This window comes from Streptomyces sp. DT2A-34 (genome assembly GCF_030499515.1).
GTDB lineage: Bacteria > Actinomycetota > Actinomycetes > Streptomycetales > Streptomycetaceae > Streptomyces.
The window spans coordinates 5,327,585-5,552,260 of the sequence record NZ_JASTWJ010000001.1 but is presented as its reverse complement, the minus strand read 5'-3'; the positions used below and the strand labels follow the sequence as shown (position 1 = coordinate 5,552,260).

Below are 224,676 nucleotides of genomic sequence, written 5' to 3'. Positions count from 1 at the left end.
GCCCTGCTCGCCGACGCCCCGGAGGAGTCCCGGGAGGTCCTCACGCGCCTGGTCTGGGGGCCGCCGTACGGCCAGGTCACCGCCGACCCCGCGTCCCACCTGCGCTGGCTGCTGGACCGCGGCCTGCTCCTCCCGACGGCGCCCGGCACGGTCGTACTCCCCCGCGAGGTGGCCCTGCATCTGCGCGCCGGCCGCGCGCACCGCACCACCGAGCCGCTCCCGCCGCCCGTCGAGGCGAGCGCGACGCACCGTCCACAGATGGTGGACTCGACCGCGGCCGGGCAGGCGTACACGGCCCTGGCGACCGCAGAGGAGCTGCTGAAGGACTGGGACGAGGGCGGGCCGACCGTCCTGCGGGCGGGCGGCCTGAGCGTGCGCGATCTCAAGCGGACCGCGGTCGCGCTCGACGTCTCCGAGCCCATGGCCGCGTTCTGGGTCGAGCTCGCCTACGCCGCTGGGCTGCTGGCCGCCGACGGCGAGGCCGACGAGCGGTACGCGGCGACGCCCGCCTACGACGAGTGGCTGGAGCAGCCCCCCGCGCAGCGCTGGGTGCGGCTGGCGGAGGCGTGGCTGACGGCGACGCGTACGGCGGGCGTGGTCGGGGGGCGGGACGCGAAGGACCGTACGTTGTCGGCGCTGGGCCCGGGCCTGGACCGCTCCGCCGCGCCGGAGGTACGGCACCGGGTGCTGGCCCTGCTCGCCGGGCTCCCGGAGGGGGCGTCGCCGTCCGCCGAGTCGGTGCTGGCGCGGCTGCGCTGGGAGCGGCCGTTGCGGGGGCCGCAGCAGGACGACGACCTGCGCGGCCGCCTCGCCCGGTGGACGCTGAACGAGGCGGAGCTGCTGGGGGTGACGGGGCGGGGGGCGCTGTCGTCCCAGGGGCGGGCGTTGCTGGGCGCGCGGCTGCCGGAGCCGGCCGCCGGGGAGCCGGTCGGCCCCGGCGACAAACTCCCCGTGCACCACCACCGTCCGACCGCACCCCACGAGCCCCTCTCCCCCACCGAGCAGGCCGTCGCCTCCGCGGCCGCCGCCCGCCTGCTCACCCCCCTCCTTCCCGAGCCGCTCGACCACGTCCTCCTCCAGGCCGACCTCACGGCCGTGGCACCCGGCCCGCTGCGGCGCCCCCTGGCCGAGATGCTGGGCGTGCTCGCGGACGTGGAGTCCAAGGGCGGCGCGACGGTCTACCGCTTCACGCCCGGCTCGGTACGCCGCGCCCTCGACGCCGGCCGCAGCGCCTCCGACCTGCACGCCTTCCTCGCCGAGCACTCCCGTACGCCGGTGCCGCAGCCGCTGGCGTACCTGATCGACGACGTGGCCCGTAAGCACGGCCATCTGCGGGTGGGCGCCGCCTCGGCGTACGTCCGCTGCGACGACGACGCGCTGCTGAACGAGATCCTCGCCGACAAGCGGGCCGCTGCCCTGCACCTGCGCCGCCTGGCCCCGACAGTCCTGGCCACCCGTGCGGACCCGGCGGCGCTGCTCGACGGCCTGCGCGCGATGGGCTTCGCCCCGGCCGCCGAGTCGGCGGAGGGCGACGTCCTGATCACCCGCGCCGACGCCCACCGCACCCCACCGCGCACGGCCCCCGAGCCGGTCCCCGACGGCCCGCCGACACCGGACGCCACCCTGCTCGCGGCCGCGATCCGCGCCATCCGCGCGGGCGACCTGGCCTCCACGACACCGCGCAGGCCGAGCGGGGCCGCGGCTGCGGTGACCGGCGGCGACCTCCCCCGCACGACCTCCGCCGAGACCCTCGCCACCATGCAGGCCGCCGTCCTGACCGGCGACTCCCTGTGGATCGGCTACGTCAACGCCGAGGGCACCGCGAGCCAACGGGTCATCGCCCCGGTACGGGTCGAGGGCGGCTTCGTGACGGCGTACGACCACACCGCGGACGAGGTACGGACGTATCCGCTGCACCGGATCACGGGGGTCGCGGAGCTGGCGGACGACCAGATCTGACGGCCCACTCGTTCGGGTGTACGCGGCATTTCATGCACGCCACGCCGGGTGTTCCCCACTCATGAGGGAGCTTCAGGGCCTTTCCGCATCGCGCCGCGCGGCGCAGGGCAGCCACCCGTTGTCCTGATCACGCTCAAGTGAGCGCAAAAGAGAGGTACTTGTCCCATGCGTACTGCTCGTCGCATCGCCACCGTGCTGACCGCCACCGCCGCCATGGTCGGCGCCTTCGCCGCCCAGGCCGCGGCGATCGGCATCGATCTCGGCGGGGGCCTGACGCTCTGACGTCTCCCGTGCCCTCCCGGGCCGGTGCCGGCTCTGCCGGTCCGGCCCGGTCGTCAAGTCCCAGCCAGCGCCAGCTTGTGAAAGGCCGTCATACCCATGCGCACCACACGTGCCTGCCTCACCGTCGCCGCCGCCGTCCTCGTAGGCGTGCTCGCCGCCGGGGCCGCTCCGGCCTCCGCCCTGCCGCTGCCCGTCCCGGCGGCCGCCCCGGAGTCCCTGGTCACCGAGGGCGTCACCATCGAGGGACCGTTGATCAACAACTTCGGTCTGCCCATCCTGAAGTAGCCCGGCGCATCCGGTAGCTGTCGCCGTCGATCCGTACGAGTTCGGCGTGGTGGGCCAGCCGGTCCACCATCGCCGGCGCGGAGGGGCCGCCGAAGATCTCGTCCCAGCGGCCGAGCGGACGGTCGCTGGTCACGATCAGCGAGGCCCGTTCGTAGCGGTGCGCGACCAGTCGGAAGAAGAGGGCGGCGGTCTCCGCGTCGAAGGGGGTGTAGCCGACCTCGTCGACGATCAGCAGGGCGTGGTCGTCGAGCGCGGTGAGCTCCTCGGCGAGCCGGCCGGCGTCCTGGGCGTCGGCCAGCCGGGCGGCCCACTGCGCGGCCGTCGCGAACCGCACCGAGTGGCCGGCCTGACAGGCGCGCACGCCGAGGCCGACGGCCAGATGCGTCTTGCCGATGCCGGGCGGGCCGACGAAGACCACGTTCCGGCGGGCGGCGACGAAGTCGAGCTTGCCGAGCCGGGCCACGGCCTCCCGGTCGAAGGTGCGCGGGTGCGCCTCGTCGAAGTCCTCCAGGAGTTTGCGGGCGGGGAAACCGGCGGCGCGCACCCGCTCCTCGGCGCTCAGCTCGTCCTCGCGCGACACGGCCTGGGCCGGGACGAAGACCTTCTCGGCGGGCTCCTCGGGAGCGTGCTCCGTGCGGTGCGCCTGCTGGGCACCCCGCTCGCCGTGCACGGCCATCGGCCCGGACATGTACGCCAGGATCGCCGCCGAGAAGATGAACGCCATGTGGATCACCGTGCCCCACAGCAGTGCGTGGCGCGAGGTGTGGTGGACGTCCACGAACATCTGGAGCAGATGGACGGACGAGATGCCCACGATGGCGGTGGCGAGCTTGACCTTCAGCACGTTGGAGTTCACGTGCGAGAGCCATTCCGGCTGGTCGCGGTGGCCCTGCAGACCGATGCGCGAGACGAACGTCTCATAGCCGCCGACGATCACCATGATCAGCAGGTTGGCGATCATCACGACGTCGACCAGCTTGAGCACGGCGAGCATGACGTAGGTCTCGGTCGCCTGCCCGGTCACGCAGCGGAGCACTAACGTCCACAGCTCGTTGAAAAACTTGTAGACGTACACCCCCTGGGCGGCCACGAGACCGAAGTAGAGCGGGGCCTGCAGCCAGCGGGTGGCGAACAGGGCGTACCCAAGGGTGGTGGTCGTCGGGGAGGGGTCACGGCTGGTTGGCTGCACAGTCGGCAATTCTTCGCGGCCGTTGCCGTCCAGGTGAAAACCATGTCACTCACAAGAATGAAAAGACATCCTGTAGGACTCCGGCACGGCCCTACCTTGACCGAACCCGGGCGGCTCAGCCGTTGAGCCTGCCACCCTTGACGGCGGCGACGAACGAAGCCCAGCCGCCGGCCGGGAAGACGAGGGCCGGGCCGTGGGGCGTCTTGCTGTCACGGACGGGGATGACGGTGGGGAAGTTGTGGGCTACCTCGATGCAGTTGCCCGCACCCCCGTCGCTGTAGCTGGACTTGCGCCAGCAAGCAACTGTCAGGTCGATGCCGGGGGATCGCATGGGGCACTGTCCTCCATCACCTGCTCAATGAACGCCACGGAGTCCTGCGGCGAAAGGGCCACGTCTCGAAGTGCATCGTAGGACAACCGGAGTTGTTCGACTTCCCTGGCGTCTTCGAATAGCTCACCGCTCTTGCTGCTCTCCACCCAGACCGCGGTGCTTCCGTCGGGGCACCGAAGAAGAGTGACCAGTCCGCCCAGGAGATCATGCAACCCCACCGAGTACGGCAGAACCTGGACGGTCACATGCGGCTGGGATGCCATTTCGGCGATGTGGGCGAGTTGGCCGCGCCATTCCCCGGCGTCCAGGAGTGGCCGCCTCAGGACTGCCTCGTCGATGATCGCCCGCAGATGTGGCGGCGTCTCACTCAGCAGTAGCTCGTGCCTGCTCATACGACTCGCAAGCTGTTCCTCCAACTCCAATATTTGACTGGGAAGATGCGGCGTCGACCAGAGCAACTCCCGCGCGTACGCCTCGGTCTGAAACATGCCGTGCAGGAAGCTCCCCGCATAGTGCTCAATGACCGAGGCTTCCGCCTCCAGCTCCATGTACCGCACGTACTTGTCGCGGAACACGACCTGCTGCTTGGCGATCTCCCACAACCGCATCAGCAGCGGCTTCGTCCCGTAGACCGTGTCCAGCGCCTCGATGACCTCGGGGCCGCCGAGAGTCCTGCCGCGCTCCAGGCCGTGCAGCTGCGAGTGATCCCACCCGACCTTGTCGGCCAACTCCCGCAGGGACCAGCCTGATTCGGCCCGCAGCCGGGCCAACTCGGTGGCCAGCACCACGCGGGGTGACTGCCGCCCGGCCCCTGTGATCGGCTTCCGCGCCGGCATCGTGCGCCTCTCCGTCGATCGGCAATCCGACAGTGACTAGCTGTTCACGATAAGTGAAGAAGCAAAAGACTGAAGGCAGTTCGCCACCGGCCGGCCGTCACCTAACGTTGAGGCTCTGGCATCGGGCGAAGGCGAGGACCATGTGACCAGTCGGGAGGACAGCCACGGCGTCCGCAACCAGATCAGCGGTGGGCTGTACTTCAACGCCGTGATCCAGGGCGCCCATGTGACACTCCAGCTTCCCGCCACTGTCCCGCCCGCACTCACCGGCATGCCCACGCCATCCCCAGCGTTCACGGGCCGAATATCCGAACGGGACACTCTGCTCGCGGCGCTCCGGCCGGGCCGGGAGGGAAAAGGCACAAGCCACGTGATCGCCGGGCTGCCCGGGGTGGGGAAGACCGAACTCGCCCTTCAGGTTGCCCATCACGCGCTGAACAGCGCGAACTGTCTCCCAGGCGGAGTTCTCTTCATCGACCTCTTCGGCTACGACGACCGACGACGCGTCGGCCCGCACCGCGCCCTCGGCTCGCTGCTCCGCTCCCTGGCCGTGCCGGACGAGTACGTCCCGGACGACGTCGAGGACCGGGCGCGGCTGTACCGCTCGGTCCTTGCCGCCTACGCGGCGGAACAGCGGCGGATCCTGCTGATCCTCGACAATGCGATGAACAGCGCCCAGGTCCGTCCGCTGCTTCCCGGCGATCCGCGCATCCCTGTACTGATCACCTCCCGACACTCCCTGAGCGACCTCGGGGTCCGCCTGCTCGACCTGTCCGTCCTGGATCAACGGACTTCGGTGGAATTCATCGAACGGAGCCTCCGCGAGGTCGTCGGCCCTACGGACACCCGCGTGGCGGACGAGCCGGAAGCGGCCGGCGAGGTGGCGTCACTGTGCGGTCGGCTGCCCCTCGCGCTCTCGGTCGTCGCCGCCCTGCTCGCCGACATCCCTGCCCGGCCGCTGCACTCCATGGCGACGGCCCTGAGCAACGCGCGCCACCGACTGGAGCGGCTCAGCCGGGAGGACCTCGCCGTCCGCGCCGCCTTCGATCTCTCGTACCAGCACCTACGGCCGGACCAGGCCAGGCTCTTCCGGCTGTTGCCGCTCAATCCGGGGCCCGATCTCTCCACGGAGGCACTGTCCCGGATGGCCGGTCTGGCAGTCGATGACGCAGAACAGTTGCTGCTGTCTCTCGCCCGTGGCCACTTCATCGAGCCAGGATCGTCATACGGGCGCTGGCGCATGCATGACCTCATACGTCTGTTCGCGGACGATCTGGGCCGCGCTCAGGACGGACCGCGCGCACGGGAAGAGGCCGTGAACTGGTTGTTGCAGCACTACGTCACCACCACACACGCCGCCGACACCCACATCGACGTGGGAGTCCAGCCCGATCCCCACTTCCCTGACCTGGACGCCGCCCTCACCTGGCTGGACGCCGAGCGGCACAACCTGCTCGCCGCCGCCCTCGCCGCACCGGAGCTGGGACAGCCGGAGGCGCTGCTCCAACTGCACTTCTCACTGATCGACTACCAGTCCCTGCGTCGGCACTTCGACGAGCACGCCGAACTGGCCCTCGCGGCGCTTGCGGCAATCCGGTCACCGGCTCATCCGACGCTGCGGGTTTTCGAGGCGAGTGTCCTGAACAACCTGGCCACGGCCCAGCGCGAGCTGCGTCGATTCCAGGAAGCGGTGGCCTCGTACCAAGAAGCGCAGAGCCTGCACGCACTCAGGGGGGACACCCTCCACGTAGCCGCCACTCTCAACAATCTCGGCCTGACCTACCAGCAGATGAACCGGCCGGAGGAGGCTGTGGACGTCCTACGGCAGGCCCTGGCTCTGTATCCGCCGGAGACGGACCCTCGCGTCCGGGGCATGGCCTACACCAACCTCGGCAAGGCCTTGCACAGCCTGCGCAGACTCCAGGAGGCCGCCGAGGCCCTCACCGAGGACATCACCATCTGCCAGGAGATCGGTGACCGCGCAGGTGAGGGCGTGGCGCTCAACAACCTGGGGATGGTGTTGCGGGACATGGGGCAGCTCCCGGCTGCCGCCGATGCCCACAGACGCGCCCTCGCAGCCGCCAAGGAGGCCAAAGACCTGTACAGCGAGGGCCTGGCCCAGGCGAACCTCGGGCTGGTCCTCGCCCTGGGCCGCGAGGGTCCTGGACCGGGCGAGGCGATCAACCGGATCACGGCGGCCGTGGACATCCTGGACTCTCTGGGCGAGGAACACATGGCGGCTCTGGCGCGGAACCACCTTGGCATGGTCTTCCTGCAGACCAGCAGCCCGGAGGAAGCCATCGCGCCTCTGTCGTCAGTACTCGATGTGAGCCGCCGGGCCGGGGATCCGTACACCGAGGCGACGGCATTGACTAACCTGGGCACGGCACTGGAGCTGTCGGGCAGGTACAGCGAGGCCGTACAAGCACAGAGAGAGGCCGTCGCCCTCTGCAGGCACCTGGGTGAACGACACCGCGAAGCCCAGGCACTGTTCAACCTCGGCCTCGCCCTCCGGCGCACAGGCGACCTGCGAGCGGCGGACGACGCGTTCGGCGAGTCCGCCACCGCCTTCCAGGAGACCGGCGACGAGGCGCAACTCACCAAGGTCACACAGGTCCGAAACGAGACCGGGAAGTAGACTTTCTTATTTCGCGCGACAGGCCCAGGTAGATGCGGCGCGCCCGAGGGCGCACCGGCCGACACGCCTTTCGGGCGCCGGGTACGGGGCATAGCCCGGACCGTGGCAGGTGTGGTGCCTGCCACACTGCCGATCCAATCCGCGGAGGTACGTGTGTCCTGCCTAATCGTCCAGTCCGACAAGACCCTGCTCCTGGAGGTCGACCACGAGCAGGCCGGCGACTGCCGTCGGGCCATCGCGCCGTTCGCGGAGCTGGAGCGGGCGCCGGAGCACATCCACACGTACCGGGTGACGCCGCTGGGGCTGTGGAACGCGCGGGCGGCGGGGCACGACGCCGAGCAGGTCGTGGACGCGCTGGTGCAGTACAGCCGGTATCCGGTGCCGCACGCGCTGCTGGTCGACATCGCCGAGACGATGGACCGGTACGGCCGCCTGACCCTGAGCAAGCACCCGGCCCACGGGCTGGTCCTGACGAGCACCGACCGTCCGGTCCTGGAGGAGGTACTGCGCTCCAAGCGGATCGCGCCCCTCGTCGGCGCCCGTATCGACCCGGACACCGTCGTCGTCCATCCCTCCGAGCGGGGGCAGATCAAGCAGACCCTGCTGAAGCTGGGCTGGCCCGCCGAGGACCTCGCGGGGTACGTCGACGGCGAGGCGCATCCGATCGAGCTGGCCGAGGACGGGTGGGCGCTGCGGCCGTACCAGAAGCAGGCCGTGGAGAACTTCTGGCACGGCGGCAGTGGGGTCGTGGTCCTGCCCTGTGGTGCCGGAAAGACGCTGGTCGGCGCCGGGTCCATGGCTCAGGCCAAGTCGACGACGCTCATCCTCGTCACCAACACCGTCTCCGCCCGGCAGTGGAAGCACGAGCTGGTGAAGCGGACGTCACTGACCGAGGACGAGATCGGTGAGTACAGCGGGACGCGCAAGGAGATCCGGCCCGTCACCATCGCCACGTATCAGGTGCTCACCACCAGGCGGAAGGGTGTCTATCCGCACCTGGAGCTGTTCGACTCCCGGGACTGGGGTCTGATCGTCTACGACGAGGTGCATCTGCTGCCGGCGCCCGTCTTCAAGTTCACCGCCGATCTCCAGGCCCGGCGGCGGCTCGGGCTCACCGCGACCCTCGTGCGGGAGGACGGGCGGGAGTCCGACGTCTTCTCGCTCATCGGTCCCAAGCGGTTCGACGCGCCCTGGAAGGAGATCGAGGCGCAGGGCTACATCGCGCCCGCGGACTGCGTGGAGGTGCGGGTCAATCTGACGGACGCCGAGCGGCTCGCGTACGCCACCGCCGAGACCGAGGAGAAGTACCGCTACTGCGCGACGACCGACACCAAGCGGAAGGTCACGGAGGCCATCGTCCGGCGTTTCGCCGGGCAGCAGATCCTGGTCATCGGCCAGTACATCGACCAGCTCGACGAACTGGGCGAGCACCTCAACGCCCCGGTCATCAAGGGCGAGACCTCCAACGCCCAGCGCGAGAAGCTCTTCGACGCCTTCCGGCAGGGCGAGATCAGCGTCCTCGTCGTGTCCAAGGTCGCCAACTTCTCCATCGACCTGCCGGAGGCGACCGTCGCCATCCAGGTCTCCGGCACCTTCGGCTCCCGCCAGGAGGAGGCCCAGCGCCTCGGCCGGGTCCTGCGACCCAAGGCCGACGGGCACCAGGCCCACTTCTACTCGGTCGTCGCCCGCGACACGATCGACCAGGACTTCGCCGCCCACCGCCAGCGGTTCCTGGCGGAGCAGGGGTATGCGTACCGGATCATGGACGCGGACGACATCCTGGCCGAGAGCTGACCGGCCCCCTCCACGCGGCCCGGCTCAGGGCACGGGCAGCGTGAACACCAGCAGCAGCACGAAGAGCGACGGCAGCAGTGCGGCGACCGCGGCGCCGGCGCGCCAGGCCGACCAGCGGCGGTGCCAGGGGAGCACCCATGCGGTGACCCAGGCCGCGAGTGTGGGAAGGCTGCCGAAGGCGAGCGTTCCGTAGATCACGGACAGCTGCGTGTCGAGCGCGGACGGGCAGTTGTCAGGACCGCAACTGTCCGTCGCCATGACGGAGAGCCCGCCGAGCAGCAGCGCGGCGGGGCCCAGGAACGCCAGGAGGATCGTCGCGACGAGCGGCGCGATCCAGGCCCTGGGGTCCCGCTCAGCCATGTTCGGCGGGCTCGGGGGCTGTGCCGCGATGTGCTGTGTCGTCATGCGAGCAGTGAACCGGTCCGGCCGGTGCCAGGGCACCGGTTCGCGTACTCATCCGGCGGGCGATCACGTACTCAGCCGTCGGCAGCAGCAGCAACGGGTACGGTGACGCCAACGGCTGCTGCCACCAAGGCAGTTGAAGGTCCAGGTCCCCCTCGTGCGGCAGCAGCCACATCGTGCGGGCGGTGAAGACGAGGGCCACGAGCGCGGCCGTACGCGTACGGCCCTCTGCCAGCAGTACGGCGATCAGCGGGACGCACCACACCCAGTGGTGGGACCAGCTGATCGGTGAGACCAGCAGCGCCGTGAACGCCGTCAGCAGGATCGCGTGGCGGTCCTCGACGGCACGCGCGGCCAGCCACAGGCCCGTGAGCGCGACCGCCGCGCACGGCAGCGCCCAGACCGCCGGGCCCGGTGCCGGGTCGCCGAGGGCGCGCGCGATCACCCCCTGCAACGACTGGTTGTCGACGATCCAGGCCTTGCCCACGCGGTCCGTCTCATAGAGGCGGCGGGTCCAGAAGTCGAGGCTCGCGGAGGGGAGGGCGAGAGCGCCGAGCACGACCGTCCCGGCGCAGGCCGCCGTCGCCGTCCCCGCCTCCCGGCGTCGCCCGCGCACCAGCAGGTACGCGATGAAGATCGCCGGCGTCAGCTTGATGCCGGCCGCGATGCCCACGGCGGCGCCCTTGCAGCGGGCCCCCGACGGCCGGGTGAGGTCCCACAGGATCAGGCAGGCCAGGGCCAGGTTGATCTGGCCGAAGAGGACGGTCTGGAACACCGGCTCCAGCCAGAGGGCCGCGGCCGTGGCGGCGCAGAGGGCTGTTCGGCGCGGGAGGCGGATCGTCGCCAGGCCCGACAGCCGGGCGGAGAGATGGACGAGTACGGCGAGCAGGAGCGCGTTGCCCGCCAGGAAGGTCGCCTTGAGGGCCGTCACGGGGAGCAGCGCCGCCGGGACGAAGAGGAGGGCCGCGAAGGGCGGGTAGGTGGCGGGGAGCTGCCACTCGGTGACGGTGAAGCCGTAGAGGTCGTCGCCGCCGCGCAGGACCGCCTGCCCTTCCGCCCGGTAGACCAGCGCGTCGGCCATCGGGAGGCGCTGGTGGAGGCAGAGGGCGGTGAAGGCCGTCAGGGAGAGGCCGGAAACGATCAGCAGGAGACAGGGAGGAGTTGCGGAGCGTGATCGACGGGTCACGCGGTGACCCTAAGAGCTGTTCCGTAGGTACGCATAGTCGATCTTGAGGTTGTGGAGCACCCGCGACGGTGCGGGTGGTGTCGTTGATCGTCTCGTCACGTCGGCAGTGTCGGCGAAGGACTTCGAAGTCCTTGAGGCGGGCGATGCCGTGTTCGGCCCGCGCCCGGCGCTTGGCCAACGGCTTGCTCTTTGTCTTGCTGGTGATGACGGCGGGGTGGCTGCGGCACGCGCCGTCCCCGATGGCCAGCCGGTGTCCGGCGAGCTGGTCGGCCATGGTTTCGCGGAAGACGACGATGTCGTTGCGGTTTACGGTCCACGCGTCGCCGCCCGCGACCACGTGCCGGTCACGGGCGCGGAAGGTGAACTGCACGTTCACCGAACGCTGGTAGTTCTTGGAGCACTTGGTCTGCTTCTGGTCCTCGACGGGGATGAGTCTGCCGTCACGACCCACAGGTCCGAGCGGGAGCCGCCGGGCGGTTCGAGGAGTGCGGCAACCAGGGGCGTGAGCCGTTCGAGGATGCGGTGCACGGTCGCGACGCCGACGCCGAAGAGGTCGGCGAGTTGGCGGTGGGTGAGGTTGGTGCGCCATGCGATGGCGGCCAGGAGGACGCGGTTGTCCAGCAGGAGCATCCACGGCCGCCCGCGCCGGATCTCACTGGGTAGGAGCGCTGCGACGCGGGCGACCAAGGCGAGGAACGCCTTGACGGGAAGTCCGGTCCAGTGCAGCAGTCAGCGGGGCCGCAGGCCGGTGATGTTGATCTTCGACACGAACGGACACAACAACCCATTAGGTCACTTACTTCATGTTCGGGAAAAGGTCAGTTAATCCCCCCGCTTCGGGTGTGCCACCCGCCACGCGTCCAGCCGGTCAACCGGCCACAGCGGGGTGCGGCCGACGTATACGGCCTTGGGGAAGTCGTCGCGGCTGGAGTTGAGGTTGTAGATGTGCTGGACGGTCACCTTGAGTCGGGCCGCCGCCTGACGGGCATCTTCGAAACCAGGAATCTTAATCGCCATGGATCCCATTCTACCTCGGTTGTCATAGCTGAACTACTCACGTAGCATGTCGTAGGTCAGCTAATTTTATGATGGGAGGTGACGAGCGATACAGGCTGCCCAGACGCGGACGTTCCGGGGCAAGAACAAGGCCCCCAAGTGGAAGAAGCCCAACGACGGGCAGGTGTCCGTGATCGTGCTGCCGCTCGCCGTCACCGACCCCGGCGACCTCCGCCGCCTCGACGGCCTGTACGGGGCGATGTGGTCACTCAAGCGCGCCATCCAGCGCGACGCCCGCGCCAAGGTCGACACGTACTGGTCCGCTTTCCACGAGCGCAACGAGCACGGGGCGAAGGCTGTACGGCAGCGCCTCGGCCTCTCCCGTGAGGCCCTGGAACGCAGCGCCTACAAGCACCTCGAAGACTCCGGGCACTTGAAGCACCACGCCTCCAAGGCCCTGGCCATGCACATCGCCGACGAGGTGTGGAACGGCGTCTCCCGGCATCTGTTCCCCGACGCCACCGGCCACCGCTTCGGCCGCCCCAAGACCGGCCGGTACCACGACTTCACCCGCATCCCGGGCCGCGCCCGCTCCCACACCACCGAGAACAAGTGGGAGACCTTCCGCCTCGTCGGCACCCTCCACGGCCACGTCATGGCGTACACCGACGGCGGCCAGCACACGCTGATGCAGCCCCGAACGATGCCGAAGCCGACCCTGCCGGACGGCAAGGTCCCCACCGGCAAACTCACGGCCGCTGGGAAGCCGGGGATGCGCCGGGCGAACTGGTGGGACCACACCGGGCCGCTCGCCGTAGTGTTCGCGGGCGGCCCGCAGGGCAAGCGCGGTGATCTCGTTCTCCCGGTCCGCATCCCCCAGGGCGACGGGCAGTGGGAGCGCGTACAGCACTTCCTCTCGAACCCACTGGCCTGGCACAAGGTCGACCTCGTACGGCGTCGGAAGGCGTCGGCGCCGGGCGGCTGGGTGTACGAGGCGCACCTGATGGTGATCGGCCCCGGATACTCCTCCCCGGCCGTGCGGGAGATGCGCGACCAGGCCACCCGCCTCGACCGGGTCGGCGGGGTGGACGGCAACGTCTCCAACCTGTCGATCGTCTCCTTCCCTGCCCAGCTCGACGGCGGCAAGCCCGAGTCCACCGAGATCACGCTCTGCGAGGACGAGAAGCGGCTGATCGAGAAGCAGGCGAAGAAGCGGCGCGGTCGTGCGCGGGCGCTGGAGCGCTCCCGGCGGGCGACGAACGCCGGACAGTACGGGCTGTCGAAAAAGCAGGCCAAGCGCGCCGCCCGGCGGGAAGCCCAGGGCCTCAAGCCCAAGACGGTGACTGTGCCCGGCGGCGCCCGTGACGCACGGTCCGATGGCGTTCCGAAGCAGGCATTCCGCCGTGACCGGCTGTCCGTCAACTACCTCACCCAGCGCGCCCGCCAGGCCGAACACGCCGCCAGCATCGCCGAGCATCGCCGCCACCGCGCCCGGCTGGTGGCGCGGGAGATCATCACCACACACGGCCCCGTGCTCGTGGTCGAGGACTGCGACATCCGCACCTGGTACCGGCTGTGGGGCAAACGCCTCTCACAGACCACCCCCGGCATGCTCATCTCCGCTCTCAAGGTCGAGTGCGAAGCGGCGGGCGGGCGGCTGGTTCGGGCCTCCACCTGGTCAACGGCCCTGTCACAACACTGCCTGTGCGGCGAGCGCGTGAAGAAGACCCTCCGCGATCGTGAGCACAAATGCATCGCCTGCGGCCTCGTCGGCAAGCGCGACCTCGTGTCCGCCTCCCTGGCCGCCTTCGTCCGCTTCGAAGACGTGGACGACCCTAAGACCGCGTACCTGGACACCATGCTGTCCCGGCACGCCCAGATCTTTTATGCAGAAGCGCTGGAAGAAGCGCTGCGGGAGTCAACCAAACCGAGCCCGAAACCGCCCCGGCGGTCGGGACGCGTGGCAGTCCCACGGCAACGCCGTGAGACCTCTGCTCCCCGAACCGCCGGACAACGGAACCGAGCAACCCCGGATGAGTCACGACCCCGTGGCCACGCCGGAAAGCCCGGTCCCCGCACCGCGTGCAGTCCCCAGCTCACCCTCTGGTGAATTGCGGATCAAGTCTTAGACGGTCACTTGCGGCGGACGCCGCCGGACGCCCGCCTCCTCGCCGTACTCGCCGAGGATGATCACGTCGAAGGCCGCGCCCGCGAACACCTTGACGACACGCAGGGCTTCGCCGATGCGATGACGGTGGTGACTCCCCTGGAGCGCTGTCGCTCCGTGGGGGCCCACGGGGGCTGGGTTGATGGTTGCTGCGCTCATGTCTCCATGATGGATTCGCAGCCATGAAAAAGGCATCGGCCTGCGGACCGAAGCCGGCTACTACCCGCGTACGCCTCCGGACGGACCGCTTCCCCCAGGGAGGAGGGCCACATCCCCTAGGGGACGGAATCCGGGGCGAACAGGGGGCGAAATATTCGGTGGCGTTCGCCTTCCCCGCTCACCTAAAATCTCCGCTCTTGCCCGCCTCCCCCGCGGAGTGCCGCCGACCGGACGGAAACCGGTCGGCTCTCTCGATCACCTACCTGCGATCACCCACCCGTAGGTCCCCCCGGAGGCACCCCCTTGGCCACGCCCGCCGACGCCCCCCTCGATCCGGTCGATCCGGTCGATCCGCTCGACACCCTCGACCCGCTCTTCCGAGAGCGCTCCCACCTCGCCTCCTCCCGCGCCGCCCTCCGTGCCATGCGGGAGGACGTCGAGTCCCTCGACATCAGCGACGTGACCGCCAACTGGGTCAATGCCGAAGTCCTCGCCCGCCAGATCGACTTGCGCATCAAGGCCCTGGCCGACCTCAGCGACACCCCGCTGTTCTTCGGCCGGCTCGACTATCTGCACGCACCGGGCGCCGAGGAGGCGGAAGGCGCGGAAGGGGAACGCTTCTATATCGGGCGCCGGCATGTGCACGATGCCGACGGCGACCCGATGGTCATCGACTGGCGGGCTCCGGTGTCCCAGCCCTTCTACCGGGCGTCCAAGAAGGACCCGATGGACATCGGGCTGCGCCGCCGCTTCGGTTACACGGGCGGCGACCTCACGGCGTACGAGGACGAGCACCTCTCCGACCCGGCGGAGGGGGCGAGGACCAGCAAGCTGCTCCAGCAGGAGATCGAGCGCCCGCGTGTCGGCCCGATGCGCGACATCGTGGCGACGATCCAGCCGGAGCAGGACGAGATCGTACGGTCCGGGCTCGGCGGAACCGTGTGTGTGCAGGGCGGCCCGGGAACGGGGAAGACGGCGGTGGGCCTGCACCGGGTGGCGTATCTGCTGTACGCCCACCGCGAGCGGCTCGCCCGCACCGGCACCCTCGTCATCGGGCCGAACAAGTCCTTCCTGCACTACATCGAGCAAGTGCTCCCGGCACTGGGCGAGTTGGCTGTCCGTCAGGCGACGGTCGACGACCTCGTCGCCCACGTCGAGGTGCGCGGCACCGACGACGCGGCGGCCGCGGTCGTCAAGGGCGACGCGAGGATGGCGGAGGTGCTGCGGCGCGCCGTCTACTCGCATGTGACCATGCCGACGGAGGCGGTGGTCGTGGTACGCGGGTCGCGTAGGTGGCGCGTCCCGGCGTACGAAGTCGAGGAGATCGTCGGTGAGCTGCTCGCCCGCGACATCCGCTACGGCGCCGCCCGCGAGGCCCTTCCGCAGCGCATCGCGCACGCCGTGCTCGTCCAGATGGAGCGGTCGGGCGAGGCGCCGGACGACCGGGTGCAGGACGCGGTGGCCCGCAACAGCGCGGTGAAGGCGGCCGTCAAGGCGATCTGGCCGCCGGTCGACCCGGCGAAACTCGTCCTGCGCCTGCTCTCGGACGCGGACTTCCTCGCCGTACACGCTCAGGGGCTGCTGAGCGAGGACGAGCAGAAGACGATCCTGTGGGCGAAGCCGGCGCGGAGCGTCAAGGCCGCCAAGTGGTCCCCCGCCGACGCCGTGCTGATCGACGAGACGCACGACATCGTCGCGCGCACGCCCTCCCTCGGCCATGTCGTCCTCGACGAGGCGCAGGACCTGTCCCCCATGCAGTACCGGGCGGTGGGCCGCCGCTGTACGACCGGTTCGGCGACGGTCCTCGGTGACCTGGCGCAGGGCACGACTCCGTGGGCGACGCGGAGTTGGGACGAGGCGCTGGCGCACCTCGGCAAGTCGGAGGGGGTGATCGAGGAGCTGACGGCCGGCTTCCGCGTCCCGACGGACGTCATCACGTACGCCTCCCGTCTCCTCCCTTCCATCGCGCCGGGCCTGACGCCGGTGGCGTCGATCCGTGAGAACCCGGGGTTCTTCGAGGTCCGCGGAGTGTCGGAGACGGCCGAAGTCGTCGCCGCGTGCGAGGAGTTGCTGCGCCACGAGGGCTCGATCGGCCTGATCGCCGCGGACGCCCGGATCCCGGCCCTGTCGGAGGCGCTGGCGGGGGCGGGGATCACGTACCTGGCCCCGGGCGAGGAGACGACCCGGCAGACCCGCCTGACGCTGGTCCCGGCGTCGCTCGCGAAGGGCCTGGAGTACGACTACGTCGTCCTGGACGAGCCGCAGGCGGTGGTGAACGGGGAGCCGGACGAGCGGACGGGGTTGCGGCGTCTGTACGTGGCCCTGACCCGAGCGGTCTCGGGGCTGATCGTGACACACGCGGCGCCGCTGCCACCGCAGTTGGCCGAGTAAGGTGCTGTGCCGTTCTGGCATGTCCCCTCAGAAAGGCCCCCGTTGAGCACTCCGCCGCCCTCGCACTCCGCGTATCAGCCGGCACCGGGGCCGTACCAGCCCGCCCCCGCCTGGCCGCAGCAGTACGGCGGTGGCGGCCCCGTGCCGGTGGCGGCCTGCCAGGTGTGCGGGGCGGCCCCCGCCGCGCCGGTGACGGTCCGCGGCCACCAGGGCATGCTCGTGATCATGCGGTTCCTGAAGCGGGAGGGACTGTTCTGCCGCACCTGCGCGCTGGCGAGCTTCCGGGACATGCAGGCGGACACGATGGTGCTCGGCTGGTGGGGCCCGCTGTCGCTGCTCATCACGCCCGTCACCCTGCTGGCCAACCTCAGCGCCCTGTCCGGCATCCGCCGCATCCCCGAACCGGCCACCACCGGTTTCCGGCCACCGCTGGACCCGGGCAAGCCGGTGTTCCAGCGGCCGGCGGGGGTGTTGGCCCTGATCCCGCTGTGTCTGGTCGGCTTGGTGATGGTGGCATTTCCGGTGCTCGTGCTCACCGGCTGGCTGGTCGGGTCGGGCGACGGCGGTGACGCCCGCCCGACCCTCACGGTGGGCTCGTGCGCCCGCAACGACGCCACGTGGCCGGAGCAGGATCTCCGGCCCGTGGACTGCGGTTCCTCGGAGGCGGAGCTCAAGGTCGAGAAGCCCACGAACGGCTCGTGCCCGGAGGCGGGGGACTACGTGGCCTACGTGGCCTACCCGGAGTACAGCGAGGACGGCACCACGTCCCTGTGTCTGCTCCCCACCCCCTGAGGCAACCCCTCGCGGCACTCACCTGGCCGCGTCGACCACGGCCCGCCACGAAGCGACCGCCTCGGCCGAAACCGGCCTCCCCCACCCATCGGGACGAGCCGCCCCACCGATGTGGAACGCGTCGATGCCCGCGGCCCTCAGCTGCGGTACATGGTCCAAGCGCAGACCACCCCCCACCAGCAGCTGTTGCTCGTACCCGGCCTCCCCGCTCCTCGCCGCCTCGGCGACCAGTGTGGGAAGCCCGGCGTCCACCCCGCCCGCCGACCCGGCCGTGAGATACGTGTCCAGCCCCGGCATCCCGTCCAGCTGCTTGCGCAGGGCGTCCCGGTCGGCAGCCCGGTCGATGGCCCGATGGAAGGTCCACCGGCACCCGTCCAGCTCGCCCACGACCCGCTCGACGGCCGGGAGGTCCACCCCACCGTCGGCATCGAGGAACCCGAGCACGAACGCGTCGGCCCCGGCATCCCGCATCTCCCGGGCCGTCCGCACGAGCCGTTCGAGGTGGTCCCCCACCGCGAACCCGCCGGCCGGCCTGAGCATCACGCGCAGATCGATGTCGACGGCGGCACGGATCCCGGCGAAGGTCTCGACCGGCGGGGTGAGCCCGTCGGCCGCCATGTCGGTGACCAGTTCGAGCCGATCCGCACCCCCGGCCTGGGCGGCGACCGCGTCCTCGACCCCGAGGGCGATCACCTCCAGGACTGCACGCTTGCTCATGGGACCCCATTCCTCGGCATTCGACGGCGACTACAGGCCTTACAGGTCTAGTCCAATGCCAGCCTACGCCTGCCCGTCACGCGAAGATGCTCAGCTCCCCGGCCTCCACCCCCGCCAGCTCGTACGCCGCCCCCTCCACCGGCCGCCCCGCATACAGCCGTACGAGCACCTCCCGTACGTCCCCGGCGCGCACCCTCCCCCACTGCCTTGAAGGCGTGGGGGACCCCCGCCACCAGCGCGACGCCGTCCAGGGCCCCGCCGGCCTTGGCGATCACCGGCCCCGCCTCGGTCATCCCGCGCTCCAGCTCGTCGACGACCTGCGCGTCGGTCCAGTCGGCCCGCTCGGCGATGTCCCGCTCGTTGGACTCGGGCGAGAAGACGCCCTCCTCGAACCGGTTCTCCACCACCCGCATCAACGCGGCCGAACAGTGCGCCGGCACATCCCGCACCGACCACCCCGGACAGGCGACGGTCGGCAGCGCGGAGTCCGCCTCCGGCCTCCGCCGCAACAGCGGAACCGGCGCATCCCGCTCGACGACCAGCAACCGCCCCGGCAGCTCGGGATCCCGTACGTCGTGCACGTCAGCAGAAGTCATGTCCTCCACGCCAGGCGGCCGGGCACGCGCCCGGGAGATCGCCGACACACCCGCCACAATGACGCCATGGCCGATCTCGACACCCTCCGCGCCCGCTTCGCCCGAGCCCTCGACGCAACCCGCGCCCCCGCCACCACCCCCGACCCGACCCCGTACGCCGACAACCTCCTCACCCGCTGGCAGGAACCGCAGCGCCACTACCACACGCTCACCCACCTCACCGCGGTCCTCGACCACATCGACGAGCTGGCCGACCACGCCGACGACCCGGACGTCGTGCGCCTCGCCGCCTGGTTCCACGACGCCGTGTACCTCCCCGACCGCTCGGAGAACGAGGAGCGCTCCGCCCGCCTCGCCGAACGCGCCCTCCCGGAAGCCGGCGTCCCCGCGGAGCGGACCGCCGAGGTGGCCCGCCTGGTCCGCCTCACCACCACCCACGCCCCGGCACCGGACGACCGCGACGGCCAGGTCCTCTGCGACGCGGACCTCGCGATCCTCGCCGCCCCGCCCTCCGGGTACGCCGCCTACACGGCCGCCGTCCGCGAGGAGTACCACTTCGTCCCGAACGACGCCTTCCGCGAGGGCCGCGCCGCGATCCTGCGCCAACTCCTCGCTCTGCCAGACCTGTTCAGCACGCCGTACGGCAAGGAGAAGTGGGAGGCCACCGCCCGCTACAACCTCTCCTCCGAGCTGGAAATGCTGTCGCTCTGACCAACCCGCCGCCGTAGCCTGCACGGCATGCGAGACATCAGCGGGGAACGCGTACGACAGGCCGTGGCGAGCTGCGGGGCACTGCTGCGAACGGCGGCGGACCGGGACTGGACGGCCGTCGGTGCCGGACGGCTGGAGTGGGACTGCCACAAGACGGCGTTCCACATCGCCGAGGATCTCATCGCGTACGCGGGCCAGTTGGCGGGCCGCGCCCAGGACGACTACATCCCCTTCGAGATCACCCTCGACGACGGCACCGACAACCACGGCCTGGTCCAGGTCATCGAGACGACCGGCGCCCTCTTCGCCGCCACCATCCGCACCACACCCCCCGAGGTCCGCGCCTTCCACCCGTACCCCTTCCGCAGCGCGAACCGCGAGGGCTTCGCCGCGATGGGCATCGCGGAGGTCCTCCTCCACACGCACGACATCGCCGAGGGCCTGGGCCTGCCGTACGAACCGCCCGCCGAACTACCCGAGTTCGTCCTCACCCGGATCTTCCCGCACGTCCAGCCCGGCTCCGACCACTGGCGCACCCTGCTGTGGGCCACCGGCCGCGGCGACCTGCCCGGCCGCGCCCCGGTCACCGAGTGGCGCTGGCACAACAACCTCGTCCTCCCCACCGACCGCCTCACCCTGCAAGGCGTCACCCCCGCGGCCGCCGCCGACCTGAGCGCGGGCGGCGACGGCGGGTTCACCTGGGTCGTGGGCGGCCCCTTCGAGGGGACGAGGGAGGCGGCCGGGGTGACGCTGAAGGCCTACGAGGCGGGCGTGCACCGTCCCGAGTTCGGCCTGTTCGTCCTCGTCCGCAAGGAGGACGACCTCGCGGTCGGCGGCATGGGCTTCCACGGCGCCCCCGACGAGGAGGGCCGGGCGGAGGTCGGCTACGACCTCGTGGAGGGCGCCCGCGGCCGCGGCTACGCGAGCGAAGCCCTGGACGCCCTGTCCGAGTGGGCCCTGGCCAGGGACGACGTACGACTCCTCCGCGCCACCGTCGAAGCCGACAACCTCCCGTCGCAGGGCGTGGCCACCCGTGCCGGGTATGTACGGGCGACGGCCGAGGAGGAGCGGGCGGCACGGGAGGGGCAGGAGGGCCACGACATGGACGGGACGCTCCAGCTCTACGTCCGCAGGGGACGGCGGCAGGCGGCCTAGCCTGGGGGGAGTGAGGGGCGAGCCGACCCTCACCGCCGTAGGGAACGCCGTAGGGAGCCGCCATGTCGTTCACCGACGAGGAGATCGCCTACCTCACCACGAACCCGCTCGCCCGCCTCGCCAGCCTCTGCGCGGACGAGCAGCCCGACGTGGTCCCGGTGGCCCTGGAGTTCGACGGGAACCACTTCTGGGTCGGCGGCCCCGGCGCGGAGGTGCTCGGCACCCGTAAGTTCCGCAATGTCGCGCACGGCCGCGACAAGGTGGCCTTCGTCGTGGACGACCTGCTCTCCATCGAGCCCTTCGTCGCCCGTGGCGTCCGGGTGTACGGCGTCGCGGACGGCCCCGTGGAGCGGGTCGGCATGGTGGGTCCCGGTCACTATCTGCGCATCACGCCGACGCTCTCGTGGAGCTGGAACCTGTCCGACCCACCTCAGCCGACCGGAGACATCTGGTACCCCATGCGACGAGCCGAGCACGGTGAGCACAGCAAGGGGTGACCCACGCCACATTCGCTCACGTCACATCGCGCCTCGCCGTTCCGTCATGGCTGTGTAACCACCGAAACGGCAGAGGAGTTGGCTATGAGCGCCCGTCTGAACGCCTTCGAGATTCCGACCATGGGCAAGTTCGTGAAGCACATCGTCTCGGCGGGGAAGGTGGTGCAGGACTCGCCGCTTCCCCTCGCGACCCAGCACCTGGTGACGCTCCGCGCCAGCCAGATCAACGGCTGCGGCTTCTGCACCGACATGCACAGCAAGGACGCCGTCGCCGCCGGTGAGGACTGGCTGCGCCTCAACCTGGTCGCCGCGTGGCGGGAGGCCACCGTCTTCACCGAGGCCGAGCGCGCCGCCCTGGAGCTGACGGAGCAGGGCACCCGCATCGCGGACGCGGCCGGCGGGGTCTCGGACGAGGCCTGGGAGAACGCCGCCAAGCACTACGACGAGGAGCAGCTCGCCGCCCTCGTGGCCCTGATCGCCCTCATCAACGCCTTCAACCGGATGAACGTCCTCATCCAGCAGCCCGCGGGCAGCTACCAGCCCGGCCAGTTCGCCTAGCCGGGAGCGCCGCAGCCGAGGCCGAGGGGGCGCTAGCCGATCGCCCGCCCCTTCGGCCTCCGCAACCCCGCCGCCGTCAGCAACCGCACCACCTCACGACTGCTGACCTCCACGGCACCCGCGCGCACCACATCGGCGTACCGATGCGAGGGGATGTCGTAGTGATCCCGCTCGAAGGCGCGCCGCGGCACGCCCAACTCCTCGGCGAAGGCGTGCAGTTCGTCGTACGACACGTCGCTCACGAGGTGCGACCACATCCGCCCGTGCCCCGGCCAGGTCGGCGGGTCTATATAGATCGTCACGGCGTCACGCGCCTCACGAGGACGGCACCCCGCCGGGGCCGGCCAACCCCAGCGCTCCGACCGCCGCGACCTTCACCCCCGCCTGGTGGCACACCCAGTGCGGATCGGGCCCCAACTCCGGCTCGACGTCCAGCGCATGCGGGTCACCGGTGCCGCACACCGGGCACAGCGGCCAGCGCCCGTGCCGCTCCAGCAGCGCGTCCTGTACGTCCTGGGCGACCAGCCCCGCCACATACGCCGCGCCCTCCGGCCACTGCTCCACCCACCAGCGCCGCTGTACGACCGACTCCTCGACCAACGACACGACGTCCGCCTCGGCGACCCTGCCCGCGACCAGGTCGGCGAGCACGAGGGCGCGGGCGGCGTGCAGCGCCTGCTCCAGCGGACTGATGGGTTCCATGGACCTATTGTGCGCACTCTTGACCGAGACGCCGAGCCGAAAATATCTTTCACACGTGACCCAGAAAGTGAAGGAAAGTTTCGACGGCGGCCGCAGTGGCAGAGGAGGCGCCGGGTCGGGAGGAACCGGATCGGGCCCCGGAGGCCCCCCGCCCGCCCCCGCCGCCCTCGCCGCCAAGGTGCGCACACTCGCCCCGTCGATGACCCGCTCCATGCAGCGCGTCGCCGAAGCGGTCGCGGGCGACCCGGCGGGCTGCGCGGCCCTCACGGTCACCGGCCTCGCCGAACTCACCGGCACCAGCGAGGCCACGGTCGTACGCACCGCCCGCCTCCTCGGCTACCCCGGCTACCGCGACCTGCGCCTCGCCCTCGCCGGCCTCGCCGCCCAGCAGCAGTCGGGCCGCGCCCCCGCCATAACGACCGACATCGCGGTGGACGACCCCATCGCCGACGTGGTGGCGAAACTCGCCCACGACGAGCAGCAGACCCTCGCCGACACGGCCGCCGGCCTCGACACGGCCCAGCTGGGAGCGGCGGTGTCGGCCGCCGCCACGGCCCGCCGTATCGACGTGTACGGCGTCGGGGCGTCCGGGCTGGTCGCGCAGGACCTCACGCAGAAGCTCCTGCGCATAGGGCTGATAGCCCACGCGCACAGCGATCCGCACCTCGCCGTGACGAACGCCGTGCAGCTCCGTGCGGGTGACGTGGCGATCGCCATTACGCATTCCGGGTCGACGGGCGATGTCATCGAGCCGCTGCGGGTGGCTTTCGAGCACGGGGCGACTACCGTCGCGATCACGGGGCGCCCGGACGGGCCCGTCACCCAGTACGCCGATCACATCCTTACGACGTCCACGGCGCGGGAGAGCGAGCTGCGACCGGCGGCGATGTCGTCCCGGACCAGTCAGCTGCTGGTGGTGGACTGCCTGTTCGTGGGGGTCGCTCAGCGGACGTACGAGACGGCGGCACCGGCGTTGGCTGCCTCTTACGAGGCACTGGCGCATCGGCATCGTCGATAGACACACCGGAAACCGGAAAGAGCCGCTCCCCTCATGACCTCTGCATCCAACGCCCGTGATCTCCGCGCCGAGTTGGACTCCCTGACCACCGAGGCCTTCCGCCCCGAGCTCGCCGAGATCGATCAGCTCCCCACCCTCGACATCGCCCGCCTCATGAACGGCGAAGACACTTCCGTACCCGCCGCCGTCGCGTCGCGCCTCCCGCAGATCGCCGCCGCCATCGATGCCATCGCCGACCGGATGGCCCTCGGCGGCCGTCTCGTCTACGCCGGCGCGGGCACGGCCGGCCGCCTCGGCGTGCTCGACGCCTCCGAATGCCCGCCCACCTTCAACACCGACCCCACCCAGGTCGTCGGGCTCATCGCGGGCGGCCCGGCAGCGATGGTCACCTCGGTCGAGGGCGCCGAGGACTCCAAGGAGCTGGCCCGCGCCGACCTCGACGCCCTCGCGCTCACGGCCACCGACACGGTGGTCGGCATCTCGGCCTCCGGGCGCACCCCGTACGCGATCGGCGCGGTCGAACACGCCCGTGCCCGGGGCGCGTTGACGATCGGCCTGTCCTGCAACCCGGACAGCGCGCTGGCGGCGGCCGCCGAGCACGGCGTCGAGATCGTCGTGGGCCCGGAGCTGCTGACCGGCTCGACGCGCCTGAAGGCGGGAACGGCCCAGAAGCTGGTCCTCAACATGCTGTCGACGATCACGATGATCCGCCTGGGCAAGACGTACGGGAACCTGATGGTCGACGTCCGCGCCTCCAACGACAAGCTGAGGGCCCGCTCCCGCCGTATCGTCGCGCTGGCCACGGGCGCTGACGACGCCGACATCGAGCGGGCCCTGACCGAGGCGGGCGGCGAGGTGAAGACGGCGATCCTGATCCTGCTGGGCGATGTGGACGGGCCCACGGCCGCCCGCCTCCTGGAGGAGACCGGCGGCCACCTGCGCACCGCCCTCGCGGCGGCTACCTGACCTTTTCGCCGATGGGGCGGGCCTCCTCAGCCACTTCTCAGGCACAGCCATGCCGCCAACTCCCCTGTTAACGTGGCCACATGACGGCTCCGACGACATTCCGCATCGGCGGCGACCTGCAAGTACGGCGACTCGGATTCGGCGCGATGCACCTACGGCCGGACACCGCCGAGGCCCGCGCCGCCTGCCTCGCGGTCGCCCGGCGCGCCGTCGAACTGGGCGTCACACTGATCGACACGGCGCACATGTACGGCTGGGGAGCGAACGAGGATCTGCTGGCCGAGGCGCTGCACCCGTACCCCGCCGACGTCCTGATCGCCACGAAGGTCGGTATCCGCCGGACCACGTCCGGCGAGGGCTGGCGGCACGCGGGCGAACCCGCCGACCTCCGCGCCCAGGTCGACGAGGCCCTGCGCCGCCTCCGCCTCGACCGCATCGAACTGCTCCAACTCCACCGCCTCGACCCGGCCGTACCCCTCCCCGACCAGCTCGGCGCCCTCCGCGACCTGCGCGACGAGGGCAAGGTGGGCCATATCGGCCTGTCCGAGGTCACGGCCGCCGAGCTCGCCGAGGCCCGGACCGTCGTCGACATCGCGAGCGTCCAGAACCGCTACAACCTCCTCGACCGCGAGCACGAACCCGTACTGAAGGCCTGCGAGGCGGCGGGCGTCGCGTTCCTGCCGTGGCGGCCGGTGGCGGCGGGGACCTCGGGGGCCAGGTCGGAGATCGCCGCGGTGGCGAAGGAACTCGACGCGACTCCGACGCAGACCGTGCTGGCCTGGCTCCTCGCCCACTCCCCGGTGATCCTCCCGATCCCGGGGACGACGAGCGTCACACACCTGGAGGAGAACCTCGGGGCGGACGACGTGCGCCTCAGCCGGGACCAGTACGACCGCCTGACGGCCCTGTCGAAGACCTCCTGAACCTCCCTCACCTGCCGAACCTGCTGATCACAGAAACCCCGTACGTCGTGCACAACCCTCCCCCGGTCACGCTGGTCTTGCCTCCGTGAATCCTGCGCCGCAACCGGGCGCAGGGCGTTGAGCACAGGAGAAGCACCATGTCGGCCACTGCCATTCGTCGTACCGTCCTGACCGCCTCCGCGGTCTCCCTCGCGCTGCTGGTCACCGCCTGCGGTGGCGGTGAGGAGGGCGAGGCGAAGGGCGGCACCAAGTCCGAGCGGCCGGTGGCGAAGGCGCTCACCGCCGCCGAGCTGGAGAAGCTCGTGGTCGCCAAGGGCGATGTGAAGGGCCACGAGATCACGGTGCCGGGGAAGGAGGACGTCTTCGAGCCCGGTGCCGTCTCCGTCGACAAGGCCGAGTGCGAGGCCGTCGGCCAGGTGCTGTCGGCCCTGCCCGCGGGCAAGCCGGCGGCGAGCGTACAGCGGCTCGTGGTCCAGGAGCCCGACGCTGCCGAGCAGGAGATGCCGTCGGTGGAGGAACTCGCGAAGATGACGGAGGAGGAGGCCGAGGCCGCGACCCTCGCCACGCTCGACATCACCAAGACGATGACGTCCCTCTGGTCCTACGAGGCCGACGGCGCCGAGCAGGCCCTCGCCGCGCTGCGGGAGGCCGGCAAGAAGTGCGCCGGGGGCTTCTCCATGACGATCGACGGGGAGAAGCAGCAGGTCACCAAGGTCAGCGAGGAGAAGCTCTCGGCCGGCGAGGACGCCGTCGCCTGGACGGTGGCGACGAAGCAGGACGGCACCCCCGCCGAGACCAAGGTCGTCGTCTTCAAGCAGGGCACCACGCTCGCGGGCTTCTCGTCCTTCAACATCGCGGCGGTCACCCGGGGCGACACGTTCGAGCAGCCCACCGCCGTGATCGAGGCCCAGGCGGCCAAGCTCGGCTGAACCGCAGGCGGCACCCACCTCTCGAGGAACGGGTGGAGGGTGTCGGCCGGCCCTCCACCCGAGAGCGCCCTCAACAGGGCAACCGCCCCTCCTGATTGACGCACCTCACCTGCTCCCGCAGGACCTCCCCCCGCGGCGCGGGCCCCACCGCATCCGGCGGACAGTCCCACTCCCGCCCACCCCCGACGGGCCGCAACTGCACCTTGCCGCCCACGTGTCCCCTGACCTCGCCGATACGCCCGTCCCGCACATCCACGGCATGACTGCCGACGGCGGGCCGCTCCCCGCGCACCACGGAGGCCAGCTTCTCTGCGACACGGACATTGCAGCGCCCGAGGTCGACGAGCGGGAACGGCTCGTCACTGGCGCCGGTCACCGGATCCACGCACAGGGACGGCAGGACGACACCGGCGCCCACGAGGGCCTCCCGCAGAGACGCCACGACTTCTTCGGTCGACCGCACACTTGCCTCCATGTCCACGCTGAGTTTGCGATTCACAACACAGCGTGGCGACTGTGTGCCTAATCTGGCCATACGTGGCACGCCAACAACGTCGCCTGGTGGACCGGGAGTTGCACATGCCAGGACCGAAGGACCTCGACCCGTCGTCATCGCCGCGCGCACTACTGGGCGCCGAGTTGCGGCACGCGCGTGAGAAGGCCGGGCTCAGTCAGGAGAAGCTGGGACTGCTGCTGTTCGCCAGCGGCTCGTTCGTCGGGCAGCTGGAGGCGGGTACGCGGCGGATACAGCCGGAACACGCCAAGGTGTTGGACGAGGAGCTGGGGACGGGGGATTTCTTCCAGCGGAACTGCAAGGCGTCGGCCAAGTCCCGCTATCACGAGCAGTTCGCCGAGGCGGCGGAGGCGGAGGCACTGGCCACGGCGATCCGCCACTACGCGCCGCTGCTGATCCCTGGGCTGCTCCAGACGCCCGCATACGCACGGGCTGTGAACCGCGCGTACGACCCGACCGCACCAGAGGAGACCATCGACGAGTGGGTGGCGGGCCGGATGGAGCGGACCCGCCTGCTCGACCATCCAACAAAGCCGTTGTTGTGGACGGTGCTTGACGAAGCGGCGTTGCGCCGGCAGACCGGCGGCCGGGCGGTCATGGCGGAGGCGCTGCGCCACATCGCGGGCCTGATCCGCCGGAACCGGGTCATCGTGCAGGTGCTGCCCTTCAGCGCGGGAGCGCACAAGGCAATGGACGGCTCGCTGAAGCTGATGGACTTCGAGGACGCCCCTCCACTGGTCTACTTCGAAGGACCCAACACCGGACGGCTGGAGGACGACCCGGCCACCGTCGCCCGCCTGAGGCTTACCTTCGAGTTCCTCACAGCCTCCGCGCTCTCGCCGGAGAAGTCCCTAGCCTTGATCGAGGCGTTGGCGCAGGATTACACCCATGAGGAACATCCCTGACTACGACCTGAGCACGGCCACCTGGTACAAGTCGAGCTACAGCGGTGGCGGCGGCGACAACTGCCTGGAAGTCGCCCGCTGGCGCAAGTCGACGTACAGCGGCGGTGGCGGCAACGACTGCCTCGAAGTAGCCGACGGCCACCCCGCCCTCGTCCCCGTCCGCGACTCCAAGAACCCCCACGGCCCGAAGCTCGTGTTCCAAGCCCCGGCGTGGTCGGCCTTCGTCGAAGACCTCAAGCGGGGCCGGTGAAGTACAGCTCTTCCATCCTGGACGTGGCGAACTCGCTGTGCCGCGCGCGGAAGGCCGTGGTCTGAATCCGCCCCCACCCCCATGGGTCGGCCTCGCCCAGGGCCAGCGCGGCGAAGTCGGCCCATGCGACATCGGCCGGGTCCTCCTCGTGCACGCCGAGCTCTTCCAACGCCTCGGCGCTGACACCGAGGGCGGCGGCGATGGCGCCCGGGTCGCCGGTCACCTCGAAGGGCTCGTCCCCGCACCAGCCGGTGGCGTGGAACAGGGCGCCGTCGGGCAGCCAGACGAGGTCCTCGGTGTGGGTCATCCCGGTGGAGAAGTCGACGCGGCCGACGATGCGGGCGTCCGGGTAGCGCTCGCGCAGCGTACGGGCCTCCGTGAGGAGAGGCGTGTCGTTGCCGTCGTCGGCCAACGCCGGGTCGCTGAAGCCGAGGACATGCCCCCATGCCGCGGCCTGGACGACGTCCAGGCCGGCCCGCGTGTCCGGGTAGGGCACTTCGAGGACGGACCTGGGCCCGATCTCCTCCAGGACCTCGTCGACGGTTCCGAACGACGCGGCGAACTCCGCGGCCCGGGAAGGGTCGTTGGCGGGAAGTGCGCGGGCGTCCACGTCGAACGGCGGGAGGAGGACGGTGATGTTGCAGTGGCCCATGGAGCCGCGCACCATGCGGTCGGGTGGGAGCGTCCAGTAGCTGAGGTCGGTCACACGGGCCACCGTAGTCACACCTTCCCGCCGAAGAAGACCTTGCACGTGTCAATGAGGACAGGATCTGACCTCATTGGCTCCTAGCGTGACCCTCATGACTGAGACCAAGCACAACACCGTCACCGACACCGTCACCGACGAGCGCGCCGACCTCCTCGAAGCACTGGCCAAGCACCGCCACTTCCTCCGCTTTACCACCCGCGACCTCACCGACGAGCAGGCCGGTCAGCGCACGACCGTCAGCGAACTGTGTCTGGGCGGCCTGATCAAACACGTCACCTCGGTGGAGCGGCACTGGGCGGACTTCATCCTGGACGGCCCGTCGGCGATGCCCGACTTCACCGCCATGACCGAGGCCGACTTCGCGAAGCGCGCCGACGAGTTCCGGATGCTGCCCGGCGAGACACTGGCCGGCGTGCTGGCCGAGTACGAGGAAGTGGCCCGCCGGACGGACGAGTTGGTCGCGTCCCTCCCCGACCTGAACGCCGCACACCCGCTGCCCAAGGCCCCGTGGTTCGAGCCCGAGGCTCGATGGTCGGCCCGCAGGGTGCTGCTGCACATCGCCACCGAGACCGCCCAGCACGCGGGCCACGCCGACATCATCCGCGAGTCCCTGGACGGCGCGAAGAGCATGGGCTGACGCACCGATTCGACGGCCCCGAAGCTCAAGCGTCCAGCCCCGAGCCCTCTTTGCAAGGAATGACTGGAGGGCCCCAACCCGCCCTCCCACCCCGCGAGTTGACTTGGAGCGTTCGGCTTGCCACGCACAGTGATGGTCGTCTAGCGTGCCCGAATATACGAGGTCCGCGCCTACGACAAGGCGGGCAACGAGTCCGCGGGTACGGCGGACAAGGCCGTCACCACCGTCGACAAGAGCGCTCCCGCGGCGCCGACGGGGCTCGACGGCGCCTGGAAGCCCGACTACTCCGAGAAGGTCGGCCTCTCCTGGTACGCGAACACCGAGGCGGACCTCGCAGGGTACAACGTGTACCGCTCCACCGCCGGCAGGCCGGTCGCGCTCACCGCGGTGAACCGGCAGAACGGCGACACGCCGCTCAGCGGCACCTGGTTCGAGCAGCCGCTGCCGCAGACCGGGGACACGTACTACTACGTCGTCACGGCGGTCGACACGCACGGCAACGAGTCGGCTGCCTCCGGCACGGCGGAGTTCTACACGCGCGACAAGACGGGCCCCGTGGACACCGCGCACAACGCGACGGCGGTCGAGGACGAGCGCGGGGTCACGCTGACCTGGGGCAAGTCGGAGGCCACCAGCGAGGACTTCGTCGGGTACACGGTCCTGCGCTGCAACAAGCCGCGCACGGAGAGCGGACGCACGGTCGTGGAGGTCGCCAAGGGCATCCAGGGCACGTCCTTCACGGAGGCGGCCCCGCCGCCGGGCGCCACGTACTACTACACGGTCATAGCTGTGGACGACGCGGGCAACGGGGGCACCCCCTCTGTCGAGATGCCGGTCGCCGTCGCGGGGAACAGCACCCCGCCGCCCCCGGTGACGGGCCTGACCGCCACCGCCCGGGAGAACGGCGTCTCGCTGAGCTGGGACGCCAGTGACGACCCCGGTCTCGACCACTACCGCATCATCCGGGGCACCCTCGTCGACGGCGAGTGGGTCTACAAGCCGATCATCGACGGCTGGACCCTCGGGCCCCGGGAGTTGGCGGAGACCCACTACCTCGACCTTGCGGTCGCCGATGGCGAGCAGGTCCGCTACAGCGTCGTCGCCGTCGACCAGTACGGCAACCAGCTCACCCCCGAGACCGGCGCCTCCCTCCAGGACGTCACCGAGCTCGACCTGCGCCCCGCCGTCGACGCCGACCCGGCCGTGGGCGACAACCCGCTCGGCCACCTCAACGGCGACGGGTACGGCTCGGTCCGCTGGTGGCTGGGCAGCGATACGGGCGCCAACGGCAGCAAGGTGACCGGCTTCACCGTCTACCGCTGGAACCGGTCGACCCACGTCTTCGACAAAGTTGACGTCCAGACGCGCGGTGACAGCACCGGTTGGTCGTACGTGGACACCACCGTGCCCAAGGGCACGACCACGTACTACCGCGTGACCGCCACACTCGCCGACGGCACGGAGACGGCCGCCCGCGAGACGGCGATCGCCTCGGTGGACCAGCTCCCGCCAGGGGAAGCAGTGGAGGCGCCCGGCCGGAGTTCCCAGCCGGGCGCCTCGCTGTTTTGTGCCGCTGTATGCGTCAGAGCGAGCCGCGGGCCGCTGCCTCGACGAAGTCCGAGAACGCCTGCGGCACACCTTGAAGGCGGCCGCGCCACCACCCGCAGGCTGAAGTAACGCCTACTGCCGAACGAAGAATTACCGTGCCCTCAGGCTGCGCTTTCGGGCACGGCCGGTCCCTGCTCAGGCGGCCCTGGTCAGATCGCCAGGTAGAGCAGGTATGCGTACTTCCCGCCGGCCCCGGCGTTGAGGTCCTTGTCGAACCGGTGCCACGGCTTGGGCGGCTCGTCACTCGGGTCCGTGGTCAGGAGCACGTCGAGCGCGTGGATCGGCGCCCCTTCCTCGGGGTCGTACGTGTAGGCCGCGTAGATGTACTCGCCGCCGGCCCCCTTGTTGAGGTCCACGGGAATCGCGTCGTAGTTTCCGGGAACGTCAGAGAGGTTACTGACGAACATGACGTTCGTGATGGGCGAGTGGACGGTGTCGGTCTCGTAGGCGAAGTACAGGAAGTCGCCTCCGGCGCCGGCGTTCAAGTCCTTGTTGATCTTGGTCCAGCCGCGTGGGGCGAAGGCGTCCCTGCCGTCGAGGACCATGAGCCCAGTGATGGCCATGAAGACCACAACCCTTCCGGTTGGTCGAGTAATGGAAGCGCCCTGACGCTAGATCTGCGGCATCCCGGGGGTACACCCCACCATCCGGCCAGCGGAAGGCAATGCGTCATCCTGAAAATGCCGCTGGTGACCTGCGCTTTCCTGTCCAGGCGACAGACGGTGAGCGAATGGCAGTGCAAGCGCTTGCCGTGGATCTCGGCCGGATGACCACCACCTGCAATCGCGTGGGACGTGAGAGGTCACCGAATGGCCTGAACATCCCTAATAACCAGCTCTGAAAAGTTTCGACCGAATTCTGTGCTGGCGTAGAGCCTTTGCGGGTGAGTAGTTGGATGGATCCGGTCATGGTTGAGGGGGCGACCTCGTCGACTACCGCTTGGCCGTCAACATCGCGAGGTTCGCTTTAGTGCTGCCTTCCTGTCCGCGCACGCGTCCCCGCACCCGATGGCCGATCCGGGTTACGGGAAACGGTCGGCACCCGACCAACACCCCCGCACAAACCACGACTTCGCCGCCCTCCCACCCCGCGAAGCCGCCATCGCCGCCTACATCGACCGCCTCCCCGACGGCGCCGACATCTCCGTAAAAACGCTGGCCAAGCAGCTCCCGTACGGACAGTGCGCCCGATTGTCTCCCACCCCTGGGGAACCCCGGTGAAACTCCCCGAGCCTCTCGGCTTCACCTTGGATACCGAGGAACTCAAGGACTACGCAGACTGACACCCACCCGGACCGGGGCGAGCAGCCACATGGCCCAGTTGGAGGCAGCCAACCCTCCATGTGCATGCTGAAGGTCTACCGCACCACCTGACCAGGCCCCCGAAAATCCCCGGAGCCAACCCATGAACCACGCCCAGCTGACCGCCCTCGGCCGAGCCCTCCGCCTCCTCGGCGAACACGGCGAGTCCCTCACCGCCACCACCCCGGACGGCAAACTCCACGAGGTCAAGGCCGACCTCCGCCGCGCCCTCGACCTCCTCGACGAGAGCGTCACCGGCGCCGCCCCCACCACCCGCTGCCCGGAGCACCCCAACGGCCCGGTCGACACCGCCGCCCCCGACCTCTGCCTGCTCTGCGAGACCCGCCGCCGAGCAGCCCGCCGCTCCGAGTTCAACGGCCCGGCCCCCGACGTCCCCCGCGCCCCCGAGCACACCGCTCCCTCCCGCTACGGCGTCCGCGGCGACCGCCCCCAGCCCCAGCAGCGCTGGCTGCCGGAGCTGTGGAACGGCCAGGAGTGGCAGCTGTGCGGCACCCCGCGCCGCGACCGCCGCGAGGCCGAGCTGTATCTCGCCGCCCAGCGCCGCGGCCCACGCCCCGCCATGGCCTACCGCCTCGTGCACGAGTTCACCGACTACGAGGTCCTGCGCGTGTGGGGCACACCGGTGAAGGTCGACATCGAGCCGCTGGGCAACCTGTAGGAGCCAGTCCGCCCTTACGACTTCGCCGTCGCCCCCACCTGTTCCACCGCCCCCTCCGTCACCGGCTCCCCAGCGGCGGCAGCCCCCTGCTGCCTCGGGATGAACGACGCCACCACGAACGCCAGCAGCGCCGCCCCGGCGCCCACGGCCAGAACCACCCTGAAGGCGTTCTCGGACGGGAGGGCGTAACCACCGAGGTTCGTCGTCATCTGGGCAAGGATCACGCCCGCGACGGCACTCGCGGTGGACGTGCCGAGCGAGCGCATCAGCGTGTTGAGGCTGTTCGCCGCGGCCGTCTCCGAAGCAGGCACGGCGCTCATGATCAGCGCGGGCATCGAGCCGTAGCCGAAGCCGACACCGGCGCCGATGACGCAGGCCACGAGGATGAAGTGCCAGACCTCGGACATCAGGACGATGTTGAGGCCGTATCCGGCAGCGACGATCAGCACACCCACCATCAACGTGACCTTGGGCCCCTTGGCCCGCGAGACGGCGGCCGACACCGGCGCCGTAGCCATCATCACCAGGCCGGACGGCGCCATGCACAGGCCCGCGACCAGCATCGACTTGCCGAGGCCGTAGCCCGTCTGCGCGGGGAGCTGGAGGATCTGCGGGATGACCAGGCTCATCGCGAACATGGCGAAGCCGACCGCGATCGAGGCCAGGTTGGTGACCAGCACCTGACGGCGGGCCGTGGTCCGCAGGTCGACCAGCGGCTGCTCCACCCGCAGCTCCCACCAGCCCCACGCCGACAGGATGACTGCGGCCGCGGCGAACAGCCCCAGCGTCGTACCACTGCCCCAGCCCCAGTCGGCACCCTTGGAGACGGCCAGGAGCAGGCAGACCAGGCCGGCCGCCATGCCTGTGCCGCCGACCAGGTCGAACCGTCCGCCCGTGCGCACCTTCGACTCGGGCACGACCAGCAGCACGCACACCAGCGCCACGACACCCATACCGGCCGACGTCCAGAACAGGACGTGCCAGTCGAAGTTGTCCGCGATGAGCGCGGCGGCGGGCAGGCCGAGCGCGCCGCCGATGCCGAGGGAGGCGCTCATCAGGGCGGTGGCGGAGCCGAGGCGCTCGGCGGGGAGCTCGTCCCGCATGATGCTGATGCCGAGAGGGATCACGCCGGAGGCCAGCCCCTGGAGCACCCGCCCGGCGATCATCAGGACCAGCGACTCGCTCAGGGCACAGACCACGGAGCCGCTGACCAGCAGCACGACGCTGACCAGCAGCATCCGCCGCTTGCCGTACATGTCCCCGAGCCGCCCCATCACCGGCGTGGCCACGGCGGCGGCGAGCAGGGTCGCCGTGACGGCCCAGGCGGTGTCCGACGCCGGGGCGTCGAGCAGCCGGGGCAGCTCCGGGACGATCGGGATGACCAGGGTCTGCATCAGCGAGACGACGATCCCGGCGAAGGCCAGCACCGCCACCACCGCGTTCGACCTCGGCGGGGCGCCGCCCCCGGCCTCGGCGGGAGGGGCAGGGGTGTGGGGCATGGCAGGGCCTCCGTCGGCGGACGAGCACACAGGGATATGTAATTGACCAAGGCAACCTTAAGTCAGTTGATTGACTTACTCAAGCGACCCTGGTCACGCGCCGCCGCCCCGGAAGGCGCCTACGAAGGGCTCGTCACGCCTCCCGCTCCACGAACGCCCGCACCTGCTCCTCGTCCATCTCGTGCACCGTCTCGTGCGCCCGGGGGTCCCGCGCATGGAAGGTGTGGAACATCGGCCCCGTCGCCCCGCCCAGCTCCACGAGCGACGCCGAGGCGCCGCGCACCGCGCGCTCCGTCCCGGGTGCGGCCGTGAGGTCGACGCGGCTGACCACACCCGGCGTGACCCACACCGGCACCGACTCCAGCAGCCCGAAGAGCTGGAGGTGGTAGTGGCCGGTCAGCACGACCCGTACGTCACTCCCCCGGATCGCCTCCGCCAGCTCCTCCGGGTTCCGCAGCCCGAAGTGCGGCTGGGTCGCCGAGACGGCGAGGCTGATCGGCGGGTGGTGGAAGGCGAGGACGGTCCCCCGCTCGGACGACTGGCTCTGACCCAGCACCCCGCGCAGCCAGTCCAGTTGACGCCTGCTCAGCTCGCCGTAGACCTTCCCCGGCACCAGCGAGTCCAGCGTCACGAGGCGCCATCCGCCGACCGTGCTCACCGCGGCCCGCTCCGACGCCTCGGAGTCCAGGACCAGCTCCGGTTCCGGGTGCCCGCTCCCCAGCACCTTCCCGAAGGCGTCCCGCTCGTCGTGGTTGCCGGTCGTGTAGAACACCGGCGCCCCCAGCCGCCGCGCGAAGTCGCCCACCAGCTCGCGTACGGCCGTATACGCCTCCACGGCCCCGTCGTCGGCGATGTCGCCGGTGACGACCACCGCGTCGACATCCCGTTGATGCCGCAGCTCGGTGAGCATCAGGCGCAGGGAATCGGTGGCGTTGACGCCGTTCTTGTCGGGTGCGTCGGTGCGCTCGATGTGCGTGTCCGAGAGATGAAGAATCCTCATCTCTCGGACACTAGCCCGGAGTTGCCGCTCAGCTCAGGGTCTTCAGCGACTCCGCGTCGTACGCCGCCAGCTCCCCGAACCGTCCGTCCAGCACCTTCGCCGCCCACTCCGGGTCCTGAAGCAGGGCGCGACCGACGGCCACCATGTCGAACTCGTCGCGCTCCAGGCGGTCCAGGAGGTCGTCGATGCCCTTGACCGTGGAACCCTCCCCCGTGAAGGCGCCGATGAAGTCGCCGTCGAGGCCGACCGAGCCGACGGTGATGGCCGGCTTGCCGGTGAGCTTCTTGGTCCAGCCGGCCAGGTTGAGGTCGGAGCCGTCGAACTCCGGGATCCAGTAGCGGCGGGTGGAGGCGTGGAAGGCGTCGACGCCGGCCGCGGCGAGCGGGGCGAGGATGGCCTCCAGCTCCTCCGGGGTCTCGGCCAGCCGGGCGTCGTAGGCCTCCTGCTTCCACTGGGAGTAGCGGAAGATGACGGGGAAGGTCGCGGAGACCTTCTCACGTACGGCGGCGACGATCTCCGCGGCGAACTTCGTACGGGCCACCGGGTCACCGCCGTACGCGTCCGTGCGGCGGTTGGTGCCCGCCCAGAGGAACTGGTCGACGAGGTAGCCGTGGGCGCCGTGGATCTCCACGCCGTCGAATCCGATGCGCTCGGCGTCCGCGGCGGCCTGGGCGAACGCGCCGATGACGTCGTCCAGGTCGCTCTGGGTCATCGCCTTGCCGGTGACCTCGGTGTCGCCGATGCGGAGGCCGGAGGGGCCGACGGCGGGGGCGTCCGCGTAGGGCGGCTGGCCCTGCTTGCGGACCATGCCGATGTGCCACAGCTGCGGCACGATCGTGCCGCCCGCCGCGTGCACGGCCTCGGCGGCCTTCGCCCAGCCCGCGAGCTGCTCCTCGCCGTGGAACCGCGGGATCCGGCTGCTCTGCCCCGCGGACTCGTGGCCGACGTACGTACCCTCGGTGACGATCAGCCCGACACCGGCGGCGGCGCGGCGGGCGTAGTACGACACGACATCTTCACCGGGGACGCCGCCCGGCGAGAACATGCGCGTCATCGGTGCCATCGCGATGCGGTTGGGGACGGTCAGGCCGTTGATCGCGGTCGGCCGGGACAGGATCTGGGCCGCACGGGAGGCGGAGGTCGTGGTGACGGTCACGCGGGGGCTCCTGGGGTGAGGTTCGGTTGACCGGGTGGTATGTGCGTGTGCATTGTTGCACCCACTTAAGCAACCGATTATGCGGGCCCGCGCATTCCGTGGCTGCCGGATCCGTCCGTGATCCTGGCCACCCACCCCGCCCCGCGCCCCCCGACGGATAGTGAAAACGCCCGAGGGCGGCACCCCCTGTCGGAACAGGGAGTGCCGCCCTCGGTACTGACGGACCGGGTCCGAGCCTTCCTACGAGGAGGCTCAGAAGTCCATGTCACCGCCCGGCATGCCGCCGCCGGCGGGCGCGGCGGACTTCTCCGGCTTGTCGGCGATGACGGCCTCGGTGGTGAGGAACAGCGCGGCGATCGACGCGGCGTTCTGCAGCGCGGAACGCGTCACCTTCGCCGGGTCGATGATGCCCTCGGCGACCAGGTCGACGTACTCGCCGGTCGCGGCGTTCAGGCCGTGACCCGGGGTGAGGTTGCGGACCTTCTCCACCACGACGCCACCCTCGAGGCCGGCGTTGACGGCGATCTGCTTCAGCGGGGCCTCGAGCGCGAGCTTCACGGCGTTGGCGCCGGTCGCCTCGTCACCCTCGAGCTCCAGCTTCTCGAAGACGGCGGTGGCCTGGATGAGGGCCACGCCACCACCGGCGACGATGCCCTCCTCGACGGCCGCCTTGGCGTTGCGCACGGCGTCCTCGATGCGGTGCTTGCGCTCCTTGAGCTCCACCTCGGTGGCGGCACCGGCCTTGATCACGGCCACGCCACCCGCGAGCTTCGCCAGGCGCTCCTGGAGCTTCTCGCGGTCGTAGTCCGAGTCGCTGTTCTCGATCTCGGCGCGGATCTGGTTCACGCGGCCCGCGACCTGCTCCGAGGAGCCGGCACCGTCGACGATGGTGGTCTCGTCCTTGGTGATGACGACCTTGCGGGCCTTGCCCAGGAGGTCGAGGCTCGTGTTCTCGAGCTTGAGGCCGACCTCCTCGGAGATGACCTCGCCGCCCGTGAGGATGGCGATGTCGTTCAGCATCGCCTTGCGGCGGTCACCGAAGCCCGGGGCCTTGACCGCGACGGACTTGAAGGTGCCGCGGATCTTGTTGACGACCAGGGTCGACAGGGCCTCGCCCTCGACGTCCTCGGCGATGATCAGCAGCGGCTTGCCCGACTGCATGACCTTCTCCAGGAGCGGGAGCAGGTCCTTGACCGAGGAGATCTTGGAGTTGGCGATCAGGATGTACGGGTCGTCGAGGACGGCCTCCATACGCTCCATGTCGGTGGCGAAGTACGCCGAGATGTAGCCCTTGTCGAAGCGCATACCCTCGGTGAGCTCCAGCTCCAGACCGAAGGTCTGGGACTCCTCGACGGTGATGACGCCTTCCTTGCCGACCTTGTCCATCGCCTCGGCGATGAGCTCGCCGATCTGGGTGTCGGCGGCGGAGATGGAGGCCGTGGAGGCGATCTGCTCCTTGGTCTCGACATCCTTGGCCTGCTCAAGGAGAGCGGCGGAGACGGCCTCGACGGCCTTCTCGATACCGCGCTTGAGGGCCATCGGGTTGGCGCCGGCGGCTACGTTGCGCAGGCCCTCCTTGACCAGGGCCTGGGCGAGAACGGTCGCGGTGGTCGTACCGTCACCGGCGACGTCGTCCGTCTTCTTGGCGACTTCCTTGACCAGCTCGGCGCCGATCTTCTCGTACGGGTCCTCGAGCTCGATCTCCTTGGCGATGGAGACACCATCGTTGGTGATCGTGGGGGCGCCCCACTTCTTCTCGAGGACGACGTTGCGGCCCTTGGGGCCGAGCGTCACCTTCACGGCGTCCGCGAGCTGGTTCATGCCGCGCTCGAGGCCGCGCCGCGCCTCCTCGTCGAACGCGATGATCTTGGCCATGTGAAGTGGTCCCTCCAGGACTGGGGGTGATTCCTTCGGACCGCGCCCGCGCCCGCGACGGACGGCTCGCCTGCCTCGTGGTTCCTTGCCCCACCTGGCCTGCGGGCCTCACCGACCCGGTCCTTCGTTGTCACTCTCACCTTCAGAGTGCTAACGCCAATGATTAGCACTCGACCCATGCGAGTGCAAGCGGCTCTCGGGGATCGGGCGGGGCGCTCAGCCGGGCGCGAACAGGGCCCTGGCAGGGTCCGGGCAGGGTCCGGGCAGGTCCACGCAGGACGGAGGGCACACCCGACGGCACGGCGAAGGGCCCGCACCCCGGGAGGTGCGGGCCCTTCGAAGAAGAACGTCGCTGCTTTAAGTCGACGCGTGCTTCAGCTGGCCGCCAGCCGGACCATGTCCGCCTGCGGCCCCTTCTGACCCTGCGAGATCTCGAAATCGACTCGCTGGCCCTCTTCCAGGGTGCGGTACCCGTCCATCTGGATCGCGCTGTAGTGGACGAAAACATCCGCACCACCGTCGACCGCGATGAAGCCGTACCCCTTCTCCGCGTTGAACCACTTGACGGTGCCCTGAGCCATGCCTAACTCCCCTATTACTGGCCCTTGCACAGATCCACACTTCGCGGATCCGGGTCAGACCTCACCCCCCATTGGTCGGGGGCGTGCGCCGGAACGCGTCGACCGCGGCTGAATGTATCTGCCCAACTGCCGTCTGCAACAGGTCAATCGGACGAGAAATCCGGGCACGACCGGTCGGGAATGTGGGGACAATTCCGCTGACTTCAGGTCAAGTCGGACCCGGCAAAGGGAACAAAAGCCGCAAAAAACCCGCACACTTTGGCTACTTCTTGTCGGGGGTGCGGCAGAAATCAAGGGCCACCGACCCGTGAATCGGCGGCGCTTTCCCCAACTGTACCTCGCTCAACCACACAGAATTGCCCCCTCCGCTTCTCTCACGGAGGGGGCAATCCGATGAACTCTCGGTAATTGGCATTACCGAGGGTAATGATCGGTCATTCGGTCAGCCGCCGGCGACAGCCGGGATGATGGAAACGCCCGCACCGTCCGGCGTCGCCGTCTCCAGCCCCTGCTCGAAACGGACGTCGTCGTCATTGACGTACACATTGACGAACCGACGCAGCTTGCCCTGGTCGTCGAGCACCCGGGCGGCGATCCCGGTGTGGTTCTTCTCCAGGTCGGCGATGACCTCGCCGAGGGTGCCGCCTTCAGCGGCGACCTCAGCCTGCCCGCCGGTGTAGGTGCGCAGGATGGTCGGGATGCGGACGGTGACGCTCATACGGTGTGACCTCCGGTCGGGTATGCAGGTTCGGTGGGGCAGCGTCCCTAGGGGCGCGGGGAACTGCGCGACCAGCCCCCACCGGCCCGCAGCGAACAACGGTCTTAGACGAGCCCAGCCTCACGGAACGAGTCGAGGTTGGGACGAATGGTCGCAGTAAGCCCCGTACCGGCCACCGCATCCAGCGTCTTCAGACCATCACCGGTGTTCAGGACAACCGTCGTCTTCGTCGGGTCGAGGACACCGTTCTCGATCAGCTTGCGCGTCACACCCACGGTCACCCCACCGGCGGTCTCCGCGAAGATGCCCTCGGTCCGAGCGAGCACCTTGATCGCGTCCACGACCTGCTCGTCCGTCACGTCCTCCACCGCACCGCCGGTACGGCGAGCGATGTCCAGGACATACGGCCCGTCCGCCGGGTTGCCGATCGCCAGCGACTTGGCGATGGTGTTCGGCTTCTGCGGGCGGACGACATCGTGGCCGGCCTTGAAGGCGACGGACACCGGCGAGCAGCCCTCGGCCTGCGCTCCGAAGATCTTGTACGGCTTGTCCTCGACGAGGCCGAGCTTGATCAGCTCCTGCAGCCCCTTGTCGATCTTCGTGAGCTGCGAGCCGGAGGCGATCGGCACGACCAGCTGGTCCGGGATCTGCCAGCCGAGCTGCTCGCAGATCTCGTACGCCAGGGTCTTGGAGCCCTCCGCGTAGTACGGCCGCAGGTTGACGTTGACGAAGCCCCAGCCCTCGCCGGCCGGGTCGCCGATCAGCTCGGAGCAGAAACGGTTCACGTCGTCGTAGTTGCCCTCGATGCCGACGAGCTCACCGCCGTAGACCGCGGCCATGACGACCTTGCCCTGCTCCAGGTCGTGCGGGATGAACACGCAGGACCGGAAGCCGGCGCGGGCGGCGGCGGCGCCCACCGCACCGGCGAGGTTGCCGGTGGACGAGCAGGAGAGGGTCGTGAAGCCGAAGGCCCGCGCGGCCTCCAGGGCCTGGGCGACGACGCGGTCCTTGAAGGAGTGCGTCGGGTTGCCGGAGTCGTCCTTGATGAACAGCTTGCCGGCGTCGACCCCCAGCTCGCGCGCGAGGTTGTCGGCCTTGACGAGCTGGGTCCAGCCGGGGTTGATGTTCGGCTTGGTGGCCACGTCGGCGGGGACGGGCAGGAGGGGCGCGTAACGCCAGATGTTCGCGGGTCCCGCCTCGATCCGCTTGCGGAGCTCCTCGGCGTCGTAGGCCGAGAAGTCGTAGGCGATCTCCAGCGGGCCGAAACACTCCTCGCACGCGAAGACCGGTCCGAGGGGTACCCGGTGGCCACACTCGCGGCAGGACAGCGCCGCGGCGGGACCGAGGTCTACGGTGGATTCGGTGGTGCTTGCAACAGTCTGCGCAGCCATGTGAGGCGAGGCCCTTTCTCCTCATCTTCCTCACGACGCATCTCGCCGTGAGACGGATTTGGCACCTTCCCTAGCCGGGAGCCTCGCGGAGACGATCAGCGGTGATACGGCAGTGATCGCTACGAGAACCGACTGGAGGGTTGCCGGGGCTTCATCGGGCCGTTTCCCTCTGCCCCTCTGGATGAGCTGTATTCGGTTGTTAACGGCGGTTGACCCCGGACATGCGATGGTCATCCGCGTTGTTCAAGACTGTAACCGACGGCCAGGACAGTTGAGAGAGTCCGTCCGAACCGCGAGACAAACCGTGAGGAGCCGCCAACCGTGCTGGAAGAAGTCGAGCGCTGGCTGAGCACCCGCTCCTGGTCCGTGACCGATCGCCCGCTCCACCGGATCCTGGCCGCCAAGCAGCGTACGGGCCAGTCGGTCTCCGTCGTGCTGCCTGCGCTCAACGAGGAGGAGACGGTCGGCGACATCGTCGCGATCATCCGTCACGACCTCATGCAGCAGGTTCCGCTGGTCGACGAGATCGTCGTCGTCGACTCGGGATCCACCGACCGTACCTCCGAGGTGGCCGCCGCCGCGGGCGCCCGGGTCGTCCACCGCGACGACATCCTGCCCCGCATCCCGACCGTGCCCGGCAAGGGCGAGGTGCTGTGGCGCTCGCTGCTCGTCACGAGCGGCGACATCGTCTGCTTCATCGACGCGGACCTGAAGGAGTTCTCCTCCGACTTCGTCTCCGGCATCGTGGGCCCGCTGCTCACCGATCCCGAGGTCGACCTCGTCAAGGCCATGTACGACCGCCCCCTCGGCACTGAGTTGAATTCGCTCGCCTCCGGCAAGACGGCCGGGCAGGGCGGCCGGGTGACCGAGCTGATGGCGCGCCCGCTGCTGAACATGCACTGGCCGCAGCTGGCCGGTTTCGTGCAGCCGCTCGGCGGCGAGTACGCGGCCCGCCGCTCGCTGCTGGAACAGCTCCCCTTCCCCGTGGGCTACGGCGTCGAGCTCGGCATGCTGGTCGACGCCCTGCACCTGGTGGGCCTCGACGCCCTGGCCCAGGTGGACGTGGGCGTCCGCAAACACCGCCACCAGGACGGGCAGGCCCTCGGCCGGATGTCCGCCGCGATCTACCGCACGGCCCAGCTGCGGCTGGCCCGCGGCCATCTCATCCGCCCCGCCCTCACCCAGTTCGAGCGGGGCGAGGACGGTTTCGAGCCACGCACGTTCTCCGTGGACACGGAGGAGCGGCCGCCGATGGCGGAGATCGCGGAGTACGCCTCCCGCAAGGTGGCTTGAACGTCGTATACGGCCCCTGCCAGTGAGGTGAACCGCACGTTTGAGCGGTTCCGGGCCGGGCTAGGTTGAGGCGTATGGCTGCTACGTACGGTGCTGCGCGGGTGCTGGTCGCCTCCAACCGGGGCCCTGTCTCCTACACGGTGCGCGAGGACGGTTCACTGCACGCCAAACGCGGCGGCGGCGGGCTGGTCTCCGGCCTGTCGGCGATCGGCTCGCAGGCGGGCGCGCTGTGGGTGTGCTCGGCGTTGTCCGACGGCGACCGGGAGGCCGTACGGCGCGGGGTCGGCGAGGACGGCGTGCGGATGCTGGACATCCCGGCCGACGTGCATGCCGACGCGTACAACGGCATCGCCAACTCGGTGCTGTGGTTCGTGCACCACATGCTGTACCAGACGCCGCTTGAGCCGGTGTTCGATGCGGAGTTCCGGCGGCAGTGGGCGTCGTACGAGGCGTACAACCGGGCCTTCGCCGAGGCGCTGGCCGCGGAGGCGGCGCGGGGTGCTTCGGTGGTCGTGCAGGACTACCACCTGACCCTCGTTCCCGGGATGCTGCGCGAGCTGCGCCCGGACCTGCGGATCGGGCACTTTTCGCACACCCCGTGGGCGCCGCCGGAGTACTTCCGGATGCTGCCGGACGACATCGCCGGGCAGGTGCTGCGCGGGATGCTGGGTGCCGACCGGCTCGGTTTCCTCACCCGCCGCTGGGCGGACGCGTTCACCGCGTGCTGTGAGCAGTTCACGGGCGGGCTCGGGTCCACGCGGATCGGCGTGCACGGGCTGGGGGCGGACGCGGACTTCCTGCGGCGGCGGGCCCACGAGGCGGACGTCGAGGAGCGGATCCTGGCGCTGCGGGACGAGATCGGCGAGGGCCGCAAGACGATCGTGCGGGTCGACCGGACCGAGCTGTCCAAGAACATCGTGCGCGGCCTGCTGGCCTATCGGCAGCTGCTCGACGACCACCCCGAGTGGCGGGAGCGGGTGGTGCACGTGGCGTTCGCGTACCCCTCGCGCCAGGACCTCGCGGTGTACCGCGACTACACGGCCGAGGTCCAGAGAGTGGCGGATGAGATCAACTCCCGGTACGGGACGCCGGGTTGGACGCCGGTCGTGCTCCACGTCAAGGACGACTTCGCGCGGTCGCTGGCCGCGTACCGGCTGGCCGACGTGGCCCTCGTGAACCCCATCCGGGACGGCATGAACCTCGTCGCGAAGGAGGTGCCGGTCCTCTCCGACGAGGGATGCGTGCTGGTGCTGTCGCGGGAGGCCGGGGCGTTCGAGGAGCTGGGCGAGGACGCGATCGCCGTGAACCCGTACGACGTGATCGGCACGGCGCGGGCGCTGCACGAGGCGTTGTCCGTGGGGCCGGAGGAGCGGGCGGAACGGTCGAAGCGGCTGGCTGCGGCCGCGACCGCGCTCCCGCCGGCCCAGTGGTTCCTGGACCAGCTGCACGCGCTGGAGGAGGGGGCCGGCCGGCCCGCTTGAGCGCGGCCGGCTCGCCCGGTCGGACCGCCCGGTAGGCGCGCGCCTGGGCGGCGATCGCCGGATCAGTCTGCTCGACCAGCGATCGCCCGCAACAGTCGTACGACCCCCTGCGGACCGTCGACCACGAGGTCCGCCTTCTCCGACAGCTCGGTGACCTCCTCGCTGCCGCTGCACACCAGGAGGCCGGGGGTGCCGTCGGAGCGGAGTTCGCCGACGGCGGCGTACGCGGGGAGGTCGCCCAGGTCGTCGCCGGCGTAGAGGACGGACTCGGCGCCGAGTTCGCGGACGTACTCGCTCAGCGCCACGCCCTTGTCCATGCCGGGTGGGCGGAGTTCGAGGACCATGCGGCCCGGTTCGACGATGAGGCCGTTGCGGGTGGCGAGGTCGGTGAGGGGCTCGCGGAGGGCGTCGAAGGTGCCCTGGGGGTCGGCCGCGCGGCGCGTGTGCACGGCGATGGCATGGCCCTTGTCCTCGACCCAGGTGCCCTGTGTGCTGTCGAGGAGGTCCGGCAGTTCGACGCGTACGGCTGCGATGCCGGGGTGGGGGTCGGGGGCGGTGACCTCACCGCTGACGGCGTCCCAGCGCTCGGCGCCGTAGTGGCCGAGCACGACGAGGTGCTCCAGGCCTGGGGCTCCGGTGAAACCGCCGTACCGTACGGCGACGTCGGCCGGGCGGCCGGTGATCACCGCCACGGCGGCGACCTTCGGGGCGAGCGCGGTGAGGGCCGGCAGGGCGTCGGGGTGGGGGCGGGCCTGCTCGGGGTCCGGGACGATCGGTGCGAGTGTTCCGTCGAAGTCGAGGGCGATCAGTGCGCGTTCCGGGCGGGCGAGGATGGCGGCGAGGCCGGCGCGGCCGGGTTGGGTGGTGGGGGTCGGCAGGGGGTCCGTGGAGTTGGTCGAGTGACTGCCCATGGGGCGACCCTACCCAGCAGGGGTGCACGCCGGGGTGGCTGACGTACTCAGCCCGTCCGGCGTTTGAGGACGAGGCCCGTTCAGGGCCGAAGCGGGGGTCTGGGGGCGGCAGCCCCCAGGGATGGGACGGGTAGGGGCGGCGGGGGCGAAAACCTCCCGGCGCGCACCCGTCACCGTTCCGCCCGCCGCCCCTCCCGCACCCGCCGCAACCGGTTCACCGTCACCGGATCGTGCGCCAAGGCCCGGGCGTCATCCAGCAGGGCGTTCAACAGCTGGTAGTAGCGCACGGGCGCCAGGCCAAGCTCCTCGCGTATCGCCCGTTCCTTCGCACCGGGCCCCGGAAAACCCCGGCGTTCCAGGGCGAGGATGGCCTGCTCACGCTCCGCGAGGGCGGCGGGCTCGGACTGTTCCTGGCTCATGTCCCGCACACTAGCCCCCGCCACCGACACCACCGTTGCCCTGCCACCGCCATCACTCTCGCCCCGCCACCGACCAACCACCGGCGGAGCTACTCGGCACTCTCCGCCCGCGCAGCCGTCGACTGCAGCTGCCCCAGAATCGCCGAAGGGCTCCCCCCGGCCGAGACCGTCTTGCCGATCCGCTTCTTGATGTCCGCGCTGACCGCGGCCCACGAGGTCCGCCCCACCGGGTACAGCTCGGAGAGCGAGAGCTGCTCCAGGAAGGGCTGGAGGTCGGCGTCCTGCGGGGCCGCCGTCATCACGGTGGACGCGGAGTTCGTGACGGGCAGCAGGTCGTACTCACGGGAGAAGTCCAGGACGTTCTGCTGGTCGTAGACGAAGTCGAGGAACTCGCCCACCTGCTCGGCATGGCCGTTCTGCTTGAAGGCCATCATCCAGTCGGCCACGCCCATGGACATCTCGGTGGGACCGTCCAGCCCGGGCATGGGCACCATGCCGAACTTCACGCCCTTCTTCGCGGCCATCTGCATCAGCGAGGGGTGGCCGTTGAGCATGCCGACGTCCCCGGCCGCGAAGGCCGAGAACGCGTCGGCCCGGTTGAGCTCGCCGGGCTCGACCGGCCCCGTGAGCCCCTTGCCGACCAGGTTGTTCTTGAGCCAGTCGAAGGTGGCGACGTTCTCCGCGGAGTCGATGCTGTACGTGCCGTAGTCGGCGTCGGTGTAACCGCCCCCGCCACTGAGCAGCCACTGCATCGTCTCGGCCTGCGCCTCCTCGGGCCCGAGCGGCAGCGCGTACGGGTACTTCACGCCGTCCGCCTTGAGCACCGCGGCGTCGGCGGCCAGCTCCTTCCAGGTCGTCGGCGCGGTGAGGCCGGCCTTCTGGAAGAGGGTCTTGTTGTAGAAGAGCAGGCGCGTGGAGGAGGCGAACGGTATGCCGTACTGCACCCCGTCGACCTGCCCGGCGTCCGCGAGCTGCGCGACGAGGTCGGCCTGGACGGAGATGGAGAGCAGGTCGTCGGCCGAGTAGAGGAGGTCCTTCGCGGCGTAGTCCGCGTACGCGCCGATCTGCGCCATGTCCGGCGCCTTGCCGGCGTCGACCATCTGCTTGACCTTGGCGTCGACGTCGTTCCAGGAGTACACGCTGACATCGATCCGTACGCCGGGGTGCTCGGCCTCGTACGCCTTCACGAGCTTGTCCCAGTACTTCTCGGAGCTGTTCGCGGCGCTGTCCCCGTAGTCCGCGGCGACCAGCTTCAGCGTCACCTCGTCCGAACCACCGGTCAGCCCACAGCCGCCCAGAACCGCCGTCAGGCCCAGCGCGGACACCGCCGCGATCGTCCCCGTACGCCAGGTACGCCTCGTACGCCTACGCCGCTGCACGCAAAACCGCCCCACACCCATGTTCGAAACTTTCGAAACGTCATACATATTACCCCCATAAGGTCTACACCACGTAAGTGGACTAGACCTCTCGCGGGTGCGCAAGACACACTGTCCCCGTGAGACATGTCATCGCCCTCGATGTGGGCGGCACCGGGATGAAGGCCGCTCTGGCAGGGGCGAGCAGTGTGCCTTCCCGGGGGGCGCCCCCCAGAACCCCCGTGCTCCTCCATCAGGCCCGCCGCCCGACCGGGCGCGAGCGCGGGCCGGACGCGGTCGTCGAGGGCATCCTCGACTTCGCCGCCGAGCTGCGCGCGTACGGCGAACAGCACTTCGGCGAGCCCGCGGCCGCCGTCGGCGTCGCCGTCCCCGGGATCGTCGACGAGGAACGGGGCATCGCCACCTACGCGGCCAACCTGGCCTGGCGGGACGTACCCCTGCGGCAGCTGCTCACCGAACGGCTCGGCGGCATCCCCGTCGCCCTCGGCCACGACGTGCGCACCGGCGGTCTCGCGGAGGGCCGGATCGGCGCGGGCAGGGGCACCGACCGTTTCCTCTTCGTGCCGCTCGGCACCGGGATCGCCGGCGCCATCGGCATCGACGGCCGGGTGGAGGCGGGTGCGCACGGCTTCGCGGGCGAGATCGGCCACATCGTCGTACGGCCCGGCGGGCCCGCCTGTCCGTGCGGGCAGCACGGCTGTCTGGAGCGGTTCGCCTCCGCGGCGGCGGTGAGCAAGGCATGGGCCGCTGCCTGCGGGGACCCGGAGGCGGACGCGGCGGACTGCGCGAAGGCCGTCGCGTCCGGTGACCCGAACGCCGTACGGGTGTGGCAGGAGGCCGTGGACGCACTCGCCGACGGTCTGGTCACCGCCCTCACCCTGCTGGACCCCCGGATGTTGATCATCGGCGGCGGCCTCGCTGAGGCGGGGGAAACGTTGTTCACACCACTGCGGGACGCCGTCCGGCGGCGGGTGACTTTCCAGAAGCTGCCGGAGATCGTCCCCGCGGCCCTGGGCGATACGGCGGGATGCCTGGGCGCCGGGCTCCTGGCCTGGGATCTCCTCGACAAAACCGACCGTACGGAGGTATCTCCCTGATGGCAGCCCACCCAGGGGCGCGGGGAACTGCGCGACCAGCCACAGCGAACCCGCAGCCCGCAACAGGCAAAGTGCCCCTGATCCTCTCCGGCGCCAACGTGGTCATGCCCACGGGAACCCTCAAAGACGCCCAAGTGATCGTCGACGGCCCCCGCATCGCCGGCACAGCCCCAGAGAACGCCCACCTGATCGACGTATCCGGCCACTGGCTCCTGCCAGGCTTCGTAGACATCCACAACCACGGCGGCGGCGGAGCCTCGTTCACGTCAGGCACGGCGGACGACGTAGTCACCGGCATCCACACCCACCGCCTCCACGGCACCACCACCCTCGTCGCCTCCACGGTGACCGGCGACATGGACTTCCTGGCCCAGCGAGCCGGGCTCCTCTCCGAACTGGCCGAGCAGGGCGACATCGCCGGCATCCACTTCGAGGGCCCGTTCATCTCCCCGTGCCGCAAGGGCGCGCACTCCGAGGAGCTGCTGCGCGACCCGGACCCGGCGGAGGTCCGCAAGCTGATCGACGCGGCGCGCGGGCACGCCACGATGGTCACCCTCGCCACCGAGCTGCCGGGCGGCCTCGACTCCGTACGCCTCCTCGCCGAACACGGCGTCATCGCGGCGATCGGGCACACGGACGCGACGTACGAGCAGACGGTGGAGGCGATCGAGGCGGGCGCGACGGTCGCCACGCACCTGTTCAACGCGATGCCGCCGCTCGGCCACCGGGAGCCGGGCCCGATCGCGGCCCTGCTGGAGGACGAGCGGGTGACCGTCGAGCTGATCAACGACGGTACGCACCTGCACCCGGCGGCCCTGCAGCTGGCGTTCCGTCACGCGGGCGCGGACCGGGTCGCGTTCATCACGGACGCGATGGACGCGGCGGGCTTCGGCGACGGCCGCTACATGCTCGGCCCGCTGGAGGTGGAGGTGGCCGACGGGGTGGCACGCCTCGTCGAAGGCGGCTCGATCGCGGGGTCCACCCTGACCCTCGACCGCGCCTTCAAGCGGGCGGTGACCATCGACCGGCTGCCCGTCGAGGACGCGGTGGCGGCCCTGTCCGCCAACCCCGCCAAGCTGCTCGGCCGCTACGACCGCATCGGCTCCCTGGAGCCCGGCAAGGACGCCGACCTGGTGCTGCTGGACGCCGGCTTCGACCTCAAGGGCGTGATGCGCCGGGGCGAATGGGTGGTTGAACCCCAACTGGGTTGATGTGTCCTGCTGTTGAGGGCGGCGGTTGTCCTGGGAGACTGGGACGGCCGCCGCCCGTTTGGCATGATCGGGCTTCTTCGCATTTCTGAACTTCTTCGGGGGAGGTCGGCCCAGGTGATCCTCACGGTCACGCTGAACACCGCTCTCGACATCACCTATCGCGTACGGGCGCTGCGGCCCCACGCGTCCCACCGGGTCTCCGAGGTGACCGAGCGCCCCGGCGGGAAGGGCCTGAACGTGGCCCGCGTCCTCGCGGCCCTGGGCCATGAGGTGACGGTCACCGGCTTCGCGGGCGGCGCGACGGGCCGCGTCGTACAGGAGCGGCTCACGGCCACGCCGGGCGTGGTGGACGCCCTGGTCCCGGTGACCGGCGCGACCCGGCGCACGATCGCCGTGGTCGACGAGCGGACCGGCGACACCACCCAGCTCAACGAACCCGGCCCGACGATCTCCCCCGCCGAGTGGTCCGCCTTCCAGGAGGCGTACGAGGATCTCGTCCCGTCGGCCTCGGCGGTGGCCCTGTGCGGCAGCCTGCCGCCGGGCGTGCCGGTGGGGGCGTACGCCGGTCTGGTACGGGCCGCACGCGCGGCGGAGGTTCCGGTGCTGCTGGACACCAGCGGCGAGGCACTGCGCCGGGGCGTCGCCGCCCGCCCGGACATCATCAAGCCCAACGCCGACGAGCTGGCCGAACTCACCGGCTCCCACGAGCCGTTGCGCGCCACACAGGACGCCCGCAGGCGCGGCGCCCGAGCGGTGGTGGCCTCCCTCGGCGGGGCGGGCCTCCTGGCCCTGACCCCCGAGGGCCGCTGGCGAGCCACCCCGCCGGCCCGCCTCCGCGGCAACCCGACGGGCGCGGGCGACGCGACGGTCGCGGGCCTGTTGTCGGGGCTGGTGGAGCGGCTGCCGTGGCCGGACCGCCTGGCCCGCGCGTCGGCACTCAGCGCGGCGAGCGTGCTGGCGCCGGTGGCGGGGGAGTTCGAGCGGGGGGCGTACGAGGAGTTGCTGGGACGGGTGGCGGTGACCGGGGAGGTCACCGCCGCGTGATCAGGAGCTGGACTTGACCCAGCCCTTCACCAGCCACATCTGGTCGAGCAGGGCGTCGCACTGGTTGCCCTGCTCACAGGAGACCTTGATCGTGTTCGTGCCCTCGTTGAGCTGGACGTAGTTGTAGGTCTGCGTCCAGCCCTTCTCGTAGTCGCCCTCGCCGGCGTTCGCCCAGTTCTTCAGGTCGACCGGCGTGTTGGAGGCCGTACCGTTGACCGTGAGCGTGGCGTTCTGGTCCTTGCCCGGGACGCTGTAGCCGACGTACACGGTGTACTTCCCCTTCTTGGGGATGCCGTTGACCGTCCAGGTGACCGAGGAGCCGACCTGGTTGAAGCCGGTCACGTAGACACCGCCGTCCGCCTTGGCGCCCTTGACGTCGGACGCGGTGGCAACAGTGCCGCCGAGGGCCAGGGCCTTGGCGTCGATGGTCGGCAGGTCCTCTTCGGCCGCCTGGCTGTTGCTGTTCGACGGGCTCGGTGCGGTGCTCTGCTGGGACTGCGTCGGCGTCGAGCCGGCCTCGTTGCCCTTGTCGTCCTGGTCGCCGTCGCCGCCCAGCATCGCCACGCCGATGCCGATGACGACCGCCGCGACCACCGCGATCGCGCCGATCAGCAGGCCCTTGGTGTTGGGGCCCCCGCCGCGACCGGAGCCGCTGCCGCCGCTGTACGCAGGCTGCTGCTGGGCCGTCGGCGCCCCGCCGGGGTGCGTCTCCGGCGCCGCGTAGTGCGCGTTCGGCTGGCCGTACGCGCCCTGCTGTTGCGGTATCTGGCCGTAGGGCGCCGTCGGCTGCTGCTGGCCGTACTGGCGCTGGCCGACCGCTCGCACCCGGTTGACCGAGCCCGGGTAGCCGTAGCCCCCGCCACCGGAGGGCGGCTGGGCGCCGTTGGCCTGCCCGTCGGCGTAGAGGTAGCCGAACGGGTCGTCGTCCTCGGGCGTAGTGGCGCCGTTGTTGCCGGACGTCATCCCTTGGTACTCCTCACCAGGTGCGGGCGGATGCGATGCGTGGGGTCAGAATGGCGAGCCTACCCGCTCCTGCTGACCCAAACGGGTGACTCGGATCGCATCAGCTCGCTGACCTGGGAGTTACCCAGCGCGTCTGTGCTGTTTGGGACGAGATCGTTTCTCTACGTACATCCGCTCGTCAGCGGACTTCAACACTTCGTCCGCAGTCATCCCGCAGTGTGCCCACCCGATGCCGAAGCTGGCACCGACGCGGACCGCACGCCCCTCCGCCCGGATGGGCTGGATGATCTCGTTGCGCAGGCGTACGGCGAGGTCCTGGGCGTCGGCCCGGCCGAGGCCGTCGGCGAGGATCACGAACTCGTCACCGCCGAGCCGGGCGACGGTGTCGCCGTCGCGGACCCCGCGCGTCAGCCGCCGGGCCACCTCGATGAGAACCGCGTCACCCGCGTTGTGCCCGAACCGGTCGTTGATCGACTTGAAGCCGTCGAGGTCGCAGAAGAGGACCGCGAGCCCCTTGGCACCGTCGTCACGCCCGCCCTCGGCCGGGGCGACGGTGTGCTCGTGATGGTCGTAGGCGTCGTACACCGCCGCGCCGGGGAAGTCGAAGCCGTGGCCGTTGGCGTCGTAGACGGCGGGGTGGCCGTAGGCCGCGTCCGTGGACTGCAGGGCACCCGCGTGGGTGGGGCGCTCGCACAGGCGCGCGGAGAGGCGGGAGCGCAGCTCGGCGGAGTTCGGCAGGCCGGTGAGGGAGTCGTGGGAGGCGCGGTGGGCGAGCTGGAGCTCGCGGCGCTTGCGCTCCTCGATGTCCTCGACGTGGGTGAGCAGGAAGCGGGGGCCGTCGGCGGCGTCGGCGACGACGGAGTTGCGCAGCGAGACCCAGACGTAGGTGCCGTCGCGGCGGCCGAGGCGCAGCTCCGCGCGGCCGCCCTCCGCCGACGTACGCAGCAGGGTGCCGATGTCCTCGGGGTGGACGAGGTCGGAGAAGGAGTAGCGGCGCATCGCGGAGGCGGGGCGGCCGAGGAGGCGGCAGAGCGCGTCGTTGGTCCGGAGGATCCGCCCGTGCTGGTCGCCGCCCATCTCGGCGATGGCCATGCCGGAGGGGGCGTACTCGAAGGCCTGGCGGAAGCTTTCCTCGCTCGCCCGAAGGGCCTGCTGCTCGCGCTCCAGCCGGACCAGTGCCCGCTGCATATTCGCGCGTAGACGTGCGTTGCTGATGGCGATGGCGGCCTGGAACGCGTACATCTGGAGCGCCTCGCGCCCCCATGCGCCCGGCAGCCGGCCGTTGCGCGGCCGGTCCACGGACAGGACCCCGATCAGCTCACCGCACCCGGCGCCCTGCGCGCCCAGCGTGTACATCGGCGCGAAGAGCCGGTCCGAGGGGTGCCACTCGTCCTCGAAGCGGGGTGCGGGGCCGTCAGTGTACCACTGCGGTACGTCGTCGTCGTCGAGTATCCAGCCCTCGGTGTGCGGGATGAAGACCAGGTCGCCCCACCGCTCGCCCATGGCCAGCCGGCGGTCCCAGGACTCGCGGGAGCCGACGCGGCCGGTGATGAGGGCCTCGGCGGCGGGGTTGCCGGAGAACGCGGCGACGACGAGATCGCCGTCGGGACGCACGAGGTTGACGCACGCCAGCTCGTAGCCGAGGCCGACGACGACGCCGTCGGCAACGGTCTGCAGCGTGTCCGCCAGGCTGCGGGCGGTGTTCATGTCCGCCATGACCTGGTGCACTTGGCGCAAGGTCGCAAGACGGACGTACGGCTCCGACTCGGTCTCCATGCTCGCCCTCCCCCCGAGACCTCGCAGCGAATCAAGGGTGCTCTTCGGCGCTTCTCAGTCGATGCTTCTCAATCGATCGTGCCCTTGCAGCTTCCCCGCCACTGAATCACAGCGCGCTCCCCACTCGGTACACAGGGTCAACAATTAATGCCCCTTGTGACTCAAGTCACAGGGAAACGTGAACAATTGAGCGGCGTTTCTGCGTTTTTCCTGTGTGTTTACTGAACGCGAACTCTGTATGCCTGTGAGATGTCGCCAAACGGTTCTGAACAGGCGCGTCGGCCTCCGCCCGTAGTCCTAGGTCCGTTCTCGGGCGCAGGGCCGATGTGGCGTGTGCGGGGCCGACATTAGCGTTTTCGGCGTGCCGAACACTTCTCCCCCGCGCCGCCCGTGACCGCCGTCCTCCCCGCCGCCCGGAGCGCTTGCGGGCATGCTGAGGGAGTGAGCAACGACGAGTTCCGTGCCGCCATGGCGCGGCTGGCCGCGGGTGTGGTCCTGGTGACCGCGCTGGAGCCGCCGCTGGACCCGGACGACCCGCACGCGCCGGTCGGCGAGGACGTCGGCATGACGGCGACGGCTTTCATGTCGGTCTCCCTGGACCCGCCGTTGGTGCTGGTCAGCCTGCGTGAGGGCTCCCGTATGGACGACCTGCTCGCCGAGCAGCCCCTGTGGGCGGTCTCGGTCCTCGCCGAGAGCCAGCGCCACATCGCCGGCCGCTTCGCCATGAAGGGCCGCGTCAGCGACCGGCTGCTGTTCGCCGACATTCCGTACATCCGCGGCACGGAGACCGGCGCCCCCTTGGTGGGCGGCGCCCTGGCCACCCTGGAGTGCCGCACCGAGCAACGGGTGACGGCCGGCGACCACACTCTGGTGATCGGCCGCGTCCTGTCGGCCTCGCTGCCGAGTTCGGACGGAGGGCCGCTGACGTATTTCCGGGGCCGCTACCGGCAGTTGGGGTGAACTCCGCGGCCGGGGGCGGGAACAATTCCATGGCCGCCGACCGATCACCCGCCATAGCGTGCCGGGATGACATCGCCCACTTCAGCGCCCCGGCTCGAAAAGATCACACCCGGAAACTTCGAGGCCGCCACCGGCATAAGCGTCCGCCCCGACCAGGAACACGCGGTCTCCCCCGTCATGCAGTCCCTCGCCGAGGCATACGTCCACCCCGTCGGCGTCGCCTGGCCACGCCTGATCGTCGACGGCGACCGTCCCGTCGGGTTCCTGATGGCGTTCCTCGACATCGACTGGCGCGGCGACGGCACCGTCTTCCGTTCCGGACTGTGGCGGCTGAACATCGCCGCGCGGGAACAGGGCCGGGGATACGGACGGTTCGCGGTCGAGTCCGTGGCCGCGGAGATCCGCCGCAGGGGCGGCAAGCACCTCTACGTCACCTGGCACCCCGGCCCCGACGGTCCGGAGGGCTTCTACCTCGGGCTGGGCTTCCGCACCACCGGGGAGACGTCCGGGGGCCAGACGGTGGGCGTGCTGGAGCTGGACCAGATCCTCGACCAGGGCCTCGACTAGATCAGCGCCACTGGATCAGCGCCACGTCGAGCCGGGACACCCGCTCGGCGTCCGTCACGATGTCGATCGCGGCGATCCGATCCCGTACGAACGCAAACTTGAAGGCCCGTTCCACCCGCCCCTCGGCAAGCACCACGAACCCCAGCACGCCGTCGACCAGCGCGGGCCGCCCGACACCGGCGAGGGGCCCGAACGTCGCCGCGCCCCGCGCCACCGCCGCCGCGCCCGTGGCCACCCCGACCTCGGTGCGGGCGACGACGTCCGGGTCCAGGATGTCGAGCAGCCCCTCGAAGTCACCGTCCCGCGCGGCGGCGAGGAAGGCGTCCACGACCTGCCGCTGCCTGGCGCGGTCGCTCTCGGGCACCTGCGCCCCCCGCACCCGGCGCCGAGCGCGGCTGGCGAGCTGCCGGGCGGCGGCCGGCGTACGGTCCACGACGGCCGCGACCTCCTCGTACGACACCCCGAACAGGTCGTGCAGCACGAACGCCAGCCGCTCGGCAGGTGTCAGGGCGTCCAGTACGACGAGCAGGGCCACGCCCACCGAGTCGGCGAGGAGCGCGTCCTGCTCGGGGTCGGTCGCGGAGGCGGGTGTGAAGGCGGACGCGAAGGCGGCGGGTGTGACCGGATCGGCGGAGGCGGCGGAAGCGGGTGCCGTGGTGTCCAGGGGCTGCTCCGCGCGGGACTTGCGGGAGCGCAGCATGTCCAGGCAGACCCGGCCGACGACGGTCGTGAGCCAGCCGCCGAGGTTGTCGACACGGGTGGTGTCGGAGCGGCTCACCCGGAACCACGCCTCCTGCACCGCGTCCTCGGCCTCGGCGGCCGAGCCGAGCATGCGGTGGGCCACGGCGCGCAGGCGGGCGCGGTGCGCCTCGAAGCGCTGGGCAAGGAAGTCGGTGTCGTCGGTGTCACCGGCACCGGCACTCATCTGTCGCAGCCTCTCGTCGCGGTCCGTCCTCACTGGCATGACGGATCGCGCGCCGGGGATGTGACAGACGCGGTACGGGTGTGCGACGGGGCCGTGTGTGGCTCTACGCGGATGTGCGGGCGGGACGCGGAGATGTCGGCCGGGGAGATGTCGGCCAGGGGGAGCGGGAGCCCTTACCCCCAGTCCCGCCCGGACCGTCCCCGCTTGGTGTCCGAGCGCTGCTTCTTCTGCCTCAGCCGCCGCTCGTTGATCCCTCGGGGAATCCGGGTCGGCTTGCGCGGCTTCGGCGGCGGGGCCGTCGCCTCGGCGAGGAGGGCGGCGAGGCGTACGGCGGCGGTCTCGCGGTTGCGCCACTGGGAGCGGTGCTCGGAGGCGCGGACGGTGACGACGCCGTCGACGAGGCGGGACGCCAGCCGCTGCAGTGCCCGCTCCTTCCACACCTCGGGCAGCGCCTCGGTCCTCGCCAGGTCGAACCGCAGCTCGACCTGCGAGTCACTGGTGTTGACGTGCTGGCCGCCCGGGCCGCTCGACCGCGAGAAACGCCACATGAGCTCGGCCTCGGGAAGCGAGACGGAGCCGCGGACGACGTAGGGACCAGACATGCCGTCCATGTTCCCTGTCCTGTCCGGTCCACGTCACGCGAATATCGCCGCGTGCGGCCTACGAGTGCTCTTTGGCAAAGAAAGTAAAGACACCTGGAACTTGAGGTACCCCTCTCCGCGTTCATAGGGGTAGCTGTAGCTTCTAGCCGTACCGCAACGAGGGAAGGGACTCCCAAACAATGGCTGTAAGCCTGTCCAAGGGTGGCAACGTCTCGCTCACCAAGGAGGCTCCGGGCCTGACCGCCGTCACCGTGGGCCTCGGCTGGGACGTCCGCACCACCACCGGCACGGACTTCGACCTCGACGCCTCCGCGATCGCGGTCAACCCCACGGGCAAGGTCTACTCGGACGCCCACTTCGTCTTCTTCAACAACAAGCAGACCCCGGACAGCACCATCGTCCACACCGGTGACAACCGCACGGGTGAGGGCGCGGGCGACGACGAGGCGATCAACGTCAACCTGGCCGGTCTCCCGGCCGACGTCGACAAGATCGTCTTCCCGGTCTCGATCTACGACGCGGAGAACCGCTCGCAGAACTTCGGCCAGGTCCGCAACGCCTACATCCGCATCGTCAACCAGGCCGGCGGCGCCGAGATCGCCCGCTACGACCTCTCCGAGGACGCGGCCACCGAGACCGCCATGGTCTTCGGCGAGCTCTACCGCAACGGCGCCGAGTGGAAGTTCCGCGCGGTCGGCCAGGGCTACGCCTCTGGCCTGGTGGGCATCGCGCAGGACTTCGGCGTGAACGTCTGACGGACGCCGCGCTGAGCCGGAGCCCCTTGCCGCGGTACGCCGTGGCCGGGGGCTCCCCGCATCGGGGGGCTTGGTGCTCGGGCCGTTGGATAGGTTGCCCGAATGATCCTCGACCCCCTCCCCCTCACCCCCGGCCACGACATACCGGGCCCGCTCCTCACCGAACTCACCGCGCTCTACGCCTCCAACCGCGACTTCCACGCGCTCAGCGGTGACTTCCCGGACCCGGACGACATCCGCCCGGAGCAGGTGGCGGCCGCGCTGGCCGAGGAGGTGCGGGTCCCCGGGGCAGAGGTGCTGCTCGCGCGACGGGGGTCCCCCCGCCCGGGGGAAGCCGAGAGTGGGGGAGCCGGACAACTGGCCGGGATCGTGATCACGCTGGCCCGCCACCCGGACCCGTCCGACCCGGACCCCTGGATCGGACTCCTGATGGTGGACGCGGGCGCGCGACGCCAGGGGTACGGACGCCGGTTGGCCTCCCTCGTCGAGGACCGCTTCCGCGCGGCGGACCGCACCGCCGTACGCCTGGCCGTCCTCGACAACACCCCCGACGCCCTCGCCTTCTGGACGGCCCTCGGCTACGAGACCATCGCCTACGGGAGAGACCGCCAACTCGACCGGCCCTGCACGGTTCTGCGCAAACCGCTGCCCAGTCCCCCACGCACCCCACGCCGAGCCGCCCGCGTAGCCGTACTCGACCCGGAGGGCTCGGTCCTCCTCTTCCGGTACGACAACGTCGAGGTCGGCGTGCACTGGGCCCTGCCCGGCGGCGGCCTGGAGGCGGACGAGACACCCCGCGAGGGCGCCCTGCGCGAACTGCGCGAGGAGACCGGCTGGACGGACCTGGAACCGGGCCCCCTGCTGTGCACCTGGGAGCACGACTTCACGCACGCGTCCGTCCCCGTCCGCCAACACGAGCACATCTACGTCACCCAGGGCCCCCACCGCGACCCGACCGGCCCCCAACTCCCCGCAGCCCACGCAGCCGACGGCATCCTCAGCTGGCGCTGGTGGACCCGGGAGGAACTGGCGGCCGCACCGGAGCCGGTGTGGCCACCGGATCTGGCACGGCTGCTGGACGAGTGGGACGCGGGCAAGGAGGCCTGAACCGGCATGGACTGGACGACCCTGGCCGGCACCGCCCTGGGCGCCCTCGTCGGCGTCGGCTCGACGCTGCTCGCGGACCGGGCGCGCTGGCGCCGCGATCTGTCCGACCGGACCCGGCAGGAACGCGAACAGATCCATGTGACCGTCCTGACGAAGTACCAGCTGGCCTATGAGGGCATGCACGCGGCGGCCGTCACCGGTCGCGACCGGGCGGAGGGGGCCCGAGAGACGGCCGCGGCGGTACGGGAGGCGTTCCGGGCGTCGGGCTGCGACGAGGCCCGTGAGACCGCCCTGATCTGCGCCCCGCAGGAGATGTCGGACGTACTCGAGAAGGTCTACGCGACCCTGTGGGATCTCCAGGACGCGTTCGCCGCCGGTGATCCGCCGCTCGACTCCCCGGAGTCGCAGGAACGACGGCGCCGGCACGCCGAGGCGATATGGGCGGCGCGTGCGGCGATGCGACGGGATCTGGCGCGGGCGGCCTGACGGGCTGGCTGGGTGGCGGGACGGTCGGCATGACCGGGTGGCGGGACGGTCGGCATGACCGGGTGGCGGGACGGTCGGCATGACCGGGTGGCGGGACGGTCGGCATGACCGGGTGGCGGGACGGTCGGCATGACCGGGTGGCGGGGTGGCCGCCGGCCTGAAGGATTGAGGGGCAGCCGGCCCGACCGGGCGGCGGGACAGCCGGCCCGACCGGGCGGCGGGGCAGCCGGCCTGACCGGGCGGCGGGCGGTCGGCCTGAAGGCTTGCGGGGCGGGCGCCGTCAGGGCTGGTCGGGTTTTCCGTCGCCGTACAGCCAGTCCTCCCAGATGGGGGCGAAGTCCTCGTCCGGTGCCTTCTCCTCCACGTACGCCGTGAAGTCGTCGGTGTCCGCGTTGCCGTGCCGGTGGTCGGCCGCCCAGCCCTGGACGATGTCGTAGAAGGTGTCGTCGCCGACGGTCTGGCGGATCTTGTGCAGGACCATCGCGCCGCGCTCGTAGACGGGGTCGCCGGAGATGTGCGCGGCGCTCGTGGGCTTGGCGGGCGGGAAGTCCCAGAGGTCCTCGAAGTCGTCCTCGCCGTGGTCGTACCGGGCGTCGAAGATGTCCTGCGCGCTGTCGCCGCCGTCGTCCTCCTGCCACAGCCACTCCGCGTACGTCGCGAAGCTCTCGTTGAGCCACATGTCCCGCCAGCTCTTCGGTGTCACGGAGTTGCCGAACCACTGGTGGGCGAGTTCGTGGACGACCAGTTCGATGCCGGGGGCGCCGGGGAAGAGGGGCCGGTTCTGGGTCTCCAGGGCGTAGTCGGCGGCGTCCGCGTCGGCGACGATCGCGCCGGTGGAGGAGAAGGGGTACGGGCCGAAGTTCTCCTCCGCCCAGTCCATGATCTCGGGGAGCCGGGCGAGCACCTCGCGGCTGCCGTCGGCCTGCCCCGGCTCCACGGCGACGTACACGGGCAGGCCGCTGTCGGTGGTGGAGCGGCTGATCTTGTAGTCGCCGATGGCGAGCGTGGTGACGTAGCTCGCCATGGGTTCGGAGGCGTGCCAACGGAACGTCGTTCGACCGCCGCTGGTCGTCCGTTTCACCAACTCCCCGTTGGAGACGGCCTCCAGGCCCTCCGGCACGGTCACGTCGATGTCGTACGACGCCTTGTCGGACGGGTGGTGATTGCCGGGGAACCACGCCATGGAGCCCGTCGGCTCCCCGAGGGCGAGCGCGCCGTCGGCGGTGGGGAGCCAGCCCTCCTCGGAGCCGTCGGGGTCGGTGACGGTCTCGGGGGTGCCGGAGTAGCGGACGGTGAGCTGGAAGGTCTCGCCCTTGTCGAGCTCGTCGTGCGGACGGACGACGAGTTCCTGGCCGTTTCGGCTCCAGCGAGCGCGTTCGCCCTCCACGCCGACCCGCTCGACGTCCAGGCCCTTCAGATCGAGGTCGAAGGCGGAGAGGTCCTGGGTGGCCCGTGCGGTGATCTCCGCCGTGCCGGTGAGGTGGCGGTCGTCGGGGTCGTAGGCGAGGTCGAGGGCGTAGTGGGTGACGTCGTAGCCGCCGTTGCCGGCCTTGGGGAAGTACGGGTCGCGCACGCCGGAACCGCCGGGGGTGCCCTGGACGCCGCACGCGGTGAGGACGAGCAGGGCGGAGGTGACGGTCAGGGCAAGGGGCGCGAAACGGGACACGCCAGTGATCCTATGAGTTCGGCGTGACACCATCCCCTACGTGCTCGACATCGGCTACGCCCTCTCCAACCGTTTCCCGGATCCCCCGCAGACGGACTACCGCCGCGCGGACGTCCGCGCCCTGCGTCACGACCTGTTCTGCGGCGACGTCTACCTCGCCGACACCAAGGCGGACCGGGAGTTGTCCACAGCCTGGGGATGGGTGCCGGTGCTCGACTTCGCCTGGGCCCTGTGCGACATCGTCGAGCAGCTGGACCAGGACCCGGCCGGCTCCCGCGCCTCCCGTCCGCAACACGCGGAACTGGACTTCACCGAGTCCACGGACCGCATGCTCTTCGAGCGCCGCTTCGGCTGGGTGGACATCGAGTCGGACTGGATGCCGGCGGAGGAGCCCCCGCTCACCTTCTCGCACACCGAGCTGCGCCGCGAGGCCCGCGACTTCCTGCACGACCTGATCGCCGACCTCATCGACCTGCACGACGACCTGGCCGAGAACCCGGCCATCTGGACACTCCAGGCGCGGTTTCCGCGGGTGGGGTGAGCCGGGTGGGGTGAGCCGGGTGGGGTGACCCGGGTGGGGTGACCCGGGTGGGGTGACCCGGGTGGGGTGACCCGGGTGGGGTGACCCGGGTGGGGTGACCCGGGTGGGGTGACCCGGGTGGGGTGAGCCGGGTGGGGTGAGGGGGCCGGGCCGGTGTCGGCACCGGGCGGTTCCGCAGCGGCTGAGCCGGCCGGTGGTGCGCGAGGCGATACGCGACAACGCCGGCCTTCCAGTCCGCGATCAGGTCGTGAAGGCCGACGTCTTACGGGCTGTCCACAGCATTGGCCAACGCCGCCCCTCAGCCCCACCGACCTTCCGCAGACCCACCTCTAACCCTCCACCCGGATCCCCAACTGCGCCGCCAACACAGGTGCCAGATCCAGGAGTTGGCCCGGACTGATCACCGCCCCGGCCAGCCGGTCCACCCCCCGCGCGATGTCCAGCTCCGCCGTCCTGCGCAGATCCACCTCCGCCAGCGTCACCCCGGTGAGGTCCGCCCCCTTCACCGCGCAGTCCACGAACTCCACCCGCTCGAGGCGGGCGCCCCCGAAGTCCGGCTCGACCAGGACGCAGCCCTCGAAGACGACGTCCTTGAGCTTGGCCTTGCGCATGTTCAGGTAGTCGATCTTGCCGCCCCTGATCAGCACCCGCTCCAGCACGGCGCCGTGCAGCTGCACCCCGCCCAGGCGGGCGTCCACCAGCTCCACATCACGCAGGGTCGACTCGGCGAGATCGGTACCGACGCCCCGCGGTGCCGTGAGCACCGAGTCGAGGATCCGGGCGTGGTGCAGTCTCGTCTCGTCCAGGGCGCAGCCCCGCAGCGCGCAGTCCAGGAAGCGGGCGCCGCCGCCGTCCTGTCCGCCGAGGTCCTCCTCCCGGAACTCCAGGCCGTCGTAGTCCCCGTCCGGCTCCAACGCCCCGTCCCGGTACGGCTCCAGCGGCGGCAACCGCACCTCGGGCCGCCGCGCACCCTTCACGCCACCGCCACCGCCACCGCCACCGCCACCGCCACCGCTACCGGCACCCCTGCCCGCACCACCGCCCCTCCCCCGGCTGCCTCCCCTGCCCGCGCTGCCGCCCCTACCGGCACCGCCACCCTCACCCATCGCTCTCCTCGCCATGCCCCCATGCTGCACCCCACCACTGACAATCCCCCTGACCTGCGCCGACACCCCGCCACCCCCGCGCCGGCACAGCACCACCCCCGCCCCGCCGCCCCGCCAACACCCCCGCCAGCACCCCCACCGCCACCCCGATGTCACATTCCGAGTCCCCCGGACCGTCCTACTCACAGAGAAGGGACGAAAGGCGACCCCGACCACAAGGGAGACCCCAGCCATGCACCGCATCACCGTCATCGGCGGCGGCTTCGCCGGACTCACCGCGGCCATCACCGCCGCCGAGGCGGGCGCCAAGGTCACCGTGTACGAGGCCCACCACACCCTCGGCGGGCGGGCACGGACCGCCGAGGGGCCGTACCGGACGAACGAAGGCCCGCACGCCCTGTACAACGGCGGCCCGCACTGGGCCTGGCTCAAGCAGCGCGACCTGATCGGGCCGCTCGCGCCGCTCCCGCCCCTGGAGGCCGCCCGGCTGCGGCTGCGGCACCGCGGTGTCCTGCGCCGCACCCCGCCCTTCGCCATGCTCAAGCTGCTGCGGCGCGGCCTGCCGCAGGCGCCCGTCGACGTCGACTTCATGACCTGGGCCACGGACATCGCCGGCGAGGAGGGCGCCCGTGCCGCCGCCCACTACTCCGCCGTCGCCCTGTTCCACCACGACCCCGGCGCCCTGTCCGCCGCGTTCGTGCAGGAGCGGCTGCGCCGGGCCACCAAGCTGCCGCCGGAGGCGCACTATCCGCGGGGCGGATGGGCGACCATGATCGACCGGATGGCGGCCCGGGCCTGGAATCTCGGGGTGCGGATGGAGACCCTCTCCCGAATCGACAGCCTCGACGACCTCGATGACCGCGATGACCGCGATGACCGCGATGACCGCGATGACCGCGATGACCGCGACAGTCTGACGACCGGCACGCCCGTCATCGTCGCCACCTCCCTCGACGCCGCCCGCCGCCTCCTCAAGGACGACTCCCTGACGTGGACCAGCGGCCGTACGGCACTCATCGACCTCGCCGTGCGGACCCGGCGCGGGGACGCCTTCGCCGTCTCCGACCTCGACGAGACCGGTTGGCTGGAGCGGTTCACCGCGCAGGACCGGTCCCTGGCGCCGGCCGGTGAACAGCTGATCCAGGGCCAGATCCCCCTCGCCCCGCACGAGTCCAGGGCCGCCGGCATCGCCCGTGCCGAGCAGCTTCTCGACCTCGGCTTCCCCGGCTGGCGCGAACGCGTCACCTGGCGCCGGGAGTCCGTGGCGAACGGCCGTACCGGCGCCGTCGACCTGCCCGGCACCAGCTGGCGCGACCGCCCGGCCGTCGATCGCGGCAACGGGGTCTATCTGGCGGGCGATCAGGTCGCCGCCCCCGGCGTGCTGTCCGAGGTGTCCTTCAACAGCGCGCTCACGGCCGTGTCCCTGGCCCTCGGCCGGCACGCCCTTGACCTCAAGCAGGCTTGAGGTCGGAGCATCGATCACGGCATCCATCAGCCGCCCCCCGGCGACGGGGTGGATGCCTGACCACTTCCCAGCACATGGCCCAGCTCACCAGCACAGGGCCCAACCCATGGGGGGACCCGATGCACGCCATCCGCCTGCACGCCTTCGGCCCGGCCGAGAACCTCACCTACGAGCAGGTCGACGCCCCCGCCCCGGGCCCCGGCCAGGTCCGGATCGCCGTGGAAGCAGCCGGTGTCCACCTCCTCGACACGGCCCTGCGCCAGGGCATCCAGGGCCCGGCACCGCAGCCGCCCACGCTGCCCACGATTCCCGGCCGCGAGGTCGCCGGCGTCGTCGAGGCCCTCGGCGAGGGCGTCGCGGGGCTCTGGCTCGGCAAGCGCGTCGTCGCCCACCTGGGCTTCGCACCAGGCGGCTACGCCGAGCTGGCCGTCGCCGACGTGGACCGCGTCCACGAGGTCCCGGCGAACCTCGACTTCGCCGAGGCCGTCGCCATGATCGGCACGGGCCGTACGACGATGGGGGTCCTGCAGTTCGCCGAGCTCGGCCCGGACGCGGTCGCCGTGATCCCGGCGGCCGCCGGCGGCATCGGCACCCTGCTCGTGCAGTACGCCAGGAACGCCGGCTCCGTCGTCATCGGCCTCGCGGGAGGCCCCGAGAAGGTCGCCCGCGTGCGGGAGAACGGCGCCGACCTCGCCGTCGACTACACGGACCCGGCATGGCCCGAGAAGGTCCGTGCCTTCCTGGGCGGGCGACCGGCCACCGTCGTCTTCGACGGCGTCGGAGGCGACGTCGCCCGCGAGTGCGTCGCCCTGCTCGGGCCGGGCGGCCGGCACCTCGTCTTCGGCTGGGCCGGTGCAGGGCAGCACGACGGCAGGCCTTACTTCGTCGACGGCGTGTCCGAGCAGGTCCTCGGCCCCGTGATGATGCGGAAGACCGGAGGCCCCAACCCCGTACGCACCCTCGAACTGCGCGCCCTCACCGAAGCCGCCACGGGCCGCCTCATCCCGGCCGTCCAGCGCTTCCCGCTCGCCGAGGCGGCGGCCGCCCATCGCGCCCTCGAAACCCGCGGAACCACCGGAAAGGTGGTGCTGGAACCGTCGCCTCGTGAGATGGCGTGACTTTCACGCCACGGCCTCCACCAACGGGGGAAGGGGCCCCGCCGAACCGCGGAGCCCCTCCCCCACCCCTGCGCGAGGGCCGGCCGGCCCTCGCGGCGACGATCAGCCGGCGACCGCCTTCGTCGCCTTGCTCAGCGCCGACCCGTCCTTGTGACCCGTACGGTGCGCGATCACCTTCACGGTGATCTTCTTGCCCTTCTGCGCCGACTTCAGCACCAGCGACGACTTGGTCGCCCCGCTGATCGCCCTGCCGTTCGCGTACCACTGGTACGCGAACGACGTCGCCGCCGGAGACCAGGTCCCCTTGGACGTCTTCAGCGTCCTGCCGACCTTCACCGTCCCGCTGATCACCGGCAGCTTGGTCGCCTTGGGCGCGTCCCCCTTGGCCACGGTCACCGCCGCCGAGGTCGCCGACCCGCTCACCCAGCCCGACTTGACCGCGGTCACGGTCACGGTGAGCTTCTTGCCGACCATCGCGGCGGGGACGCTGTACGTCGACGCCGTCGCCCCGCTGATCGCCGTCCCGTTCGCCTTCCACTGGTACGTGTACGACGACGGGGTCGCCGACCAGCTCCCGGTCGTGGCCGTGACCTTGGCACCCGTCTTGGCGGTGCCGGTCACCTTGGGGGCCACCGTGTTCTCCAGCTCGGGCTGGGGGGTCACGGTGAAGGTGCCGCGCGGGAACTCCCAGCCGCGCGTGAGCACGCTGATGTTCCAGGTGCCGATGGCCGCGCCGGTCAGATCGAGGGTCGCGGTCACCGTCCGGTTGTCCGCGGAGACCGAGTCGGCCGCCGCCGTGATCGTCTTCCCGGCCTGGCTGATCCGGACGGTGACGTCCGGGCCGAGCGCGGTCCCGGTGACCGTGAGCCTCACCTTGCCGCCTGCGGCCCCGGTGTCGGGGCTGACCGCGGTGACGGCCGTCTCCTCGGTGCCGCACGGCGCGGACGTGCAGGTCAGCTTGGCGCTGTAGGCCGTCGTGGACGCCTTCTCGGGCAGGCCCAGCAGGAACAGCGTCGGCGTGCTCTGCTGGGACGAGCCGAGCGCGTCGCAGTCGTAGCCCTCCGGGATGTAGTGCGTGCAGCCGTTGGCCCAGGTCGACGTGTTGTACAGCACCGGCACCGCCGTGCTGGTGGCGCCGGCCGTGTCCTTGATGTCGGTCTCGAAGCGGTCGAACCCGGCGGTCGGCAGCGCCGCGCACACCGCGGTGTGCGACTCGTCCAGCGTGCCGGTGATCGGCCCGTACCCGTACGCCACCGACGGCACCTTGACGCACTCCGGCGCGGGCCCGTCGGCGGTCGCGACGCGCAGGGCGTCCAGGCGGTACTCGGGCGCGGCCTTGAGGTTGGCCGGGGTCTGCACGAGGACCTGGTGGGTGGTGGACCCGGTGACCGCGCAAGAGGTGTTGCGGAAGGAGCACTCCACGCGGCCGTCCCCGGCGACGACCGCGGAGTTGGCGGTGCCGAGGGCGTCCCGCACGTTGACGTGCACGATGTCGGTGTCCGCGGCGGTGGTCACCTGCCGGCAGTCGAGGGTGCCGGGGTCGCCGTACGCGCTCTTCACGGAGGGTCCGCCGACCTTGGCGGCCGCGGTCTTCACGCAGCCCGCCGAGGAGGCGCTCGCGGTGACGTCCCGCCGGGTCAGGGTGTAGGTGGCGGCCTCGTCGCGGCCGGTCACCAGCACGGTATGGGCCTTGCCCGGGGTCAGGGAGCAGATCGTCCAGCCGTTGGTGGTGGCGTAGCGCTCGCAGACCCGCTTGCCGTCGGAGTCCAGCACCGAGAACTCCGCGGAGGCGGTCCCGGCGGTGGCGATCAGCTGGAAGATCTCGGCGTCCGTGTGCGCGTCCGCCGGGATGCCCAGGCAGTGCGAGAAGACGCCGTCGCCGGTGGTCAGCGTGGCCTTCTTGCCGTCCGCTGCGAAACTTCCGGCGGGCAGGACGGGGCAGCCCTGCGCGACGTCGGTGCGGTGGAAGGCCACCGCGTAGGCGCCGGTCGCCGTGTCCCCGTCGTCGTCGGTGTGCACCAGCGCCCGGTAGGGGGCCTCGCCGGTGAGCGCGCAGTCGCCGCCCTTCAGCTTGTCCTCGTCGCACTGCGGGGTGCCGGCCCGGTCCAGGACCTCCACCTCGGGGGTGAGCCCGGCCGAGGAGAGCGAGGTGAGCGCGGCGATCCGGGCGCCTTGCGGGGCGTCCAGCGCCAGGCAGTCGTACTGACCGACCGCGCTCAGCTCGCCCTTGTGCAGGCCCGTCCCGGCCGCCACGCATCCGGCGTCGGAGGCACGGTCGAGGACGACCAGCCCGGCGCGCGTGTCACGGAAGGGATACGTGCCGTCGTCGAGCACAGCGGTGTAGGTGCCCGGCGTCTTGATCCGGCACGGGTCGGCCCCGTACCGGCACACGCTCAGCCCGGCCGCGTCGTACACCCGGGCCACCCCGACCTGCCGGTCCTCGCTCACGGAGTGCACGGTGTACGGGCCCGCCGCACCGGCGGTGAAGGTGAAGCACGGGTTGGTGGTGAGGTCCTGCCGCTCCAGCGGGCCGTACGCGCGGACCGGGGCGGTGGTGCAGCCCTGCGGGTCGCTGAGCCGGCGCGCCTTCACCGCGTACTCGGCGGGGAAGCCGTTCTCCGCGCGCGAGACCGTGGAGATCACCCGGTAGGGGCCGTCGCCGGGCAGCACACAGCTGTCCTCGTCGTTCGCCGGGAACTGCTCGCAGATCCGCTTGCCGGTCGCGTCGGTGATCCAGGCGAGGGAGTCGCCGTACGCCTTCGTGCCGTAGGTCAGCCGGACCCGGTCGCCGCGCGCGCCCTCGAAGGGCTGGCAGTCGACCTCCACTCGGCTCACGGTCGTCCGGGTGACGTCCGGCTGGTCCCAGTCGGTGCCGACGGGGTCCGCGCAGCCCTGGGTCGAGCCGAGCGGCACGAAGGTGACGGAGCCGGCCTTGTCCTGCCAGTCGTTGTTGAGCACCTTCAGCGTGTAGGTGCCGGCCGCGGGCACCGCGCACATGCCGTGCGTGGCGTACCCGTCGCCGTAGCAGTCCACCTCGCTGCCGTCGGCGGCGAGCAGCTGCCTGGTCATGGTGTTGCTGCTGTCGTCCAGCGCCGGTGCCAGATACAGGCCCGGCGTCTCGACGGTGACGGTGTAGCAGACGCTCGAGTCGGGTGCGACGGTCGCCTTGCCGACGGCGTCCCCCGGATCACCGAAGGACGCGAGCGCGAGCGGCGCGCACTCCTCGTCCGCGGCGACGGCGGGGCTCGCCCCGGTCAGGGCCAGAGTCGAGGCGAACAGCGAGACGACGGCGGCGAACACGGCCGGAATCACGGCCCGCCGCCTGCGTCTCGCACGCGGACAGAAGTCGTCGTCGGACATGGAATCCCCCCTGGATCACTGGTCGTCGAGGCGATAGTCGCACAGGGGTCCGACAACGCCCTCATGAGATTCCAGGGACGAAAGTTTCAGTGCCGCCCGGCCACCCGGTCGGCGATCCGCGCCAGCCGCGCCGACTCGGCGCTGTGGGTGAGGTGCTCCCGCCGGTCCGCGGCCCGGTACGTGGCGTACAGCCCGTGCACCCCGAGCCACCGCAGCGGCTCCGGCTCCCACTTGCGCACCTTGTGGCCGACCCACGGCAGCTCGGTCAGCTCGGTGCGCCCGCCCTGGCCCGAGTCCTGCTGCACCAGGTCCCGCAGCGTCCGGGCCGCCAGGTTGGCGGTGGCGACGCCGGAACCGACGTAACCACCCGCCCAGCCGAGCCCCGTCGACCGGTCCAGGGTGACCGTCGCGCACCAGTCGCGCGGCACGCCCAGCACCCCCGACCAGGCGTGCCCGATCCGGACCGGGGCCAGCTGTGGGAAGAACCGCACGAGGATCTCCCGCAGCGCCTCGACCGTCGCCTCCTGCGTGCGCCCGTCGTTGTCGGTCCGCGACCCGAAGCGGTACGGCACCCCGCGCCCGCCCAGCGCGATCCGCCCATCGGCGGTGCGCTGCGCGTACATGTAGGCGTGCGCCATGTCGCCCAGCGTCTCGCGCCCGCCCCAGCCCACCGACTCCCACTGCTCCTCGGTCAGCGGCTCGGTGGCGATCATCGAGGAGTTCATGGGCAGCCAGGTCCGCTGCTGCCCCTTCAGGGCGGCGGTGAACCCCTCGGTGCAGCGCAGGACATAGGGCGCGCGGACGGTGCCGTAAGGCGTGACGGCGTGCTTGGGCCGGATCTCCGTCACCGGCGTCAGCTCGTGGATCGTGACCCCGAGCGCCGCCACGGCCGCCGCGAGGCCCTTCACCAGCTTCACCGGGTGCACCCGCGCCCCGTGCGGCGTCCAGCTCGAACCGACCGCGTCCGCGACCTTGACGCGCTCGGCGGTCTCGCGGGCGCCGAACAGCTCGCGGTCCTTCTCGCCGTACGACAGCTCGTGCTCGTGGAAGGCCTTCAGCCGAGCCAACTGGGCGGGAGTGCGGGCTACTTCGAGGACACCGCCCTTGTGGACATCGGCGTCGATGCCCTCTTCCCCGGCGGCCCGTACGACCTCGTCGACGGTGTCGTTCATGGCCCGCTGCAGCCGTACGGCGGCCTCGTGGCCGTGCAGTTTCGCGTACCGGTCGCGCCCCGCGATGCCGTTGTACAGCCAGCCGCCGTTGCGCCCCGAGGCTCCGTACCCGCAGAACTTCTGCTCCAGGACGGTGATACGGAGGAAGGGGACCGCCTTCTTCAGGTAGTACGCGGTCCACAGTCCCGTGTACCCACCGCCCACGATCACCACGTCCGCGGAGGCGTCCCCCGCGAGCGGCTCACGCACCTCAGGGAGGCCGTCGTCCGCGTACCAGAAGGAGATGCCGCCGTTCACGGCACCACTCACCGAGCTGCTCATGCGAGGACGTTAATTCGAGTGAGCCGATTCCCCCACCCCGGTACGGTCACAAGGTGATCGACATTCCGCAGGAGCTCGCCGCATCACAGCAGGAGTACAACGGGGAGGCGGGCCGCGCCTTCATCGCCGGACTCCCGGACCTGACGGCCGACTTCCTCGACCACTGGGAGCTGACGCTCGACGGACGGCCGATGCACGGAGTCGCCGCCCTGGTCCTGCCCGTCCTCCGGCGCGACGGCACCCCGGCCGTCCTGAAGCTGCAACTCCTCGACGAGGAGAGCGAGGGCGAGCCGGTCGCCCTGCGCGTGTGGGACGGCGACGGGGCGGTGCGACTCCTCGACCACGACGAGCCCACCGGCACCATGCTCCTCGAACGCCTCGACTCGTCCCGCATGCTCGCGCACCACCCCGACCCGCACGAGTCCGTCCTGGTCATCGCCGGCCTGCTGGCCCACCTCACGTCCTTCCCCGCCCCCACCGGCCTGCGCCGCCTCGGCGACATCGCGCAGGACATGCTGGAGCAGGCGCCGTGGGCCCTGGAGCACATCCCGGACCCGCAGGCCCGCCGTATCGTCGCCGACTGCGCCGCCGCCGTACGGGAAGTCGTCGACGAGCCCGGCGACCGCCTCCTGCACTGGGACCTGCACGACGAGAACGTCCTCGCCTGCGTGCGCGCCCCCTGGCTCGCCATCGACCCCAAGCCCCTCGCCGGTGACCCCGGCTTCGAGCTGTGGCCCGCCCTCGACAACCGCTTCGACGCCGACGACGTCCGCTGGCGCTTCGACGCCATGACCGACGTACTCGGCCTGGGCCGGGCACGCGCGCGTGCATGGACGTACGGCCGACTCCTGCAGAACTGCCTCTGGGACATCGAGGACGGCCGCCCGCTTCAGGAGCGCCAACTGGAAATCGCCAGGCGCCTGAGGAACCACCCCGGCTAGCCTCACCCCATGATTCGCCCCGCCACCCCCGCCGACATCCCCGCCCTGCACACCCTGATCCGCGAACTCGCCGAGTACGAAAAGGCCCCGCACGAGGCGAAGGCCACCCCCGAACAGCTCCACGACGCCCTCTTCGGCGACCGCCCGGCCGCCTACGCGCACATCGCGGCCGACGACACGACCGGCGAGACCGTCGGCTGCGCGATCTGGTTCCTCAACTTCTCCACCTGGCGCGGCGTCCACGGCATCTACCTGGAGGACCTCTACGTCCGCCCCACCGCCCGCGGCGCCGGCCACGGCAAGGCCCTGCTCGCCGAACTGGCCCGGCTGTGCGTGGAGCGCGGCTACCAGCGCCTGGAGTGGTCCGTACTGAACTGGAACACCCCGTCCATCGCCTTCTACGAGGCCCTCGGCGCCCGCCCCCAGGACGAGTGGACGGTCTACCGCCTGACGGACGAGGCGCTCGCCGAACTGGGCACCGCACCGGAGCGCGGGACGGTGTGAACGTCCTGCGCATGACACACCACCGAATGGGCACGGCACCCTGGCATGAGCCCCACGCATATGCACCGCACGAACACCCCCGGCCCTGAGCCCGACTTCATCCCCGGCCTCGAACTCGCCCGCCGCTTCTACACCGACGCCGTACGCCCGTTGCTGGAGGAGGCCGCCCCCAAAATCCCCCACTCCGCCGCCCGCATGGGCAGCGGCTCCGAGGTCCTCGGCTACGACACCCCGCGCTCCGCCGACCATGAATGGGGCCCGCGCCTACAGGTCTTCCTCCGCCGCCACGACGTGTCCCGCCACGCCGCCCGCATCAGACACGTACTCGCCGAACGCCTCCCGAAGACGTTCCTCGGCCACCCGACGAACTTCGCCCCGACCGGCGAGAGTCGCGACATCCGCGTCATGCGGCTCACCGACGGCCCCGTCCACCACCGCGTCGAAGTCACCGGCACCTCCACCTGGTTCACCGACACCCTCGGCTTCGACCCGGCGCAGGGCATCACCCCGGCCGACTGGCTGGCCACCCCCACCCAGCTCCTCGCCGAGGTCACCGCGGGCGCCGTCTTCCACGACGGCCTGCACACCCTCACCCCCTTACGCCGCGCGCTGCGCTGGTATCCGCACGACGTCTGGCTGTACGTCCTGGCCTGCCAGTGGCAGCGCATCGCGCAGGAGGAGGCCTTCGTGGGCCGCTCGGGCGAGGTCGGCGACGAACTGGGCTCCGCCGTCACCGCCGCCCGCCTGGTCCGCGACCTGATGCGGCTCTGCCTCCTGATGGACCGCCGTTACCCGCCGTACGGCAAGTGGCTGGGCTGGGGGTGCCCCCACGCCCTTAAGGCAGTGGGGGAGCCTTCGCCCGCACCCGCGTCGGCCCCCGCCTGACCCCCGACCTCACGGCCGCGCTCGCCGCCACCGACTGGCACACCCGCGAACAGCACCTCGCCCACGCGTACGACATCGTCGCGCACCTGCACAACGAGCTCGCCCTGACCGACCGCGTCGACCCCACCACGCGCCCGTACCACTCCCGCCCCTTCCAGGTCCTGCGCGCCGACCGCTTCACCGAGGCCCTCACCGCCCGCATCACCGACCCGGTACTGCGCGATCTGCCGCTCGTCGGCGCGGTGGACCAGTTCCTCGACAGCACCGACGTCCTGTCCCGCCCCGAACTGACCAGGACCGCGAGCCAGGACATGCGAAAGCCCGGGTCAGAACGGATCTGACGCCGCGACCGCCTTCAGTTCCCGCTCCACGGCCTCCCCGATCGTCCCGGCGTCACCCCCACGCAGATGGCTGACGACGGTGAGGGTGTAGGCGTCGGCGGTGTGGACGAGGCAGAGGTTCGCCGTGCCCGGCGGGGAGAGCTGCGGCAGGGGGACGATGCGCGCCAGCGGACGACCGTGCAAGTGGCTGGGGTTGTCCCGCCACTTGAAAGCGGTGCACAGACTCGTGGTCAGCTCGGGACGCGCCAGGCGCTTGGCCATCACCCCGGCCAGCCACGGCACGGTACGGGCGATGGCCACCAACGGGGGAAGGATCGCGCGGTGGGCGTCACAGCGTCCGTCGAACGCCACGACCTCGTCCTGGCACGCCCGCAGACGCGCCACCGGGGATTCGAGGTCGACGGGCAGCGCCATGCGCAGCGCGGTGACGCCGTTGCCGAGGTGATGGGCGTTGTCGCGGGTCCGCAGGTCGACCGGCACCGTGGCGTAGAACGGCGTCGGTCCCTTCGGCCAGGACCGCAGGGGCCCGTGACAGGCGCGCAGGGCACCGGCGTACGTGCTCAGCAGCAGCTCGTTGAGTGTCGATCCGCGCCCGTCGACCGGCTGCCGGCGGGCCGTGCGCATGACCTGCGGGTCGAGCTCGACCACGGCCACCGACGGCCGCGGTTCGCCAAGGGGAGCCGGCGGAAGGGGCTGGCCCAGGACCGCGATGCGGCGCAACTCCCCGCACACGGCGGCGGGACCGACGGCAGGGCGCTGCCGCCCCCTGGCCAGCGGGTGTGCCGCGCCCTGTCCGAGTGGCCCCGGCGGTACGGCGTCGTCCATCAGCAGCCGGAAGAGGGTCTCCAGGGACCTGCCGTCCAGCAACGCGTGATGGGCGAGCAGCACGATGGCCTGCCGCGTGACCAGCAGCCGCCACAGGGGCCGTTCGGCCGGCAGCCGGTGACTGACACCGTCGGTGAGCAGGGACTCCAGGTCCTGGTCCGTGGCGGTGATGTGCGCGGCGGGATCGAACGGCCGGGCGGCCGACCACCGGTGGCCCGACAGCGCCGCCGGCCCGGAGGGGGGCTGGAGGACCAGGCTCATCCGGTCCAGTCCGCCCCACCGGTCACGTACCCGGGACCGTACCTGTGCCAGGTCGAACGGCCCTCCGGGAAACACCGCCGCGATGCCGATCGTCCCCGGCATTCCGTTGCGGAGGTGCCCTTCCTCGATGGCCGTCAGCCTCATGTCCCAGCCTCTCGTTCCCAAGCCCCCTGCGTACCCGCCTCCCGTGATCAGGCGTGGGGTGAATCGAACACGACACAGGCGTTGTGGCCGCCGAAGGCGAAGCTGTTGCTGATCACCGGCCCGTCCGGGATCTTGCGCGGCTCGGCGGTGACCACATCGAGTTCGCATCGTGGGTCCAGCCGCGTGAGATGAGCCGTCGGAGGCGCGAGTCCCTCATGCACGGACCACGCCGTGATCACGGCTTCCAGCGCCCCCGCCAGCCCCAACCCGTGCCCGGTCACGGCCTTGGGGGCGGTGACCGGCACCGCACGGGGCCCGAACACGGCGGTGATCGCCTGCGCTTCCGCGAGGTCGTTCAGCTCGGTGCCGGTGCCGTGCGCGTTGACATGGGTGACGGCCTCGGCGGTCGTGCCGGCGTCGGCGAGCGCCTGCTCCATGCACGCCCGGGCACCGAGACCGTCGGGATGCGGTGCCGTGAGGTGGTGGGCGTCGGAGGTACGGCCGTATCCGGTCAGGGTGGCGTAGATCCGGGCGCCCCGCGCGCGGGCGAGGTCCAGCCGTTCCAGCACCAGGAACGCCGCCCCTTCGGCGAGGACGAACCCCCGCCGCCCGGCGTCGAACGGCCGTGACGCGGCAGCGGGGTCCTCGCACTCGGTGACCATCGCACCGGCCCGCCCGAAGGCCAGCGCGGTCGTGGGCGTCAGGGGACTGTCATGGCCTCCCGCCACCACCACGTCCGCACACCCCGCCCGGATCATCTGCATCGCCTCACCCACCGCATGCGTCCCGGAGGCACACGCGGTGGACACCGTCAGACTCGGACCGGTGATCCCGAGCCGGGCACTGATCCAGTACGCCCCCGCGTTGTGCATCAGCCGAGGCGCGTACAGCACATCGGGATGCCCGATGCCGTTCTCCTGACTGATCACACCGCCGTAGCCGGTGCCGGTGACCACCGCCCGCCGGCCGGGACCGACGTGCAGTCCTCCGGCGTCCTCCACGGCGTCCGCGGCCGCGCACACGGCCAGCTGCACCGAACGGTCCGCCCGCCGCACCTCCTTGGGCGACAGATAGCCGCTCGGGTCGAAGTCGGGCATCGCACACGCCGGGTACACGACGGCGCCCTCGTCGTCGAACACATGCAGCGACGTCGCCGAACGGCACTCCGCCAGGCTCTCCCACAGCGCTGCCGGACTCGCACCGGCGGCGCACCGCACTCCCAGGCCGGTGACGGCGACAGCGGGTCGGCCGGTCATCGGGCGAGGGGGCTGCGGGCGGCATGGGTGCGCAGCCTCACGATGAGGTCGGCCACATCACCCACGGTGGACACTCCGGCCTTGTCGGTCCCTTTCAGGGACACGCCGAACAACTCCTCCGACGCCACTTCCAGTTCGGTGATGTCCAGGCTGTCGGCTCCCAGATCGGCCACCAGCCGGGCCTGCGGCACGACCGCCTCCGGTGGCACCGACATCACCCGCGCGCACAGCGGGCGCAGCGCTTCCCATACGTCGCCGTGTTCCACATCCATGCAACTGCCTCCATCTCCTGGTGCCGTCAGGGCCGACTCACACCGACGGCGTCGCCGTGCGGGCCCATGTCTCGAACTCCGTGACGACCGCGTCGGCGAGCCGTCCCGCGTCGTTCGGGCGCAGGTTGCACACCGCGGTGAGCGTGAACGCCTCCCCCGCCTGCGCCAGGGCGAAGCTGACCGTGCCCGGGTGCTGCAGGGGCGGCAGCCCGACCGTGCGCACCAGCTGCCGGCCCTGGAAGGTGCTCGATCCGCCGGGCCACTTCATGGCCGTGGTCGCGGTCGCCGCGAAGCAGGAGTGGCGGCCGCGGTCGGTCAGCAGCCTGGTCACCCAGGGGCCCGTCCGGCGTACCGCTTCCGCCGCGGGGAACAGCACGGTGGCGTGCGCCGCGGCCCGCTCCGGGACGGTGGCCATCGCGGCCTGACACGCCCGCAGCCGCGCCACGGCACCGTCCACGTCGACGGGCAACGGAACCCGAACGACCGTGAGCGTGTTCCCGAGTTCCCTCGGATTCGCCCGGGTGCGCAGGTCACACGGTACGGCCGTGTACACGGGCTCGTCCCGCTGCCGCCACCGCCGCACCGACCCGTACTGGGCCCGCAGCGCCCCGGCCACCGCGCCCACGAGCAGCTCGTTCAACGTCGCGCCCCGGCCGTCGGCCGGCTGCCGGCGCGCGGATCGGACCGTGTGCGCGGGCAGTTCGCTCACCGCGACCGAGGGATACGTCCGCTCGGACGGCCGCATCGGAAGGGCCTGTCCGGCGGCCGCCATCGCCCTGAGCTCCCTGCCCGCCGCCCGCGGCCCGGTACGCGACAGCGGCGCCGACCGGCCCGACTCCCTCGCTTCCACGGGGCTGTCCGTCAACAAGCGCATCAGCGTCGCCAGGGAGCGCCCGTCCAGCAGCACATGCTGGGCCACGAGCGCCAGCGCGAAGTCACCGCCGTGCGCCGCGTCCGGGACCACGAAGAGCCGCCACGGCGGCACACCGCCGACGAGCGGCCGGTCCACGCTCTGCGCCCACAGGTCGTCCAACTTGTGACGGGCCACGGTGACATGCACGGCCGGATCGAACGGCCCCGGCACGACCCACCGCACACGCCCCGGCCGTGCCGTCCCGCCCATGCCCGGTGAAGGGTCGAGCACGCGGTTCATCCGCTCCAGGCCCGTCCACCGCTCGACGACGCGCGCCCGCACCCGGTCCACATCGGGCTGCTCACCGGAGAAGACCGCCGCCAGTCCGATGACTCCCGGACACCCGTTGAGCAGCAGCATCTCCTCGGCACAGGACAGTCTCATGCCATACGTCGCCATCCTCTTCCTTTGCTGTCCGCCGCCGACGAGCTCCGACCCGACAGTCCGACGCCCGCCCCGTGGTGGAGCGGGCGTCGGACCTAACGCTTCACACGGACTACTTGACCGCGCTGTTGCAGCCCATGTCCGAACCGAGGTGGCTGGGCTGCGCACCCGGCGAGCCTTCGCCGTTGAGCGCGTTGGCCACCGCGCCGTTGAGGACGCCGAGGCTGCCGAGGACGTCGATGTTCATGTCGTGCGAGCGGCACTCGATGCCCTGCGTGATGTCGAGGTCGTGGGCGCCCGCCTCACCGTGGGCGAAGGCGGTGCCCACGCCGAGGGAACCGACACTGCCGAGGACGGCGCCCAGGAAGGCGACCTTCTGAAGCTTGTGCATTTCTTCTCCGTTGGTCGAGCAGATGTGCTGTGCAGCAGATCAAGTTGGGAGGATGGACACTTGCGGAAGAGCCCTCAGCCGAGGCGGGGCAGCCCCAACTGGCCCACGGGAGGCGCCGCGACCTGTCCGAGGCCGAGCCCGGGAACCTGCGGCGCGCTCGCCGGCGAGAGCAGCGGGTTGATGAGCGGGTTCACCTGGGGGTTGACCTGCGGGTTCACCTGCGGCGCGACACGCGGCGGGGGCTCCGGGTTGAAGACCTGAGGCGCGTTGACCTGCGGAGCGACCTGCGGCATGACCTGGGGCGCCGTCTGCGGGGTGACCTGCGGTACGACCTGCGACACCGGCGACTGCTGCGGGGCGGCCTGGGCGCGCGGCTGGCTGGAGGCTTCCGCGGCGCCACCCGAAGCGGCCGAGGCGGAGGCGTAGCCGGCCTGGTGCTGCGGGGCGGGCGCCGGAGCGGGCGCCGGGGCCGGAGCGGGGGCAGGGGCGGGGGCGGGGGCGGGGGCGGGGGCGGGGGCAGGCGCCGGGGGCTGGTAGTGAGGCGCGGGCTGCGAGTGGTGCTGCGGCCCCGTGGCCTGGGCGGTGCCGGTTGAACGGGCCTCGGCGACGGCCTGCTGAGGCGGCTGGTACTGAGGGGCGGGGGCCGCGTACTGGGGCGGCGCGTACTGGGGAGCGGGCGCCGGGGCGTACTGGGGCGGCGCGTACTGCGGAGCGGGCGCCGGGGCCGCGTACTGGGGCGGCGCGTAATAGGGGGCGGGCGCTGGGGCGTACTGAGGCGGGTACCCGGGAGCGGGCGCCGGGGCACCGTTGTACCCGGCGGGATAGTAGTCGGCGGCCTCGCTGACGCCGGCGCCGATGGCGGTCAGACCGCCGGCCGCCGCTACAACGAGCGCGGCCTTGTGAAGCTTGCGCATGGAACCCTCGGCCCTTCATTACCTGTGCAGGGAAATCCGTTGTATTTCAGTGCAATCTTGCGTGCGCTCAGTCTGATATTCGTACTGCGCCCTTACAGGGGTAATGCCTGAGCTGTCATGTGGACTTCACGCCGGAGCCGGCAGCAGATCCCGTCGCCCTCTCTCTGATTCCTGATCGCTGCCCTCTCTCAGCTGGCAACGACATTTGTCCGGCCAGGACACGGGATGCAAAAACCCGTCACTCCATTGCCATCGGTCGGATAACCGGCTCTACGGACCTGTCACCCCGTCAACGAAAGCGAATGGGTGACCGCACCCCGGCTCACGTGACCGGACCCGCACTTATCTCGTTCCGCACAGGGCCAGAGCGATGGCCCATCGCAGCCGTAGGGCGCAGAAAAGCTAAAGCTGCACCGACTCATCGCATTTCCATACGTTCCATGCACAGGTCAATGAAGGGCCGAGGTTCCATGCGCAAGCTTCACCAGGTCGCGCTCGTCGTCGCAGCAGCCAGTGGTCTGTCAGCCATCGGCGTCGGCCCCAGCGTCGCCGACGCTCCCGCCGGGTACGGCGGTGCCGCTCCGGCTCCCGCGCCGCGGCAGGACGCCCGGGCCGACACGTGGACCCGCTCGCAGACCAGCGTCCAGACTTCCAACGCACCGGCCCAGTACCGGCAGGCGCCGGCCCCCCAGCGGGGTGCCGAGGTCAGCCCGCAGCTCAACCCCCAGCTGAGCCCGCAGCTCAACCCGCAGATCTCCCCTCAGCCGGCCTCGCAGGAAGCCCCGCTGCACAACTCCAACCTCTTCCGCCCGTACCAGGAGTGCAGCCCGCAGTCCCTGCTCAACGCCGCCGTCCCGGTCGCCGTACTCGCCGCCGCCGAGAACCGTGGCATCGACTGCCGCCAGGCCAACAGCCAGGCGAACGCCGTCTCCAGCGCCCGCTCCGTCAGCTAGCGCGTGCGAGCGGATCCGACGAAGGTTCAGCGGGCCGCGCCGGACGCACCGTTGCCCCGGGGGCAGCGAGTCCGGCCGTCCGCCTGAGCAGACAACACGGCAGCCGATCAACAGGGCAGTGCGAGGCCTGCCCGCATCGCGCACGACTCGCGCGCGATGCGGCTTTTGGGTGCTTCCGTCATGAGAACACGCAATCCCGGCGCGTCGTCGGGACATTTACGGATACTTCGTATTAACTCTCATAACAGTACGAAGTCGATCTTTCACGGATCGCACCCACCTCACTCCACCGGAGATGACATGCACAAGCTTCGCAAGGCTGCCGTCCTGGTCGTCGCCCTCGGCAGCGTCGGACTTCTGGGCGCCGGCACTGCCACCGCGCACGGCAACGACGGGCACGGCGGCAAGGGCGGGGACAAGTTCAGCGTCCTGCAGAGCTCCTCCTGCAAGTCGCACGACCTGAACCTCGACGTCCTCGGCCAGGTCGGCATCCTCAACGGCCTGCTGGGCAACGCCCTCAACGGCGAGGGCAACGCCGGCGGGCAGGACACCCACCTGGGCTCGACCATGGGCTGCAACAACAGCGCCTTCTAAGAGCCTGACGGGTCGCACAGGCGGCCGATGACGGGAAACAGGTCCCGGTACCGAGCCTCATGGCACGGTACCGGGACCCCCTTTTTGTGTCGATATTCAACGCACCACCAGCATTTCCCGGCCATCGGCCAAGGCGGTGAGACTTTCCAGAATTCGGCGTGCCGCCCGATTGCTTTGGATTACTTCCTATTAGCCTCCGTAACTGTACGAAGTCGATCTGAAATAGATCGCACCCACTCCACTCCACCGGAGATGACATGCACAAGCTTCGCAAGGCTGCCGTCCTGGTCGCCGCCCTCGGGAGCGTCGGGCTCCTGACCGCCGGCGCCGCACACGCCGACCAGGGCGGCTGGGGCTCGAAGAGCAACGGCAAGAGCGGCTCGAACTTCAGCATCCTGCAGAGCACCACCTGCAAGTCGCACGACGCCAACGTCGACATCCTCGGCCAGGTCGGCATCGCCAACGGCCTGGGCGGCAACCTGCTGAACGGCGAGGGCAACCCGGGCGCGCAGGAGACCTCCCTGGGCTCGTCGATGGGCTGCAGCAACGCCGTCGGCAAGTGACGTAAGCCAAATCCTTCGCCCGGTGCCCCGGCCACACAGGCCGGGGCACCGGGCTTTTGTCGGCAGACCGCCGCCACGGAAAGCCGAAATGCCGGGCCGGGAGAATCCCGGTCCGGCATTCGCCTTGTCGCCCCTCAGAACTTGATCTTGGGCAGCTTGTACCCCTTGGGCAGCTTCGTCTTGTTGGAGCACTCCACAACCGGCCCGGACCTCACGTCCCCGCCGTTCAACAGGTTCCCCTCGGGATACACGAGGCGCGGCCGCTCGATCGTCTCGCAGTCCTGCTTCTGCTTGACGACATACTTGCCACGCTTGTCCTTGCGGATGACCTCGCTCTTCTTGACGCAGACGATGTCGCCCTGCTCGGAGATCGTGCAGTCACCCTTGGGGTCATCGGCATACGCCGGCGCGGCACCGCTGTAGAGCACGGCAAGAGCGCCGATCAGCCCCGAGACGGTTGCGATCCTCTGTCGACCGATCATGTGCTGCCTTCCTTTGCAAATCTAGGCCCGAACGCCTGCGCCGTTGACCGGCACGCGCTCGAGCCTGGGAGAGGGGCGAAATACGATTGGCTGCAGCCCGGCCGCGCACCCTGAGGGGTTCTGCTGCGCGTCCGGGCTGCTTTGCTAAGGGTGTTGTCCTGCACACCGTTGAACACGGTGCTCCGAGGGAATTCGATGCGCCTGTCGCGACGTTGCGAGGCGATGCCTATGGGGCCGACTGTGGAGCGAGTTCCCGAGCCAATACCGAGCCACTCGCCTCGCGGCCGTCACGACGACAACCGCAGTGCCCTGAAACTCGCGCACCGATCCCTCTGCATTTCCTTACTGAGCCGCGGTCGGAGCGGCGTACTCGCCGTAGCCGTACTCCGGAGCGACGGTCTTGGGAGCGGCCTCCGGAGCGGCGTGCGGGGCAGCCTCCGGCGCGGCCGCGGGGGCGGCGTGCGCCTTGTCGCCCGGAGCACCCCACGTGGCCACCGCGTTGGCCGTCGAGGTAGCCACCGCGGTCACGTTCTGACCGTCCCAGTCACCCTCGCCGGCAAAGGCGGCACCCGCACCGGCACCGAAGGACAGCCCTGCAACCGCCGCAGCTACGACCGCAACGCGCTGAAACCTGCGCATAGTTTGACCCTTTCTTCCCGGGCATGAACGCCCTGGTTGACTACTTAATGTGAGCATATACATGTGATCCGTAGCAATTTGGGATCTTTGCCCCTTCTCTGTGTCGTGTCGGCTCATGCCAAGGAACCTTTCCGTCCGCCTCGCCATGGACGTGAAAGGCACTGTTCTCCCTTGAGAGAAACGACAGTTCCCCGAGGGCGAGTCACGGGCGGCGCGGGGCGCTCACCCGTTTGCCGACGGGGCGTTGCAGGACGCGAAAGCGGCGGATGGCCGGACCAGGTCGCGCTGGTCCGGCCATCCGCCGCTCGATGCAGGGAAGTCGGGAGGTTCCGCCCCGGGGCTCAGAAAGGCAATCCGAGCTGTCCCAGGCGGGGTTCGGTGTTGTTGTCGCTCACGACCGCCGGCGCTTCGGGCGCCTCCTGGGCACAGGTGATCTCAGGACCGAGTTTTACGGTTCCGTGGTTCAGCAGGCCGGCAGCGGGCAAGGTCAGCGGCTTCGTCGGCTGGCAGGTCACCGACCGGCGCAGGGCGATGTCCTCGCCCTCCCTCGTTTCACCCACGATCCGCTGGGTGCAGATGATGTTGCCCTGGGCGTCGGTGCCACAGACGCCCGGCAGAGCCATGGCGTAAGCCTGGCCGGCGCCGATCCAGGTCATGGCGAGGCCGCCGAGAAGCCCCGAGACGGCCACGAACTTCTTTCCGTTGAACATGTCCTGCGTCTCCTTTGTGAGGGGTGCCCCCGGCTGCCGTGCACCGCGAACTGCCGCGGCGAGCCCCGGGGATGTCGGAGAGGCGGGCCCCGGCGCCCGACTCGTTGTCCGGGACGCGCGGGACCGCATTGCTTACGAAGTGAAGGACAGACCTGAAGTGAAGTGAAGGACCGACCTGCTGGAAGGCACTGGTGCCGCAACCCGCGCCCGAGCCGAGGGCTTCAGGGCGTCGAGGTCCAGGTCGGGCGCGCGCAACCGCTCATCGGGGCACCGGAGTCCAGTACCGTCGCGCACGCATACGGGCCCGAGGAGCGGTCTCGCGCTCCGGGCGGCCGCACATGAACGGGCCCCTTCGGGAGGTGACCCCGAAGGGGCCCGCGGAAGGCGTCGGCACGACTACGCCGCCGGCCTCAACCAGTGAAGGCGTTGTTGAACTGGCCGCAGGTGGTGTCGAAGGTCTCGGAGAGACCGAGCACGGCGATCGGGAGGTCACCCTCGGCCACCGTCTGCGGGCTGCACTCCTGGTAGGGGCGGTAGAGGTCGGTCGTGCTCGCCTCGTAGGCGACACCGGTACCGGCACCGATGGCGGACAGGCTGCCGGCCGCCGCCGCGACGATCATGACCTGGTGAAGCTTGCGCATGGAACCCTCGGTTTTCATTACCTATACATAGAGGCTGATTGCCTACTGTGACTGCACGAACACTAGCAGTAGCGATGCTATTCCATGCCGGCTCATCTCCCGTGTCCCAGTGGGGACATGGGGAGTTGCGCGAATGAAAAGAAGGAATGAAAAACGACCTGCGGGGCGGTGTCATCGACAACCGCCCCGCATATGGGAGCCCCCTGTCGGATTCGAACCGACGACCTGCTGTTTACAAGACAGCCGCTCTGGACCAGCTGAGCTAAGGAGGCATGCACGCGCTGTCACGCACGCGCCCGTGCAGTGTACCCAGGTTCCGAGGGGGCCCTGTCGAAAATTTCCGCGAAGTTCACATGCCTCCAGGTACTGACAGAACAGGCGAACGCCGGGTACCGTCCAGGTCCAGTCCGCACATGTGGACTAAAACAACCACCTTCCTACAACGGATCGTCCGGCACGTTCCTGCCGGTAGAAGGGGGCCCATTCACATGGCCACTGTCTCGTTCGACAAGGCGACCCGGATCTACCCGGGCACCGAGAAGCCCGCCGTGGACGCGCTCGACATCCACATCGAGGACGGAGAGTTCCTCGTTCTGGTCGGCCCGTCCGGCTGCGGCAAGTCCACCTCGCTCCGCATGCTGGCGGGGCTCGAGGACGTCAACGGCGGCGCCATCCGCATCGGTGACCGCGACGTCACGCACCTGCCGCCGAAGGACCGGGACATCGCCATGGTGTTCCAGAACTACGCGCTGTACCCGCACATGACCGTCGCCGACAACATGGGCTTCGCGCTCAAGATCGCCGGCGTGCCGAAGGCGGAGATCCGCCAGAAGGTCGAGGACGCGGCGAAGATCCTCGACCTCACCGAGTACCTCGGCCGCAAGCCGAAGGCCCTCTCCGGTGGTCAGCGTCAGCGTGTCGCCATGGGTCGCGCCATCGTGCGTGAGCCCCAGGTCTTCCTCATGGACGAGCCGCTGTCCAACCTGGACGCCAAGCTCCGTGTGTCGACCCGTACGCAGATCGCGTCGCTGCAGCGCCGTCTCGGCATCACCACCGTCTACGTCACCCACGACCAGGTCGAGGCCATGACGATGGGCGACCGTGTGGCGGTCCTCAAGGACGGTCTGCTCCAGCAGATCGACACCCCGCGCAACATGTACGACCGCCCGGCCAACCTCTTCGTCGCCGGCTTCATCGGCTCCCCGGCCATGAACCTGGTCGAGGTGCCGATCACCGACGGCGGCGTGAAGTTCGGCAACTCCGTCGTCCCGGTCGACCGTGACGCACTGGCCGCCGCCACCGACAAGACCGTCACCGTCGGTGTCCGTCCCGAGCACTTCGACGTCGCCGGTGCCGACTCGGACCAGGGCCTCGCGGTCACCGTGAACGTCGTCGAGGAGCTCGGCGCCGACGCGTACGTCTACGGCACCGCCAAGGTCGGCGGCGACGACGCCAAGGACCTCGTCGTCCGTGTCAGCGGTCGTGACGTCCCGGAGAAGGGCAGCACGCTGCACGTCGTCCCGCGCGCGGGCGAGACCCACGTGTTCTCGACCTCCACGGGGGCGCGGCTCTCCGACTGAGAGCGCGAACGACGGCAGGTACAGGCAGCACAACCCCGGGTAATTCACCCAGGTTGACGAAGAGGGCCCCGCAGATCCCTGCGGGGCCCTTCTCGTTGTCGACAAATACCCCGGCAGATCGGTCATTTCGAGCGCCGTACGTCAACGTAGCACCGGAAAATGGGGCTGCCGCGTCCCCCAAACCGGTGACCGAATGTCGCCACGTCAGTACCGAACGCTACCCTCACTCGCGTGAAGCACTCCACCACCCAACAGACACGACGCGGCCACCGGGGCCCCGCCCGCCAGCTCGGCCGCACTCTCGCCCTCGTCCTGCCCGTCGTCCTGGTGCTCTCCGGGACCCTCGCGGTCACCCGGGTCAACTGGTCGGGGAACCCCTCGGACTCGGTGCTCACCGCGACCGACGTCTCGAGCGCGGGCGCGAAGAACGCCGCCCCGCGTGCCCCCCAGGACGTGCTGCGCGACCAGCTCCTGACCGAGCTGCAGGCGGAGAACCCGGGCGTCGCCCTCACCCACCTCCAGCAGGCCGTCCACGACCGGCCGTCCCTGGCCCGGCACTGCGCCTCGATCGCCCGTGCCCTCGGCCGCGCCGCGGTCCGCATGTACGGTCCGACGCGTGCGCAGTCGTACGCCCGGCCCGTCTGCGACACGGCCTTCGCTTCGGGGGTGGCGGCAGCGCACAGCTAGCCCTTGTCGATCCTCTTCCAGGAACACTCCGGAACACTCCTCTTCCGGACGGTAACGGCTGATTGAGGAACGGTTGCCGGCGAATGCCGCGAGCGGGGCGCCGCGTACAGTTCGGTCATGACTGATCCGAACGCCGCGTCCCGCCCCGTTCAAGCCGTCATCCTGGCCGGTGGCCAGGGGTCTCGGCTGCGTCCGTACACCGACGACCGGCCCAAGCCGATGGTCGAGATCCCCGGTACGGGGACGCCGATCATCGGCCACCAGCTCGGCTGGCTCGCCGAAGAAGGCGTGACGGACGTGGTGGTCAGCTGTGGGCACCTCGCCGAGGTGCTGCGGGACTGGCTGAAGTCAGCCGATCTTCCGGTCCGTGTCACGACCGTCGTCGAGACGGAGCCGCTCGGGCGAGGCGGCGGCCTGAAGTACGCGGCCGCGCATCTTCCGCACCCGGACAAGGCCTGGTACGCCACCAACGGCGACATCTGGACCCGCTTCTCGCTGCGCGACATGGCGGACTTCCACACCGAGCGCGACGCGGTCGCGACGCTCGCCCTGGCTCGGCCTCGTATCCCGTGGGGTGCGGTGAAGACGGACGGCTTCGGCCACATCACGGACTTCATCGAGGCTCCGCCGTCGACCTTCGAGATCAACGCGGGCGTCTACGTCTTCTCGCCCGAGTTCGCCTCCCTCCTCCCCGAACGCGGCGACCACGAACGCACCACCTTCCCCCACCTGGCCCGGGAACGCCGCCTGGCCGGCTTCCCGATCCCCCAGGGGGCGTACTGGCGCGCCATCGACACGGCGAAGGACCTCACGGAGGCGGCGAGGGAACTGGCGGCTCTGGGACGCTGACGCCTCCGGCGGTTGGGCGGGGGTGCCTGCGGCGGCCTGTTGCTGTCCGGTGGGGGTGCGTGTAGCGCCTGCGGGTGGGTTGTGGGTCGGGGCCGTGCCGGGAGGTGTCCGTCCTCGGTCGGGCGGTGGGCGTTGCGCTAGAGGTGCCGTGCCTTGACGCCCGACTCTGCGGGCGGACACCCCCCGGCACGTCCCCTTCCCGCCGTACGCGACTGCGGGCCGTCCCGCCCAAGCCGGGGGGCCGTCCCGCGCCGCAGCCGGGAGCCGTCCCGCCCCGGCCGGGGGGGCCGTCGCGCGCCTCAGCCGCAGGCCGTCCCGCCCTAGCCGCGGGCAGTCCCACGCCCCAGCCGCAAGCCGTCCCGCCCTAGCCGGCGGCCCGTCCCACGCCCCAGCCGCGGCCGTCCTGCCCAATCCGCGGGCAGTCGTGCCGCTGGGGCGGCTCCCGACCCACACAGGGGCGGCACCCCGTCAGCGCCGGACCGCGCGACCCGCCCCCGCCCAGCCTCTGGGCCGGCACGGCACGGCGATGGGCCCCGGACGGGATCGTGTCCGGGGCCCATCGTCGTCGTAGCGGTCGGCGTTGTGTTCAGCCCAGCAGGCCGCCTACCAAGCCCGGTTCGTCGGGTGAGGAGCCGCCCGTTGAGCCGCCGCCGGAGGAGGGGCCTCCGGAGGTCGGGCCGGTGCTGGTGCTGGGGGCCTCATTGGTCGGGGTGGACTGCTGGGGCGGGGCCTGGCCGCCGGTGCCCTGCGTCTGGCTGGGCGTACCGGCGCCCGCGATGCCCGTGTCGCTGGTGGCACCCGGCGTCGTCGCGGCGCCCGCGCTGGGGCTCGCCGTGCCCGACGTGGCGCCCTGGGTGGGCGAGTTGGCGGCCGACGGCGTCCTCTTGTGCCGCTTGTCGGGCTCCTGCGGGAGAGGGGAGCCCGGCAGTTCGTTGCGGGGGGCCTCGCCGGGGCCGGGGACGACGACGCGGTCGGCGTCACGGACCGCACCGCCGAGGACGGAGCCGATGAGGAGGGTGAGGCCGGCGACGATCGCGGTGACGAGGGCGCCGCGGCGCAGGACGTAGCTGCGCAGCTCCCAGATGTCGGAGCGGGGGCCGAGGCGCCGCCAGGCCATACCGGCGAGGCGGCCGTCGATGGAGTAGACGGGGGCGCCGGCGATGATCAGCGGGGACCACGCGGCGAGATAGATGATGTCGGGGGCGTCGTAGGCGGGGACGCTCTTCCAGCTGACCGTGAGCAGCAGCGCGGCGGACAGCAGGGCACCGACGACCGCGGCGACCCGCTGCCAGCACCCCAGGACCGTGAGCACGCCCACGATGACCTGGAAGAAGGCGATGACCAGGCCGGAGCCGACCGGGTGCTCCAGTGCGAACTGGCGGAGGGGCTCGGCGACTTCCCACGGGTGCAGGGTGTTGAGCCACGTCACCATCGAGCCGCGCTTGCCGCCGTCGAAGTAGACGGGGTCGCAGAGCTTGCCCATGCCGGCGTAGATGGAGATGAAGCCGAGGAAGACCCGGAGCGGGAGCAGGACGACGCCGAGGTTCATGCGGCGGCCGGGGTAGTAGGCGTGCCGCGCGGCATCGTCGCCGCCGGGCCGCTTGAGCGGCGCGCCGGGTTCGTCGGCCGCTTCGGATTGCCCGAACTCCTCGTCCTCGTAGGGGAGTTCCTCGTCGTACGCGCTCTCGACCGTGCGCATGTTCGACAGGAGTCGGGCCTCGACGGACTCGTGCGTGCGCTGCGCGCCGACGATCGGGGTCTCGACGGTCTGCGCCAACTCGTCGTCGTAGCCGCCCTCGTAGCCCCGGTCGTAGCCGTCGAACTCGACGCGCGGGATGACCTGGGTGCCGCCGGGGAGCGGTTCCTCGCCGTGGCGGACACTGCCGTCCCGCACGGCCTGGAGCAGGCGGTGGGCGCCGGTGTCGTCGGGCGCGGACGTGCCGTTCCAGACGGCGACCCGGCGGCGGGCGCCGGGGGCCGCTCCCGCTCTGCCGGCCGCGTTGACGACGGGGATGCGGGTGGTGTTCTCGGTGGCGCTCAGGTTCCGTGCGATGCGCGGGGATTTCGTCCGCCCGGTCGACGCGCCCAACAGCACGCGGAAACTCGCGTGATTGACGATGATCTGCGCCGGATCGCTCGGCACCTTCACCATGCTCAGCGCGGGAGCGTCGTCGTATCCCGACGAGCGGTCCCCCGTGGGTGTGCGGGGTGTTCTGGTGTCCACACTCAACTAACCGAGTGACGTGTGGTTAGGACACTGCCTTGACTCGTCCGATCTGTCCGGACCCCGTCAAGGATGCGCAGGTCGCACCACTGTCCCCAGAATTAACCCGCACGGGTGACGTCACGGATGTCTGTTCAGCCGCGTCGACGAGCCGCCTCGTAGAGGACGATTCCTGCCGCCACACCGGCGTTGAGGGACTCCGCGCCGCCCGGCATCGGGATGCGTACGCGGTGGTCGCACGTCTCGCCCACGAGGCGGGACAGGCCCTTGCCCTCGCTGCCGACCACGATGACGACCGGGCCCTGCAGGGCCCGGAGGTCGCCGAGTTCGGCCTCGCCGTCGGCGGCGAGACCGACGACCACGATGCCCGCCTTCTTGTACGCCTCCAGGGCGCGGGTGAGGTTCGTGGCGCGGGCGACCGGGGTGCGGGCCGCCGTGCCGGCGGACGTCTTCCAGGCGCCCGCGGTCATGCCGGCCGCGCGGCGCTCGGGTACGACGACGCCGTGGCCGCCGAAGGCGGAGACCGAGCGGACCACGGCACCGAGGTTGCGCGGGTCGGTCACGCCGTCGAGGGCGACGATGAGCGGGTCCTCGCCATCGTCGTAGGCGGCGTTGGCCAGGTCCTCGGGGTGGGCGTACTCGTACGGCGGGACCTGGAGGACGAGGCCCTGGTGGTTGAGGCCGTTCGTCATGCGGTCCAGCTCGGGACGCGGGGCCTCCATGAGGTTGATGCCGCCGCGCTCGGCGGCGAGCTGGAGGGCCTCGCGGACGCGCTCGTCGTTGTCGATGAACTGCTGGACGTAGAGGGTGGAGGCCGGGACGCCCCCGCGCAGTGCCTCGACTACCGGGTTGCGGCCGACGACCAGCTCGGACGTCGACTTGCCGCCGCGGCCACGCGGCGTGGGACGGCGTACGGCCTGCTTCGCCTTGGCGCCCGCGATGCGGTTCTTCTTGTGCCCCTTGCGCATCTCGGCGGGCGGGGTCGGGCCCTTGCCCTCGAGAGCCTTGCGCCGCTGGCCGCCACTGCCGACCTGCGCGCCCTTCTTGCCGGACATGCGGCGGTTGTTCGCGGCCATGACCTACCTGTCTGTCGTGAGACTTTCGTACGTACGTTTATGCAGTGTGCCGCCCGGAGGGCCGGGCGGCACAATCGATCTTCCCGGACTCGGACTCCGTCAGCGCGGGCCGAGGCTCCAGCGGGGGCCCTGCGGGCCGTCCTCGATGACGAGGCCGGACTGGTTGAGCTGGTCGCGGAGGGCGTCCGCGGCGGCCCAGTCCTTGCGGGAGCGGGCCGCCTCGCGCTGGTCGAGGACCATGCGGACCAGGGTGTCGACCACGCCGTGCAGATCGTCGCCGCGGTCGGTCTCGCCGGCCCAGTGCTCGTCGAGCGGGTCCAGGCCGAGGACGCCGAGCATGGCCCGCACCTCGGCCAGGCGCGCCACGGCCGCTTCCTTGTCGTCGGCGGCCAGCGCGCTGTTGCCCTGGCGGACGGTGGTGTGCACGATGGCGAGCGCCTGCGGGACGCCCAGGTCGTCGTCCATCGCCTCGGCGAAGGCGAGCGGGACCTCGGCGGACGGCTCGACGACGCCCGCCTTCTCCACCACGCGCTGCACGAAGCCCTCGATGCGCGCGAAGGCGGACTCGGCCTCGCGCAGGGCTTCCTCGCTGTACTCGATGGTGGAGCGGTAGTGCGGGGTGCCGAGGTAGTAGCGCAGGACGATGGGGCGCCACTGCTTGACCATCTCGGACACGAGCACGCTGTTGCCGAGCGACTTGGACATCTTCTCGCCGCTCATGGTGACCCACGCGTTGTGCACCCAGTACCGGGCGAACTCGTCGCCGTAGGCCTTGGCCTGGGCGATCTCGTTCTCGTGGTGCGGGAAGATCAGGTCGAGTCCGCCGCCGTGGATGTCGAAGGCGGAGCCCAGGTACTTGTGCGCCATCGCCGAGCACTCCAGGTGCCAGCCCGGGCGGCCCCGGCCCCACGGCGTCTCCCAGTCGGGCTCGCCGGGCTTGGCGGCCTTCCACATCGCGAAGTCGCGCGGGTCCCGCTTGCCGGTGATGCCCTCCTCGGCGGGCTGCCGCATCTCGTCGAGGTCCTGCCGGGACAGCTCCAGGTAGGAGGGCCAGGAACGGACGTCGAAGTAGACGCTGCCGTCCGCCTCGTAGGCGTGTCCGCGCTCGATGAGACCGCGCATCATCTCGACCATCTCGGTGACATGGCCGGTGGCGCGGGGCTCGTACGTCGGCGGGAGGCAGCCGAGGGCGGTGTAGCCGTCGGTGAAGGCGCGCTCGTTCTCGTAGCCGATGGACCACCAGGGGCGGTCCTGGTCGGCGGACTTGGTGATGATCTTGTCGTCGATGTCCGTGACGTTCCGGATGAACGTCACGTCATAGCCGCGGTACGTGAACCAGCGGCGCATGATGTCGAAGTTGAGCCCGGAGCGGATGTGCCCGATGTGCGGTGCGGCCTGCACGGTGGCGCCACAGAGGTAGATCGAGACACAGCCCGGCGTGAGCGGGGTGAAGTCACGGATCTGCCGGGCGCTGGTGTCGTACAGGCGAATAGTCACGGCACCTAGGGTAGTAGGCCGAGGGGGATGCGTGGAGCAGTGCCTTGTTTGTCGGGTGCGGCTCGGTGGGGGGCTGGTCGCGCGTTCCCCACGCCCCCTCGGGTCGGCGCGCTCGCCCGGATACGAGCCCGACCCCTCAGCCGACCCGCACCACGAGCGCCGTGGCCACCGCCATCAGCCCTTCGTCACGGCCCGGGAAGCCCAGGCCGTCCGTCGTCGCGCCCGAGACCGACACCGGTGCGCCCGCCGCCTCCGACAGGATCTTCTGGGCCTCGTCGCGCCGTTTGCCGATCTTGGGGCGGGGGCCGACGACCTGGACGGCGATGTTGCCAATGCGGAAGCCCGCCTCGCGCACGATCCGGGCCGCCTCGGTGAGGAGTACGACGCCCGAGGCGCCCGACCACTCGGGCCGCCCCGTGCCGAAGTGCTGTCCCAGGTCGCCGAGGCCGGCCGCCGAGAACAGCGCGTTGCACGCGGCGTGCGCGACGACGTCCGCGTCGGAGTGCCCGGCGAGGCCCGGCCCTTCGCCCTCCCACTTCAGGCCGGCGCACCACAGCTCGCGGCCCTCCTCGAAGGCGTGGATGTCGGTGCCGATGCCCACCTGGGGCAGTACCGGGAGTGCCTCAGAAGCCATCGTTCAGCCTCCGGCGCGCCAGGACCGCCTCCGCCAGAACCAGGTCCAGCGGGCGCGTGACCTTGAAGGCCTCCTCGTGGCCGGGTACGACCACGACCGTCTCGCCCAGCTGCTCGACCATGCTCGCGTCGTCGGTGACGTTGTCGGTGACCGTCTCGTGGGCGCGAACCAGCGTCGCGCGGTCGAAGCCCTGCGGGGTCTGCACGGCCCGCAGCCGGGCCCGTTCGGGCGTCGCGACCACCGGCTCCGGCTCCCCCGCGGCAGCGGCGGGCTCGACTTCCTTCACCGTGTCCGCGAGGGGCAGCGCCGGAACGACCGCCAGGGCGCCTTCCCGTACGGCCTCGATGACGGCGTCGACCGTGTCGACCGGGACGAGCGGCCGGGCGGCGTCGTGCACCAGCACGATGTCGTACGCGGGCGGCAGCGCGGCCAGCCCCAGCTTCACGGACTCCTGGCGGCTCTCCCCGCCGGGCACGACGAGGAAGTCGGTGCGCTCGGGCAGCGCGTGCGCGTCGAGCAGCGACTTCACCTCACCTGCGCCGTCGGGCGGGGCCACGACGACCACCAGGGAAACGGCGCGGGACGCGGCCAGCGCGCGGACGGCGTGGATCAGCATGGGCGTGCCGTTCAGCGCGCGGAGCGCTTTGGGGGCGCCCGGACCCAGGCGTACGCCACGGCCGGCGGCCGGGATCACGGCGGCAGTACGGATTTCCGCGGGCGAAGGGCGCGAATCGTCAGACATCGGTTCCTGTCAGGTTTGTGTGCTCGGCCTACGTGGGTATGGCCTCAGCGTGCCGGGCGCGACGCCTTGACCGGACCCTTCCGTGACACCGGTCGAGCCAGCAGCCCGGGCCCGGCACGCCAAGTATCGGGGGGATCTCCCTCCGAGGGTGAACCCGCTTCACCCGCGTACGGCGTCCGAGGACATACGGCGACCGAGTGCGAACATGCCGCAGCGCCCGGCGACAAGAGATACGTCATCGGGCACCGCGGCATTTCTTTTAAAACAACACACAGCAGTGTGCTGAACCGAGGCGAATGGACCGCGTCAGGACGCGAGGACCTCGTCGAGCAGGGCCTCGGCCTTGTCCTCGTTGGTGTTCTCCGCGAGAGCGAGTTCGCTCACCAGGATCTGGCGGGCCTTGGCGAGCATGCGCTTCTCACCGGCGGAGAGTCCGCGCTCGCGCTCACGACGCCACAGGTCACGCACGACTTCCGCGACCTTGATGACATCGCCGGAGGCGAGCTTCTCCAGATTTGCCTTGTAACGACGCGACCAGTTCGTGGGCTCCTCGGCGTACGGCGCGCGCAGCACCTCGAAGACCCGGTCCAGCCCGTCCTGACCGACCACATCACGCACGCCGACGAACTCCGCATTGTCCGCTGGCACACGTACCGTCAGGTCACCCTGGGCGACCTTCAGCACCAAGTAGGTCTTGTCCACGCCTTTGATCTGGCGAGTTTCGATGGCCTCGATCAGCGCGGCCCCGTGATGGGGATAGACCACGGTGTCGCCAACCTTGAACGTCATGTGACAGGTACCCCTTCCGTGGCTATCCAGGGTAACACGGAAACTGCGGGTTCTGAATGGCGTTTTCGCAGGTCAGGGCATATCTCGGGGCTTGACAACTCCGACAGGAACGTGCTTCGCGGGCCGACCGGAAGAAAGTATTCGCAGGTCGGAGCGGCTCTGCGGGTGAGGTGAAACGCGTACGTTACACACATCCAGAGGCGCGTCCGGGTGGCCGAACATCCACATATGTCCGGTTCCAAGTGTGCGAGTTTCGCTACTCCGTTCGGCGTCCGGAGTCGGGTACCGGACGAATCCGGAATTGATCACGGCCAGGTCGGCAGCGCGGTCGGTGATCAATTTCGGGAGGGTCACGCATTCCTTCACGGAAATTTTGCGCCGGGCTTGGAAGGCGGCTCGGAAGGTGGCCTGGAAGGAAGCTTGGAAGGCGGCTCGGAAGCGGCCTTGGAACGGGGCTTATGTGAATGGCGGAGGAGCGCGGGCAATGTGACTCCCGGGTCACTTGTGGGTGAAGTGACGGGTGGTGGAAGAGGTACTTCGACGGCACATGGCCGCTCAGGGGAGGGTCGGGTGCGGTCGCGCGGGAACGGCTCGGTACCCTAAGGCCGCTGACAGACACTTAGGGCGGCTTTACGCGCCCGCCCCGTTCGAGTCAAGGAGTTGCCGCCGCCGTGAGCAGCAGCCTTCGACGCGGCGCCCTCGCCGCGGCCGCCATCGCGTTCTCCATCACGTCGCTCGGTGCGTGCGCCGCCGGCAACAACAGCCAGACGCTGGAGATCAAGCCGGACAACGCGGCCACCACGGTCGGCGACATCAAGATCCAGAACGCCATCGTCATCACCCAGCCCGACCTGGAGTCGACCGGTCCGGCCGCGATCTCCGCGACCCTGTTCAACTCCGGCCGCACCGCCCAGACGCTGGACGCCATCAAGGTCGACGGCACCGACAAGACCGCCGAGCTCAAGCCCGCCAAGGGCGGCGGCAGCCTGACCATCCCGGCCGGCGGCTCGCTGATCCTCGGCGGCAAGGACAACGCCTCCGCCGTGCTGTCCAGCAGCCGCGAGGCCATCAAGGACGGCAACGCGCAGAAGATCACCTTCACCTTCAGCAAGACCGGTGACGTGAGCCTGCGCGCGTTCGTCGTGCCGGCCGAGCACTACTTCGAGGGCTGGGGCCCGAGCGCGGTCCCGGCGGCGCCGGGCAAGACGTCCTCCCCGACCGGCTCGCCGACCGGCTCCCCGGCCGAGGGCACCCCGGCCGCGCCGAACGGCGAGGCCTCCGCGGGCGCGACGTCCACGGACGGCACCGCGGCCGGGACCGGTGCCGGGACCGGGACCGGGACCGGTGCCGACGCGGCGACCCCGTCCGACAGCGCCTCGCACACGGCAGCCGGTCACTGAGCGGTCGTACGGCACCGAGCGGTCGTACGGCATCTGCCCAGTCGTAGAGCGTGGAAGAAGGGCGGGCCCCCGAAACGGGGGCCCGCCCTTCGACGTGGTGCGCGTGTTGTTTACGGCTCGAACTTGTAGCCCAGGCCGCGCACCGTCACCAGGTACCGCGGCGCGCCCGGGTCCGGCTCGATCTTGGCGCGCAGGCGCTTGACGTGGACGTCGAGGGTCTTGGTGTCACCGACGTAGTCGGCGCCCCAGACGCGGTCGATGAGCTGCATGCGGGTGAGGACGCGGCCGGCGTTGCGCAGGAGCATCTCCAGGAGGTCGAACTCCTTGAGGGGGAGGTCGACCTTGGAGCCGGAGACCGTGACGACGTGGCGGTCGACGTCCATCCGGACCGGGCCCGCCTCCAGCGCGGCCGGGGTCACCTCCTCCGGCTCGCCGCGGCGGCGCAGGACGGCCCGGATACGGGCGACCAGCTCGCGCGAGGAGAACGGCTTGGTGACGTAGTCATCGGCTCCTATTTCCAGGCCGACCACCTTGTCGATCTCGCTGTCCTTGGCGGTGACCATGATCACCGGGACGTTGGAGCGGCCGCGCAGTTGACGGCAGACCTCCGTGCCCGGCAGGCCGGGCAGCATCAGGTCGAGGAGGACGAGGTCGGCGCCATTGCGCTCGAACTCGTCGAGTCCGTCGGGCCCGGTGGTCGCGACGGCGACCTCGAAGCCCTCCTTGCGGAGCATGTACGACAGGGCGTCGGAGAAGGACTCCTCGTCCTCGACGACGAGCACACGGGTTACGGAAGGACCTCCGGGGCGGAAAGCGTTTCGTACGCGGTTGAGTCAGGCGGTGAGTCGGGGGATCTGCGGGGATTCGATGCGGCGGACTGTCCGGCCTCGTCGTCGAGGTCGGGGTGCTGCTGTGCGCGGTCGCGGGCCGCACCGGCCTCCGGCAGCCGCAGGGTGAAGGTGGAGCCCTGTCCCTCGGAGCTCCACACCGTGACCTCCCCGCCGTGCGAGGCGGCCACGTGCTTGACGATCGCGAGACCGAGGCCGGTGCCACCGGTGGCACGGGAACGGGCCGGGTCGACGCGGTAGAAGCGCTCGAAGATGCGCTCCTTGTCCTTGTCCGAGATGCCGATGCCCTGATCGGTCACGGCGATCTCGACGAGGTCCCCGCCCGGGGCGCTGACCCGGCGGGCGGCGATGCCGACGCGGGTACGGGCGGGCGAGTAGTTGACGGCGTTCTCGACGAGGTTGCCGAGCGCGGCGGCGAGCTGGCCGCGGTTGCCCCAGATGCTGAGGTCCTCGGTGCCGCCGGCGGCCATGTTGATCTGCTTCGTCCCGGCGGCGTGCCGGCAGCGGTCCATGGCCTCGGCGACGAGTTCGTCCACGCGGACGGGCTCGGCGTCCTCCAGCGGATCGTCGTTCTGCACCCGGGAGAGGTCGATGAGCTCCTGCACCAGGCTGGTGAGCCGGGTCGCCTCGATCTGCATCCGCCCGGCGAAGCGCTCCACGGCCTCCGGGTCGTCGGAGGCGTCCATGACGGCCTCGGAGAGGAGGGAGAGGGCGCCGACCGGCGTCTTCAGTTCGTGGCTCACATTGGCGACGAAGTCGCGCCGCACCGCCTCTATGCGCCGGGCCTCGGTGAGGTCCTCGACGAGGAGGAGGACGAGGCGGGAGCCCAGGGGTGCGACGCGTGCGGACACGGCGAGGGCCTCGCCGCGTCCGGTGCCGCGCCGGGGCAGGTCCAGCTCGACCTGCCGTATCTCGCCGTCACGTCTGGTGTCCCGGGCCATCTGGAGCATGGGCTCGACGGAGAGCTTGCCGCCGCGCACCAGACCGAGGGCGTACGCCGCCGAGCTGGCCTTGACGACGGCGTCCCCCTCGTCGAGGACCACGGCGGAGGAGCGCAGCACCGACAGGACCGTGTCCACGCCGGGGGGCAGGACCGGGTCGGTGTGCAGGGAGGTTCGGGTGGGTCGCTTCAGGTCGCGTTCGCTCCAGCGGAACGCCAGCATGGCGATGACGCCGGTGAGTACCCCGGCGATCGCTGCCGCTGCGGCGACCGCCGCGTTCACGTCCATGCATCCAGGTTAGGCATGGCGCGGGCGGTGGCCACAGCCGTCGGAGGGCGAGCTCGAACACTCGTCGCCCAGAGTTCACCTTGGAGCCAGTATTGGTTCATTTGGGGTGGCGGAAACGGACGCGTGGCAGCCGGAAAGTAGGAGCGTGGGGTTCGCACAGGCGATTTCGGATGGCGTTCGATCGCGTGGGTGGTCGCTCGGCGATCGGGTGGACGATCGCATGGTGATCTCACTGGCGGTTTCATGACAGTCCGACTGTCGTTTTCACGGCAGTCTTATGGTCGGAGGTCACGACAGTAAGACTGCTGGTTCGGACGACAAGACTGCCGGTTCGACGACAGTCTCCTGGCCCCGGAACCCCCGAGGCAGACGTAAGAGAGGGACCCTGATGCGGGACGCGTACCACGAGGAACTGGACTCGATCGGCGACAGCCTGGTGGAGATGGCCCGGATGGTCGGGTCGGCGATCGGGCGCGCCACGACGGCGATCCTCGACTCCGACCTGAAGCTGGCCGAGAGCGTGATCGAGGCCGACCAGAAGGTCGACGACCTCCAGCACGAGCTGGAGGCGCGGGCCATAGCCCTGCTGGCACGCCAGCAGCCGGTGGCGACCGACCTGCGGATAGTCGTCACCTCGCTCCGAATGTCGGCCGACCTGGAGCGCTCCGGCGACCTCGCCCAGCACGTGGCGAAGCTCACGCGGCTGCGCTACCCCTCCCGTGCGATTCCGCAGGACCTGCACGCCACCATCCTGGAGATAGGCCAGCTCGCGCAGCGCCTGATGGCGAAGGCGGCCGAGGTGATCGTCACCAAGGACGTCGACCTCGCCCTCCAGCTGGAGCAGGACGACGACGCGATGGACCTCCTCCACCGCACGCTCTTCCAGCACCTGATGGACGAGCGCTGGAAGCACGGCATCGAGACGGCGGTCGACGTGACGCTGCTCGGCCGCTACTACGAGCGGTACGCCGACCACGCGGTCGCGGTCGCGAAGCGTGTGGTGTACCTGGTGACCGGTGAGCACGCTGATGAGCTGCAGGCCGACATCCAGCCGGAGATCCAGCCGGTTTCGGGGGCGGAGGGGGCGTAGGCCGCAGCCGTAAGGCCGTAGGCGGTACGCCGTACGCGGGCTTGCGGGGGGACTGTTCGAGGCGTGTGCAAGCCTCTGTGCGCCGTTGATGCGCCCAGCGGGGCGGGCATGGAATGGGCACAGGCACCAGCCTTGAGGAGGGACCATGGCCGAATCCCCCAGCACTCCCGGCACCACCCCCGACCCCACCCGGGAACGCCCGTCCGAGCAGCCCGCCGACATCAGGAGCCTCCCGCTCTTCGGCGCCTGCGGCTGCGGCTCGGGGTGCGGGTGCGGGTGCCAGTCGGGGAATCCTTGCCAGTGCGGGTGAGGGTGTAGGGCGCAGGGCGCGTACAGGTGCGGAAGTACTGCGGCGTATGACGCCGTGGATCTCGTACGACGGTGAAGGGCCTCGGCGTGAATGCCGGGGCCCTTCGTCGTGCTGGTCGCCCCGGACGGGCGCAGCATGGAAGGAGAGTGAGAGCAGGCGAGCGCACTCCGAGGACCAGAGGTCCGAGGATCGTCAGGAGGTGCGAGGCATGGCTCAGTACATGGACGTACACCACAACATGAAGGGCATCACGGCCGACCAGCTCAGGGAGGCCCACAACGCGGACCTCGCCATCGAGAAGGACGAGCGTGTGCACTTCGAGCGGGCGTGGGCCGACCCCGAGTCCGGCGTCGTCTACTGCCTCTCCGAGGCCCCCTCGGCGGAAGCGATCCAGCGCATCCACGAGCGCGCCGGCCACAAGGCCGACGAGATCCACCCGGTGCCGCTGTCGGTCTGAGACGCGGGTGGGACGAAGCTTCGGGGTGCATCGGGAAGGAGGTGCGAGGCCCATGACGCGCTTCATGGACGTCCACCACGGAATGCAGGGCATCACGGCCCAACAGCTGCAACAGGGCCACGACGCCACCGTCGCGGTCGAGCGGGAAGAAGGAGTTCACTTCGAACACGCCTGGGCGGACCCGGAGTCCGGCACGGTGTACTGCCTCAGCGAGGGTCCCTCGGCCGAGGCCGTCCAACGTGCTCACGAACGCGGGGGCGGCGGGGTGCCGGACGAGATCCATGCGGTGCCGCTGAGCGTGTGAGTTCGGCACGGCGGAGGAAGTGGACAGAGTCAGAGGAACAGTACGGAGGGGGAAACGGCCCCCGGGCTGCGGTGATGCAGGCCGGGGGTCGATGCGTGGGCTCGGGGGCGCCGTACGGGTCATGCGGGCCGTACGGGAAATCACCGGCGTCGTGCCGTGCGTGACGCCTCGGGGTACTCGCGCCGGCCCCCCGACAGGCGATCCGCGGGAAACGGACTTACGGTCGAGCGGTGGGTGCTGCACCGGGTGAGGTGCCCTCACGTGCCGGCGCCGACCGTCCACTTCCCTCACGACCCCAACAGGAGACGCCCTGCCATGGCCACAGCATCTGAAACCCCGGTACTGGACACCCTCGCCGCCATGACGGTCGACTCCGTCGAACGGTGCGGACTGGTCCCGGAAACCTTCATGCTCACCCGCATCGCGGCCCTCGCCGCTTCGGACGCCCCGCCGATCTCCTACGTCGCCCACATCGACCCTGCCATCCAGGCCGGGCTGACTGCCGAGCAGGTGCAGGATGTGCTGGTCGCCATCGCGCCGGTGGTGGGAACGGCGCGCGTCATGACGGCGGCCGGCAATATCGCCAAGGCGCTTGGCATCACGATTACGGTGGCGGACGCGGAGGCCGAGGCGGCTCAGGGGCGGGCGTAGAGACGGCGCCGGGACAGCGAGAAGCCATTTCTATGCGGTCCTGACGAGTACTGGGTCGGCTTCCACTCATGACGATGCGCCGACTGATCACCCGCACGAACGGCCGGCTCGCGGCCTCTTCGGGCTGTGGCGCCGTTCAGCTGAAGGGAACGGCGTCTGCCGGGGCCGTGTGCCAGTTGGTGACGACCGGCTTCTCGACCGTGATGGTGCCGACCGGCAGGGAAACCGGGTTGGGGTCGTCGTCACCGACGCCGACGATGATGCTGTCCAGTTCCTTGCCACCGTCTTCGTTGGTGGTCTTCGGGTTCACCCCGGCGTAGGCGGTGGTGCTCCCAGTCAGCTTTATCTGCTCGCCGACGGCCTGCTCCGCGGGACCCGCCTGGGTGCCGTCGGATCCGAACGCCACGGTCGGCAGCGCGGCGGGCAGGTAACAGGTGATCCCCGACTTCGCCTTCGCGGTGATCAGGATGTATCCGCCGGCCTGGGTCTCGGACTTGGTGCTCCAGGAGATGTCGTTGGCGCCGCAGCTCTGCCCGACCGGCTCCCGCTCACCGTTGCCGGTGTCGGCGCCGGAGCCGGCCCCGTCCTCGGTTCCCTTGCCCGACGCGTCGGAGCCCTTGTCGGCGCCCTGGCCGCTGCCCGCGGTCGCCGAGCCGGACGGGGTGGCCGCATCGCCGGCCGGGGTGGCGGACGACGAACCCTGCGCGGCGGCCGTGTCCGCGGCCGTGTCCTGGCATGCGGTCATCAGCATGGCGCCGCCCACGATGGCCGCGGAGACGAGGAAGGCCTTGCGAAGGTTGCCGGACATGAAATCCCCCTGGTGATCGGTCGGTTGAGGCCGAAGCGGCTTCGGCTGCTCGGTGCTGCTCGATCACTATGAGGGGGCTGCGAGCCGAAGGGATCCCGGCACCTTCGTTCCAGGACAACGCTGTCACAGGCTGGTGACATGACCACGAAGAGTTGAGGGAGCCCCTGCCGGGCTCGAAAGGGGGCGACCTGCGGTTTTCGAGCGGCTCCTCCGGGGCGCGGGTACGAATGGGTGGGCCCGGTGTGGATCCGTTGGCCTACGCTTCGGTTCATGGGGGCGAGGACGTGGCGCGGTGTCCGTGGGCGGGTGGAGGCTCTGGCCCGTGCTGACAAGGCGCGGGAAGTCTTCGGCGCGTGGGGACGGTACGGGGGAGCCGGGCATCGCTTCCGGCTTGCTGATCCACTGTCGGAGGCGGAGGTCGCCGAGGCGGAAGCGCAGTGGGGTGTCTCGTTGCCCGTGGACTACCGGGCCTTCCTCCTCGAAGTCGGTGCCGGCGGTGCCGGGCCGGGCTACGGACTCACCATCCTGAGCCGTACACCTGCCGGGTGGCTGTGGAGCGACCCGGGCGGCGGCACGGTCCACGAGCGATTGCGCTTCCCCTTTCCCGGTGTGGAGGAGAGCCTGCCTGTTCAGGCAGAGCATGAGCGCAAGGAGCCGGTCGAGCCCGACGTCGAGGACCAAGCAGCGTTCCATGAGGCGTATCGCGTCTGGCTGGAGGAGGACGAGAGGCTGTTCGACTGGTTCGCGTCCGGCGCCGTATGCCTCAGTCACGAGGGGTGCGGCTATTTCCATTGGCTGGTCGTCTCTGGTCCGCAGCGGGGGCAAGTGTGGCTTGACGAGCGTCCGGGGGACGGAAGGTTCAGTCCCCTCGGAGAGGTCGGGTTCGCTGATTGGTACCTCGACTGGGTCGAGAAGTCCGAGGCTGTCGTGCGGGGCGCCCACCAGGAGGGACAGTCAGGTGCGCCAGGCCTGAAAACGCATGCGCAGACCGGGAGTTCGGCACCTCGCTGGTGCGCGAGCGGCAGCGAGAAGCCCCCTACTCACGACCGCAGGCAGGGGGCTTGATCAGCTCGGGTTACTTCTTCTTGCCCTGGTTCTTGACCGCCTCAATAGCCGCCGCAGCAGCCTCGGGGTCCAGGTACTTCCCGCCCGGCGTCACCGGGTTGAAGTCGGCGTCGAGCTCGTAGTAGAGCGGGATGCCCGTCGGGATGTTCAGGCCCGCGATGTCCGCGTCGGAGATGCCGTCGAGGTGCTTGACGAGGGCGCGGAGGCTGTTGCCGTGGGCCGCGACCAGGACCGTGCGGCCGGTCAGGAGGTCGGGGACGATGCCGTCGTACCAGTACGGGAGCATGCGGACGACGACGTCCTTCAGGCACTCCGTGCGGGGGCGCAGCTCCGGGGGGATGGAGGAGTAGCGCGGGTCCGACGCCTGGGAGAACTCCGAGTCGTCCTCGAGCGGCGGGGGCGGGGTGTCGTAGGAGCGGCGCCACAGCATGAACTGCTCCTCGCCGAACTCGGCGAGGGTCTGGGCCTTGTCCTTGCCCTGGAGGGCGCCGTAGTGGCGCTCGTTCAGGCGCCACGAGCGGTGGACCGGGATCCAGTGGCGGTCGGCGGACTCCAGCGCCAGCTGGGCCGTGCGGATCGCGCGCTTCTGGAGGGACGTGTGGACCACGTCGGGGAGGAGGTCGGCGTCCTTCAGGAGCTCGCCGCCGCGGACTGCCTCCTTCTCGCCCTTCTCGTTGAGGTTGACGTCCACCCAGCCGGTGAACAGGTTCTTCGCGTTCCATTCGCTCTCGCCGTGGCGGAGGAGGATCAGCTTGTACGGTGCGTCGGCCATGCGTCAGAGCGTAATCCACGCCTTCGTCCCCTCGCGTGGCTGCCCGAAGACCGGACAGTCGACGGCATCTGTTAATTGAGTGGCCGGCGTGGAGTGGATATCCGTAAGTTGTGAGCACCGCCTGAGCCACTTACATCCGCGCCGCTTACATCCGTGGGGGATCCCGATGTCACTCGCCAGCCTGAGACGCGCCACCCGAGAAACCGTCTCCGGGCTCCCCCGCGAGTTCTGGTGGCTGTGGACCAGCACGCTCGTCAACCGGCTCGGTGCCTTCGTCGCCACCTTCATGGCCCTGTACCTGACCCTCGACCGCGGCTACTCCGCCTCCTACGCCGGTCTCGTCGCCTCGCTCCACGGGCTCGGCGGTGTCATCTCCTCCCTCGGGGCCGGGGTCATGACCGACCGGCTCGGGCGGCGGCCCACGCTCCTCGTGGCGCAGGCCTCCACCGCCCTGTCCGTCGCGCTGCTCGGGTTCATGCACGATCCCGTCGCGATCGCCGCCGTCGCGTTTCTCGTCGGCATGGCCTCCAACGCCTCCCGCCCGGCCGTGCAGGCGATGATGGCCGACATCGTGCGGCCCGAGGACCGGGTCCGCGCCTTCTCTCTCAACTACTGGGCCATCAACCTCGGCTTCGCCGTCTCCTCCATGGCCGCCGGGTTCATCGCCGAGGTCAGCTACCTCGCCGGGTTCCTGATCGAGGCGGGGATGACGGCCGTCTGCGCGGTCGTCGTGTTCGTCAAGCTGCCGGAGTCCAAGCCGGTCGCGACGGCCAAGGCCGCCGAGGCCGAGGTCGGGCTCGGCACCGTCCTGCGCGACCGGCGCTTCATGAGCGTCGTCGGGCTGTCGTTCCTGGTCGCCGTGATCTTCCAGCAGGGGTCGGTCGGGCTGCCCGTCGCGATGGGCGAGGCCGGGTTCACGCCCGCGGACTACGGTCTCGTGGTCGCCGTCAACGGCATCCTGATCGTCGCGCTGCAGATCCCCGTCACCCGGTTCATCGAACACCGCGATCCCGGGCGGCTGCTCGTCATCTCGTCCGTCCTCGCCGGGTACGGCTTCGGGCTCACCGCCTTCGCCGGGTCGGTCGGCGTCTTCGCGCTCACCGTGTGCGTGTGGACCCTCGCCGAGATCGTCAACGCGCCGACGCAGACCAGCATCGTCGTACGCCTCTCCCCTGTGCACGGGCGTGGCCGCTACCAGGGCATGTACACCATGTCCTGGTCCGTGGCCGCCCTGGTCGCCCCGCTGATGTCCGGCTTCGTCATCGACCGCTTCGGCGCGGAGTGGCTGTGGGGGCTGTGCGCGGTCGTCGGCACGGTGGCGGGGCTCGGGTACGGAGCGCTGATGCGGCGGTTGCCGGCCGACACCGGGGCGGAGGCATCCCCGGCCGCCGAATCCCCGGCCGGGACCGGGGCCCAGGCGGAGGCGGAGACGGGCGCGGCCTGACGCCCCCGTTCCCCCCTCTCCGGCCACCGCTCTTCTCCTACTCCCGCCTGCGTCGCGGCGCGTGCGGGGTATACAAGAGGTTGCGGTGCGGGGGCCGTTGGGGTCGCTGGGGTGGGAGTGGGGCATGACCGACAGTTCCGAGTTGATCTTCGTCAGTCATGCCGGACCCGACAGCCAGTGGGCGGAGTGGGTGGCGTGGCACCTCCAAGAAGCCGGATACGAGGTCGAGTTGGACCTCTGGCACTGGCGGACCGGCGATGACTTCGTCAAGAAGATGAACGACGCCCTGGCGCGCTGCTCCGCCGTCGTCGCCCTGTTCTCACCCGCCTACTTCGCCCCGGGCCGCTACACGGAGGAGGAGTGGACCGCCCCCGTCGCCCGGCGTGACCGCCTCGTCCCCGTGGTGGTCGAGCCGTTGGAGGAGGACCGGCTGCCGGCCATCCTTACCCCGCGGCTACGCAAGGACCTCCACGACCTGGACGAGGCCGACGCCCTCGCGGCGCTCCTGGAGGCGGTACGCGGACCTGCCCTGCCCGCCCGCAAACCCGACTTCCCCGGCACGCGCACCGCGAAATCGAGGTCCCGGCGGAGCAAGGCTCCGGTCGGCCCCCAGCCCCGTTTCCCGTCCGGCACCTCCGACCCCGCCGTGTGGGACCTGCGGCAGCGGCGACGCAATCCGCACTTCACCGGCCGGGACGCCGTCATCGAAGGGGTACGCCGCAAACTGCTCGCCGAACGCCAGGCCGCCGTCCAGGCGCTCAACGGAACCGGCGGCATCGGCAAGACCCAGGTCGCGCTGGAGTACGCGTACCGTTTCGCCGGCCAGTACGACCTCGTCTGGTGGGTCGACGCCGAACAGGGCGAGCAGGTCCCCGCCCGCTACGCCGAACTCGCCGCCCGCGTCGGCGTGGCCAAGCCGGACGCCGGCGTGGAGGTCAACGCGCGGTACGCCATGGAGTACCTGCGCACCCACGAGCGGTGGCTGATCGTCCTGGACAACGCGGAGGATCCCCAGCAGCTGCGGACCTGGCTGCCGGAGGGGCAGGGGCATGTGCTGATCACGGCCCGCAATCCGGACTGGCGCAAGGTCGTGCCGCGACTCCAACTGGGGGTGTTCAGCCGTGCCGAGTCACTGGACTACCTCACCGCTCAGCTGCCCACCCTGAACCCCGAGCACGCCGACGCACTGGCCGACGCCCTCGGCGACCTGCCGCTGGCGCTGGCGCAGGCGGCGGGCGTGATGAGCGAGGGGATGCCGCCGGAGCAGTACCTGCGCGTGCTGGAGACGCACACCACCAAGCTTCTCGATCGCGGTGAGGTGTACGACTATCCCGCCTCGCTCGCGGCCACGGTCACCATCGCGACGGACCGCCTCGACGCCGACCATCCAGAGGCGACTGCGGTGCTGCGGCTCGCGGCCTTTCTGGGGCCCGAGCGGATTCCGACGGCTTGGCTGGTGGCGGGGCGGGCGGAGCTGGCGACGGTTGGTGGAGACCCGGACGACTTCCTGTGGCCGCAGAGCGCCCTCAATCCGCTGGCCCGGTACGGGCTGGCCGTGGTGGAGCCGGACGCGTTTCAGGTGCACCGGCTGACTCAGGCGGTGGTGCGGGACAGGGCGGGTGGAGAGGCGACGGGTGCGCTGCAGGACGACGTGGCCGCTCTGCTGACCGCCATCGATCCGGGCGATCCGGATCTGCCCGAGACATGGCCGGGGTGGACGTCGCTGACGTCGCATCTGATGGCGACGGTCCGCCCCATGAGTGCCAGGGCGGAGCTGCGCCCTACGCTGCTGAGGGCCGCCGTGTATCTCGTACGAAGCGCTCAGCCTCTGGTTGCGCGCGACCTTGCCGCCGCCCTTCGCGAGGCATGGGCCGCTTCCCTGGGCGAGGACCATCCGGACACGCTGCGCGCCGCTCACATGGTGACCTGGGCACTGGACGGTATGTGGGCTTATGAGGAGGTCCTCCCCCTCGTCCAGGACGTCCTGGAGCGGCGCCGCAGGGTGCTGGGCGACAACGATCCGGAGACGCTCAGCTCAGCGCATGACCTCGCCATCACCTTGGGGCATCTGGGCCGACATGCCGAAGCGCTCGTCATGCACGAGGATCAGCTGGCAAGGCGCAGGGCAGAACTGGGCGACGATCATCCCGACACGCTCGACTCCGCTCACAGTTTCGGTGTCGCCCTGGGCAAACTGAACCGAGATGCCGCATCCCATCGCACGCTGGCAGACGTCCTGGAGCGACGCCGGAAGGTGCAGGGCAACGACCACCCCGACACCTTGCGCACGGTCGTGAGCCTCTCGCTCGCTCTCTGCCGCCTCGGCCGTTACGACGAAGCCCACCAGACGCTGACGGGGAACCTGGAACAGCGCCGGAAGGTACTCGGCAACGATCACCCCGACACCTTCACCTCCGCCAACTTCCTCGCCAGGACTCTTAACCACCTGCGTAGGCACTCCGAGGCGGAACGCCTCTTCAAGTCCACGAGACTCCGCGTTCGCGAAACCCTGGGAGCCGACCACCCCCTGTACCGCATCATCACCCGCGACCTGATCGAGACGCTCAAGGCCCAGGGCAAGACGTACGAAGCCCAGAAGCTGGCAAGGAAAGACCGCCGCCGCTGACCACGTCACGGATGCATCCGCGCCCCCTTCACCACCTTGTCCACCGCGTTCCGCGGCCCGTACACCGCCAGCCCCACCAGATCCAACTCCCCGGTCCCGACCGCCCGCACCGCCGCCCGGTTGTCCCGGTCGTTCCCCGTTCCGAACAGGTCGGAGGTGAACACCGCCCGCGGCAGCGCCCGCGACAGCACGCGCGCGTGCGCCGCCGTCAGGACCTCCTTCGTCCCCTCGAAGACCAGCACAGGCTGCCGGAACATCGGCAGGTAGCCCACCCCGTCCGCGTCCTCGTACGGCTCCCCGATCACCTCGGGAACCTGCGTCCCCAGCCCACTGACCAGGAACGCGGTCACATTCAGCCGCTGCCAGGACTCCAGGTCCTCCCTCAGCAGCACGGCGATCTTCGTGTCGAATCGGATGGGTCCGGTGCTCGTTTCGCTCGTCTCGCTCATACGACGAGACTGCCGACCGCCGTACGACGTCGTCTTGTACGTTCTTTGCATGGCCGCCCGGCAGGAAGTCACGCGGGAAGTCACCGCGTGGCGCCCCCGCGTCCCGGGCGTCACCGAGGTCTTCCACGCCCACTTCACCGAGTACGCCTACCCGATGCACGTCCACGAGGCCTGGACGCTGCTGATCGTCGACGACGGCGCCGTGCGCTACGACCTCGACCGGCACGAGCACGGCACCCCGCACGACACGGTCTCCCTCCTCCCGCCGCACGTCCCCCACAACGGCTCCCCCGCCACCCCGCGCGGCTTCCGCAAGCGCGTGTTGTACCTGGACGGCAGTCGGCTCGGCGACGACCTGATCGGCCGGGCCGTGGACTCCCCCGACCTGCGCGACCCCGTACTGCGGCTGCGGGTGGGCCAGTTGCACACCGCCCTCGCGCACCCCGGCGACGAACTGGAGGCGGACAGCAGGCTGACCCTCATCGGCGACCGGTTGCGCGCCCACCTGCGGCCCGAAGCCGTCAAGGACGACGTCCCGCGGCGCGACCCCGCCCTCGCCCGCCGGCTGCGCGAACTTCTCGACGAGCGTGTCGTACAGGGTCTTGCCCTCGACGAGGCGACCGGGCTTCTGCACGCCCATCCCGCCCATCTCGTACGGTCGTTCAGCACGGCGTACGGCATCGCCCCGCACCAGTACCTGATGTCCCGCCGCGTCGACCGCGCCCGGCGGCTGCTCCTGGAGGGCCGGTCACCGGCCGACGTGGCCACCGCGACCGGCTTCTACGACCAGGCCCATCTCTCCCGCCACTTCCGCAGGTTGGTGGGGGTGCCGCCCGGGCGCTACCGCAGCAGCGCGCGCTGAGCGTCGTAGGGATTGCGCGGCCGTTGATTTCAGTCGGCGGGACGCCGGGTCAGGTGGGCGAACGCGTCCAGGTTGCGCGTCGACTCGCCGCGCGCCACCCGCCACTCGTACTCCTTGCGGATCGCGGAGGCGAACCCGAGCTCCAGGAGGGTGTTGAAGGCGCCGTCCGCCGCCTCCAGGACCTGGCCGAGGAGGCGGTCGATCTCGTCGGGGGTGACGGCCGGCAGGGGGAGCTTGGCGGTGACGTAGATGTCGCCGAGCCGGTCGACGGCGTAACTCACGCCGTACAGCTTGAGGTTGCGCTCCAGGAGCCAGCGGTGGACGCCGGGCTCGTTCTCGTCGGGGTGGCGGATGACGAAGGCGTTCAGCGAGAGGGAGTGGCGGCCGATGAGGAGGGAGACCGTCGTCGACAGCTTGCGGGTGCCGGGGAGTTTGACGACGTAGTTGCCGGGGGCCGGACTCTCCCAGTCGAGTTCGGCGTCCTTCAGGGCTCCCTCGACGATCTGCGCCGCCTTCTGTGCGTCAGCCATGGTGGGAGCGTACGCGACGCCTGTAGGCCTGGGTCGCGGCCACGTAGACGTCCGCCGTGGCTGCCGCCGCGGTGTCCCAGCCGAAGGACAGGGCGTGCCGGGCCGCGGCCTCGCCCATCCGGGGGACAGGTGCGGGTCCTCCGCGAAAGCGTGCAGCACGCGCGCGTAGTCGGCCGGATTGTGGCCCTGCACCAGGAAGCCGGTGCGGCCGTCGCGGACCGCCACCGGCAGGCCGCCCACCGCAGCGGCCAGGACGGGGGTGCCGGCCGCCTGTGCCTCTATGGCCACCAGGCCGAAGGATTCGCTGTACGACGGCATGACCAGCACGGACGCCGCGCGGAACCAGTCCGCGAGCTGTTCCTGGCCGACCGGCGGGCGGAACCGTACGACATCCGCGATGCCCAGGCGGGCGGCCAGCTTCTGCAGGCCCTCGGGCTTGGCCATGCCGCTGCCGCTGGGGCCGCCGACGATCGGGACGAGGATGCGGGAGCGGAGGTGGGGGTGCTCGTCCAGGAGGACGGCCACCGCGCGCAGGAGGATGTCCGGCGCCTTCAGAGGCTGGATGCGGCCCGCGAACAGGGGGATCAGGGCATCCTGGGGGAGGCCCAGGCGGGCTCTGGCGGCGGCTCGGCCGTCGGCGGGCGAGAAGCGGTCGAGGTTCACGCCGGGGTGGACCACGGCGACCTTGTCGCGGTCGGCCGCGTAGTGGCGTACGAGCTCGTCGGCCTCCTCGGCCGTGTTGGCGATGAGGCGGTCGGCGGCCGTGACGATCTGGGTCTCGCCGATGACGCGGGCGGCGGGCTCGGGGGTGTCGCCGTCGGCCAGGTTGGCGTTCTTGACCTTGGCCATCGTGTGCATGGCGTGCACCAGGGGGGCGCCCCAGCGCTGGGCGGCGAGCCAGCCGACGTGGCCGGAGAGCCAGTAGTGGGAGTGGACCAGGTCGTAGTAGCCGGGGCGGTGGCCGGCCCAGGCCTGCATCACGCCGTGGGTGAAGGCGCAGAGCTGGGCGGGGAGGTCCTCCTTGTTGAGGCCCTCGTAGGGGCCCGCGTCGACGTGCCGGACGAGGACGCCGGGGGCCAGTTCCACGGTGGGTGGGAGGTCTGTGGCGGTCGTGCGCGTGAAGATCTCGACCTCGATGTTGATCGCGGCGAGGCGCTGCGCGAGCTCGACGATGTAGACGTTCATGCCGCCGGCGTCGCCTGTGCCGGGCTGGTGGAGCGGTGAGGTGTGCACGGAGAGCATGGCGATGCGGCGGGGGCGGCGGTGCAGGCGCAGCCGGTGGGGGGCGGCCGGGGAGCGACGCCCGAGCCTGCTGACGTACTGGCTCACGTGGCGTTCCTCCTTGCTGCGGGCATGCCGGACGGAGGGTTCTGGCGCCCTCCACGGCGGTGCAACGCTGGAGGGAGGGGTCCCATTCCTGGTGGGGTGGTTTTTGCCGAGATGTTACCGGGGGTCGCTCAACTGTTCGGGAGGTGGGTGCGTTGTGCCTCCGGCGGTTGAGCCGGGGTGCCTGCGGCGGCCTGTTGCTGTCCGGGGGGGTTCCTGTAGCGCCTGCGGGTGGGTTGTGGGTCGGGGCCGTGCCGGGGGGTGTCCGTCCTCGGTCGGGCGGTGGGCGTTGGGCTAGACGTGCTGTTTCTTGACGCCCGACTCTGCGGGCGGACACCCCCCGGCACGTCCCCTTGCCGCCGTACGCGGGTGCGGGCCGCCCTTACTCTCGTATGCATGACATCCCGCGCCTTCGCCCGACCCGTGGGCACCGTCACGCGTGGGACCACCAATCCCAATCGGCTGCGCCGTATGGACCGCTGGATCGCCGGCACGTATGGGGTCGAGTTGCGTCGTGCCGTCGATCCGGTTGCCGTGGATCTCGGGTACGGCGCCGCCCCCTGGACCGCGGTGGAGTTGCTCGGTCGGCTGCGGGCCGTCGCGCCCGGTGTGCGGGTGGTGGGGGTGGAGATCGAACCGGCGCGGGTCGCGGCCGCGAAGCCGTATGAGCGGGAGGGGCTCGTGTTTCGGCACGGGGGGTTCGAGATTCCTGTGGCGCGGCGGCCGGTGCTGGTGCGGGCGGCGAATGTGCTGCGGCAGTACGAGGAGGGCGAGGTCGCCGGGGTCTGGGAGCGGCTGTGTGCTCGGCTCGCGCCGGCCGATCCGGGGAGGGGGTGCCGTGGAGGGCTGCTCGTCGAGGGGACCTGCGACGAGATCGGGCGTCGGCATGTGTGGGTCGCGCTCGGGCCGGAAGGGCCTCGTACGGTGACCTTCGCGACCCGGCTGGGTTCGCTGGAGCGGCCTTCGGACCTTGCCGAGCGCTTGCCGAAGGCGCTCATCCATCGCAATGTTCCCGGCGAGCCTGTTCATGCCTTTTTGCGTGACTTCGACCGCGCCTGGGCCGCTGCCGCGCCCTATGCGTCGTACGGCGCACGTCAGCGGTGGATGAGGGCTGTGCGGGATCTCGCCGTCGACTGGCCGGTGGCGGACGGGCCGGTGCGGTGGCGGCAGGGTGAAGTGACCGTGCGGTGGGAGGCGTTGGCTCCGCGCGTCTGACTCCGTGGAATGGGGGAACGATCTCCGCGAGTCGTTCGTCACAAAGGCGGGGAGATCGTCATGACGGGGAGGGAACGGGGGAAGCAGACCTCTGTCACTTTGCGCGCCGACATGGCACGATCCCCCGGACGTTCGTAAGTTACTGACGGGACATCAGTTTGGGGGCAACAGGTATGGGTTCGGGCAAGCGCGGCCTGATCACTGCGGCTGTGACCGTCGTCTGTGCGGTCACCGTGCTGGCGGCGCCGGGTACGGCGTTCGCGGCGCCCTCCCCGTCACCGAGTGCCTCGTCCCCGACCACTGTGTCGAACAAGGACCTTGAGGTCGTTCGCAAGCGGCTCGAGAAGCTCTACCACGCCGCGGCCGTCGCCACCGACGAGTACAACGCCGCCGAGGAGGCGGCCGAGAAGCAGTCCGCCGAGATCGTCGCGCTGGCGAAGAGGATCGTCAAAGGGCAGGACCGGCTGGCCGAGTTGAAGAAGCGGGCAGGGGCCGCGGCTGCCGCGCAGTACCGGTCCGGCGGACTGCCCGACGAGGCGAAGCTGATGCTCAGTGACGACCCGCAGGCCTTCCTCGACGGCACGGGCCGGGTGCTGCAGGGTCAGCGCGCGACCAAGGGGCTGCTGGCGGAGATGACCCGCATCCAGCAGGACTTGGAGCTGTACGCCAAGGACGCCTCCGCCCAGTGGCAGAAGCTGGAGGCGGGGCGCAAGACCAAGGCCGCCGCCCAGAAGAGGATCGAGAAGCAGATCAAGGCGGCCGAACAGCTCGAATCCCGGCTGGAGGAGGAAGAGAAGGAGCGGCTCGCCGAGTTGGAGAAGGAGGCCGCCTACAAGGCGCAGACCGCCTGGCTGGACTCTGGCATCCTGGAGGACATCAAGGGCGAGGCGTCCGAAGAGGGGCGCAAGGCCGTCGAGTACGCCACGGAGCAGCTGGGCAAACCGTACGAATGGGGCGCCGAGGGGCCGAAGACGTACGACTGTTCCGGGCTTACGTCACAGGCGTGGGCCAGCGCCGGGCAGGGGATCCCGCGGACCTCGCAGGAGCAGTGGAAGCAGTTGGAGCGCATCGACATCGAGGACATGCGCCCCGGTGACCTCATCATCTACAACGCCGACGCCAGTCATGTGGCCATGTACATCGGCGACGGCGCCATCATCCACGCCCCGCGTCCGGGGCGGACCGTGACCGTCGCGGGGGCCGGTTCGATGCCGATTCTCGGGGTGGTTCGGCCCGATGCGTGAGGATTCGTCGACGTGCGGGGATTCCCTGGTGCGAGGGGATTCCGCGGTGCGTGCGGGTTCGGGGCGTTTCGTGGCCTCTGGGACGTGAGCCCCGCCACGTGACCCGCCCCACGTCACCTCGCTCCCAAACGCTGGGGGAACGTGACGTTCGTCATCCCTGACTCCCATCCAGCCTGTCCAACTGCGGTAGGGAACGCGGCATATGACAGTGGCCGACGCCCACGCGGCGTGGCTCACACCATTCCGTTGCGCCGCCGACTACCGCTATGGTCCCCGTCGGTGGATCGAGGTCCCTCGTTCCCACCATGCCCTCGGGGGAGGGAAGGAACTCAAGACGATGCCCGTACCCATACCGCGGCAGAGAGCGATCCCGGCCGTGGAGAGTGGTCAGGCGCAGGCCGCGTCCCCAGGCGGCGGCACCTCCCGGGAAGAGGCCCCGCGTAAGGAAGAGACGGTCGAGAACACCACCCACACCAACCTGACGCTGCTGTTGATCGAGGACGATCCCGGCGGCTCGGCGATCGTGCCCGAGCTGCTCGACTCGGCCGGCAACCCCATCCGGGTGCGCACCGCCCGCAACCTCACCGAGGCCGAGCGGCTGCTGACCGACGACGTCCACTGCATCCTGCTGGACCTCGCGCTCTCGGCGCCCGGCCGCCTCACCGACGACGACGAGCTGGCCGTGCTCAAGCACGTCCTGGAGCTCGCGCCCCGGCATGCCGTGCTCGCGCTCACCGCCTCCGGCGACGCCGAGCGCGGCGCGGAGGCCGTGCGCGTCGGTGCGCAGGACTACCTCTTCCGGGACGAGCTGGACGGGCGGCTGCTGAGCCGGGCGATCCGGTACGCCGTTGAGCGGAAACGTTCCGACACGGCCGAGCGGCGTCTTGCCGAGGGCCGGATGCGGGCGCAGGAGAACCGGCGGCTGGAGCGCGGTCTGCTGCCCACGCCGCTGCTGGAGGGCTCCTCGCTGCGGTTCGCCGCGCGGTACCGGCCGGGGCGCTCGCGTGCCCTGCTCGGTGGTGACTTCTACGACGTCGTCCGCACTGCCGACGGCACCGTGCACGCCATGATCGGCGACGTCTGCGGGCACGGGCCCGACGAGGCCGCGCTCGGTGTGGAGCTGCGGATCGCCTGGCGGGCGCTGACGCTGGCGGGACTGTGCGGGGACGCTCTGCTGGGCACGCTCCAGCAGGTCCTCGAACACGAGCGGGCCGACGACGAGATCTTCGCGACCCTCTGCACGGTGGACATCGCGCCGGACGGCCGACGGGCGGGGCTGTGCCTGGCGGGGCATCCGTCACCGCTGCTGGCCCGGCCCGGTCGGCCCGCGCAGTTGTTGCCGTACGACAACAACGGGCCCGCGCTCGGGCTGCTGCCCGGGGCTCGGTGGCCGCGGATGGAGGTCAAGCTGGGGGCGGAGTGGAGTCTGATGCTCTACACCGACGGCTTGATCGAGGGCCGTGTCGGTGAGGGCCGGGAACGGCTCGGCCAGGACGGCATGGTGGAGATGGTGCGCCGGCAGATCGACGAGGGGTTGCGCGGGGAGGCGCTGCTGCGGGCCTCGGTCAATGAGGTTCGGGACCTCAATGGCGGGGAGCTGACGGACGACGTGGCGGTGCTGTTGCTGGACCGGGCGGTATAAGCGCTGCTGGGCCGGGCCGCTTGAGTGCTGCTGGGCCGGGCCGCTTGAGTGCTGCTGGACCGGGCGGTTTGAGCGGGACTCGCCGTTACGGGGCAGCCCTCGCCGCTGAGGGCATGGGGTGCATGGGCGTAAGCCCGCCTGCTTACCTGCCGCCGTTCCACGGGCCGTACGGGCCGTCGCTGCTAGAACCCCGCCGGCTCCGGCCACCGCCCGGAAGACCCTTGATCGCGGGGCGTACGTCGACCATGTACACGATCGTCGCGATGAGGCCGATGATCGGCAGGAACGACAGGATGTTGAAGATCAGGTTCACGATGAAGGCGAGCCCGAGGATGATCAGCCAGAACGGCTTGGTCTTCTTGTCGGCCGCGCGGTAGGCGTCCTCGCGGCGCGTGGCGGCGTCGATCAGCGCGAAGCCGCTGAAAAGGATCAGGCCCATGCTCAGCAGCCACATGAACCCCGCGAAGCCCTGCATCAGCACAACGTCCACCACCCGATTCGGCTCGTACCTACGCGGTCACCGTACCCGCAACAGCGGACCCGCTACCCGAACAACGGGCCGAGCACTGTGTAAGTGCCCGGCCCGTGTCCAACCGCTCTTCTTCACTCGTCCGTGTTACCTGGCGGGCGGAGTCGTCTTCTTGGCGGTGGTCTTGCGGGGCGTGGTCTTCTTGGCGGCGGGCTTCTTCGCCGCGGCGGCCTCCGCGGCGAACGGGGTCTCGGCGGGCTTGGCCTCGGCCTTGTCCTCCTTGACCTCGACCGGCTCAGCCTTCGGCTCGACGGCGACCGCGAGCTCCTCGATCTCCTCGGCGGCCTCGCCGCGCCAGGTCTTCACGGCCTGCTCGCCGTGCTCGGCGACCTTCTCGTAGGTCTCGCGGGCCTTCACGGCGTACTCGGCGGCGACGCCGACGGTGCGCAGCGCGAGGTCCTGGGCGCTCTCGCCGAACTTCTTCAGGTCGGCGTCGATGCTGCTGCCGAACTTCTTGAAGTCCGCGTCCAGGTTGCTGCCGAACTTCTTGATGTCGGCGTCCAGGCTGCCGATGAGCTCGTTGACCTTGGCCTGGAGGGTCTCCTGCGCCCCCTTGGCCTTGGCGCCGGCCTCCTTGGCGCGGGCGGTGGCCTTCTCCTGGACGGCCTTGGGGTCGGTGTTGCGAACGGCCTCGATCCGGGCCGGCGCCTCGGCGCGCAGCTGGTCCACCAGGCCGGGCACCTTCTTGGCCTGCTGGAGAGCCAGGTCCGCGGTGCCGGCGGCGAAGTAGAAGGGGGTCGGGTCGCTGAAGGTCTTACGCAGGTCGTCGGTGATGGCCATGGTGATGGTCCTCCCGGGTTGCTTCGAGGTGAGGGTTTTGGGTCCCGCGGTCGGCCTGCCGGTGCGCGTGGTCAGCCGGCCGACTGCTGGGGGTCGTTCGGGTTCTGCGGGTCGGCGTCGTTGCCGTCGGACGTACGGGTGGTGCGGGTCGTGCGGGTCGCTCGCGTCGTGCGGGTACGGCGCGCGGCGGGCTTGCGGCGTACGGCGGTGTCACTGCCCTGAGCGTCAGCCGCACCGTCGGGGTGACCGTCGCTCGAAACGGCCTCGGCCGACGCGACGGCTTCCACTGCCTCGACAGCCTCGACCACCTCGGCAGCATCGCCCGCCTCGGGGGATATCCCGAACCCGTTCTCCTTGCGGAAGGATTCGTAGATCTGGAGCAGCACCTGCTTCTGCCGCTCGTTCAGCGTGGGATCGGCGAGGATGACGGCGCGCGTCTCCACCTCGTCCCGGTCCCGCTCGGCGTCGAGGATGCCGGCCCGGACGTACAGCGTCTCGGCGGAGATCCGCAGCGCCTTGGCGACCTGCTGCAACACCTCCGCGCTCGGCTTGCGCAGCCCGCGCTCGATCTGGCTCAGATACGGATTGGACACCCCCGCGGCATCCGCGAGTTGCCGCAGTGACAGCTGCGCGTTGCGCCGCTGCTCACGCAGATACTCACCGAGATTGCCGACGTTGAGCGATGCCATGCCTCCACCTTGCCTCACCCTCGCTAACTATTGCAAGCACCCGCTTGCAAAAGTGCGCCACGCCACGTGACGGGGGTTCAGGAACTGAGCAGGAGGTGTCCGTTCCCAACGAAACTGACAGAGTCCCAGGGGACCTGCCGCACGAGTTGAGCGGGTCCCGCCGGATCTGACATCGCCATTTGACCCACGGCGCGTCACGCCGAGGCAGCCGCGCCCGTCGACGCCCAACCGCGCGAACCGTGGCTCCCTACGCGCCCTATCAGAGTAATGTGCACACGGAGCCGCGCGAGTCGACCCCTCCCTCGCGCGCTCACGGCGCGGTAGGCCATCCATAAGCGTAGGGACGTGCTCCATGACCAACTTCCGAAGCGAGATCCGCGAAGGCGACATCCGGCGCCTCGAAGAGAAGGTCGCCTCGACCAACTACGGGGCTTACCTTCGCCGGATCACGCTGAAGCGAGTACGCGGGTTCAAAGATCGAGTTGTCAGCTTCGACTTTCCTGTCACCGCAGTAGTGGGACCCAACGGCGGCGGCAAGACGACCATCCTCGGAGCTGCGGGCATCGCCTACAAGGACATCGCCCCGGGCGAATTCTTCGCCAAGAGCGGCAAGTACGACGCCAGCATGAAGGACTGGGTCATCGAGTACGAGATCATCGACAAGAAACTCAACCCACGCCTTCCCCTGCAACGGACAGCGAGTTTCCCGCAGCTGAAGTGGAACCGCAAAGCGGTCGTACGTCCCGTGCTTCTCTTCGGAGTGTCGCGCACAGTACCCGCTACCGAGCGTAGGGAACTCGTCAAGGCCGTAGGCAACAAGTTCGTCGCTGAAAAAGAGGTAGCTCTTTCGGCTCCGGTAGTCGCTGCAGTGGAGAAGATCCTCGCCAAGGAGATGCAGGGCTGCAACCGCCTTTCGATCGACGCGCAGGGACGGGCAACGATGTTCGCGGCGCGAAATTCCGACGGCAGTGAGTACTCCGAATTTCACTTCGGGGCCGGCGAAGCCAGTGTTATCCGGATCGTCTCGGCCATCGAGGAGGCGCCCGATGGAGCCATGATCTTGATCGAGGAGATCGAGAACGGACTGCATCCCATCGCCACTCGCCGAATGGTCGAATACCTGATCGAAGTGGCCCTACGCAAGTCGTGCCAGGTCATCTTCTCAACGCACAGTAACGACGCCTTGGAGCCACTGCCGTCTAAGGCAATTTGGGCCGCCTACAACGGGGAGGTTCTCCAAGGGAAGCTGGACATCAAAGCGCTTCGAACCATCACTGGCCAGATTGATGCCAAGCTTGCGATCTTCGTTGAAGATAAGTTTGCCGAACTCCTGGTGACAACTGCACTTCGTTACCACGGAGGGATCGAGATCGATGCGGTCAAAATCCATGGAATGGGAGGAGCCGACCCCGCGATCAAAGTCAACGAGCAGCACAACCTTGACCCAACTTCAAGTTTCCCGTCTGTTTGCCTCGTCGACGGGGACCAGGCACACAAGACGGATCCCAATCGCCGAATCTTTACGCTGCCTGGTGAGGGAGATCCCGAGGCCCATATCTTTGACGTCGTACTAGGGAGACTGGAACACATCGCTGCAAGGCTTACGGTCTCCATGCAGCTCCCGACCAGCGCGCAGGAGCGGGTCAAGCAGGTAGTTTCCGATCGAGCCTTGACTAACCGCGATCGCCATGTCATTTTCGAACAGATCGGCGAGGATTTGGATTTCACAGCTGGAATGGTCGTCGCTAATGCATTCCTCGCCATCTGGGCACAGGAGCGCCCAGATGAAGTCAGCACCCTCGTAGGGAATTTCGATACCCTCATCCCCAAAAGGTGAAGCCAGCCAACGACACCCTCACAGTCGCATACGTGGAAGGTTCCTCCTACCGCTAACAGGAATTGCGTAATCGATCTTCCCTGAGTCACTCACACGAGCGGTTTTATCAGGAAGGATCTGGCACAGTCCCAGCGGTTCGGCACAGTGATCTACATGAAGCAGGGTGGACTTGCGGATACCGCACTGCCAAGAGGTGCCGACTTCGAGGTCAGCTGGCGGAATGCCGATGGTGAGCACCGATGTCCGCTGACCGAGGCGGACACCGTCGAGTTCGAGGCGGGGCTACCAGTGCGTGGGTTCCCGTCGTACCGGGGACAGCGGCACTTCCCGGGCTTGTACTGGTCGGCAACGACCGGCGGGCACGTGGGGTTCGAGTCCTGGCTGGAGCGGGATCACGCGATGCTGCTCGACTTCACGCCGCAGGTGACGGGGCTGCTGTCGCAGCCGTTGTGGCTGTTCTGGGAGGACGATCAGGGTAAGCGGGTCTCGCACGCTCCGGATTACTTCGCTCGGTTCGAGGACGGGCGCGGGCTGGTGGTGGACTGTCGGCCGTTGGACCGGATCGACGCACGGTCGGCGGCCAAGTTCGCGGCGGCGCAGGCGGCTTGTGAGGCGGTGGGGTGGGGATACCGCGTCGTCGGCGAGGTAGATCCGGTGCGGATGGTGAACGTCCGCTGGCTGGCGGGATACCGGCATCCACGGCACGGGGCCGATGACGGGCTCGCGGCCCGGTTGCTGGCGCTGTTCTCGGTGCCATCGCCGCTGGTGGCGCGGGCTGCGCTGCTCGGTGATCCGATCGCGGTGTTGCCGACGGTGTTCCATCTGCTCTGGCTGGGACAGCTGACAGCGGATCTGTCGCACCCCCTGTCGGATGCCACGCTGGTGTCGCGGACGGAGGCTCGGTGAGCGGGCGCCCAGGGGCACGGACAGCGTTAAGGGTCGGGGATCAGGTGCGCATGGATGACCGACTGCACACGGTCGTGGGCCTGTCCGGGACGGCAGTGCGGCTCCTCGACGAAGCCGGGTCGGTGAGCCTGGTGTTGCTGTCGCATCTGCTGATCTCGGAAGGCTTTGAGCTGATCGGCCATGGTGCCAATCAGGGCTGCATGCCGCCGTTCGCTCTGTTGGACATCGTGCCGGAGCGGGAAGCCGAGAAAGCGGTGGCCTGGGAACGGCATGTGACCGAGGTGGAGTTCGGCAGGCCGCTCGGTGCTGATCCCACGGCCCTGCCTCGTCCGGAATACGACCCGGCCCGCCACACAGTGGAGGAGCGGGTGGCGGCCAAGGCGGTGGAACTGCGAGCCATCGGCTGGCAGGCAAGTGTGGGGACCGTTCAGCGGATGCGCAGGCGCTACCGCGAGCAGGGGCTGTGGGGCCTGGTGGATCACCGTGCGACTCGTCTGTCCTCACCGACTGGACGGGCCGATGACCGGGTGGTGGCCGCCATCACGGAGATCCTGGCCGCGACGACGCACGAGTCCACTGGCACCCGCGGCCGACTGCGTCGGCGGGTGGAGGCGCTGCTGGCGGAACGGCATGGGCCGGGCACAGTGGCGATGCCGTCGAAGTCGGCGTTCTACCGGCTCGTCGAGGCGATGAGCGAGGGTACGCACGCCTTCGGCGAAGCCACATCCCGCAGGTCAGCGGCTCGCCGCCCGCCAGGAGCGTTCACCCCTTCCTCGGCCTGCCGCCCCGGCGAGATGGTGCAGATCGACACGACACCGCTGGACGTGCTCGTGGTCCTGGAGGACGGAGTGAGCGGACGCCCAGAACTCACGATCGCCGTCGACGTGGCAACGAGGTCGATCTGCGCCGCGGTGCTGCGCCCGGCAGGGACCAAGGCCGTGGACGCCGCGCTGCTGTTGGCCAAGATGCTGGTCCCGGAGCCGTTGCGGCCCGGCTGGTCGGACGCGCTGGCGATGTCGGCGACGCTGATCCCCTACCGAAGGCTGCTGGACATCGACGCCCGCCTGGAGCAGGCGGCCGCCAAGCCGGTGATCGTGCCGGAGACGATCGGCATCGATCACGGCAAGGTGTTCATCTCCGACACCTTCCGGACCGCCTGCCGGTCTTTGGGCATCTCCGTCCAGCCGTCCCGCCCGGCCACCCCGACTGACAAGGGAATCGTCGAGCGGACATTTTCGTCGATCAACACGCTGTTCTGCCAGCACATCGCTGGTTACACCGGTTCGAACACGACTCGCCGGGGCGCCGGGGTCGAGGCCGTATGGACGCTCGCGGAACTGGACGACCTGCTGCAGGAGTGGATCGTGGCCTGCTGGCAACAGCGGCCACACGAAGGACTGCGCAGCCCGTTCCTACCGGGCCAGCCCATGTCCCCCAACGATGCATATGCCCTGCTGATCTCCCGCACCGGCTACCTGCCGATGCCGCTGAGCGGCACCGACTACCTGGAGTTGCTGCCGGCACTCTGGCGTTCGGTCAACGACTACGGCATCCGCATCGACCACCGCACCTACAACTGCCCCGGACTGAACCCACTACGGCGCCGCTCCTCGAGAGTGACCGCCAAAGGCGGGCTCTGGGAAGTCCACTACGACCCCTACGACCTGTCCCAGGTCTGGGTACGCGACCCAAGCACCGGAGAGTGGACCACTGTTCCGTGGACACACCGGCACCTGGTCTCCGCGCCATTCGCGGACTTCACATGGCGCCGGGCCCGGGACTTGCTCGCGATGCGAGGGCGGGACGACACCGACCAGGCCGCCGTGGCCGCCGCAGTAGACCAGTTGCTAACCCGGGCAGAAAGCGGGCCGGACCGCCGAATCGCGGCTCGCACCCGCGCCGCCCTGGAGCCCGCTCGGCCCGTCGCCGCGCTGCCGCAGGCACCTGCTTCGGATGATGTCGAGGACGAGACCACCGCCCTGGAGCAGCCGTCGAACGTCATCCCCTTCGGCGTCTTCGACGCCTTCACTGACGGGAGCCGCCTGTGAGCCCGACCCCACCACAGGACATCGCCAATCCGCAGGCGTCGCTGACCACGAAGGAAGGCTGGCGGGCGTTCGTCGACGAGAACCCGGAGCCCCCGCCATCCCTCCCGTCCGGCGCCGTCCTGGACAAGGAGGAGCTGGAGTCCTACAAGGAAGCGCGAATCGACTACCACACACGGTCCGTCATCGTGAACACCCCCACGATCCGCGGTGTCGTCACTACCGGCCGCAAACGCATCGTGCTCAACCGGCACCAGGTCTCCGCCCGCCGCGGCCTGATCGTGTCCGGATCGGCTGGCACCGGCAAGACCACAGCGATCACTCAGCTGGGCAAGAACGTCGAACAGATCACCCGACGCCGCAACGCCGCTGCTGTCGGCGGACTGCCGGTCGTCTTCGTCACCGTACCCCCGGCCGCCACCCCGAAGATGCTCGCAGGCGAGTTCGCCCGATTCCTCGGCATCCCGCTGGAGTACCGCATGAGCCAGGTCCAGATCACCAATGCCGTCTGTGACCTGCTCGGCAAGCTCGGCACCACGCTCGTTCTGGTCGACGAGATCCACAACCTCGATCTGACGACCCGCAACGGAGCCGAGGCGTCCGACCAGCTGAAGTACCTCTCGGAGCGGATCGCGGCCACTTTCGTGCTTGCTGGTCTCGACGTCGAGACCAGCAGCCTGTTCCAGGGCACCCGCGGGCAGCAGATCGCCGGCCGCTACACGGTCGTCCCCTCCCGGTCCTTCGGCCACAAGAACCGCGCGGACAAGGAGCACTGGCAGGCCCTGGTGGCGACCATGGAGGACTCCCTGCGACTGCACTCTCACCGTCCCGGCACCTTGGTTGCCATGACCGGATACCTCCACGAACGCACCAGCGGGTTGATCGGCAGCCTTTCCCAGCTCATCCGGGAAGCCGCAGTCGACGCCATCGACACCGGCACAGAAAAGATCACCAAGCACATGCTCGACGAGATCGAGCTCGACCACGCCGTCCAGCAGCCCCAGCCTGATCACCTCCGCGCCAAGCGCGCCCGCAGGCCGAGAGCGGCCTGAGCGATGGAGCCCTGGGAAGCCCCGGTCCGGCTCCTGCCACTCCCTCTGCCACCGGTCCGCGGGGAGGTCTTCGGCTGGTATCTGCACCGTCTCGCCGCCGCCAACCAAGTCACGGCGGGCCAACTGGCTAAAACTCTGACGCCGTTCAAAAACGCGCAGGTGGGCAAGCGGACAGACACACTATGGCGCTGGACTCCGATGGTTCTGCCACGGCTGGCCATCCTGACGGGTCTTGCACCCGAGACCCTCCGGATGCTGCTACCAGCGATCGCCCGGATTGAGGCGCGCACCGCAGGTGACGTCGTCCGCTACCGTCGGCGTCTCTACGTCGCCTGCTCACACTGCATGCACCGCCGCGGGATCACCGGGCCCGTCCTCGCCCACCGCCCCGCCGATCTCCAGCTCTGCCGCCGACACGGCATCTGGGTCGACGGCAACCGCCACTACCGCGTCGGCCACCTCCCAGAGCTCGTCACCGCTGAGCACCGACACAAACGGATCGCCCGCCGCTTCCCCGACGCCCTGGAAGCAGCGACGAAGGAAGCGCAGCACTTGGTCCGCTCCTGGCTCCTGAACAAGAACCAACCTCATCTGCTCTCACGCTGGAATGACCGTCTCGCCCAACTCCCCGTCAAGGAAGCCATCTACGGGAACATCATCAGACGACGCGTCGACGAGCGGGAGTACATCGCCACCTATCCAGAGTTCGTCACGCTGCTGGGCATAGTGGCCGATCCTGCTTGGCGGGCACTACGGGCGCCTCGCCGATGGGCGAACCTCAGCCAGCATCGGCGCACAATCAACGCCGTCTACACAGAGGCCGAGCACCGGCTGAACGTACCTACTCTTCGCGAAAGGCTCCACTCCCACGCCTTCTCCAATGATGCTCTCTTTCGCTGGACCGATTCCTTGGGAAGGTCTCTGATGCTGGTGAAGACGCCTGATGACTACGGCGCCCTACGGGATGAGTCCCACCAGAACTGAAAACACCGGGCTGCGGCCATGCCGTTCGACAAAACAAATGGGACCGTCTCAGCTCGTGCTCAAGTAGACCTCGTTCGTGGTCCTCGATTCTCAACTGGCCGTCGATGCCTCGGCTTCGGCCTGCCGGGCGCGCCGCTGCGCGCGTACGCCGGTGCCAGGCTTGTCCTCGGCCGACCAGTCCGGCTCGTCCCCGGGATCCTTCGTCGCCACCTTGGTCACCTTCAGCCCGGCGGCCCGGCCTCGGGTGTGCTGGCTTGTATCGCACGTCAGCAACCGAACCTCGCGGCCGGCCAGGCCCTGGATGGCCACCGTCCGGTCGATGATCTCGACATCGGGCCGGTCCAAGCGCACGTGACCGGGTGCATCGAGGATGATCTCCACGTTGACTCTGCCCCGTGTCTCCCCATCCCGAGCGGTGTACTCCCCCTCACGCAGGATCCCGTGGGTGCCGCCGTTGAGAACCTCGTCGAGGCGACCGAGCGTGTGGGCGGCGCGCCAGCGGGCCCGTTTCTTGCTGGCGTCCTTGAGGTCGTCCAACTCGTCGACCACCACGATCGGGAACAGCAGGCGCACGTACTGCCAGCGCGGCACGTCGAGCACTTCGTGCAGGTCGACGTCGGCGAGCTTCATTTCGTTCTGGATGTAGAAGCTGGAGTCGGCCACGACGAATTCTTCCCGCTGGCTCCACCGGCCGATCCGTGTATCCAACGCGGCCACGGCCGCCTCGAACGCCTCGATCCGTTCGGCAACCTCAAGTTGGACCAGGCCGTTCACGAGGCGCTGCTGGGCGGTCCCCGCGAGCGTGCCGCAGCTGCCCAACAGCGCCCGATAGCGGTCAGTGAACACGAGCTGGTCCAGGTCCCGGTCGCTGATCTGGGAACGCAGCATCCGCGCGGACTCCGTGGCCCACTCCAGATACGTCAGCAGCCCCTCGAAGGCGCTGTCGTATGGCCGCCGCAGGTTCATCGCCGTGGTGTGGACGCCGCTGAGAGCCTGCCGGATGTTCTTCCGGTCTGCGCCGGGGCGCGGTGTGATGAGCATGCTGTGATCCTGCCAGCGCGGCCTGCTGGTGCGCCTTGAGTTTCCGACGGTGCGGCCACCACCAACAGCACGACCGCAGCTGAGTAGTTACTCAGCACTACGCCACTTGGCGGTAGCTGTACGAGAACAGGGGCAAATCCCGGTGAGTTTCCGGAAACTGAATGCTCTCCGTCTGAACCCGACGACGGGTTGCCATGTGCGGAGGCTGTCGTGCTCACCGAAATAATCGGCACAGATGTGTCGGACCCTCGTGGTACGACTGCAACTAAGCACGGTTCCAGCAGATGGGCGGTCAGCAGTGGGGCGACAAGAAGAAGCGATCCGCGTTGCGGACGAGCTCTTGGCCGACATCGAGCTCAAGCGGTTGAAGGCGTCCGAGGTTGTCCTGAAGGCGAGCAGGCTCGCCCGACTGGTCGGCCACACCGAGTTGATGGAGTTTCTCGGGTTCGAGCGCAACGGATACCCGACCGACGGTTCGGCGACGACGTGGATCGGACGGGCGGGCCGCTGGGCCGACCGGGAGAAGAAGACCTTCTACACCCACTCGATCGCGAAGGTGGAGGCCCAGGTTGAGTCCGCCCACCAGGCCATCGACGCCATGCGCGGCGGGGGCAATTATTCGGGCGACGCGGCCCTGATTGCGGCGCGCGACCATGACACGCGAATCCTCCAGTCCTCAGCCAACCTCAGCACGTGGACCGGGATCTGCGGACAAGTCGTCGCGACCGTCTACGACATGGCTACCGAGATCTACCACGAGCTACTGTTCAGCGAACTCCAGGCGAGTCTGTTTGCGGACACCCAGCAGAAGGTCGACGGGGCGTTGGCGGCAGCGAGCGGGACTGCTCTCGAAAAGATCGAGCGCATTTCTGACCGCCTCCGGGACGGCGACACCGAGTCTGTCAGCCAGGCCCTGACCACCTGCCGCCGGTTGATCGACTCGTCTGCGGACTACGTGTTCCCGGCCCGGGACGAGCTGTACAAGATCGGGGACGAGGTCGACCTGAAGGTTGGACCGCAGCAGGTGCTCAACCGGCTGCAGGCCCACACCCACGCCTGCGGGGCGTCCAAGAGTCGCAGGGACCGGCTACGTCGGACCCTGGCCGATCTCTACGCCCGGTGCTCCGCAGGCACTCACGCCGAGGTCACCTTCGACGAGGCCCGCTTCATCTTTCTGCAGACCTACATCGTCCTCGGCGAGATCCTGACCCTGAGCGCGCCAGAGGACTCCAAGTCCTGACACCACATCAGGTTGCAGGACGAACCCTGACAGCACGTAGGTCTCGAACCGTTCCGGTTCCTCTGCGGACGCGGGCACCAAGCGCTCATACAGGTCCGTACGACTGCCACCGCGGTCGATCCGAGCCTCCCCTGACCACGGGGCCAGGAACACTTAGCGGGGCTCGGGAGAACTCACGGGATGTCGCACAGTAGGCGCGCCACTGTTCAGATCCACTGGGCCGCCCGGCTTCGGAGGTGTCCCATCGAATCTGACAAAGACCAGATCAAAGGCACCTTAGCGATTCAGATCCTTTGGGAACGGACAGGAGGTGTCGTACTTGCAGGGCGACTGTCGTTGGACTGCCGAGGGTGGGACGGTGAACGGAGCCGGCAGACCAACGACCGGGATCTGGCGGTCTCCGCCGTGTTCCGGTCCGGTGGGCATGTCGGTCCGACCTGCACTCTGCGCCCGTGGCCGAACGCCGCGGGCGGCTGGAACGCCTCGGTGACCACGTGGCTGGAGGCCGGGGAGCAGATGTCGACCTTCGCGGCTGACATCCGGCGCTTGCTCGCTTCCTCGCTTCCTCGCTTCCTCGCTTCCTCGCCAAGGGTGAGTGGCCGTGACCGTCGGCCTTCGGATCATCCGGACGTCGGCTGGAACGCGGCCCGTCCGCATCCCGTACGTATCCCGTGGGCTGGACGGATGAAAGCGGTCTGCTCCATAAGTGGGGCCGCGAGCGGCTGTTGAGCACTGTGTGGATCCGCTCCTCGATCATCTTCGCGTCGGCGCCCGGCCGGCCTGAGGCGAGGAGTGGCGCGTGTCGGATCGGATTGTTACCCGGAGACGGTCGAACCTGCTGCGCGCCAGGTGGGCCGCGGTCTGTGCGGGGCTCGCCCTGTCGCTGGCCGGGGCTCTGCAGGGCGCGGCGGTCGCCTCCGGCGCGCCCGCGCCGCCGCGACCGCCGGGCCGGCTCCTCGATGTCCCCGCGGCGTTCGTCGGCGGATTCGTCCACCCGGACCTGCCCCCGGCAGGGGCCGACGACTGGAGCTGCCGGCCCACGCGTGAGCACCCGCGTCCGGTCGTACTGCTGCACGCGACCTGGACGAACGCCTATTCCGACTGGAGCATGCTGGCTCCGTGGCTGAAGCAGCAGGGCTACTGCGTCTTCACCCCCAACTACGGCGGCGCGCCGGGCAGTCCGTTCAAGGCCAGCGGGCCGATCCCGGACTCCGCACGGCAGATCGCCGGATACGTCGACCGCGTGCTCAAGGCCACCGGTGCCCGCCAGGTCGACCTCGTCGGGCACTCCCAGGGCGGCGGTGTGACGCCCCGCTGGTATCTGCGGTTCGAGGGCGGCACGGATCCAGGGCAGCCGAAGCGGAACAAGGTGCGCCGCCTCATCGGCCTGGCCCCGTCCAACCACGGCACGACCGCTCTGGGCCTCGGCACGCTGGCCACCAAGCTGGGTCTCAACCCGACCGTGTCCGCCCTGGTCGGCCAGGCATGGTCGGACCAGATGGTCGGCTCCGAGGTGAACAGGAGGCTGGACCGGGACGGGGACACACAGCCGGGCGTCCACTACACGGTCATCGCCACCCGGCTCGACGAGGTGGTCACCCCCTACACCAACCAGTTCCTGACCGCGGGACCGGGCGCGACCGTCCGGAACATCACGATCCAGGACGTCTGCCCCCAGGACCTCTCCGAGCACCTCTCGCTCGCCTACGACACCAACGCCGCCCAACTCGTCACGAACGCCCTCGACCCCGCCCACGCGAAGCCCGTCCGCTGCGGAGTCTCCCTGCCCGTACTCGGCGGCTGAAGCCAGGCGCACGTCACGGCCGGGCGGCGGGCGACCGCCGCCCGCTGGACGGTGACCGCTTCGCGAGCTCCCCCGACGCCCGTCATGTCACAGATCGGGCGAGTCCGCTCGTCCCGGGTTTCACAGACGTACTCCGGAATCGGGACGGTGAGTGTCATGCGGGTGTTCGTCGCAGGTGGGACCGCGGTGATCGGCGGCGGCTGGTGGAGCGGCTGGTGGAGCGCGGGCACCAGGTGACGGCACCGACGACCGGCGCGGCCAAGCTCGACCTGGTGAAGCGGATGGGCGCGGAGGGGGTCGTGTTGGACGGGCTCGACGGCCGGTCCGTCGGTGCGGCGGTGGCCGCGGCCCGGCCCGGCCCGGCCGGACGTGATCGTGCACCAGATGACGGCGATCTCCATGCCGCACTCCGGCAGGCCGGACATCCGGCACTTCGACCGGTGGTTCGCCACCACCAACCGGCTGCGCACCGAGGGGACGGATCACCTGCCGGCCGCCGCCGAGGCGACCGGCGTCCTCCACTTCGTCGCACAGAGCGCCGCCATCCGGAACGGCGTCCGCGAGGGCGGATGGGTGAAGACCGAGGAGGACCCGCTGCCCGTGGAGACGGGGAAGCTGCGGGCGCCGGCGGACGCGATCCGCCACGTCCAGGAGGTGGTCGTCAAGGCCGACGGGGCGGTTCTGCGATACGGCGGGTTCTACGGGCCGGGCGCCACCGACGACCAGGTCGAGCTCGTACGCAAGCGGCAGTTCCCGCTGGTCGGGGGCGGCACCGGCTACTGCTCCCGGGTGCACCTCGACGACGCGGCGAGCGCCACCGTCCTGGCCGTGGAGCAGCGGGCGAGGGGCGTGTTCAACATCGTCGACGACGAACCGGCGCCGGCCAGTGAGTGGCTGCCGTATCTGGCGGCGTGCGCGGGGGCGAAGCCTCCCCTTCGGGTGCCCAAGTGGCTGGCCCGGCTGCTGGCCGGGGACGTGGTGGTGACGATGATGACCGAGGGGCGCGGGTTCTCCAACGCCAAGGCCGGGCGGGAGCTCGGCTGGGAGCCGCGTCATCCGTCGTGGCGCCAGGGGTTCCGGGCGGAGCCGGCCTGAGCCGTACGGCTCGTACGCACTTTTTTGTGGGTACTTGGCAGCGCTCCGCCGCCGTCCGACCCTGGATACGGGTGATCGACGAGGCGCCGGACGCGCCCGGTCGTGCGACGGACGGAGGTGGCGTTCAGGTCAGGAGGCCGACTGGGCCTCGGTCAGCCGCTCCAGGCGGCGGTGGCCCCAGTCGGAGAGCGGGCCGAGAGCCTCGGCCAGATCACGGCCGAACCCGGTCAGGGAGTACACGGTCTTCAACGGCAGGACGTCGTACACCTCACGGTGCACCAGTCCGTCCGTCTCCATCTCGCGCAGCGCCTGAGTCAGCACCTTCTCGCTGAGGCCCGGCAGCCGACGGCGCAGTTCCGCCGGGCGCAGCGGGCCGGACTCCAGCAGCCACAGCAGCGACGTCTTCCACTTGCCGTCGATCACGGCGATCGCGGCGGTCACCCCGCACACATTCGGGTCGTGGCGCCGATGCGTCATGTCCCACCCCTCATGCGACACCCCTTTTGTCATCAATTATCGCCACCCTACAGGGAGTTGAGTCATGTCTACCTACGTCGGCGAACCCGCCGTCACCGTCCTCGGTCTCGGCCCGATGGGCCGGGCCCTGGCGGGCGCGTTCCTGGACGCGGGAGTGCGGGTCACCGTCTGGAACCGCACCCCGGGGCGGGACCGGGAGCTCCTCGACCGCGGTGCCACGGCCGCCGCGTCCCCGGCAGAGGCGGTCGCCGCCAGTGCGCTGACCGTCGTCTGCGTGGTGAACTACGACGCCGCCGACGCCGTCCTGCGACAGGACCCGGTCACCGACGCGCTCAAGGGCCGTACGGTCGTGAACCTGAGCGCCGACACCCCGGCCCGCGCCCGGGGCGCGGCGGAATGGGCGGACGCGCACGGCATCCGTTATCTGGACGGCGCGATCATGTCGATGACCACGACCATCGGGACACCCGAAGCAGTGGTCATCTACAGCGGTCCGGCGGATCTCTACCGCGAGCACCTGCCTGTGCTGGAGGCGCTCGGCGGCACCCACACCCACCTCGGCGAGGACTTCGGCCGGGCCGCCGCGTACGACATCGCCCTGCTCGACATCTTCTGGACGGCGATGTCGGGCTACGCGCACGCCCTGGCCATCGCCCGGGCCGAGGGCATCACCGCGCGGGAACTGCTCCCCCACGCGCAGGGCATCGGCGCGATCATGTCGCCGCTCTTCGAGGAGTTCGCGGGGGACGCCGACGACGGCACCTACTCCGGCGAGCTCAACCCGATCACCTCCGCCGTGTCCACCATGGCCCACATCATCGAGACCTCCGAGTCCCACGGGATCGACGCGAGCCTGATGCGCGCCGCCGAGGGTCAGGCGCGCCGGGTCGTCGGGCTCGGGCACGGGACGGACGGGATCACACGCGTCACCGAGCTGCTGGGCCGCCACCTGCGGTGACCCACTCCTCCAGGACGGCGAAGTCCCGGTCGGTGATCCCGTAGCGGTGGTCGACGCGGTGGACGAGGGCGGGCGCGGGGTGGTGGGCGGCCACCCAGGCCCGGTCGGCGTCGGTGATCTCGTCGTCGACCCAGACGAAGGGGCGGCCGGCAGCCCAGGCCACCAGGGGCCGCGTCTTCCAGTGCAGGCCGCGAGGCCCGAGCCGGGGTACCGCGCCGTCGTCCGGCCAGTCGACCCTCGGCAGCGAGGGCAGACCGAGCCAGGGTGCGAGGACGGCGTTCGCGTCGTCCAGCCAGGTCGTGGCCCACACCAGCTCGCACCCGAGCGCCGCGAGCCGCGCCAGCCGGACGCCGAGCGTGGGGTCGACGCGGGTGAGGAGGGGGTGGTCGGCGGCCGGCTCCGGCAGGGCGGAGCGGGGTTCGTACACCGGGTACGGCCGCTCCGCCCCGAAGGGGGTCAGGGTCCCGTCGACGTCGAGGAAGAGGAGCATCGGAGAACAGGATCTGCCCCTGGACGCCGTAGCGAAAGCACCCTGAGGAAAGGACCTGTTCAGCCTCGAACCCCACGACGCCCTCCTCGGAATGCCCTGAAAGTCGGTCGCGGCAGTCATACGAGGAAGCTACAGTCACGACCATGACTGCCGGGTCGGCCATGTGCCGTGAGCGAGTTGGGTGTTGCCCGGCCTCTGAGTGAGGTCGCGGCGGGCCAGGAGCCCGCCTCTTTCTCTTCGCCTTCCGTCCATGAGGAAACCAGCGACAGAGAAAGAGAAAGCATTGCCCAACGATTTCAACCAACACGTCATCGACGAGTTCCGCGCCAACAAGGGCCGCGTCGGCGGCTACTTCGAAGGCGCCCGCCTGATCCTCGTCACCACCACCGGCGCCCGCACCGGCCGCCCGCACACCACCCCCGTCGGCTACCTCCCCGACGGCGGCGACCGCGTCCTGGTCATCGCCTCGGCCGCCGGCGCCCCGAAGCACCCGGCCTGGTTCCACAACCTCGTCGCGAACCCCCGGGTCACCATCGAGAGCGGCGCGTTCACCTACGAGGCCCGGGCCGTCGTACTCGAGGGCGAGGAGCGTGACCAGGCCTTCGCGCGGGCCGTCGAGGCGGATCCGGGCTGGGCGGCGTACCAGGAGAAGACGGAGCGGGTGATTCCCGTGGTCGCCCTGTACGAGATCGCCCAGGGCGGCCCTCCGAACATCAACGCGTCCTCCATGGGCGAGGCCATCAAGGTCGTCCATGACGCCTTCCGCCGCGAACTCGCCCTGATCCGCGAGGAGATGAGCAAGAGCGGCGAGAAGGGCGGCTCCACCCTCGGCGCCCAGCTCCGCGTCAACTGCCTCACCTTCTGCGCCGGCCTCCACAACCACCACACCGGCGAGGATCTCGGCATGTTCCCGGTCCTGGCGGACCGCCGTCCCGAATTCGCGCCGGCCCTGGCCCGCCTCCGGGAGGAGCACGAGCGCATCGCCGCCCTCGTCGAGGACCTGCGTCGCGCCGTGACCGCCGAGCACCCGGACCCGGCCGCCGCCCGCACCGAGGTGGAGCGCCTCACGGCGGAGCTGGAGGCGCATCTGACGTACGAGGAGGAGCAGTTGATCCCGGTCCTGGACGCCATGTAACGGCCGACGGTGACGCACGGGAGCCCGCCGCCCGCACAACAGCCGAAGTGCCCGCACCACCGCTAGAACGGCAACGGCCTCCCGTGCACCACCTCCAACCCCGCCACCGCCCGCGTCACCACCACATACAGCCGCTGCAACCCCCGCTCCTCCGCCTCCACGATCGCCGCCGGCTCCACGGCGACGACATGGTCGTACTCCAGTCCCTTCACCACACTCGCCGGTACGACGGCCACCCGCGCCCCCAGCTCGTCCGCACCCCCCGCCTCGATCCCGGCGGCCGCCAGCGCCTCCCGCACCCGGGCCGCGTCCCCGTCGGCGGCGACGACCCCCACGGATCCCTCCCGGCCCAGCGCATCCCGTACGGCACCCACGACCGCACCCATCAGGTCACCGTCCACCGCTTCCCGGAACCGCAGCTCCCCGTCCCCCCGCAGCGACCGGGCCGGCGGCACCTCCACGTCCACCCGCTCCAGCAGCCGGTTGGCCAGCGCCAGCACCGCCCCCGGCACCCGGAACCCCGTCGTGAGCGGTACGACCACCGCGTCCGGCTTCCCCAGATGCCGCAGCACCGTCTCCCACGACCGCGCCGCCCAGGGCGTCGTCCCCTGCGCGAGATCCCCGAGGACGGTCAGCGACCCGAAGGCAGCCCGGCGCGCGATCGCCCGGCACTCCATCGGCGACAGGTCCTGCGCCTCGTCGACGACGAGATGGCCGTACCCCTGCGGATGCTCGATGAGCCCCGCCACCTCGTCGAGGAGCACGAGATCGGCGGCCGACCAGCGCGCCGACTTCCACGACCGCGGCGGCTTCGCCCACAGCAGCGCCTTCTGCTCCTCGGCGTCCAGCAGTCCGTCGGCGGCGTCCGCCAACACCCCCGGATCGCCGAGCAGTTCGGCCACCACCTCCTCCGGCCGCACCCGCGGCCACACGGCATCGACGTACGCCCCCACGGCCCGTGACCGCGAGACCTTCTGCACCCACGCGTTGCTCCGCACCCCGCTGCGCCGCTCGGCCTGGTCGCGGATGCACCGCACCACCCGGGTCCGCACCCGCTCCCGTCCGACGGCGTACGGCGGCTCCTCCTCCCGCACCCCCGCCACGATCCGCACGAGCTCGCCCGCCGAGACCCGCCACCGATACGAACCCTCCGCCAGCACAAGGGAGTTGACCCCTTCGGTACTCACCCGCGCGTACAACGCCCGACGCAGCACCTCGGCCATCCGTTCGTCGTGCTTCACGACGGCGGCCCGCCCCTCGTCATCCCCGGTGACCGGATGCCGGGCGATCTCGTCCCGCAGCGTGGACTGGCGTACGCCGGTCTCGCCGAGGGCGGGCAGCACCTCGGAGATGTACGACAGGAAGGTCCGGTTGGGCCCGAGGATCAGCAGTCCGCCGCGCCGGATGCGCTGCGGGTGGGTGTAGAGCAGATACGCGGCGCGGTGCAGGCCGACGGCGGTCTTGCCGGTGCCGGGAGCGCCTTGCACACACACCGACAGGGCGAGATCGCCTCGTACGAGATCGTCCTGCTCGGGCTGGATGGTGGCCGCGATGTCCCGCATGGGCCCGACGCGGGGCCGCTCGATCTCCCGGGCGACGATGTCGCTGGCCCGGGACTCGCCCCGGTCGAGGTGCTCGTCCTCCAGGCCGGTCAGGTCGGCGGAGTCGCCGCGGCTGCCGGGCGCCCAGCCGAACCGTCGCCGTACGGCCACGCCCTGCGGGTCGTGGGCGGAGGCCTGGTAGAAGGCACGGGAGACGGGGGCCCGCCAGTCCACGACAAGGGGCGGCGCGGCAGGGTGCTCGGTGATCCGCAGCCGCCCGACGCGGTAGCTCTGCCCGCCGTGTTCACCACCTTCGCCGAAGTCCAGCCGCCCGAAGGACAGGGGCCCTTCGGGCAACTCCCGGAGTTCCTTGGCCTGGCTACGCAGCCGATACCCGAGGACCTCGGCGTCGGCACCGGAGGCGGAGACGTCCTCGCCGATGACGACCTGTTCCTGGGCGCCGGCGACCATGGCGGCGAGGGCGGCGCGGCAGCGGTCGTGGTGGGCTCGTTCTTCGGTGAGGGCGTGCCGGAGGGCGGGTTCGGTTGACGTCATTCGAGCAAGCGTACCCAAATAACGTAACCGAGTTAAGTTTTTTACCGACTCTCACTCACTTGGACAGGTAGGGCAACCCCTTCGCCAGCAGGTCGAACGCCCGCTCGGCAGCGGCCACGGCATCGGCCCGTACGTCCTCCACCCGCTCCCCGCCGGCGATCCGCCGCCAGTTCTCCAGAGCGAGGATCCGCCGCACGGCGGCGATCTGCCCGGCGGCCAGCCGCGCGTCCAGGTCCCCGCCGAGCGCGTCGGCGAGCGCGGCCTCCGAGCGCTCCAGGTAGGCGTACATGCGGGCGGCCAGCGAGGGAGTCCCGTACAGCAGCGAGTGATAGTGGAGCACTTCGGGATGGTCGTTCAGCCCGGTGACGGGATCACACCGCTCCAGCCCGTCGAGGAAGTGCCGCCGCAGCGCACGAAGAGGCGAGCCCTGCGCCCCGGCCACGATCCGGGCGGCCTCCTGCTCGTGATCGGCGATCCGGTACAGGACGAGGTCCTCCTTCGCCGGGAAGTACCGGAACAGCGTCGGCTTGGAGATCTCGGCAGCGGCGGCCACCTCGGCCACGGATACGGCGTCGAAGCCCTTCTCCAGGAAGAGGCGGATGGCGGTCTCCGACACGGTCTCGTACATCCGCCGCTTCTTGCGCTCGCGCAGCCCGGGCTCGCCGGTGCCTGTGTCGCTCATGCGAGCGAGCCTACGCAGGAGCCAGGTGCGTATGGCGCTGCCGGCTCAGCAGCGCCCGTCGTGATCCGCGAGCAGGTCGGCACGTCCGCCAAGCCGAGCGGCACGATGGCCTGGCAGCGCTCCCGCGCCCCCACGCTCAGGAAGCGTCGGGTCGGGCGGGGAGTCGGGTCGCCGGCGCCGCTTCCTTCACCAGCCGCCGGACCAGATCGCCCACACCAGCGGTGGGGGGGCGCCACCCGCGCCGCGTCCTTCTCCCCCTGGACGAGACGGGCGTCCAGCTCGGCCACCAGCGCATCACCGGGACACGCTGCGTCCACGGCGCGCAGTACGACCTGGGGGTCGATGGACGGCAACACCGCAGGCGGCAACAGGGCCAGTGCGCCGCGCCTCGCGACGATCTCCCGCAGCTCGTCGGCGAGCGGTGCCGAGGAGGTACCGGGGAACAGCCGGCACAGCGGCCCGTCGAAGTCGAACAGCACGCACCGCCCCCGCACGATCTGCTCCGCCGCGGCCCGCAACAGTCCGGGTTCGTCGAGCGCCGCGATCTGCGCTCGCCCCGCCTGCGGCCCCTCCGTCTCCCGTCGCTCCCGCTCCCGCTCCCGTCGTACGGTCATGAAGCGGCCGTCGGCACGGCCAGGCTGTGCCACTTCCGCAGGGCTTCCACCATCTGTTCCATGTCCGGCACCTCCACGAGCCGCAGCGGCTGACGGGCCCGGCCCATGGCTCGGCTCACCCGCTCCGCCGCCGCCCGGAAGTGCCGCTCCTCGGCATCGTCCGGGAGTTCGAGTGCGGCGCGCATGACGTCCGGGAACACCGACTGCGCGTACTCGAAGGCCAGGTAGGTGTCGAGGTCCTTGTGCAGACCTGCGGTGAGCTCGGCGCAGCCGGCCTGCTCCATGGACTGGGCCCACAGTTCGACCATTCGGTCCTGTTCGGCCTTTCCATACCCCGTCCGCACGACATGAGTGGCGAGGTCGTGCAGGGGGTCCCCGTATATCGCCAGCTCCCAGTCGATCACCGCGATCCGCCCGCGGCGCACCACGACGTTGGCGCGGTGGACATCGGTGTGCAGGAGCTTGAAGGGACGCGAGGTCAGGCCGTGATGGTTCGCCTTGAACGCCGTCATCGCGTCCTGGGGAATCCCCACCGCGTCGAAGAGGTCGCCGAACCGGTCACGGTTGGGCTGGTGCACGCGCTGCTCGGTGAAGTCGGCCAGCCAGTGCAGGAACCCGTCGCTGTCGCCGTCGGCCGGCCAGTCCTGGGGAGGCGGCGGAAGCTCCTCGACCGGCACTTGGGCGGTTCTGACGAAGAACGCCGCGAACTCCCGCATCAGCTTCTCGTCGATGACACCGTCGGGGTTGCGCTCACTGAGCGCCTTGCCCCTGCGGTACCGGTGCAGGGAGCGGTCGCCGAGTTCCCCCAGTACGGCGAGACAGCGCGGCACCTCGCGCAGGTACCGGCAGACGACCTCGAGGACATCGGCCTCGCGCGGCCAGATGCGGGGGACGACCTCCACGGTGTCCAGCGGCACCCGGTACTTGAACCGCGTGTAGGGCACCACCCCGATGACCAGGGCCAGCAACAGCCCTACCCGCAGCACGTAGTTGGTGTTGTGGTGGCCCCTGAGCACCTCTCCCCTGCCTCGGAGTCGGCGGGACTCCAAAAGGCGGTGCGCGAGCGACAAGCGCGCTCCGTGTTGCAGAGGGGGCACGGTGGCCGAGATTAGCGCTTCGGGCTGAGGGGCATGCCAGCAGGTGCATAACTTTCCGACCCTTGTGACACGTTGCACAAAGGCATTCGCGCACGTCCGGGCGATGGCCGCCGGTTTGCCCCAGCCTGCTCGCTCTCGACAACGGCACGAACGAGACAACCCGTTCGGCGCCATTCGGGCGGCTCGCCGAGCAGAGTCCGTACCCGGGCGGCACCGAGCGCATCCCCGCCCACCCCTCACCCTCCCGCCCGCACCGCCACCAGCACCGGCTCCAACGACCCCACGATGTCCGTCGCCCCCGCCTCCTTCAGCAGCCTGCCCTTGCGCTCGTTACGCGCGTAGCCCAGGAACGGAACCCCGGCCTCGCGGGCGGCCTCGTAGTCCGTGGGGGTGTCGCCGATGAACAGGGCGGTGGACGAGGCGGCCCCCATCGCGGTCAGGGCGCGGTTGAGGTTGCGCGGGTGGGGCTTGAGGTACTGGAGGTCCTGGGTGCGGCCGTAGATGTGAGGGCCGAAGCAGGCGAGCAGGCCGCGGTCGGCCAGGTAGCCGGCGACCACTCTCGGAGAGTTGTTGGTGACGATGGCCAGCCGGGACCCCACCGCGGTCCACGTGCGTATCAGCGGGTCGGCGTACGCGGTGGGCATCGCCGACCGTACGGCCCGCAGCTCCTCCTGGGTGAGACGTTCCTCCACCTCCGTCACCAGGTCGCTGGCGGGCTGGCGCCGGTCGACGGCGCGCAGTACCTCATGGGGGTCCTCGGTCTTGCGCTCGTCCTCCGCCAGCAGGCCGTGCAGGCCGCGCCCTTCGAGCCAGTTCACCAGACCGGCCGCCACCCTCGCCGCCGAGTGGCCGGCGAACAGTCGGCAGATCGGCCCGTCGAAATCCCAGAGCACCACGCGGGCATGCGTGATCAGCTCCCGCAGGCGCTCCGGCGATGCCGTCACCAGTTCGGTCTGTGTCGTATCAGAAGTCACTAGGAGAGTGTCAGGTCAGTGGTGATGGTTTCCCAGAGGGCATCGAACCACTTCTGGGATTCCTCCACGAATGCGTCGTCGCGCTGGCCGGCCTGTCGCACGAAGGAGAAGAGGAGGGACCGCGAGCCGAGGGCGTCGTACATGTCCAGGGTCTGGCTCTCGTACTCCTCCTGGCGTTCGGTGAGGACGTAGTAGCCGATCAGCGCCTCGTCACCGTTGAGCAGGTACAGCTTCACCGGCGGTGTGAACGGCAGCGCGCGGAAGGCGACCCGGACGTCGATGCCGTGTGTGGAGCGGACCGCCTGGAGGTTGTGGCGCAGTACCTGGGCCTGGGCGTTGCGCATCTCCAGCCACCGCTTGTGGACCGGGTCGTCCTCTCCCCGCCCGTCCACCAGTACCGGAAAGGCGAGGTGGATGTCCCGGGACGGCAGCAGAATGCGGACGTCGATCGACTTGGGGTGGATCGAGCCCTCGTGGATCTGGCGGAGGGCCTCGCCCAGGGCCAGCATCAGGGTCTCGGAGGTGTGGCATACGACGTCCACGCGCACGTGCGGGGCCGCGAAGGCCTCCGTCAGGCGGGGTGCCAGGCTGACCATCGTCGGCTGGGGGGCGCCGCTCGCGGGGGCGGGGGCGGCGATCCGCGGCGGGCTTCCCTTGCTGACGTTGGTGAGGAAGCCGTCCCCCTGGAGCGCGCGCAGGGCCTGGCGTACGGTGCCGCGCTCGACGCCGAACTCCTCGGCCAGCTCGGCCTGGGTGGGCAGGCGGTCGCCCGCCTTGAGGTCACCGACGCGGATCCGTTCCCGCAGGATGTCGGCGATCTCCTGGGGCGAGAGTCTCCTGCTGCCGTTCACTGCCACGTTCTCCTGGGTCACGACCAAACGCTACAACTCTCACCCATCTAAAGGGAGTTGTTTGTAGCTTGTTTCAAAGTAGGGGCCAAGTGGGGACAACTTAGTCAGAGTTGGCGTCAAGTTGGTTGAGTTGGCGGAAGTAATCCTTCCATCCCCAGGAACCCGAAGGGGGAAACACAGATGCCCGTCCTCGCACTCCTCTCCGCCGTGTTCGTCGTCGGCGTCGAGCAGACCCTCCAGTGGAAGTACGGTGCCACCGGCATCATCGGCCTGCTGATGCTCACCATAGGCATCAAGGCCAAGAGTCCCGCGGTCAGTTCCGTCGGGGCCGTCGTCCTCGCGATCCTGGTCTCGGGCCCCGCCCTGTGAACCATGCGCGCCAGGGGCTCCCTGCACGCAACGAACCACCAGGTCAAACGCCGCGGGAGACGATCAGCTCGTGAGCACCAGCTCCGAACTGATCGTCTCCCACAGTGCGTTGAACCACACATGCGACTGCTCCACGAACGTCATGTCCCGCAGCCCGGACCCCTGCTCGAAGGCGAACAACATCGACCGGATGCCCGGGGCGTCGTACATCTCCAGGTGCTGATGGTCGATCTCCACCGCGCGGCGCGCCAGCGTGTAGTACGCGAAGAGCGCCTCCGCGCTGTTGAGCAGGTACAGCTTCACCGGCGGAGTGAACGGCAGCGCACGGAAGCCGACCCGCACATCGATGCCGTGCGTGGCACGCAGCGCCAGCAGATTGTGCTGGAGCACCTGGCCCTGGGCGTTGCGCTGGGTGAGCCAGCGCCGGCGCAGCCGTTCGTCGGCGTCGTCGGCCGAGGCGTCCACCGACGTCGGGAAGGCGAGCGAGATGTCGCGGCTGGGCAGCAGGACGCGGACGTCGACCTTGGCCGGTTTCAGCTGTCCGGCGTGGATCTGGCGGAGCGGTTCGCCGATGGCGAGCGTGAGGGAGACCGAGGTCAGGCAGAGGGCGTCGATCTCGACGTGCGGGGCCGCGAAGGCGGCGGCGACGCGCGGGGCGAGGGCCACCATGGTGGGCTGCGGCGGGGCTCCGGGGCCGGTCAGCGCCCTGCCGAGGTCGGGGGCGACGGTCGCCGGGGCCCCTTTGGACACGTTGGTGAGCAGGTGCTCCGACTGCAGGATGCGCAGGGCCTGCCGTACCGCTCCGCGCTCGACGCCGAACTCGTCGGCCAGCTTGGCCTGGGTGGGCATGCGCTGGCCGGGCTGCAACTGCCCCGAGGTGATCCGGGCGCGCAGCTCGTCGGCCACCTCCCGGTGTGACTTCTGTGGCCGCTGTGAACTCTTCCGCCCATTGACGGAGACGGGTTTCGGCTCCACGACAAAACACTACAACTTCCCGCCATCTTTGGGCAGTTCCAGGGAAGGTGGTTATAGGACGCTTCCAAGCGGTCATAAGTACAGTGAAGTTGGTCACCAACTTAAGCAACATGGTCAAACTTCAAGGAGGTTGGCCACATGCCGCTCGTCTACCTCGCCGTCGCCGCACTCGTCATCGGATTCGAACAGCTCATCCAGTGGAAGTACGGGCCGATGGGGATCATCGCCTTCCTCGCGCTGTCCATCGGCATCAAGGCCAAGAACACCCTGATCGGCGGCATCGGCGCGGTGATCCTCGTCATGTTGCTCGCCCACTAGGGCCTGGCGACCAGGTTCGGCCGGCCGGGCTCCCTTCCGGAGGGGAGCCGGGAGCCCGGGGCGGTCTGCACCAAAGGCACAGCCACAACTGAACAGCGGCTGTGGAACAGCCGCACCGCACAGCCACAACCGAACAGCGAACGCACAGCCACAACCGCATACGGGCGCACAGCCCACAACCACAACCGAACAGCTCGCTACGGATGAGCAGACCTGTCGCCGACTGAGAGGAGGATCAGAAGACGTCCGGGCACCAAGGCCGCCTGGACGTACGCAGCAGGGCGTCGGCCTCCCGGGCGGCGCCCGCTCGTTCTTCCCGCACCCGCCCCAGCGCGACGAGCCGCACCACGGACTCGTCACCGAGCCAGAGACGGCCCAAGTCGGCTACGTCGAGGGTGAGTTCGGCGGCATCCTTGGTCGGCGTGCACGAGGAGCCCTCCGCCGACGCCTCCAGCCGGTACCGCCCACCGGTCAGCCCGCCCGCGTCCACGACCTCGATGACCAGCGCCCCCTGTCCCTCGTACGTCCGCGCCTCCAGAGCCCGTACGACATCCAGGATCCGCACCCACAACCAGTCCGCCTGCGACGTGACCCCGGCGGCCCGCGGATCGGGCAGGAAGAAGGGCAGCAGGTCGTCGGGGGCCCGCCAGCCGCTCTTCACCGTCATGACCCAGTCGATCGAGCACAGGTAGCGCCACAGGGCGCGCTCGGCGTCCGGGGTCGCCGCGATCAGCCACTTGACGCTCGCCGTGTTCAACGGCTGCTTCTTGCCCTCGCTCCAGTGGTCGTCCGCCGTGTACGACACCAGCCCCTGGACCTCGCCGCCCGCCGACCGGTACACCGCGAAGAAGGGCTCGGTCCACGGAGACCTGTCCAGCCGCAGCACACCGGTGTTGACCAGCCACCAGCGCTCGTCCCGGTCGACGGCACCCGGCTGCGCGCGGCGTACCCGCTCGAACAGCTCAGGGCCGATCTTGCGTACGTCCGCCCCGTCCACGATGTCGATCCGGCCGCCGTCCTCGGGGCCGGCCCACCTCGGGTCGAGGCCGGTCCGGGGGACGTCGATCGTCCACTGGGTCGTCCAGGTGGCGGGGCCGAAGCCGTAGCGGCCGTAGATCGGGTACTCGGCGGCGATCAGGGTCGCGACGACGTCCCCGCGCTCCTTCGCGGCGGCCAGGTCCTGCGCCATCATGCGCGTGAGCAGGCCGCGGCGGCGGTGGGTGGGGGTGACGGTGACGTTGGAGATGGCGTCGGCGGGGACCGGGGCGCCGCCGACGGCGGTGATCTCCTGCGCGAACGACCGGAAGGTGGCGACGCAGCGCCCGGCGTCGAAGGCACCGAGGGTGCGGGCCGGGACTAAGTACGAGCCGCGGTCCGCGATCTCCGTCTCGGCAACGTCGGGGGTGCGCAGGAAGCCGGTGTTCAGGGCCCTGATCCAGTCGGGGAGGTCGGCCTCGGCGATCGGGCGGACGTCGATGTGGGGTTCGGGACGGCTCATGGGGCCACGGTAGGTGGGCGGGCGCGGGGTGTCGCCGAATTTTCCCGGCCCCCGCTCCCGCCCAGCCGCCTGCCCCGCCCCACTTGTCCACAGCCTGTGGACAAGTAACCCTCTGTACGAGGCGGGCTAAGTCAGCAGGTCGTCCACCTGTGCCTCCCCCTCCCGGTAGCGGCGCGTGATCTCGGCGCTGCAGTCGTCGGCCGTCCGCTGCAACCGCTGGCGGCGCCCCGACACCTGCTGCTCGTACCGCACGAGCCGCCCCATCGCGGTGTCCAGCTCGACGTCCGTCCGCGCCTCCAGGTCCGACAGCTCCACCTCGGCCAGCATCTCCGCCGCCAACCGCCGGTACTCCTCGCTCTGCGGGGTGCCCAGCGTCACATGGCGGGCCGAGGAGCGGTGGCGGGCCGGGGCGTCGGTCAGGATCTCCGAAAGGCGCTCCACGACGGACGCCGCGCCCGCCGGGGAACGCCGTGCCAGCTCCGCCCGCAGGATGTCGATACGCCCCTGCAGCAGTCGTCGTACATAACTCAGGTCCGCCTCGTCGCGCTGCGCGTCCCGGCGCAGGGTGCGCAGCTCTGGCAGGTTGAGCACGGTCAGATCGTGCTCGGGCGGTTCCACGGGCAGCCGCGGACCCGGACCAGGGCCCGGATCGTCGGCGGTGCGCTGCGTGGGCGGCCTGAGGCCGTCCAGTTGGCCCGCTTGGGTCCACAGGACAGCCCCGGGCGGCTGCCCGGTACTCGGTGTGCTCATGTGCCTCTACCGTCCCCTCGACCGGCGTGTGGGAAGCATCGTGCCATCCCAACTGGCAGCTATGTGACCGAGTGCCCATGAACAGCCCCAGATGGGGGCTTAAGGATCAAAAAAGAAGCCCCTTACGTGGCACTTTCGCGTTCACGGCATGATGGCGGCATGCGAGCTGTGGTGCAGAGGGTGGACGGCGCGAGTGTCGTCGTGGACGGTGCGACGGTCGGGGAGATCGTGGGCGAGGGGCTGTGCGTCCTCGTCGGGGTCACGCACGAGGACACCAAGGAGAAGGCGGCCCAACTCGCCCGCAAGCTCTGGTCGATCCGCATGCTGCACGACGAGAAGTCCTGCAGCGACATCGACGCCCCGCTCCTCGTCATCAGCCAGTTCACCCTCTACGGCGACGCCCGCAAGGGCCGCCGCCCCACCTGGAACGCCGCCGCCCCCGGCGACGTGGCCGAGCCCCTCGTGGACGAGGTGGTCGCGCAACTCCGCGCGCTTGGCGCCACGGTGGCGACGGGCCGCTTCGGCGCGCAGATGCGGGTGTCCCTGACGAACGACGGCCCGTTCACGGTGCTGCTGGAGATCTGAGGCCCAGGACCTCAGGGCTTTACGACGACCTCCTGCGCCGCGGCCGTGTCCCCCGCCACCAGCGGAGCGTCCATCGGCACGTTCCGCTTGACCAGCGCCAGCGCGACCGGGCCGAGCTCGTGGTGCCGTACCGACGTCGTGATGAAGCCGATCTTGCGGCCGTCGGGGCCCTCGTCCGCGAGGCGGAGCTCGGTGCCGTGGGTCGGCAGATGGACCTCGCTGCCGTCGAGGTGCAGGAAGACGAGCCGGCGCGGCGGCTTGCCCAGGTTCTGCACCCGGGCCACCGTCTCCTGGCCCCGGTAGCAGCCCTTCTGCAGATGCACCGCGGTGCCGATCCAGCCCAGCTCGTGCGGGATGGTGCGGTGGTCGGTCTCGAAGCCGAGGCGGGGGCGGTGGTGTTCGACGCGCAGTGCCTCGTACGCCAGGATCCCGGCCGCCGGGCCGGCCTTCCCCGCGTACGACTCCAGGTCGGCGCGCGGCAGGAACAGATCCCGGCCGTGCGCCGTCTCGCGTACGGCGACGCCCTCGGGCACCTCCGCGATGGACCCGGCGGGCAGGTGCACGAGCGCGAACTCGGCGGTCCGGTCGGTGACTTCGACCTGGTAGAAGAACTTCATCGACTCCAGGTACGCGATCAGCGCGTCCTGGGTGCCGGGTTCGACATGGGCCCAGACCGTCGCGCCGTCGTCGACGAGATACAGCGCGTGCTCGATGTGGCCGTGCGCGGAGAGGATCAGCGCCTCGGTGGCCTCGCCTGCCGGGAGGTCGCTGACGTGCTGGGTGAGCAGCAGGTGCAGCCAGCTCAGCCGGTCGTGGCCGGAGACGGTGATGACCCCGCGGTGCGAGAGGTCGACGAAACCGGTGCCGTCGGCGAGGGCGCGCTGCTCGCGAAAGAGGTCGCCGTAGTGGGCGGCGACGCCTTCGTCCACGCCCTCGGCGGGCACGGCGCCGGGCAGGGTCAGCAGGGGGCTCTTCATATGCCTAAGCCTACGACTCGGTAGTTGAACTCTTCAGAGAGCAGTCCTTGCAGCGGCCGAAGATCGCGAAGTGCTTCATGTCGGTCTCGAAGCCGAAGGTCCGGCTCAGCTTGGCCGTGAACTCCGCGGCCACCTGGACGTCCGCCTCGATGACGTTCTCGCAGTCCCGGCAGACCAGGTGGATGTGGTGGTGGCGGTCGGCGAGGTGATACGTCGGCGCACCGTGCCCGAGGTGGGCGTGGCTGACCAGCCCGAGCTCCTCCAGCAGCTCCAGGGTCCGGTAGACGGTGGAAATGTTGACCCCCGACGCCGTCTTCCTCACTTCCACGAGGATGTCGTCGGGGGTCGCGTGCTCAAGGGTGTCCACGGCTTCGAGCACGAGTTGCCGCTGCGGCGTCAGCCGGTAGCCGCGCTGCCTGAGGTCGCTCTTCCAGTCGGTGCTCACCACACCAGAAGTCTAGAGCCACTCGAACGGCTGCCTACTTGAAGAAGGCGATACCGTCGTCCGGCAGGTCGTCCGGCAGGGCCTTGGCCCAGCGCTCGACCTCCTCCGGGGTGACGACCTTCTTCAGGTGCGCCGACATGTAGGGGCGCAGCTCGACCTCGGGAGTCTGCTTCTCGCCGACCCACATCAGGTCGCTCTTGACGTAGCCGTAGAGCCGCTTGCCCCCGGTGTAGGGGCCGGAGGCGGCGGTCCGCGCCACGGCGTCCGTCACCAGGTCGATCTGCGGCTTCTTGTCGGCGAGCTCGCCGTACCAGACCTCGACGACGCCGTCGTGGCGGACCATCGTCACCTCGACCTTGCGGTCGGCGTCGATCCGCCAGAAGCCGTGCTCCGACTCCAGCGGCCTGACCTTGCTGCCGTCGTTGTCCAGCACCCAGGTGTGCGACCGGTACTCCAGGAAGTCCCGGCCGTCGTGCGTGAAGGTGACCTCCTGCCCGAAGTTGCACTTCTCGGAGCCGGGGAAGTCGTGCACACCCGCGCCCGCCCAGTTGCCGAGCAGGAAGGCGAGGGGGACGAGGTCCTTGTGGAGGTCGGACGGGATCTCGATCATGAGTAGCTCAGAAGCCTCGTACGTCGGTGATGGCGGTCAGCGCTGGCCCTGGTACAGCTTCTTCACGGTCAGCCCGGCGAAGGCGAGAACGCCGACGCAGACCAGGACCAGCAGGGCTTCGAAGAAGATCTCCACGGGGTGCTCCTCGATTGAGCGCGGGAATGCTTGCGTACACAGGGCCGGGCCCCAGCTTACGCGGCCGGGGCCCGACCCTCTGTGTGAGGTACACCCTCGCGGGCTCAGCCGAGCAGCTGGGTCTGGAGCATCACCGTCTGCTGGAAGGGGACGTGGTTCGCGTCACCCTTCCTGGACTGGATGATCACCGCGAGTACGTCACCGGCGGTCACGTACGCCTGCCGGACCTGCTCGGCTCCGGACGGCTCGACCTCGGCATAGGCGGTACGTTCGGTGTCCTCGTGCATGGGCACCTGTCCTGCCAGCCGTCCGCGCCCTCCAACCAGTCGGCGTCCTTCGCCCCGGCCAGCTTCTTCAGCAGCAGCTTGCGCAGGTCGCCGTCGGTCTTCACCCGACGGTCCCGGGCAGCCGACAGCGGCTCGGGCGCCTCGCCCCTGGACTGCTTCAGCGTCGGCTGGGAGAGCGAAGGCAGCTTCGTGGGCTCGCGGTCGGCCTGTACGACGTAGCCGGCGCACGTCCCGGCGACGAGCCCGAGCACGACGGCTCCGGCGATCAGCAGCGCCGTACGTCCACGACGACGAGGCCGGGGCCGGGGCGCGGCCTCTCCTACTTCTTCAGGTACATCCAAGACGTCCCCCCACGGAACGTGAAGCGCGCATTCCGTATGCGCGCGCACAGGAGACCCGTGGCCAACGCTTCAGGTTGCAAGGGAGTTGATTACGATTCGGCCATGGCGAAGAAGCTGGTGATCAAGGTGACGGCGGGGGCCGATGCCCCCGAACGGTGCTCACAGGCGTTCACGGTCGCGGCGGTGGCCGTGGCCAGCGGCGTCGACGTCTCCGTATGGCTGACCGGCGAGTCCGCGTGGTTCGCCCTCCCGGGCCGTGCCGCCGAGTTCGAGCTCCCGCACGCGGCCCCGCTCCCCGACCTGATCGACTCGATCCTGGCGACCGGCCGCCTCACCCTGTGCACCCAGTGCGCGGCCCGCAGGGACATCACGGAGAAGGACGTGATCGAGGGCGTACGCATCGCGGGCGCGCAGGTGTTCGTACAGGAGGCACTGGGGGACGGGACGCAGGCGCTCGTCTACTGAACCCCGCTGCCGAACCCCGCTACTGGGACCGCGGTCGCTTCTTGCCGTCCAGCTCGTCCCACCACTCGTCGGACTGAGGGTCACCGGACGGGTCGTCCCACCAGCGGTCCTCCGGCCCCCGCCGGTTGGCGACCATCGCGGCGAGCGGCGGGATGACCATGGCGACCACGCACATGCCCACGGCCACCGGGATCGACCAGAGGCGTACGACACCCCAGGCCAGGACGAAGAGCGTGATGCACGTCCCCATCATGACGAAGTACAGGTGACGTCGCCGCGCGTACATGCCTCCAGCGTAGGCCCGCACCGGACGGGCACGCCGAAGGGCCGCACCCCAGGCGTCCAACCCGCGGGGTGCGGCCCTCTTCTGCAGCCGGTGGGCTGCTGAGTCCGCTCAGACCGCGATCGCGACCTCGGCGAGCGCGCCCTTCTCGGCGACGACGACCGTGCGGTCGGCGGTGCCGCCGGGGACGAGTGCACGGACGGTCCAGGTGCCCTCGGCCGCGTAGAAGCGGAACTGGCCCGTGGCGGAGGTGGGGACCTCCGCGGTGAACTCGCCGGTCGAGTCCAGCAGACGGACGTAGCCCGTCACCGGCTCGCCGTCGCGGGTCACCTGACCCTGGATCGTGGTCTCACCGGGCTTGATCGTCGAGGCGTCGGGGCCGCCGGCCTTCGCTCCACACATGTCTTTCTCCAAGAGGGGTCTGACCGGAGGAAGGCCGGTCGGGAATTTGCGGGTCTGTTCGCTTACTACGGGGCTTACTTGTTGGCGCCGAGCTCGATCGGCACGCCGACGAGGGAGCCGTACTCGGTCCAGGAGCCGTCGTAGTTCTTGACGTTCTCCACGCCGAGCAGCTCGTGCAGGACGAACCAGGTCAGCGCGGAGCGCTCACCGATGCGGCAGTAGGCGATGGTGTCCTTCGCCAGGTCGACCTGCTCCTCGGCGTAGAGCTCCTTGAGCTCGTCGTCCGACTTGAAGGTGCCGTCGTCGTTGGCGTTCTTCGACCACGGGATGTTGCGGGCGGACGGGACGTGACCCGGACGCTGCGACTGCTCCTGCGGCAGGTGCGCGGGGGCGAGCAGCTTGCCGGAGAACTCGTCGGGCGACCGGACGTCGACCAGGTTCTGCGAGCCGATCGCGGCGACGACGTCGTCACGGAAGGCGCGGATGGAGGTGTCCTGGGGCTTGGCCTTGTACTCGGTCGTGGGGCGCTCGGGCACCTCCTCGACCAGCTCGCGGGCGTCCAGCTCCCACTTCTTGCGGCCGCCGTCGAGGAGCTTGACGTTCTCGTGGCCGTAGAGCTTGAAGTACCAGTAGGCGTAGGACGCGAACCAGTTGTTGTTGCCGCCGTAGAGGATCACCAGGGTGTCGTTGGCGATGCCCTTCGCCGACAGGAGCTTCTCGAAGCCCTCCTGGTCGATGAAGTCGCGGCGGACCGGGTCCTGCAGGTCCTTGGTCCAGTCGATGCGGATCGCGTTCTTGATGTGGTTCTTCTCGTAGGCGGACGTGTCTTCGTCCACCTCCACGATCGCGATGTTGGGGTCGTCCAGGTTCTCCTGGACCCAATCGGCGTCGACGAGGACGTCGCTGCGGCTCATGCTCTTCTCTCCTCCGGGGCAGTTGCGGCGGGGCGTGCGAGTGCGAGGGGGTGCGCGCGCTCGGGCCGAGACGGCGCACCTGTGCCCTGGTCAGGGCGCGGGGAAACGCAGAAGTCGGAGCTTCCGCTCAGAAGGTGCGACAGAGCATGGCGGCCACGCGGCACAGGTCTACTGCCCGCCGCTTCGTGAGATCCGCCTGTCGCTTCATGGCCTCGATCGTAGGGACGGACAGGCGGGCGTGTCACCGGTGTGTCGCATGCTGAGACAGGATCGTCCGGGATGCGGGATCGACTCACCACCGAGGGCGTCCTCGCACGGCCTGCGGGCCGATGTATCGGCGGTCACATCTACGGTACGGACGACGCCGTCTCGCCAGTCGGACACCCGGAGATGGGCATCGGGTTTCGGTGGCCGTCCTACCCGGCGAGGCGGACGTTCGAACCCTTCACCGTGATCTCGACGCCGTTCTTCGCCGCCTGGACCTTGTCGAGCTGGATGCCGCCGGGGAGGCCGTCGATCCGCTGCTCGAAGTCGGTGATCGCGCGGGCGCGGTCCTCGGCGATGTCGGCTCCGGCGAAGCTGGGCAGGGTGTCGGCGTGCACCTTCACGGTGTCGCCCTGGGTGGTGACCGAGCTGAGGACGTAGACCGGGTTCGGCAGCTTCTTGCCGAGGACGGTGGCCTCTACGGCGACCTTGATCTTGCCGTTGCCGCCGTCGGAGAGGCCGACGACACTGGCGGTCACGCCGGGGGCGACCTGGGTGGGCTCGGACTTGGCGGTCTTCAGCAGCTCGGCGTAGGTGATGGACGCGGTGCCGGTGGCGGTGGCCGCGGTGGCGGAGCTGTAGTCGCCGGAGAACTCGACGCCCTTCATGCTCGCCGTGAGGTCGTCGATGCGGATGGTCTTGCCGTCGGTGCCGGTGCCGGCCTCGTAGTCCTTGATGCCGACCTCGATGTCGTCCAGCGTGCCGCTCGCGACCTGGGTGAGGAAGGGGAAGCCCTTGATGGACACGTCGGGGGCCGCGTCGAGGTTCTCGGTGCTCTGGAGCTTGCCTGCGGCCTCGTCCTCGGCGAACCCGACGGCGAGGCGGTCGGCCAGCACGAAGAGGCCGCCGAGTATCACGACGACGATCAGCAGTATTCGAAGGGCGCGCATGTTGTGGTGTTCCCCCACCTCGGCGGTCATCGACGACCACGGTCACTGACGGCCGGGTGGCCGTCAGCGCGAGCGTAACTCCGCGGAAGGCGTGACCCGGCGAATTGTCGATCACCTGTGACAGGGGAGACGGACCGAGTTGGCGCAAGACCGACCTCGCGGTTGGCGCAACACCGACCACCAGCGCCATGACCCGGGTCCCTCTTGATCCGTACTGTCCAGGTGTCCAGGCGTCGAGTAGGAATGAGTTTCCCATGGGCGTTTCGTCGGATTACCCCGATGTTCCCGAATGGGTTTCGAAACCCGAGGGGTATCAGGCAGGAGCCGTCACCAAGTACAAGGGCAACATCTTCCGTGCCGCCTTCTGGGCTTCGGAGCCGGGAGTGGGTGATGCCAACACGAATGGTTGGCGGTTCTTCGACGAGTTGTACGACCAGAGCGCCCATACGCCGGTCCAGCAGTCGAAAATCATCGCCTACATACCTACCTGGCGAAAAGCGGAGGGATTCGACTACGGCAATGGCGAGATGTATCAGTACATCACGCATGGGATCATCGCGTTCTTGACGTTCAGCCAGAGCAGCCTCGGCGAGTTCGACTCCGCGTCGCTGGCGGAGATCAAGACGATTCTCCCGGATGTCGTCATCGCCGGGAATCTGTCCAACACCAAGATCATGGTCGCGCTGGGCGGCGCGAACGACTACGCCTTCCTGGACCTGATGACGGCGGTGGGAAACAATCCGGCCGCCCCGCAGCTCGACCAGGCCGTGCGTAATGTGGCCGACTTCGTCACCGCCAACGGCCTGGACGGTGTCGACCTCGATCTGGAGTGCTGGTGGGGCAAACCCGGTGAGCCGGACCAGGGCGGCCGGCTGAAGAGTGACGGGCCGCATCCCGCAGGGCGGGGTCTGACGCTGTTCGCTCAGAAACTGAAGCAGGCCATGCCCGGCAAAATCGTGTCGGCGGCCATTTTCGGCACCTCGTGGTACGGGAACAACTACGACCCGGCGGTCGCGGACCACGTCGACTGGCTCGGGATCATGACCTATGACCTCACCGGGTCATGGGACCGGTCTCCGGTGGGCCCGCACACCGCCCTGCTCAAGATCCGCGGCAAGGACACCGCGGACGTACGCGAGGCGGACGTCTACCAGGAGTCGTACCTTCCCGAACAGCAGGGCGCCTGGCCAGGGCCCCGAACGGGCGGTTCGGCCCCCTCGGGCGCGGACAACATGGAGAACAACCCGATCGGGTCGGTGGAGGACTCCCTCTGGTACTGGACGAACCCGCTCTTCGTGAACTGGCAGGGGACCGGGCACGGGGTGGCCCGCGACAAGATCGCGGCCGGGGTGCCGATCTACGGCTATGACTTCACCGCCGCCAAGGAGCCGGACGACCTGACCGGGGAGGTGCCCCCGGGATACAAGGTTCTGCGGTACAAGGAAATCCTGGACGCGTTCCCGGACGCGCACAAAGCCGCGAACGCGAACATCAAGACTCCCGGAACCACACCCCGGCCCGTCCTCGGCGAACCCCTGCCTCCGGGCGACTACCCGTACGCCCACAACATCTATTTCGAGACCCCGGACACCGCCGTCACCAAACTGAACTTCCTCAAGGACGTGGGAGCCCAGGGCGTCATCATCTGGGAACTCTCCAACGACGTCTGGGAAGACGGCAAGAGCATCATCAAGGCCCTCTACCGCGCCTCCGGCAACCCCGAGCCCGAGCCCGTCACGAACCCGCCGGTCCCGGTGGCCAGCCACTGCCTGTGGGACTCCGTCGGGTTCCTGGGCCACGCGACCGACTTCCTCCAGTTCCAGGACGACGGAGTCACCCGGCCCGGTGTGCGGCAGTTCTCGGCCCGGCTGTGGAACATCCCCGACGGCGAGGACTGGGTATCCGTCGCCAAACGCTCTCCGGCGGTGATCAGGAGGCAGTACTTCAACCGGCCGACCCGCATTGTGGACAAGGGGGCGCTGGGGCTCTGGGGCGAGTTCGACGTCGTCGAATCGGACGATGTTCCGGCCTGGGACTGGAGTCACATGCAAGCGGAGGACGGGGCGCCGTCCGGGTTCACGCGGTACAGCTCGCGCCTCATGGGCCTCTCGCTCAGTGATGACTGGAAGGCCGCCGCGCGACAGACCCCGGCACTCGTCGCAGGTCAGTACTTCGACCAGCCGACGGAAATCGACGACCAGGGAGTCGGCGGCCTCTGGGGCCTTTTCGACGTCAGCGACGAGCCGGCCACCATGCCCTCGCTCGTGACGCAGGCCGCCGGGCCCAACGACTGCTCCTACTGCCTGATCGACGACTTCCCCACCGAGCCCAACGTGGCACAGGTGAACCTGACGACCACGATGACCGTCGGGGAGGGAACGCCCTACCTCTACTCGGTGATCACTCGGAACGGCGAATCGACCGAGTTCCCCGAGGGCGTCGTCATGACCCTCCAGGACCCTGACGGGAACACCTACGACCGCGCCGTCGAGGACGCCAACCAGCTCGTCCTGATGTCCGGTTCCTCGGTGCGGTGCCTGATCGTCAAGGATCCGAAACCGGGCGACTGGACCATGCACATGAACGTGCCGAGTGGCGTCGATTTCCGCTGCGAATGCGACACCGTTCCGAATGCGGACGTCTTCGACTCCATGGTGGAAACCTGGCAGAAGCTCAGCAAATGGAGCGACATCGAGCCCCGGGACGTCAGCGTGGGCCAGGTCGCGGCATTCCTGGGAGTGTCGGCGATCACGCTCCTGGTCCCCTTCCCGCTGGGCATCGCCACCCGGGCCCTGATATTGGCCGTCACCGGGGTCGGCTGGCTCGGATTCTCAAATTCAGGCACCATGGATTCCGTCTCACGAAACATGGCGGAAGTCTCGGGAATCCTGGCGAAGGTGATGAAGGACCTGAAGGCAGATGGGTTCTCCGCCCTCGAAAAGTACCGCTACCTGGTCGGGAAGAACATTTCCTACGAGGAGTACCAGGTCATTCTCAAGTACCCCGCCAATCTCTTCCACTGGCTTGGGATCCACCGCAGGGTGTTCCAGGTGGTCGAACACATGACGGACGCCGAGGAGCAGAACGCCGTGCGCCATGTGTACTGGCAGTGTCTGCTCAAGAAGAGGCTGGGCGAAGAGTTCGCCGTCGCGATGGGTGAGGCACACGAGCTGGGCCGCCCGGGGTCCGAAGCGGACAACATGGCGGACGAGATCAACAACAGGATCGGTCTCCGGCTGGCGGACGACGTGGAGTCCGAGGAGGACTGCCTGACGCGTGCCCGCGAGATGTGGGCGGCGGGCGAGCTGGCCACGCGCATCGACCTGGAGACAGACCCGACCTGATTCCGGCGTACCGGTCAGGTAGCGGCGCGGGGGCGCCGCCCGTTCGTCGGGCGGCGCCCCCGTCGGCGCCCGTTTGAAGAGCCCGGCTCAGACCAAGGCCCGCCCCAGCAGGTACACCGCCGGTGCCGCAGCCGCCAACGGCAGCGCGACGCCCGCCGTGAAGTGCACGAACCTGGACGGATAGTCGTAGCCGGCCACCCGGTGCCCGATCAGCGCACACACCGCCGCACCGACACCGAGCAGAGCCCCGTCCGCCCCCACCCCGGCCATCGCACCGACCACAGCCCCGGCCCCCGCCGCCGCGAGCAACGAGACGACCACGGAGACCGGCGTCGGCAACGGCAACGCCCGCACCAGGACCGCGACCGCGACCGCCACCGCGCCCACCGTCACCGCGTCCCCCTCCGCCGCGAGGTACCCCGCCGCGACGATCGACAGCGCCGCCGAGGCGACCGTCGCCATCAGCCCGTACATCCGCTCGTCCGGATCAGCGTGCGAGCGAAGCTGCAGCACCAGCGTCAGCAGCACCCAGACCCCCAGCGTGCCGAGGATCGCCGCCGGCGCCCGGTCGGCCGCCAGCAGCGCCACATCCGCCGTCACCGCGCCCGCGAAGGCCAACGCGATGCCCTGCCGGGCCGGCCACATGCCGTTCAGCCGGAACCAGCCCGCCGCCGTCACCGCCTGAAGGGCGACGAGGGGGACGAGCAGGGCGTACGACCCGATCGCCGCCGTCCCCGAGAGCAGCAGCCCCAGCAACGCCGTGAGCGCGGCCGGCTGGATCCCGGGCTCGATGATCGGGGAACGCCCCTCCAGCCGGGCCCGCTGGGCGTCGGTCATCTGCGCGTCGCCGGAGAGGGTCGCGGGGCCGTAGCCGGGGTCGTTGCCGTCGCCCGCCTGGGCATCCGCCGCATCCGGGCCGGTCCCGGGAGCCTGGGCCCGCGCCTGGTGCTGCGCCTGCGCGGGGGACTGGAACGGGGCCTGGCCGTAAGCCTGGGCCTGGGGATGGCCGTGCGCCCGGCCTTGCGGCTGCGGCCGGATCTGCCCCTGCGTGTGAGGCTGCTGCCCGTGAGCGTGGGCCTGCTGCCCCTGACCATGAGGCTGCTGCCGCCGCCCCTGTCCCTGCGGCGCGCCCTCCCAGCCCCCGGCGCCCCCGGCCTGATACCCGGACGGCTCCCCGCCCCGGTACTCGGAAGTCGGCGGGGCCGGTGCGACCGGCGGCTGCACCTGGGTCTCCCAGGTCTGCCCCTGCCACTGCTGCGTGTACTGCTGGGCCGCCTGCGGATCGTCGTAAGCCTGCTGCCCGGGCCACCCCTGCTGCGCGGCCTGCTGGGCAGGCGGCTGGGCCTGCTGCTGATACGGGTCGTACCCGTCGTACCCCTGATACGGCTGGTCGGTCATCGTCACCCTCCTGCGAACGGCGGGAGCACCTCGACCGTGCCGCCGTCGGCCAGCCGTACCGTCTCATGTTCGCGGGTGCCCACGGGGTCACCGTCGACGAGGAACGAGCATCGCTGCAGGACGCGCACGAGTTCACCGGGGTGTCGCTCGCGGGCGGCGTCGAGCGCCTCGGCGAGCGTGGCCGCGTCGAACGGCTCCTCGGCGATCCCGGCCGCGGCCTTGGCGGCGGCCCAGTAGCGCACCGTGACCTTTGGCATCCGGTTCCTCAATCGATCGGCTGTGTACTCCGCCAGGCTAGCCCGCCCGACCGACAGCCCAGTCCCCGATCCGGCCCAGCAGTTCGTCGGCGGCCGCGTGCTCGGCGTGCCCCATCCCCGGCTCCAGCCAGAGTTCACCGTGGTCACCGGCTGCCGCGGCCAGCATGCGGGGGTGGTCGAGGGGGAAGTAGCCGTCCCGGTCACCGTGCACGACCAGCAGCGGCGTGGGCGCGATGAGCGGCGCGGCCTCGACCGGTGACATCGGCACCGGATGCCACTCCCGGTGGTGGATGCGCGTACGGAACCCGTAGCGGCCCACCAGGCGCCCCTCGGGCCGCGTCACCAGCCAGTGGAGCTTCCGCATGGGAGCCGTGCCCCGGTAGTACCAGCGCGCGGGCGCGCTCACCGACACGACCGCGTCCACCCCCGTACGCTCCCCCTCTCCTCCCGCTCGCCGTACAGCGCCGCATGCCGCAGCACCACCGAGCCGCCCATGGAGAAGCCCACGGTCGCCACGCGCGCGTGGCCGAGTTCGCGGGCCCACCGCACCGCGGCCGCCAGATCGAGCACCTCGCGGTCGCCGACCGTCGAACGGCCGCCCGACGCTCCATGGCCCCGGAAGGAGAAGGTGACGACGGCCCCGTGCCGGGTGAAGGCCTGCGCCACCCGTCGCACATGCGGCTTGTCCACGTCGCCGGTGAAGCCGTGGGCCACGACGAACGCCAGGTCACCGGCAGATGGACGGCAGGCGTCGTATACGACCGCACCCGGGTCGTATACGGAATCGATCGTCACACCGTCGTCAGTGTGCAGAAACGTCCGCAAAGGTGTACGTCTGGTTGTCTCAGAGTTCGGACGAACCGTCGATCGTGCCACATGACCTGCCGGACCGTTGCTCATGTGGGCTATTCTGCTGGGCAGAGGACTCGGGCAGCGTAGCCCCCGGGTCCTTTTGTGCTTTCGGAAGCGTTGTATACGACGCGGGAAACCCTCAGGTGACCGCAGGTGTACGGGGCCTTCGGGATCGCAGAGCAGTTCCGCACCGCACACGTCCTCGCAGGGACCGAGGAGGAACCAGACGTATGAGTTCTCTGCTGCTCCTGACCAATGCCCTCCAGCCGTCGACGGAGGTGCTCCCCGCCCTCGGCCTGCTGCTGCACAACGTGCGCGTGGCTCCGGCGGAAGGCCCCGCCCTCGTCGACACCCCGGGTGCCGACGCCATCCTCATCGACGGCCGGCGTGACCTGCCCCAGGTCCGCAGCCTCTGCCAGCTGCTGCGCTCGACCGGCCCCGGCTGTCCGCTCATCCTCGTCGTCACGGAGGGCGGCCTCGCCGCCGTCACCGCCGACTGGGGGATCGACGACGTCCTGCTGGACACCGCCGGCCCCGCCGAGGTCGAGGCGCGGCTGCGGCTCGCCATGGGCCGCCAGCAGATCGTCAACGACGACTCCCCCATGGAGATCCGCAACGGCGACCTGTCGGTGGACGAGGCGACGTACAGCGCCAAGCTCAAGGGCCGGGTCCTCGACCTCACCTTCAAGGAGTTCGAGCTCCTGAAGTACCTCGCCCAGCACCCCGGCCGCGTCTTCACGCGCGCGCAGCTGCTCCAGGAGGTCTGGGGGTACGACTACTTCGGCGGCACCCGGACCGTCGACGTCCACGTACGACGACTGCGCGCCAAGCTCGGGCCCGAGCACGAGTCACTCATCGGGACCGTCCGGAACGTCGGTTATCGATTCGTTACTCCCGAGAAGATCGACCGCGCCGCCGAGGAAGCCAAGGCCAAGGCTGACCGGTCAAAATCGGAGGATGCGGACGACACGGCCGCCCTGGACGACGCCGAAGTCCGGGCCGAGGCGTAGCGGACGCTCGGGCAGGGCATCGCTTTCTTGCCGCCGCACGGGAAAGCGGGAGTCCAGCAACTGGGATGCTCCTTCACGCCCTGCCCAGAGTGGGTCCATCCGCGTAGACTCCGCGCGTGGCCAAGGTGACTCGCGATGATGTGGCTCGGCTGGCAGGGACGTCCACTGCCGTCGTCAGCTATGTCATCAACAACGGACCCCGGCCGGTCGCCCCGGCCACGCGCGAGCGTGTCCTCGCCGCGATCAAGGAACTGGGGTACCGGCCCGACCGGGTCGCCCAGGCCATGGCCTCGCGGCGCACGGATCTCATAGGCCTGATCGTGCCGGACGCGCGCCAGCCCTTCTTCGGGGAGATGGCACACGCGGTCGAGTGGGCCGCCGCCGAGCGCGGAAAGATGGTCCTCGTCGGCAACTCCGACTACGTCGGCGAGCGCGAGGTCCACTATCTGCGGGCGTTCCTCGGGATGCGCGTCTCGGGGCTGATCCTCGTCTCCCACGCGCTGAACGACCTGGCCGCCGCCGAGATCGAGGCCTGGGACGCCCGGGTCGTCCTCCTCCACGAGCGGCCTGAGGCCATAGACGACGTCGCCGTCGTCACCGACGACCTGGGCGGCGCCCAGGTCGCCGTACGCCACCTGCTGGAGCACGGCTACGAGTACGTCGCCTGTATGGGCGGCACCGCCGAGACCCCGGCGGTCGGCGACCCGGTCTCCGACCACGTCGAGGGCTGGCGGCGCGCGATGGCCGAGGCCGGGGTGCCCACCGAGGGCCGACTGTTCGAGGCGCCGTACAACCGCTACGACGCGTATCGCATAGCGCTCGACATTCTCTCCGGCCCGAACCGGCCGCCCGCGGTCTTCTGCTCCACCGACGACCAGGCCATCGGCGTGCTGCGCGCGGCGCGCGAGCTGCGGATCGATGTGCCGGGGGAGCTTGCTGTCGCCGGGTTCGACGACATCAAGGAGGCGGCGCTGGCGGATCCGCCGCTGACCACTGTTGCTTCCGACCGGTCGGCCATGGCGCGGGCCGCCGTGGATCTGGTGCTCGATGACGGGTTGCGGGTGGCGGGGTCGCGGCGTGAGCGACTGAAGGTGTTTCCGTCGCGGCTGGTCACACGGAAGTCGTGTGGGTGCGCCTAAGAGCTCAACCCCACACCCCTGGAGACGTTGCAGTTTCACCTTGGCTTTCTGAGAGGTCTCTGAGGAGCCCCCGCCCAAGGCCAGGGGGAGCTTTATATCGGGCGAACGAGCTTCTGCCGGGCTTCTCAGGGAGGACTCAGGGAGCTCTCATGGTCGGGCGACAAGCTCATTGTCATGACCGAGAGCTTCCGCCGCGACGGCGAGTACGAGCAGTACACGAACCCCCACCAGGGCGCCCAGCAGCACGCCTCTTCCCCCGTGAACCCGGAGTGGCCGCCCCCGCCTGCGTACCAGCCGGCGGCGCATGAGCCGACGGGTGAGGCGGCCGGCGGAGCCCCCACCGCTCTCCTCACCGAGACCGTCGCCCAGCCGCCCAAGGCACGGCGCCGTAACCGCGGCCCGGTCGCCCTCCTCGCCGCCGTGGCGATCGTCGCCGCGGCGATCGGCGGGGGCACGGCGTACGGCATCCAGGAGCTGATCGGCAACGACACCGTCGCCGCCACCAGCTCCACCAGCACCAACGTCGTCCCCTCCAGCCAGAAGGGCACGGTCGCCGGGGTGGCCAAGGCGGTCAGCCCGAGCATCGTCGAGATCAACGCGACCTCGAACGCCGGGTCCTCCACCGGCTCGGGCGTGATCATCACCAGTGACGGCGAGATAGTCACCAACAACCACGTCGTCTCCGGCGCCTCGTCGATCAAGGTGACGACCAGCAACGGCAAGGAGTACACCGCCGAGGTCGTCGGCACCGACAGCAGCAAGGACCTCGCGCTGATCAAGCTGCAGAACGCCTCCGGGCTGACCGTGGCCACCCTCGGCGACTCCTCCGGCGTCCAGGTCGGCGACCAAGTCGTGGCGATCGGCTCCCCCGAGGGCCTGACCGGCACCGTCACCAGCGGCATCGTGTCCGCGCTCAACCGTGACGTGACCGTCTCGACGGACGAGAGCCAGGGCCGGCAGCAACAGCAGCAGGGCGGCGGCGGATGGCCGTTCGAGTTCGGCGGTCAGCAGTTCAACGGCGACACGGGGTCGTCGACGACGACGTACAAGGCGATCCAGACGGACGCGTCCCTGAACCCCGGCAACTCCGGCGGCGCGCTGATCGACATGAACGGCAACATCATCGGCATCAACTCCGCGATGTACTCGGCGTCCGGCTCGGGTTCGTCCGACGCCGGCAGCGTGGGCCTCGGCTTCACCATCCCGATCAACACCGTCAAGTCCGACCTGGCGAAGCTGCGGTCGGGTTCGCAGAACTGACTTCGCCGAAGCCCGAGCTGAAGGAGTACGTCATGATCCGGCAGGTTGAGCACACCACGACCGGCTTCGGTGCGGCCGACATCGCCCTGGCCCTGAACGTCGCGGGCGCCCTGCACGCGCCCACGGCCCCCTCCCGGGCGCCGGAACTGGCGACCGCCGGTCTCGGCGCGGGCCGCAGGGCCGCCCCGGCCCGCAGCCGCCGCCGTACCGTACGGGGCTGAGAAGCCGAGCAGGCCGAGCAGGCCGAGAAACATGCGAGGCTGAAGGCGTTGAGCCTCTCAGCTCCCGTCCCCACCACACCCGAGGATCCCGAGCCCATGAGCCCCGCCGATGGCGACCGTGACCCCCAGCGCATCCTGATCGTCGACGACGAGCCGGCGGTGCGCGAAGCACTCCAGCGCAGCCTCGCCTTCGAGGGATACGACACCGAGGTCGCGGTCGACGGCGCCGACGCCCTGGAAAAGGCGACCGCCTACCGGCCCGACCTGGTGATCCTCGACATCCAGATGCCCCGCATGGACGGCCTGACCGCCGCCCGCCGCATCCGTGGCGCCGGTGACACGACGCCGATCCTCATGCTGACGGCCCGCGACACGGTCGGTGACCGCGTGACGGGACTGGACGCCGGGGCCGACGACTACCTGGTCAAGCCCTTCGAACTGGACGAGCTGTTCGCCCGGGTCCGCGCCCTGCTGCGGCGCAGCTCGTACGCGGCGGCGGCCGGTGCGGGCGCGGTGGAGGAGGACGACGCGCTGACCTTCGCCGACCTGCGCATGGATCTCGCCACGCGTGAGGTGACGCGGGGTGGGCGACCGGTGGAGCTGACCCGTACGGAGTTCACGCTGCTGGAGATGTTCATGGCGCATCCGCGCCAGGTGCTGACCAGGGAGCAGATCCTGAAGGCGGTGTGGGGCTTCGACTTCGAGCCCTCCTCCAACTCCCTCGATGTGTACGTCATGTACCTGCGCCGCAAGACCGAGGCGGGCGGCGAGCCGCGGCTCGTGCACACGGTTCGGGGTGTGGGGTATGTGCTGCGGCAGGGTGGGGCGGAGTGAACAGGGTTCTACGCCGGTTCCGGTCGCGGCCGATCCGGTCGCGGCTGGCGCTCTTGGTGGCGGCGGCTGTGGCGTTCGCGGTGGCGGCGGTTTCGGTTACCTGTTGGTTCATCGTGCGGGGGCGGTTGGACGCCCAGGTGAACGACGACCTGGAGCAGGCCGCACGGCTGAAGCCCGGGCAGTGGGTGGACATGCAGAACGCGCTCGCCAACTGCACTCAGTCCCCGCAGAGCACGAAGCCCTTCCGGAACCTGTACTCCCAGGTCGTCAAGGCGGACGGAACCCCCTGCGTCACCGACGACTCCATCGGTGCGGTCAAGGTCACCCAGGCCGACAAGGACGTGATCAAGAACGGGGATTCCGGCGAGGGCATCATCCGCAACGGCACGGCCGACGACGGTACGCCGGTACGCGTGAGGACCGTGCCGCAGCCCGCACAGAACCCCGTCACGGGAGAGCAGTCCTACGTCGCCATCAGCATCGCGGTGTCGCTGGAGGGCACCAAGTCCACCCTCAACGACCTCGCCCTGATCCTCCTCCTCGTCTCGGGCGTAGGAGTCGTAGGCGCCGGAGCCGCAGGCCTCGCAGTAGCCCGCGCAGGCCTCCGCCCCGTCGACAAACTCACCGAGGCCGTCGAACATGTAGCCCGCACCGAGGACTTGAGCGTCCGCATCCCGGTGGAGGACGACGCCGAGGACGAGGTAGCCCGTCTCTCCCGCTCCTTCAACTCCATGACGTCCGCCCTGGCCAACTCCCGCGAACTCCAGCAACAGCTCATCGCCGACGCCGGCCACGAACTCCGCACCCCCCTCACCTCCCTCCGCACCAACATCGAACTCCTCACCCGCAGCGAGGAGACGGGCCGCCCCATCCCGGAGGCCGACCGCAAGGCGCTCCTCGCCTCGGTGAAGGCACAGATGACCGAACTGGCCGCCCTGATAGGCGACTTGCAGGAGCTGTCCCGCTCGGAGGGCCAGCGCGGCGAACGCGTCCAGGTGGTCTCCCTGGAGGACACCGTCGAGGCCGCCCTGCGCCGGGCACGGCTGCGCGGCCCGGAGCTGACGATCACGGCCGACCTCCAGCCCTGGTACGTCCGCGCGGAGCCGACGGCGCTGGAGCGCGCGGTGGTCAACATCCTCGACAACGCGGTGAAGTTCAGCCCGGAGAGCGGCACGATCGAGGTCGTACTGAACGACGGTGTCCTGACCGTCCGCGACCACGGCCCCGGCATCCCCGCCGACGAACTCCCCCACGTCTTCGACCGCTTCTGGCGCTCACCGAGCGCGCGGGCCCTTCCGGGCTCGGGACTGGGCCTGTCGATCGTGGCCCGTACCGTCGAGCAGGCCGGCGGCCAGGTCACCCTGGCTCGCGCGGAGGGCGGCGGGACGGTGGCGACCGTACGGCTGCCGGGGGCGCCGACGCCGCCGCCTGCGGAGCCGCAGGAGTCCTAGCTTCAACTCTGGGTTTGCTTGTCGAAGTTGCTTACCCAAAGCGGCCGGGAAAGGAGATCCACTTCCCAGCCGTTTCCCCTACGCTTTGAGGCGAGGGGGAGCCATGTTGAACAACTCGCGATCGAAAATCGCCCTGTGGACCACCTTGGGCGTCGTGTTCACGGGCGGTGCGGTTTCGCTCCTCGTCCTGGCGTTGGTGTCGGGTTCGGGGTCGGACGAGGAGCCGCACGCGCGGGCGACCGCGTCGACCAGCTGGTACACCACGCAGCCGCCGGAGACGTCCGACACTCCGATCGGAGAACCGAGCGATCCCGGCCAGGGCGCAACCCCGAAGCCGAGCGGCGGCGGGACCATCTCACCGACCGTAGACCCGACCGAGCCGGGTGAGCCGACCGAGCTCCCGACCCCGGTGACCGTCGTGACCCAGACCGTCGTCGCGGTGCCCCCGAGCGCTGGTGGCGACGGCCCCGGCTCGCTGATCACGGCCTTCGGCTCCCTGCTGAGCGGCGCCGCAGCGGTCGGCACCCTGCTTCACGCCGTCCACCTGAGCCGACAGAACCGCAGCGCCGTCGCGGCGACGGACGACGACGCGACTCCGGCGCCTAGTTCTTGAGGCCGGCGAGGAAGGACGCCCAGGGGGTCGTGCCGAAGACGAGTACCTGACCGTCCGGGTTCTTGCTGTCGCGGACGGGGACGACGGCGGGGTGGCCGTCGGCGACCTCGACGCAGTTCGACGCTCCCCCGTCGCTGTAGGACGACTTGCTCCACACGGCGGTGCTGAGGTCGGGAGTCACGCGGGGCCCTTCACTCCATACACGAACGCGGACCAGGACGACGCGCCGAAAACAAGGACGCCGCCGCCCGGGGCCTTGCTGTCCCGGACCGGGACTATGTCGGGGTAGCCGTCGGCGACCTCGACGCAGTTGTTGGCTCCCCCGTCGCTGTAGCTCGACTTGCGCCAGGCGGCGGTGCTGAAGTCGGGGGTGTGCTTCATGATCTGTGCTCCTCCAGTACGTCCCGGATGAACGTCAGCGAGTCCGACGGGGACAGCGCCAGATCCCGGAGCCGATCGTAGGACAAACGGTGCCGCAGGAAGTCATCTGGATCGTCCATCAGCAGACCGCTGCTGTCACCTTCCGTGTAGGCGACGGCACTTCCGTCCCTCTGCCACAGCAGGGTCAGCGATCCCCTTCCCATGAGGTGATGAACCCCGGCCGAGAACGTCAGCACCTGGACGACGACGTTGGGCCACTGCGAAACGGCCTCGAAGTGCAGCAACTGGTCTTCCCAGGTCTTCGCACTCGCTGAGGGACGACGGAACGCGAACTCGTCAATGATGAAACGGACGTGGGGCGCCGGGTTCCTGCGTAGCAGAAGCTGCCGTCCCAGGCGCGCGGCCACCTGCTCCTCGACCGCCTCGGCATCCTTGGGTGTTGTCTGGGGCTCAGACAACACCTCCCGGGCGAAGTCCTCGGTCTGCAAGAGCCCAGGCACGTTCGGCGTGTATACACGCATGACCCGGGCTGTCGCTTCCAACCGCATGTACTCCTTGTACTTGTCCTTGAAGGCGTCGATCCGCGCCATCTTCCACAGGCCGACCAGCAGGTCACCAGTGCCGTAATACCCGTCCAGGTCCACCATGACCGCCACCTTGGACAGCCGCTCCCCGGACTCCAACCGGCTCAGATAGCTCTTCTCGTAGCCGGATTCGTCGGCCAGCTGCCCCAGAGACTTCCCGGCCTTCTCTCGCAGGACCTTCAGCGTCTGCCCCAGCACCGCCCGCCCGGAAACCGGCTCGGCGTCAACCTTTTCTGCCACGTCACCCCTCCCCGTTGCCTGGCGCGCCAGACAACACCAAACCTCTTCCGCAGCGTACGCCGCACCTGTGACGATCGAGACACGAACGGTAATCACCGCTCGTCAGACCCCTGCCATGCCAAAACCCCCGCGACCGATGCAGCTCGGCCCGGGGGCGTGGCCGACGCTTAACAGGAGCGCCGACATGCGCGAACGTACCGCCGGACTCATGAAATCGCTACTGATCGCACTCGTACGGGTACTACTGCCCAGCCGAGGACGACACCGAGCCGCTCCCCCGCCCCAACCGCCGGTCATCACACAGCAGTTGGCCACCCCTCCCCGCTATCCCGTCCAGGCATGCCGCTGCGAGCGCGAACGCATCCTGCAACGCCGCCGCGCCCGCTGGATCGCCACCTACGGCATCGACGCCGAACTGCGCCGCAGGGACGGACAGGAGGTCTCCGCATGAGCGCCCCCGAAGAGCTCCGCCTCCTCCCCTGGACCACCCCCGACGGCAAACCCTGCTACCTCAGCACCGACACCGACCACAGCAGGCTCTCTCTGCTCGCCGACGACGTGGAAACGGCCCAGATGGACTCGGGCGAGCAGGTACTCGTCGGAGCCAGGGCCGTCCTCGCAGACGCCAAGGCCGGTGAACGCGCCGTACGCTTCGCGCTCACCCGCGCCACGGAGTCCCTGGAGGACGTACTCCGCATCGCGGTCAGCCGCGGTGAACGCACCAAAGCAGGTGACAGGTGACACGCCCGTCCACCGCCGCCAGACACCTCTGGCGTTCTACCGTGGACCTCCGGCCCTCACGTCTCACCCCAGCCGGAGAAGAGGAACCGATCATGGCCCACGAGGTGGATCCGAACTCCTGCGAGAGAACCCCCGAGGCCCTCCGCGCGGCCCTGCAGCGGCGCCCCGACTGGCTCCAGGCCTTCGAGCAGGACTGGCTCAGCGCGGCGGCCGACTTCGATCAGGCGGCGCTCGACGCCGTGACCGAGAAGTGGTTCCCCTTCGCCTGCGCCTGCGCCACGCCGGGCTATCTGGACGAAGTGGAGCAGACGGTGAAGCGGGTGGCCGAGGGCGACACCGAGGGCATGGTTTTCCGTGACGAGGACGGGAACGCCTACGGCGCCGACAACCGGCCCATTGACGCGGGCAGGTGTGGGTGAGCGCCTATGCGATCAGATACGCCGACCGCGCGGCCCAGCGGAAGGCCGCACTGAGCGCGCCACAGCACGCGTCGCTGGAAGATCTCGAGAAGCGGCTCAGCCTCAACCCGTTCGGCCCACCCGCGATCAGCAACCGTGACAACAGCTGGTCGGCCGCCTTCACGGGTGGCTTCATCACCTACGTCGTGTCCAACCGCCACGTCGTGATCAACGTCGTCGACCTGGTCGCCATCTGATCAGTCCAAGGTGCCCCCGGACGGCCGTCTCTCCCCCAACCACTCGGCGAAGGTCGGCCGTTCGGCCGAGGGCCGAGGTGAGAAGCAAGCCGAGCCTGGCCATTCGGCTGAGGTGCGGGAGACGTACGAGGCGCGACAGTAGAGGTGCGGCGCCCGGACCGACACTCCCCCCAATCCGGCCGGGCGCTCGCGCCGGCTCCCGCGGCCCGGCGGGCCACACCGTGCCGTGGGCCGAGGTCCTACGCCCGGCCCGCGTCGACTTCCGTGTACATCACCGCAGTTCCGTACCCGACGCCCCCTCAGCCGAAAAAGCCCCGTTCCCCGGCAACCCTTTCGCCCGTAGCGGCAACCGATCCTTGGACCATCCCCCGCACGGAACGGATCGCCGTATGAGTGAGCAGCACAGCAAGGCCCGTCACCGCAGAAGCAGGACGGCCCTGGCGGTCGGGGTGCCTTTGGCCCTGACCGCCTCCGGTGTCCTCGCCTACGGCACGGACTTCGGTCTCCTCGGCTCCGGTGCCCAGCAGCAGGCGTCCGCCGCGACCGCCGCCGCCCCCGCCTGGGCCACCGCCACCGCCGACGGCTTCGCGTCCGTCAACTCACTTGGGCAGAACGGCACTTATGGCGGGCGGGACGGGCAGATCGTCACCGTCAGGACGCAGGCCGACCTGGAGAAGTACGCGACGGCCGCCGAGCCGTACGTCATCGTCGTCGCCGGGACCATCAACATGAACCCGGTGGGCAAGGAGATCAAGGTCCAGTCGGACAAGACCATCGTCGGGTCCGGCACCTCCGGGCACATCGTCGGCGGTGGCTTCTTCCTCGGGTCCGGCGTGCACAACGTGATCATCCGGAACCTGACCATCCGGGACTCGTACCAGGGCGTCTGGAACGACAAGGACCACGACTTCGACGCCATCCAGATGGACGGCGCCCACCATGTGTGGATCGACCACAACGATCTGCGGCACATGGCCGACGGGCTCATCGACGTGCGCAAGGACAGCACGAACGTGACCGTGTCCTGGAACAAGCTGAGCCAGAACAACAAGACCTTCGGCATCGGCTGGACCGAGAACGTCAAGACGGACATCACGGTCCACCACAACTGGTTCCGCGAGACCGAGCAGCGCAACCCGTCCACCGACAACGCCGCCCACGCGCACCTCTACAACAACTTCCTGGAGGACGCGGCGGGCACCGGCATCAAGTCGTCGTACGGCAACTACTCGCGCGGCAAGACGAAGATGATCCTGGAGAACTCCTACTTCCAGGGCATGAACAACCCCGTCACCAAGGACGGCACCGCGACCGTCGTCCAGCGCGGCAACGTCTTCTCGGGGACGAGTGGCCGCAATGAGAGCGGCGGTACGGCGTTCGACCCGAAGACGTACTACGCGTACACGCTCGACGCGGCGGCGAACGTGCCGTCACTCCTCAAGTCGGGTGCGGGGCCGCGCAGTTCCATCGGTACGACGACTGCGGCGGCGAGCACCAAGGCCGCGACAACTCTCACCGTCGCCAAGGACGGCAGCGGTCAGTACACGACCGTGCAGGCGGCCGTGAACGCCGTGCCCGCGAACAACGCCTCCAGGGTCGTGATCGCGGTCAAGCCGGGTACGTACCGCGAGCTGGTCAAGGTCCCGGCGAACAAGCCGCACGTCACCATCCAGGGCACGGGCAGCAGCCGTAAGGACACGGTGATCGTCTACAACAACGCGGCCGGCACGCCCAAGCCGGGCGGCGGCACCTACGGCACGGGCGGCAGTGCCACCGTCGCCGTCGAGGCAGACGACTTCCAGGCCCGCAACCTGACGATCAACAACGACTTCGACGAGAAGGCGAACCAGAACCTGAGCGGCCACCAGGCCGTCGCCCTGCGCACCGCCGCCGACAAGGTGTTCCTCGACGGCGTCATCGTCGGCGGCGACCAGGACACCCTGCTCGTGGACACCGCGGCCAAGGACAAGCTGGGCCGCGTCTACATGCGGAACTCCTACGTCGTCGGCAACGTGGACTTCATCTTCGGCCGCGCGACCGCGGTGATCGACAGGTCCGTCATCACGCTGAAGAAGCGCTGGGACGGCACGTCGGCAGGTTACGTCACCGCTCCGTCGACCGCCGCGAACCGCAAGGGCATCCTCATCGCCAACTCCACCGTCAACGGCGACGTGTCCGACCGGAGCTTCTACCTCGGCCGCCCCTGGCACGCGGGCGGCGACGCGTCCCTCGATCCGCAGACGACGGTGCGCAACACCACCCTCAGCGCGGCGATCCGCACCACGCCCTGGACCGACATGAGCGGCTTCTCCTGGAAGGACGACCGCTTCGCCGAGTACAAGAACACCGGCGCCGGGGCGGGCAGCGCGAGCAGCGACCGCCCACAGCTGACCGACGCCCAGGCGACCGGGCAGGAGATCGCGGACTGGCTGGGTGACTGGACGCCGACGGCGTCCTGAACCCTGTGGAAACCGCTTAACGTCAAGGCCTGCGCGAGGGAACGTCAAGAGCCGACCAATGATCGATCATGACTTCACCCGCGCTCGGCCATGATTCAGCAAGGTGAATATTTGGTTCGAGTTTCGGGCGTACGTTCCAGTCCGTGAACTCTGACAGATCCGTCGGCTCCGGGCCGACCTCCTCCGCCCACAAGCGGTTCGCATTTCCCTCGCTCGCCCGCCGCACACTCCTGCGGGCCGGGCTGACCGGGGCCGCGGCACTGGGGGCCACCGCCGCCCTCGGTACGACCTCCGCCCCCGCCACCCCGACGGCCCCCACCGCCGGCGGCTCCGCTCGCCGCCCCAGCACTCCCGCGGAAGCCCTGCGTGAACTCGCCGCGGGCAACCAGCGCTGGCGCAGCTTCCGGGAGCGGCACCCCGACGAGTCGCCCACCGTACGGCAGGCCCTGACGTCGGCTCAGCACCCGTTCGCCGTCATCCTCGGCTGCATCGACTCCCGGGTGCCGCCGGAGCTGGTCTTCGACCAGGGTCTCGGTGACCTGTTCGTCGTGCGTTCCGCCGGCGAGGTCCTGGACGAGGCGGTCCTCGGCAGCCTCGCCTACGGGCCGCTCGAACTGGGGACGCCGCTGATCGTGGTGCTCGGGCACCAGTCGTGCGGTGCCGTGAAGGCCGCCGTCGAGGCGGACGAGTCCGGTGAGCGGCTGCCTGCCCACATCCAGTACCTGGCCGAGCAGATAGCCCCCAGCATCGACCACACGAAGGAGGGCACCGCTCGCATCGACGCGACCATCAACGCGAACGTACGGGCCGTCCGCGCACGTCTGGCCGCCGAGCCGGACTTCGCCGCGCGGATCAGCACCGGCGAACTGGCCATCGTCGGCGCCCGCTACGACCTGGACACGCAGGGCGTCCACCGGGTCGTCTGACACCCTCGAGCGGCGGTACCCGGCATGCCCGGCGTCAGTGGAAGCCGAGCATGCCGGGGGGTGGGGAGCCGAGGTCGACGCCCTCGCATTCACCGCCTGAGGACCAGCGTCTCCTCCGCCGACACCGCCGGCATCGGCCCCGCCAGCCGCGCGTAGACGCCTCCCCGCGCCACCAACTCCCCGTGCGTGCCCGCCTCGACCAGTCGGCCGCCGTCCACGACGAGCACCCGGTCCGCATCCGGCGCCAGGCTCAGATCGTGGGTGATCATGATCGTCGTACGGCCGGACATGAGCCGTCGCAGCGGCTGTACGACCTGGCGGGCGGCCACCGAGTCCAGCCCGGCGGTCGGCTCGTCGAGGATCAGGACGGGTGCGGCGCGCAGCATCGCGCGGGCGATGGTGATCCGCTTCAGCTGGCCGCCGGAGAGGGCCGCCGTGCCGGGGGCGACATGCGTGTCGTATCCGTCCGGGAGCGCGGCGATGAAGTCGTGCGCCGCCGCCGCACGCGCCGCCCGCTCGATGTCCTCGTCGCTCGCGCCCGGGCGGCCGCACTCGATGTTCTCGCGGATGGTGCCGTTGAGGATGAGGGTCTCCTGGGGCAGCAGCGCCACGTTCTCGCGCAGGAACTCCAGTCCCATGTTCGTCAGGGGCACGCCGTCCAGGGTGATGACGCCCGCTGCGGGGTCGTAGAAGCGGGTGAGGAGCTTGGCCGTCGTGGACTTGCCCGCGCCGCTCGGGCCCGTGATGATCACCAGCTCGCCGGGGCCGGCCGTGAAGGTCAGGTCGGTCAGCGACCGCCTGGCGGAACCCGGGTAGCGGAAGGACACCCCGTGGAAGCCGACCCAGCCCCGCACCGGCCACGGCGTGACGGGCTCGGCGGGGTCGGTGACGGCCGGCTCGGCGTCCAGGATCTCGCCGAGGCGCTGGGCGCCGACGGTGGCGGCGGTGAGGGTGAGGCCGAGCCGGCCGAGGTTGCGGATCGGCGGGTAGAGGTAGCCGATGAAGGCGGCGAAGGCGAGGAGCCGGCCGAGTGTCATACGGCCGGCCGAGATCTCCCAGACGCCGAGGCCGATCACGGTGAGCACGCAGATCGTCTCCACGACCTCGACGAACTGCTCGTACATCTCGCTCAGCCGCGCCCCGCGCACGGACGCCTTCATCCAGACCCGTGCCTCGCGGTCGAGCCGCCGCTGCTCGTCCCGGCTGCGGTTGTAGGCCTGGGTCAGCACCACATTGCCCAGCGACTCCTCCACCACCGACGTGATCGCGCCGTCGGCCACCCGCTCGTCCTGGGACGCCGTGCGGATACGGCCGGCGAAGCGGCGGGCGGCCAGCAGGAAGGGGCGCCAGGACGAAGGTGGCCAGCGCCAGGTCCCAGCGCAGGTACAGGGCGGCCGCCGAGTAGAAGACCGCCGAGAAGGCGGCGGAGACGGTGCCGACCACGCCTGAGACGACCATCTGCTCGATGGCCTCGACGTCCCCGGTGAGCCGCTCGACCAGGTCGCCCTGCCGGTGCTTCTCGAAGAAGTGCGGCGGCAGGTCCTGGACGTGCCGGAAGACCTTCGCGCGCAGCCGCAGCACGAATCTCTCGGCGGTCCAGGTGGCGAGCGAGTTGCCGAGGTAGCCGACGAGCGCGCCCAGCGCGGCGACGCCCAGCCAGGCCGCCGCCGGGCCCCAGAAGGCGGACAGCGAACCGGCCTTGAGCGCGTTGTCGGTGAGCTCGGCGAACAGCAGGATCGAGGCGGTCTCGGCCAGCGCGGCGACGACCACGCAGGCCACGATGACCGCCAGCCACTTGCGATCGCCGCGCGTCAGCGGCCAGAAACGCCGGAAGGCCTCCCGGACTTCCCTCATGCTCCACTCCCTGTGCGGTCCCTGCGGACATGGCCGAGGCGGGGCCCCGGAGCGCGGACGCTCCGGGGCCCCGCCTCGTGGCGGACCTCAGCCCTTGTTCGCGACCGGGCGGCGCTTCGGGGCCTGCTTCTTCGGCGCGGCCGGAACCTTCTGCTTCTTGGCTGCCGGGGCACCGGTCTTGCAGTTGTTCTTCTTCACGGGGGCGATCTTGTGGAAGCTCATGATGGTTTCTCTTTGTTTGCTTTCGTGTCGTTCGCTTGCGACATGGAAAAAATTACGGGACGCCGGAGCCGGAAAAAGCCAAAAACGGTGAGACCTCGATGAATTGAGACTGAGATCGATTTTCAGGAAGACCCGGGAACCGAACCGGAATTCACACAGTATTTATTCCGGACCTATTTCCCGCCGACCGCCAGCCCGGCCCCTTCCAACCGCACCCTGATCCCGTCCTCCTCCACCCGGACGTCCCGCAACCGCAGCGCCCCGCTGGGCGGCTCGGGCAGGCGGAAGCCCAGCGACAGCTGGTCGGCGAGGACCGGGCGGGTGAGCCGGGGCAGGGCGTCGAGCAGGGCGGGGTCGAAGCCCAGGCGCTTGAGCAGGGCGGGGTGGTCCAGGGCCAGGTCGATGAGGTTGAGGCGCATGGCCTGGTGCAGGAAGCGCGGGGTGCCGGTCAGGTCGGTGAGCTTGGCCTCGTCGCGCAGGGCCTCGCGGACGGCGGAGTCGGGCACTCCCAGGCGTCGTACGACCGACGGGATCGACAAAAGCGCCTTCGCCTTGCGGGTCTCGTGGGCGAGGCGGGCCGCCGACTCGCGGCTCAGGTGCAGGCCGTCCGCGGCCCGGGTGCCGGGGCGGTACGTGGCCAGGTCCCCTATGTCCAGGCGCATTCCGCCGATGTGCGTGGCGATGCCGCGGTCGCCGTCGCGCAGGATGCGGGCCTCGGCGCGCAGACGCAGGTCGTGTCCGGCGACCGGCAGGGTGCCGCGCGCCCGGACCCGGTCGCGGCCCTCTCCGGTGAACGTGACCTGGGACGCGCCGAGTTCGCGGTTGAGGTCGGCGAAGGAGAGGAGGACGTCGCCCTGCAGCGTCGGGATGTCGGCGCCGCGCACGGCCGTCGGGCCGTCGGTGTCCAGCCGTACGTCCTTCGCGGTCGCCGTCACCTGCGCGAGGGAGATCCGGTCGGCGGCCACGTCGGGGACGGTCACCCTCACCGAGTCCAGCCGCTCGTCGGCGAGTTGGGTGAGGAAGGGGAAGCCGCCGATCTCCACCTCGGGCGCGGCGGCCAGGTCGAAGCGGTCCTTGAGGGTGTCCGCCGCTCTGCGCTCGGCGTACAGCAGGGCCCAGCGGTCGGCGAGGGTGAGGAAGCAGGCGAGGACGACGAGGGCGATCACCGCCTTCAGCGCGAGGGGAAGCCCCGCGAAGCGACCTCGCCGGCGGCGCCGGCCGTTACGGCGGTGGTTGGGCGGGGCCCAGGGATCGTCCTGGGCCGCCGCCTCGTCCTGCTCGGTCTGTTCGGTCCGCTCGTCCCGTACGTCCTCGTGGAGGAACTCTTCCAACGGGCCGTCGTCCAGACCGGCCAGCTCCTCGTAGGGGTTTGTATAGGGATGCGTGGTTATGCGGTGGGGGGTACGCATCGATCCATCCGACCATGCGAACGCCCCCCACCCGCAACCGCAACCGGAGGTATGCGATCTACCTCACGGTCACTGGCTCACGACCGTGATCCGGTTCGCCGCCGGCGGCGCGATCGGGTTCGTCGCCGAGGAGTTGGCCGTCAGGTACTTCTCCAGCGCCGCCAGGTCGTCCGTGCCGACCAGGTCGTTCGTGCCCTGGCCCAGCGTGGTGATGCCGTCGCCGCCGCCCGCGAGGAAGCTGTTGGTCGCGACGCGGTAGGTGGCCGCGGGGTCGATGGCCGCGCCGTTCAGCTTGACGGAGTCGACGACGATGCGGTCCGCGCCGGTCTTCGTCAGGTCCAGCGTGTACGTCAGACCCGAGGACGGCGCGAGGATCTTCGGCGCGGCCGCGTTCGAGCCGCTGACCTGCTCCTGGAGGACCTTGATGAGCTGGGCTCCGGTGAAGTCCTGCAGGTTCACCGTGTTGGAGAACGGCTGGACGGTGAAGCCCTCGGCGTACGTCACCACGCCGTCGCCCTCACTGCCCTTCGCCGCGAAGGTGAGGCCCGCCCGGACGCCGCCCGGGTTCATCAGCGCCAGGTCGGTCTCCGGGTCGAGCTCCTTGCCGTACGCGAGCTGCGCATCGGCGATGAGGTCACCCATCGGGGACTCGGGGGCGGTGTTGGTGTTGGGGATGTCGGCGGAGATGTAGCCGATCGCACGGTTGCCGATGGGCGCCGCGAGGGTGTTCCACTTGCTGATCAGCTCGGTCATGTCCGGCGCCTTGGCGACGGTCCGGGTGACCACGTGGTTCGCCGACTGCACGGACGTACGCGCGATGTCGCCGGTGAAACGGTCGTACGTCAGCGTCGTGTCCGTGTAGAGGCGGCCGAAGGACGCCGCCGACGTCACCATGCGGGGGTTGCCCGCCGGGTCGTCGATCGTGCAGACGTACGCGGCGTGCGTGTGGCCGGTGACCAGCGCGTCGACCTGCGGCGTGATGTTCTTGGCGATGTCGACGATCGGGCCGGAGATGCCGTCGCCCGCGCCGGGCGCGTCACAGTCGTAGTTGTACGACGCCGAGGCCGGGGCACCGCCCTCGTGGATCAGCGCGACGATCGACTTCACGCCCTGGCGCTGGAGCACCTTGGCGTACTTGTTGATCGTCTCGGCCTCGTCCTTGAACTTCAGGCCCTTCACGCCGTCCGCGGAGACGACACCCGGGGTGTCCTCCAGGGTCACGCCGATGAAGCCGACCTTGACGTCCTTCTTCTTCCACACCCAGTAGGGCTTGAGGATCGGCTTGCCGGTCTTCTCGTCGAGGACGTTCGCGGCGAGGTACGGGAAGTCGGCGCCCTCGAACTCCTCGTCCGTGTAGCAGCCGGCCGTCGGGTGGCAGCCGCCGTTCTGCAGACGGGCCAGTTCCCTCGCGCCCTCGTCGAACTCGTGGTTGCCGACCGAGGTGACGTCCAGTTCGAGCTTGTTCAGCGCCTCGATGGTGGGCTCGTCGTGGAAGAGGCCCGAGATCAGCGGGGAGGCGCCGACCATGTCGCCGCCGGCCGCGGTGATGGAGTACTTGTTGCCCTCGCGGGCCTGGCGCAGGTGGGTGGCGAGGTACTCCACGCCGCCCGCGTCGATGGTCTTCGTCGTGCCGTCGTGCTGCAGCTCGGTGACCCGGCCGGAGGAGCCGGACGGCGGCTCCAGGTTGCCGTGCAGGTCGTTGAAGGACAGCAGCTGTACGTCCTGGTAGCGGTTGTAGCCGTAACCGCCCCCGTGCTTGGCGGAGCTCTCCTCCGCCGTCGCGGTCGCGGGGAGGGCCGCGGCCAGCGCGCCGGCGGCGGCGACACCGGCGGCTCCGGCGAGGAGAAGGTGAGTACGGCGTCTGCGGCGCTGGTGCGCCCGTGACTCGGCTGGCATACGCCCCCCTGTGGGTCGAAAGTGACATGGCCCCGTCGCGCGCAGCCTAGAGTCAACGCGCGTAGCGCGACAGGGGGTTCATGGTTACTTTCTGGTTTCCCTTTGCCCGCCCCTTTGCCGCCACATTGCCGGACGCTCCCCTTACCCTCGTACGCATGACCAGCGACGACACCGCACACCCCCTCCCGACCCGTTCCATCGAGACCCACTCCGCGCTCTCCCCGGAGCAGACCGAGGCCGTACTCGAACTGCTCGCGGAGGCCGCCCGGAACGACGGGCAGCAGGCGGTGTCCGAGCAGGGCCGGCTGCAACTGCGCGGAGGCGCGCGCGAAGGCGTGTCGCATCTGCTGCTGACCGTCGCCGGCGAACTCGTCGGCTACGCCCAGCTGGAGGACACCGACCCGGTGGAGGCCCCGGCCGCCGAGCTGGTCGTCCACCCCTCGCACCGCGGCCACGGTCACGGCCGCGCGCTCGGCTCGGCGCTCCTCGCCGCGTCCGGCAAGCGGCTGCGGGTGTGGGCCCACGGCGGCCACTCCGCCGCCCGGCATCTCTCCCAGGTCCTCGGTCTCACCCTGTTCCGCGAACTGCGCCAGATGCGCCGCTCGCTGGCGGACCTGAAGCTGGCGGACCCGGTACTCCCCGAGGGCGTGACGGTCCGCGCCTTCGTGCCCGGCCAGGACGACGCGGCCTGGCTCGCCGTGAACGCCGCCGCCTTCGCCCACCACCCCGAGCAGGGCTCCCTCACCCAGCGCGACCTCGACGACCGCAAGGCCGAGCCGTGGTTCGACCCGGCGGGGTTCTTCCTGGCGGAGCGGGCGGGCGAACTCATCGGCTTCCACTGGACGAAGGTCCACGCGGAGGAACGGCTCGGCGAGGTGTACGTCCTCGGCGTGCACCCGGGCGCGCAGGGCGGCGGCCTCGGCAAGGCCCTGACGACGATCGGGCTGCGGCATCTGGCCGCGCAGGGGCTGCCCACGGCGATGCTCTACGTCGACGCCGACAACAAGGCGGCGGTGTCGGTGTACGAGCGGCTGGGGTTCGTGACGTACGAGACGGACCTTATGTACCGGGCTGAGACGTGATGCACCGGGCGGACACGTGACGGCAAACCGAACATAACTCCTGTAAGGGGCGGCACCCTTGACGCCGCCCCTTCTCTTGCACCACCCTTTCACTACTCAATTAGTGAAAGGGTGGTGGAACGTGATGGTCGAGTACCGCATCGACCGGCGCTCCGGCGTCGCCACCTACGTGCAGATCGTCCAGCAGACCAAACAGGCCCTGCGCCTGGGCCTGTTGGAGCCGGGGGACAAGCTGCCGACGGCCCGTGAGGTCGTCGAGGCCACCGCCATCAACCCCAACACCGTCCTCAAGGCCTACCGCGAACTGGAACGCGAGGGCCTGGTCGAGGCGCGTCGGGGACTCGGCACATTCGTACGGCGCGCACTGAGCACCGCGCCGGCCGAATCGCCCCTGCGCACCGAACTGGACGCGTGGGCCGTACGGGCCCGCGAGGCGGGGTTGGACCGCGACGACGTGGACGCTCTGTTCACTTCTGTACTGGACACGCACTTCAAGGGGGACGAGTCATGACCGAGACCGCCATCGAGGCGGCCGCGCTGGGCAGGCTGTTCGGGCGGCGCCGCAAGGCCGCCCTGGACGACTGCTCCTTCCGGCTCCCCGTGGGCAGCGTCTGCGCCCTCGTCGGGCCGAACGGCGCGGGCAAGTCGACCCTGCTCTCCCTCGCCGCCGGGCTGCTGCGCCCCACCGACGGCACGGTCACCGTCCTCGGCCAGGCCCCCGCGGCGGCCCGCGAGCGCCTCGCGTACGTCGCCCAGGACAAGCCCCTGCACCCCCAGCTCACCGTCGCCGACACCCTGCGCCTCGGCCGTGAGCTGAACCCCCGCCGCTGGGACGCCCGGGTCGCCGAGCGGATCGTCGCCGAGGGCGACCTGGACCCGGACGCGAAGATCCGCACGCTCTCCGGCGGCCAGCGCACCCGCGTCGCGCTCGCCCTGGCCCTCGGCAAGCGCCCCGAACTGCTGCTCCTGGACGAGCCGATGGCCGACCTCGACCCGCTGGCCCGGCACCAGCTGATGGCCGCGCTCATGGCCGACGCCGCCGAACACGGCACCACGGTTGTCATGTCCTCGCACGTCGTCGCCGAGCTGGACGGCGCCTGCGACCACCTCCTGCTGCTCGGCGCCGGCCGCGTCCGCCTCGCCGGCCCGCTGGACGACCTGCTCGCCGCGCACCGGCTCGTCACGGGCCGGGCCGACACGTCCCTCGACGCGCACACCGTCATCGAGTCCCGCACGACGGGCCGTCAGATCACCGCACTCGTACGTCCCGAGGGCCCCCTCGGCGCCGACTGGCAGAGCACCGCCCCGACCCTGGAGGAGCTGGTCCTGGCCCACCTGCGCGCCCCCGGGGCGCCGGGCCTGCGGCTGGACTCCGTGCGGGAGGCCGCCGTATGACCACCGCCGTGACCATCGAGACGCCGCCCACCGGCGTCGCGCCCTCCCGGGGGCCGCGCGGACTGGTCTGGGCGATGCTGCGGGTGCACCGCTGGGCGCTGTGGTTCTGGGGGATGCTGGTGGCCGTCGGTGCCGGGGCGCTGCTGTTCGCGTACGGGCCGGGGACGGACGCCGCCTGGGCCGAATACCGGGCGATGGGCTGCCACTTGCCGGAGGCCGGCCCGGACTGCGACTACTCGGGTCCCGCCATCAGCCTCCTCAACCTGGCCAACAGTCTCGGCGACCCCCTCCTGAACTTCGTGCCGCTGCTCGTCGCGGCGTGGGCCGGCGCCGCGCTCATCGGGCGCGAACTGGAGAGTGGAACCGCCCAGTTGGCCTGGACCCAGTCCGTGTCCCCGGCCCGCTGGCTGGCCGCCAAGCTCGCCGTCCCGGCCGTCCTGCTGGTGGCGGGCACGACCATGCTCACGCTGCTGCACCGCATGGCGTGGTCGTCAACCGGCCGACTGCGGTCGATCACGCCCTGGCGGGAGTGGTACGAGGACGACATCTTCCTGGCCAACGGCACCCTCGCCACCGCCTACGCCCTCCTCGGCCTCACCGTCGGCGTCCTCGCGGGCCTGCTCCAGCGCCGGGCCCTACCCGCACTCGGCACGGCGGTCGTCGCCCAGGCGTTCCTGCTGACCACGCTCGGCACACTGCGCCCGCACCTGTGGCCGGTCGAGACCCTCACGAACAAGGACGAGTACCCGCCCTACACCGGCATGGTCCTCGACGAGGGCGCGCTCACCTCCACCGGCGCCCGCGTCCCGGACCCCATCTGCGTCGACGACGCCAAGTGCCTCGCCGAGCACGACATCGTCGGCTTCTACCTCGACTACCACCCGTCGTCGCACTTCTGGCCCCTTCAGCTGGTGGAGACGGGCATCGTCCTCGCCGTCGCGGCGCTGGCGGTCCTGATCGCCTTCCGACTGCTGAACCGCCGTACCGGAGCCGCCGTATGACCACCGCACTCACCACTACTGCGGCCCCCGCCACCAGCCGGCCGCCCCGCGGTCCCCGCGGCCTGATCTGGACCGTCCTGCGGCTGCACCGCGCGTCGATGATCGTGTGGGCGGTCGTCTTCCTCGGCGGAGCGGCGGTACTGCTGTGGGCATACGGACCGGGTGCCGACGCGGCCCAGGCAGAGTGGGACCGGGTGTGCGCCGGCCGCGAGGCCTGCGTGTGGGGCGACCCGATCTACGACTTCGACCGGGTCTTCAGGGCCGCCGGGTCCGGCCTCAACTGGCTCCCCGCGCTCGTCGCCGCCTGGGCGGGCGCCGCCCTCGTCGGCCGTGAGATGGAGAACGGCACCGCACGTCTCGCCTGGACCCAGGGCATCACCCCCACCCGCTGGCTGGCCGCCAAACTCGCCGTCCCGGCGGTCCTGCTCACGGTCGGCACGACTGTCCTCGCCCTCCTGCACCGCCTGGTGTCCGACGCGCACCCGCTCCCGCTGGGCCGGTGGTCCTGGTACACCGACGACAACCTCCAGGCCAACGGCACCGTCGCCATCGCCGCACCCCTGCTCGGCCTCGCCACCGGCGTCCTCGCGGGTCTGCTCCTGCGCCGCGCGCTCCCGGCACTCGCCGTCGCCCCGGTCGCCACCGGTGCACTGGAGGCCCTCGCCACCGTCGCGAGCCGCAACCTGGTGCCCTGGGAGACCGCGATCGGCACCCTGAAGACCGGCTACCAGTCACCCGTGCACATCCTCTACGGCGACCAGGGCGCCCTCACCTCCACAGGCGCCCGCGACCCCGACCCCCTGTGCGTCGACGACGCCAAGTGTCTCGCCGCCCACGACATCGTCGGCTTCTACACCGACTACCACCCCGCCTCGCACTTCTGGCCGCTCCATCTCGTCGAAACCGGCCTCCTGCTCGGCGCCGCCGCGCTGGCCACCGCCGCCGCCTTCCGGCTGCTGCGCCGCCGCACGCCCTGAGACCTCCGGCCCGTACGTCCCTCCACGGGGGAGGGACGTACGGGCCGGACATCCCGGCGGCTACGTAGTCGCCCGCGAGCCGCCCCCCGCTATCCCACACGCCATGTCTCCGTAACCATTGGTTCAGACAGCCTTGCGACGCTCAGGCAATGACCCCCGCCGTGCCAGAGCCTGCGCCGCCCCCAGGAGGGAGCGCGAGGAACGGGGACGCACGACGCCTCCCCGCCACGCTCCCGCCCGCGCTTTCCGACGCGCCCATAAGCCTCGCCACGCGGAACAATGGGCATATGAGCCAGTCCACGAACGCCCAGGCAAACGTCCAGCACGCACAGCCCTCCGTCGGCTCCATCGCGGCGCACCGCCCGCACACGGTCACCTCGGCGGTGGTCTCCGAGCTGGAGCCCGACATCGATGCCGACCTCGACGCGTACGAGGTCACCCAGGTCGACGGTGTCCAGTTGCCCCAGGGCCGCTTCCTGGACCGTGAGCGCAGCTGGCTCGCGTTCAACGAGCGCGTCCTGGAACTCGCCGAGGACCCGAACACCCCGCTCCTGGAGCGGGCGAACTTCCTGGCGATCTTCGCCAGCAACCTGGACGAGTTCTTCATGGTCCGCGTGGCCGGACTGAAGCGCCGTATCGCCACCGGTGTCGCCACCCGGTCCGCGTCCGGCCTGCAGCCCCGCGAGGTCCTGGAGATGATCTGGGCCCGCTCCCGCGAGCTGATGGCCCGGCACGCCGCCTGCTACCACGAGGACGTCGCCCCCGCCCTCGCGGAGGAGGGCATCCACCTGGTCCGCTGGAACGAGCTGCAGGAGAAGGAGCAGGCCCGCCTGTTCACCCTGTTCCGGCACCAGATCTTCCCGGTCCTTACCCCCCTCGCCGTCGACCCGGCGCACCCCTTCCCGTACATCTCCGGCCTGTCCCTCAACCTGGCCGTACGCGTACGGAACCCCGTCACCGGCACCCCGCACTTCGCCCGCGTCAAGGTGCCGCCGCTGCTCTCCCGCTTCCTGGAGGCCTCCCCCGGCCGGTTCGTCCCGCTGGAGGACGTCATCGCGGCCCACCTGGAGGAGCTGTTCCCGGGCATGGAGGTGCTGGAGCACCACGCCTTCCGGGTCACCCGCAACGAGGACCTGGAGGTCGAGGAGGACGACACCGAGAACCTGCTCCAGGCCCTGGAGAAGGAGCTCATGCGGCGCCGCTTCGGGCCGCCGGTGCGCCTGGAGGTCGAGGAGAACATCAACCAGGAGGTCCTGGACCTGCTGGTGCGCGAGCTGAAGATCAGCGAGGCCGAGGTGTATCCGCTGACCGGCCCGCTCGACCTCACCGGTCTCTTCCGCATCGCCTCGATCGACCGGCCCGAGCTGAAGTACCCGAAGTTCGTCGCGGGCACCCATCGCGATCTCGCCGAGGTCGAGTCGGCGTCCGCGCCGGACATCTTCGCGGCCCTGCGCAACCGGGACGTCCTCCTCCACCACCCGTACGACTCCTTCTCCACCTCCGTGCAGGCGTTCCTGGAGCAGGCGGCCGACGACCCGGACGTCCTCGCGATCAAGCAGACCCTGTACCGGACCTCCGGCGACTCCCCCATAGTCAACGCGCTCATCGACGCCGCCGAGGCCGGCAAGCAGGTGCTCGTCCTGGTCGAGATCAAGGCCCGCTTCGACGAGCACGCCAACATCAAGTGGGCGCGCAAGCTGGAGGAGGCCGGCTGCCATGTGGTGTACGGCCTCGTCGGCCTGAAGACCCACTGCAAGCTGTCGCTGGTGGTCCGCCAGGAGGGCGAGACGCTACGGCGCTACAGCCACGTCGGCACCGGCAACTACCACCCGAAGACGGCACGGCTCTACGAGGACCTGGGCCTGCTGACGGCCGACCCGCAGGTCGGCGCGGACCTGTCCGACCTGTTCAACCGCCTCTCCGGCTACTCGCGCCGGGAGACGTACCGCCGTCTGCTTGTGGCCCCCAAGTCCCTGCGCGACGGCCTGATCTCGCGGATCAACAAGGAGGTCCAGCACCACCGTGCCGGGCGTCCCGCCTACGTCCGCATCAAGGTCAACTCGATCGTCGACGAGGCGCTCATCGACGCCTGCTACGGCGCGTCCCAGGCGGGCGTGCCGGTCGACATCTGGGTCCGCGGCATCTGCGCGATCCGCCCGGGCGTGACAGGACTGTCGGAGAACATCCGCGTCCGCTCGGTCCTCGGCCGCTTCCTCGAACACTCCCGGGTCTTCGCCTTCGGCAACGGCGGCGAGCCCGAGGTGTGGTTCGGCAGCGCCGACATGATGCACCGCAATCTCGACCGTCGTATAGAAGCCCTGGTCAGGGTCACCGACCCGGCCCACCGCGCCGCGCTGAACCGGCTCATGGAGACCGGTATGTCCGACACCACCGCGTCCTGGCACCTCGGTCCGGACGGCGAGTGGACCCGGCACGCGACGGACGCGGACGGCCAGCCCCTGCGCAACGTCCAGGAGATGCTCATAGACGCCCGGAGGCGCCGGCGTGGCACAGCAACACCTTGATCCGACGGACCCCACGGCCGGGACCGTGACCGGGGACGCCCTCGCGGGCTACCTGCGTGCCCAGGCCACGGAGTTCCTCCGAGCCCTGCGCCAGCACCGGGAGACCGGCGGCGGCGACGGGGGTGCCCCCGCCCGAGCGAAGCCGAGAGCGGGGGACAACGGCTCGGAGCAGTCCGTCGACGCGGCCCGGGCCCTGCGCCGCTCGGCCCGCCGTATCAGCGCCAGCCTGCACACGTTCCGCCCCTTGCTGGACGCCGACTGGTCGGAGGCCATCCGCCCCGAACTGGCCTGGCTCTCGGGAACGCTGGCGATGGAACACGCCTACGCGGCCCGCCTGGAACGCCTGCTGCTGGCGCTGCACCGGTTGTCGGGAGCGGCGGTGCTGCCGACGCAGCCGGGGGCGGTCGGTGTGCAGGGCGCGGGTGCGGGCGGCGTGTCCGGCGCGGGTGCGGAGAACGGCGCGACCGAGGCAGCCGCGGGCAGCCGTACGAACGGAGCCGCGGGCAGTCGTGCCGCTGGGGCGGCGCCCGTCCCACAGAAAGCGGCACCCGGCACCGCCGGCCTCCCCACTCACCCGGCGGCCACCCCGGAGCGCGGCAACCTCACCGTCGGTGCGGCCAAAGCAGGCGCCCTGCTCGATCGCCAGCTCACCCTCGCCCGCACCCGGGCTCACTCCACCGCCCTCCAGGCCCTCGGCTCCTCCCGCTTTCACGCGGTAGCCGACAACATCGCCTTACTGGCCAGCGAGGTCCCCCTCACCCCCGCCGCGGCCACCGCCGACCTGCGCCCCCTCGCGGCCGCCGCCGAGGAACGCCTCAGCGACGCGGTGACGGCGCTGCCCCTGGTGACCGCGGGCCACCCCTACAACGCGACGGCCCTGATCCACGGCCTGTCCCCGGACCCGTCCCCGCACCCGCAGGACGCGCCCTGGCACCAGGTCCGGCTGCTGCTGCGCCTGCACCGCTACGCCCGCGAGGTCCTCCACGGCGACAGCACCCGGGTGGACGTACGGCTGCTGACGGCCGGCCAGGCCCTCAACCGGCACCGTGACGCCTCCGAGGCGGCGGCCGCCGCGGCCCAGGCGGCCCGCACCCCGCGGATCGCCCCGGCGACGGCCTACGCCCTCGGTGTGCTCCACGCCGACCAGCGGCACGAGGTGGAGGCGGCGCGGTTCGCGTTCCAGCAGTCCTGGCAGATCCAGACGGTGGGCGCGCCCTGAACCAGGGGCGGACACGCCCCGCATGACCGGGCAGGCATCCCCGAAGGAGGCACACCCAGGTGACTCACGCGAAGGACCTCACCACCGTCCACGCGGCGGGCTGCGTCCTGTGGCGCCGTTCGCCGGTAGCGGGTGGGCTGGAGATATGCCTGGTCCATCGGCCGAAATACGACGACTGGTCCCACCCCAAGGGCAAGCTGAAGCGCGGCGAGGCCCCGCTCGACGGTGCCCTGCGCGAGGTCGCGGAGGAGACGGGTCACCGCGCTCGGCCGGGTGCCGAGCTGCCGACCCTGCGCTACCTGGCGAACGGCCGACCCAAGGAGGTCCGCTACTGGGCGGCCGAGGCCGGCCCCGGCACCTTCACCCCGACCGACGAGGTGGACCGCCTGCTGTGGCTCTCCCCCACGGCCGCGCGGAGCCGCCTGACCCAGCCGAGGGACCGCGACCTCGTGGACGCCCTGCTGCGGTCGCTGCGCCTGGCATAGTCCGCTACAACCCACCCCAAAGCCTCGGAATGCACCCGTGTCCTCAACGTGAGCGTTCCGTGACCTCACCGCACCGTCCCCAGGGGTTCACCCCTCGTTCATTTACGTCCTTCGGCGCCTTCACCTGTCCTGCCTAATTTCGGCCTTGCACGGTGACGGACCACGCCCGACGGGACGCGTCCGCACCGCCCATTCTTCGCACGCCGCCGAATTCAGGACGGCGGCTCCTGGAAGGAACTCCCTCAAGTGAAGCTTCAGCGCAAGAACCGGCGGGCACTCGCTCTCGGCGCTCTCGCCGTCTCCGGCGCCCTGGCCCTCACGGCGTGCGGCTCCGACGACACCGGCAACGGCGGCGACTCCACCGCCGCCGCGCCCACCGGCAACATCGACTGTGGCGACGCCAGCGGCCAGCTGCAGGCTTCCGGCTCCTCCGCGCAGAAGAACGCGGTCGACGCCTGGGTCAAGCAGTACACCGCGGCGTGCAAGAGCGTGCAGGTCAACTACAACCCGACCGGTTCGGGTGCGGGCATCACCGCGTTCCTCCAGGGTCAGACCGCGTTCGCCGGTTCGGACTCCGCGCTGGACCCGGAGGAGGTCACCGAGTCCAAGAAGACCGCCTGCACCAACGGCGGCCAGGCCATCGACCTGCCGATGGTCGGCGGCCCGATCGCGGTCGGCTACAACGTCCCGGGCGTCGACAGCCTCGTCCTGGACTCCGCCACCCTCGCCAAGATCTTCGACAGCAAGATCACCAACTGGAACGACGCGGCCATCAAGAAGCTGAACCCCGACGCGAAGCTTCCCAACCTCAAGATCCAGGCGTTCCACCGCTCGGACGAGTCCGGCACCACGGACAACTTCACCAAGTACCTGGCCGCCGCGGCTGCCAACGACTGGAAGTACGAGCCGGGCAAGTCCTGGGAGGCCAAGGGCGGCCAGTCCGCCTCCGGCTCCTCCGGCCTGGCGCAGCAGGTGACGCAGACCGCGGGTGCGATCTCCTACTTCGAGCTGTCCTACGCCAAGGGCGGCATGAAGACGGTCAAGCTGGACACGGGCGCCGGCACGCCGGTCGAGGCCACCCTCGACAACGCCACCAAGGCCATCGCCGCCGCCAAGCGCGTCGGCACCGGCAAGGACATGGCTCTTGAGCTGGACTACGCGACCAAGGCCGAGGGCGCGTACCCGATCACGCTGGTCACGTACGAGATCGTCTGCGACAAGGGCAACAAGGCCGAGACCCTGCCCGCCGTCAAGTCCTTCCTCGGCTACATGGCGTCCGAGGACGGCCAGGGCGTGCTGACCGACGCCGACTACGCCCCGATGCCCACCGAGATCATCTCCGAGGTCCGCAAGACCATCGAGGGCCTGAGCTGACCTGAGTGCGGCCCGCTCCACACACCGGAGCGGGCCGCACCGTCCGGTGCACCGCCGCCAGGAGCCACCGCCCACCCGTGGTGGCTCCGCTTCAGAGCCGTCATCCCCGACGGCTCCGCAGACCGGAGAACCCGATGGATATATCAACGAAGAGCGTTACATCGCCCCCCGCTCCCGAGCCGCCCACGACCGAGCAGAAGCGTGCCGCCCGCGGCGCCACCCGCCCCGGAGACCGCGTCTTCCTCGCCCTCTCCCGCGGATCCGGCATCTTCCTGCTGGTGGTCATGGCGGCCATCGCCGTCTTCCTCAGCCTTCGCGCCGCCAACGCGATCAGCAAGGACGAGGCCAACTTCTTCACGACCTTCGAGTGGAACCCGACCGGCGACCCGCCGGTCTTCGGCATCGCCGTCCTGGCCTTCGGCACCGTCGTGTCGTCGATCATCGCGCTGGCCATCGCGGTTCCGGTCTCCATCGGCATCGCCCTGTTCATCACGCACTACGCCCCGCGCAAGCTCGGCGGCCCCATCGCGTACGTGATCGACCTGCTCGCCGCGGTGCCGTCCATCGTCTACGGCCTGTGGGGCGCCCTCGTCCTGGTCCCGAACCTGGACGGCCTGTACGGCTGGCTGGACGAGTACCTCGGCTGGACCGGCATCTTCGAGTGGAACGGCGGCGCCCCCCGCTCGATGTTCACCGTCGGCATCCTGCTCGCGATCATGATCCTGCCGATCATCACCAACGTGAGCCGCGAGGTCTTCCGCCAGGTCCCGCAGATGCACGAGGAGGCCGCGCTGGCCCTCGGTGCCACACGCTGGGAAGTCATCCGGATGTCGGTCCTCCCCTACGGCCGCTCCGGTGTCATCTCCGCGTCCATGCTGGGCCTCGGACGCGCGCTCGGCGAGACGATGGCGGTCGCCATGGTCCTGTCGCCGACCTTCGACATCAACGCCAGCCTGCTCGACCCGGGCGGCGGCACCTTCGCCCAGAACATCGCCAGCAAGTTCAACGAGGCCACCGAGAACGGCCGAGACGCGCTGATCGCGTCCGGTCTGGTGCTCTTCGTCATCACCCTGCTGGTCAATGGCACCGCCCGCATCATCATCGAGCGGCGCAAGGAGTTCTCGGGGGCCAACGCATGAGCAACGCAACTCTCTCCGACAACCGCCCGAGCAGCCTCAAGGGCGCCACGCTGCCCAAGTGGTTCGCCTGGGCCGTCGCCGCGGGCTCGATCGCCCTCGGCCTCGGCATCAGCGCGGCCGCCGGGCTGGACAGCAGCATCCAGTGGGCCCTGATCGCCGCGGTGCTGTTCATCATCGGGTCGTACGGCATCTCCGCACGCGTCGAGGGCGGCCGGCAGGCCAAGGACCGGATCGCCACCAGCCTGATCTGGGTCGCGTTCCTGCTCGCCGTCATCCCGCTGGCCTCCCTCATCTACGAGACCATCAAGCGCGGTGTGAAGGTCCTCGACGGCTACTTCCTCAGCCACTCGATGGGTGTGGTCGCCGACACCGAGCCCGGCGGCGGCATCTACCACGCCATCCTCGGCACCCTGGAGCAGGTCGGCATCGCCACCGTGATCTCCGTGCCGATCGGCGTGCTGACCGCCATCTACCTGGTCGAGTACGGCCGCGGCAAGCTCTCCAAGGCCATCACCTTCTTCGTCGACGTCATGACGGGCATCCCGTCGATCGTCGCGGGTCTGTTCATCCTCAGCCTGTGGATCGTGATCCTGGGCATGGGCTACTCCGGCTTCGCCGGCTCGATGGCCCTGTCCATCCTGATGCTGCCGGTCGTCGTCCGCTCCACCGAGGAGATGCTCAAGCTCGTCCCGAACGAGCTGCGCGAGGCCTCACTGGCGCTGGGCGTGCCCAAGTGGCGCACCATCATCAAGGTGGTCCTGCCGACCTCCATCGGCGGTATCACCACGGGCGTGATGCTCGCGGTCGCCCGTATCACCGGCGAGACCGCTCCGCTGCTGCTGCTGGTGTGGGTGACGAACTTCATCAACTCCAACCCGTTCCAGGACCCGCAGGGTTCGCTGCCGGTTTACATCTACCTGCAGTTCGCGAACAGTGGTGGTCTGGGTCCGGCGTACGACCGTGCCTGGGCGGCGGCACTGGTACTCATCGCCTTCATCATGATCCTCAACCTGGTGGCCCGCGGTATCGCCCGCTGGAAGGCCCCCAAGACGGGCCGCTGACGCGGCCAGATCAGCGACCCGAACCCCCTCGAAAGAAGCAGTGATTCACATGGCCAAGCGCATTGATGTCAGCGGCCTCAACGCCTACTACGGTTCCTTCCTGGCCGTCGAGGACATCTCGATGACCGTCGAGCCCCGTTCCGTCACCGCCTTCATCGGCCCCTCCGGCTGCGGCAAGTCCACCTTCCTGCGCACCCTCAACCGGATGCACGAGGTCACGCCGGGCGGCCGCGTCGAGGGCAAGGTGCTGCTCGACGACGAGAACCTCTACGGCGCCGGGATCGACCCGGTGGCCGTACGGCGTGAGGTCGGCATGGTCTTCCAGCGGCCGAACCCCTTCCCCACCATGTCCGTCTACGACAACGTGGCGGCCGGCCTGCGGCTCAACGGCAAGTACAAGAAGTCGCAGCTGGACGATGTCGTGGAGAAGTCCCTCAAGGGCGCGAACCTCTGGAACGAGGTGAAGGACCGCCTGAACAAGCCCGGCTCGGGCCTCTCCGGCGGCCAGCAGCAGCGCCTGTGCATCGCGCGGGCGATCGCGGTGGAGCCCAACGTCCTGCTGATGGACGAGCCCTGCTCGGCCCTGGACCCGATCTCCACGCTCGCCATCGAGGACCTGATCGGTGAGCTGAAGGAACGCTTCACGATCGTCATCGTGACGCACAACATGCAGCAGGCGGCGCGCGTCTCGGACCGCACGGCCTTCTTCAACCTCGCCGCCGTCGGCCAGCCCGGCAAGCTGATCGAGATAGACGACACGGAGCGCATCTTCTCCAACCCGTCGGTCCAGGCCACGGAGGACTACATCTCCGGCCGCTTCGGCTGATCCGCCACCAGGCGACACAAACCCCTCGCGGTGCTGCATGGCGGTGCCACCGCGAGGCAGATAAAGGGCCCGCCCCCCGGCTCCCGGGGGGCGGGCCCCTCTCTGTGTACGGGTCCCTAGGGCCCTACATGCCCTTTCGCGTCCGTCCGCGCCAGACTCCGCGCGCGTCTCGCCGGCCCTCGCCAGCCGCAGCTGCACTGAGCTGAGCAGAAAGGGCCCTTCTCCACCATGGTCATGCGGTGGTCCAGGGGGTCGCCGTGATTTCGGGAAGAGGTCGGTCCGTCCTTCTGCGCCACACCTGCAACGTTACCCAAGGCAAGTAAGGGCAACGCCCCGCCGTGCGTGACGAGGGCACCTACCCGTCGTTAACCGGAACGACAGGGGGCCCGTGACGGACGTACCGGCTGGGGGTAGGCAGGCGATGACGGAGCGGCAGCAGCACAAGCGGAGGCGCGGGGCGGGCGTTGCGGCCGGGATCCTGTGTGTCTGTCTGACGGGCAGCGGGTGCGCCCAGAGCGGCGCCGCCGCCGAGGACCCGCGCGAGGGCGAGGCCGTGCAGACCGTGCGGAGCGCCGCCGACGCGCTCGTCGGCGCCCGCAGTTCCAAGGCCCGTACGTCCATGGAGATGGCCACCGGCGGCACCCGCGTCACCATCCGCGGCGAGGGCGTGTACGACTTCGGCAAGCAGATCGGGCAGCTGAAGGTCCTGCTGCCGCAGGATCCGGCCGGCACCCCCGGCCAACGGCCGATCATGGAGCTCCTCGCTCCCGGGGCCCTGTTCATGAAGAACCGGGGCGCCGGTGTGCCCGCCGACAAATGGGTGCGCGTCGACACGCGGTCCCTCTCCGACGGCAACCTCGTCACCGGCGGGGCCACCGATCCGTTCGCCGCCGCCGAGGTGCTGCGCGGGGCGCGGACGGCGGCGTACGTGGGTGAGGACGAGATCGCCGGTACGCCGGTGCGGCACTACCGGGGGACGGCTGACCTGGGGATCGCCGCTCGGGACGCGTCCGAGGGGAACAAGGAGTCCCTGGCGGCGGCGGCGAAAGGGTTCGCCACGGATCAGGTGCCGTTCGACGTCTACCTCGACGAGGCCGGCCGGATCCGCAAGGTCCGGCACCGGTTCAGCTTCGTCAACGGACAGCAGAACAACGCCGTCGCCGTGGCCTCGACGACCTTCCTGTACGACTTCGGGGCCCCCGTCGACGTACGGCTGCCGGACGGCGACGACATCTACGCGGGCAAGATCGCCGAGGAGTGAGGGTCGGCGCGAGGGCCGGCGTATGCGTACGTGACGGGCGTCAAGAACTAGCCCGTCCGTGCCATGCGCGGCGTGTAGGCCGCTCCCTACTCTAGGAAGTCGGTAACGGCAGAGAAGAGGTGATGCACGTGGCTCCGGTCGGCGGTACGGCAGTTCAGGACCACGTCGCCCTCGCCGAGATCGAGCTGTGCGGAGAGCTGATCATCGCGGCGTCGACCGCCCGCGAGGACCGGCTCAGCCTGGAGAGCATCGACGAGGTCCTGAGAGTCGCGGAGGAACGCGACACGTCGGCCGAGTGACCATTCTCAGCCACTCCCAGGTCCGCAGCAGTCCCTCCCCGGGCCCGGCAGCCGCCCTCAGACCCACACCAGCCGCCCCGCCCTCACGTCCGCAGCAGCCGACCGATGGCCTTCGTCGCCTCTTCCACCTTGGCGTCGATCTCCGCACCGCCCTTGAGGGCCGCGTCGGCGACGCAGTGGCGGAGGTGCTCCTCCAGCAACTGCAGGGCGAAGGACTGCAGGGCCTTGGTGGAGGCGGACACCTGCGTGAGTATGTCGATGCAGTAGACGTCCTCGTCGACCATCCGCTGCAGACCCCGGATCTGGCCCTCGATCCGGCGCAGGCGCTTGAGGTGCTCGTCCTTCTGCTTGTGGTAGCCGTGGATGCCGCGGTCGTGGTCGGTCACGACGGCAGCTGTGCCCTCCGCCTCGGAGGGCGTGCCCGCGTCGGCCTCGGTGGTCGTCATCGCGTCCTCCAGACGTAAACCGCTTCATATACCCCTACTGGGTATATCGTACCGAACTTTGCTGGGTATAGGGCCTGTGGCCGACGCCGCGAACGGCCGCTGGACTGGACCACTGGGCAGCCCCTGTGCCGACCACTCTGCCTGATGGGCGACACTGGAGGACGGCCCATTAGCCGTGGCCGGATGATGCGCCTAGCATCAGCCTGACCGAAACCGATGCTTCCTGAGGACCCCACGTGCGATTTCGTCTGACCCCCCGGGAGACGAGCTTCTACGACATGTTCGCCGCGTCCGCGGACAACATCGTCACGGGCTCGAAACTCCTGATGGAACTGCTCGGGGCGGACACCGCCGGCCGGGCCGAGATCGCAGAGCGTATGCGGGCCGCGGAACACGCAGGTGACGACGCCACACACGCGATCTTCCACCAGCTGAACTCCTCGTTCATCACGCCGTTCGACCGCGAGGACATCTACAACCTCGCGTCCTGCCTCGACGACATCATGGACTTCATGGAGGAGGCCGTCGACCTCGTCGTCCTCTACAACGTCGAGGAACTGCCCAAGGGCGTCGAGCAGCAGATCGAGGTACTGGCGCGGGCCGCGGAGCTCACGGCCGAGGCCATGCCGAACCTGCGCACGATGGACAACCTCACCGAGTACTGGATCGAGGTCAACCGCCTCGAGAACCAGGCCGACCAGATACACCGCAAGCTCCTCGCCCACCTCTTCAACGGCAAGTACGACGCGATCGAGGTCCTCAAGCTCAAGCAGATCGTGGATGTGCTGGAGGAGGCGGCGGACGCCTTCGAGCACGTGGCGAACACGGTGGAGACCATCGCCGTCAAGGAGTCCTGAGACCCGCCCATGGACACCTTTGCGCTGGTCGCGACCATCGGAGTCGCGCTCTTCTTCACGTACACCAACGGCTTCCACGATTCCGCGAACGCGATCGCCACGTCCGTGTCGACGCGCGCGCTGACACCGCGGGCCGCGCTGCTGATGGCCGCGGTGATGAACCTCGGCGGCGCCTTCCTGGGTTCGGGCGTGGCCAAGACGGTCAGTGAGGGCCTGATCCAGACGCCCGAGGGCTCGAAGGGAATGGGCATCCTCTTCGCGGCCCTGGTGGGCGCGATCACCTGGAATCTCATCACCTGGTACTTCGGCCTGCCGTCCTCTTCCTCCCACGCCCTGTTCGGCGGCATGGTGGGAGCGGCCCTGGCCGGCGGAACGACGGTGTACTGGCACGGCGTCCTGGAGAAGATCGTCATCCCGATGTTCGTGTCACCGATCGTCGGCCTGTGCGCGGGCTACCTGGTGATGACGGCGATCATGTGGATCTTCCGACGCGCCAACCCGCACAAGGCGAAGCGGGGTTTCCGCATAGCGCAAACGGTCTCGGCCGCCGGCATGGCCCTCGGCCACGGCCTCCAGGACGCCCAGAAGACGATGGGCATCGTGGTGATGGCCCTGGTCATCGCCGACGTCGAGGACTACGGCGACCCGATCCCGGTGTGGGTCAAGATCGTGTGCGCCGTGATGCTGTCCCTCGGCACCTACGCGGGCGGCTGGCGCATCATGCGCACCCTGGGCCGCAAGATCATCGAACTGGACCCCCCGCAGGGCTTCGCCGCGGAGACGACCGGCGCGTCGATCATGTTCACCACGGCCTTCCTCTTCAAGGCCCCGATCTCCACGACCCACGTCATCACCTCCGCGATCATGGGCGTGGGCGCGACAAAGCGGGTGAACGCCGTGCGGTGGGGCGTGGCCAAGAACATCGTCCTGGGTTGGTTCATCACGATGCCTGCGGCGGCCGCGGTGGCGGCGGCGGCGTTCGGGGTTGTGCATCTGGCGTTCTTGTAGGCGGGGGTGGGGGCGGGGCGTTCGGGCTCGCGCGTCTGCCGTTCTCGCAGGCGGGGGCCGGAGGCGGAGACTCCGTCGGCGATCTGAGAGCTGCGGCTCTGGCGGCGGCGCCGCGTACAGGGTCGGGCTTCACCTCTCCACGCCGGACGGTCACCTTCCAGCGCCGGCCCGCGTCATCCAGCCCGTCCGGCGTTTGAGGACGAGGCCCGTTCAGGGCCGACAGGGGTCCAGGGGCGGAGCCCCCTGGCGGGGTCGAAGGGGCGGAGCCCCTTGAGGATGGGACGGGTAGGGGCGGCGGGGGCGAGAATCCCCAGGCCCGCACACGAAGTGGAACCCCACCCCCCGACACCCCGTCTCCCTCCACGAACCCCCAGGAGGCGACATGGAACGGCGTACCTTCATCGGCGGCGGCGCAGCAGCCCTCACCGCCCTGGCAGCAACCGCCTGCGAGAGCAACTCAGACACAGGCGCAGCCGCCACAAGCACAAGCCGAGGCACAGACACCCGCACACAAACCACCGCCACCCGATCCACCCCCGCCTCCGCCCGCGCCTCCGCCTCCGCCCCCGCCAACTGGACCGCCCTCGCCCAAGACCTCGACGGCCCCCTCATCCGCCCGGGCGACACTGACTGGAAGTCAGCCCACCAGCTCTACAACACCCGCTTCGACGCCCTGAAGCCCGCCGCAGTCGCCTACGTAGCCCACCCCGACGATGTCCGCACCACCCTCGCCTACGCCCGAGCCCACAACCTCCACGTAGCCATCCGCAACGGCGGCCACTCCTACGCCGGCTGGTCCTCCGGCAACAACCGCCTGATCATCGACGTCTCCAAGCTCAACCGCATCCGAGCCTCGGGCAACACCGCAGTAGTCGGCGCCGGCTCCAAACTCATCGACGTCTACCGAGCCCTCGCCGCGAAGGGCGTCACCATCCCCGCCGGCTCCTGCCCCACCGTCGGCGTCTCCGGCCTCACCCTCGGCGGCGGCCACGGCGTGACCTCCCGCGCCTACGGCCTGACCTGCGACAGCCTCACCCAGGCCACCCTGATCACCGCCGACGGCAAGCAGCTCACCGCCAACGCCACCACCCACAAGGACCTCTTCTGGGCCCTGCGAGGCGCCGGCAACGGCAACTTCGGCGTCGTGACGGAACTGCACTTCAAGACCCACCCCGCCCCCCAGGCCGTAACGGCGTTCATGACCTGGCCGTGGTCGAAGGCGGCCGCGCTGATCAAGGCCTGGCAGGAGTGGGGCCCGACCCAGCCCGACGAGATCTGGTCGGCCCTGAGCATCTCGAACCACGCGGGCGGCACCCCCACCATCTCCGTCGCCGCGTTCTCCCTGGGCACCTACGGCGAACTCCAGAACGCGGTGAACCGCCTGGCCGACCGCCCCGGCGGCCCCGGCCCCGCGACCAACGTCGCCCTCAAGCGCCGTTCGTACGAGGCGTCGATGGAGCTCTACGCGGGCTGTTCCTCCTTCACCACGGACGCGCAGTGCCACCTCCCCGGCTCCACCCCGGGCCGCTCCCCCCAGGGCGCGCTGGGCCGCGAAACGTACACGGCGAAGTCGGACTTCTTCGACCGTTCGCTCTCCTCCACCGGCATCCACACCCTGCTGAAGCAGATGGAGTCGGTCCGCGGCGGCTCCGGCAGCATCGCGCTCACCGCCCTCGGCGGAGCCGTCAACCGCGTCTCCCCCACAGCGACGGCCTTCGTGCACCGCCGTTCCCGCATGCTGGCCCAGTACATCGCCGCGTGGCGCGCCGGTACGACGGGTTCCACGGCCCAGGCGTGGCTGAAGTCGGCGCACGACGCGATGCGGCCGTACGCCTCGGGCGCCGCGTACCAGAACTACACCGACCCGACGCTGAGGGACTGGCGCAAGGCGTACTACGGGGACGCGGCGACGCGCCTGACGAAGCTGAAGAAGCAGTACGACCCGCAGGGCTTCTTCACGCACCCGCAAGCGCTGTAACCACCCACCCGCAGGCGCGGGAGCCGTCACAAAGGTCGGCCCGGTTGCCGTCACAAACGTCGGCGCGGTAGCCGTCAAAGACGTCGGCCCGCACCCACCGAGGACAACCGCGCCACCCCAGCGAAGCTAAGCCGCAAGATCCCGCTCCTCAGCCCCCGCCGACTCCTTCCGAGCCCCCGGAATCAACGCGTCCTGCCCACCCACCCGGGACAACCCCCGCGACCTGATCAGCCACCCACCCCTCGGCGACCGCTCGATCGCGGACATCACGGGCGTCAGCAGAGCCATGGCCAACGGCGACAGCAGCAGCACGACAGCCGTACCGAGCGCGAACCCGCCCACGACGTCGGTCGGATAGTGCACGCCCATATAGACCCGGCAGAACCCTTCGAGAAGCGCGAGCCCGACCCCGGCCAGCCCGAACTTCCGGTTCGCGACGAACAGCCCGACTCCCAGGGCCATGGCGATCGTCGCGTGATCACTCACGAACGAGTAGTCCGTCTTGCCGGACACCAGGACTTCGAGCCCTTGATGGTCGTTGAACGGCCGCGGCCGCTCGACGAACCCGCGTATGGGCACATTCACGAGCACCGCGATACCGGCGGCCAGCGGCGCCCACACGAGCGCGGCCACCGACGAGGCGGCGTCCTCCTCGCCCCGCCGCCGCACGGACCACCAGCACCACACCGCGAGCAGGATCAGGGCGAGCAGCAGCCCGTACTCACCGACGTACTCCATGACCCGGTCGAACCAGCGCGGCGCGTCCTTGGCCAGGCCATTGATGTCGAAGAGCAGCTCGACGTCGGGGTTCGACCCGGATTCTGCGAGTCCAGCCATGATGCCGCGGCCCCTTCGTCGTGTCTCCGGCGCATCTTGCGTACGCCGCTCCGCCCACCACCCCCGTGGTTGTAGATCCGGCTACGTCACCAGGAACGCACGGCTCCTGTTAATACGTTCCACACTCCACTGAATGATCACGCAGACGTTATCGAAGAGATACCCATCGCCGCAGCTCAGGGGGTGGGTTCACGCTCCGTCTACACCGTTGTGGGCAGCGCTTTCGCGCCATCTTCGGTGACCCGGGTGGCACCGAAGTACTTCGCGGTGTCGATCGGGTCGAACCGGATCACAGCACCCGTTCTCGGTGCGTCGATCATGTACCCGCCGCCCACATAAATCCCGACATGGTCGATGGCCCGCGAGTTGGTCGGGTCCGTCGAGAAGAAGACCAGATCGCCGGGGAGCAGCTCGCTCCTGGCCGGATGCGGTCCGGCGTTGTACTGATCGTTGGCGACGCGCGGCAGCGTGATCCCGACACTCTCGTAAGCGGCCTTGGTCAGCCCGGAGCAGTCGAACCGTCCCCCGTCCGCAGCAGTACCGTCTCCGCCCCACAGGTAGGGCGTGCCGAGCTTCTTCTGCGCGTAGTAGATGGCGCCGGCGGCCTGCTTGCTGGGGTCGACCCGGCTGACTGGCGCGGCGAAGCTCTCCTCCAGAGTCGTGATCGTCTTCACGTAGTTCTGGGTCTCCTTGTACGGCGGCACACCTCCGTACTTGATGACCGCGTACGCCCCGGCGTTGTAGGACGCGAGCATGTTCTTCGTCGGGTCGCCGGGGACGTCCTTCACGTACGAGGCGAGCTTGCAGTCGTACGACGCGGCCGATGGAATCGCGTCACTCGGGTCCCATACGTCGCGGTCGCCGTCACCGTCGCCGTCGACGCCGTGCGTGGCCCAGGTGCCCGGGATGAACTGAGCGATGCCCTGGGCGGCCGCCGGGCTCTGGGCCTTCGGGTTGAAGCCGCTCTCCTGGTACAGCTGGGCGGCGAGCAGCGCGGGGTTGATGGCGGAGCACAGATTGCCCCACTTCTGCACGAGCGGCTGATACGCGGCCGGCACAGCGCCCTTGGCGAGGGTCTTGGCCCCGCCGGCCACGCCGCCCGCGAGGTTCCCGGCGACGACGTAGACCCCGACGACGAGCAGCATCACGAAGCTGAGCCCGGCCGCGACAGCGGCACCCGCCACGATCCAAGCCTTACGCACCGTCAACCACCCCTCGCCCGCCGGGAGTCCGCCCGCGCCAGTTTAGGAGCTTCCCACGCGGAAGCCGTCGCAACCGATGCTCTCGTAGTCCGTCGGGCTGCCGTTGACGTGGTAGAAGACGACCGTCCAGTCACCGGGGTCGTTGGCGACGGGGATCGCGTCAATGGGCTTGCCCGTCTCCGAGTGCCACTGGAAGTCGTCAGGGTAGGTCAGCTCGATGAACCCCCCGGCCTTCCAGTGCGTGTAGATGTCCACCGGTCTGCTGGTGTAGCCGATGGTCTGGTTCGGCGCCTTGTACGGCATGCCCGTCGAGGGGGAGATGTCGTGCGGCGGCTTCACTCCGACAGAGACGTAGTACGGGTCGGGTCTCTTGGTCAGCATCTCCGCGTACTTGAACCGGACGGAGATCTTCGCCCTCTCCTGGACGGACGCGGCCGTGGGATCGTCCGCGTCGACCGCGCTGTACTGGAGTTCCTCGGGCGCGCTGGCCGCACCGACCTGCGCGCACTTGCGGTCGGTGCTGTTCCAGACATCGACGTTGCGGCGGTTCCGCACGATGTACTCCGGCGCTTTCCGTGCCGCGGATGTGCCACTCTCGGACGCCGACGCTGACGGAGATGCCGACGCCGAGCCGCCGCCCCGCGCCTGCGACCCGCCGCCCTCCTCCCCCTGCCCGTCCAGCACCCGCAAGGTCACAGCGGACGCCGTCCCCACCACCACCGCGACGGCGAGGGCCACGATCCAGGGCGTACGACGCGACCGGCCCCGCTCCGGTACGGCCGTCGGCGCCGAAGGCGCGAGCGTCGGTACGTACGCCGGGACGGCCGTCGGTACATAACCGGGCCCGGCGGTCGGCGGATACACCGGCGGTGTCGGCGCCCCGTGCCCCGGCGGCACCAGCCCCGCCGCCACCGCCGCCTGGAGGTCCTGCGGCACAGCCTCGGTATCGCCGCTGAGCCGCCCGTAGAACGGGTCCTCGGTGAGCGCGGAGGACACGGCACAGCGCGCGATGACCGCGTCCAGCCCCGGCCGTCCGGCAGGGTCCTTGGCCACGCACTCCCGTATGAGCTGGGCCAGTTCCGGTTCTACGCCGGCGATGTCGATGTCCTCGTGCACCGCCCGGTACGACACCGCGTGCATGGGCCCGGAACCGAACGGCGGACGGCCCGTCGCCGCGTAAGCGAGCGTCGCTCCGAGCGCGAACACGTCCGCCGCCGCCCCCACCTGATTGCTGATCAGCACCTCGGGCGCGGTGTACCCGGGCGTCCCCGGGGTGAGCCCGGTCTGGGTCAGGGCCGTGTCCGCCGCGCCACGGGCGATCCCGAAGTCGATGAGCAGCGGCCCCTGCGGCGAGAGGATCACGTTCTGCGGCTTGAGGTCCCGGTGCGTCACGCCGTACCCGTGCACGCTCGCCAGCGCCTCGGCCAGGGCCGCGAACAGCCGCCGAGCGCTGTCGGCCGGCAACGCCCCGCGCTCCCCCACCGCCCTGCCCAGCGTCGGCCCCGACACATACTCGGTGGCCAGCCAATACGGCGCCGCATCCAGCGAGGCGTCGATCAGGTTCGCCGTGTACGCGCTCCGCACGGCCCGCACGGTCTCGACTTCCCGCCGGAACCGCGCCAGCGCCTCCGGATGATCCGTGATCTCGTCCCGGATCACTTTGATCGCGACCAGCCGCCCACCCGGCGACCGAGCCAGATAGACCTGCCCCATACCGCCCGCCCCGAGCCGTGCGAGCAGCGTGTAGGCGCCTATGTGCGCCGGGTCCCGATCCTTCAGTGCGTCCACCGAACTGACCTTGCCACAGAGATCAGTTCGCCGGGGAACCCCTTTCCGCTTCCTGGTACAGCTCCGCCGCCTCCGCCCCGAACACCACACTGAACGACACGTCCGCCGTGGCCCCACCGCCCTCGTGCCCGCCCAGCACCCCGACGACCGCCCCGTCCCCGTTGACCCAAGGACTTCCGCTGGTCCCGCCGCTGAAGCCGGGACAGGAGATGCGCTGCTGCGTACGACTGTGAAGGCCCGGCTTGTTGGTGCAACTGATCGGCGCCTCCCGGGAGTTGAGGTATCCCGTGACGGTCACCGCCGTAGCCCCGGTGGCCGTGCCCGTGGCGAGCCGATCGCCCCCGACCACCTCCTCGACAGCTTCCCCATCCGCCCGCTCCCCCACGACCCCGAACGCCACGTCACTGTCCTCGTCCCGCCCCTTCGCCCACCCCTCCGGCAGGAACCACCTCCCGACCTTCCACACCCCGTACGGCGCCCTGCCGTTCCGGTACCCGGGTACGAACAGGAGCTCGTCCGCCCTGCCGTCCAGACAGTGGGCAGCGGTGACGACGAGGTTCCGGTGCGGGCTGTGCACGACGGACGCGGTGCAGAAGTGGCCGCCGCGGAGGTCGGCGCGACGGTCCGCCGCGAACAGGGCACCGACCCGCGCACTCCGAGCCGTCGCGACGGCGAAGGCGGTCACCCCGAAGGGACCGGTCCCGGCGTCGGCGGCCGCGGTGGAGGCCGACGTGACGGCGAGGAGGAGGGTGGCGGCGTACAGGGCGGGGCGGGAGGTGCGGGCTGTGCGTTTCATCGGGGGCATCGGCGCCACTGTGGCCGACGAAGGTGAGAGAAGCGTCAGACGCCATGCGGCGGAGCGCCGTACCCGGGGAGATCGTCGGTGACGATCTCGATGTCCAGCGGTGCGGGCAACCGCACGGATTCCCCGAACTTGCCCGGGAGTACGTCCCGATAAGCCCCGTTGTCCGGACGGGTGTGGAGGGCCCAGGTGCCTTTGCGCGGATCGACGACAAGAAGGACGGGGACCCGCGCCACGGCGTACCAGTCGGCCTTGTCCCTGATCTCGCGGGACTTCTCGGAGGGGGAGATGACTTCGACGGCCAGCGCGGCGTCCTCGGGGTCGGCCAGCCAGTTCTCGTCCTCCTCCCATTCCAGGGGCAGGACGATCAGGTCTGGCGTGACGTAGTCGTCCGGGTCTTCGGGCAGGCCGATGGAAGACACTTCATATACGTCCAGCCCCTCGGGCAGAGCCGCACTCTCAAGTTGGCGCCGCACCCGCTTCACCACGCCCGCGTGTTTCCCACGCGGAGTAGGGGACATCACAAGCTTTCCTCCCACGATCTGCACCCGCAGACCCGTCTCTGCCTCGATCTTCTCGGCGATGCGCCGCAGATGCCCCGGACGCGGACGTGGTTCGGGCCGGTGGCCCGGTGACACGGACATCGCTCGCTGCCTCCGTCCTTCCGATTCGTCGGCGTCTTCGACTGCGCGCGCGGGCTCGGTGGGAGGTCCGACATCCCGCTCGGCGTCGAATCCACCGTACTGTGCGCCCTCACCCTCTTCCGCGCCTTGCTCCCCACACGTGCGAACCACCCTCCTGACCCGCTGCTCAACCTTCGCCACGACACCCTCCACCTTTCACGTTTCGCATGCGATTCATCACAGTAGGTCACCCCACTGACACTCCGCCCACAGCAACTTCCCGCCCCCCGATGCCCCCGGCTCCCGCAACACCGAGACGCCGGTCGCCTCGGCGCAGGCGCGCACGAGATGCAGGCCCCGACCGTGCTCCGCGTCGCACGGAGGCACACCCCCGGCGGCACTCCCGGCAGCAAACCCGGGCGGAACCCTCGGGTCCGTGTCCCATACGGCGACCCGCAGGCGGCCGGGCTCCATCGGGCGGACCCGGAGGGCGTAGGGGCCCGCGGTGTGGCGGTGGGCGTTGGCGAGGAGTTCCGCGGCCAGGAGTTCGGCGGTGGGGGTGGCGTCGGCGAGGCCGTGGGCGGCGAGGACGGTACGGAGGGTCGCGCGGGCGATCCCCGGTGCGCGTGGATCGCGCGGGAGTTGGAGGGTGTAGGCCCAGGACGGGGATACGGTGGCCATGGAAGTCTCCGATCGCGGTGGGGAGTTGGGTGATGACCCAGTGGCGGTGCCGCCCCGTCGGGCGGTGCACTTCTGGGTGAGGGGCCCAGTTGTAAGCTAGCGGCATGGAGTGAAGGTCTTCACTGAAATACAGGAATCTCCTTCACTACCACCCGTGTGAGTGACAGCAAGGAGGGCGGCAGCCCGTGAGGAACCCGACGGGTCGCCAGCTCCGCTTCGGCGCAGAGCTGCGCAAACTGCGCGAGCGTGCAGGCTTGAGTTCCACCGACGCCGGTCAACTCCTCGGCATCAAGCAGGCGCAGGTCAGCAACATGGAGGCCGGTCGCGTAGGCGTGAGCGCCGCGCGGGTACGCACAATCGCCTGCCATTACGACTGCTCCGACAAGCCTCTCGTCGAGGCGCTCAGCGACATGACCTCCGAGCGCACACGCGGGTGGTGGGAGCAGTACCGCGAACTCCTGCCCAGCTCACTCCTCGACCTCGCCGAACTGGAGCACCACGCCCGGTCATTGCTCGCCGCCACCACGGCCCGCATCCCCGGCCTGCTCCAGACGCGCGAGTACGCCCTCGAAATCTTCCGTCAGGCCGTCACCGAACTACCGCCACCCGACATCGAGCACCGCCTCTCCTTCCGCATCAAGCGACAGGCGATCCTCTACCGCGAGGAAAACCCCACCCCTTACGAGGCGATCGTTCACGAGGCGGCCCTGCGCATGAAGGTCGGCGGGCCCACGATCGCCCGACAGCAGCTGCAGTACCTGCTCGACATGAGCGAGCGCGACCACATCACCCTTCGCGCCATCACCTTCGACGCCGGCGCCTACCCAGGGTCCGGACAGTCGATCTACTACGCGTACGGCCCGGTACCGCAGCTGGACACCGTGCAGCTCGACCAGTCCCACGGCGTCGCTTTTCTCGATGCAGAAGGCCAGCTACACAAGTATCGAACGCTCTTCGAACGAATCGACTCCGTGGCGCTGAGCCCGGACGAGACCCGATCCCTGATCCGCAACGTCATGCGAGAGCTGTGAGGAATCCATGACCTGGCAGAAGTCCTCCTACTGCAGCGAAGGCAACTCCTGCGTCCACGTCGCCACCACCACCGAAACGATCCATCTCACCGAAAGCGGCGACCCCACCGGCGCGATACTCACGGCCACCCCGGCCGCCTTCCACGCCCTGCTGACCACCCTCAAGAAAGAAACCTCCCGTGCCTGACATCCCCCCGAACCTCACCTGGGAACGCGCCGCCCCGCCGGAGGCAACCGGCCCGGGCCCCTGGATCGAGATCGCCTTCGGCGAGGGCGACGACGGCGACGCCCCCGTCTACATCCGCGAGACCAGCGATCCGGACAACGTGGTCACCACCAACCGCCGCAAGTGGGACGCGTTCGTACTCGGCGTACAGGCGGGAGAGTTCGACCACTTCGTCGAGGGGATCAGCTAGCCCCCCCCCCCGGCTGCATTACCCGGCAGGTAATCGCTACCGGCAACCCCCCATGCCACGCTCGTGAGAACAGGGAGCCCGACCGACCGGAAGGACACCATGCCCGCCTACGCGATAGCCCACCTCCGTAACGCGACCGCGCACCCGGAGGTCGCCGAGTACATCGAGCGCATCACCGCCACCTTCGAGCCGTACGGCGGCCGCTTCCTCGTGCACGCCACGCCGCACGAGACGAAGGAGGGCAGCTGGCCCGGGGACGTCGTGATGATCGGCTTCCCCGGCATCGCCGAGGCGCGGGCGTGGTGGGACTCGCCCGCCTACCAGGAGATCGCGCCCCTGCGCTCCCGGCACATCGAGGGCGACATCATCATGGTCGAAGGCGTCGCGGAGGACTACGACCCGGCCACCACGGCGAAGGCCATGCGGGAGGCACTGGCGGCCGAGTAGCGCTCAGCGTACGAAAACACCGGCACAAGGTCATCCCCCACGGCAGACTGTGGACGATCTGCGGACCGGCAGATCCAACTGACCAACAGGGGGAACAACCATGAGACGGACCAGTAGAGCCCTGGCCATGACCGCACTGGCGGCCTGCGCACTGACCGGCCTCGGGGCGGCGCCCGCCTCCGCGACGGACGATGTCCTGCTGCCCCACCCCGGGCCGGAGGGCCTGGTGTGGGTGGAGGAGTGGACGGGGGACGGCGGTGTCGTGTCGGCGGGCGTGTGGGAGAGCCTGCCGACCGTGCTCACCGTGGCGTGCGAGGGGGACGGCGATGTGCGGGTGACCATGCGGTCACAGGACGCCGAGGTCGCCGCGTTCTCCGTCGACTGTCCGGCCGGGGAGGCCGGGGTCGGCTCGGTGACCATGGACCCCGGCGTGGTGCGCGCCGGTTCCTTCCAGGTGTCCGTCGACGCGTCGGCGGACAACATCCGGTGGGCGCTGACCGTGACCCAGCCGGAGTCGTGACCCAGCCGGAGTCGTGACCTGACCGTGGCGGCCAGCGGCGCACTACCGCTCGGCCGCCACCACCTGCCCCACCGGCCAACGCACCCCGGTCAGCTCCTCCGACACCGTCCACAACCGCCGCGCCACGCCCGCATCACTCGCCGCCGCGGTCCGCCCCACCAGCGTCGGCGCCCCCCGCATCTCCCCGAGCCCGTCCGGACCGACGTAGCTCGCGCCGGGCAGATCCTGAGTCGCCGCGTACAACGTCGGCAGCGCACCGGCCTTGTCGTCCTGGGCGAAGAACCTGTTGCCGATCTTCATGAACCCGCGCATCACCGGGTTCGCCGCATGGCTCTGGAGGTTGGTGGCGGCGTAGCCGGGGTGGGCCGCCAGGGCACGCACCGAAGAACCGGCCTCCGCCAGACGGCGCTGGAGTTCCAGCGTGAAGAGCAGGTTCGCCAGCTTCGACTGGGCGTAGGCACGCTGCGGGTTGTAGTCCGACGAGAAGTCGAGGTCCTCGAAACGGATCCGGGCGTCGCCCCAGCGGTGGGCGCCGGACGACACCGTCACCACCCGGTCCGTGACGTACGGCAGCAGCAGGTTCGTCAGCGCGAAGTGGCCCAGGTGGTTCGTGCCGAACTGCATCTCGAAGCTGTCCGCCGTCCGCTGCTGCGGCACCATCATCACGCCCGCGTTGTTGATCAGCAGATCCAGCGGCCGCCCCCGCCACGCATCCGCGAACTCCCGCACGGAAGACAGATCCGCCAGATCCAGGCGCCGCACCTCGGTGCTGCCGTTCACCGTCGCAGCTGCCGCCCGGCCCCGCTCCGGATCCCGTACGGCGAACACGACGTGCGCACCCGCTCGCGCCAGGGCGTCCGCCGCCCTGAGACCGATCCCGCTGTTGGCGCCGGTGACGACGGCGGTGCGGCCGACGAGGTCGGGGAGGCTCGCCGCGTCCCATGTCTGCTTGCTCTTCGTCTTCTCAGCCATACCCTCGAATGTAGGCGCCGCCAACAATGCTGTCAATGACAACAATGGTGCCAACGACAACAATGCTGACGACGCCAACAAAGATGGCACCGCCAACATCAAGTTACGATGGTCCACATGCCCGAGAGCCGCCCCTATCACCACGGAGACCTGCGCGCCGCCCTGCTCGCGGCAGCGGAACGCACCCTGCGCGACAAGGGCGCCGGCTCCCTCTCACTGCGCGAACTGGCCCGCGAGGTCGGCGTCAGCCACGCCGCCCCCGGCCGCCACTTCAAGGACAAGCAGGCCCTGCTCAACGCCCTGGCCCTGACCGGATACGAGCGGCTCGCCCAGGCGCTGAACACAGCAGACGACGCCTCGCTCCCCCTGGAACCGCGCCTCACCGCCCTCGCACGGGCCTACCTCAGCTTCGCCATCGACAACGCCGAGCTCCTGGAGCTCATGTACGCCCGCAAGCACGACCCCGACGCCTCCGAGCAGATGGCCACCGCCGTCGAGCAGACGGTCGGCAGCATCGAACGGGTCCTCGCGGACGCCCAGACACGCGGCGAGATCATCGAGGGCGACCCCGAGGAACTCAACCTCGTCACGGGTGCGGCCCTGCACGGCGTGGCCGGCTTCATCGCCGGCGGCTGGCTGACCCCGGAAGCGGCCCTGGCGGGCGTGGAGGGCTTGGTCCACCACCTGCTGCACGGCTTGAAGCCCCGCTGACAGCAACAGCCCGAGGGTCAAGCCCGAGCCATCCCCCACCCATCCCCGCGCCATTGATCAGCAATCCCCAACGCCCCTGAGCAATGCAGAAGTCAGGATTCCGAAACCCACCTTGTTGTCACGTACTCAACAAGCAACAGTCGTCGGCGGGCCGCCGCCCCCACCGGGAACCACACCGGTGGACCCTCCACCCGCAGGCCTCTTCCCCCACTCACCGGAGGCTGTACGTTGCGTACGACGACCCCCAACCCACCCAAGACCCACGGCAGATGGCGCCGCATCACTTCCACGGCCGCCACCGCAGCGGCAACCGCCGCACTCGTCCTCACCGGACTCGGAAGCGCCGGCACCGCGAGCGCCACCCCGCAGAAGACCCCCGCCACCGCGAAGGTCACCTGGACCGCCACCCCCTGCGCCACGCCCAAACACAAGGGCGACCTGGCCTGCAACTCGGTCCGCGTGACCGGCGGCACCACGGCCTTCGAGAAACAGCGAGCGGCCAAGGACGGCACGACCCCCAAGGCCGGTGACGCCACCACCCCCTCCGGCTACGGCCCGTCCGACCTCCAGGACGCCTACGGCCTCACATCCGCCGCCGCCTCCAACGGCTCCGGCGAGACCATCGCGATCGTCGACGCGTACGACGACCCGAACGCCGAGGCCGACCTGGCCAAATACCGCTCGTACTACGGCCTCCCCGCCTGCACCACCTCCAACGGCTGCTTCAAGAAGGTCGGCCAGACCGGCTCCACCACCTCCCTCCCCTCCGCCGACAGCGGCTGGGCCCAGGAGATCTCCCTCGACGTCGACATGGCGAGCGCCACCTGCCCGAACTGCAACATCCTGCTGGTGGAGGCGTCCTCCGCGTCCATGGAAGACCTGGGCACAGCGGTGAACGAGGCGGTCAGACTGGGCGCCAAATACGTCTCCAACAGCTACGGCGGCTCGGAGTCCTCGTCGGACACCTCGTACGACTCGACGTACTTCAACCACCCGGGCGTCGCCATCACCGTCAGCGCCGGCGACTCGGCCTACGGCGCCGAGTACCCGGCCGCGTCCCGGTACGTCACCGCCGTGGGCGGCACGAAGCTGTCCACCTCCTCCACGTCCCGAGGCTGGACGGAATCCGTCTGGAAGACGAGCAGCACCGAAGGAACCGGCTCCGGCTGCTCCGCCTACGACGCGAAGCCCAGCTGGCAGACCGACAGCGGCTGCGGCAAGCGCACGATCGCGGACGTCTCGGCCGTCGCGGACCCGGCGACCGGCGTCTCGGTCTACGACTCCTACGGCGTCACCGCCGGCTGGTACACCTTCGGCGGCACAAGCGCCTCCGCCCCGATCATCGCGGGCGTCTACGCCCTCGCGGGCACGCCGGGCACCAGCGACTACCCCGCGCAGTACCCGTACAACGCGGCCGGAACGTCCGCCCTCAACGACGTCACCTCCGGCAACAACGGCACCTGCTCCACGTCGTACTTCTGCACCGCCGGTACCGGCTACGACGGCCCCACCGGCTGGGGCACCCCGCAGGGCCTGGACGCCTTCACCGGCTGACCCTCCGTCACCAGCCCTGACCAGTACGGGCCACGGCACCCCGCCATGGCCCGTTCGCCATGCCGGGATAGCCTTCACCCGCAGAACACGGGCACGACCACTCACCCGACCGGCCGTCAGAAACGGCCCCCGGCGTGAAAGAGGGCTAACGACGGAACCACACCACAGGTTCCGCTCAGGCATCATTGCCCGGGGTGACCTGCCGTGATACACAGAGTGACCGTACGAGGTATTCGTACGAATCCCGCCCATCAATGACGCCAAGTCGACATACGACGGCGCCATTGTCGGCGAGAATGAGGCCTGACCTCTGCGCACCGCAGGGGACTGCGGAACTACCCAACAGGGGCGGTGACTTACATGCTGTTTGCGGCCGACAAGGGCGACATCAACACCATCATCGGCGGGATCGCTCCGGACTGGGGCCCCTTCGGCAGCCTCGGCAACGAGGCGAAGGTGATGATCGAGGTCGTGATGGCGGTGGCCATCCTGCTCTGCCTCGGCATCGCCATCTGGGGTGCGGCCAAACAGCGCATCGGCGCCACGGCGCTGCGCGACACGTTCAGCGCGGAGCAGGGCAAGGGTCTGATCATCGCCGGCCTGACGGGCGTCTTCATCATCGGCTCACTGGGCACACTGTTCACCATCGTGTACGGCATGGCCGTCTAGGCGGCCGCGTCCCCTCCGTCCACTCCCTTCCCTCCGTCCGCTCCGGGCACGCCCGGTCCTCCCAGTCCCCCACCCACCCGTCGTGCTCACCGGCTGAGGTTGCGTTTCCCTGATGTCGAGTCACCACACCGCGCCCACGCGGGAACCAGCACGGCTACCGTCGTACTCCTACGTGTTTTCGTCCGACGTCGAGGGGGCGTACGCGGCATGACTCTCGGAGACGAACCGGAGACCTCCGGCGGTTACGCAGGCACCGGTCAGACCCGCACACGGCTGCCGGAGAGCGGCGCTGACGTGTACGGCGGCGCACGGCGAGGCGGCCGCTCGTCGTCCCGGAGCCTGGTCACCGTGGTCGGCGTGGTCGTCCTCCTCATCGCCGCGATCGCCTTCGCGAACCGTGGAGGCGATGACTCCGGTTCAACGGCGGGGGACGAAAACCAGCCGAATTCCTCGACTACGGCGGCGAGCGGTTCGCGCCCGGTGGCGGGGAAGGCCGGGGGGATTCCGGCGGGGTTCGCGCAGGATGAGCAAGGGGTGCAGAGCGCGGCGGCCAACTATGCGGTGTCGCTGGTCTCCGCCGACATCCTCAAGCCGGCCCGGCGGGCCGAGATCATCCAGCAGGTCTTCGTCGCCGACAAGCAGGCCGAGCTCGCGGCCAAGTTCGACAAGGCGTACTCCCAAGCATTCCTGAGCAGCATCGGCCTGGACGAGAACGGCAACGCGACGGCGGGCAACACCTACGTCTCACGCACCGTGCCGATCGGCACCAAGGTCACGAGCTACTCGGACTCCGCGGCGACCGTCGAGGTCTGGTGCACCGGGGTGTTCGGCATGGCCGGGGAGAACTCGACCAATCCCGCCAGCAGCGACTGGTTCACCATGACGCTCCAGCTTCGCTGGGCAAACAGTGACTGGAAGGTCGAGAGCTTCTCCCAGAAGGACGGCCCCGCACCCGTTCCCGGGGACAACAGGGCGTCCAGCGCCGATGAGATGGCCAAGGCCGTCGAGGAGTACGGAGGGTTCACGTATGCCCGATAACCCCGGCCGCGTACTCAAGGTCGCCGCCGCCTTCACCGCCGTACAGACCACAGTCGTACTGCTGGCCACGCGTGCCACCGCCGCGCCCACACCCTCACCGACCCCGTCGGGCGACAACTGCGACCTCATCGTCGGCCCCGCCAAGGACTACTGCGAAAAAGACGCCGGCTCAGGCAGCCGCACCGGCAACACCCCCTCCCTCACCGACCCCACCTCCACCCTCGACCCCCTCTCCTCCCTCGCCAAGGGCTGCGCCGACGCCGCCGGCTGGACCGTCAAGCAGCTCAGCGAGGCCGTGAAGGAGACCGCGAACGTCGACTTCACGAACACCAAGTTCCTCCAGCAGTACGCGGTCGTCTTCGCGGCATCGACGATCCTCACGCTCCTCCTCTGGCTCCTGGCCGTGGCCAAGCGAGCCGTCCGAGGCGTCCCCCTCACCACCGCGATCTCCGAGGCGATCGGCTTCCTCTGGCTCACCGTCCTCGCGTCCGCGTTCACACCGCTGATCCTCTACACGGTCGTATCGGCCACGGACGGCGTCACAGAGGTCCTCGCGAAGGCGACGGGCGACCAGACGGACACCTTCTTCGGCACCTTCGCCGGCGCCCTGGAGAAGGGCGAGGACATCGGCGGCGGCCCGATCATGCTGATCGTGGTGTCCCTGGTCTCCATCCTCGCCGCCGGCATCCTCTGGCTGGAGCTCGTCATCCGCGCCGCCCTGCTCTACGTCGGCGCCCTCCTCGGCACCGTCGTCTACGCGGGCCTGGTCGACAAGAACCTGTGGGGCCACGTCCGCCGCTGGGCGGGCATCATGATCGCCGTCATCCTCGTGAAGCCGGTCATCGTCATAGTGCTCGGCCTGGCCGGCGCGCTGTCCGCCGACGACGGCCCGGACGCCTTCTCGGCCGTCGTCTCCGGCCTGGCCATCATCCTGCTCGCCATCTTCGCCAGCGCGATGATCTACCGCTTCGTCCCGGGCTTCGGCGACGAGATCGCCGGCTCCCGCAACAACCGCATCATGCGCGGCGCCGAGGGCAAGGCCGCCGCGGTCATCAGCTCCCCGGCGTCCCTGGTCGCCCAGGGCATCAAGACACACAGCACCCGCGCGGACAACAACGGCGGCGGAAGCCAAGGCGGCTCCCGCCCGTCCAACCCCGTCTCCGGCGGCGTCGCCGCGCACAGCTCGCGCTCCTCGAACTCAGGCGGCGGATCTGTCCCCTCCGCCGCACCCGCACCCCGTTCGAGCAGCCCGGTGAACACCCCGCACGCCAGCAACACCCGTAACAGCAGCAGCAACCGTTCAGGAGGTGACGGGCGTTGACGACCGAGTCCCACGTGTCCCACGCGGTCACGCCCCGCCGTACATATCTGATCGGCCGCGCCCGGCCGAACGCGATCGTCGGCCGCAACCGCGAGACCGGCGAGATCGCGCTGATCATCGGGGGCGCGTTCCTCGGCATGATGTGCGGACTCCTCGTCCCCGTCCTGTCCCTGCGCATCGTGCTGCTGATGGGCTTCCCGATGCTCGCGCTGGCCGCGGTCTACGTGCCGTACAAGCAGCGGACCTTCTACAAGTGGTTCGAGATCAACCGCAGCTACAAGCGCACCCTCCGCCAGGGCACGACCTACCGCTCCGGCGCCGTCGAGGCCGGCACCCACCTCGACGGGCGCGAGGTCGAGGTCGGCCCGCCGCCCGGCATCGGCCGTATCACCTGGCTGGCCGCCCCCTTCGGGCCGGACGAGATCGCCGTGCTCCTGCACGCCGACCGCCGCACGGTCACGGCCGCGATCGAGATCGAGGGCCCCGGCGTGGGCCTGCGCGACTCCGAGGACCAGGAAGCCCTCGTCGACCGCTTCGGCACCCTCCTCAAGCACGTGGCCAACGGCGACGGCTTCGTCACCCGCCTCCAGATGCTCGCCCGCACCCTCCCCGCCGACCCCGACGCCCACGCCAAGGACGTCGCCGTACGCGGCGACGACCGGGCCCTGGGCTGGCTGCAGCAGTCGTACGACCAGCTCCAGTCGATGGTGTCGACGAGCAGCGAGCAGCACCGCGCCTACCTCGTCGCCTGCATGCACTTCACCCGCGAACTGGCCGCCGAGGCACAGGCGATGGCCCGCGCGGCCCGCCCGCACGGCGGCAAGGTCGACCGGGACGCCGGCCTCGCGGTCGTCATGGCCCGCGAGCTGACCGACATCTGCTCGCGCCTGCAGGAGGCGGACATCCGCGTCCGCCAGCCGCTCGGCCAGGGCCGTCTGGCCTCGCTCATCCACTCCATGTACGACCCGGACCACCCGATCGACCACATCCAGGCGATGACGAAGCGCAACGCCTGGCCGGCCGAGCTGGACGCCATGGAGCCCACGTTCCTGCAGGCCAAGACCCGGGAGTCCTCCACCCGCGCGCCCTGGTGCCACGCCACCGCCTGGGTGAAGGAGTGGCCGATGACCCCGGTCGGCGTCAACTTCCTGGCGCCGCTGCTGGTCCACACCCCGGACGTCATCCGAACGGTCGCCGTGACGATGGACCTCGAACCCACCGAGGTAGCCATCGAACGCATGCTGACCGAGAAGACCAACGACGAGGCGGAGGCCAGCCGCGCCGCCAAGATGAACCGCACCGTCGACCCGCGCGACATCGCCGCCCACAACCGCCTCGACCAGCGAGGCGAAGACCTCGCGAGCGGTGCCGCCGGCGTCAACCTGGTCGGCTACATCACCGTCTCCTCCCGCTCCCCCGAGGCCCTGGCCCGCGACAAGCGGACCATCCGGGCGTCGGCCGGAAAGTCGTATCTGAAGCTGGAGTGGTGCGACCGCGAGCATCACCGGGCATTCGTCAACACGCTCCCCTTCGCCACCGGCATTCGGAGGTAGGACCTGATGCGGGACCCGCTGTCCGTCCTCACCGACGCCTTCACGTCCTTCCTCTTCGGGAAGGTCGAGACGACCCGGCTGCCGGTGCGCACGTCGACGGGCCAGGCCCAGGCGGTCTACCTCCCGACCGCCGCGCCGGGTCTCGGTGACTCGGGGGTGATCATCGGCCGCGAGGTGTATTCCGGCAAGGGCTACATCTACGACCCCTTCCAGCTGTACGGCCAGCAGCTCCCCGCCCCGCACTGGCTGGTCCTCGGCGAGTCCGGAAACGGCAAGTCCGCGCTGGAGAAGACGTACGTCCTGCGCCAGCTGCGCTTCCGCGACCGCCAGGTCGTCGTCCTCGACGCCCAGGGCGAGGACGGCGTAGGCGAGTGGAACCTCATCGCGCAGGAGCTGGGAATAACCCCCATCCGCCTGGACCCGATGGCGGCCCTGGACATGGGCATCCGCCTCAACCCGCTCGACCCCGCGATCACGACGACGGGCCAGCTCGCCCTGCTCCGGACGATCATCGAGGTCGCGATGGGCCACGGCCTCGACGAGCGCTCGGGCTTCGCCCTGAAGGTCGCGCACGCCTACGTCAACGAAACGATCGTCGAGCGCCAGCCGGTGTTGAGCGACATCGTCGAGCAGCTACGACACCCCGAGCCGGAGTCGGCGGAGGCGATGAACGTCGCCATAGACGACGTACGGGCGTGGGGCCTGGACGTGGCGCTGGTGCTGGACCGTCTGGTCGACGGTGACCTGCGCGGCATGTTCGACGGCCCCACGACGGTCGGCATCGACCTCGACGCGCCGCTCATTGTGTTCGATTTGTCCCACATCGACCGCAACTCGATCGCCATGCCGATCCTGATGGCGATCGTCGGCGTTTGGCTGGAGCACACCTGGATCCGCCCCGACCGGAAGAAGCGCATCTTCCTGGTCGAGGAGGCCTGGCACATCATCAACAGCCCCTTCGTGGCCCAACTCTTCCAGCGCCTGCTGAAGTTCGGCCGACGCCTGGGCCTGTCCTTCGTCGCCGTCGTCCACCACCTGTCGGACGTCGTGGACGGAGCGGCGGCGAAGGAGGCGGCCGCGATCCTGAAGATGGCCTCGACCAGGACGATCTACGCCCAGAAGGCGGACGAGGCGAGGGCGACGGGCCGCGTGCTGGGCCTGCCGCGGTGGGCGGTGGAGATCATCCCCTCCCTCACTCCCGGCATCGCCGTCTGGGACGTCAACGGCAATGTCCAGGTCGTCAAACACCTGGTCACCGAGACGGAACGCCCGCTGGTCTTCACCGACCGCGCGATGACGGAGTCGTCCGCCGACCGCGACCTGGCCGACGACGCCCTGCGCGCCGCCGAGCTGGAGGCGGAGGAACGGGCGGCGGCCTTCGTGGAACAGCACCTCGGCGACTCCGAATCGACGGTGGCGTAGGGCGAAGGGAGCAGCGTGAGACCGGACGACCGACGAGCACACCGGGAGCACAGGGACCACCGGGACGGCCAAGGAGGCATCCCCGACGGCCTGCTCATCGGCCTACTCGCCTTCCTCCTCGGCATGACCCTGCTCGTCTGGACGGCCACGGGCCTCGCAGCCCTGTTCGCCCACGGCTCCTGGCCCTCCGGCGTCACGTTCACCCACACGCCCCTGGCCATGCGCTCCCTGATCGCACAGCCCCACGACATCCCGGGCGCATGGCCGGAGACACCGAGCGAGCAGCTCTCCGGGTACGGCCTGTTCTGGGGGCTGTTCATCGGCCAGCTGATGGTCCTGATCGTGCTGACCGTGTTCGTGCTGGGGACAGTGGCACGGTGGCGGGCGGTCAGAGCGGGGCGGCGCGAGGGAACAGCGGAGGGTACGGAGGCATCAGCACCGATACCGCACGACGTACCCGCACCACACGACGTACCCGCCCCACACGATGTACCCGCACCGCACGCCGTACCGGCGCCCAGAACGGAGCCCCAGCCGCAGTCGCAGCCGACGGGGCATCCCGATGCCGACCGGCCGACGACGGTCCCCACACCCCGCGGACTCAGCGAACCGGCGGCGCACAGGCTTGTGGTAGCCACAAGAGAAAGCCGCCAGTCAACCGCGACCCAGGCCGTACAGGACGCGGAAGGCCCCACCCTCGTAGTCACGTCGAACCCGGCGCTTTGGCAGGACACGAAGGACGCCCGCGCAAAACTGGGCCCGGTACTCCTCTACGACCCCACGCATCTCTGCGACACCCCGTCCCGCCTCCACTGGTCCCCCACCACGGGCTGCGAGGACAAACAAACAGCGGTCTCCAGAGCCACCGCACTCCTGACCCCGGTCCGCCCCACCTCCCGCCTCGACCAAGCGGTCAGTGACACGGCGGAAACGCTCCTGCGCAGCTACCTCCACGCCGCGGCGATCGACGGCCGCACCATCCGCCACGTCCACCGCTGGTCCCAGGGCGGCCAGATCCAGGACGCCGTACGCATCCTCCGAACCAACCCGAAGGCGGCCCCAGGCGCGGCGGGCGAACTCGAAGCCGCCCTCACAGCCCACCCCGAACGCCGGGACATGGCCCAGGAGCTGACGACCCGCGCCCTCTCCGCCCTCTCCATGGTCAACATCCGAGAGTCCTGCACTCCAAACCGAACTGATGCCCTCACCTTGGATTCCTTCGTCCATGAAGCGGGCACGCTTTATGTGGTGGGTGAATCCATCGAGGACCCCCGAGCCAACCCGGGCGCCATGCCACTCCTGACGGCCCTCGCCGCAAGCGTGGTCGAGCGCGGTCGGCGCATGGCCGAACGGTCATCCCCCGGTCGCCTCGACCCACCACTGACGCTCGTCCTGGACGACGTCGCCGCCGTGGCTCCGCTTCCCCAGCTCCCGGAGCTGCTGGCCACCGGAGCGGACCGGGGCATGCCGACCCTGGCCTTGCTCCGGTCCCGCGAACAGGCCCGCTCCCGCTGGCCACATGACGAACTCCCCGCCTGAACCACACAGTTGCCGGCTCAGCCCATCACGTCAGCCCCTCACGGCCGCTCGAGGACGAACTCCAGCTCGGACTCCCCCGGCTTCCCGGCGAGCGGCACCGTGAGCCCGCTCGGCACGAACCCGACCTTCCGGTAGAACCGCTGGGCCCGCCCGTTCTCCTCATGCACGATCAGCCGCACGCGCTCCGCACCGCGCGCCCACGACCACTGCAGAGCGGCGTCGAACAGCACCTCGGTCAGCCCGATCCCGCGCTCCTCGGGCCGTACGAACACAGCGACGACATGCCCCTGCTTACGCTCCACCGGAAACCCCGCCCAGTCGGTCGTCCCCGGCTCCTCGACCAGCACGGTCAGCGTCCCGACCCACCGCCCGTCCGGCCCCTCGGCGATGATGGTCTGCGCCTTCTCGGCCCCCTCGCAGGCCCCGGCGGCCCGCTCCTGCCAGAAGGCGTCGGGCTGGGCCACGGCCTCCTCATAGGTCGTCAGATAGGCGATCGGCGCGACCGGGTCCCGCAGCGCGGCAAGCCGCAGCTCCTTCGCGGCCGGCCACTCATCGGCGCGTATGGACCGGATGATGTAGGCCCCGGGATTCGTGGTGCTCATGACGGCCACCGTAGCAACACAAAAAGGCCCACACCGTAAGGTGTGGGCCTTTTCTAAAATTTGTTCGGCGGCGTCCTACTCTCCCACAGGGTCCCCCCTGCAGTACCATCGGCGCTGTAAGGCTTAGCTTCCGGGTTCGGAATGTAACCGGGCGTTTCCCTCACGCTATAACCACCGAAACACTATGAAGTTAAACCGGAAAAAACACGGTCGTTGCCTCAGAACTAACACAGTGGACGCGAACAACTGAGGACAAGCCCTCGGCCTATTAGTACCGGTCACCTCCACACCTCACGGTGCTTCCAGATCCGGCCTATCAACCCAGTCGTCTACTGGGAGCCTTACCCCATCAAGTGGGTGGGAGTCCTCATCTCGAAGCAGGCTTCCCGCTTAGATGCTTTCAGCGGTTATCCCTCCCGAACGTAGCCAACCAGCCATGCCCTTGGCAGAACAACTGGCACACCAGAGGTTCGTCCGTCCCGGTCCTCTCGTACTAGGGACAGCCCTTCTCAAGACTCCTACGCGCACAGCGGATAGGGACCGAACTGTCTCACGACGTTCTAAACCCAGCTCGCGTACCGCTTTAATGGGCGAACAGCCCAACCCTTGGGACCGACTCCAGCCCCAGGATGCGACGAGCCGACATCGAGGTGCCAAACCATCCCGTCGATATGGACTCTTGGGGAAGATCAGCCTGTTATCCCCGGGGTACCTTTTATCCGTTGAGCGACGGCGCTTCCACAAGCCACCGCCGGATCACTAGTCCCGACTTTCGTCCCTGCTCGACCCGTCGGTCTCACAGTCAAGCTCCCTTGTGCACTTACACTCAACACCTGATTGCCAACCAGGCTGAGGGAACCTTTGGGCGCCTCCGTTACTCTTTAGGAGGCAACCGCCCCAGTTAAACTACCCATCAGACACTGTCCCTGATCCGGATCACGGACCCAGGTTAGACATCCAGCACGACCAGAGTGGTATTTCAACGACGACTCCACGAACACTGGCGTGCCCGCTTCAAAGTCTCCCACCTATCCTACACAAGCCGAACCGAACACCAATATCAAACTGTAGTAAAGGTCCCGGGGTCTTTCCGTCCTGCTGCGCGAAACGAGCATCTTTACTCGTAGTGCAATTTCACCGGGCCTATGGTTGAGACAGTCGAGAAGTCGTTACGCCATTCGTGCAGGTCGGAACTTACCCGACAAGGAATTTCGCTACCTTAGGATGGTTATAGTTACCACCGCCGTTTACTGGCGCTTAAGTTCTCAGCTTCGCCACCCCGAAGAGTGACTAACCGGTCCCCTTAACGTTCCAGCACCGGGCAGGCGTCAGTCCGTATACATCGCCTTACGGCTTCGCACGGACCTGTGTTTTTAGTAAACAGTCGCTTCTCGCTGGTCTCTGCGGCCACCCCCAGCTCAGAGTGCAAGACTCATCACCAGGCGTGGCCCCCCTTCTCCCGAAGTTACGGGGGCATTTTGCCGAGTTCCTTAACCATAGTTCACCCGAACGCCTCGGTATTCTCTACCTGACCACCTGAGTCGGTTTAGGGTACGGGCCGCCATGAAACTCGCTAGAGGCTTTTCTCGACAGCATAGGATCATCCACTTCACCACAATCGGCTCGGCATCAGGTCTCAGACTATTGCCAGGCGGATTTACCTACCTGACGTCCTACACCCTTACCCCGGGACAACCACCGCCCGGGATGGACTACCTTCCTGCGTCACCCCATCACTCACCTACTACCAGATAGGTTCGTCGGCTCCACCACTCCCCTTTGCCCGAAGGCTCCAGGGCGGCTTCACGGACTTAGCATCATTGGATTCAATGTTTGACGCTTCACAGCGGGTACCGGAATATCAACCGGTTATCCATCGACTACGCCTGTCGGCCTCGCCTTAGGTCCCGACTTACCCTGGGCAGATCAGCTTGACCCAGGAACCCTTAGTCAATCGGCGCACACGTTTCTCACGTGTGTATCGCTACTCATGCCTGCATTCTCACTCGTCAACCGTCCACAACTACCTTCCGGTGCTGCTTCACCCGGCAGACGACGCTCCCCTACCCATCCACACAGGCGTTGGCCCTATTGTGTGAATGACACGACTTCGGCGGTACGCTTGAGCCCCGCTACATTGTCGGCGCGGAATCACTAGACCAGTGAGCTATTACGCACTCTTTCAAGGGTGACTGCTTCTAAGCCAACCTCCTGGTTGTCTCTGCGACTCCACATCCTTTCCCACTTAGCGTACGCTTAGGGGCCTTAGTCGATGCTCTGGGCTGTTTCCCTCTCGACCATGGAGCTTATCCCCCACAGTCTCACTGCCGCGCTCTCACTTACCGGCATTCGGAGTTTGGCTAAGGTCAGTAACCCGGTAGGGCCCATCGCCTATCCAGTGCTCTACCTCCGGCAAGAAACACACGACGCTGCACCTAAATGCATTTCGGGGAGAACCAGCTATCACGGAGTTTGATTGGCCTTTCACCCCTAACCACAGGTCATCCCCCAGGTTTTCAACCCTGGTGGGTTCGGTCCTCCACGAAGTCTTACCTCCGCTTCAACCTGCCCATGGCTAGATCACTCCGCTTCGGGTCTTGAGCGCGCTACTAAAACGCCCTATTCGGACTCGCTTTCGCTACGGCTTCCCCACACGGGTTAACCTCGCAACACACCGCAAACTCGCAGGCTCATTCTTCAAAAGGCACGCAGTCACGAGAAACAAGCAAGCTTGCTTCCGACGCTCCCACGGCTTGTAGGCACACGGTTTCAGGTACTATTTCACTCCCCTCCCGGGGTACTTTTCACCATTCCCTCACGGTACTATCCGCTATCGGTCACCAGGGAATATTTAGGCTTAGCGGGTGGTCCCGCCAGATTCACACGGGATTTCTCGGGCCCCGTGCTACTTGGGTGTCTCTCAAACGAGCCGCTGACGTTTCGACTACGGGGGTCTTACCCTCTACGCCGGACCTTTCGCATGTCCTTCGCCTACATCAACGGTTTCTGACTCGTCCTGTTGCCGGCAGACAACAGAAGAGAGATCCCACAACCCCGCATACGCAACCCCTGCCGGGTCTCACACGTATACGGTTTAGCCTCATCCAGTTTCGCTCGCCACTACTCCCGGAATCACGGTTGTTTTCTCTTCCTGCGGGTACTGAGATGTTTCACTTCCCCGCGTTCCCTCCACATACCCTATGTGTTCAGGTATGGGTGACAGCCCATGACGACTGCCGGGTTTCCCCATTCGGAAACCCCCGGATCAAAGCCTGGTTGACGACTCCCCGGGGACTATCGTGGCCTCCCACGTCCTTCATCGGTTCCTGGTGCCAAGGCATCCACCGTGCGCCCTTAAAAACTTGGCCACAGATGCTCGCGTCCACTGTGCAGTTCTCAAACAACGACCAGCCACCCATCACCCCCAACCAAAGGCTGGAGTGCACTGGGGCCGGCATCACGAGGGAAATCATTCCCTCAGATACCCAACAGCGTGCCCGGCCAGCTCCCGTCCGAAGATCATGCGTTCCACACTCTTGCGAGCAGTACTAGCAGCCTCCGACCCGTGAACCCGGCCGAATAATCAACGTTCCACCCATGAGCAACCACCGCAGAACGTTTGCCTGCGTAGTGGCCTCTGAACCAGGCAAGCCCGGCTAAGAAGTGCTCCTTAGAAAGGAGGTGATCCAGCCGCACCTTCCGGTACGGCTACCTTGTTACGACTTCGTCCCAATCGCCAGTCCCACCTTCGACAGCTCCCTCCCCACAAGGGGGTTGGGCCACCGGCTTCGGGTGTTACCGACTTTCGTGACGTGACGGGCGGTGTGTACAAGGCCCGGGAACGTATTCACCGCAGCAATGCTGATCTGCGATTACTAGCAACTCCGACTTCATGGGGTCGAGTTGCAGACCCCAATCCGAACTGAGACAGGCTTTTTGAGATTCGCTCCACCTCACGGTATCGCAGCTCATTGTACCTGCCATTGTAGCACGTGTGCAGCCCAAGACATAAGGGGCATGATGACTTGACGTCGTCCCCACCTTCCTCCGAGTTGACCCCGGCGGTCTCCTGTGAGTCCCCATCACCCCGAAGGGCATGCTGGCAACACAGGACAAGGGTTGCGCTCGTTGCGGGACTTAACCCAACATCTCACGACACGAGCTGACGACAGCCATGCACCACCTGTACACCGACCACAAGGGGGCGACCATCTCTGGCCGTTTCCGGTGTATGTCAAGCCTTGGTAAGGTTCTTCGCGTTGCGTCGAATTAAGCCACATGCTCCGCTGCTTGTGCGGGCCCCCGTCAATTCCTTTGAGTTTTAGCCTTGCGGCCGTACTCCCCAGGCGGGGAACTTAATGCGTTAGCTGCGGCACCGACGACGTGGAATGTCGCCAACACCTAGTTCCCACCGTTTACGGCGTGGACTACCAGGGTATCTAATCCTGTTCGCTCCCCACGCTTTCGCTCCTCAGCGTCAGTAATGGCCCAGAGATCCGCCTTCGCCACCGGTGTTCCTCCTGATATCTGCGCATTTCACCGCTACACCAGGAATTCCGATCTCCCCTACCACACTCTAGCTAGCCCGTATCGAATGCAGACCCGGGGTTAAGCCCCGGGCTTTCACACCCGACGTGACAAGCCGCCTACGAGCTCTTTACGCCCAATAATTCCGGACAACGCTTGCGCCCTACGTATTACCGCGGCTGCTGGCACGTAGTTAGCCGGCGCTTCTTCTGCAGGTACCGTCACTTTCGCTTCTTCCCTGCTGAAAGAGGTTTACAACCCGAAGGCCGTCATCCCTCACGCGGCGTCGCTGCATCAGGCTTTCGCCCATTGTGCAATATTCCCCACTGCTGCCTCCCGTAGGAGTCTGGGCCGTGTCTCAGTCCCAGTGTGGCCGGTCGCCCTCTCAGGCCGGCTACCCGTCGTCGCCTTGGTGAGCCATTACCTCACCAACAAGCTGATAGGCCGCGGGCTCATCCTGCACCGCCGGAGCTTTACACCATCAAGGATGCCCAAGACGGTCATATCCGGTATTAGACCCCGTTTCCAGGGCTTGTCCCAGAGTGCAGGGCAGATTGCCCACGTGTTACTCACCCGTTCGCCACTAATCCCCACCGAAGTGGTTCATCGTTCGACTTGCATGTGTTAAGCACGCCGCCAGCGTTCGTCCTGAGCCAGGATCAAACTCTCCGTGAATGTTTTCCCGTAATCGGGACGACACCACGAGAGCGGAACAGTCAGGCGGAATAAGCCCGACCGTTCACAGCGTCCTCGCTGTGTTTTTTCAAAGGAACCTCGCCCCGACCGTGATGGCCGGAGACGGGGTATCAACATATCTGGCGTTGATTTTTGGCACGCTGTTGAGTTCTCAAGGAACGGACGCTTCCTTTGTACTCACCCTCTCGGGCTTTCCTCCGGGCGCTTCCCTTCGGTCTTGCGTTTCCGACTCTATCAGATCCTTTTCCGATCCGATTTCCTCGGCGCTTTCCAGGTTCCCGCTCTCGCGTTTCCCTTTCCGGCGGTTCTGACTCTATCAGATCCTTTCGGGCCTGATTCCCGGTCAGCGGGGTTTGTCTTCGCGGCTGTTGGGCCGTTCCGACGTCCCAAACCTTAGCGGATCCTCTCGGCAAGTTCCTAATCGAGCTGCCGAACCCAAATCGAATTGAATTCGGGCACGCCGAATTCAACCCCGTTGGGAGGTCGTGCTTGTGGTTTGGGTTGCCGCTCTCGCGGCGGAAGGTGCTGTCGCAGAACCGTTACGGCTCCGCAGCAACCCGAAGAACTCTACGGATCGGGCAGGGGGCTGTCAAGCGTCCTCTGTCAAGATCTTTTGCCGCCGGTGGCGGCCGCGCATCAGTCCAGGTCGCTGAGGCGTCCGCCGGCGTCCGGCTGGGCGTGTTCCACCCTGCGGAGCAGGCGGGTGAGGACCTCGCCGAGGGCGGTGCGTTCATCCGCGGAGAGGTCCTGGAGGAGGTCCTCCTCGAAGACAGAGGCCAGACGCATCGCTTCGAGCCACTTCTCTCGGCCTTCCACGGTCAGCTCCACGATCACGCGGACGCGATTGGACTCGTCACGCTCCCTGGTGACCAGGCCCTCGGTGACCATGCGGTCGATTCGGTGGGTCATGGCGGCCGGGGTGAGGCCAAGGCGCTTGGCGATGTCGCTGGGGCCCATGCGATAGGGGGCGCCGGAAAGGACGAGGGCCTTGAGGACTTCCCACTCGGCGTTGCTGATGCCGAGGGCGGCGGTCTGGCGGCCGTAGGCGACGTTCATGCGGCGGTTCAGGCGGGACAGCGCGGAGACGATCTTCTCGACCTGGGGGTCGAGGTCCTGGAACTCCCGCTGGTAGGCGGCGATCTGTTCTTCGAGTGTCGGTTCGCTGATGTCCGGGGTGTCGCCCATGGGCCGAGTATCGCATGGGCTTGCTTGGCGTTGAAGTCCTTCGATGTGTACTGTTTAGCTTCGAAGTTTAGCTTTGAAGTCTTCAGGTCTACATACGAGAGAGGTGAACGTGACCAGGGCGATGGGCGCAGCGATGCGCCGGATCCACGTGGGCAACGCACTCAGCGCGTTCGGGCTCGGTTTCACCGTCCCCTACCTGTACGTCTATGTGGCGCAGGTGCGGGGGCTGGGTTCCATGACGGCGGGGCTCGTCCTCGCCGTCTTCGCCGTGGCCGCGCTGGTCGTGCTGCCGTTCGCCGGGCGGGCGATCGTCCGGCGTGGCCCGCTGCCGGTGCTGCTCGCCGCTCTGGTCACTGCCGCGGTCGGGTCGCTGAGCCTGGGGCTCGCGGGGGGTGCGTCGGCCGTACTGATGTCGGCGGTCGCGCTCGGGGCGGGGCAGGCCGTGATGCAGCCGGCGCTCGCGACGATGATCGTGGACTGCTCCTCTGCGGAGACTCGGTCGCGGGCGTTCGCGACGCAGTTCTTTCTGCAGAACCTGGGGCTGGGGGTCGGCGGTCTGATCGGTGGGCACCTCGTCGACGCGTCGAGTGTCTCGTCGTTCACGTTGTTGTTCGCTGTCGAGGCGGCGATGTTCCTGGTGCTCGTCGTGGTGATGTCGACTGTGCGGATGCCTCGTGCGCCGCGGATCGAGGGGGCGCCGGGGGGCCGGTCGGCGAAGGGGAGCTGGAAGCAGTTGCTCGGGAATCGGGCGATGGTGCAGCTGTGTGTGCTGGGGTTCGTGCTGTTCTTCGCTTGCTACGGGCAGTTCGAGTCGGGGCTCGCTGCGTACGGGGTCGAGGCGGCTGGGGTTTCCACGTCGGCGCTCGGTACCGCGCTGGCGGCCAACACCGCGATGATCGTGGTGGCTCAGTTCGCCGTGCTGAAGTTCGTCGAGCGGCGGAGGCGGTCGCGGGTGATCGCGGCTGTGGGGCTGATCTGGGCTGTGGCTTGGGTCGCGGCGGGGTATGCGGGGCTGGGGCACGGGAGTCAGGAGATGGCGACGGCTGCCTTCATCTCGACGTATGCGCTGTTCGGGCTGGGTGAGGCGATGTTGTCTCCTACGGTTGCTCCGCTGGTGGCGGACTTGGCTCCGGAGGGGATGGCTGGGCAGTACAACTCTGCGTTTGCCCTGGTGAAGCAGCTTGCGTTGGCGGTGGGGCCGGCGGTGGGTGGGCCCATGGGGGCGTCGCTGCATGGGCCGTATGTCGTGACGTTTCTGGTGTTCTCGTTGGGGATCACGTATCTCGCTGTGCGGCTGGGGCGTCGGCTCAGTGCCGTGCAGGATCAGCCGTGGTTGGGGAAGAGTCGGGTGGTGGCGCAGGGGGCTGCGGCGGCTGCGGGGGCGGCTCGCTCGCGTGCCTGAGTTTTTCTCGCCCCCGCCGCCCCTACCCGGCCCATCCCCAAGGGCGCTGCCCCTTCGACCCCGCCCCCTGGGGGCCTGCGGCCCCCAGACCCCCGCTTCGGCCCTGAACGGGCCTCGTCCTCAAACGCCGGACGGGCTGAAATGCCTGGGCCGGCGCTGAGGAGCGACAGCCGGCTCCGCACGGCCTAGCCCCCAACGGGTGGGTGGGGGCTAGGGGTGCCGGATGGGCTGGGGTCTTGGGGGCTCGGGGGGCTGTTTCGGTAGGGCGAACTCGCACCACACTGCCTTTCCGCCGCCCGGGGTTCTCCGTGAGCCCCAGGCGGAGGCCACGGTGGCGACGATGGCGATGCCTCGGCCTGATTCGTCGCCCGGTTCGGCGCGGCGGCGGCGTGGGAGGTGGTCGTCGCCGTCGGTGACCTCGATGATCAGGCGGCGGTCGGTTCGGCGCAGGCGTAGGCGCATGGGTGGGGTGCCGTGTTGGAGGGAGTTGGCGACGAGTTCGCTGGCCGCCAGGACGCCCAGGTCGTGGAGGTCGGTCGGGAAGCGCCAGCTCGTGAGGACGCCGGAGGCGAAGGCACGCGCGCGTGGGGCCGCTTCGATGCCGCCGAGGAGTTCCAGGGCCGCGTTGCGGAAGAGCTCGCTGTCGGGGCCCGTGCGGGCCGGGTGCTGGAGGACCAGGACTGCTACGTCGTCGTCGTGGTCTGCTGTCACGCCTGCTGTGCGGACCAGGCGGTCGCAGATGACCTGGGGGGTGCCGGTCGCGCCGGCCAGGGCTCGTTCCAGGGAGGCGATTCCCTCGTCCAGGTCCTCGTCCCTGCGTTCCACCAGGCCGTCGGTGTAGAGGACCGCCGTGGAGCCGGGGCCCAGGGCGATCGAGCCGGAGGCGTGCATCCAGCCGCCCGTGCCGAGGGGTGGGCCGGTCGGTTCGTCGGCGCGTTGGACCGCGCCGCTCTCGTCGCGGACCAGGATCGGGAGGTGGCCGGCGGAGGCGTACACCAGGCGGCCCTCGTTCGGGTCGTGGACGGCGTAGACGCAGGTGGCGATCTGGTTGGCGTCGATTTCCGTCGCCAGGCCGTCCAGTAGCTGCAACACCTCGTGCGGGGGGAGGTCCAGGCGGGCGTATGCCCTCACCGCCGTACGGAGTTGGCCCATGACCGCGGCTGCTCGTACGCCTCTGCCCATGACGTCGCCGATCACCAGGGCCGTACGGCCGCCGCCGAGGGTGATCACGTCGTACCAGTCGCCGCCGACCGCGGCCTCCGTGCCGCCGGGGTGGTAGGTGGCGGCGACGCGCAGGTCGTCCGGCTCTTCGAGCTCCTGGGGGAGGAGGGAGCGTTGGAGGGTGACGGCCGTTTCGCGTTGGCGGCGTTCGCTGGCGCGCAGGCGCTCGGCGGCTTCCGCGTGGTCGGTGACGTCCGTGGCGAAGACGAGGACGCCGCCGTCGCCCTCCGTCACGGGGGTGCAGGTGAAGGTGTAGGAGCGGCCGTCGGGGGCCTTGCGGGACTTGAGGGTGCGGGGCTTGCCGCTGCGCAGGACCTGGTCGAGGAGGGGGAGCAGGCCCAGTTCGGCCAGTTCGGGGAGGGCCTCGCGGGCCGGTTCGCCCGGGGGGCGCAGGCCGAAGGCTGCCACGTAGGCGTCGTTGACGTAGGCCAGGCGGTGGTCGGAGCCGTGGACCAGGGCGACCAGGGCCGGGACTCGGTCCAGGACCTCACGGACCGGCAGTTCGTCCACCGCGGGGATCGGCTCGGCCTCGTCGGTGAGTTGTTCGGCGCGGGCCGCGGGGACGGCGCCCGGGCTCTCTCCCCGGCGGTCCTGGGTGACCGCCGCGGGTTCGGTCCGCGCTGCGGCGCGGCGCTGCGTTCCGGGGAGCCGGGCGCTCCAGCGCGTGAAGTTCACGAATCCTTGCCTCGTGTCGTCGTCTGCGGCCAGCTCCGGACCCGGCCTGGGGTCTGAGGGGCATCAGCACCCCGGGGTTGCAGCACTGTGCGGAGAGCCTCGTGGTCGGGATCGGTTCGGGGATCAGTCTGGCAGGGCGGCCGACCTGGCCGACACCCGTCAGACGCCTGCCTCGTCGGTGGAGTTCCTGGGTCCGGTCAGGACGACCCCTTCGGGTCGCCTTCCGGGTTGTGAGGAGCCTTTCCACCGGCCGCGAGTTCGAACTCCGCTCGGGGATGTTCGAGCGAACCGAGGGAGACGACCTCCCTCTTGAAGAGCCCCGACAGGGTCCACTCGGCCAGGACGCGGGCCTTTCGGTTGAAGGTCGGCACCCTGCTCAGGTGGTAGACGCGGTGCATGAACCAGGCAGGGTAGCCCTTCAGCTTGCGTCCGTAGACGTGGGCGACGCCCTGGTGGAAGCCGAGGGAGGCGACCGACCCCGCGTACTTGTGGGCGTACGTCTCCAGGGGCTCGCCGCGCAGGGTGTGGGCGATGTTGTCGCCCAGCACCTTGGCCTGGCGCAGGGCGTGCTGGGCGTTGGGGGCGCACTCCTTGCCGGGATCGGCGGCGCTGACGTCGGGGACGGAGGCGGCGTCTCCCGCGGCCCACGCGTGCGTGGTGCCCTCGATGGTCAGCTCCGGGGTGCACTTCAGCCGACCGCGCTCATTGAGTGGCAGGTCGGTCGCGGCGAGGATCGGGTGCGGTTTGACGCCGGCCGTCCAGACGACCGTACGGGTCGGGAAGCGGGCGCCGTCGCTGAGGACGGCGACGCGGTCCACGCAGGATTCCAGGCGGGTGTGCAGGCGTACGTCGATGTTGCGGCGGCGCAGTTCGGTGACGGTGTAGCGGCCCATGTCCTCGCCGACCTCGGGCAGGATGCGGTCCGAGGCCTCGACGAGGATCCACTTCATGTCCTCGGGGCGGACGTTGTGGTAGTAGCGCGTGGCATAGCGGGCCATGTCCTCGAGTTCGCCGAGCGCCTCCACGCCCGCGTAGCCGCCGCCGACGAAGACGAAGGTGAGGGCCGCGTCGCGGATCGCCGGGTCGCGGGTGGAGGAGGCGATGTCCATCTGCTCGATGACGTGGTTGCGCAGGCCGATGGCCTCTTCGACGGTCTTGAAGCCGATGCCGTGGTCGGCGAGGCCGGGGATGGGGAGGGTGCGCGAGACGGAGCCGGGGGCGAGGACCAGTTCGTCGTAGGAGAGCTGTTCGCTGCCTGTGCCCTCCTCCTCCGAGGCCAGGGTGGAGAGGGTCGCGGTGCGCTTGGCGTGGTCGATGGCCGTGGCCTCGCCGATGATGATCCGGCACTGGGGCAGGACGCGGCGCAGCGGTACGACCACGTGGCGCGGGGAGATGGAGCCTGCGGCCGCTTCGGGGAGGAAAGGCTGATACGTCATGTATGGGTCGGGAGTGACGAGCGTGATCTCCGCTTCGCCCCGCCCCAGTTCCTGTTTCAGCCTCTGCTGGAGGCGCAGGGCCGTGTACATCCCGACGTAGCCGCCGCCGACAACGAGAATGCGCGCACGTTCCTTCACCATCCCATGACGCACCCGACGCTTGCGTTTGTCCACAGGCTCGGCAATTTGTGTGACCGGAGATCGGCGGCGCCGCGATTTGGCCGAATTGCCGGAGTGCGGGGAAGTTCCGCAGGTCAACGGGTGTGCGCCGGGGGATCGTCGGGGGTGAAATCTGGACGTAAACGACCCGTACTCCGATCGAGGGGCGCTCCGTGCGGAACGTGCCCCTTCTGAATTGACCCTCGCTCAACTATGTTCGTGTGTCGACGGGGTGTAGGGGGATGCGCTCTTCGGGTCCGCGACTCACACAGGGCGGGCTCGTGGTCTGGGCTTGTTCCGCGACGCTCCGGCTTTGCAATGACGGGGAGTGTCTCCGGGGGGAGACGTCATTACCGGGGGATCGCTTATGCATGTTCAGGATTCTCGTTGGTCTTCCGCGTCCGCCATCGCATCGGGCGGCGGAGCGGTGGGCGGCACGATGAGCGCGGCGGCGGGCAGTGTGCGCGGGGACAGCTCGCGTACGACGCCGCTGCGCGTGGACGCACAGCGCAATCTGGAGCACGTGCTGCGTGCGGCGCGTGAGGTCTTCGGCGAGCTGGGGTACGGCGCGCCGATGGAGGATGTGGCGCGGCGCGCGCGGGTCGGCGTCGGGACGGTGTACCGGCGTTTCCCGAGCAAGGACGTCCTGGTGCGCCGGATAGCCGAGGAGGAGACCTCCCGGCTGACCGACCAGGCGCGTGCGGCGCTCGGCCAGGAGGACGAGCCGTGGTCGGCGCTCTCGCGCTTCCTGCGCACGTCGGTGGCCTCGGGCGCCGGGCGGCTGCTGCCGCCGCAGGTGCTGCGGGTCGGGGTCGCCGAGGACGGCACCGTGCTGGAGGAGGCCCGGGTGCCGCAGCAGCGGACGCAGCCGGGCGCGGGTGAGCTGCGGTTGGTGCCGGAGCAGCCTGCGGCGGTGACGGCGAACGCGGTGGACGACGCCGGGGCGGCGGCACTGCTCGACGTGGTGGGCCAGCTCGTGCAGCGGGCGCGCGCGGCGGGCGAGCTGCGGGCCGACGTGTCGGTGTCGGACGTCCTGCTGGTGATCGCGACGGCGGCGCCCTCGCTGCCGGATGCGGCGCAGCAGGCGGCGGCCTCGGCGCGGTTGCTGGACATCCTGCTGGAGGGGTTGCGGTCGCGGCCTCAGGCGTGACTGTGACTTCGAAGGGGTGACCAGGAGGCGGGGTGTTGTGCTGTCCTCGCCTCGAACACCGTCGCGGAACATGCCGTACCTTCCGGCCTCACGCTCAACTCTCCGACGGCCCCCGCTGTTTGAGCTCTCCTTGTACGGGTGAGGCCTAGTACGGCGGTGCGGGAAGTGCCCACGGACGAGTGGATGGTCCGTATGGGTGGGTCCTGACCGAAAGCCAATATGGCACCCTGACCCGGTGTCCGGGACGGGTAGAGCTGGCGGCGGGGGCATCCGCGATGAGCGTTGACGGTCGGGACGAGTCACTCGGCGACGGTGACTCGGCGACTCCGCAGGTGCCGAGTCAGGGCGGACGGGCGGACCTGCCGCCGGGTGGCATGCCCGCGGGAGGCCGCTCTCAGGGGCGCGCGGAGGGCGGCGTCCCGGCTCAGCGCGACCGGCGCGAGGACAGCACGCTGCCGCCGCCGCGCGAGCTGCTGCCGTCGGACGCCGACCTGATCGGGCGGATGCGCTCCGGCGACGACACCGCCTACGAGGAGCTGTACCGGCGCCACGCGGGAGCGGTGCGCCGGTACGCGCGCACCTGCTGCCGTGACGCCCACACCGCGGACGACCTCACCGCCGAGGTCTTCGCCCGCATGCTCCAGGCGGTACGCGGCGGCTCCGGCCCCGAGCACGCCGTACGCGCGTATCTGCTCACCTCGATCCGGCGGGCCGCCGCGGACTGGACGAGGTCGGCGCGGCGGGAGCAGCTCGTCGACGACTTCGCGGTGTTCGCCGCGCAGTCCGCGCGCGTGTCCGAAGTGTCGGATGACGACACACTCGACCTCGGCGCGGACGTGCGGGCGTTGCACGAGGCCGAGCAGTCCCTGGCCATGCAGGCCTTCCGGTCACTACCGGAGCGCTGGCAGGCGGTGCTGTGGCACACCGAGGTCGAGGACGAGTCGCCGAGCGAGGTCGCCACGCTCTTCGGGCTCGACGCCAACGGCACGCGCGTGCTCGCCAGCCGCGCCCGCGAAGGGCTCAAGCAGGCCTACCTCCAGGCCCACGTCAGCGCCAGCCTCGCCGGCGACGAGGAGTGCGCCCGTTACGCCGACCGGCTCGGCGCCTACGCCCGCGGCAGCCTGCGCACCCGTGCCGAACGCGGTCTGCGCAAGCACCTGGACGAGTGCGCCAAGTGCCGGCTGGCCGCGGGCCAGATCAAGGAAGTCGCCAGCGGTATCCCCGCCGTCGTACCGATCGCGGTCATCGGCTGGTTCGGCGCCGCCGGGTACGCCAAGGCGGCCGGGCTCATCGCCGGTGGTGCCGGGGCGGGCGCGGCCGGTGCGGCGGGGGCGACCGCCGCGGCGGGCGGCGGTTCGTCGAGCGGTGCCGCGGGTGGGGCCGGGGCGGCGGGCGGCAGTTCCGGCGGGGCGAGCAGCGGGGGCGGCGCGGCCGCTTCCGAAGGGCTCGGCGCGCCGTTGAAGGCCGGTCTCGCGGCCGGTGTGGTCGCCGTTGGCGTGGCGGCGGCGATCGTGCTCGCGCTGGCCGGCAACGACCAACCGGCCGACAAGACGGACGCCAAGCAACCCCCCGTCCCCTCCCCCATCGTCGAGGAGACGCCGACGCCCGAACCGTCGAAGGAGGAGCCGGCCCCGGAGCCGCCGGCCCAAGAGCCACCGGCGATCGTCCCGGCCGCGGAGCCGAAGCCCGACCCGACACCCACTCCGACGCCTACGCCTACGCCGTCGCCCACACCCAGTCCGACGCCCAAGCCTTCCCCGACTCCGACCCCTGCCCCCACCCCGACGCCGACGCCGACACCGACTCCGCCGCCTCCGCCCGCCCCGGCCGTCTACCAGTGGAGCGAGCTGTCGTACGACCTCGCCGGCGACGGCACCGAGCCCGAGATGCGGCTCGGCGAGAGCAGCTGGATGTGGCAGCGGTACGGCGTGTCGATCGCCGACAAGCAGTACGCGCACGGCGTCACCGTGCACGGCCGGTCCTCCGTCACCATCGACCTCAACCGGGAGTGCTCCGCCTACGACGCGATGGTCGGCGTCGACGACACGAACCTGGGGCTCGGCGAGTTCTCCTTCTCGGTCTACGCCGACGGCGTCCGGCTGTGGCGGTCCGCGGTGCTCAAGGGCGGGGACGCGGCGGTGCCGGTCCATGTGAACCTCACCGGGCGCCGGACCGTACGGCTCGTGGTCGAGCCGCACAGCACCTTCGACACCCTGCTGCTGGCGGACTGGGCGGAGTCGAAGTTCAGCTGCGGGTAGGGCCGCGGAGGTCGCGCACGGCCTCGGCGAGGTCGCGCAGGACGTCGTCCCGGGTCAGGGCGGTGCCTCGGGTGTGCTCGTCGGTGAACCGCTCGGCGCCCAGTGCGGTGCGGGCGGCGGCCTCGGCCCGTTCGGCGTACGCGCGCTCCGGCAGCGGGCGTGGATGGCCGCGGCGCCAGTGCTCCGAGGCGGCGAGCAGGCGGACCGCGCACGGGTGGTCGCCGAGGCGGGTCAGCAGGTCCGCCGCGGCGTCCGTGAGGGTCGCCGTGATCACGTCGGCGCACCGGTTCTCCACGGCCACGCGCAGCGTGTCGGCCAGCAGGGGCAGTCCGTGCTGCGGGCCCGCCTCGGCCGTCACGACGAGGGCGTCGACCGCGTTCAGCATCGCGATGAACTGGGGCGGTGGCGTGCCGCGAGCCATCTCCGCGCGGGCCCCCTCGCACATCTCACGCGCGCGGGCGGTCTCCTGGTCGTCCAGCGCGATCTGGGCCCGCAGCAGCAGGACGAACGCCCGCGAGTCGGCCACGCCGTAACGGTCCGCCGCCGCGCTCGCCTCGTTCAACGCGGCCCGCGCGGCCGTACGGTCGCCCGAGCGGTAGGCGATCTCGGCGAGCCGGGCGACGAGGAACGGGGTCTCGGCGTACGCGCCCACCTCGTGGGCGAGCCGCAGCGCCTCCTCGTACTCGCCCTTGGCCTCCTTGAAGCGGCTGCGCGACATGGCCGTCTCGCCTGCCGCGCTGCACACCTGGGCCCACATCCAGCGGTCGCCGACGCGACGGCTGAGGATCCGCAGCTCCGCGAGGTCGTCGTCGATGCCCTCCAGGTCGCCGGGTGAGTCGACGGCCATGTGCGTACGGAACATCAGCGAGACGCCGACCTCCCAGTCGCCGCCGTGGGCGCGGCAGTTGGCGACCGCGACGTCCATGGCGGTCCGGATGTCCCGCGAGTCGCTCAGGAAGAAGGCGATCAACGGCCAGACGAGCCCCGGCAGCCGCGCCGACCGCGGGCCTCCCCGCTCGAAGAAGTCCCGCATCCGGATCATGTAGCGCCGCATCCGCTCGTCCAGCAGCGCGTCGAGCGGTTCGGTCTCGGACTTGAGGAAGAGGTGGAGCAGGCGGAGGTTCATTCGGGGGAGGTGCAGCGGGTGGTGCAGGGGGTGGTGGGTCTCCTCTTCGGGGGTGGCGAGGAAGGCGTCGATCGGGTCGACGGCGGCGATCCGGGAATCGAGGGCGGCGGCCCGGGGGCCGAAGGAGGCGGCCCGGGGGTCGAAGGAGGCCGTCGGCGCGTCGGTGCCGAGGGTGTCCAGGGCCGCCCCCAGTCGCAGGGTCCGGTCGATCCAGGCTGTGCCCTCTTGGCGGTAGTTGCGCAGCCACCAGAACCAGCCCATGGCGAGGGCGATGGACGTGGCATCCGGTTCGTCACCCGCCGTGAGGGCGCGGTCGAGGGCCGCCCTGATGTTGTCCAGCTCCGTCTCCAGGCGGGAGATCCACGGGAGTTGGTCGGCGGAACGCAGCAGTGGTTCGGCCTGCTCGACGAGCGCGCGCACCCATGCGCGGTGCTTGCGCTCGGCGGCGCGGCGCAGCTCGGGAACCTCGGCGGCGCGCTCGACGGCGTACTCGTGGATGGTCTCCAGCAGGCGGTACCGCATGACGTCGGAGCCGTCCCGCTCGCACGGGGTGGCCACGATCAGGGACTTGTCGACCAGCGCGCCCATGAGGTCCGCGACCGGCCCGGTGCACACGGCCTCCGCCGCCGCGAGGTCCCAGCCGCCCGCGAAGACGGACACCTCGCGCAGTACCGTGCGCTCCCGTTCGTCGAGCAGTTCCCAGGACCAGTCGACGACGGCGCGCAGGGTCTGCTGGCGGGGCAGGACCGTACGGCTTCCGGAGGTGAGGAGGCGGAAGCGGTCGTCGAGGCGGTCGGCGATCTGCCGCGGGGTGAGCAGCCGTAGCCGGGCCGCCGCCAGCTCGATGGCGAGCGGCAGGC

Annotated in this window: 214 protein-coding genes, 1 tRNA gene, 3 rRNA genes, 7 pseudogenes and 1 riboswitch (2 of these 226 only partly in view); of the genes and pseudogenes, 117 read left to right on the top strand and 108 right to left on the bottom strand. The window is 69.7% G+C overall.

Features of this window, described 5'->3' with window-relative positions; translation table 11 throughout:
- Both QQM39_RS24785 and QQM39_RS24780 read left to right on the top strand, forming a co-directional pair.
- Positions 1–1,959 carry the 3' portion of a helicase-associated domain-containing protein gene (locus tag QQM39_RS24785; protein ID WP_301999729.1) on the top strand. 576 nt of this gene lie to the left of the window's left edge, so 1,959 of the gene's 2,535 nt are visible here — the last part of the coding sequence; the start codon falls outside the window, past its left edge; it ends in the stop codon at positions 1,957–1,959.
- A 378-nt stretch (positions 1,960–2,337) separates the two neighbouring features.
- Positions 2,338–2,526, top strand: coding sequence for a hypothetical protein (locus QQM39_RS24780; RefSeq protein WP_301999728.1), 189 nt, complete (start codon positions 2,338–2,340; stop codon positions 2,524–2,526).
- Here the strand turns inward: QQM39_RS24780 and istB are convergent.
- The 3 genes from istB to QQM39_RS24765 form a co-directional block, all read right to left on the bottom strand.
- The gene (gene istB / locus QQM39_RS24775) at positions 2,495–3,724 is read right to left on the bottom strand and encodes an IS21-like element helper ATPase IstB (RefSeq protein ID WP_301999727.1); all 1,230 of its coding nucleotides are present in this window, start codon (positions 3,722–3,724) and stop codon (positions 2,495–2,497) included. The genes QQM39_RS24780 and istB overlap by 32 nt on opposite strands.
- A 106-nt stretch (positions 3,725–3,830) precedes the next feature.
- On the bottom strand, positions 3,831–4,046 hold the full coding sequence (locus tag QQM39_RS24770; protein WP_301999726.1) for a DUF397 domain-containing protein: 216 nt from the start codon (positions 4,044–4,046) through the stop codon (positions 3,831–3,833).
- Entirely contained in the window at positions 4,022–4,834 is an 813-nt protein-coding gene (locus QQM39_RS24765) for a helix-turn-helix transcriptional regulator (protein ID WP_301999725.1), read from the bottom strand. The genes QQM39_RS24770 and QQM39_RS24765 overlap by 25 nt, the downstream gene beginning before the upstream one ends.
- Before the next feature lie 190 nt (positions 4,835–5,024).
- On the opposite strand from QQM39_RS24765, the gene QQM39_RS24760 reads away from it, so the two are divergent.
- Positions 5,025–7,520 (top strand): tetratricopeptide repeat protein, encoded by a 2,496-nt coding sequence (locus tag QQM39_RS24760; RefSeq protein WP_301999724.1) that lies wholly within the window; start codon positions 5,025–5,027, stop codon positions 7,518–7,520.
- Between the two features lie 153 nt (positions 7,521–7,673).
- Positions 7,674–9,314: a DNA repair helicase XPB gene (locus QQM39_RS24755; protein WP_301999723.1), complete on the top strand. Its 1,641-nt coding sequence runs from the start codon at positions 7,674–7,676 to the stop codon at positions 9,312–9,314.
- Positions 9,315–9,338: 24 nt separating this feature from the next.
- Here the strand turns inward: QQM39_RS24755 and QQM39_RS24750 are convergent, their stop codons facing one another.
- The 4 genes from QQM39_RS24750 to QQM39_RS24735 all read right to left on the bottom strand — a co-directional run bounded on the left by QQM39_RS24750 (position 9,339) and on the right by QQM39_RS24735 (position 11,919).
- Entirely contained in the window at positions 9,339–9,674 is a 336-nt protein-coding gene (locus QQM39_RS24750; RefSeq protein ID WP_301999722.1) for a hypothetical protein, read from the bottom strand.
- Complete coding sequence (locus QQM39_RS24745) at positions 9,667–10,902, bottom strand: glycosyltransferase 87 family protein (RefSeq protein WP_301999721.1); 1,236 nt, start codon at positions 10,900–10,902, stop codon at positions 9,667–9,669. Before QQM39_RS24745 ends, QQM39_RS24750 begins: the two co-directional genes overlap by 8 nt.
- A 372-nt stretch (positions 10,903–11,274) precedes the next feature.
- Entirely contained in the window at positions 11,275–11,532 is a 258-nt protein-coding gene (locus tag QQM39_RS24740; protein ID WP_301999720.1) for a transposase family protein, read from the bottom strand.
- Positions 11,533–11,724: 192 nt separating this feature from the next.
- Positions 11,725–11,919 carry an AlpA family transcriptional regulator gene (locus QQM39_RS24735; RefSeq protein ID WP_301999719.1) on the bottom strand — a complete coding sequence of 65 codons (195 nt, stop codon included), beginning with the start codon at positions 11,917–11,919 and terminating at the stop codon, positions 11,725–11,727.
- 163 nt (positions 11,920–12,082) lie between these two features.
- On the opposite strand from QQM39_RS24735, the gene QQM39_RS24730 reads away from it, so the two are divergent.
- Positions 12,083–14,008: a transposase gene (locus tag QQM39_RS24730; RefSeq protein WP_301999718.1), complete on the top strand. Its 1,926-nt coding sequence runs from the start codon at positions 12,083–12,085 to the stop codon at positions 14,006–14,008.
- Positions 14,009–14,023: 15 nt separating this feature from the next.
- On the opposite strand, the gene QQM39_RS24725 is transcribed toward QQM39_RS24730, so the two are convergent.
- The gene (locus tag QQM39_RS24725) at positions 14,024–14,224 is read right to left on the bottom strand and encodes a hypothetical protein (protein ID WP_301999717.1); all 201 of its coding nucleotides are present in this window, start codon (positions 14,222–14,224) and stop codon (positions 14,024–14,026) included.
- Positions 14,225–14,647: 423 nt separating this feature from the next.
- Between QQM39_RS24725 and QQM39_RS24720 the strand changes: the two genes are divergently transcribed.
- Both QQM39_RS24720 and QQM39_RS24715 read left to right on the top strand, forming a co-directional pair.
- Positions 14,648–16,615 (top strand): UvrD-helicase domain-containing protein, encoded by a 1,968-nt coding sequence (locus QQM39_RS24720; protein ID WP_302003712.1) that lies wholly within the window; start codon positions 14,648–14,650, stop codon positions 16,613–16,615.
- A gap of 42 nt (positions 16,616–16,657) precedes the next feature.
- The gene (locus QQM39_RS24715) at positions 16,658–17,407 is read left to right on the top strand and encodes a hypothetical protein (protein ID WP_301999716.1); all 750 of its coding nucleotides are present in this window, start codon (positions 16,658–16,660) and stop codon (positions 17,405–17,407) included.
- 18 nt (positions 17,408–17,425) lie between these two features.
- On the opposite strand, the gene QQM39_RS24710 is transcribed toward QQM39_RS24715, so the two are convergent.
- Positions 17,426–18,124, bottom strand: a complete 699-nt coding sequence (locus QQM39_RS24710; RefSeq protein WP_301999715.1) for a copper homeostasis protein CutC — start codon at positions 18,122–18,124, stop codon at positions 17,426–17,428.
- A gap of 76 nt (positions 18,125–18,200) precedes the next feature.
- Positions 18,201–18,720: pseudogene (locus tag QQM39_RS24705) on the bottom strand (maleylpyruvate isomerase N-terminal domain-containing protein).
- Between the two features lie 66 nt (positions 18,721–18,786).
- Here QQM39_RS24705 and QQM39_RS24700 point away from each other — a divergent pair.
- The 4 genes from QQM39_RS24700 to QQM39_RS24685 all read left to right on the top strand — a co-directional run bounded on the left by QQM39_RS24700 (position 18,787) and on the right by QQM39_RS24685 (position 21,641).
- A complete protein-coding gene (locus QQM39_RS24700; RefSeq protein ID WP_301999714.1) occupies positions 18,787–19,431 on the top strand; it encodes an HD domain-containing protein in 645 nt (214 codons plus the stop codon).
- Positions 19,432–19,458: 27 nt separating this feature from the next.
- Positions 19,459–20,586 (top strand): GNAT family N-acetyltransferase, encoded by a 1,128-nt coding sequence (locus tag QQM39_RS24695; protein ID WP_301999713.1) that lies wholly within the window; start codon positions 19,459–19,461, stop codon positions 20,584–20,586.
- Between the two features lie 62 nt (positions 20,587–20,648).
- A complete protein-coding gene (locus QQM39_RS24690; RefSeq protein WP_301999712.1) occupies positions 20,649–21,083 on the top strand; it encodes a PPOX class F420-dependent oxidoreductase in 435 nt (144 codons plus the stop codon).
- A gap of 84 nt (positions 21,084–21,167) precedes the next feature.
- On the top strand, positions 21,168–21,641 hold the full coding sequence (locus QQM39_RS24685; protein WP_301999711.1) for a carboxymuconolactone decarboxylase family protein: 474 nt from the start codon (positions 21,168–21,170) through the stop codon (positions 21,639–21,641).
- A 32-nt stretch (positions 21,642–21,673) separates the two neighbouring features.
- Here the strand turns inward: QQM39_RS24685 and QQM39_RS24680 are convergent, their stop codons facing one another.
- Both QQM39_RS24680 and QQM39_RS24675 read right to left on the bottom strand, forming a co-directional pair.
- Positions 21,674–21,943, bottom strand: a complete 270-nt coding sequence (locus tag QQM39_RS24680; RefSeq protein ID WP_301999710.1) for a DUF4031 domain-containing protein — start codon at positions 21,941–21,943, stop codon at positions 21,674–21,676.
- Positions 21,944–21,956: 13 nt separating this feature from the next.
- Complete coding sequence (locus QQM39_RS24675; protein WP_301999709.1) at positions 21,957–22,343, bottom strand: hypothetical protein; 387 nt, start codon at positions 22,341–22,343, stop codon at positions 21,957–21,959.
- Here QQM39_RS24675 and QQM39_RS24670 point away from each other — a divergent pair.
- The 4 genes from QQM39_RS24670 (at position 22,333) to QQM39_RS24655 (ending at position 26,179) form a co-directional block, all read left to right on the top strand.
- Positions 22,333–23,361 carry a MurR/RpiR family transcriptional regulator gene (locus QQM39_RS24670; RefSeq protein WP_301999708.1) on the top strand — a complete coding sequence of 343 codons (1,029 nt, stop codon included), beginning with the start codon at positions 22,333–22,335 and terminating at the stop codon, positions 23,359–23,361. The two genes, QQM39_RS24675 and QQM39_RS24670, sit on opposite strands and share 11 nt — an antisense overlap.
- A 33-nt stretch (positions 23,362–23,394) precedes the next feature.
- The gene (gene murQ / locus QQM39_RS24665) at positions 23,395–24,327 is read left to right on the top strand and encodes an N-acetylmuramic acid 6-phosphate etherase (protein ID WP_301999707.1); all 933 of its coding nucleotides are present in this window, start codon (positions 23,395–23,397) and stop codon (positions 24,325–24,327) included.
- Positions 24,328–24,407: 80 nt separating this feature from the next.
- Positions 24,408–25,250, top strand: a complete 843-nt coding sequence (locus QQM39_RS24660; RefSeq protein WP_301999706.1) for an aldo/keto reductase — start codon at positions 24,408–24,410, stop codon at positions 25,248–25,250.
- A 137-nt stretch (positions 25,251–25,387) separates the two neighbouring features.
- Positions 25,388–26,179 (top strand): hypothetical protein, encoded by a 792-nt coding sequence (locus QQM39_RS24655; RefSeq protein ID WP_301999705.1) that lies wholly within the window; start codon positions 25,388–25,390, stop codon positions 26,177–26,179.
- Between the two features lie 70 nt (positions 26,180–26,249).
- Here the strand turns inward: QQM39_RS24655 and QQM39_RS24650 are convergent, their stop codons facing one another.
- On the bottom strand, positions 26,250–26,642 hold the full coding sequence (locus QQM39_RS24650; RefSeq protein WP_301999704.1) for a hypothetical protein: 393 nt from the start codon (positions 26,640–26,642) through the stop codon (positions 26,250–26,252).
- A gap of 116 nt (positions 26,643–26,758) precedes the next feature.
- Here QQM39_RS24650 and QQM39_RS24645 point away from each other — a divergent pair, with 116 nt between their 5' ends.
- On the top strand, positions 26,759–27,598 hold the full coding sequence (locus QQM39_RS24645; RefSeq protein WP_301999703.1) for a helix-turn-helix transcriptional regulator: 840 nt from the start codon (positions 26,759–26,761) through the stop codon (positions 27,596–27,598).
- Positions 27,582–27,848 (top strand): DUF397 domain-containing protein, encoded by a 267-nt coding sequence (locus tag QQM39_RS24640; RefSeq protein WP_301999702.1) that lies wholly within the window; start codon positions 27,582–27,584, stop codon positions 27,846–27,848. The genes QQM39_RS24645 and QQM39_RS24640 overlap by 17 nt, the downstream gene beginning before the upstream one ends.
- Here QQM39_RS24640 and QQM39_RS24635 read toward each other — a convergent pair.
- The gene (locus QQM39_RS24635; protein ID WP_301999701.1) at positions 27,832–28,554 is read right to left on the bottom strand and encodes a DUF6333 family protein; all 723 of its coding nucleotides are present in this window, start codon (positions 28,552–28,554) and stop codon (positions 27,832–27,834) included. The two genes, QQM39_RS24640 and QQM39_RS24635, sit on opposite strands and share 17 nt — an antisense overlap.
- 94 nt (positions 28,555–28,648) lie before the next feature.
- Here QQM39_RS24635 and QQM39_RS24630 point away from each other — a divergent pair, with 94 nt between their 5' ends.
- Together QQM39_RS24630 and QQM39_RS24625 are read left to right on the top strand one after the other, a co-directional pair.
- Positions 28,649–29,194 (top strand): DinB family protein, encoded by a 546-nt coding sequence (locus QQM39_RS24630; RefSeq protein ID WP_301999700.1) that lies wholly within the window; start codon positions 28,649–28,651, stop codon positions 29,192–29,194.
- A gap of 345 nt (positions 29,195–29,539) precedes the next feature.
- Complete coding sequence (locus QQM39_RS24625; RefSeq protein ID WP_301999699.1) at positions 29,540–30,871, top strand: fibronectin type III domain-containing protein; 1,332 nt, start codon at positions 29,540–29,542, stop codon at positions 30,869–30,871.
- 80 nt (positions 30,872–30,951) lie between these two features.
- On the opposite strand, the gene QQM39_RS24620 is transcribed toward QQM39_RS24625, so the two are convergent.
- Positions 30,952–31,365 carry a hypothetical protein gene (locus tag QQM39_RS24620; protein ID WP_301999698.1) on the bottom strand — a complete coding sequence of 138 codons (414 nt, stop codon included), beginning with the start codon at positions 31,363–31,365 and terminating at the stop codon, positions 30,952–30,954.
- Between the two features lie 444 nt (positions 31,366–31,809).
- Between QQM39_RS24620 and QQM39_RS24615 the strand changes: the two are divergent.
- Together QQM39_RS24615 and QQM39_RS24610 are read left to right on the top strand one after the other, a co-directional pair.
- Positions 31,810–31,989 (top strand): annotated as a pseudogene (locus QQM39_RS24615) (hypothetical protein); the annotation flags it as partial.
- 217 nt (positions 31,990–32,206) lie between these two features.
- Positions 32,207–32,782, top strand: coding sequence for a hypothetical protein (locus QQM39_RS24610; RefSeq protein ID WP_301999697.1), 576 nt, complete (start codon positions 32,207–32,209; stop codon positions 32,780–32,782).
- Between the two features lie 14 nt (positions 32,783–32,796).
- On the opposite strand, the gene QQM39_RS24605 is transcribed toward QQM39_RS24610, so the two are convergent.
- The 7 genes from QQM39_RS24605 to thrC form a co-directional block, all read right to left on the bottom strand.
- Positions 32,797–34,281 carry an MFS transporter gene (locus QQM39_RS24605; RefSeq protein WP_301999696.1) on the bottom strand — a complete coding sequence of 495 codons (1,485 nt, stop codon included), beginning with the start codon at positions 34,279–34,281 and terminating at the stop codon, positions 32,797–32,799.
- A gap of 133 nt (positions 34,282–34,414) precedes the next feature.
- Positions 34,415–35,281 carry a metallophosphoesterase gene (locus tag QQM39_RS24600; RefSeq protein ID WP_301999695.1) on the bottom strand — a complete coding sequence of 289 codons (867 nt, stop codon included), beginning with the start codon at positions 35,279–35,281 and terminating at the stop codon, positions 34,415–34,417.
- A 28-nt stretch (positions 35,282–35,309) separates the two neighbouring features.
- The gene (locus tag QQM39_RS24595) at positions 35,310–36,437 is read right to left on the bottom strand and encodes an NADH:flavin oxidoreductase (protein WP_301999694.1); all 1,128 of its coding nucleotides are present in this window, start codon (positions 36,435–36,437) and stop codon (positions 35,310–35,312) included.
- A gap of 252 nt (positions 36,438–36,689) precedes the next feature.
- Positions 36,690–38,312: a chaperonin GroEL gene (gene groL, locus QQM39_RS24590; protein WP_301999693.1), complete on the bottom strand. Its 1,623-nt coding sequence runs from the start codon at positions 38,310–38,312 to the stop codon at positions 36,690–36,692.
- A gap of 374 nt (positions 38,313–38,686) precedes the next feature.
- Positions 38,687–38,893 carry a cold-shock protein gene (locus tag QQM39_RS24585; RefSeq protein WP_030050353.1) on the bottom strand — a complete coding sequence of 69 codons (207 nt, stop codon included), beginning with the start codon at positions 38,891–38,893 and terminating at the stop codon, positions 38,687–38,689.
- 442 nt (positions 38,894–39,335) lie between these two features.
- Positions 39,336–39,611: a MoaD/ThiS family protein gene (locus QQM39_RS24580; RefSeq protein ID WP_301999691.1), complete on the bottom strand. Its 276-nt coding sequence runs from the start codon at positions 39,609–39,611 to the stop codon at positions 39,336–39,338.
- 104 nt (positions 39,612–39,715) lie between these two features.
- A complete protein-coding gene (gene thrC / locus QQM39_RS24575) occupies positions 39,716–41,002 on the bottom strand; it encodes a threonine synthase (RefSeq protein WP_301999689.1) in 1,287 nt (428 codons plus the stop codon).
- A gap of 18 nt (positions 41,003–41,020) precedes the next feature.
- A riboswitch (SAM riboswitch) is annotated at positions 41,021–41,190 on the bottom strand.
- Between the two features lie 133 nt (positions 41,191–41,323).
- Between thrC and QQM39_RS24570 the strand changes: the two genes are divergently transcribed.
- Both QQM39_RS24570 and QQM39_RS24565 read left to right on the top strand, forming a co-directional pair.
- Positions 41,324–42,295, top strand: coding sequence for a glucosyl-3-phosphoglycerate synthase (locus QQM39_RS24570; RefSeq protein WP_301999687.1), 972 nt, complete (start codon positions 41,324–41,326; stop codon positions 42,293–42,295).
- A 74-nt stretch (positions 42,296–42,369) separates the two neighbouring features.
- On the top strand, positions 42,370–43,776 hold the full coding sequence (locus tag QQM39_RS24565; RefSeq protein ID WP_301999686.1) for a trehalose-6-phosphate synthase: 1,407 nt from the start codon (positions 42,370–42,372) through the stop codon (positions 43,774–43,776).
- Between the two features lie 62 nt (positions 43,777–43,838).
- Here the strand turns inward: QQM39_RS24565 and otsB are convergent, their stop codons facing one another.
- From otsB to QQM39_RS24550, 3 genes are all read right to left on the bottom strand, one after another.
- Entirely contained in the window at positions 43,839–44,687 is an 849-nt protein-coding gene (gene otsB, locus QQM39_RS24560) for a trehalose-phosphatase (protein ID WP_301999685.1), read from the bottom strand.
- A 170-nt stretch (positions 44,688–44,857) separates the two neighbouring features.
- Positions 44,858–45,106, bottom strand: a complete 249-nt coding sequence (locus tag QQM39_RS24555; protein ID WP_301999683.1) for a DUF3263 domain-containing protein — start codon at positions 45,104–45,106, stop codon at positions 44,858–44,860.
- 89 nt (positions 45,107–45,195) lie between these two features.
- Complete coding sequence (locus QQM39_RS24550; RefSeq protein WP_301999681.1) at positions 45,196–46,431, bottom strand: extracellular solute-binding protein; 1,236 nt, start codon at positions 46,429–46,431, stop codon at positions 45,196–45,198.
- A 173-nt stretch (positions 46,432–46,604) separates the two neighbouring features.
- On the opposite strand from QQM39_RS24550, the gene QQM39_RS24545 reads away from it, so the two are divergent.
- The 3 genes from QQM39_RS24545 to QQM39_RS24535 all read left to right on the top strand — a co-directional run bounded on the left by QQM39_RS24545 (position 46,605) and on the right by QQM39_RS24535 (position 49,837).
- On the top strand, positions 46,605–47,582 hold the full coding sequence (locus QQM39_RS24545) for an ROK family protein (protein ID WP_301999680.1): 978 nt from the start codon (positions 46,605–46,607) through the stop codon (positions 47,580–47,582).
- Between the two features lie 104 nt (positions 47,583–47,686).
- Positions 47,687–48,793, top strand: a complete 1,107-nt coding sequence (gene nagA, locus QQM39_RS24540; protein ID WP_301999678.1) for an N-acetylglucosamine-6-phosphate deacetylase — start codon at positions 47,687–47,689, stop codon at positions 48,791–48,793.
- A 114-nt stretch (positions 48,794–48,907) separates the two neighbouring features.
- On the top strand, positions 48,908–49,837 hold the full coding sequence (locus QQM39_RS24535) for a 1-phosphofructokinase family hexose kinase (protein WP_301999675.1): 930 nt from the start codon (positions 48,908–48,910) through the stop codon (positions 49,835–49,837).
- Here the strand turns inward: QQM39_RS24535 and QQM39_RS24530 are convergent, their stop codons facing one another.
- Together QQM39_RS24530 and cdgB are read right to left on the bottom strand one after the other, a co-directional pair.
- Complete coding sequence (locus QQM39_RS24530; protein WP_301999674.1) at positions 49,838–50,800, bottom strand: CBM35 domain-containing protein; 963 nt, start codon at positions 50,798–50,800, stop codon at positions 49,838–49,840.
- A gap of 120 nt (positions 50,801–50,920) precedes the next feature.
- Entirely contained in the window at positions 50,921–52,576 is a 1,656-nt protein-coding gene (cdgB, locus tag QQM39_RS24525; protein WP_301999673.1) for a diguanylate cyclase CdgB, read from the bottom strand.
- 468 nt (positions 52,577–53,044) lie between these two features.
- Here cdgB and QQM39_RS24520 point away from each other — a divergent pair, with 468 nt between their 5' ends.
- Entirely contained in the window at positions 53,045–53,536 is a 492-nt protein-coding gene (locus QQM39_RS24520) for a flavin reductase family protein (RefSeq protein WP_302003711.1), read from the top strand.
- A gap of 66 nt (positions 53,537–53,602) precedes the next feature.
- Positions 53,603–54,103 carry an N-acetyltransferase gene (locus QQM39_RS24515; protein WP_301999672.1) on the top strand — a complete coding sequence of 167 codons (501 nt, stop codon included), beginning with the start codon at positions 53,603–53,605 and terminating at the stop codon, positions 54,101–54,103.
- Position 54,104: 1 nt separating this feature from the next.
- Here the strand turns inward: QQM39_RS24515 and QQM39_RS24510 are convergent, their stop codons facing one another.
- Positions 54,105–55,028 (bottom strand): sigma-70 family RNA polymerase sigma factor, encoded by a 924-nt coding sequence (locus QQM39_RS24510; RefSeq protein ID WP_301999671.1) that lies wholly within the window; start codon positions 55,026–55,028, stop codon positions 54,105–54,107.
- A 173-nt stretch (positions 55,029–55,201) separates the two neighbouring features.
- Positions 55,202–55,639, bottom strand: a complete 438-nt coding sequence (gene arfB / locus QQM39_RS24505) for an alternative ribosome rescue aminoacyl-tRNA hydrolase ArfB (RefSeq protein ID WP_301999670.1) — start codon at positions 55,637–55,639, stop codon at positions 55,202–55,204.
- Positions 55,640–55,809: 170 nt separating this feature from the next.
- Here arfB and QQM39_RS24500 point away from each other — a divergent pair, with 170 nt between their 5' ends.
- From QQM39_RS24500 to QQM39_RS24490, 3 genes are all read left to right on the top strand, one after another.
- Complete coding sequence (locus tag QQM39_RS24500; RefSeq protein ID WP_030050335.1) at positions 55,810–56,385, top strand: TerD family protein; 576 nt, start codon at positions 55,810–55,812, stop codon at positions 56,383–56,385.
- Between the two features lie 102 nt (positions 56,386–56,487).
- Positions 56,488–57,492 (top strand): bifunctional GNAT family N-acetyltransferase/NUDIX hydrolase, encoded by a 1,005-nt coding sequence (locus tag QQM39_RS24495; protein WP_301999669.1) that lies wholly within the window; start codon positions 56,488–56,490, stop codon positions 57,490–57,492.
- 6 nt (positions 57,493–57,498) lie between these two features.
- Positions 57,499–57,978, top strand: coding sequence for a hypothetical protein (locus QQM39_RS24490; protein ID WP_301999668.1), 480 nt, complete (start codon positions 57,499–57,501; stop codon positions 57,976–57,978).
- A 280-nt stretch (positions 57,979–58,258) separates the two neighbouring features.
- Here QQM39_RS24490 and QQM39_RS24485 read toward each other — a convergent pair whose 3' ends face one another.
- Positions 58,259–59,644, bottom strand: coding sequence for a M1 family metallopeptidase (locus QQM39_RS24485; RefSeq protein WP_301999667.1), 1,386 nt, complete (start codon positions 59,642–59,644; stop codon positions 58,259–58,261).
- A 40-nt stretch (positions 59,645–59,684) separates the two neighbouring features.
- On the opposite strand from QQM39_RS24485, the gene QQM39_RS24480 reads away from it, so the two are divergent.
- The gene (locus QQM39_RS24480) at positions 59,685–60,185 is read left to right on the top strand and encodes a hypothetical protein (protein WP_301999666.1); all 501 of its coding nucleotides are present in this window, start codon (positions 59,685–59,687) and stop codon (positions 60,183–60,185) included.
- Positions 60,186–60,514: 329 nt separating this feature from the next.
- Here the strand turns inward: QQM39_RS24480 and QQM39_RS24475 are convergent, their stop codons facing one another.
- Together QQM39_RS24475 and QQM39_RS24470 are read right to left on the bottom strand one after the other, a co-directional pair.
- Entirely contained in the window at positions 60,515–61,162 is a 648-nt protein-coding gene (locus QQM39_RS24475; protein WP_301999665.1) for a pentapeptide repeat-containing protein, read from the bottom strand.
- Entirely contained in the window at positions 61,159–61,287 is a 129-nt protein-coding gene (locus QQM39_RS24470) for a hypothetical protein (RefSeq protein WP_301999664.1), read from the bottom strand. Before QQM39_RS24470 ends, QQM39_RS24475 begins: the two co-directional genes overlap by 4 nt.
- A gap of 236 nt (positions 61,288–61,523) precedes the next feature.
- Between QQM39_RS24470 and QQM39_RS24465 the strand changes: the two genes are divergently transcribed.
- Both QQM39_RS24465 and QQM39_RS24460 read left to right on the top strand, forming a co-directional pair.
- A complete protein-coding gene (locus QQM39_RS24465) occupies positions 61,524–62,756 on the top strand; it encodes an FAD-dependent oxidoreductase (protein WP_301999663.1) in 1,233 nt (410 codons plus the stop codon).
- A 119-nt stretch (positions 62,757–62,875) separates the two neighbouring features.
- On the top strand, positions 62,876–63,874 hold the full coding sequence (locus QQM39_RS24460) for a zinc-binding dehydrogenase (protein ID WP_301999662.1): 999 nt from the start codon (positions 62,876–62,878) through the stop codon (positions 63,872–63,874).
- A gap of 102 nt (positions 63,875–63,976) precedes the next feature.
- Here the strand turns inward: QQM39_RS24460 and QQM39_RS24455 are convergent, their stop codons facing one another.
- On the bottom strand, positions 63,977–67,234 hold the full coding sequence (locus QQM39_RS24455; protein ID WP_301999661.1) for an IPT/TIG domain-containing protein: 3,258 nt from the start codon (positions 67,232–67,234) through the stop codon (positions 63,977–63,979).
- An 86-nt stretch (positions 67,235–67,320) separates the two neighbouring features.
- Positions 67,321–68,727: an FAD-binding oxidoreductase gene (locus QQM39_RS24450; protein WP_301999660.1), complete on the bottom strand. Its 1,407-nt coding sequence runs from the start codon at positions 68,725–68,727 to the stop codon at positions 67,321–67,323.
- Positions 68,728–68,780: 53 nt separating this feature from the next.
- Between QQM39_RS24450 and QQM39_RS24445 the strand changes: the two genes are divergently transcribed.
- The 3 genes and pseudogenes from QQM39_RS24445 (at position 68,781) to QQM39_RS24435 (ending at position 71,398) form a co-directional block, all read left to right on the top strand.
- The gene (locus QQM39_RS24445; RefSeq protein WP_301999659.1) at positions 68,781–69,668 is read left to right on the top strand and encodes an aminoglycoside phosphotransferase family protein; all 888 of its coding nucleotides are present in this window, start codon (positions 68,781–68,783) and stop codon (positions 69,666–69,668) included.
- A gap of 9 nt (positions 69,669–69,677) precedes the next feature.
- Entirely contained in the window at positions 69,678–70,172 is a 495-nt protein-coding gene (locus QQM39_RS24440; RefSeq protein WP_301999658.1) for a GNAT family N-acetyltransferase, read from the top strand.
- A 60-nt stretch (positions 70,173–70,232) separates the two neighbouring features.
- Positions 70,233–71,398 (top strand): annotated as a pseudogene (locus QQM39_RS24435) (DUF4037 domain-containing protein).
- On the opposite strand, the gene QQM39_RS24430 reads toward QQM39_RS24435, so the two are convergent.
- The 6 genes from QQM39_RS24430 to QQM39_RS24405 all read right to left on the bottom strand — a co-directional run bounded on the left by QQM39_RS24430 (position 71,384) and on the right by QQM39_RS24405 (position 76,758).
- Positions 71,384–72,628 carry a wax ester/triacylglycerol synthase domain-containing protein gene (locus tag QQM39_RS24430; protein ID WP_301999657.1) on the bottom strand — a complete coding sequence of 415 codons (1,245 nt, stop codon included), beginning with the start codon at positions 72,626–72,628 and terminating at the stop codon, positions 71,384–71,386. The pseudogene QQM39_RS24435 and the gene QQM39_RS24430 overlap by 15 nt on opposite strands.
- Positions 72,629–72,675: 47 nt before the next feature.
- Entirely contained in the window at positions 72,676–73,884 is a 1,209-nt protein-coding gene (locus tag QQM39_RS24425) for a beta-ketoacyl synthase (RefSeq protein WP_301999656.1), read from the bottom strand.
- Positions 73,881–74,156, bottom strand: a complete 276-nt coding sequence (locus QQM39_RS24420) for an acyl carrier protein (RefSeq protein ID WP_274240279.1) — start codon at positions 74,154–74,156, stop codon at positions 73,881–73,883. The genes QQM39_RS24425 and QQM39_RS24420 overlap by 4 nt, the downstream gene beginning before the upstream one ends.
- Positions 74,157–74,193: 37 nt before the next feature.
- Positions 74,194–75,453, bottom strand: a complete 1,260-nt coding sequence (locus QQM39_RS24415) for a WS/DGAT domain-containing protein (RefSeq protein WP_301999655.1) — start codon at positions 75,451–75,453, stop codon at positions 74,194–74,196.
- A gap of 112 nt (positions 75,454–75,565) precedes the next feature.
- Positions 75,566–75,844 (bottom strand): hypothetical protein, encoded by a 279-nt coding sequence (locus tag QQM39_RS24410; RefSeq protein WP_301999654.1) that lies wholly within the window; start codon positions 75,842–75,844, stop codon positions 75,566–75,568.
- A gap of 74 nt (positions 75,845–75,918) precedes the next feature.
- Complete coding sequence (locus QQM39_RS24405; protein ID WP_301999653.1) at positions 75,919–76,758, bottom strand: hypothetical protein; 840 nt, start codon at positions 76,756–76,758, stop codon at positions 75,919–75,921.
- Positions 76,759–77,228: 470 nt separating this feature from the next.
- On the opposite strand from QQM39_RS24405, the gene QQM39_RS24400 reads away from it, so the two are divergent.
- The 3 genes from QQM39_RS24400 (at position 77,229) to QQM39_RS24390 (ending at position 78,868) form a co-directional block, all read left to right on the top strand.
- Positions 77,229–77,711: a hypothetical protein gene (locus tag QQM39_RS24400; protein ID WP_301999652.1), complete on the top strand. Its 483-nt coding sequence runs from the start codon at positions 77,229–77,231 to the stop codon at positions 77,709–77,711.
- 300 nt (positions 77,712–78,011) lie between these two features.
- The gene (locus QQM39_RS24395; RefSeq protein WP_062714161.1) at positions 78,012–78,305 is read left to right on the top strand and encodes a hypothetical protein; all 294 of its coding nucleotides are present in this window, start codon (positions 78,012–78,014) and stop codon (positions 78,303–78,305) included.
- A gap of 257 nt (positions 78,306–78,562) precedes the next feature.
- Positions 78,563–78,868 carry a hypothetical protein gene (locus QQM39_RS24390; protein WP_301999651.1) on the top strand — a complete coding sequence of 102 codons (306 nt, stop codon included), beginning with the start codon at positions 78,563–78,565 and terminating at the stop codon, positions 78,866–78,868.
- A gap of 134 nt (positions 78,869–79,002) precedes the next feature.
- Here QQM39_RS24390 and QQM39_RS24385 read toward each other — a convergent pair whose 3' ends face one another.
- From QQM39_RS24385 to QQM39_RS24365, 5 genes are all read right to left on the bottom strand, one after another.
- Positions 79,003–79,350 (bottom strand): hypothetical protein, encoded by a 348-nt coding sequence (locus QQM39_RS24385; protein WP_301999650.1) that lies wholly within the window; start codon positions 79,348–79,350, stop codon positions 79,003–79,005.
- 342 nt (positions 79,351–79,692) lie between these two features.
- The gene (locus tag QQM39_RS24380) at positions 79,693–79,878 is read right to left on the bottom strand and encodes a hypothetical protein (RefSeq protein WP_301999649.1); all 186 of its coding nucleotides are present in this window, start codon (positions 79,876–79,878) and stop codon (positions 79,693–79,695) included.
- Positions 79,879–80,330: 452 nt separating this feature from the next.
- Complete coding sequence (locus QQM39_RS24375; protein ID WP_301999648.1) at positions 80,331–80,699, bottom strand: hypothetical protein; 369 nt, start codon at positions 80,697–80,699, stop codon at positions 80,331–80,333.
- A 410-nt stretch (positions 80,700–81,109) separates the two neighbouring features.
- On the bottom strand, positions 81,110–81,340 hold the full coding sequence (locus tag QQM39_RS24370) for a hypothetical protein (protein ID WP_301999647.1): 231 nt from the start codon (positions 81,338–81,340) through the stop codon (positions 81,110–81,112).
- 197 nt (positions 81,341–81,537) lie between these two features.
- Positions 81,538–81,612, bottom strand: a tRNA-Thr gene (locus tag QQM39_RS24365).
- A 216-nt stretch (positions 81,613–81,828) separates the two neighbouring features.
- Between QQM39_RS24365 and QQM39_RS24360 the strand changes: the two genes are divergently transcribed.
- The 3 genes from QQM39_RS24360 to QQM39_RS24350 all read left to right on the top strand — a co-directional run bounded on the left by QQM39_RS24360 (position 81,829) and on the right by QQM39_RS24350 (position 84,456).
- A complete protein-coding gene (locus tag QQM39_RS24360) occupies positions 81,829–82,920 on the top strand; it encodes an ABC transporter ATP-binding protein (RefSeq protein WP_301999646.1) in 1,092 nt (363 codons plus the stop codon).
- 231 nt (positions 82,921–83,151) lie between these two features.
- Positions 83,152–83,607: a hypothetical protein gene (locus tag QQM39_RS24355; RefSeq protein ID WP_301999645.1), complete on the top strand. Its 456-nt coding sequence runs from the start codon at positions 83,152–83,154 to the stop codon at positions 83,605–83,607.
- A 117-nt stretch (positions 83,608–83,724) separates the two neighbouring features.
- Entirely contained in the window at positions 83,725–84,456 is a 732-nt protein-coding gene (locus QQM39_RS24350) for a nucleotidyltransferase family protein (protein WP_301999644.1), read from the top strand.
- A 586-nt stretch (positions 84,457–85,042) separates the two neighbouring features.
- Here QQM39_RS24350 and QQM39_RS24345 read toward each other — a convergent pair.
- The 6 genes from QQM39_RS24345 to QQM39_RS24320 form a co-directional block, all read right to left on the bottom strand.
- Positions 85,043–86,680: a DoxX family protein gene (locus QQM39_RS24345; RefSeq protein ID WP_302003710.1), complete on the bottom strand. Its 1,638-nt coding sequence runs from the start codon at positions 86,678–86,680 to the stop codon at positions 85,043–85,045.
- 134 nt (positions 86,681–86,814) lie between these two features.
- Positions 86,815–87,756 carry a 23S rRNA (guanosine(2251)-2'-O)-methyltransferase RlmB gene (gene rlmB, locus QQM39_RS24340; protein WP_301999643.1) on the bottom strand — a complete coding sequence of 314 codons (942 nt, stop codon included), beginning with the start codon at positions 87,754–87,756 and terminating at the stop codon, positions 86,815–86,817.
- 99 nt (positions 87,757–87,855) lie between these two features.
- Positions 87,856–89,253 (bottom strand): cysteine--tRNA ligase, encoded by a 1,398-nt coding sequence (cysS, locus tag QQM39_RS24335; protein WP_301999642.1) that lies wholly within the window; start codon positions 89,251–89,253, stop codon positions 87,856–87,858.
- Positions 89,254–89,389: 136 nt separating this feature from the next.
- The gene (gene ispF / locus QQM39_RS24330) at positions 89,390–89,887 is read right to left on the bottom strand and encodes a 2-C-methyl-D-erythritol 2,4-cyclodiphosphate synthase (protein WP_301999641.1); all 498 of its coding nucleotides are present in this window, start codon (positions 89,885–89,887) and stop codon (positions 89,390–89,392) included.
- Positions 89,877–90,629, bottom strand: coding sequence for a 2-C-methyl-D-erythritol 4-phosphate cytidylyltransferase (gene ispD / locus QQM39_RS24325; protein ID WP_301999640.1), 753 nt, complete (start codon positions 90,627–90,629; stop codon positions 89,877–89,879). The genes ispF and ispD overlap by 11 nt, the downstream gene beginning before the upstream one ends.
- A 306-nt stretch (positions 90,630–90,935) precedes the next feature.
- Complete coding sequence (locus QQM39_RS24320; protein ID WP_003953493.1) at positions 90,936–91,418, bottom strand: CarD family transcriptional regulator; 483 nt, start codon at positions 91,416–91,418, stop codon at positions 90,936–90,938.
- 671 nt (positions 91,419–92,089) lie between these two features.
- On the opposite strand from QQM39_RS24320, the gene QQM39_RS24315 reads away from it, so the two are divergent.
- Positions 92,090–92,818 (top strand): DUF461 domain-containing protein, encoded by a 729-nt coding sequence (locus QQM39_RS24315; protein ID WP_301999639.1) that lies wholly within the window; start codon positions 92,090–92,092, stop codon positions 92,816–92,818.
- 110 nt (positions 92,819–92,928) lie between these two features.
- Here the strand turns inward: QQM39_RS24315 and QQM39_RS24310 are convergent, their stop codons facing one another.
- On the bottom strand, positions 92,929–93,600 hold the full coding sequence (locus QQM39_RS24310; RefSeq protein ID WP_004000192.1) for a response regulator transcription factor: 672 nt from the start codon (positions 93,598–93,600) through the stop codon (positions 92,929–92,931).
- A 5-nt stretch (positions 93,601–93,605) separates the two neighbouring features.
- A complete protein-coding gene (locus QQM39_RS24305) occupies positions 93,606–94,895 on the bottom strand; it encodes a cell wall metabolism sensor histidine kinase WalK (RefSeq protein WP_301999638.1) in 1,290 nt (429 codons plus the stop codon).
- A 388-nt stretch (positions 94,896–95,283) separates the two neighbouring features.
- On the opposite strand from QQM39_RS24305, the gene phoU reads away from it, so the two are divergent.
- The 4 genes from phoU to QQM39_RS24285 all read left to right on the top strand — a co-directional run bounded on the left by phoU (position 95,284) and on the right by QQM39_RS24285 (position 97,707).
- Positions 95,284–95,985, top strand: a complete 702-nt coding sequence (phoU, locus tag QQM39_RS24300) for a phosphate signaling complex protein PhoU (RefSeq protein ID WP_301999637.1) — start codon at positions 95,284–95,286, stop codon at positions 95,983–95,985.
- Between the two features lie 518 nt (positions 95,986–96,503).
- On the top strand, positions 96,504–96,752 hold the full coding sequence (locus tag QQM39_RS24295) for an SCO4226 family nickel-binding protein (RefSeq protein WP_301999636.1): 249 nt from the start codon (positions 96,504–96,506) through the stop codon (positions 96,750–96,752).
- Between the two features lie 52 nt (positions 96,753–96,804).
- Positions 96,805–97,056, top strand: coding sequence for an SCO4226 family nickel-binding protein (locus QQM39_RS24290; protein WP_301999635.1), 252 nt, complete (start codon positions 96,805–96,807; stop codon positions 97,054–97,056).
- Positions 97,057–97,371: 315 nt separating this feature from the next.
- Positions 97,372–97,707: a carboxymuconolactone decarboxylase family protein gene (locus QQM39_RS24285; protein WP_301999634.1), complete on the top strand. Its 336-nt coding sequence runs from the start codon at positions 97,372–97,374 to the stop codon at positions 97,705–97,707.
- Positions 97,708–97,843: 136 nt separating this feature from the next.
- On the opposite strand, the gene QQM39_RS24280 is transcribed toward QQM39_RS24285, so the two are convergent.
- The gene (locus tag QQM39_RS24280) at positions 97,844–98,515 is read right to left on the bottom strand and encodes a DUF4232 domain-containing protein (protein ID WP_301999633.1); all 672 of its coding nucleotides are present in this window, start codon (positions 98,513–98,515) and stop codon (positions 97,844–97,846) included.
- A 306-nt stretch (positions 98,516–98,821) separates the two neighbouring features.
- Between QQM39_RS24280 and QQM39_RS24275 the strand changes: the two genes are divergently transcribed.
- Positions 98,822–99,580: an SMI1/KNR4 family protein gene (locus QQM39_RS24275; RefSeq protein WP_301999632.1), complete on the top strand. Its 759-nt coding sequence runs from the start codon at positions 98,822–98,824 to the stop codon at positions 99,578–99,580.
- Between the two features lie 10 nt (positions 99,581–99,590).
- Here the strand turns inward: QQM39_RS24275 and QQM39_RS24270 are convergent, their stop codons facing one another.
- A complete protein-coding gene (locus tag QQM39_RS24270; RefSeq protein WP_301999631.1) occupies positions 99,591–100,352 on the bottom strand; it encodes a phosphoglyceromutase in 762 nt (253 codons plus the stop codon).
- A gap of 166 nt (positions 100,353–100,518) precedes the next feature.
- Here QQM39_RS24270 and QQM39_RS24265 point away from each other — a divergent pair, with 166 nt between their 5' ends.
- Both QQM39_RS24265 and fxsT read left to right on the top strand, forming a co-directional pair.
- Complete coding sequence (locus QQM39_RS24265) at positions 100,519–101,796, top strand: MFS transporter (protein ID WP_301999630.1); 1,278 nt, start codon at positions 100,519–100,521, stop codon at positions 101,794–101,796.
- Positions 101,797–101,920: 124 nt separating this feature from the next.
- Complete coding sequence (gene fxsT, locus QQM39_RS24260; protein WP_301999629.1) at positions 101,921–104,422, top strand: FxSxx-COOH system tetratricopeptide repeat protein; 2,502 nt, start codon at positions 101,921–101,923, stop codon at positions 104,420–104,422.
- 5 nt (positions 104,423–104,427) lie between these two features.
- On the opposite strand, the gene QQM39_RS24255 is transcribed toward fxsT, so the two are convergent.
- On the bottom strand, positions 104,428–104,871 hold the full coding sequence (locus QQM39_RS24255) for a DUF2000 domain-containing protein (protein ID WP_301999628.1): 444 nt from the start codon (positions 104,869–104,871) through the stop codon (positions 104,428–104,430).
- Between the two features lie 49 nt (positions 104,872–104,920).
- Between QQM39_RS24255 and QQM39_RS24250 the strand changes: the two genes are divergently transcribed.
- Entirely contained in the window at positions 104,921–105,733 is an 813-nt protein-coding gene (locus tag QQM39_RS24250; protein ID WP_301999627.1) for an AraC family transcriptional regulator, read from the top strand.
- A gap of 29 nt (positions 105,734–105,762) precedes the next feature.
- Here the strand turns inward: QQM39_RS24250 and QQM39_RS24245 are convergent, their stop codons facing one another.
- Positions 105,763–106,263: a YbjN domain-containing protein gene (locus QQM39_RS24245; protein ID WP_301999626.1), complete on the bottom strand. Its 501-nt coding sequence runs from the start codon at positions 106,261–106,263 to the stop codon at positions 105,763–105,765.
- Positions 106,256–107,592: pseudogene (mshA, locus tag QQM39_RS24240) on the bottom strand (D-inositol-3-phosphate glycosyltransferase). The gene QQM39_RS24245 and the pseudogene mshA overlap by 8 nt, the downstream one beginning before the upstream one ends.
- Positions 107,593–107,985: 393 nt before the next feature.
- Between mshA and QQM39_RS24235 the strand changes: the two are divergent.
- From QQM39_RS24235 to QQM39_RS24225, 3 genes are all read left to right on the top strand, one after another.
- Positions 107,986–108,804 (top strand): class I SAM-dependent methyltransferase, encoded by an 819-nt coding sequence (locus QQM39_RS24235; RefSeq protein ID WP_301999625.1) that lies wholly within the window; start codon positions 107,986–107,988, stop codon positions 108,802–108,804.
- Positions 108,805–108,977: 173 nt separating this feature from the next.
- Positions 108,978–110,048, top strand: a complete 1,071-nt coding sequence (locus QQM39_RS24230) for a C40 family peptidase (RefSeq protein WP_301999624.1) — start codon at positions 108,978–108,980, stop codon at positions 110,046–110,048.
- Positions 110,049–110,385: 337 nt separating this feature from the next.
- Positions 110,386–111,690, top strand: coding sequence for a PP2C family protein-serine/threonine phosphatase (locus QQM39_RS24225; RefSeq protein WP_301999623.1), 1,305 nt, complete (start codon positions 110,386–110,388; stop codon positions 111,688–111,690).
- Between the two features lie 142 nt (positions 111,691–111,832).
- Here QQM39_RS24225 and QQM39_RS24220 read toward each other — a convergent pair whose 3' ends face one another.
- The 3 genes from QQM39_RS24220 to QQM39_RS24210 all read right to left on the bottom strand — a co-directional run bounded on the left by QQM39_RS24220 (position 111,833) and on the right by QQM39_RS24210 (position 113,688).
- A complete protein-coding gene (locus tag QQM39_RS24220; protein WP_302003709.1) occupies positions 111,833–112,165 on the bottom strand; it encodes a DUF2516 family protein in 333 nt (110 codons plus the stop codon).
- A gap of 141 nt (positions 112,166–112,306) precedes the next feature.
- Entirely contained in the window at positions 112,307–112,999 is a 693-nt protein-coding gene (locus QQM39_RS24215) for a hypothetical protein (protein ID WP_301999622.1), read from the bottom strand.
- A gap of 71 nt (positions 113,000–113,070) precedes the next feature.
- The gene (locus QQM39_RS24210) at positions 113,071–113,688 is read right to left on the bottom strand and encodes a helix-turn-helix domain-containing protein (protein ID WP_301999621.1); all 618 of its coding nucleotides are present in this window, start codon (positions 113,686–113,688) and stop codon (positions 113,071–113,073) included.
- 352 nt (positions 113,689–114,040) lie between these two features.
- On the opposite strand from QQM39_RS24210, the gene QQM39_RS24205 reads away from it, so the two are divergent.
- The 5 genes from QQM39_RS24205 (at position 114,041) to QQM39_RS24185 (ending at position 120,512) form a co-directional block, all read left to right on the top strand.
- Complete coding sequence (locus QQM39_RS24205; protein WP_301999620.1) at positions 114,041–115,525, top strand: ATP-dependent endonuclease; 1,485 nt, start codon at positions 114,041–114,043, stop codon at positions 115,523–115,525.
- A 153-nt stretch (positions 115,526–115,678) separates the two neighbouring features.
- Positions 115,679–116,431 carry a TnsA-like heteromeric transposase endonuclease subunit gene (locus QQM39_RS24200; protein ID WP_301999619.1) on the top strand — a complete coding sequence of 251 codons (753 nt, stop codon included), beginning with the start codon at positions 115,679–115,681 and terminating at the stop codon, positions 116,429–116,431.
- Between the two features lie 50 nt (positions 116,432–116,481).
- The gene (locus tag QQM39_RS24195) at positions 116,482–118,479 is read left to right on the top strand and encodes a Mu transposase C-terminal domain-containing protein (RefSeq protein WP_301999618.1); all 1,998 of its coding nucleotides are present in this window, start codon (positions 116,482–116,484) and stop codon (positions 118,477–118,479) included.
- Positions 118,476–119,528 carry an ATP-binding protein gene (locus tag QQM39_RS24190; RefSeq protein ID WP_301999617.1) on the top strand — a complete coding sequence of 351 codons (1,053 nt, stop codon included), beginning with the start codon at positions 118,476–118,478 and terminating at the stop codon, positions 119,526–119,528. Before QQM39_RS24195 ends, QQM39_RS24190 begins: the two co-directional genes overlap by 4 nt.
- A 3-nt stretch (positions 119,529–119,531) precedes the next feature.
- Positions 119,532–120,512, top strand: a complete 981-nt coding sequence (locus tag QQM39_RS24185; RefSeq protein ID WP_301999616.1) for a TniQ family protein — start codon at positions 119,532–119,534, stop codon at positions 120,510–120,512.
- A gap of 90 nt (positions 120,513–120,602) precedes the next feature.
- Here QQM39_RS24185 and QQM39_RS24180 read toward each other — a convergent pair whose 3' ends face one another.
- Positions 120,603–121,553, bottom strand: a complete 951-nt coding sequence (locus QQM39_RS24180) for a PIN domain-containing protein (protein ID WP_031144379.1) — start codon at positions 121,551–121,553, stop codon at positions 120,603–120,605.
- A gap of 340 nt (positions 121,554–121,893) precedes the next feature.
- On the opposite strand from QQM39_RS24180, the gene QQM39_RS24175 reads away from it, so the two are divergent.
- From QQM39_RS24175 to QQM39_RS24160, 4 genes are all read left to right on the top strand, one after another.
- The gene (locus QQM39_RS24175; protein ID WP_301999615.1) at positions 121,894–122,793 is read left to right on the top strand and encodes a hypothetical protein; all 900 of its coding nucleotides are present in this window, start codon (positions 121,894–121,896) and stop codon (positions 122,791–122,793) included.
- Positions 122,794–122,973: 180 nt separating this feature from the next.
- Positions 122,974–123,522: a DUF6228 family protein gene (locus tag QQM39_RS24170; protein ID WP_301999614.1), complete on the top strand. Its 549-nt coding sequence runs from the start codon at positions 122,974–122,976 to the stop codon at positions 123,520–123,522.
- Positions 123,523–123,592: 70 nt separating this feature from the next.
- A complete protein-coding gene (locus QQM39_RS24165) occupies positions 123,593–124,597 on the top strand; it encodes a triacylglycerol lipase (RefSeq protein WP_301999613.1) in 1,005 nt (334 codons plus the stop codon).
- Positions 124,598–124,981: 384 nt separating this feature from the next.
- A complete protein-coding gene (locus QQM39_RS24160) occupies positions 124,982–125,692 on the top strand; it encodes an NAD(P)-dependent oxidoreductase (RefSeq protein ID WP_301999612.1) in 711 nt (236 codons plus the stop codon).
- Between the two features lie 129 nt (positions 125,693–125,821).
- Here the strand turns inward: QQM39_RS24160 and QQM39_RS24155 are convergent, their stop codons facing one another.
- Positions 125,822–126,169: a helix-turn-helix domain-containing protein gene (locus QQM39_RS24155; protein WP_301999611.1), complete on the bottom strand. Its 348-nt coding sequence runs from the start codon at positions 126,167–126,169 to the stop codon at positions 125,822–125,824.
- Between the two features lie 64 nt (positions 126,170–126,233).
- Here QQM39_RS24155 and QQM39_RS24150 point away from each other — a divergent pair, with 64 nt between their 5' ends.
- Positions 126,234–127,127: an NAD(P)-dependent oxidoreductase gene (locus tag QQM39_RS24150; protein ID WP_301999610.1), complete on the top strand. Its 894-nt coding sequence runs from the start codon at positions 126,234–126,236 to the stop codon at positions 127,125–127,127.
- On the opposite strand, the gene QQM39_RS24145 is transcribed toward QQM39_RS24150, so the two are convergent.
- Positions 127,096–127,617: an HAD domain-containing protein gene (locus tag QQM39_RS24145; protein ID WP_301999609.1), complete on the bottom strand. Its 522-nt coding sequence runs from the start codon at positions 127,615–127,617 to the stop codon at positions 127,096–127,098. The two genes, QQM39_RS24150 and QQM39_RS24145, sit on opposite strands and share 32 nt — an antisense overlap.
- Positions 127,618–127,900: 283 nt before the next feature.
- Here QQM39_RS24145 and QQM39_RS24140 point away from each other — a divergent pair, with 283 nt between their 5' ends.
- Entirely contained in the window at positions 127,901–128,752 is an 852-nt protein-coding gene (locus tag QQM39_RS24140; RefSeq protein ID WP_301999608.1) for a nitroreductase/quinone reductase family protein, read from the top strand.
- A 62-nt stretch (positions 128,753–128,814) separates the two neighbouring features.
- Here the strand turns inward: QQM39_RS24140 and QQM39_RS24135 are convergent, their stop codons facing one another.
- The 6 genes from QQM39_RS24135 to QQM39_RS24110 form a co-directional block, all read right to left on the bottom strand.
- Positions 128,815–130,848: an AAA family ATPase gene (locus tag QQM39_RS24135; protein ID WP_301999607.1), complete on the bottom strand. Its 2,034-nt coding sequence runs from the start codon at positions 130,846–130,848 to the stop codon at positions 128,815–128,817.
- Between the two features lie 55 nt (positions 130,849–130,903).
- Positions 130,904–131,530 (bottom strand): TetR/AcrR family transcriptional regulator, encoded by a 627-nt coding sequence (locus QQM39_RS24130; RefSeq protein WP_301999606.1) that lies wholly within the window; start codon positions 131,528–131,530, stop codon positions 130,904–130,906.
- Positions 131,527–132,144, bottom strand: coding sequence for a hypothetical protein (locus QQM39_RS24125; protein ID WP_301999605.1), 618 nt, complete (start codon positions 132,142–132,144; stop codon positions 131,527–131,529). Before QQM39_RS24125 ends, QQM39_RS24130 begins: the two co-directional genes overlap by 4 nt.
- On the bottom strand, positions 132,141–133,160 hold the full coding sequence (locus QQM39_RS24120) for an aminoglycoside phosphotransferase family protein (RefSeq protein ID WP_301999604.1): 1,020 nt from the start codon (positions 133,158–133,160) through the stop codon (positions 132,141–132,143). The genes QQM39_RS24125 and QQM39_RS24120 overlap by 4 nt, the downstream gene beginning before the upstream one ends.
- Before the next feature lie 317 nt (positions 133,161–133,477).
- Positions 133,478–134,215 (bottom strand): HAD family hydrolase, encoded by a 738-nt coding sequence (locus QQM39_RS24115; protein ID WP_301999603.1) that lies wholly within the window; start codon positions 134,213–134,215, stop codon positions 133,478–133,480.
- The gene (locus QQM39_RS24110) at positions 134,215–135,093 is read right to left on the bottom strand and encodes a winged helix-turn-helix domain-containing protein (protein ID WP_301999602.1); all 879 of its coding nucleotides are present in this window, start codon (positions 135,091–135,093) and stop codon (positions 134,215–134,217) included. Before QQM39_RS24110 ends, QQM39_RS24115 begins: the two co-directional genes overlap by 1 nt.
- 153 nt (positions 135,094–135,246) lie before the next feature.
- Between QQM39_RS24110 and QQM39_RS24105 the strand changes: the two genes are divergently transcribed.
- On the top strand, positions 135,247–135,435 hold the full coding sequence (locus tag QQM39_RS24105) for a hypothetical protein (RefSeq protein WP_301999601.1): 189 nt from the start codon (positions 135,247–135,249) through the stop codon (positions 135,433–135,435).
- A gap of 63 nt (positions 135,436–135,498) precedes the next feature.
- Here QQM39_RS24105 and QQM39_RS24100 read toward each other — a convergent pair whose 3' ends face one another.
- Positions 135,499–136,341, bottom strand: coding sequence for a winged helix-turn-helix domain-containing protein (locus QQM39_RS24100; RefSeq protein ID WP_301999600.1), 843 nt, complete (start codon positions 136,339–136,341; stop codon positions 135,499–135,501).
- Positions 136,342–136,548: 207 nt separating this feature from the next.
- Between QQM39_RS24100 and QQM39_RS24095 the strand changes: the two genes are divergently transcribed.
- Positions 136,549–136,728 carry a hypothetical protein gene (locus tag QQM39_RS24095; RefSeq protein WP_301999599.1) on the top strand — a complete coding sequence of 60 codons (180 nt, stop codon included), beginning with the start codon at positions 136,549–136,551 and terminating at the stop codon, positions 136,726–136,728.
- 235 nt (positions 136,729–136,963) lie between these two features.
- Here QQM39_RS24095 and QQM39_RS24090 read toward each other — a convergent pair whose 3' ends face one another.
- Together QQM39_RS24090 and QQM39_RS24085 are read right to left on the bottom strand one after the other, a co-directional pair.
- Complete coding sequence (locus tag QQM39_RS24090) at positions 136,964–138,226, bottom strand: GNAT family N-acetyltransferase (RefSeq protein ID WP_301999598.1); 1,263 nt, start codon at positions 138,224–138,226, stop codon at positions 136,964–136,966.
- Positions 138,227–138,352: 126 nt separating this feature from the next.
- Positions 138,353–138,976 (bottom strand): aerial mycelium formation protein, encoded by a 624-nt coding sequence (locus QQM39_RS24085; protein WP_301999597.1) that lies wholly within the window; start codon positions 138,974–138,976, stop codon positions 138,353–138,355.
- Between the two features lie 159 nt (positions 138,977–139,135).
- On the opposite strand from QQM39_RS24085, the gene dtd reads away from it, so the two are divergent.
- Positions 139,136–139,561 carry a D-aminoacyl-tRNA deacylase gene (dtd, locus tag QQM39_RS24080; RefSeq protein WP_301999596.1) on the top strand — a complete coding sequence of 142 codons (426 nt, stop codon included), beginning with the start codon at positions 139,136–139,138 and terminating at the stop codon, positions 139,559–139,561.
- An 11-nt stretch (positions 139,562–139,572) separates the two neighbouring features.
- Here the strand turns inward: dtd and QQM39_RS24075 are convergent, their stop codons facing one another.
- The 4 genes from QQM39_RS24075 to QQM39_RS24060 form a co-directional block, all read right to left on the bottom strand.
- Positions 139,573–140,538 carry a folate-binding protein YgfZ gene (locus QQM39_RS24075; protein ID WP_301999595.1) on the bottom strand — a complete coding sequence of 322 codons (966 nt, stop codon included), beginning with the start codon at positions 140,536–140,538 and terminating at the stop codon, positions 139,573–139,575.
- A 10-nt stretch (positions 140,539–140,548) separates the two neighbouring features.
- Positions 140,549–140,986, bottom strand: a complete 438-nt coding sequence (locus QQM39_RS24070; RefSeq protein ID WP_062710955.1) for a Fur family transcriptional regulator — start codon at positions 140,984–140,986, stop codon at positions 140,549–140,551.
- A gap of 31 nt (positions 140,987–141,017) precedes the next feature.
- Positions 141,018–141,593, bottom strand: a complete 576-nt coding sequence (locus QQM39_RS24065) for an FABP family protein (protein WP_301999594.1) — start codon at positions 141,591–141,593, stop codon at positions 141,018–141,020.
- A 343-nt stretch (positions 141,594–141,936) separates the two neighbouring features.
- Positions 141,937–142,356: a hypothetical protein gene (locus QQM39_RS24060; RefSeq protein WP_367669716.1), complete on the bottom strand. Its 420-nt coding sequence runs from the start codon at positions 142,354–142,356 to the stop codon at positions 141,937–141,939.
- A 102-nt stretch (positions 142,357–142,458) separates the two neighbouring features.
- Between QQM39_RS24060 and QQM39_RS24055 the strand changes: the two genes are divergently transcribed.
- Positions 142,459–142,821: a DsrE family protein gene (locus QQM39_RS24055; protein ID WP_301999593.1), complete on the top strand. Its 363-nt coding sequence runs from the start codon at positions 142,459–142,461 to the stop codon at positions 142,819–142,821.
- 19 nt (positions 142,822–142,840) lie between these two features.
- Here the strand turns inward: QQM39_RS24055 and QQM39_RS24050 are convergent, their stop codons facing one another.
- From QQM39_RS24050 to QQM39_RS24035, 5 genes are all read right to left on the bottom strand, one after another.
- A complete protein-coding gene (locus tag QQM39_RS24050; protein WP_301999592.1) occupies positions 142,841–143,107 on the bottom strand; it encodes a DUF3099 domain-containing protein in 267 nt (88 codons plus the stop codon).
- A gap of 108 nt (positions 143,108–143,215) precedes the next feature.
- Entirely contained in the window at positions 143,216–143,506 is a 291-nt protein-coding gene (locus tag QQM39_RS24045; RefSeq protein WP_043502058.1) for a DUF1416 domain-containing protein, read from the bottom strand.
- Between the two features lie 74 nt (positions 143,507–143,580).
- Positions 143,581–144,420 (bottom strand): sulfurtransferase, encoded by an 840-nt coding sequence (locus QQM39_RS24040; protein WP_301999591.1) that lies wholly within the window; start codon positions 144,418–144,420, stop codon positions 143,581–143,583.
- Between the two features lie 127 nt (positions 144,421–144,547).
- Positions 144,548–144,628, bottom strand: a complete 81-nt coding sequence (locus QQM39_RS46260) for a putative leader peptide (protein WP_350310325.1) — start codon at positions 144,626–144,628, stop codon at positions 144,548–144,550.
- Between the two features lie 208 nt (positions 144,629–144,836).
- On the bottom strand, positions 144,837–145,574 hold the full coding sequence (locus QQM39_RS24035) for a DUF2993 domain-containing protein (protein ID WP_302003708.1): 738 nt from the start codon (positions 145,572–145,574) through the stop codon (positions 144,837–144,839).
- Positions 145,575–145,828: 254 nt separating this feature from the next.
- On the opposite strand from QQM39_RS24035, the gene QQM39_RS24030 reads away from it, so the two are divergent.
- On the top strand, positions 145,829–148,918 hold the full coding sequence (locus QQM39_RS24030) for a glycoside hydrolase family 18 protein (RefSeq protein ID WP_301999590.1): 3,090 nt from the start codon (positions 145,829–145,831) through the stop codon (positions 148,916–148,918).
- An 87-nt stretch (positions 148,919–149,005) separates the two neighbouring features.
- On the opposite strand, the gene QQM39_RS24025 is transcribed toward QQM39_RS24030, so the two are convergent.
- The 3 genes and pseudogenes from QQM39_RS24025 to QQM39_RS24015 form a co-directional block, all read right to left on the bottom strand.
- Complete coding sequence (locus QQM39_RS24025) at positions 149,006–150,316, bottom strand: hypothetical protein (RefSeq protein WP_301999589.1); 1,311 nt, start codon at positions 150,314–150,316, stop codon at positions 149,006–149,008.
- 2 nt (positions 150,317–150,318) lie between these two features.
- Complete coding sequence (locus QQM39_RS24020; RefSeq protein ID WP_030052141.1) at positions 150,319–150,573, bottom strand: MoaD/ThiS family protein; 255 nt, start codon at positions 150,571–150,573, stop codon at positions 150,319–150,321.
- A gap of 37 nt (positions 150,574–150,610) precedes the next feature.
- Positions 150,611–151,473, bottom strand: a pseudogene (locus tag QQM39_RS24015) (alpha/beta hydrolase).
- Between the two features lie 182 nt (positions 151,474–151,655).
- Here QQM39_RS24015 and QQM39_RS24010 point away from each other — a divergent pair.
- The 7 genes from QQM39_RS24010 to QQM39_RS23980 all read left to right on the top strand — a co-directional run bounded on the left by QQM39_RS24010 (position 151,656) and on the right by QQM39_RS23980 (position 157,953).
- On the top strand, positions 151,656–152,435 hold the full coding sequence (locus tag QQM39_RS24010; protein ID WP_301999588.1) for a response regulator transcription factor: 780 nt from the start codon (positions 151,656–151,658) through the stop codon (positions 152,433–152,435).
- A gap of 116 nt (positions 152,436–152,551) precedes the next feature.
- Positions 152,552–153,574, top strand: a complete 1,023-nt coding sequence (locus tag QQM39_RS24005) for a LacI family DNA-binding transcriptional regulator (protein WP_301999587.1) — start codon at positions 152,552–152,554, stop codon at positions 153,572–153,574.
- 174 nt (positions 153,575–153,748) lie between these two features.
- Positions 153,749–154,834, top strand: a complete 1,086-nt coding sequence (locus QQM39_RS24000) for a S1C family serine protease (RefSeq protein ID WP_301999586.1) — start codon at positions 153,749–153,751, stop codon at positions 154,832–154,834.
- A gap of 32 nt (positions 154,835–154,866) precedes the next feature.
- Positions 154,867–155,055 (top strand): hypothetical protein, encoded by a 189-nt coding sequence (locus QQM39_RS23995; RefSeq protein WP_301999585.1) that lies wholly within the window; start codon positions 154,867–154,869, stop codon positions 155,053–155,055.
- Positions 155,056–155,151: 96 nt separating this feature from the next.
- A complete protein-coding gene (locus QQM39_RS23990; protein WP_301999584.1) occupies positions 155,152–155,889 on the top strand; it encodes a response regulator transcription factor in 738 nt (245 codons plus the stop codon).
- Positions 155,886–157,340: a HAMP domain-containing sensor histidine kinase gene (locus QQM39_RS23985; RefSeq protein ID WP_301999583.1), complete on the top strand. Its 1,455-nt coding sequence runs from the start codon at positions 155,886–155,888 to the stop codon at positions 157,338–157,340. Before QQM39_RS23990 ends, QQM39_RS23985 begins: the two co-directional genes overlap by 4 nt.
- Before the next feature lie 103 nt (positions 157,341–157,443).
- Positions 157,444–157,953, top strand: a complete 510-nt coding sequence (locus tag QQM39_RS23980; protein WP_301999582.1) for a hypothetical protein — start codon at positions 157,444–157,446, stop codon at positions 157,951–157,953.
- Here QQM39_RS23980 and QQM39_RS23975 read toward each other — a convergent pair.
- From QQM39_RS23975 to QQM39_RS23965, 3 genes are read right to left on the bottom strand one after another with little or no spacing between them, the layout of a single operon-like run.
- The gene (locus tag QQM39_RS23975) at positions 157,943–158,134 is read right to left on the bottom strand and encodes a DUF397 domain-containing protein (RefSeq protein WP_301999581.1); all 192 of its coding nucleotides are present in this window, start codon (positions 158,132–158,134) and stop codon (positions 157,943–157,945) included. The two genes, QQM39_RS23980 and QQM39_RS23975, sit on opposite strands and share 11 nt — an antisense overlap.
- Positions 158,131–158,334, bottom strand: coding sequence for a DUF397 domain-containing protein (locus QQM39_RS23970; protein WP_301999580.1), 204 nt, complete (start codon positions 158,332–158,334; stop codon positions 158,131–158,133). The genes QQM39_RS23975 and QQM39_RS23970 overlap by 4 nt, the downstream gene beginning before the upstream one ends.
- Positions 158,331–159,158, bottom strand: a complete 828-nt coding sequence (locus QQM39_RS23965) for a helix-turn-helix transcriptional regulator (protein ID WP_302003707.1) — start codon at positions 159,156–159,158, stop codon at positions 158,331–158,333. The genes QQM39_RS23970 and QQM39_RS23965 overlap by 4 nt, the downstream gene beginning before the upstream one ends.
- A gap of 184 nt (positions 159,159–159,342) precedes the next feature.
- Here QQM39_RS23965 and QQM39_RS23960 point away from each other — a divergent pair, with 184 nt between their 5' ends.
- The 6 genes from QQM39_RS23960 to QQM39_RS23935 all read left to right on the top strand — a co-directional run bounded on the left by QQM39_RS23960 (position 159,343) and on the right by QQM39_RS23935 (position 163,939).
- Positions 159,343–159,609, top strand: coding sequence for a hypothetical protein (locus QQM39_RS23960; RefSeq protein ID WP_301999579.1), 267 nt, complete (start codon positions 159,343–159,345; stop codon positions 159,607–159,609).
- The gene (locus QQM39_RS23955) at positions 159,606–159,899 is read left to right on the top strand and encodes a hypothetical protein (RefSeq protein ID WP_301999578.1); all 294 of its coding nucleotides are present in this window, start codon (positions 159,606–159,608) and stop codon (positions 159,897–159,899) included. Before QQM39_RS23960 ends, QQM39_RS23955 begins: the two co-directional genes overlap by 4 nt.
- Positions 159,900–159,991: 92 nt before the next feature.
- Entirely contained in the window at positions 159,992–160,318 is a 327-nt protein-coding gene (locus QQM39_RS23950) for a DUF6247 family protein (RefSeq protein ID WP_301999577.1), read from the top strand.
- Complete coding sequence (locus QQM39_RS23945; protein WP_301999576.1) at positions 160,315–160,554, top strand: hypothetical protein; 240 nt, start codon at positions 160,315–160,317, stop codon at positions 160,552–160,554. Before QQM39_RS23950 ends, QQM39_RS23945 begins: the two co-directional genes overlap by 4 nt.
- Before the next feature lie 389 nt (positions 160,555–160,943).
- Positions 160,944–163,013: a pectinesterase family protein gene (locus QQM39_RS23940; RefSeq protein WP_301999575.1), complete on the top strand. Its 2,070-nt coding sequence runs from the start codon at positions 160,944–160,946 to the stop codon at positions 163,011–163,013.
- 143 nt (positions 163,014–163,156) lie between these two features.
- Positions 163,157–163,939: a carbonic anhydrase gene (locus tag QQM39_RS23935; protein WP_301999574.1), complete on the top strand. Its 783-nt coding sequence runs from the start codon at positions 163,157–163,159 to the stop codon at positions 163,937–163,939.
- Positions 163,940–164,028: 89 nt separating this feature from the next.
- Here the strand turns inward: QQM39_RS23935 and QQM39_RS23930 are convergent.
- The 4 genes and pseudogenes from QQM39_RS23930 to QQM39_RS23915 form a co-directional block, all read right to left on the bottom strand.
- A pseudogene (locus QQM39_RS23930) lies at positions 164,029–165,793 on the bottom strand (ABC transporter ATP-binding protein).
- 87 nt (positions 165,794–165,880) lie between these two features.
- A complete protein-coding gene (locus QQM39_RS23925; RefSeq protein ID WP_301999573.1) occupies positions 165,881–166,015 on the bottom strand; it encodes a hypothetical protein in 135 nt (44 codons plus the stop codon).
- A 173-nt stretch (positions 166,016–166,188) separates the two neighbouring features.
- Positions 166,189–167,424 (bottom strand): DUF2993 domain-containing protein, encoded by a 1,236-nt coding sequence (locus QQM39_RS23920; RefSeq protein ID WP_301999572.1) that lies wholly within the window; start codon positions 167,422–167,424, stop codon positions 166,189–166,191.
- Between the two features lie 69 nt (positions 167,425–167,493).
- A complete protein-coding gene (locus QQM39_RS23915) occupies positions 167,494–169,320 on the bottom strand; it encodes a bifunctional UDP-sugar hydrolase/5'-nucleotidase (protein ID WP_301999571.1) in 1,827 nt (608 codons plus the stop codon).
- A 155-nt stretch (positions 169,321–169,475) separates the two neighbouring features.
- Between QQM39_RS23915 and mshD the strand changes: the two genes are divergently transcribed.
- The 14 genes from mshD (at position 169,476) to QQM39_RS23845 (ending at position 183,964) form a co-directional block, all read left to right on the top strand.
- A complete protein-coding gene (gene mshD / locus QQM39_RS23910) occupies positions 169,476–170,402 on the top strand; it encodes a mycothiol synthase (protein ID WP_301999570.1) in 927 nt (308 codons plus the stop codon).
- 124 nt (positions 170,403–170,526) lie between these two features.
- Positions 170,527–170,913, top strand: coding sequence for a GntR family transcriptional regulator (locus QQM39_RS23905; protein ID WP_302003706.1), 387 nt, complete (start codon positions 170,527–170,529; stop codon positions 170,911–170,913).
- The gene (locus QQM39_RS23900; protein WP_301999569.1) at positions 170,910–171,797 is read left to right on the top strand and encodes an ABC transporter ATP-binding protein; all 888 of its coding nucleotides are present in this window, start codon (positions 170,910–170,912) and stop codon (positions 171,795–171,797) included. Before QQM39_RS23905 ends, QQM39_RS23900 begins: the two co-directional genes overlap by 4 nt.
- Positions 171,794–172,798: an ABC transporter permease gene (locus QQM39_RS23895; RefSeq protein WP_301999568.1), complete on the top strand. Its 1,005-nt coding sequence runs from the start codon at positions 171,794–171,796 to the stop codon at positions 172,796–172,798. The genes QQM39_RS23900 and QQM39_RS23895 overlap by 4 nt, the downstream gene beginning before the upstream one ends.
- Positions 172,795–173,775 (top strand): ABC transporter permease, encoded by a 981-nt coding sequence (locus QQM39_RS23890; protein ID WP_301999567.1) that lies wholly within the window; start codon positions 172,795–172,797, stop codon positions 173,773–173,775. The genes QQM39_RS23895 and QQM39_RS23890 overlap by 4 nt, the downstream gene beginning before the upstream one ends.
- Positions 173,776–173,924: 149 nt before the next feature.
- A complete protein-coding gene (locus tag QQM39_RS23885; RefSeq protein WP_301999565.1) occupies positions 173,925–176,300 on the top strand; it encodes an RNA degradosome polyphosphate kinase in 2,376 nt (791 codons plus the stop codon).
- Complete coding sequence (locus tag QQM39_RS23880) at positions 176,281–177,519, top strand: CHAD domain-containing protein (protein ID WP_301999564.1); 1,239 nt, start codon at positions 176,281–176,283, stop codon at positions 177,517–177,519. Before QQM39_RS23885 ends, QQM39_RS23880 begins: the two co-directional genes overlap by 20 nt.
- Positions 177,520–177,578: 59 nt before the next feature.
- Positions 177,579–178,004, top strand: a complete 426-nt coding sequence (locus tag QQM39_RS23875) for an NUDIX hydrolase (protein WP_301999563.1) — start codon at positions 177,579–177,581, stop codon at positions 178,002–178,004.
- A gap of 246 nt (positions 178,005–178,250) precedes the next feature.
- Entirely contained in the window at positions 178,251–179,378 is a 1,128-nt protein-coding gene (gene pstS / locus QQM39_RS23870) for a phosphate ABC transporter substrate-binding protein PstS (RefSeq protein ID WP_301999562.1), read from the top strand.
- 134 nt (positions 179,379–179,512) lie between these two features.
- Positions 179,513–180,517 carry a phosphate ABC transporter permease subunit PstC gene (gene pstC / locus QQM39_RS23865; protein ID WP_301999561.1) on the top strand — a complete coding sequence of 335 codons (1,005 nt, stop codon included), beginning with the start codon at positions 179,513–179,515 and terminating at the stop codon, positions 180,515–180,517.
- Entirely contained in the window at positions 180,514–181,578 is a 1,065-nt protein-coding gene (gene pstA, locus QQM39_RS23860; RefSeq protein WP_301999560.1) for a phosphate ABC transporter permease PstA, read from the top strand. Before pstC ends, pstA begins: the two co-directional genes overlap by 4 nt.
- Before the next feature lie 49 nt (positions 181,579–181,627).
- The gene (gene pstB, locus QQM39_RS23855; RefSeq protein ID WP_301999558.1) at positions 181,628–182,404 is read left to right on the top strand and encodes a phosphate ABC transporter ATP-binding protein PstB; all 777 of its coding nucleotides are present in this window, start codon (positions 181,628–181,630) and stop codon (positions 182,402–182,404) included.
- A gap of 421 nt (positions 182,405–182,825) precedes the next feature.
- Positions 182,826–183,665 (top strand): hypothetical protein, encoded by an 840-nt coding sequence (locus tag QQM39_RS23850; protein WP_301999557.1) that lies wholly within the window; start codon positions 182,826–182,828, stop codon positions 183,663–183,665.
- A 122-nt stretch (positions 183,666–183,787) separates the two neighbouring features.
- Positions 183,788–183,964 (top strand): hypothetical protein, encoded by a 177-nt coding sequence (locus tag QQM39_RS23845; RefSeq protein ID WP_301999555.1) that lies wholly within the window; start codon positions 183,788–183,790, stop codon positions 183,962–183,964.
- A gap of 83 nt (positions 183,965–184,047) precedes the next feature.
- Here the strand turns inward: QQM39_RS23845 and QQM39_RS23840 are convergent, their stop codons facing one another.
- Positions 184,048–184,410, bottom strand: a complete 363-nt coding sequence (locus QQM39_RS23840; RefSeq protein ID WP_301999553.1) for a metal-sensitive transcriptional regulator — start codon at positions 184,408–184,410, stop codon at positions 184,048–184,050.
- Positions 184,411–184,646: 236 nt separating this feature from the next.
- Here QQM39_RS23840 and QQM39_RS23835 point away from each other — a divergent pair, with 236 nt between their 5' ends.
- The 3 genes from QQM39_RS23835 to QQM39_RS23825 all read left to right on the top strand — a co-directional run bounded on the left by QQM39_RS23835 (position 184,647) and on the right by QQM39_RS23825 (position 188,253).
- Positions 184,647–185,267 carry a DUF47 domain-containing protein gene (locus QQM39_RS23835; protein WP_048585568.1) on the top strand — a complete coding sequence of 207 codons (621 nt, stop codon included), beginning with the start codon at positions 184,647–184,649 and terminating at the stop codon, positions 185,265–185,267.
- A 9-nt stretch (positions 185,268–185,276) separates the two neighbouring features.
- Positions 185,277–186,275, top strand: a complete 999-nt coding sequence (locus QQM39_RS23830) for an inorganic phosphate transporter (protein WP_301999551.1) — start codon at positions 185,277–185,279, stop codon at positions 186,273–186,275.
- Positions 186,276–186,657: 382 nt separating this feature from the next.
- The gene (locus QQM39_RS23825) at positions 186,658–188,253 is read left to right on the top strand and encodes an FAD-binding oxidoreductase (protein WP_301999550.1); all 1,596 of its coding nucleotides are present in this window, start codon (positions 186,658–186,660) and stop codon (positions 188,251–188,253) included.
- 126 nt (positions 188,254–188,379) lie between these two features.
- On the opposite strand, the gene QQM39_RS23820 is transcribed toward QQM39_RS23825, so the two are convergent.
- The 6 genes from QQM39_RS23820 to QQM39_RS23795 form a co-directional block, all read right to left on the bottom strand.
- Positions 188,380–189,090: a phosphatase PAP2 family protein gene (locus QQM39_RS23820; protein ID WP_301999549.1), complete on the bottom strand. Its 711-nt coding sequence runs from the start codon at positions 189,088–189,090 to the stop codon at positions 188,380–188,382.
- Between the two features lie 200 nt (positions 189,091–189,290).
- Positions 189,291–190,298, bottom strand: a complete 1,008-nt coding sequence (locus QQM39_RS23815; RefSeq protein WP_301999548.1) for a bifunctional lytic transglycosylase/C40 family peptidase — start codon at positions 190,296–190,298, stop codon at positions 189,291–189,293.
- A gap of 36 nt (positions 190,299–190,334) precedes the next feature.
- Positions 190,335–192,080: a serine/threonine-protein kinase gene (locus QQM39_RS23810; protein WP_301999546.1), complete on the bottom strand. Its 1,746-nt coding sequence runs from the start codon at positions 192,078–192,080 to the stop codon at positions 190,335–190,337.
- A 22-nt stretch (positions 192,081–192,102) separates the two neighbouring features.
- Positions 192,103–192,876, bottom strand: coding sequence for a serine protease (locus QQM39_RS23805; RefSeq protein ID WP_301999545.1), 774 nt, complete (start codon positions 192,874–192,876; stop codon positions 192,103–192,105).
- Positions 192,877–192,920: 44 nt separating this feature from the next.
- Entirely contained in the window at positions 192,921–193,526 is a 606-nt protein-coding gene (locus tag QQM39_RS23800) for a Uma2 family endonuclease (RefSeq protein ID WP_301999544.1), read from the bottom strand.
- Positions 193,527–193,742: 216 nt separating this feature from the next.
- On the bottom strand, positions 193,743–194,186 hold the full coding sequence (locus tag QQM39_RS23795; protein ID WP_301999543.1) for an ATP-binding protein: 444 nt from the start codon (positions 194,184–194,186) through the stop codon (positions 193,743–193,745).
- Positions 194,187–194,371: 185 nt separating this feature from the next.
- Between QQM39_RS23795 and QQM39_RS23790 the strand changes: the two genes are divergently transcribed.
- The 5 genes from QQM39_RS23790 (at position 194,372) to QQM39_RS23770 (ending at position 196,600) form a co-directional block, all read left to right on the top strand.
- Positions 194,372–195,217, top strand: coding sequence for a helix-turn-helix transcriptional regulator (locus tag QQM39_RS23790; RefSeq protein WP_301999542.1), 846 nt, complete (start codon positions 194,372–194,374; stop codon positions 195,215–195,217).
- A 7-nt stretch (positions 195,218–195,224) separates the two neighbouring features.
- Positions 195,225–195,404 (top strand): DUF397 domain-containing protein, encoded by a 180-nt coding sequence (locus tag QQM39_RS23785; protein ID WP_301999541.1) that lies wholly within the window; start codon positions 195,225–195,227, stop codon positions 195,402–195,404.
- The gene (locus tag QQM39_RS23780; RefSeq protein ID WP_301999540.1) at positions 195,397–195,633 is read left to right on the top strand and encodes a DUF397 domain-containing protein; all 237 of its coding nucleotides are present in this window, start codon (positions 195,397–195,399) and stop codon (positions 195,631–195,633) included. Before QQM39_RS23785 ends, QQM39_RS23780 begins: the two co-directional genes overlap by 8 nt.
- A 99-nt stretch (positions 195,634–195,732) precedes the next feature.
- Complete coding sequence (locus tag QQM39_RS23775; protein ID WP_302003704.1) at positions 195,733–196,080, top strand: DUF1330 domain-containing protein; 348 nt, start codon at positions 195,733–195,735, stop codon at positions 196,078–196,080.
- A 100-nt stretch (positions 196,081–196,180) separates the two neighbouring features.
- On the top strand, positions 196,181–196,600 hold the full coding sequence (locus QQM39_RS23770) for a hypothetical protein (protein WP_301999539.1): 420 nt from the start codon (positions 196,181–196,183) through the stop codon (positions 196,598–196,600).
- Between the two features lie 42 nt (positions 196,601–196,642).
- Here the strand turns inward: QQM39_RS23770 and QQM39_RS23765 are convergent, their stop codons facing one another.
- Positions 196,643–197,572: an oxidoreductase gene (locus QQM39_RS23765; RefSeq protein WP_301999537.1), complete on the bottom strand. Its 930-nt coding sequence runs from the start codon at positions 197,570–197,572 to the stop codon at positions 196,643–196,645.
- A 108-nt stretch (positions 197,573–197,680) separates the two neighbouring features.
- Between QQM39_RS23765 and QQM39_RS23760 the strand changes: the two genes are divergently transcribed.
- The 8 genes from QQM39_RS23760 to QQM39_RS23725 all read left to right on the top strand — a co-directional run bounded on the left by QQM39_RS23760 (position 197,681) and on the right by QQM39_RS23725 (position 207,379).
- Entirely contained in the window at positions 197,681–198,283 is a 603-nt protein-coding gene (locus tag QQM39_RS23760; RefSeq protein ID WP_301999535.1) for a TetR/AcrR family transcriptional regulator, read from the top strand.
- Positions 198,284–198,511: 228 nt separating this feature from the next.
- Complete coding sequence (locus QQM39_RS23755; protein ID WP_301999533.1) at positions 198,512–199,837, top strand: S53 family peptidase; 1,326 nt, start codon at positions 198,512–198,514, stop codon at positions 199,835–199,837.
- Between the two features lie 360 nt (positions 199,838–200,197).
- Positions 200,198–200,506, top strand: a complete 309-nt coding sequence (locus QQM39_RS23750; RefSeq protein ID WP_003991275.1) for a hypothetical protein — start codon at positions 200,198–200,200, stop codon at positions 200,504–200,506.
- A gap of 207 nt (positions 200,507–200,713) precedes the next feature.
- Positions 200,714–201,544 carry a hypothetical protein gene (locus QQM39_RS23745; RefSeq protein WP_301999526.1) on the top strand — a complete coding sequence of 277 codons (831 nt, stop codon included), beginning with the start codon at positions 200,714–200,716 and terminating at the stop codon, positions 201,542–201,544.
- A complete protein-coding gene (locus QQM39_RS23740; protein ID WP_301999524.1) occupies positions 201,534–202,865 on the top strand; it encodes a hypothetical protein in 1,332 nt (443 codons plus the stop codon). Before QQM39_RS23745 ends, QQM39_RS23740 begins: the two co-directional genes overlap by 11 nt.
- The gene (locus QQM39_RS23735; RefSeq protein WP_301999521.1) at positions 202,862–204,418 is read left to right on the top strand and encodes an SCO6880 family protein; all 1,557 of its coding nucleotides are present in this window, start codon (positions 202,862–202,864) and stop codon (positions 204,416–204,418) included. Before QQM39_RS23740 ends, QQM39_RS23735 begins: the two co-directional genes overlap by 4 nt.
- A 6-nt stretch (positions 204,419–204,424) precedes the next feature.
- Positions 204,425–205,840: an ATP-binding protein gene (locus QQM39_RS23730; RefSeq protein WP_301999518.1), complete on the top strand. Its 1,416-nt coding sequence runs from the start codon at positions 204,425–204,427 to the stop codon at positions 205,838–205,840.
- A 15-nt stretch (positions 205,841–205,855) separates the two neighbouring features.
- Complete coding sequence (locus QQM39_RS23725; protein ID WP_301999517.1) at positions 205,856–207,379, top strand: type IV secretory system conjugative DNA transfer family protein; 1,524 nt, start codon at positions 205,856–205,858, stop codon at positions 207,377–207,379.
- Positions 207,380–207,417: 38 nt separating this feature from the next.
- Here the strand turns inward: QQM39_RS23725 and QQM39_RS23720 are convergent, their stop codons facing one another.
- From QQM39_RS23720 to QQM39_RS23700, 5 genes are all read right to left on the bottom strand, one after another.
- Positions 207,418–207,981, bottom strand: a complete 564-nt coding sequence (locus tag QQM39_RS23720) for a GNAT family N-acetyltransferase (RefSeq protein ID WP_301999516.1) — start codon at positions 207,979–207,981, stop codon at positions 207,418–207,420.
- A gap of 62 nt (positions 207,982–208,043) precedes the next feature.
- Positions 208,044–208,160: ribosomal RNA gene (gene rrf, locus QQM39_RS23715) — 5S ribosomal RNA — on the bottom strand.
- 69 nt (positions 208,161–208,229) lie between these two features.
- Positions 208,230–211,349: ribosomal RNA gene (locus QQM39_RS23710) — 23S ribosomal RNA — on the bottom strand.
- A gap of 306 nt (positions 211,350–211,655) precedes the next feature.
- Positions 211,656–213,183 (bottom strand): 16S ribosomal RNA (locus tag QQM39_RS23705).
- Together the 16S, 23S and 5S rRNA genes form the textbook arrangement of a ribosomal RNA operon.
- A gap of 657 nt (positions 213,184–213,840) precedes the next feature.
- Positions 213,841–214,389, bottom strand: a complete 549-nt coding sequence (locus QQM39_RS23700; RefSeq protein WP_301999514.1) for a MarR family winged helix-turn-helix transcriptional regulator — start codon at positions 214,387–214,389, stop codon at positions 213,841–213,843.
- Between the two features lie 133 nt (positions 214,390–214,522).
- On the opposite strand from QQM39_RS23700, the gene QQM39_RS23695 reads away from it, so the two are divergent.
- Complete coding sequence (locus QQM39_RS23695) at positions 214,523–215,791, top strand: MFS transporter (RefSeq protein WP_302003702.1); 1,269 nt, start codon at positions 214,523–214,525, stop codon at positions 215,789–215,791.
- Positions 215,792–216,001: 210 nt separating this feature from the next.
- Here QQM39_RS23695 and QQM39_RS23690 read toward each other — a convergent pair whose 3' ends face one another.
- Both QQM39_RS23690 and QQM39_RS23685 read right to left on the bottom strand, forming a co-directional pair.
- The gene (locus QQM39_RS23690) at positions 216,002–217,687 is read right to left on the bottom strand and encodes a SpoIIE family protein phosphatase (RefSeq protein ID WP_301999513.1); all 1,686 of its coding nucleotides are present in this window, start codon (positions 217,685–217,687) and stop codon (positions 216,002–216,004) included.
- Between the two features lie 197 nt (positions 217,688–217,884).
- A complete protein-coding gene (locus QQM39_RS23685) occupies positions 217,885–219,264 on the bottom strand; it encodes an NAD(P)/FAD-dependent oxidoreductase (RefSeq protein ID WP_301999511.1) in 1,380 nt (459 codons plus the stop codon).
- Positions 219,265–219,649: 385 nt separating this feature from the next.
- Here QQM39_RS23685 and QQM39_RS23680 point away from each other — a divergent pair, with 385 nt between their 5' ends.
- Together QQM39_RS23680 and QQM39_RS23675 are read left to right on the top strand one after the other, a co-directional pair.
- Positions 219,650–220,432: a TetR/AcrR family transcriptional regulator gene (locus tag QQM39_RS23680; protein ID WP_301999509.1), complete on the top strand. Its 783-nt coding sequence runs from the start codon at positions 219,650–219,652 to the stop codon at positions 220,430–220,432.
- A gap of 275 nt (positions 220,433–220,707) precedes the next feature.
- Positions 220,708–222,690, top strand: a complete 1,983-nt coding sequence (locus QQM39_RS23675; RefSeq protein ID WP_301999507.1) for a sigma-70 family RNA polymerase sigma factor — start codon at positions 220,708–220,710, stop codon at positions 222,688–222,690.
- Here the strand turns inward: QQM39_RS23675 and QQM39_RS23670 are convergent.
- Positions 222,677–224,676 (bottom strand): annotated as a pseudogene (locus tag QQM39_RS23670) (BTAD domain-containing putative transcriptional regulator); it runs 1,466 nt beyond the window's last position. The gene QQM39_RS23675 and the pseudogene QQM39_RS23670 sit on opposite strands and share 14 nt — an antisense overlap.

Excerpts from the sequence above, each read along its gene's own strand:
- QQM39_RS24770 (WP_301999726.1), bottom strand. The coding sequence starts at position 4,046 with ATGCGATCCCCCGGCATCGACCTGACAGTTGCTTGCTGGCGCAAGTCC.
- QQM39_RS24645 (WP_301999703.1), top strand. The coding sequence starts at position 26,759 with ATGCCAGGACCGAAGGACCTCGACCCGTCGTCATCGCCGCGCGCACTA.
- QQM39_RS24225 (WP_301999623.1), top strand. The coding sequence starts at position 110,386 with ATGCCCGTACCCATACCGCGGCAGAGAGCGATCCCGGCCGTGGAGAGT.
- QQM39_RS24350 (WP_301999644.1), top strand. The coding sequence starts at position 83,725 with ATGACTGATCCGAACGCCGCGTCCCGCCCCGTTCAAGCCGTCATCCTG.
- QQM39_RS23770 (WP_301999539.1), top strand. The coding sequence starts at position 196,181 with ATGAGACGGACCAGTAGAGCCCTGGCCATGACCGCACTGGCGGCCTGC.
- QQM39_RS24735 (WP_301999719.1), bottom strand. The coding sequence starts at position 11,919 with ATGGCGATTAAGATTCCTGGTTTCGAAGATGCCCGTCAGGCGGCGGCC.
- QQM39_RS23940 (WP_301999575.1), top strand. The coding sequence starts at position 160,944 with ATGAGTGAGCAGCACAGCAAGGCCCGTCACCGCAGAAGCAGGACGGCC.
- QQM39_RS23825 (WP_301999550.1), top strand. The coding sequence starts at position 186,658 with ATGGAACGGCGTACCTTCATCGGCGGCGGCGCAGCAGCCCTCACCGCC.
- QQM39_RS24740 (WP_301999720.1), bottom strand. The coding sequence starts at position 11,532 with ATGCTCCTGCTGGACAACCGCGTCCTCCTGGCCGCCATCGCATGGCGC.
- QQM39_RS24040 (WP_301999591.1), bottom strand. The coding sequence starts at position 144,420 with ATGAGCCGCAGCGACGTCCTCGTCGACGCCGATTGGGTCCAGGAGAAC.
- QQM39_RS24465 (WP_301999663.1), top strand. The coding sequence starts at position 61,524 with ATGCACCGCATCACCGTCATCGGCGGCGGCTTCGCCGGACTCACCGCG.
- QQM39_RS24695 (WP_301999713.1), top strand. The coding sequence starts at position 19,459 with ATGCGAGACATCAGCGGGGAACGCGTACGACAGGCCGTGGCGAGCTGC.
- QQM39_RS24170 (WP_301999614.1), top strand. The coding sequence starts at position 122,974 with ATGTCGCACAGTAGGCGCGCCACTGTTCAGATCCACTGGGCCGCCCGG.
- QQM39_RS24195 (WP_301999618.1), top strand. The coding sequence starts at position 116,482 with ATGGATGACCGACTGCACACGGTCGTGGGCCTGTCCGGGACGGCAGTG.
- QQM39_RS24600 (WP_301999695.1), bottom strand. The coding sequence starts at position 35,281 with ATGAGGATTCTTCATCTCTCGGACACGCACATCGAGCGCACCGACGCA.
- QQM39_RS24620 (WP_301999698.1), bottom strand. The coding sequence starts at position 31,365 with ATGGCCATCACTGGGCTCATGGTCCTCGACGGCAGGGACGCCTTCGCC.
- QQM39_RS23840 (WP_301999553.1), bottom strand. The coding sequence starts at position 184,410 with ATGACGACCACCGAGGCCGACGCGGGCACGCCCTCCGAGGCGGAGGGC.
- dtd (WP_301999596.1), top strand. The coding sequence starts at position 139,136 with ATGCGAGCTGTGGTGCAGAGGGTGGACGGCGCGAGTGTCGTCGTGGAC.
- QQM39_RS23970 (WP_301999580.1), bottom strand. The coding sequence starts at position 158,334 with ATGAAGCACACCCCCGACTTCAGCACCGCCGCCTGGCGCAAGTCGAGC.
- QQM39_RS23685 (WP_301999511.1), bottom strand. The coding sequence starts at position 219,264 with ATGGTGAAGGAACGTGCGCGCATTCTCGTTGTCGGCGGCGGCTACGTC.
- QQM39_RS23885 (WP_301999565.1), top strand. The coding sequence starts at position 173,925 with ATGACCCCCGCCGTGCCAGAGCCTGCGCCGCCCCCAGGAGGGAGCGCG.
- QQM39_RS24370 (WP_301999647.1), bottom strand. The coding sequence starts at position 81,340 with ATGCGCAAGCTTCACCAGGTCATGATCGTCGCGGCGGCGGCCGGCAGC.
- QQM39_RS24155 (WP_301999611.1), bottom strand. The coding sequence starts at position 126,169 with ATGACGCATCGGCGCCACGACCCGAATGTGTGCGGGGTGACCGCCGCG.
- QQM39_RS23955 (WP_301999578.1), top strand. The coding sequence starts at position 159,606 with ATGAGCGCCCCCGAAGAGCTCCGCCTCCTCCCCTGGACCACCCCCGAC.
- QQM39_RS23720 (WP_301999516.1), bottom strand. The coding sequence starts at position 207,981 with ATGAGCACCACGAATCCCGGGGCCTACATCATCCGGTCCATACGCGCC.
- QQM39_RS24520 (WP_302003711.1), top strand. The coding sequence starts at position 53,045 with ATGGCGCGGCTGGCCGCGGGTGTGGTCCTGGTGACCGCGCTGGAGCCG.
- QQM39_RS24495 (WP_301999669.1), top strand. The coding sequence starts at position 56,488 with ATGATCCTCGACCCCCTCCCCCTCACCCCCGGCCACGACATACCGGGC.
- nagA (WP_301999678.1), top strand. The coding sequence starts at position 47,687 with ATGCCCACGGGAACCCTCAAAGACGCCCAAGTGATCGTCGACGGCCCC.
- QQM39_RS24220 (WP_302003709.1), bottom strand. The coding sequence starts at position 112,165 with ATGCAGGGCTTCGCGGGGTTCATGTGGCTGCTGAGCATGGGCCTGATC.
- ispF (WP_301999641.1), bottom strand. The coding sequence starts at position 89,887 with ATGGCTTCTGAGGCACTCCCGGTACTGCCCCAGGTGGGCATCGGCACC.
- QQM39_RS24670 (WP_301999708.1), top strand. The coding sequence starts at position 22,333 with ATGGGTTCCATGGACCTATTGTGCGCACTCTTGACCGAGACGCCGAGC.
- phoU (WP_301999637.1), top strand. The coding sequence starts at position 95,284 with ATGCGGGACGCGTACCACGAGGAACTGGACTCGATCGGCGACAGCCTG.
- QQM39_RS24490 (WP_301999668.1), top strand. The coding sequence starts at position 57,499 with ATGGACTGGACGACCCTGGCCGGCACCGCCCTGGGCGCCCTCGTCGGC.
- QQM39_RS23785 (WP_301999541.1), top strand. The coding sequence starts at position 195,225 with ATGACCTGGCAGAAGTCCTCCTACTGCAGCGAAGGCAACTCCTGCGTC.
- QQM39_RS23890 (WP_301999567.1), top strand. The coding sequence starts at position 172,795 with ATGACCACCGCACTCACCACTACTGCGGCCCCCGCCACCAGCCGGCCG.
- QQM39_RS24200 (WP_301999619.1), top strand. The coding sequence starts at position 115,679 with ATGAAGCAGGGTGGACTTGCGGATACCGCACTGCCAAGAGGTGCCGAC.
- pstC (WP_301999561.1), top strand. The coding sequence starts at position 179,513 with ATGGATATATCAACGAAGAGCGTTACATCGCCCCCCGCTCCCGAGCCG.
- QQM39_RS23850 (WP_301999557.1), top strand. The coding sequence starts at position 182,826 with ATGACGGAGCGGCAGCAGCACAAGCGGAGGCGCGGGGCGGGCGTTGCG.
- arfB (WP_301999670.1), bottom strand. The coding sequence starts at position 55,639 with ATGGACGGCATGTCTGGTCCCTACGTCGTCCGCGGCTCCGTCTCGCTT.
- QQM39_RS24215 (WP_301999622.1), bottom strand. The coding sequence starts at position 112,999 with ATGGCCATCACCGACGACCTGCGTAAGACCTTCAGCGACCCGACCCCC.
- cdgB (WP_301999673.1), bottom strand. The coding sequence starts at position 52,576 with ATGGAGACCGAGTCGGAGCCGTACGTCCGTCTTGCGACCTTGCGCCAA.
- QQM39_RS23795 (WP_301999543.1), bottom strand. The coding sequence starts at position 194,186 with ATGGCCACCGTATCCCCGTCCTGGGCCTACACCCTCCAACTCCCGCGC.
- QQM39_RS23700 (WP_301999514.1), bottom strand. The coding sequence starts at position 214,389 with ATGGGCGACACCCCGGACATCAGCGAACCGACACTCGAAGAACAGATC.
- otsB (WP_301999685.1), bottom strand. The coding sequence starts at position 44,687 with ATGGGCAGTCACTCGACCAACTCCACGGACCCCCTGCCGACCCCCACC.
- QQM39_RS23675 (WP_301999507.1), top strand. The coding sequence starts at position 220,708 with ATGAGCGTTGACGGTCGGGACGAGTCACTCGGCGACGGTGACTCGGCG.
- QQM39_RS24685 (WP_301999711.1), top strand. The coding sequence starts at position 21,168 with ATGAGCGCCCGTCTGAACGCCTTCGAGATTCCGACCATGGGCAAGTTC.
- QQM39_RS24390 (WP_301999651.1), top strand. The coding sequence starts at position 78,563 with ATGCACAAGCTTCGCAAGGCTGCCGTCCTGGTCGCCGCCCTCGGGAGC.
- QQM39_RS24130 (WP_301999606.1), bottom strand. The coding sequence starts at position 131,530 with ATGAGCGACACAGGCACCGGCGAGCCCGGGCTGCGCGAGCGCAAGAAG.
- QQM39_RS23800 (WP_301999544.1), bottom strand. The coding sequence starts at position 193,526 with ATGTCCGTGTCACCGGGCCACCGGCCCGAACCACGTCCGCGTCCGGGG.
- QQM39_RS24720 (WP_302003712.1), top strand. The coding sequence starts at position 14,648 with ATGCGGGAGGACGTCGAGTCCCTCGACATCAGCGACGTGACCGCCAAC.
- QQM39_RS24395 (WP_062714161.1), top strand. The coding sequence starts at position 78,012 with ATGCACAAGCTTCGCAAGGCTGCCGTCCTGGTCGTCGCCCTCGGCAGC.
- QQM39_RS24455 (WP_301999661.1), bottom strand. The coding sequence starts at position 67,234 with ATGTCCGACGACGACTTCTGTCCGCGTGCGAGACGCAGGCGGCGGGCC.
- QQM39_RS23805 (WP_301999545.1), bottom strand. The coding sequence starts at position 192,876 with ATGAAACGCACAGCCCGCACCTCCCGCCCCGCCCTGTACGCCGCCACC.
- QQM39_RS23895 (WP_301999568.1), top strand. The coding sequence starts at position 171,794 with ATGACCACCGCCGTGACCATCGAGACGCCGCCCACCGGCGTCGCGCCC.
- QQM39_RS24630 (WP_301999700.1), top strand. The coding sequence starts at position 28,649 with ATGACTGAGACCAAGCACAACACCGTCACCGACACCGTCACCGACGAG.
- QQM39_RS23775 (WP_302003704.1), top strand. The coding sequence starts at position 195,733 with ATGCCCGCCTACGCGATAGCCCACCTCCGTAACGCGACCGCGCACCCG.
- QQM39_RS24075 (WP_301999595.1), bottom strand. The coding sequence starts at position 140,538 with ATGAAGAGCCCCCTGCTGACCCTGCCCGGCGCCGTGCCCGCCGAGGGC.
- QQM39_RS24510 (WP_301999671.1), bottom strand. The coding sequence starts at position 55,028 with ATGAGTGCCGGTGCCGGTGACACCGACGACACCGACTTCCTTGCCCAG.
- QQM39_RS23905 (WP_302003706.1), top strand. The coding sequence starts at position 170,527 with ATGGTCGAGTACCGCATCGACCGGCGCTCCGGCGTCGCCACCTACGTG.
- QQM39_RS24235 (WP_301999625.1), top strand. The coding sequence starts at position 107,986 with ATGACATCCCGCGCCTTCGCCCGACCCGTGGGCACCGTCACGCGTGGG.
- QQM39_RS23745 (WP_301999526.1), top strand. The coding sequence starts at position 200,714 with ATGACTCTCGGAGACGAACCGGAGACCTCCGGCGGTTACGCAGGCACC.
- murQ (WP_301999707.1), top strand. The coding sequence starts at position 23,395 with ATGACCTCTGCATCCAACGCCCGTGATCTCCGCGCCGAGTTGGACTCC.
- QQM39_RS24230 (WP_301999624.1), top strand. The coding sequence starts at position 108,978 with ATGGGTTCGGGCAAGCGCGGCCTGATCACTGCGGCTGTGACCGTCGTC.
- QQM39_RS24420 (WP_274240279.1), bottom strand. The coding sequence starts at position 74,156 with ATGGATGTGGAACACGGCGACGTATGGGAAGCGCTGCGCCCGCTGTGC.
- QQM39_RS24430 (WP_301999657.1), bottom strand. The coding sequence starts at position 72,628 with ATGAGGCTGACGGCCATCGAGGAAGGGCACCTCCGCAACGGAATGCCG.
- QQM39_RS23900 (WP_301999569.1), top strand. The coding sequence starts at position 170,910 with ATGACCGAGACCGCCATCGAGGCGGCCGCGCTGGGCAGGCTGTTCGGG.
- QQM39_RS24055 (WP_301999593.1), top strand. The coding sequence starts at position 142,459 with ATGGCGAAGAAGCTGGTGATCAAGGTGACGGCGGGGGCCGATGCCCCC.
- QQM39_RS24500 (WP_030050335.1), top strand. The coding sequence starts at position 55,810 with ATGGCTGTAAGCCTGTCCAAGGGTGGCAACGTCTCGCTCACCAAGGAG.
- groL (WP_301999693.1), bottom strand. The coding sequence starts at position 38,312 with ATGGCCAAGATCATCGCGTTCGACGAGGAGGCGCGGCGCGGCCTCGAG.
- QQM39_RS24210 (WP_301999621.1), bottom strand. The coding sequence starts at position 113,688 with ATGGCATCGCTCAACGTCGGCAATCTCGGTGAGTATCTGCGTGAGCAG.
- QQM39_RS24725 (WP_301999717.1), bottom strand. The coding sequence starts at position 14,224 with ATGAGCGCAGCAACCATCAACCCAGCCCCCGTGGGCCCCCACGGAGCG.
- QQM39_RS23695 (WP_302003702.1), top strand. The coding sequence starts at position 214,523 with ATGCGCCGGATCCACGTGGGCAACGCACTCAGCGCGTTCGGGCTCGGT.
- QQM39_RS24360 (WP_301999646.1), top strand. The coding sequence starts at position 81,829 with ATGGCCACTGTCTCGTTCGACAAGGCGACCCGGATCTACCCGGGCACC.
- QQM39_RS24050 (WP_301999592.1), bottom strand. The coding sequence starts at position 143,107 with ATGTACGCGCGGCGACGTCACCTGTACTTCGTCATGATGGGGACGTGC.
- QQM39_RS24035 (WP_302003708.1), bottom strand. The coding sequence starts at position 145,574 with ATGCGCGCCCTTCGAATACTGCTGATCGTCGTCGTGATACTCGGCGGC.
- QQM39_RS24415 (WP_301999655.1), bottom strand. The coding sequence starts at position 75,453 with ATGAGACTGTCCTGTGCCGAGGAGATGCTGCTGCTCAACGGGTGTCCG.
- QQM39_RS23925 (WP_301999573.1), bottom strand. The coding sequence starts at position 166,015 with ATGAGCTTCCACAAGATCGCCCCCGTGAAGAAGAACAACTGCAAGACC.
- QQM39_RS24265 (WP_301999630.1), top strand. The coding sequence starts at position 100,519 with ATGTCACTCGCCAGCCTGAGACGCGCCACCCGAGAAACCGTCTCCGGG.
- pstA (WP_301999560.1), top strand. The coding sequence starts at position 180,514 with ATGAGCAACGCAACTCTCTCCGACAACCGCCCGAGCAGCCTCAAGGGC.
- QQM39_RS23820 (WP_301999549.1), bottom strand. The coding sequence starts at position 189,090 with ATGGCTGGACTCGCAGAATCCGGGTCGAACCCCGACGTCGAGCTGCTC.
- QQM39_RS24610 (WP_301999697.1), top strand. The coding sequence starts at position 32,207 with ATGAACCACGCCCAGCTGACCGCCCTCGGCCGAGCCCTCCGCCTCCTC.
- QQM39_RS24150 (WP_301999610.1), top strand. The coding sequence starts at position 126,234 with ATGTCTACCTACGTCGGCGAACCCGCCGTCACCGTCCTCGGTCTCGGC.
- QQM39_RS24460 (WP_301999662.1), top strand. The coding sequence starts at position 62,876 with ATGCACGCCATCCGCCTGCACGCCTTCGGCCCGGCCGAGAACCTCACC.
- QQM39_RS23830 (WP_301999551.1), top strand. The coding sequence starts at position 185,277 with ATGGACACCTTTGCGCTGGTCGCGACCATCGGAGTCGCGCTCTTCTTC.
- QQM39_RS23990 (WP_301999584.1), top strand. The coding sequence starts at position 155,152 with ATGAGCCCCGCCGATGGCGACCGTGACCCCCAGCGCATCCTGATCGTC.
- thrC (WP_301999689.1), bottom strand. The coding sequence starts at position 41,002 with ATGGCTGCGCAGACTGTTGCAAGCACCACCGAATCCACCGTAGACCTC.
- QQM39_RS23915 (WP_301999571.1), bottom strand. The coding sequence starts at position 169,320 with ATGCCAGCCGAGTCACGGGCGCACCAGCGCCGCAGACGCCGTACTCAC.
- QQM39_RS23740 (WP_301999524.1), top strand. The coding sequence starts at position 201,534 with ATGCCCGATAACCCCGGCCGCGTACTCAAGGTCGCCGCCGCCTTCACC.
- QQM39_RS24285 (WP_301999634.1), top strand. The coding sequence starts at position 97,372 with ATGGCCACAGCATCTGAAACCCCGGTACTGGACACCCTCGCCGCCATG.
- QQM39_RS24295 (WP_301999636.1), top strand. The coding sequence starts at position 96,504 with ATGGCTCAGTACATGGACGTACACCACAACATGAAGGGCATCACGGCC.
- QQM39_RS24555 (WP_301999683.1), bottom strand. The coding sequence starts at position 45,106 with ATGAGCCAGGAACAGTCCGAGCCCGCCGCCCTCGCGGAGCGTGAGCAG.
- QQM39_RS24085 (WP_301999597.1), bottom strand. The coding sequence starts at position 138,976 with ATGAGCACACCGAGTACCGGGCAGCCGCCCGGGGCTGTCCTGTGGACC.
- QQM39_RS24655 (WP_301999705.1), top strand. The coding sequence starts at position 25,388 with ATGTCGGCCACTGCCATTCGTCGTACCGTCCTGACCGCCTCCGCGGTC.
- QQM39_RS24090 (WP_301999598.1), bottom strand. The coding sequence starts at position 138,226 with ATGAGCCGTCCCGAACCCCACATCGACGTCCGCCCGATCGCCGAGGCC.
- QQM39_RS24250 (WP_301999627.1), top strand. The coding sequence starts at position 104,921 with ATGGCCGCCCGGCAGGAAGTCACGCGGGAAGTCACCGCGTGGCGCCCC.
- QQM39_RS23750 (WP_003991275.1), top strand. The coding sequence starts at position 200,198 with ATGCTGTTTGCGGCCGACAAGGGCGACATCAACACCATCATCGGCGGG.
- QQM39_RS24000 (WP_301999586.1), top strand. The coding sequence starts at position 153,749 with ATGACCGAGAGCTTCCGCCGCGACGGCGAGTACGAGCAGTACACGAAC.
- QQM39_RS24400 (WP_301999652.1), top strand. The coding sequence starts at position 77,229 with ATGCGCAAGCTTCACCAGGTCGCGCTCGTCGTCGCAGCAGCCAGTGGT.
- QQM39_RS46260 (WP_350310325.1), bottom strand. The coding sequence starts at position 144,628 with ATGAAGCGACAGGCGGATCTCACGAAGCGGCGGGCAGTAGACCTGTGC.
- QQM39_RS24605 (WP_301999696.1), bottom strand. The coding sequence starts at position 34,281 with ATGCCCCACACCCCTGCCCCTCCCGCCGAGGCCGGGGGCGGCGCCCCG.
- QQM39_RS24565 (WP_301999686.1), top strand. The coding sequence starts at position 42,370 with ATGGCTGCTACGTACGGTGCTGCGCGGGTGCTGGTCGCCTCCAACCGG.
- ispD (WP_301999640.1), bottom strand. The coding sequence starts at position 90,629 with ATGTCTGACGATTCGCGCCCTTCGCCCGCGGAAATCCGTACTGCCGCC.
- QQM39_RS24425 (WP_301999656.1), bottom strand. The coding sequence starts at position 73,884 with ATGACCGGCCGACCCGCTGTCGCCGTCACCGGCCTGGGAGTGCGGTGC.
- QQM39_RS24025 (WP_301999589.1), bottom strand. The coding sequence starts at position 150,316 with ATGACCGACCAGCCGTATCAGGGGTACGACGGGTACGACCCGTATCAG.
- rlmB (WP_301999643.1), bottom strand. The coding sequence starts at position 87,756 with ATGGCCGCGAACAACCGCCGCATGTCCGGCAAGAAGGGCGCGCAGGTC.
- QQM39_RS24045 (WP_043502058.1), bottom strand. The coding sequence starts at position 143,506 with ATGTGTGGAGCGAAGGCCGGCGGCCCCGACGCCTCGACGATCAAGCCC.
- QQM39_RS24205 (WP_301999620.1), top strand. The coding sequence starts at position 114,041 with ATGACCAACTTCCGAAGCGAGATCCGCGAAGGCGACATCCGGCGCCTC.
- QQM39_RS24780 (WP_301999728.1), top strand. The coding sequence starts at position 2,338 with ATGCGCACCACACGTGCCTGCCTCACCGTCGCCGCCGCCGTCCTCGTA.
- QQM39_RS24280 (WP_301999633.1), bottom strand. The coding sequence starts at position 98,515 with ATGTCCGGCAACCTTCGCAAGGCCTTCCTCGTCTCCGCGGCCATCGTG.
- QQM39_RS24690 (WP_301999712.1), top strand. The coding sequence starts at position 20,649 with ATGTCGTTCACCGACGAGGAGATCGCCTACCTCACCACGAACCCGCTC.
- QQM39_RS24125 (WP_301999605.1), bottom strand. The coding sequence starts at position 132,144 with ATGACCGTACGACGGGAGCGGGAGCGGGAGCGACGGGAGACGGAGGGG.
- QQM39_RS24305 (WP_301999638.1), bottom strand. The coding sequence starts at position 94,895 with ATGGACGTGAACGCGGCGGTCGCCGCAGCGGCAGCGATCGCCGGGGTA.
- QQM39_RS24405 (WP_301999653.1), bottom strand. The coding sequence starts at position 76,758 with ATGCGCAAGCTTCACAAGGCCGCGCTCGTTGTAGCGGCGGCCGGCGGT.
- QQM39_RS24700 (WP_301999714.1), top strand. The coding sequence starts at position 18,787 with ATGGCCGATCTCGACACCCTCCGCGCCCGCTTCGCCCGAGCCCTCGAC.
- QQM39_RS24585 (WP_030050353.1), bottom strand. The coding sequence starts at position 38,893 with ATGGCTCAGGGCACCGTCAAGTGGTTCAACGCGGAGAAGGGGTACGGC.
- QQM39_RS23765 (WP_301999537.1), bottom strand. The coding sequence starts at position 197,572 with ATGGCTGAGAAGACGAAGAGCAAGCAGACATGGGACGCGGCGAGCCTC.
- QQM39_RS24675 (WP_301999709.1), bottom strand. The coding sequence starts at position 22,343 with ATGGAACCCATCAGTCCGCTGGAGCAGGCGCTGCACGCCGCCCGCGCC.
- QQM39_RS24580 (WP_301999691.1), bottom strand. The coding sequence starts at position 39,611 with ATGAGCGTCACCGTCCGCATCCCGACCATCCTGCGCACCTACACCGGC.
- QQM39_RS24255 (WP_301999628.1), bottom strand. The coding sequence starts at position 104,871 with ATGAGCGAGACGAGCGAAACGAGCACCGGACCCATCCGATTCGACACG.
- QQM39_RS24385 (WP_301999650.1), bottom strand. The coding sequence starts at position 79,350 with ATGATCGGTCGACAGAGGATCGCAACCGTCTCGGGGCTGATCGGCGCT.
- QQM39_RS23680 (WP_301999509.1), top strand. The coding sequence starts at position 219,650 with ATGCATGTTCAGGATTCTCGTTGGTCTTCCGCGTCCGCCATCGCATCG.
- mshD (WP_301999570.1), top strand. The coding sequence starts at position 169,476 with ATGACCAGCGACGACACCGCACACCCCCTCCCGACCCGTTCCATCGAG.
- QQM39_RS23920 (WP_301999572.1), bottom strand. The coding sequence starts at position 167,424 with ATGCGTACCCCCCACCGCATAACCACGCATCCCTATACAAACCCCTAC.
- QQM39_RS24270 (WP_301999631.1), bottom strand. The coding sequence starts at position 100,352 with ATGGCCGACGCACCGTACAAGCTGATCCTCCTCCGCCACGGCGAGAGC.
- QQM39_RS24135 (WP_301999607.1), bottom strand. The coding sequence starts at position 130,848 with ATGACGTCAACCGAACCCGCCCTCCGGCACGCCCTCACCGAAGAACGA.
- QQM39_RS24180 (WP_031144379.1), bottom strand. The coding sequence starts at position 121,553 with ATGCTCATCACACCGCGCCCCGGCGCAGACCGGAAGAACATCCGGCAG.
- fxsT (WP_301999629.1), top strand. The coding sequence starts at position 101,921 with ATGACCGACAGTTCCGAGTTGATCTTCGTCAGTCATGCCGGACCCGAC.
- QQM39_RS24375 (WP_301999648.1), bottom strand. The coding sequence starts at position 80,699 with ATGTTCAACGGAAAGAAGTTCGTGGCCGTCTCGGGGCTTCTCGGCGGC.
- QQM39_RS23960 (WP_301999579.1), top strand. The coding sequence starts at position 159,343 with ATGCGCGAACGTACCGCCGGACTCATGAAATCGCTACTGATCGCACTC.
- QQM39_RS24030 (WP_301999590.1), top strand. The coding sequence starts at position 145,829 with ATGGGCGTTTCGTCGGATTACCCCGATGTTCCCGAATGGGTTTCGAAA.
- QQM39_RS24410 (WP_301999654.1), bottom strand. The coding sequence starts at position 75,844 with ATGCACAAGCTTCAGAAGGTCGCCTTCCTGGGCGCCGTCCTCGGCAGT.
- QQM39_RS24095 (WP_301999599.1), top strand. The coding sequence starts at position 136,549 with ATGCCGCTCGTCTACCTCGCCGTCGCCGCACTCGTCATCGGATTCGAA.
- QQM39_RS23995 (WP_301999585.1), top strand. The coding sequence starts at position 154,867 with ATGATCCGGCAGGTTGAGCACACCACGACCGGCTTCGGTGCGGCCGAC.
- QQM39_RS24145 (WP_301999609.1), bottom strand. The coding sequence starts at position 127,617 with ATGCTCCTCTTCCTCGACGTCGACGGGACCCTGACCCCCTTCGGGGCG.
- QQM39_RS24710 (WP_301999715.1), bottom strand. The coding sequence starts at position 18,124 with ATGAGCAAGCGTGCAGTCCTGGAGGTGATCGCCCTCGGGGTCGAGGAC.
- QQM39_RS24020 (WP_030052141.1), bottom strand. The coding sequence starts at position 150,573 with ATGCCAAAGGTCACGGTGCGCTACTGGGCCGCCGCCAAGGCCGCGGCC.
- QQM39_RS23980 (WP_301999582.1), top strand. The coding sequence starts at position 157,444 with ATGTTGAACAACTCGCGATCGAAAATCGCCCTGTGGACCACCTTGGGC.
- QQM39_RS24105 (WP_301999601.1), top strand. The coding sequence starts at position 135,247 with ATGCCCGTCCTCGCACTCCTCTCCGCCGTGTTCGTCGTCGGCGTCGAG.
- QQM39_RS24290 (WP_301999635.1), top strand. The coding sequence starts at position 96,805 with ATGACGCGCTTCATGGACGTCCACCACGGAATGCAGGGCATCACGGCC.
- QQM39_RS24640 (WP_301999702.1), top strand. The coding sequence starts at position 27,582 with ATGAGGAACATCCCTGACTACGACCTGAGCACGGCCACCTGGTACAAG.
- QQM39_RS23760 (WP_301999535.1), top strand. The coding sequence starts at position 197,681 with ATGGTCCACATGCCCGAGAGCCGCCCCTATCACCACGGAGACCTGCGC.
- QQM39_RS24530 (WP_301999674.1), bottom strand. The coding sequence starts at position 50,800 with ATGACGTCCGGCAACAACGGCGCCACTACGCCCGAGGACGACGACCCG.
- QQM39_RS23845 (WP_301999555.1), top strand. The coding sequence starts at position 183,788 with ATGCACGTGGCTCCGGTCGGCGGTACGGCAGTTCAGGACCACGTCGCC.
- QQM39_RS23730 (WP_301999518.1), top strand. The coding sequence starts at position 204,425 with ATGCGGGACCCGCTGTCCGTCCTCACCGACGCCTTCACGTCCTTCCTC.
- pstB (WP_301999558.1), top strand. The coding sequence starts at position 181,628 with ATGGCCAAGCGCATTGATGTCAGCGGCCTCAACGCCTACTACGGTTCC.
- QQM39_RS24185 (WP_301999616.1), top strand. The coding sequence starts at position 119,532 with ATGGAGCCCTGGGAAGCCCCGGTCCGGCTCCTGCCACTCCCTCTGCCA.
- QQM39_RS24750 (WP_301999722.1), bottom strand. The coding sequence starts at position 9,674 with ATGGCTGAGCGGGACCCCAGGGCCTGGATCGCGCCGCTCGTCGCGACG.
- QQM39_RS24320 (WP_003953493.1), bottom strand. The coding sequence starts at position 91,418 with ATGACGTTCAAGGTTGGCGACACCGTGGTCTATCCCCATCACGGGGCC.
- QQM39_RS24440 (WP_301999658.1), top strand. The coding sequence starts at position 69,678 with ATGATTCGCCCCGCCACCCCCGCCGACATCCCCGCCCTGCACACCCTG.
- QQM39_RS24065 (WP_301999594.1), bottom strand. The coding sequence starts at position 141,593 with ATGATCGAGATCCCGTCCGACCTCCACAAGGACCTCGTCCCCCTCGCC.
- QQM39_RS23950 (WP_301999577.1), top strand. The coding sequence starts at position 159,992 with ATGGCCCACGAGGTGGATCCGAACTCCTGCGAGAGAACCCCCGAGGCC.
- QQM39_RS24245 (WP_301999626.1), bottom strand. The coding sequence starts at position 106,263 with ATGGCTGACGCACAGAAGGCGGCGCAGATCGTCGAGGGAGCCCTGAAG.
- QQM39_RS24010 (WP_301999588.1), top strand. The coding sequence starts at position 151,656 with ATGAGTTCTCTGCTGCTCCTGACCAATGCCCTCCAGCCGTCGACGGAG.
- QQM39_RS24160 (WP_301999612.1), top strand. The coding sequence starts at position 124,982 with ATGACGGCGATCTCCATGCCGCACTCCGGCAGGCCGGACATCCGGCAC.
- QQM39_RS24450 (WP_301999660.1), bottom strand. The coding sequence starts at position 68,727 with ATGAGCAGCTCGGTGAGTGGTGCCGTGAACGGCGGCATCTCCTTCTGG.
- QQM39_RS24660 (WP_301999706.1), top strand. The coding sequence starts at position 24,408 with ATGACGGCTCCGACGACATTCCGCATCGGCGGCGACCTGCAAGTACGG.
- QQM39_RS24515 (WP_301999672.1), top strand. The coding sequence starts at position 53,603 with ATGACATCGCCCACTTCAGCGCCCCGGCTCGAAAAGATCACACCCGGA.